This window comes from Planococcus lenghuensis (assembly GCF_001999905.1).
GTDB classification, from domain to species: Bacteria; Bacillota; Bacilli; order Bacillales_A; family Planococcaceae; genus Indiicoccus; species Indiicoccus lenghuensis.
Map to the genome: position 1 here is coordinate 2,075,435 of NZ_CP019640.1, position 230,686 is coordinate 2,306,120.

236 protein-coding genes, 1 other RNA gene and 3 riboswitches (2 of these 240 cut by a window edge) are annotated in these 230,686 nt (G+C 49.4%); of the genes, 43 read left to right on the forward strand and 194 right to left on the reverse strand.

All coding sequences use genetic code 11. The annotated features are described in order from the left end of the window. Window positions 1-985 carry the 3' portion of a toxic anion resistance protein gene (locus tag B0X71_RS10710; protein ID WP_077589400.1) on the forward strand. The gene continues 188 nt to the left of window position 1, outside the view, so only the last 985 of its 1,173 coding nucleotides appear in the window; the start codon falls outside the window, past its left edge; its stop codon occupies window positions 983-985. 51 nt (window positions 986-1,036) lie between these two features. Here the strand turns inward: B0X71_RS10710 and B0X71_RS10715 are convergent, their stop codons facing one another. From B0X71_RS10715 to B0X71_RS10750, 7 genes are all read right to left on the reverse strand, one after another. Next, window positions 1,037-2,887: a nitric oxide reductase activation protein NorD gene (locus tag B0X71_RS10715; protein ID WP_077589401.1), complete on the reverse strand. Its 1,851-nt coding sequence runs from the start codon at window positions 2,885-2,887 to the stop codon at window positions 1,037-1,039. Window positions 2,888-2,902: 15 nt separating this feature from the next. Further along, window positions 2,903-3,760 carry an ATP-binding protein gene (locus B0X71_RS10720; protein WP_077589402.1) on the reverse strand — a complete coding sequence of 286 codons (858 nt, stop codon included), beginning with the start codon at window positions 3,758-3,760 and terminating at the stop codon, window positions 2,903-2,905. 66 nt (window positions 3,761-3,826) lie between these two features. After that, the gene (locus B0X71_RS10725) at window positions 3,827-4,033 is read right to left on the reverse strand and encodes a DUF6501 family protein (RefSeq protein WP_408634095.1); all 207 of its coding nucleotides are present in this window, start codon (window positions 4,031-4,033) and stop codon (window positions 3,827-3,829) included. A 43-nt stretch (window positions 4,034-4,076) separates the two neighbouring features. Beyond that, window positions 4,077-4,667 carry a DedA family protein gene (locus tag B0X71_RS10730; protein ID WP_077589403.1) on the reverse strand — a complete coding sequence of 197 codons (591 nt, stop codon included), beginning with the start codon at window positions 4,665-4,667 and terminating at the stop codon, window positions 4,077-4,079. A gap of 305 nt (window positions 4,668-4,972) precedes the next feature. Further along, window positions 4,973-6,241 (reverse strand): 2-oxoglutarate dehydrogenase complex dihydrolipoyllysine-residue succinyltransferase, encoded by a 1,269-nt coding sequence (odhB, locus tag B0X71_RS10740; RefSeq protein WP_077589405.1) that lies wholly within the window; start codon window positions 6,239-6,241, stop codon window positions 4,973-4,975. A 21-nt stretch (window positions 6,242-6,262) separates the two neighbouring features. After that, the gene (locus B0X71_RS10745) at window positions 6,263-9,067 is read right to left on the reverse strand and encodes a 2-oxoglutarate dehydrogenase E1 component (protein WP_077589406.1); all 2,805 of its coding nucleotides are present in this window, start codon (window positions 9,065-9,067) and stop codon (window positions 6,263-6,265) included. A 181-nt stretch (window positions 9,068-9,248) separates the two neighbouring features. After that, window positions 9,249-10,919: a diguanylate cyclase domain-containing protein gene (locus tag B0X71_RS10750; protein ID WP_198038578.1), complete on the reverse strand. Its 1,671-nt coding sequence runs from the start codon at window positions 10,917-10,919 to the stop codon at window positions 9,249-9,251. A 311-nt stretch (window positions 10,920-11,230) separates the two neighbouring features. Between B0X71_RS10750 and B0X71_RS10755 the strand changes: the two genes are divergently transcribed. After that, on the forward strand, window positions 11,231-11,779 hold the full coding sequence (locus B0X71_RS10755) for a GNAT family N-acetyltransferase (RefSeq protein WP_077589408.1): 549 nt from the start codon (window positions 11,231-11,233) through the stop codon (window positions 11,777-11,779). 24 nt (window positions 11,780-11,803) lie between these two features. Here the strand turns inward: B0X71_RS10755 and B0X71_RS10760 are convergent, their stop codons facing one another. The 12 genes from B0X71_RS10760 to B0X71_RS10815 form a co-directional block, all read right to left on the reverse strand. Next, window positions 11,804-12,886, reverse strand: coding sequence for an undecaprenyldiphospho-muramoylpentapeptide beta-N-acetylglucosaminyltransferase (locus B0X71_RS10760; protein ID WP_077590973.1), 1,083 nt, complete (start codon window positions 12,884-12,886; stop codon window positions 11,804-11,806). Between the two features lie 370 nt (window positions 12,887-13,256). Continuing rightward, window positions 13,257-14,594: an RNA-guided endonuclease InsQ/TnpB family protein gene (locus B0X71_RS10765; protein ID WP_077589409.1), complete on the reverse strand. Its 1,338-nt coding sequence runs from the start codon at window positions 14,592-14,594 to the stop codon at window positions 13,257-13,259. 119 nt (window positions 14,595-14,713) lie between these two features. Beyond that, window positions 14,714-14,998: a hypothetical protein gene (locus B0X71_RS10770; RefSeq protein ID WP_077589410.1), complete on the reverse strand. Its 285-nt coding sequence runs from the start codon at window positions 14,996-14,998 to the stop codon at window positions 14,714-14,716. 240 nt (window positions 14,999-15,238) lie between these two features. Further along, complete coding sequence (locus B0X71_RS10775) at window positions 15,239-16,798, reverse strand: lmo1851 family serine protease (RefSeq protein WP_077589411.1); 1,560 nt, start codon at window positions 16,796-16,798, stop codon at window positions 15,239-15,241. Between the two features lie 35 nt (window positions 16,799-16,833). Continuing rightward, complete coding sequence (deoD, locus tag B0X71_RS10780; RefSeq protein WP_077589412.1) at window positions 16,834-17,535, reverse strand: purine-nucleoside phosphorylase; 702 nt, start codon at window positions 17,533-17,535, stop codon at window positions 16,834-16,836. 69 nt (window positions 17,536-17,604) lie between these two features. Then, a complete protein-coding gene (locus B0X71_RS10785) occupies window positions 17,605-17,820 on the reverse strand; it encodes a YozE family protein (protein WP_077590974.1) in 216 nt (71 codons plus the stop codon). A 50-nt stretch (window positions 17,821-17,870) separates the two neighbouring features. Further along, on the reverse strand, window positions 17,871-18,296 hold the full coding sequence (msrB, locus tag B0X71_RS10790; RefSeq protein WP_077589413.1) for a peptide-methionine (R)-S-oxide reductase MsrB: 426 nt from the start codon (window positions 18,294-18,296) through the stop codon (window positions 17,871-17,873). After that, the gene (gene msrA / locus B0X71_RS10795) at window positions 18,293-18,823 is read right to left on the reverse strand and encodes a peptide-methionine (S)-S-oxide reductase MsrA (RefSeq protein ID WP_077589414.1); all 531 of its coding nucleotides are present in this window, start codon (window positions 18,821-18,823) and stop codon (window positions 18,293-18,295) included. The genes msrB and msrA overlap by 4 nt, the downstream gene beginning before the upstream one ends. 16 nt (window positions 18,824-18,839) lie before the next feature. Beyond that, on the reverse strand, window positions 18,840-19,415 hold the full coding sequence (locus B0X71_RS10800; RefSeq protein WP_077589415.1) for a YpmS family protein: 576 nt from the start codon (window positions 19,413-19,415) through the stop codon (window positions 18,840-18,842). Beyond that, on the reverse strand, window positions 19,415-20,221 hold the full coding sequence (locus tag B0X71_RS10805; protein ID WP_077589416.1) for a GDSL-type esterase/lipase family protein: 807 nt from the start codon (window positions 20,219-20,221) through the stop codon (window positions 19,415-19,417). The genes B0X71_RS10800 and B0X71_RS10805 overlap by 1 nt, the downstream gene beginning before the upstream one ends. A 15-nt stretch (window positions 20,222-20,236) precedes the next feature. Continuing rightward, a complete protein-coding gene (locus B0X71_RS10810) occupies window positions 20,237-21,073 on the reverse strand; it encodes a DegV family protein (protein ID WP_077589417.1) in 837 nt (278 codons plus the stop codon). 125 nt (window positions 21,074-21,198) lie between these two features. Beyond that, the gene (locus B0X71_RS10815; RefSeq protein WP_077589418.1) at window positions 21,199-21,702 is read right to left on the reverse strand and encodes a dihydrofolate reductase; all 504 of its coding nucleotides are present in this window, start codon (window positions 21,700-21,702) and stop codon (window positions 21,199-21,201) included. 681 nt (window positions 21,703-22,383) lie between these two features. On the opposite strand from B0X71_RS10815, the gene B0X71_RS10820 reads away from it, so the two are divergent. Next, entirely contained in the window at window positions 22,384-22,815 is a 432-nt protein-coding gene (locus tag B0X71_RS10820) for a hypothetical protein (protein WP_077589419.1), read from the forward strand. Window positions 22,816-23,307: 492 nt separating this feature from the next. Here the strand turns inward: B0X71_RS10820 and B0X71_RS10825 are convergent, their stop codons facing one another. From B0X71_RS10825 to B0X71_RS10840, 5 genes are all read right to left on the reverse strand, one after another. Continuing rightward, entirely contained in the window at window positions 23,308-24,288 is a 981-nt protein-coding gene (locus B0X71_RS10825; RefSeq protein WP_077589420.1) for a thymidylate synthase, read from the reverse strand. Between the two features lie 196 nt (window positions 24,289-24,484). Beyond that, on the reverse strand, window positions 24,485-25,075 hold the full coding sequence (locus B0X71_RS10830) for a YpjP family protein (protein ID WP_077590975.1): 591 nt from the start codon (window positions 25,073-25,075) through the stop codon (window positions 24,485-24,487). 213 nt (window positions 25,076-25,288) lie between these two features. Then, the gene (locus B0X71_RS21580; RefSeq protein ID WP_269750080.1) at window positions 25,289-25,423 is read right to left on the reverse strand and encodes a hypothetical protein; all 135 of its coding nucleotides are present in this window, start codon (window positions 25,421-25,423) and stop codon (window positions 25,289-25,291) included. Window positions 25,424-25,439: 16 nt separating this feature from the next. Further along, on the reverse strand, window positions 25,440-26,207 hold the full coding sequence (locus B0X71_RS10835; protein WP_077589421.1) for a class I SAM-dependent methyltransferase: 768 nt from the start codon (window positions 26,205-26,207) through the stop codon (window positions 25,440-25,442). After that, a complete protein-coding gene (locus B0X71_RS10840) occupies window positions 26,204-26,641 on the reverse strand; it encodes a BrxA/BrxB family bacilliredoxin (RefSeq protein ID WP_077590976.1) in 438 nt (145 codons plus the stop codon). Before B0X71_RS10840 ends, B0X71_RS10835 begins: the two co-directional genes overlap by 4 nt. Before the next feature lie 232 nt (window positions 26,642-26,873). On the opposite strand from B0X71_RS10840, the gene B0X71_RS10845 reads away from it, so the two are divergent. Both B0X71_RS10845 and B0X71_RS10850 read left to right on the forward strand, forming a co-directional pair. Next, a complete protein-coding gene (locus B0X71_RS10845) occupies window positions 26,874-27,149 on the forward strand; it encodes a hypothetical protein (protein ID WP_077589422.1) in 276 nt (91 codons plus the stop codon). Between the two features lie 8 nt (window positions 27,150-27,157). Further along, window positions 27,158-27,412 (forward strand): hypothetical protein, encoded by a 255-nt coding sequence (locus B0X71_RS10850; protein ID WP_077589423.1) that lies wholly within the window; start codon window positions 27,158-27,160, stop codon window positions 27,410-27,412. A 260-nt stretch (window positions 27,413-27,672) separates the two neighbouring features. Here B0X71_RS10850 and B0X71_RS10855 read toward each other — a convergent pair whose 3' ends face one another. The 11 genes from B0X71_RS10855 to B0X71_RS10905 all read right to left on the reverse strand — a co-directional run bounded on the left by B0X71_RS10855 (window position 27,673) and on the right by B0X71_RS10905 (window position 35,730). After that, the gene (locus tag B0X71_RS10855) at window positions 27,673-27,864 is read right to left on the reverse strand and encodes a hypothetical protein (protein WP_198038579.1); all 192 of its coding nucleotides are present in this window, start codon (window positions 27,862-27,864) and stop codon (window positions 27,673-27,675) included. An 80-nt stretch (window positions 27,865-27,944) separates the two neighbouring features. Then, window positions 27,945-28,409, reverse strand: a complete 465-nt coding sequence (locus B0X71_RS10860; protein ID WP_077589424.1) for a hypothetical protein — start codon at window positions 28,407-28,409, stop codon at window positions 27,945-27,947. Window positions 28,410-29,193: 784 nt separating this feature from the next. Beyond that, window positions 29,194-29,379 carry a hypothetical protein gene (locus B0X71_RS10865; RefSeq protein ID WP_077589425.1) on the reverse strand — a complete coding sequence of 62 codons (186 nt, stop codon included), beginning with the start codon at window positions 29,377-29,379 and terminating at the stop codon, window positions 29,194-29,196. Window positions 29,380-29,427: 48 nt separating this feature from the next. Next, a complete protein-coding gene (locus tag B0X71_RS10870) occupies window positions 29,428-29,844 on the reverse strand; it encodes a hypothetical protein (protein WP_077589426.1) in 417 nt (138 codons plus the stop codon). Between the two features lie 25 nt (window positions 29,845-29,869). Then, window positions 29,870-30,433 (reverse strand): hypothetical protein, encoded by a 564-nt coding sequence (locus B0X71_RS10875; protein ID WP_156889859.1) that lies wholly within the window; start codon window positions 30,431-30,433, stop codon window positions 29,870-29,872. 241 nt (window positions 30,434-30,674) lie between these two features. Continuing rightward, complete coding sequence (locus B0X71_RS10880; RefSeq protein WP_077589428.1) at window positions 30,675-31,097, reverse strand: hypothetical protein; 423 nt, start codon at window positions 31,095-31,097, stop codon at window positions 30,675-30,677. 80 nt (window positions 31,098-31,177) lie between these two features. After that, complete coding sequence (locus B0X71_RS10885; RefSeq protein ID WP_077589429.1) at window positions 31,178-31,375, reverse strand: hypothetical protein; 198 nt, start codon at window positions 31,373-31,375, stop codon at window positions 31,178-31,180. Between the two features lie 147 nt (window positions 31,376-31,522). After that, a complete protein-coding gene (locus B0X71_RS10890) occupies window positions 31,523-31,825 on the reverse strand; it encodes a hypothetical protein (protein ID WP_077589430.1) in 303 nt (100 codons plus the stop codon). A gap of 254 nt (window positions 31,826-32,079) precedes the next feature. Further along, window positions 32,080-33,207 (reverse strand): conserved virulence factor C family protein, encoded by a 1,128-nt coding sequence (locus B0X71_RS10895; protein WP_077589431.1) that lies wholly within the window; start codon window positions 33,205-33,207, stop codon window positions 32,080-32,082. Window positions 33,208-33,229: 22 nt separating this feature from the next. After that, entirely contained in the window at window positions 33,230-35,098 is a 1,869-nt protein-coding gene (locus tag B0X71_RS10900) for an ABC-F family ATP-binding cassette domain-containing protein (protein ID WP_077589432.1), read from the reverse strand. Then, on the reverse strand, window positions 35,095-35,730 hold the full coding sequence (locus tag B0X71_RS10905) for an HD domain-containing protein (RefSeq protein WP_077589433.1): 636 nt from the start codon (window positions 35,728-35,730) through the stop codon (window positions 35,095-35,097). The genes B0X71_RS10900 and B0X71_RS10905 overlap by 4 nt, the downstream gene beginning before the upstream one ends. Window positions 35,731-36,567: 837 nt before the next feature. Between B0X71_RS10905 and B0X71_RS10910 the strand changes: the two genes are divergently transcribed. Continuing rightward, on the forward strand, window positions 36,568-36,786 hold the full coding sequence (locus B0X71_RS10910; protein WP_077589434.1) for a cold-shock protein: 219 nt from the start codon (window positions 36,568-36,570) through the stop codon (window positions 36,784-36,786). 55 nt (window positions 36,787-36,841) lie between these two features. Here B0X71_RS10910 and B0X71_RS10915 read toward each other — a convergent pair whose 3' ends face one another. Together B0X71_RS10915 and B0X71_RS10920 are read right to left on the reverse strand one after the other, a co-directional pair. Continuing rightward, window positions 36,842-38,806 (reverse strand): hypothetical protein, encoded by a 1,965-nt coding sequence (locus B0X71_RS10915; protein WP_077589435.1) that lies wholly within the window; start codon window positions 38,804-38,806, stop codon window positions 36,842-36,844. An 18-nt stretch (window positions 38,807-38,824) separates the two neighbouring features. Beyond that, the gene (locus B0X71_RS10920) at window positions 38,825-40,051 is read right to left on the reverse strand and encodes an ATP-grasp domain-containing protein (RefSeq protein WP_077589436.1); all 1,227 of its coding nucleotides are present in this window, start codon (window positions 40,049-40,051) and stop codon (window positions 38,825-38,827) included. A gap of 171 nt (window positions 40,052-40,222) precedes the next feature. Between B0X71_RS10920 and B0X71_RS10925 the strand changes: the two genes are divergently transcribed. Further along, the gene (locus B0X71_RS10925) at window positions 40,223-40,786 is read left to right on the forward strand and encodes a GNAT family N-acetyltransferase (RefSeq protein WP_077589437.1); all 564 of its coding nucleotides are present in this window, start codon (window positions 40,223-40,225) and stop codon (window positions 40,784-40,786) included. A gap of 243 nt (window positions 40,787-41,029) precedes the next feature. Here the strand turns inward: B0X71_RS10925 and B0X71_RS10930 are convergent, their stop codons facing one another. After that, window positions 41,030-41,224: a zinc-finger domain-containing protein gene (locus tag B0X71_RS10930; RefSeq protein WP_077589438.1), complete on the reverse strand. Its 195-nt coding sequence runs from the start codon at window positions 41,222-41,224 to the stop codon at window positions 41,030-41,032. A 168-nt stretch (window positions 41,225-41,392) separates the two neighbouring features. Between B0X71_RS10930 and B0X71_RS10935 the strand changes: the two genes are divergently transcribed. The 5 genes from B0X71_RS10935 to B0X71_RS21690 all read left to right on the forward strand — a co-directional run bounded on the left by B0X71_RS10935 (window position 41,393) and on the right by B0X71_RS21690 (window position 43,939). Further along, window positions 41,393-42,076: a queuosine precursor transporter gene (locus B0X71_RS10935; protein ID WP_077589439.1), complete on the forward strand. Its 684-nt coding sequence runs from the start codon at window positions 41,393-41,395 to the stop codon at window positions 42,074-42,076. 8 nt (window positions 42,077-42,084) lie between these two features. Then, window positions 42,085-42,474 (forward strand): ribonuclease HI family protein, encoded by a 390-nt coding sequence (locus tag B0X71_RS10940; RefSeq protein WP_077589440.1) that lies wholly within the window; start codon window positions 42,085-42,087, stop codon window positions 42,472-42,474. Window positions 42,475-42,589: 115 nt separating this feature from the next. Continuing rightward, window positions 42,590-42,910: a hypothetical protein gene (locus tag B0X71_RS10945; protein WP_156889861.1), complete on the forward strand. Its 321-nt coding sequence runs from the start codon at window positions 42,590-42,592 to the stop codon at window positions 42,908-42,910. Window positions 42,911-42,925: 15 nt separating this feature from the next. After that, a complete protein-coding gene (locus B0X71_RS10950) occupies window positions 42,926-43,627 on the forward strand; it encodes a PQQ-dependent sugar dehydrogenase (RefSeq protein WP_332309445.1) in 702 nt (233 codons plus the stop codon). A 138-nt stretch (window positions 43,628-43,765) separates the two neighbouring features. Beyond that, window positions 43,766-43,939, forward strand: coding sequence for a hypothetical protein (locus tag B0X71_RS21690; protein WP_332309446.1), 174 nt, complete (start codon window positions 43,766-43,768; stop codon window positions 43,937-43,939). A 46-nt stretch (window positions 43,940-43,985) separates the two neighbouring features. Here the strand turns inward: B0X71_RS21690 and B0X71_RS10955 are convergent, their stop codons facing one another. Then, window positions 43,986-44,480, reverse strand: a complete 495-nt coding sequence (locus B0X71_RS10955; RefSeq protein ID WP_077589442.1) for a GNAT family N-acetyltransferase — start codon at window positions 44,478-44,480, stop codon at window positions 43,986-43,988. A 58-nt stretch (window positions 44,481-44,538) separates the two neighbouring features. On the opposite strand from B0X71_RS10955, the gene B0X71_RS10960 reads away from it, so the two are divergent. The 4 genes from B0X71_RS10960 to murJ all read left to right on the forward strand — a co-directional run bounded on the left by B0X71_RS10960 (window position 44,539) and on the right by murJ (window position 48,475). Beyond that, window positions 44,539-44,940 (forward strand): HIT family protein, encoded by a 402-nt coding sequence (locus B0X71_RS10960; RefSeq protein ID WP_077589443.1) that lies wholly within the window; start codon window positions 44,539-44,541, stop codon window positions 44,938-44,940. Between the two features lie 148 nt (window positions 44,941-45,088). Further along, the gene (locus tag B0X71_RS10965) at window positions 45,089-45,733 is read left to right on the forward strand and encodes an SDR family oxidoreductase (protein ID WP_077589444.1); all 645 of its coding nucleotides are present in this window, start codon (window positions 45,089-45,091) and stop codon (window positions 45,731-45,733) included. 163 nt (window positions 45,734-45,896) lie between these two features. Then, the gene (locus B0X71_RS10970; RefSeq protein WP_077589445.1) at window positions 45,897-46,940 is read left to right on the forward strand and encodes an ATP-grasp domain-containing protein; all 1,044 of its coding nucleotides are present in this window, start codon (window positions 45,897-45,899) and stop codon (window positions 46,938-46,940) included. Window positions 46,941-46,951: 11 nt separating this feature from the next. Continuing rightward, window positions 46,952-48,475, forward strand: a complete 1,524-nt coding sequence (murJ, locus tag B0X71_RS10975) for a murein biosynthesis integral membrane protein MurJ (protein ID WP_077589446.1) — start codon at window positions 46,952-46,954, stop codon at window positions 48,473-48,475. Between the two features lie 57 nt (window positions 48,476-48,532). On the opposite strand, the gene B0X71_RS10980 is transcribed toward murJ, so the two are convergent. From B0X71_RS10980 to B0X71_RS10995, 4 genes are all read right to left on the reverse strand, one after another. Beyond that, on the reverse strand, window positions 48,533-49,021 hold the full coding sequence (locus tag B0X71_RS10980; protein WP_077589447.1) for a cupin domain-containing protein: 489 nt from the start codon (window positions 49,019-49,021) through the stop codon (window positions 48,533-48,535). 38 nt (window positions 49,022-49,059) lie between these two features. Further along, window positions 49,060-49,269 (reverse strand): hypothetical protein, encoded by a 210-nt coding sequence (locus tag B0X71_RS10985; RefSeq protein WP_077589448.1) that lies wholly within the window; start codon window positions 49,267-49,269, stop codon window positions 49,060-49,062. Further along, window positions 49,266-50,840, reverse strand: a complete 1,575-nt coding sequence (locus tag B0X71_RS10990; protein ID WP_077589449.1) for an amidohydrolase — start codon at window positions 50,838-50,840, stop codon at window positions 49,266-49,268. The genes B0X71_RS10985 and B0X71_RS10990 overlap by 4 nt, the downstream gene beginning before the upstream one ends. A 239-nt stretch (window positions 50,841-51,079) precedes the next feature. Next, window positions 51,080-51,346 (reverse strand): hypothetical protein, encoded by a 267-nt coding sequence (locus B0X71_RS10995; RefSeq protein WP_198038580.1) that lies wholly within the window; start codon window positions 51,344-51,346, stop codon window positions 51,080-51,082. Between the two features lie 187 nt (window positions 51,347-51,533). On the opposite strand from B0X71_RS10995, the gene B0X71_RS11000 reads away from it, so the two are divergent. Together B0X71_RS11000 and B0X71_RS11005 are read left to right on the forward strand one after the other, a co-directional pair. Further along, window positions 51,534-52,094: a hypothetical protein gene (locus B0X71_RS11000; protein WP_077589451.1), complete on the forward strand. Its 561-nt coding sequence runs from the start codon at window positions 51,534-51,536 to the stop codon at window positions 52,092-52,094. Window positions 52,095-52,742: 648 nt separating this feature from the next. After that, window positions 52,743-54,074: a hemolysin family protein gene (locus B0X71_RS11005; protein ID WP_077589452.1), complete on the forward strand. Its 1,332-nt coding sequence runs from the start codon at window positions 52,743-52,745 to the stop codon at window positions 54,072-54,074. Between the two features lie 133 nt (window positions 54,075-54,207). Here B0X71_RS11005 and B0X71_RS11010 read toward each other — a convergent pair whose 3' ends face one another. The 3 genes from B0X71_RS11010 to B0X71_RS11020 form a co-directional block, all read right to left on the reverse strand. Next, on the reverse strand, window positions 54,208-55,149 hold the full coding sequence (locus tag B0X71_RS11010) for a sulfurtransferase (protein WP_077589453.1): 942 nt from the start codon (window positions 55,147-55,149) through the stop codon (window positions 54,208-54,210). Then, window positions 55,146-58,730 carry a dynamin family protein gene (locus B0X71_RS11015; RefSeq protein WP_077589454.1) on the reverse strand — a complete coding sequence of 1,195 codons (3,585 nt, stop codon included), beginning with the start codon at window positions 58,728-58,730 and terminating at the stop codon, window positions 55,146-55,148. The genes B0X71_RS11010 and B0X71_RS11015 overlap by 4 nt, the downstream gene beginning before the upstream one ends. 166 nt (window positions 58,731-58,896) lie before the next feature. After that, entirely contained in the window at window positions 58,897-59,655 is a 759-nt protein-coding gene (locus B0X71_RS11020; protein WP_077589455.1) for an SDR family NAD(P)-dependent oxidoreductase, read from the reverse strand. A gap of 145 nt (window positions 59,656-59,800) precedes the next feature. Here B0X71_RS11020 and B0X71_RS11025 point away from each other — a divergent pair, with 145 nt between their 5' ends. From B0X71_RS11025 to B0X71_RS11050, 6 genes are all read left to right on the forward strand, one after another. Then, window positions 59,801-59,941, forward strand: coding sequence for a cytochrome c oxidase subunit 2A (locus B0X71_RS11025; RefSeq protein ID WP_077589456.1), 141 nt, complete (start codon window positions 59,801-59,803; stop codon window positions 59,939-59,941). A gap of 18 nt (window positions 59,942-59,959) precedes the next feature. Then, window positions 59,960-60,451, forward strand: a complete 492-nt coding sequence (locus tag B0X71_RS11030; RefSeq protein WP_077589457.1) for a cytochrome c oxidase subunit II — start codon at window positions 59,960-59,962, stop codon at window positions 60,449-60,451. A 28-nt stretch (window positions 60,452-60,479) separates the two neighbouring features. Continuing rightward, on the forward strand, window positions 60,480-62,159 hold the full coding sequence (locus B0X71_RS11035) for a b(o/a)3-type cytochrome-c oxidase subunit 1 (protein ID WP_077590977.1): 1,680 nt from the start codon (window positions 60,480-60,482) through the stop codon (window positions 62,157-62,159). Window positions 62,160-62,507: 348 nt separating this feature from the next. Beyond that, the gene (locus B0X71_RS11040) at window positions 62,508-63,020 is read left to right on the forward strand and encodes a DUF6431 domain-containing protein (RefSeq protein WP_077588584.1); all 513 of its coding nucleotides are present in this window, start codon (window positions 62,508-62,510) and stop codon (window positions 63,018-63,020) included. A gap of 39 nt (window positions 63,021-63,059) precedes the next feature. After that, on the forward strand, window positions 63,060-64,415 hold the full coding sequence (locus tag B0X71_RS11045) for a DDE-type integrase/transposase/recombinase (protein WP_156889802.1): 1,356 nt from the start codon (window positions 63,060-63,062) through the stop codon (window positions 64,413-64,415). Then, a complete protein-coding gene (locus B0X71_RS11050) occupies window positions 64,408-65,208 on the forward strand; it encodes an ExeA family protein (protein ID WP_077588586.1) in 801 nt (266 codons plus the stop codon). The genes B0X71_RS11045 and B0X71_RS11050 overlap by 8 nt, the downstream gene beginning before the upstream one ends. Window positions 65,209-65,325: 117 nt before the next feature. On the opposite strand, the gene B0X71_RS11055 is transcribed toward B0X71_RS11050, so the two are convergent. From B0X71_RS11055 to B0X71_RS11080, 6 genes are all read right to left on the reverse strand, one after another. Continuing rightward, a complete protein-coding gene (locus B0X71_RS11055; RefSeq protein ID WP_077589458.1) occupies window positions 65,326-65,826 on the reverse strand; it encodes a nucleotidyltransferase domain-containing protein in 501 nt (166 codons plus the stop codon). Window positions 65,827-66,172: 346 nt separating this feature from the next. Beyond that, complete coding sequence (locus B0X71_RS11060; RefSeq protein WP_198038582.1) at window positions 66,173-66,409, reverse strand: sigma-70 family RNA polymerase sigma factor; 237 nt, start codon at window positions 66,407-66,409, stop codon at window positions 66,173-66,175. Between the two features lie 81 nt (window positions 66,410-66,490). After that, complete coding sequence (locus tag B0X71_RS11065) at window positions 66,491-67,711, reverse strand: hypothetical protein (protein WP_077589460.1); 1,221 nt, start codon at window positions 67,709-67,711, stop codon at window positions 66,491-66,493. 12 nt (window positions 67,712-67,723) lie between these two features. Beyond that, window positions 67,724-68,557 carry a hypothetical protein gene (locus tag B0X71_RS11070; RefSeq protein ID WP_077589461.1) on the reverse strand — a complete coding sequence of 278 codons (834 nt, stop codon included), beginning with the start codon at window positions 68,555-68,557 and terminating at the stop codon, window positions 67,724-67,726. Then, window positions 68,554-69,243: an ATP-binding cassette domain-containing protein gene (locus B0X71_RS11075; protein ID WP_077589462.1), complete on the reverse strand. Its 690-nt coding sequence runs from the start codon at window positions 69,241-69,243 to the stop codon at window positions 68,554-68,556. The genes B0X71_RS11070 and B0X71_RS11075 overlap by 4 nt, the downstream gene beginning before the upstream one ends. Then, entirely contained in the window at window positions 69,240-69,626 is a 387-nt protein-coding gene (locus tag B0X71_RS11080) for a GntR family transcriptional regulator (protein ID WP_077589463.1), read from the reverse strand. The genes B0X71_RS11075 and B0X71_RS11080 overlap by 4 nt, the downstream gene beginning before the upstream one ends. 367 nt (window positions 69,627-69,993) lie before the next feature. Here B0X71_RS11080 and B0X71_RS11085 point away from each other — a divergent pair, with 367 nt between their 5' ends. After that, window positions 69,994-70,476, forward strand: a complete 483-nt coding sequence (locus B0X71_RS11085) for a hypothetical protein (protein WP_077589464.1) — start codon at window positions 69,994-69,996, stop codon at window positions 70,474-70,476. Between the two features lie 19 nt (window positions 70,477-70,495). Further along, window positions 70,496-70,915, forward strand: coding sequence for a hypothetical protein (locus B0X71_RS11090; RefSeq protein WP_077589465.1), 420 nt, complete (start codon window positions 70,496-70,498; stop codon window positions 70,913-70,915). 36 nt (window positions 70,916-70,951) lie between these two features. Here B0X71_RS11090 and B0X71_RS11095 read toward each other — a convergent pair whose 3' ends face one another. The 9 genes from B0X71_RS11095 to cobA form a co-directional block, all read right to left on the reverse strand. Then, window positions 70,952-71,893 carry an IS30 family transposase gene (locus tag B0X71_RS11095; RefSeq protein WP_456299479.1) on the reverse strand — a complete coding sequence of 314 codons (942 nt, stop codon included), beginning with the start codon at window positions 71,891-71,893 and terminating at the stop codon, window positions 70,952-70,954. A 727-nt stretch (window positions 71,894-72,620) separates the two neighbouring features. Then, window positions 72,621-73,109, reverse strand: a complete 489-nt coding sequence (locus B0X71_RS11105) for a hypothetical protein (protein WP_077589468.1) — start codon at window positions 73,107-73,109, stop codon at window positions 72,621-72,623. A 323-nt stretch (window positions 73,110-73,432) separates the two neighbouring features. Further along, window positions 73,433-74,704, reverse strand: a complete 1,272-nt coding sequence (locus tag B0X71_RS11110; RefSeq protein ID WP_408634146.1) for a dicarboxylate/amino acid:cation symporter — start codon at window positions 74,702-74,704, stop codon at window positions 73,433-73,435. A gap of 80 nt (window positions 74,705-74,784) precedes the next feature. After that, on the reverse strand, window positions 74,785-76,005 hold the full coding sequence (locus B0X71_RS11115) for a threonine synthase (RefSeq protein WP_077589470.1): 1,221 nt from the start codon (window positions 76,003-76,005) through the stop codon (window positions 74,785-74,787). Between the two features lie 132 nt (window positions 76,006-76,137). Beyond that, window positions 76,138-77,853 (reverse strand): assimilatory sulfite reductase (NADPH) hemoprotein subunit, encoded by a 1,716-nt coding sequence (gene cysI / locus B0X71_RS11120; RefSeq protein ID WP_077589471.1) that lies wholly within the window; start codon window positions 77,851-77,853, stop codon window positions 76,138-76,140. Window positions 77,854-77,883: 30 nt separating this feature from the next. Beyond that, window positions 77,884-79,722 (reverse strand): assimilatory sulfite reductase (NADPH) flavoprotein subunit, encoded by a 1,839-nt coding sequence (locus B0X71_RS11125; RefSeq protein ID WP_077589472.1) that lies wholly within the window; start codon window positions 79,720-79,722, stop codon window positions 77,884-77,886. 56 nt (window positions 79,723-79,778) lie between these two features. Further along, the gene (locus tag B0X71_RS11130) at window positions 79,779-80,576 is read right to left on the reverse strand and encodes a uroporphyrinogen-III synthase (RefSeq protein WP_077589473.1); all 798 of its coding nucleotides are present in this window, start codon (window positions 80,574-80,576) and stop codon (window positions 79,779-79,781) included. A gap of 33 nt (window positions 80,577-80,609) precedes the next feature. Next, the gene (locus B0X71_RS11135; RefSeq protein ID WP_077589474.1) at window positions 80,610-81,359 is read right to left on the reverse strand and encodes a sirohydrochlorin chelatase; all 750 of its coding nucleotides are present in this window, start codon (window positions 81,357-81,359) and stop codon (window positions 80,610-80,612) included. A 24-nt stretch (window positions 81,360-81,383) separates the two neighbouring features. Continuing rightward, window positions 81,384-82,154: a uroporphyrinogen-III C-methyltransferase gene (cobA, locus tag B0X71_RS11140; protein ID WP_077589475.1), complete on the reverse strand. Its 771-nt coding sequence runs from the start codon at window positions 82,152-82,154 to the stop codon at window positions 81,384-81,386. Between the two features lie 683 nt (window positions 82,155-82,837). Then, window positions 82,838-82,948: riboswitch (SAM riboswitch) on the reverse strand. Between the two features lie 244 nt (window positions 82,949-83,192). Between cobA and B0X71_RS11145 the strand changes: the two genes are divergently transcribed. Further along, entirely contained in the window at window positions 83,193-83,807 is a 615-nt protein-coding gene (locus tag B0X71_RS11145; protein ID WP_077589476.1) for an NAD(P)-binding protein, read from the forward strand. 253 nt (window positions 83,808-84,060) lie between these two features. Here the strand turns inward: B0X71_RS11145 and B0X71_RS11150 are convergent, their stop codons facing one another. Genes B0X71_RS11150 through B0X71_RS11160 form a run of 3 tightly spaced genes read right to left on the reverse strand, consistent with a single transcriptional unit; the run spans window position 84,061 to window position 87,632 of the window. Then, the gene (locus B0X71_RS11150; protein ID WP_077589477.1) at window positions 84,061-84,876 is read right to left on the reverse strand and encodes a histidinol-phosphatase; all 816 of its coding nucleotides are present in this window, start codon (window positions 84,874-84,876) and stop codon (window positions 84,061-84,063) included. A 12-nt stretch (window positions 84,877-84,888) separates the two neighbouring features. Further along, window positions 84,889-86,475 (reverse strand): phosphoglycerate dehydrogenase, encoded by a 1,587-nt coding sequence (gene serA / locus B0X71_RS11155; protein WP_077589478.1) that lies wholly within the window; start codon window positions 86,473-86,475, stop codon window positions 84,889-84,891. Further along, window positions 86,472-87,632 carry a pyridoxal-phosphate-dependent aminotransferase family protein gene (locus B0X71_RS11160; protein ID WP_077589479.1) on the reverse strand — a complete coding sequence of 387 codons (1,161 nt, stop codon included), beginning with the start codon at window positions 87,630-87,632 and terminating at the stop codon, window positions 86,472-86,474. The genes serA and B0X71_RS11160 overlap by 4 nt, the downstream gene beginning before the upstream one ends. A 243-nt stretch (window positions 87,633-87,875) precedes the next feature. On the opposite strand from B0X71_RS11160, the gene B0X71_RS11165 reads away from it, so the two are divergent. After that, window positions 87,876-88,274: a DUF2512 family protein gene (locus tag B0X71_RS11165; RefSeq protein ID WP_077589480.1), complete on the forward strand. Its 399-nt coding sequence runs from the start codon at window positions 87,876-87,878 to the stop codon at window positions 88,272-88,274. A gap of 283 nt (window positions 88,275-88,557) precedes the next feature. On the opposite strand, the gene B0X71_RS11170 is transcribed toward B0X71_RS11165, so the two are convergent. After that, complete coding sequence (locus B0X71_RS11170; protein ID WP_077589481.1) at window positions 88,558-89,187, reverse strand: nitroreductase family protein; 630 nt, start codon at window positions 89,185-89,187, stop codon at window positions 88,558-88,560. A 255-nt stretch (window positions 89,188-89,442) separates the two neighbouring features. Here B0X71_RS11170 and B0X71_RS20995 point away from each other — a divergent pair, with 255 nt between their 5' ends. Continuing rightward, window positions 89,443-89,601: a hypothetical protein gene (locus tag B0X71_RS20995; protein WP_156889863.1), complete on the forward strand. Its 159-nt coding sequence runs from the start codon at window positions 89,443-89,445 to the stop codon at window positions 89,599-89,601. Between the two features lie 279 nt (window positions 89,602-89,880). Here the strand turns inward: B0X71_RS20995 and B0X71_RS11175 are convergent, their stop codons facing one another. The 4 genes from B0X71_RS11175 to B0X71_RS11190 all read right to left on the reverse strand — a co-directional run bounded on the left by B0X71_RS11175 (window position 89,881) and on the right by B0X71_RS11190 (window position 93,332). Further along, window positions 89,881-90,537 carry a potassium channel family protein gene (locus B0X71_RS11175; protein WP_077589482.1) on the reverse strand — a complete coding sequence of 219 codons (657 nt, stop codon included), beginning with the start codon at window positions 90,535-90,537 and terminating at the stop codon, window positions 89,881-89,883. Window positions 90,538-90,579: 42 nt separating this feature from the next. Next, entirely contained in the window at window positions 90,580-91,596 is a 1,017-nt protein-coding gene (locus B0X71_RS11180) for an ion channel (RefSeq protein WP_198038583.1), read from the reverse strand. A gap of 79 nt (window positions 91,597-91,675) precedes the next feature. After that, window positions 91,676-91,817, reverse strand: a riboswitch (cyclic di-AMP (ydaO/yuaA leader). A gap of 107 nt (window positions 91,818-91,924) precedes the next feature. Continuing rightward, complete coding sequence (gene coaA / locus B0X71_RS11185; RefSeq protein ID WP_077589484.1) at window positions 91,925-92,869, reverse strand: type I pantothenate kinase; 945 nt, start codon at window positions 92,867-92,869, stop codon at window positions 91,925-91,927. A 181-nt stretch (window positions 92,870-93,050) separates the two neighbouring features. Further along, entirely contained in the window at window positions 93,051-93,332 is a 282-nt protein-coding gene (locus B0X71_RS11190) for a hypothetical protein (RefSeq protein ID WP_077589485.1), read from the reverse strand. A gap of 1,599 nt (window positions 93,333-94,931) precedes the next feature. On the opposite strand from B0X71_RS11190, the gene B0X71_RS11195 reads away from it, so the two are divergent. Continuing rightward, window positions 94,932-95,612, forward strand: coding sequence for a CPBP family intramembrane glutamic endopeptidase (locus B0X71_RS11195; protein ID WP_077589486.1), 681 nt, complete (start codon window positions 94,932-94,934; stop codon window positions 95,610-95,612). Between the two features lie 66 nt (window positions 95,613-95,678). Then, window positions 95,679-96,698, forward strand: coding sequence for an ion channel (locus tag B0X71_RS11200; RefSeq protein ID WP_077589487.1), 1,020 nt, complete (start codon window positions 95,679-95,681; stop codon window positions 96,696-96,698). A 53-nt stretch (window positions 96,699-96,751) separates the two neighbouring features. Here B0X71_RS11200 and B0X71_RS11205 read toward each other — a convergent pair whose 3' ends face one another. The 7 genes from B0X71_RS11205 to B0X71_RS11235 form a co-directional block, all read right to left on the reverse strand. Then, a complete protein-coding gene (locus B0X71_RS11205) occupies window positions 96,752-98,659 on the reverse strand; it encodes an ATP-dependent DNA helicase (protein WP_077589488.1) in 1,908 nt (635 codons plus the stop codon). A gap of 48 nt (window positions 98,660-98,707) precedes the next feature. Next, window positions 98,708-99,844 carry a THUMP domain-containing class I SAM-dependent RNA methyltransferase gene (locus B0X71_RS11210; protein WP_077589489.1) on the reverse strand — a complete coding sequence of 379 codons (1,137 nt, stop codon included), beginning with the start codon at window positions 99,842-99,844 and terminating at the stop codon, window positions 98,708-98,710. 222 nt (window positions 99,845-100,066) lie between these two features. Further along, an RNA gene (gene rnpB / locus B0X71_RS11215) (RNase P RNA component class B) lies at window positions 100,067-100,446 on the reverse strand. A 48-nt stretch (window positions 100,447-100,494) separates the two neighbouring features. Further along, entirely contained in the window at window positions 100,495-100,788 is a 294-nt protein-coding gene (gpsB, locus tag B0X71_RS11220) for a cell division regulator GpsB (protein ID WP_077589490.1), read from the reverse strand. Between the two features lie 78 nt (window positions 100,789-100,866). Then, complete coding sequence (locus B0X71_RS11225; RefSeq protein WP_077589491.1) at window positions 100,867-102,105, reverse strand: ribonuclease H-like domain-containing protein; 1,239 nt, start codon at window positions 102,103-102,105, stop codon at window positions 100,867-100,869. Next, window positions 102,095-104,380 carry a DEAD/DEAH box helicase gene (locus B0X71_RS11230; RefSeq protein WP_077589492.1) on the reverse strand — a complete coding sequence of 762 codons (2,286 nt, stop codon included), beginning with the start codon at window positions 104,378-104,380 and terminating at the stop codon, window positions 102,095-102,097. The genes B0X71_RS11225 and B0X71_RS11230 overlap by 11 nt, the downstream gene beginning before the upstream one ends. Next, window positions 104,377-104,742, reverse strand: a complete 366-nt coding sequence (locus B0X71_RS11235) for a YppE family protein (RefSeq protein ID WP_077589493.1) — start codon at window positions 104,740-104,742, stop codon at window positions 104,377-104,379. Before B0X71_RS11235 ends, B0X71_RS11230 begins: the two co-directional genes overlap by 4 nt. A 218-nt stretch (window positions 104,743-104,960) precedes the next feature. Between B0X71_RS11235 and recU the strand changes: the two genes are divergently transcribed. Continuing rightward, window positions 104,961-105,584, forward strand: a complete 624-nt coding sequence (gene recU, locus B0X71_RS11240) for a Holliday junction resolvase RecU (RefSeq protein ID WP_077589494.1) — start codon at window positions 104,961-104,963, stop codon at window positions 105,582-105,584. Then, a complete protein-coding gene (locus B0X71_RS11245; RefSeq protein ID WP_077589495.1) occupies window positions 105,585-108,371 on the forward strand; it encodes a penicillin-binding protein 1A in 2,787 nt (928 codons plus the stop codon). A 1,032-nt stretch (window positions 108,372-109,403) separates the two neighbouring features. Here the strand turns inward: B0X71_RS11245 and B0X71_RS11250 are convergent. The 17 genes from B0X71_RS11250 to B0X71_RS11330 all read right to left on the reverse strand — a co-directional run bounded on the left by B0X71_RS11250 (window position 109,404) and on the right by B0X71_RS11330 (window position 125,320). Continuing rightward, the gene (locus tag B0X71_RS11250; protein ID WP_077589496.1) at window positions 109,404-110,888 is read right to left on the reverse strand and encodes an aldehyde dehydrogenase family protein; all 1,485 of its coding nucleotides are present in this window, start codon (window positions 110,886-110,888) and stop codon (window positions 109,404-109,406) included. 315 nt (window positions 110,889-111,203) lie between these two features. Then, window positions 111,204-111,557, reverse strand: a complete 354-nt coding sequence (locus B0X71_RS11255; RefSeq protein ID WP_077589497.1) for a YpoC family protein — start codon at window positions 111,555-111,557, stop codon at window positions 111,204-111,206. Continuing rightward, on the reverse strand, window positions 111,535-112,212 hold the full coding sequence (nth, locus tag B0X71_RS11260) for an endonuclease III (protein ID WP_077589498.1): 678 nt from the start codon (window positions 112,210-112,212) through the stop codon (window positions 111,535-111,537). The genes B0X71_RS11255 and nth overlap by 23 nt, the downstream gene beginning before the upstream one ends. A gap of 21 nt (window positions 112,213-112,233) precedes the next feature. Then, window positions 112,234-112,935 (reverse strand): DnaD domain-containing protein, encoded by a 702-nt coding sequence (locus tag B0X71_RS11265; RefSeq protein WP_077589499.1) that lies wholly within the window; start codon window positions 112,933-112,935, stop codon window positions 112,234-112,236. A gap of 26 nt (window positions 112,936-112,961) precedes the next feature. Further along, on the reverse strand, window positions 112,962-114,257 hold the full coding sequence (gene asnS, locus B0X71_RS11270) for an asparagine--tRNA ligase (protein WP_077589500.1): 1,296 nt from the start codon (window positions 114,255-114,257) through the stop codon (window positions 112,962-112,964). A 30-nt stretch (window positions 114,258-114,287) separates the two neighbouring features. Next, window positions 114,288-115,478 carry a pyridoxal phosphate-dependent aminotransferase gene (locus tag B0X71_RS11275; protein ID WP_077589501.1) on the reverse strand — a complete coding sequence of 397 codons (1,191 nt, stop codon included), beginning with the start codon at window positions 115,476-115,478 and terminating at the stop codon, window positions 114,288-114,290. Window positions 115,479-115,493: 15 nt separating this feature from the next. Next, window positions 115,494-115,967, reverse strand: coding sequence for a PepSY domain-containing protein (locus B0X71_RS11280; protein WP_156889864.1), 474 nt, complete (start codon window positions 115,965-115,967; stop codon window positions 115,494-115,496). 7 nt (window positions 115,968-115,974) lie between these two features. Further along, window positions 115,975-116,145: a YpmA family protein gene (locus B0X71_RS11285; RefSeq protein ID WP_077589503.1), complete on the reverse strand. Its 171-nt coding sequence runs from the start codon at window positions 116,143-116,145 to the stop codon at window positions 115,975-115,977. Window positions 116,146-116,166: 21 nt separating this feature from the next. After that, window positions 116,167-118,917 carry an ATP-dependent DNA helicase DinG gene (gene dinG / locus B0X71_RS11290; protein WP_077589504.1) on the reverse strand — a complete coding sequence of 917 codons (2,751 nt, stop codon included), beginning with the start codon at window positions 118,915-118,917 and terminating at the stop codon, window positions 116,167-116,169. Between the two features lie 114 nt (window positions 118,918-119,031). Next, window positions 119,032-119,415 carry an aspartate 1-decarboxylase gene (gene panD / locus B0X71_RS11295; protein ID WP_077589505.1) on the reverse strand — a complete coding sequence of 128 codons (384 nt, stop codon included), beginning with the start codon at window positions 119,413-119,415 and terminating at the stop codon, window positions 119,032-119,034. Further along, on the reverse strand, window positions 119,415-120,257 hold the full coding sequence (panC, locus tag B0X71_RS11300) for a pantoate--beta-alanine ligase (RefSeq protein WP_077589506.1): 843 nt from the start codon (window positions 120,255-120,257) through the stop codon (window positions 119,415-119,417). Before panC ends, panD begins: the two co-directional genes overlap by 1 nt. Next, window positions 120,254-121,090 carry a 3-methyl-2-oxobutanoate hydroxymethyltransferase gene (gene panB, locus B0X71_RS11305; protein WP_077589507.1) on the reverse strand — a complete coding sequence of 279 codons (837 nt, stop codon included), beginning with the start codon at window positions 121,088-121,090 and terminating at the stop codon, window positions 120,254-120,256. The genes panC and panB overlap by 4 nt, the downstream gene beginning before the upstream one ends. Before the next feature lie 228 nt (window positions 121,091-121,318). Beyond that, window positions 121,319-122,302 (reverse strand): biotin--[acetyl-CoA-carboxylase] ligase, encoded by a 984-nt coding sequence (locus B0X71_RS11310; RefSeq protein ID WP_077589508.1) that lies wholly within the window; start codon window positions 122,300-122,302, stop codon window positions 121,319-121,321. Beyond that, window positions 122,259-123,422, reverse strand: a complete 1,164-nt coding sequence (locus B0X71_RS11315) for a CCA tRNA nucleotidyltransferase (RefSeq protein ID WP_232336688.1) — start codon at window positions 123,420-123,422, stop codon at window positions 122,259-122,261. Before B0X71_RS11315 ends, B0X71_RS11310 begins: the two co-directional genes overlap by 44 nt. Further along, entirely contained in the window at window positions 123,419-124,555 is a 1,137-nt protein-coding gene (gene bshA, locus B0X71_RS11320; protein ID WP_077589509.1) for an N-acetyl-alpha-D-glucosaminyl L-malate synthase BshA, read from the reverse strand. Before bshA ends, B0X71_RS11315 begins: the two co-directional genes overlap by 4 nt. Before the next feature lie 11 nt (window positions 124,556-124,566). Then, the gene (mgsA, locus tag B0X71_RS11325) at window positions 124,567-124,971 is read right to left on the reverse strand and encodes a methylglyoxal synthase (protein ID WP_077590979.1); all 405 of its coding nucleotides are present in this window, start codon (window positions 124,969-124,971) and stop codon (window positions 124,567-124,569) included. Window position 124,972: 1 nt separating this feature from the next. Further along, window positions 124,973-125,320: a nucleotide pyrophosphohydrolase gene (locus tag B0X71_RS11330; protein WP_077589510.1), complete on the reverse strand. Its 348-nt coding sequence runs from the start codon at window positions 125,318-125,320 to the stop codon at window positions 124,973-124,975. Between the two features lie 105 nt (window positions 125,321-125,425). On the opposite strand from B0X71_RS11330, the gene B0X71_RS11335 reads away from it, so the two are divergent. Then, window positions 125,426-126,295, forward strand: coding sequence for a YitT family protein (locus B0X71_RS11335; RefSeq protein ID WP_077589511.1), 870 nt, complete (start codon window positions 125,426-125,428; stop codon window positions 126,293-126,295). A 45-nt stretch (window positions 126,296-126,340) separates the two neighbouring features. Here the strand turns inward: B0X71_RS11335 and B0X71_RS11340 are convergent, their stop codons facing one another. From B0X71_RS11340 to prsW, 29 genes are all read right to left on the reverse strand, one after another. Continuing rightward, entirely contained in the window at window positions 126,341-127,018 is a 678-nt protein-coding gene (locus B0X71_RS11340; protein WP_077589512.1) for a zinc metallopeptidase, read from the reverse strand. A 57-nt stretch (window positions 127,019-127,075) separates the two neighbouring features. After that, a complete protein-coding gene (lhaT, locus tag B0X71_RS11345; protein WP_077589513.1) occupies window positions 127,076-127,687 on the reverse strand; it encodes a lipoprotein heptaprenylglyceryl N-acetyltransferase LhaT in 612 nt (203 codons plus the stop codon). 59 nt (window positions 127,688-127,746) lie between these two features. Continuing rightward, on the reverse strand, window positions 127,747-128,526 hold the full coding sequence (locus B0X71_RS11350; protein WP_077589514.1) for a menaquinol-cytochrome c reductase cytochrome b/c subunit: 780 nt from the start codon (window positions 128,524-128,526) through the stop codon (window positions 127,747-127,749). Between the two features lie 41 nt (window positions 128,527-128,567). After that, window positions 128,568-129,242 (reverse strand): menaquinol-cytochrome c reductase cytochrome b subunit, encoded by a 675-nt coding sequence (gene qcrB / locus B0X71_RS11355; RefSeq protein WP_077589515.1) that lies wholly within the window; start codon window positions 129,240-129,242, stop codon window positions 128,568-128,570. 33 nt (window positions 129,243-129,275) lie between these two features. After that, entirely contained in the window at window positions 129,276-129,782 is a 507-nt protein-coding gene (locus tag B0X71_RS11360; RefSeq protein ID WP_077589516.1) for a Rieske (2Fe-2S) protein, read from the reverse strand. Between the two features lie 150 nt (window positions 129,783-129,932). Then, entirely contained in the window at window positions 129,933-130,385 is a 453-nt protein-coding gene (locus tag B0X71_RS11365) for a DUF2487 family protein (RefSeq protein ID WP_077589517.1), read from the reverse strand. A 5-nt stretch (window positions 130,386-130,390) separates the two neighbouring features. Further along, entirely contained in the window at window positions 130,391-130,954 is a 564-nt protein-coding gene (locus B0X71_RS11370) for a ReoY family proteolytic degradation factor (protein ID WP_077589518.1), read from the reverse strand. Window positions 130,955-131,000: 46 nt separating this feature from the next. Continuing rightward, on the reverse strand, window positions 131,001-132,254 hold the full coding sequence (locus B0X71_RS11375) for a tetratricopeptide repeat protein (RefSeq protein ID WP_077589519.1): 1,254 nt from the start codon (window positions 132,252-132,254) through the stop codon (window positions 131,001-131,003). 73 nt (window positions 132,255-132,327) lie between these two features. Beyond that, window positions 132,328-133,614, reverse strand: a complete 1,287-nt coding sequence (aroA, locus tag B0X71_RS11380; RefSeq protein WP_077589520.1) for a 3-phosphoshikimate 1-carboxyvinyltransferase — start codon at window positions 133,612-133,614, stop codon at window positions 132,328-132,330. Window positions 133,615-133,629: 15 nt separating this feature from the next. Then, window positions 133,630-134,718: a prephenate dehydrogenase gene (locus tag B0X71_RS11385; RefSeq protein ID WP_077589521.1), complete on the reverse strand. Its 1,089-nt coding sequence runs from the start codon at window positions 134,716-134,718 to the stop codon at window positions 133,630-133,632. After that, window positions 134,715-135,797, reverse strand: coding sequence for a histidinol-phosphate transaminase (gene hisC, locus B0X71_RS11390; protein ID WP_077589522.1), 1,083 nt, complete (start codon window positions 135,795-135,797; stop codon window positions 134,715-134,717). Before hisC ends, B0X71_RS11385 begins: the two co-directional genes overlap by 4 nt. Before the next feature lie 15 nt (window positions 135,798-135,812). After that, window positions 135,813-136,181 (reverse strand): chorismate mutase, encoded by a 369-nt coding sequence (gene aroH / locus B0X71_RS11395; protein WP_077589523.1) that lies wholly within the window; start codon window positions 136,179-136,181, stop codon window positions 135,813-135,815. Continuing rightward, window positions 136,178-137,254, reverse strand: coding sequence for a 3-dehydroquinate synthase (gene aroB / locus B0X71_RS11400; RefSeq protein ID WP_077589524.1), 1,077 nt, complete (start codon window positions 137,252-137,254; stop codon window positions 136,178-136,180). Before aroB ends, aroH begins: the two co-directional genes overlap by 4 nt. A gap of 3 nt (window positions 137,255-137,257) precedes the next feature. Next, the gene (gene aroC / locus B0X71_RS11405) at window positions 137,258-138,430 is read right to left on the reverse strand and encodes a chorismate synthase (RefSeq protein ID WP_077589525.1); all 1,173 of its coding nucleotides are present in this window, start codon (window positions 138,428-138,430) and stop codon (window positions 137,258-137,260) included. Window positions 138,431-138,730: 300 nt separating this feature from the next. Beyond that, window positions 138,731-139,177 (reverse strand): nucleoside-diphosphate kinase, encoded by a 447-nt coding sequence (gene ndk / locus B0X71_RS11410; RefSeq protein ID WP_077589526.1) that lies wholly within the window; start codon window positions 139,175-139,177, stop codon window positions 138,731-138,733. An 84-nt stretch (window positions 139,178-139,261) separates the two neighbouring features. Continuing rightward, window positions 139,262-140,236 (reverse strand): heptaprenyl diphosphate synthase component II, encoded by a 975-nt coding sequence (hepT, locus tag B0X71_RS11415; RefSeq protein ID WP_077589527.1) that lies wholly within the window; start codon window positions 140,234-140,236, stop codon window positions 139,262-139,264. Window positions 140,237-140,254: 18 nt separating this feature from the next. Continuing rightward, entirely contained in the window at window positions 140,255-140,959 is a 705-nt protein-coding gene (locus tag B0X71_RS11420; protein WP_077589528.1) for a demethylmenaquinone methyltransferase, read from the reverse strand. A 5-nt stretch (window positions 140,960-140,964) separates the two neighbouring features. Continuing rightward, window positions 140,965-141,738, reverse strand: a complete 774-nt coding sequence (locus tag B0X71_RS11425; protein WP_198038584.1) for a heptaprenyl diphosphate synthase component 1 — start codon at window positions 141,736-141,738, stop codon at window positions 140,965-140,967. Between the two features lie 77 nt (window positions 141,739-141,815). Next, on the reverse strand, window positions 141,816-142,037 hold the full coding sequence (gene mtrB, locus B0X71_RS11430; RefSeq protein ID WP_077589530.1) for a trp RNA-binding attenuation protein MtrB: 222 nt from the start codon (window positions 142,035-142,037) through the stop codon (window positions 141,816-141,818). A gap of 17 nt (window positions 142,038-142,054) precedes the next feature. Further along, window positions 142,055-142,633: a GTP cyclohydrolase I FolE gene (gene folE, locus B0X71_RS11435; RefSeq protein ID WP_408634096.1), complete on the reverse strand. Its 579-nt coding sequence runs from the start codon at window positions 142,631-142,633 to the stop codon at window positions 142,055-142,057. A gap of 255 nt (window positions 142,634-142,888) precedes the next feature. Beyond that, complete coding sequence (locus B0X71_RS11440) at window positions 142,889-143,161, reverse strand: HU family DNA-binding protein (protein ID WP_077589531.1); 273 nt, start codon at window positions 143,159-143,161, stop codon at window positions 142,889-142,891. 161 nt (window positions 143,162-143,322) lie between these two features. Beyond that, window positions 143,323-144,039, reverse strand: coding sequence for a YphF family lipoprotein (locus B0X71_RS11445; protein ID WP_077589532.1), 717 nt, complete (start codon window positions 144,037-144,039; stop codon window positions 143,323-143,325). Window positions 144,040-144,052: 13 nt separating this feature from the next. After that, a complete protein-coding gene (locus tag B0X71_RS11450) occupies window positions 144,053-144,253 on the reverse strand; it encodes a DUF2768 domain-containing protein (protein ID WP_077589533.1) in 201 nt (66 codons plus the stop codon). An 88-nt stretch (window positions 144,254-144,341) separates the two neighbouring features. Next, window positions 144,342-145,361: an NAD(P)H-dependent glycerol-3-phosphate dehydrogenase gene (locus tag B0X71_RS11455; RefSeq protein WP_077589534.1), complete on the reverse strand. Its 1,020-nt coding sequence runs from the start codon at window positions 145,359-145,361 to the stop codon at window positions 144,342-144,344. 16 nt (window positions 145,362-145,377) lie between these two features. Beyond that, a complete protein-coding gene (gene der / locus B0X71_RS11460) occupies window positions 145,378-146,688 on the reverse strand; it encodes a ribosome biogenesis GTPase Der (RefSeq protein ID WP_077589535.1) in 1,311 nt (436 codons plus the stop codon). A gap of 103 nt (window positions 146,689-146,791) precedes the next feature. Beyond that, the gene (rpsA, locus tag B0X71_RS11465) at window positions 146,792-147,937 is read right to left on the reverse strand and encodes a 30S ribosomal protein S1 (RefSeq protein WP_077589536.1); all 1,146 of its coding nucleotides are present in this window, start codon (window positions 147,935-147,937) and stop codon (window positions 146,792-146,794) included. Between the two features lie 63 nt (window positions 147,938-148,000). Continuing rightward, window positions 148,001-148,594 (reverse strand): lysophospholipid acyltransferase family protein, encoded by a 594-nt coding sequence (locus B0X71_RS11470; RefSeq protein WP_077589537.1) that lies wholly within the window; start codon window positions 148,592-148,594, stop codon window positions 148,001-148,003. Window position 148,595: 1 nt separating this feature from the next. Then, window positions 148,596-149,267 carry a (d)CMP kinase gene (gene cmk, locus B0X71_RS11475; protein ID WP_077590981.1) on the reverse strand — a complete coding sequence of 224 codons (672 nt, stop codon included), beginning with the start codon at window positions 149,265-149,267 and terminating at the stop codon, window positions 148,596-148,598. Window positions 149,268-149,383: 116 nt separating this feature from the next. Continuing rightward, a complete protein-coding gene (gene prsW, locus B0X71_RS11480; RefSeq protein ID WP_077589538.1) occupies window positions 149,384-150,064 on the reverse strand; it encodes a glutamic-type intramembrane protease PrsW in 681 nt (226 codons plus the stop codon). Between the two features lie 79 nt (window positions 150,065-150,143). Here prsW and B0X71_RS11485 point away from each other — a divergent pair, with 79 nt between their 5' ends. After that, window positions 150,144-151,106: an asparaginase gene (locus B0X71_RS11485; RefSeq protein ID WP_077589539.1), complete on the forward strand. Its 963-nt coding sequence runs from the start codon at window positions 150,144-150,146 to the stop codon at window positions 151,104-151,106. Window positions 151,107-151,350: 244 nt separating this feature from the next. Here the strand turns inward: B0X71_RS11485 and B0X71_RS11490 are convergent, their stop codons facing one another. The 6 genes from B0X71_RS11490 to B0X71_RS11515 form a co-directional block, all read right to left on the reverse strand. Further along, window positions 151,351-152,328 carry a YpdA family putative bacillithiol disulfide reductase gene (locus B0X71_RS11490; protein ID WP_077589540.1) on the reverse strand — a complete coding sequence of 326 codons (978 nt, stop codon included), beginning with the start codon at window positions 152,326-152,328 and terminating at the stop codon, window positions 151,351-151,353. A gap of 35 nt (window positions 152,329-152,363) precedes the next feature. Next, on the reverse strand, window positions 152,364-153,137 hold the full coding sequence (locus tag B0X71_RS11495; RefSeq protein WP_077589541.1) for a metallophosphoesterase: 774 nt from the start codon (window positions 153,135-153,137) through the stop codon (window positions 152,364-152,366). 54 nt (window positions 153,138-153,191) lie between these two features. Then, the gene (locus B0X71_RS11500) at window positions 153,192-153,821 is read right to left on the reverse strand and encodes a CBS domain-containing protein (protein ID WP_077589542.1); all 630 of its coding nucleotides are present in this window, start codon (window positions 153,819-153,821) and stop codon (window positions 153,192-153,194) included. A 71-nt stretch (window positions 153,822-153,892) separates the two neighbouring features. Continuing rightward, complete coding sequence (locus tag B0X71_RS11505; RefSeq protein ID WP_077589543.1) at window positions 153,893-154,531, reverse strand: LysM peptidoglycan-binding domain-containing protein; 639 nt, start codon at window positions 154,529-154,531, stop codon at window positions 153,893-153,895. A 79-nt stretch (window positions 154,532-154,610) separates the two neighbouring features. Continuing rightward, window positions 154,611-156,035, reverse strand: coding sequence for a RecQ family ATP-dependent DNA helicase (locus tag B0X71_RS11510; protein WP_077589544.1), 1,425 nt, complete (start codon window positions 156,033-156,035; stop codon window positions 154,611-154,613). Beyond that, window positions 156,032-157,057 carry a YpbB family protein gene (locus tag B0X71_RS11515; protein ID WP_077589545.1) on the reverse strand — a complete coding sequence of 342 codons (1,026 nt, stop codon included), beginning with the start codon at window positions 157,055-157,057 and terminating at the stop codon, window positions 156,032-156,034. The genes B0X71_RS11510 and B0X71_RS11515 overlap by 4 nt, the downstream gene beginning before the upstream one ends. A 110-nt stretch (window positions 157,058-157,167) precedes the next feature. On the opposite strand from B0X71_RS11515, the gene B0X71_RS11520 reads away from it, so the two are divergent. Continuing rightward, on the forward strand, window positions 157,168-157,419 hold the full coding sequence (locus B0X71_RS11520) for a ferredoxin (protein ID WP_077589546.1): 252 nt from the start codon (window positions 157,168-157,170) through the stop codon (window positions 157,417-157,419). Between the two features lie 166 nt (window positions 157,420-157,585). Here the strand turns inward: B0X71_RS11520 and B0X71_RS11525 are convergent, their stop codons facing one another. The 11 genes from B0X71_RS11525 to B0X71_RS11575 all read right to left on the reverse strand — a co-directional run bounded on the left by B0X71_RS11525 (window position 157,586) and on the right by B0X71_RS11575 (window position 168,614). Further along, window positions 157,586-158,167 (reverse strand): ECF transporter S component, encoded by a 582-nt coding sequence (locus tag B0X71_RS11525; RefSeq protein WP_077589547.1) that lies wholly within the window; start codon window positions 158,165-158,167, stop codon window positions 157,586-157,588. Between the two features lie 144 nt (window positions 158,168-158,311). Beyond that, window positions 158,312-158,448, reverse strand: a riboswitch (FMN riboswitch). A gap of 160 nt (window positions 158,449-158,608) precedes the next feature. After that, window positions 158,609-159,820 carry a hypothetical protein gene (locus B0X71_RS11530; protein ID WP_077589548.1) on the reverse strand — a complete coding sequence of 404 codons (1,212 nt, stop codon included), beginning with the start codon at window positions 159,818-159,820 and terminating at the stop codon, window positions 158,609-158,611. Beyond that, the gene (gene sigX, locus B0X71_RS11535; RefSeq protein WP_077589549.1) at window positions 159,810-160,343 is read right to left on the reverse strand and encodes an RNA polymerase sigma factor SigX; all 534 of its coding nucleotides are present in this window, start codon (window positions 160,341-160,343) and stop codon (window positions 159,810-159,812) included. Before sigX ends, B0X71_RS11530 begins: the two co-directional genes overlap by 11 nt. Before the next feature lie 46 nt (window positions 160,344-160,389). Next, window positions 160,390-162,171: an ATP-binding protein gene (locus B0X71_RS11540; RefSeq protein WP_077589550.1), complete on the reverse strand. Its 1,782-nt coding sequence runs from the start codon at window positions 162,169-162,171 to the stop codon at window positions 160,390-160,392. After that, window positions 162,164-162,880, reverse strand: a complete 717-nt coding sequence (locus tag B0X71_RS11545) for a response regulator transcription factor (RefSeq protein WP_077589551.1) — start codon at window positions 162,878-162,880, stop codon at window positions 162,164-162,166. Before B0X71_RS11545 ends, B0X71_RS11540 begins: the two co-directional genes overlap by 8 nt. A gap of 98 nt (window positions 162,881-162,978) precedes the next feature. Then, the gene (gene ccsB, locus B0X71_RS11550) at window positions 162,979-164,163 is read right to left on the reverse strand and encodes a c-type cytochrome biogenesis protein CcsB (RefSeq protein WP_077589552.1); all 1,185 of its coding nucleotides are present in this window, start codon (window positions 164,161-164,163) and stop codon (window positions 162,979-162,981) included. Then, a complete protein-coding gene (locus B0X71_RS11555; RefSeq protein WP_077589553.1) occupies window positions 164,150-165,820 on the reverse strand; it encodes a cytochrome c biogenesis protein ResB in 1,671 nt (556 codons plus the stop codon). The genes ccsB and B0X71_RS11555 overlap by 14 nt, the downstream gene beginning before the upstream one ends. 13 nt (window positions 165,821-165,833) lie before the next feature. After that, entirely contained in the window at window positions 165,834-166,367 is a 534-nt protein-coding gene (resA, locus tag B0X71_RS11560) for a thiol-disulfide oxidoreductase ResA (RefSeq protein ID WP_077589554.1), read from the reverse strand. 93 nt (window positions 166,368-166,460) lie between these two features. Beyond that, window positions 166,461-167,192 (reverse strand): pseudouridine synthase, encoded by a 732-nt coding sequence (locus B0X71_RS11565; RefSeq protein WP_077589555.1) that lies wholly within the window; start codon window positions 167,190-167,192, stop codon window positions 166,461-166,463. 89 nt (window positions 167,193-167,281) lie between these two features. Continuing rightward, window positions 167,282-167,866 (reverse strand): SMC-Scp complex subunit ScpB, encoded by a 585-nt coding sequence (gene scpB / locus B0X71_RS11570; RefSeq protein ID WP_077589556.1) that lies wholly within the window; start codon window positions 167,864-167,866, stop codon window positions 167,282-167,284. Then, window positions 167,844-168,614, reverse strand: coding sequence for a segregation/condensation protein A (locus B0X71_RS11575; RefSeq protein WP_077589557.1), 771 nt, complete (start codon window positions 168,612-168,614; stop codon window positions 167,844-167,846). Before B0X71_RS11575 ends, scpB begins: the two co-directional genes overlap by 23 nt. 59 nt (window positions 168,615-168,673) lie before the next feature. On the opposite strand from B0X71_RS11575, the gene B0X71_RS11580 reads away from it, so the two are divergent. Next, complete coding sequence (locus B0X71_RS11580; protein WP_077589558.1) at window positions 168,674-169,174, forward strand: DUF309 domain-containing protein; 501 nt, start codon at window positions 168,674-168,676, stop codon at window positions 169,172-169,174. Here B0X71_RS11580 and B0X71_RS11585 read toward each other — a convergent pair. From B0X71_RS11585 to B0X71_RS11610, 6 genes are all read right to left on the reverse strand, one after another. After that, complete coding sequence (locus B0X71_RS11585; protein WP_077589559.1) at window positions 169,171-169,530, reverse strand: GNAT family N-acetyltransferase; 360 nt, start codon at window positions 169,528-169,530, stop codon at window positions 169,171-169,173. The genes B0X71_RS11580 and B0X71_RS11585 overlap by 4 nt on opposite strands. Window positions 169,531-169,757: 227 nt before the next feature. After that, the gene (locus B0X71_RS11590) at window positions 169,758-171,062 is read right to left on the reverse strand and encodes a pyrimidine-nucleoside phosphorylase (RefSeq protein ID WP_077589560.1); all 1,305 of its coding nucleotides are present in this window, start codon (window positions 171,060-171,062) and stop codon (window positions 169,758-169,760) included. Between the two features lie 17 nt (window positions 171,063-171,079). Then, a complete protein-coding gene (gene deoB / locus B0X71_RS11595; RefSeq protein WP_077589561.1) occupies window positions 171,080-172,264 on the reverse strand; it encodes a phosphopentomutase in 1,185 nt (394 codons plus the stop codon). Between the two features lie 62 nt (window positions 172,265-172,326). Further along, window positions 172,327-173,229 carry a site-specific tyrosine recombinase XerD gene (gene xerD / locus B0X71_RS11600; protein WP_077589562.1) on the reverse strand — a complete coding sequence of 301 codons (903 nt, stop codon included), beginning with the start codon at window positions 173,227-173,229 and terminating at the stop codon, window positions 172,327-172,329. A 158-nt stretch (window positions 173,230-173,387) separates the two neighbouring features. Further along, entirely contained in the window at window positions 173,388-173,873 is a 486-nt protein-coding gene (fur, locus tag B0X71_RS11605) for a ferric iron uptake transcriptional regulator (RefSeq protein ID WP_077589563.1), read from the reverse strand. Window positions 173,874-173,975: 102 nt separating this feature from the next. Next, on the reverse strand, window positions 173,976-174,527 hold the full coding sequence (locus tag B0X71_RS11610; protein ID WP_077589564.1) for an NUDIX hydrolase: 552 nt from the start codon (window positions 174,525-174,527) through the stop codon (window positions 173,976-173,978). An 82-nt stretch (window positions 174,528-174,609) separates the two neighbouring features. Here B0X71_RS11610 and B0X71_RS11615 point away from each other — a divergent pair, with 82 nt between their 5' ends. Continuing rightward, the gene (locus B0X71_RS11615; protein WP_077589565.1) at window positions 174,610-175,512 is read left to right on the forward strand and encodes an aldo/keto reductase; all 903 of its coding nucleotides are present in this window, start codon (window positions 174,610-174,612) and stop codon (window positions 175,510-175,512) included. Between the two features lie 62 nt (window positions 175,513-175,574). Here the strand turns inward: B0X71_RS11615 and B0X71_RS11620 are convergent, their stop codons facing one another. Both B0X71_RS11620 and B0X71_RS11625 read right to left on the reverse strand, forming a co-directional pair. Further along, complete coding sequence (locus tag B0X71_RS11620; protein ID WP_077589566.1) at window positions 175,575-175,784, reverse strand: YqkE family protein; 210 nt, start codon at window positions 175,782-175,784, stop codon at window positions 175,575-175,577. A 12-nt stretch (window positions 175,785-175,796) separates the two neighbouring features. Beyond that, entirely contained in the window at window positions 175,797-176,981 is a 1,185-nt protein-coding gene (locus B0X71_RS11625; protein WP_077589567.1) for an acetyl-CoA C-acetyltransferase, read from the reverse strand. A 76-nt stretch (window positions 176,982-177,057) separates the two neighbouring features. On the opposite strand from B0X71_RS11625, the gene B0X71_RS11630 reads away from it, so the two are divergent. Together B0X71_RS11630 and B0X71_RS11635 are read left to right on the forward strand one after the other, a co-directional pair. After that, entirely contained in the window at window positions 177,058-177,966 is a 909-nt protein-coding gene (locus B0X71_RS11630) for a hydroxymethylglutaryl-CoA lyase (RefSeq protein WP_077589568.1), read from the forward strand. Continuing rightward, entirely contained in the window at window positions 177,967-178,908 is a 942-nt protein-coding gene (locus B0X71_RS11635; RefSeq protein WP_077589569.1) for an alpha/beta hydrolase, read from the forward strand. 9 nt (window positions 178,909-178,917) lie between these two features. Here the strand turns inward: B0X71_RS11635 and B0X71_RS11640 are convergent, their stop codons facing one another. The 5 genes from B0X71_RS11640 to yneA form a co-directional block, all read right to left on the reverse strand. After that, on the reverse strand, window positions 178,918-179,157 hold the full coding sequence (locus tag B0X71_RS11640; protein ID WP_077589570.1) for a YneF family protein: 240 nt from the start codon (window positions 179,155-179,157) through the stop codon (window positions 178,918-178,920). A 135-nt stretch (window positions 179,158-179,292) separates the two neighbouring features. Further along, a complete protein-coding gene (tkt, locus tag B0X71_RS11645; RefSeq protein WP_077589571.1) occupies window positions 179,293-181,293 on the reverse strand; it encodes a transketolase in 2,001 nt (666 codons plus the stop codon). Between the two features lie 87 nt (window positions 181,294-181,380). Next, window positions 181,381-181,614, reverse strand: a complete 234-nt coding sequence (locus B0X71_RS11650; protein ID WP_077589572.1) for a DUF896 domain-containing protein — start codon at window positions 181,612-181,614, stop codon at window positions 181,381-181,383. A 57-nt stretch (window positions 181,615-181,671) separates the two neighbouring features. Continuing rightward, entirely contained in the window at window positions 181,672-182,328 is a 657-nt protein-coding gene (locus B0X71_RS11655) for a YneB family resolvase-like protein (protein ID WP_077589573.1), read from the reverse strand. After that, window positions 182,325-182,639, reverse strand: coding sequence for a cell division suppressor protein YneA (yneA, locus tag B0X71_RS11660; protein WP_077589574.1), 315 nt, complete (start codon window positions 182,637-182,639; stop codon window positions 182,325-182,327). Before yneA ends, B0X71_RS11655 begins: the two co-directional genes overlap by 4 nt. A 177-nt stretch (window positions 182,640-182,816) precedes the next feature. Here yneA and lexA point away from each other — a divergent pair, with 177 nt between their 5' ends. Both lexA and B0X71_RS11670 read left to right on the forward strand, forming a co-directional pair. Then, on the forward strand, window positions 182,817-183,437 hold the full coding sequence (gene lexA, locus B0X71_RS11665) for a transcriptional repressor LexA (RefSeq protein ID WP_077590982.1): 621 nt from the start codon (window positions 182,817-182,819) through the stop codon (window positions 183,435-183,437). A 106-nt stretch (window positions 183,438-183,543) separates the two neighbouring features. Next, window positions 183,544-183,780 (forward strand): hypothetical protein, encoded by a 237-nt coding sequence (locus B0X71_RS11670; RefSeq protein WP_077589575.1) that lies wholly within the window; start codon window positions 183,544-183,546, stop codon window positions 183,778-183,780. A 983-nt stretch (window positions 183,781-184,763) separates the two neighbouring features. Here B0X71_RS11670 and B0X71_RS11675 read toward each other — a convergent pair. The 7 genes from B0X71_RS11675 to B0X71_RS11705 form a co-directional block, all read right to left on the reverse strand. Further along, on the reverse strand, window positions 184,764-185,417 hold the full coding sequence (locus tag B0X71_RS11675) for a metallophosphoesterase family protein (protein ID WP_198038585.1): 654 nt from the start codon (window positions 185,415-185,417) through the stop codon (window positions 184,764-184,766). 77 nt (window positions 185,418-185,494) lie between these two features. Next, complete coding sequence (locus B0X71_RS11680) at window positions 185,495-185,854, reverse strand: hypothetical protein (protein ID WP_077589577.1); 360 nt, start codon at window positions 185,852-185,854, stop codon at window positions 185,495-185,497. A gap of 186 nt (window positions 185,855-186,040) precedes the next feature. Beyond that, window positions 186,041-186,286, reverse strand: a complete 246-nt coding sequence (locus tag B0X71_RS11685) for a hypothetical protein (RefSeq protein WP_077589578.1) — start codon at window positions 186,284-186,286, stop codon at window positions 186,041-186,043. Between the two features lie 449 nt (window positions 186,287-186,735). Further along, a complete protein-coding gene (locus tag B0X71_RS11690) occupies window positions 186,736-187,074 on the reverse strand; it encodes a hypothetical protein (protein ID WP_077589579.1) in 339 nt (112 codons plus the stop codon). A 432-nt stretch (window positions 187,075-187,506) separates the two neighbouring features. Further along, on the reverse strand, window positions 187,507-188,847 hold the full coding sequence (glnA, locus tag B0X71_RS11695; protein ID WP_077589580.1) for a type I glutamate--ammonia ligase: 1,341 nt from the start codon (window positions 188,845-188,847) through the stop codon (window positions 187,507-187,509). Between the two features lie 45 nt (window positions 188,848-188,892). Beyond that, window positions 188,893-189,273, reverse strand: a complete 381-nt coding sequence (locus B0X71_RS11700; RefSeq protein WP_077589581.1) for a MerR family transcriptional regulator — start codon at window positions 189,271-189,273, stop codon at window positions 188,893-188,895. Window positions 189,274-189,363: 90 nt separating this feature from the next. Beyond that, the gene (locus B0X71_RS11705; RefSeq protein WP_077589582.1) at window positions 189,364-190,593 is read right to left on the reverse strand and encodes a methionine gamma-lyase family protein; all 1,230 of its coding nucleotides are present in this window, start codon (window positions 190,591-190,593) and stop codon (window positions 189,364-189,366) included. A 120-nt stretch (window positions 190,594-190,713) separates the two neighbouring features. Here B0X71_RS11705 and B0X71_RS11710 point away from each other — a divergent pair, with 120 nt between their 5' ends. Further along, entirely contained in the window at window positions 190,714-191,322 is a 609-nt protein-coding gene (locus tag B0X71_RS11710) for a trimeric intracellular cation channel family protein (RefSeq protein ID WP_077589583.1), read from the forward strand. A gap of 34 nt (window positions 191,323-191,356) precedes the next feature. On the opposite strand, the gene B0X71_RS11715 is transcribed toward B0X71_RS11710, so the two are convergent. The 35 genes from B0X71_RS11715 to nusA all read right to left on the reverse strand — a co-directional run. Further along, window positions 191,357-191,659: a rhodanese-like domain-containing protein gene (locus B0X71_RS11715; RefSeq protein WP_077589584.1), complete on the reverse strand. Its 303-nt coding sequence runs from the start codon at window positions 191,657-191,659 to the stop codon at window positions 191,357-191,359. Next, window positions 191,656-191,907 carry an RNA chaperone Hfq gene (gene hfq / locus B0X71_RS11720; protein ID WP_077589585.1) on the reverse strand — a complete coding sequence of 84 codons (252 nt, stop codon included), beginning with the start codon at window positions 191,905-191,907 and terminating at the stop codon, window positions 191,656-191,658. The genes B0X71_RS11715 and hfq overlap by 4 nt, the downstream gene beginning before the upstream one ends. Window positions 191,908-191,918: 11 nt before the next feature. After that, complete coding sequence (gene miaA / locus B0X71_RS11725) at window positions 191,919-192,872, reverse strand: tRNA (adenosine(37)-N6)-dimethylallyltransferase MiaA (RefSeq protein ID WP_077589586.1); 954 nt, start codon at window positions 192,870-192,872, stop codon at window positions 191,919-191,921. After that, on the reverse strand, window positions 192,865-193,785 hold the full coding sequence (locus tag B0X71_RS11730) for an alpha/beta hydrolase (protein ID WP_077589587.1): 921 nt from the start codon (window positions 193,783-193,785) through the stop codon (window positions 192,865-192,867). Before B0X71_RS11730 ends, miaA begins: the two co-directional genes overlap by 8 nt. 57 nt (window positions 193,786-193,842) lie before the next feature. Continuing rightward, window positions 193,843-195,738, reverse strand: coding sequence for a DNA mismatch repair endonuclease MutL (gene mutL / locus B0X71_RS11735; protein ID WP_077589588.1), 1,896 nt, complete (start codon window positions 195,736-195,738; stop codon window positions 193,843-193,845). A gap of 14 nt (window positions 195,739-195,752) precedes the next feature. After that, window positions 195,753-198,272, reverse strand: a complete 2,520-nt coding sequence (gene mutS, locus B0X71_RS11740; RefSeq protein WP_077589589.1) for a DNA mismatch repair protein MutS — start codon at window positions 198,270-198,272, stop codon at window positions 195,753-195,755. A gap of 91 nt (window positions 198,273-198,363) precedes the next feature. After that, on the reverse strand, window positions 198,364-198,786 hold the full coding sequence (locus B0X71_RS11745; protein ID WP_077589590.1) for a YlbF/YmcA family competence regulator: 423 nt from the start codon (window positions 198,784-198,786) through the stop codon (window positions 198,364-198,366). 2 nt (window positions 198,787-198,788) lie between these two features. Then, on the reverse strand, window positions 198,789-200,333 hold the full coding sequence (gene miaB, locus B0X71_RS11750; RefSeq protein ID WP_077589591.1) for a tRNA (N6-isopentenyl adenosine(37)-C2)-methylthiotransferase MiaB: 1,545 nt from the start codon (window positions 200,331-200,333) through the stop codon (window positions 198,789-198,791). 115 nt (window positions 200,334-200,448) lie between these two features. After that, on the reverse strand, window positions 200,449-201,246 hold the full coding sequence (locus B0X71_RS11755; protein WP_077589592.1) for a TIGR00282 family metallophosphoesterase: 798 nt from the start codon (window positions 201,244-201,246) through the stop codon (window positions 200,449-200,451). Between the two features lie 65 nt (window positions 201,247-201,311). Further along, entirely contained in the window at window positions 201,312-202,865 is a 1,554-nt protein-coding gene (rny, locus tag B0X71_RS11760; RefSeq protein ID WP_077590983.1) for a ribonuclease Y, read from the reverse strand. 427 nt (window positions 202,866-203,292) lie between these two features. Then, on the reverse strand, window positions 203,293-204,351 hold the full coding sequence (gene recA, locus B0X71_RS11770) for a recombinase RecA (protein WP_077589594.1): 1,059 nt from the start codon (window positions 204,349-204,351) through the stop codon (window positions 203,293-203,295). Between the two features lie 174 nt (window positions 204,352-204,525). Continuing rightward, window positions 204,526-205,779: a competence/damage-inducible protein A gene (locus B0X71_RS11775; protein WP_077589595.1), complete on the reverse strand. Its 1,254-nt coding sequence runs from the start codon at window positions 205,777-205,779 to the stop codon at window positions 204,526-204,528. A gap of 15 nt (window positions 205,780-205,794) precedes the next feature. Further along, window positions 205,795-206,373 carry a CDP-diacylglycerol--glycerol-3-phosphate 3-phosphatidyltransferase gene (gene pgsA, locus B0X71_RS11780; RefSeq protein ID WP_077589596.1) on the reverse strand — a complete coding sequence of 193 codons (579 nt, stop codon included), beginning with the start codon at window positions 206,371-206,373 and terminating at the stop codon, window positions 205,795-205,797. 65 nt (window positions 206,374-206,438) lie between these two features. After that, entirely contained in the window at window positions 206,439-207,236 is a 798-nt protein-coding gene (locus B0X71_RS11785; RefSeq protein WP_077589597.1) for a DUF3388 domain-containing protein, read from the reverse strand. Between the two features lie 50 nt (window positions 207,237-207,286). Beyond that, the gene (gene ymfI / locus B0X71_RS11790; RefSeq protein WP_077589598.1) at window positions 207,287-208,006 is read right to left on the reverse strand and encodes an elongation factor P 5-aminopentanone reductase; all 720 of its coding nucleotides are present in this window, start codon (window positions 208,004-208,006) and stop codon (window positions 207,287-207,289) included. After that, on the reverse strand, window positions 208,003-209,304 hold the full coding sequence (gene yfmH, locus B0X71_RS11795; RefSeq protein ID WP_077589599.1) for an EF-P 5-aminopentanol modification-associated protein YfmH: 1,302 nt from the start codon (window positions 209,302-209,304) through the stop codon (window positions 208,003-208,005). Before yfmH ends, ymfI begins: the two co-directional genes overlap by 4 nt. Next, window positions 209,297-210,574, reverse strand: coding sequence for an EF-P 5-aminopentanol modification-associated protein YfmF (gene yfmF / locus B0X71_RS11800; protein ID WP_077589600.1), 1,278 nt, complete (start codon window positions 210,572-210,574; stop codon window positions 209,297-209,299). Before yfmF ends, yfmH begins: the two co-directional genes overlap by 8 nt. A 100-nt stretch (window positions 210,575-210,674) precedes the next feature. After that, complete coding sequence (locus B0X71_RS11805) at window positions 210,675-211,619, reverse strand: ABC transporter permease (protein ID WP_077589601.1); 945 nt, start codon at window positions 211,617-211,619, stop codon at window positions 210,675-210,677. Window position 211,620: 1 nt separating this feature from the next. Then, entirely contained in the window at window positions 211,621-212,667 is a 1,047-nt protein-coding gene (locus B0X71_RS11810) for an ABC transporter permease (protein ID WP_077589602.1), read from the reverse strand. After that, window positions 212,657-214,201 (reverse strand): ABC transporter ATP-binding protein, encoded by a 1,545-nt coding sequence (locus B0X71_RS11815; protein ID WP_077589603.1) that lies wholly within the window; start codon window positions 214,199-214,201, stop codon window positions 212,657-212,659. Before B0X71_RS11815 ends, B0X71_RS11810 begins: the two co-directional genes overlap by 11 nt. A gap of 173 nt (window positions 214,202-214,374) precedes the next feature. Beyond that, entirely contained in the window at window positions 214,375-215,448 is a 1,074-nt protein-coding gene (locus tag B0X71_RS11820; RefSeq protein ID WP_077589604.1) for a BMP family lipoprotein, read from the reverse strand. Between the two features lie 46 nt (window positions 215,449-215,494). Further along, complete coding sequence (locus B0X71_RS11825; protein ID WP_077589605.1) at window positions 215,495-216,223, reverse strand: GntR family transcriptional regulator; 729 nt, start codon at window positions 216,221-216,223, stop codon at window positions 215,495-215,497. A gap of 151 nt (window positions 216,224-216,374) precedes the next feature. Continuing rightward, window positions 216,375-218,726 (reverse strand): FtsK/SpoIIIE family DNA translocase, encoded by a 2,352-nt coding sequence (locus B0X71_RS11830; protein ID WP_077589606.1) that lies wholly within the window; start codon window positions 218,724-218,726, stop codon window positions 216,375-216,377. Between the two features lie 78 nt (window positions 218,727-218,804). Next, a complete protein-coding gene (locus B0X71_RS11835; protein WP_077589607.1) occupies window positions 218,805-220,472 on the reverse strand; it encodes a ribonuclease J in 1,668 nt (555 codons plus the stop codon). A gap of 104 nt (window positions 220,473-220,576) precedes the next feature. After that, window positions 220,577-221,788: a M16 family metallopeptidase gene (locus B0X71_RS11840; RefSeq protein ID WP_077589608.1), complete on the reverse strand. Its 1,212-nt coding sequence runs from the start codon at window positions 221,786-221,788 to the stop codon at window positions 220,577-220,579. A 120-nt stretch (window positions 221,789-221,908) separates the two neighbouring features. Continuing rightward, on the reverse strand, window positions 221,909-224,020 hold the full coding sequence (gene pnp / locus B0X71_RS11845) for a polyribonucleotide nucleotidyltransferase (protein WP_077589609.1): 2,112 nt from the start codon (window positions 224,018-224,020) through the stop codon (window positions 221,909-221,911). Between the two features lie 306 nt (window positions 224,021-224,326). After that, a complete protein-coding gene (rpsO, locus tag B0X71_RS11850; protein ID WP_077589610.1) occupies window positions 224,327-224,596 on the reverse strand; it encodes a 30S ribosomal protein S15 in 270 nt (89 codons plus the stop codon). Between the two features lie 386 nt (window positions 224,597-224,982). Further along, complete coding sequence (locus tag B0X71_RS11855; protein WP_077589611.1) at window positions 224,983-225,927, reverse strand: bifunctional riboflavin kinase/FAD synthetase; 945 nt, start codon at window positions 225,925-225,927, stop codon at window positions 224,983-224,985. Between the two features lies 1 nt (window position 225,928). Beyond that, window positions 225,929-226,858 (reverse strand): tRNA pseudouridine(55) synthase TruB, encoded by a 930-nt coding sequence (gene truB, locus B0X71_RS11860; protein ID WP_077589612.1) that lies wholly within the window; start codon window positions 226,856-226,858, stop codon window positions 225,929-225,931. A gap of 84 nt (window positions 226,859-226,942) precedes the next feature. Then, window positions 226,943-227,296, reverse strand: coding sequence for a 30S ribosome-binding factor RbfA (gene rbfA, locus B0X71_RS11865; protein WP_077589613.1), 354 nt, complete (start codon window positions 227,294-227,296; stop codon window positions 226,943-226,945). Between the two features lie 18 nt (window positions 227,297-227,314). Continuing rightward, on the reverse strand, window positions 227,315-227,593 hold the full coding sequence (locus tag B0X71_RS11870; protein ID WP_077589614.1) for a DUF503 domain-containing protein: 279 nt from the start codon (window positions 227,591-227,593) through the stop codon (window positions 227,315-227,317). Beyond that, window positions 227,590-229,884 (reverse strand): translation initiation factor IF-2, encoded by a 2,295-nt coding sequence (gene infB, locus B0X71_RS11875; protein WP_077589615.1) that lies wholly within the window; start codon window positions 229,882-229,884, stop codon window positions 227,590-227,592. Before infB ends, B0X71_RS11870 begins: the two co-directional genes overlap by 4 nt. Before the next feature lie 4 nt (window positions 229,885-229,888). Continuing rightward, entirely contained in the window at window positions 229,889-230,206 is a 318-nt protein-coding gene (locus B0X71_RS11880) for a YlxQ family RNA-binding protein (protein WP_077589616.1), read from the reverse strand. Beyond that, complete coding sequence (rnpM, locus tag B0X71_RS11885) at window positions 230,203-230,484, reverse strand: RNase P modulator RnpM (RefSeq protein ID WP_077589617.1); 282 nt, start codon at window positions 230,482-230,484, stop codon at window positions 230,203-230,205. Before rnpM ends, B0X71_RS11880 begins: the two co-directional genes overlap by 4 nt. A 22-nt stretch (window positions 230,485-230,506) precedes the next feature. Then, window positions 230,507-230,686, reverse strand: the 3' portion of a protein-coding gene (gene nusA / locus B0X71_RS11890) for a transcription termination factor NusA (RefSeq protein WP_077589618.1). It continues 942 nt past the right edge of the window; only the last 180 of its 1,122 coding nucleotides appear in the window; its start codon lies beyond the right edge, outside the window; the stop codon is at window positions 230,507-230,509.

Sequence of the window (230,686 nt, forward strand, 5' to 3'; positions counted from 1 at the left end):
TGAAGCAATCTTAACATACGGCACAAATGCGCAAATGCAATTATCCCAGTTTTCCCATAAAATGCTGGACCATGTGCAGAGCAAAGACATCGGACCTGTGGGCGACGTCCTGAATGACCTGATGCGCAAGCTTAAAGAACTGAACCCGGAAGAATTGTCGGACAGCAAAAAATCCGGCATCCGGAAGTTGTTCAATAAAGCGAAAGTATCCATTCATGAAATGATGACCCGCTATCAGAAACTGAGCACGCAAGTGGACCGCATCAGCATCCAGCTTGAGCATTCCAAGCGCGGGCTGCTTGAGGACGTGCAGATGCTTGAACAGCTGTACGAGCAGAATAAGACGTATTTTCAGGCGCTGAATGTTTATATCGCCGCAGCTGAAATTAAACGGGATGAAATCCTGAATGAAGTTCTCCCGGAACTCCGCCGCAAAGCGGAAGCATCGAATGACCAGATGGCTTACCAGGAAGTCAATGACATGGCGCAATTTGTCGATCGGCTGGAAAAACGGCTGTATGACCTGCAGCTGTCCCGGCAAATCACCATCCAAAGCGCTCCGCAGATCCGGATGATCCAGCAGACAAATCAGACGCTCGCTGAGAAAATCCAATCTTCCGTCATGACGTCCATTCCGCTGTGGAAAAACCAGATTGCCATTGCCTTGACGCTGAACCGCCAGTCAAAAGCTGTAGAAGCACAGAAACAAGTTACATCGACGACCAACGATCTCCTGCTCAAAAATTCTGAAATGCTGAAGATGAATTCAATTGAAACCGCCAAAGAAAATGAACGCGGCATCGTTGAAATCGAGACGCTGAAGCAGACGCAGGAAAACCTGCTGGAAACCATCGAAGAAACATTGCGCATCCAAGCGGATGGCCGGTCGAAACGAAAAGCGGCCGAAATCGAACTCGGGAAAATGGAAGAAGACCTCAAACACCGCCTGCTGGCCATCGCCGACAGCCGGGGCAACCAGCAATAAAAAAAGCCAGCTTCCTCATAAAAAGAGGAGCTGGCTTTTCGTGTGTCTCCTTCAGCCGGATTGCACAACAAGATGAAGTGTGCGTTTCAGCAGCCTTAATGTCTGTTCGGTGAATTGTTCCAGTGAACCGGCACTGACTGACCGGTTGCCATACATCGTACGGAATAGTTCCGCCTGTTCTTCCGTGACGTTTTCGGTGTTCAGGAACAAATGCAGCACTTCAATCCCGGCTTTATTGGCATCCGTTACAGCAGAGGCAGTATCCACGATGCCGTTCTGCGCATAATTATAAGCGGATGGTTCTCCGTCTGAAAACACGAGCAGGAATTTATGTTTTTCCTGCCGCTTCTGCATGCGGCCCATCATCCAGCGGATTGCAAAACCATCCCGGTTATCTTCGTGTGCATCGAGCGAGAAAATGCTTGTTGCGTGGTCGGCCACACCGTCTTCAAAGCGGTGGATCCATTCAAACCGATTGGGCTGGCGATCCTCGTCCGCTTCAAAGGCATCCTCGTAAAACAGCACAATCTCATGCGGTATATCGAGTTTACGCAGCACGTCATGAAACAAGAGCACCGCCTGCTTCGTTTCTTCCAGCTTATCGATCATGGAAGCGGAGCCATCGACAAGGAGGCCGAATACCGCATCGAGTTTGCCGGACGGTGCCGATTTCCGGTAAAACGGCTTCGGGCGGTCTTCGGTGGCAATGCCGGTCAGTTTCTTAGACAGCCGGCCGCTCATCAGGTTCACCCGGGCGCTTTGCTCTTTCTGCTGCATCCGCTTCCGCAGCTCTTTCAGCAGCGCCCGCACGTGAGGTTCCTGACGGAGCCGCACCTGTTCTGCCGCCGGCCGGGTGGCGGAATCCGCTTGAATCCGCTGTTCTTCATAAACTACATTTTCATGTTCGCGGCCAAATGATTTACCGGCTTTCTTTTCCTGTGTTCCGGTTTTGCGGTCGGTCGCCTCCCCGCTTTCCTTATGCTCGCCTTCTGACTCCCCGCGGGCCGTGGAGTGAACTTCCGCGCCGCCCTCTTCTTCCCGGCCGCCCGTCGCTTCGGCGGAATCACCCCGTTCAAGTTCAAACTCCAGCGCCTGGTCGGATTCCGATTCCATCTCGCGATGCCATGCCTGAAACCATTCTTCCACGGTCTCGAGTTTTTCTTCCACTTCATTTTCCGTCTCTGCCCCTTTATGCTCCCGTGGTTTCGGCAGTTTTTCCGGCGGATCACCGAATGTGTAATACGTGTGGATCATATCGGACTGGAATAAAAATTCGATCCGGTCCATCATCGCATCGACAATCCGGCCAGCGTCCCGCGTGCTTGCTGCATCGTACATGCCGGTCCATTGATTGAATAGCATGTCATCCAGTGTGTTGCCATCCGGCCGACCGTCACGGAGTGCCAGGTAAGCGGCATTCAAAAGCGCATCGGCATGGAAGCCTTTTTGCCGGTTGATGGCGTATTGCTGGCTGTGAAATTCTGCGTACACCGATTCCCGCAAATCGAACATTGAATTCGTGCCCGGTCGCTGTTTCCGAATTTTTTCGGACAGGCGAAATTCTTCAGCGCATAATAAAAGCTGCGTGCGGAGCTCCGGCAGCGGTGACCGTTTCGCTGAAAAAGTCTGCCAGGCATCGAGACTGAAATGCCGCCAGTAGCCGGCCGCCAGTAAATACACATCCGATAAATAGCCGTTTCTCACCGTCTCGGGGTTTCGATGTTTCCAGAACACGGAAATGGAGACAGCGGATTCAGTCGGCCGCAGTTCCAGCAATTTCCGCATCGTCAACTGCAGATATGGCGCATCGGCCAATGCCCGTGCCAGAGTTTCCAGCCGGTTCAGCAATGCCGCATCCACGGTTTCATTATTGAATTGGATAAATCTATTGACTGAAGCCATGTACTTCACCTGTTTCTATTTTAGCCATGTTGTCGTCAGATCCTTCACGAGCTGCCGTTCACTTTCATCATCCAGTTTCTCGGCAATTGCATAATTGACGGCCCGCTCAGCTCCAATGTGCACGGCAAGCGCTGTGGCATCAAGGAGGCTCCGGACCGAAGCCGCTTCATCTGAAAGTAATCCGTTTTCAACTTGCTTCATGAGGTCGCCGGCCAAGTTAAACATGAAGGTTTTCAGGCTGCCCGGCGCTTCTGGGAATTCCCGGTCCCACAGCTTCCGCAGCTCCTCTCCGTTCAAGTATGGAACCGGCACAGCAACGAACCGGTTCTTGAGCGCTTCATTCATTGGCGATGTGCCGATATAGCCTTCATTGATCGCTGCAATGACACCGAAATCCGGGTGGGCTTTGATGACTTCACCGGTGAATGGATTCGTCATCATCCTGCGGTAGTCCAGCACCCCGTGCAGAATCGGCAAGGTTTCCGCGCGCGCCATGTTGATCTCGTCAATGTATAAAAGATGACCTTCCTTCATCGCCTTCACAACAGGGCCTTCTACAAAGTCAATGACACTGGCACCATTTTCCTGGATCAACGTCTTGAAGCCGAGCAGTGATTCCGCATCCAAATCCACAGATGAGTTGATGCTCTGCATCGGCTGATTGAACGCATGCGACACGGATTCTGCAAGCTTTGTCTTCCCCGCCCCTGTCGGTCCTTTTAGCAGTACCGGCTGGCGGAGCGCCACCGCTGTCAGGACATCGGTCCATAGCCGGTCATCGGGCGCGATATAGCCGCCTGTGCCGATCAGTGAGGAGAACTTGTCATGGTCCCGCTGCTGGCGCTTTTCAATTTCCTGCTGAATCAAATCCATTTCCGATCCCTCTTCCTCTAATTTGCTGCAATGAAAAAACCGATGAGTGCGTCATCGGCTTGGTGATTATTCAAAATACGTCTTATAAAATCCGCCGACTTTCCCGGTATTGTCCACGACAAACAGGAACTCCTCGGTTTCGTTCTTCACTTCGTATGTCTTCCCGGTGGTCAGCACGTTGGAAACAAGAAATTTACTTGCCTCCGTATGTGTGCACGTCACTTCACGAAGCGTCGGCTTTTCCAGCCAGTCCACATGATTCAATGCCCTCATCCTTTCTGTCCTCTTATAAGTATACGTAAATTAATGTCTCTTTTCAACGGGACAGGCATCGCTGTCTAACCATATACACCCCGATTCCTCCCAACAGAACAGTGATCGATGCAATGACCAAGTAGCGCTGCAGTTCCGACAGAACCTCTTCATAAATTGCAGGAAACGCACGGCCCAGCTGGAAATAAATCAGCGACCAGACGAAGCTCGCTGATCCTGCATACAGAATATACCGGGGTAGCGGATAGCGGTTCGCTCCCGTCACATACGGCATGACCATCCGGAAACCCGGCAAAAAGAAACTGAAAGAAATCGCATAGCCTCCGTACCGATCGAACGCCTGCCGAAAACGCAGCACATTATTTTGCAGCCTCGATTGTTCGAAACGTTCCAGAATCCGGACCGCCAGCACTCTGCCGATGAAATAGGTGAACAGATTGCTTGAAAGCAGGCCAGCGTATGCACAGAGAAACGCAAGCGGCGCATAGAATGAGCCCGTTTCCGTAACGACACCGGACAGGATTGCGGCGGTTTCGCCCGGCAGCGGAATCCCGAGCAGCATCACCCAATTAAAAAGGAACATGGCAACATACCCGTAATCCTGCATCAAATCGATGAAGAGCGTAATATCCATGCGCGGCGCCCGCTTTCCGGAGTTTTTCTTATCATGCCAAAGATTCTTGCTGCGTGCAATCTTTTATTACCGGGATAGACTGATCCAGTTTCTTTTTTCTGAAGAAAAAGAATATCGCCATGCCGGCCTCACTGCAGGCATAGCAGTTTCACTCCTCCGCTATCTGCAGCAACTTTCTCAGAATTAACCTTGGCGAATAGACCCCTCCGTTTCGTCGAATAGACATCTGACTTTGGCGAATAAACTCCTGAATCCCACAAAAAAAAGCGCCTGATCGCTCAGGCGCTTTTGCTGTCGTTCAATTATTAAGATTCAAGCAGGAGATCTTCCGGATTTTCGATCAGGTCCTTGATCATTTTCAGGAAGCCGACTGAATCTTTGCCATCAATAATGCGGTGGTCATACGAAAGCGCGACATACATCATCGGACGGATTTCCATCGTTTCTTTGTCGATTGCGATTGGACGGTGCTGAATTGTATGCATGCCAAGAATAGCGGCCTGTGAACCGTTTAGAATCGGCGTTGACATCAGGGATCCGAAGACACCGCCGTTCGTGATTGTGAATGATCCGCCTGTCATGTCGGAAAGCTGCAGTTTTTTGTCGCGCGCTTTCTTCGCAAGCTCACCGATTTCACGCTCGATTTCCGCAAAGTTTTTGCGGTCCGTATCGCGGACGATCGGCACAACGAGGCCTTCCTCAGTGGATACCGCAATGCCGATATCGTAGAACTGCTTGAGCAGCAAATCGGTACCGTCGATTTCAGCATTGACATACGGATATTTTTTCAGTGCTGCTGTTACTGCTTTCGTGAAGAAGGACATGAAGCCAAGTTTCACGTCGTTCTTTTCCAGGAACTCGTCTTTTTTACGGCTGCGGAGCGCCATCATATTCGTCATGTCGATTTCATTGAACGTTGTCAGCATCGCTGTGTTCTGGCGCACTTCAAGCAGGCGGTTCGCGATGGTCTGACGGCGGCGGCTCATTTTTTCACGGACAACCCGATCATCCTGTGCCTGCGGCTGAGCCGCTTTTGGCGCTTCCTGTTTCGTTGCTGGAGCTGCCGGTTTGTTTGAATGCCCTTCAACATCCTGCACACGCACGCGGCCGAGTGGATCCACTGTCTGGATTGCCGACAGATCGATGCCTTTCTCACGGGCCAGTTTGCGGGCTGCCGGACTTGCGATCACACGCTCATCGGGTGAAGCAGGTTCTGAAGATGAAGGCTGTTCGCCAGTTGTTTCAGCTACGGTCTTGTCTTCTGCCGGCTGCGCTTTTGCGCCTGCATCTTCCTGTTTCGGCTCTTCCTGTTTTGGAGCAGGCGCTGCTCCTTCGCCGCTGCCTTCCCCGACTACTGCGATGACTTGGCCGACTTCAACGGTGTCGCCTTCTTCGGCCAGCAGTTCCTGGATGATGCCTGCTTCTTCTGAAATTACTTCAACGTTAACTTTATCAGTTTCCAATTCAACGATGAATTCCCCTTTTTCCACTGAATCCCCCGGCTGTTTCAGCCATTGGGCTATTGTACCTTCTGTAATTGATTCGGCCAATTCTGGCACTTTAATTTCCGCCACAGCTAATTCCTCCTTTAAATCTTACTTCTTGATACCGAGTGCTGAATCCAGGATGCGGCTTTGCTCCACTTTATGGGCTTCGCCGTCTCCTTCAGCAGGACTTGAGCGTTTTACCCGTCCATGGTAGGATACTTTCTTTTTGCCGGCCAGTTCACGCAGATAGGATTCGGCAAATGTCCACGATCCCATGTTCCGCGGCTCTTCCTGTACCCACGCCAATTCCTTGATCTTTGGATACCGGTCGATGATCGCTTTCACTTTTTCAACCGGGAATGGATACAGCTGCTCAATATGGACGATATGCACTTTTTCGAAGCCTGCTCCATCCTTCACACGTTCTACCAGATCAATCGCCATCTTACCGCTGGCAAACAGAAGACGTTCCACTTTATCGGCATCCTGTCCGGTTGCCGGGTTTTCAAGTATCGTCTCGAATTTACCTTCAGCCAGCTGTTCCGGGGCTGCACCGACGAGCGGGTGCCGCAGGAGCGATTTTGGCGTCACAATGAGCAGCGGGCGCATCGCTTCTTCTCCGAGCATTCTGGCTTGACGGCGCAGAATATGGAAATAATTGGCGGCACTCGACAGATTGGCGACCGTCCAGTTATTTTCAGCAGCAAGCTGGAGATAGCGTTCCAGGCGGGCGCTCGAATGCTCAGGCCCCTGCCCTTCATACGCGTGCGGCAGAAGCATGACCAGTCCGGATTTCTGTCCCCATTTAGCGCGGGCGGATGAAATGAAATTATCGAACATCACTTGCGCCATATTGGCAAAATCGCCGTACTGAGCTTCCCAGATGACGAGGGCTTTTTGGTTTTCTACATTATAGCCATATTCATAGCCAAGAATCGCCGTTTCTGTCAGCGGTGTATTGTAGATGGAAAAAGACGCTTCAGACCCTGAGATATGATGGAGCGGGATCAACTCTTCTCCTGAATTTTCATCATGCAGGACGATATGGCGGTGTGCGAATGTTCCCCGCTGCACATCCTGCCCTGACATGCGGATCGGATTCCCGTCCTGCAGAATAGTGCCGAATGCGAGGGTTTCCGCATGAGCCCAATCCACTTTTCCTTTGCCGTTGAACGGCTCTTCCCGCCGTTTAAGAATCCGGGCAAGCTTTTTGAACGGTGCGAAATCGGATGGCCAGCTGAGCAGTTCTTCGTTCAGCTGCCGGAGTCTTTCTTCCCCGACACCGGTGTCGAGTTCCGGATATCCATCCAGTACAGCTTCCGGGATTTCCCCTTCTACTGCCGCTTCCTGCTTCACTTCTTTCACACGGTCGTAGGCTTCCTGCATTTCCTTCAGGACCGACTGATCGATTGACTGGACGTCATCAGCAGTAAGCACGCCGCTTTCTGAAAGAACACGGCCATACACTTCCCGCACGGTCGGGTGTTCATGCACTTTGTGGTACATCAGCGGATTCGTCACGAGCGGTTCATCCATCTCGTTATGGCCATAACGGCGGTAGCCGATCAAGTCAATAAGAATGTCCTTGTTGAACTGAGCCCGGTATTCAACTGCGAAGCGGGCTACAGCAAGCACGGCTTCCGGATCATCAGCATTCACATGAACAACCGGTGTTTCATAGCCTTTTGCAGGATCTGACGCGTAGCGGGTCGTCCGTGAATCATAGGCTTCCGTCGTAAAGCCGATGGTGTTATTTGCGATAATGTGGACAGAACCGCCTGTCTTGTAGCCATCGACCCCGCTGTAGTTCATCGTCTCTGTAACAATGCCCTGTCCAGGGAATGCTGCATCCCCGTGGACGAGAATCGCAAAAGCCTTCTTCGCATCCACTTGCGGTTTGCCGGGACGCGATGTATCTTCCTGAGCGGCTCTTGTTTTACCGGTGACGACCGGACTGACGACTTCCAGATGGGACGGATTATAAGCCATTTTGATCTTGGTGCCTTGCGGCGACTGATAGGCAGCGCCCATATGGTATTTCACATCGCCAAACCAGCCTTTTGACAAGGATAATGAACCGTCTTCCGGCATGAAGGAATCATTCGGCACATGGGCAAAATCCGCAAACATCATCTCATACGGCTTATGCAAAATATGCGTAAGCACATTTAAGCGACCGCGATGTGCCATCCCGATCATGATGTTTTCCGTCTGCTGCTCATTCGACTGACGAATAAGTTCATCCATCAGGACAACCAAAGTATCCAGCCCTTCAATAGAGAAACGCTTCTGGCCGACGAATGTGCGGTGTATGAATTTTTCAAATCCTTCTACATGGGTGATGCGCTCAAGGAGCGCCTTTTTATCTTCTGCAGAAAGGGAAGGTTTCAAAGCGCCGGACTCGATTTTCGACTGAATCCAGCCGCGTTCATCCTGATTTGCGACTTGCGAAAATTCATAAGCGATTGTCCCGGTATAAAGCGATTTGAGGTAGTTGATCGCTTCCAGACCGTCCGATGCGTTTCCTGCCTGATCCCCCAGGAGGAGTGCTGCCGGAATTTCCCGCAAATCCTGTTCAGAGAGGCCGTAAGAGGAAAGTTCCAAACGTGAAGTATCCCGTTCATGGTCATTCAAAGGATACAGATCTGCCGCAAGGTGACCATAGGTGCGGATCGCTTCTGCTAGCCGGACTGCAGCCAGCACTTTCTGCGTATTGCCTTGCGGCGCTTCTGCCTGCTGCTGGCTGGTTCCCGGCTGCACAGGTGCTCCGTAGAGACGGAAAAGTTCTGCAAGTTCTGGTTCAACGGAATCCGGAGATTCCTGGTATAACTCGTACTGCTCCATAATGTAGCCGGCGTTCACTCCGGATATGGAACGCCATGGAGATTCGGTACCGGAATAACTGTTAGACATAACAAACCCTCCAACTTATTTGCGCGATGGCATTCACTGTGCTGTTTCATACCCATCCAATTTTATCATGCTCACTCCAGGACTTAAAGCCGCAGACGGGCAGTCACTGAATGATTAATTTTTCCATATCAATCTTACTACTAATCAGAGAAAAAACAATGCTTTTCCAGTAAATTATGACTTAATGGCCGGGCAAACCGGTATTATGCAGATCGGAATACATGACCAGCCGGTTTTTTCCTTGTTTTTTGGCTTCCAGCAATGCCGCATCCCCGCTGCGGAACAGTTCTTCTAACGTGCTTCCGTCATTCGGATAAAAGGCGGCACCAATCGATGCGCTGGGCGAAAATGACTGCTCAGCGATCCGCCAGCCGCGCGACAGATTCTCTCTGATACGCCGGCTGATTTCCGCCAAGTTCTCTGCCGCTTCCGCCGGACTGACATCCGCCAGCAGAATCAGAAACTCATCCCCGCCGATCCGGCCGACCAGGTCCTTTTTGCGGATACTGCGCTTCAATGCCTGGCCAAACTCAAAAATAAAGTCATCGCCTGTCTCGTGGCCGAATAAATCATTCACTTCCTTGAAGTTATCCCCATCGATATAGAGGACGCCAATCCAGCTGCCGGACTGATCCGCCTGCTGCTTCAGGGCGGGGAAGGTCTTCGAGAGAAACCGGCGGTTCGGCAGCCGGGTGAGGCTGTCCGTGTAGGCCAGGCGTTTCAGTCTGGACTCCGCCAATTTCTTATCGGTAATATCAAAACGGATGGACAGAACTTGCTGCGTCCGTCCATGCGCATCCGTCAGCGGTATGATCGTCGTATCGGTCCAAAAAGTGCCGCCCGCTTTCGTTTGCTGCTTGATCTGCCCGCGCCAGATTTCCCCTGTTCTGATTGACGCCGCAATGGCTGCCACTTCTGTCTCAGGCAGAAAACGCTTATCCGTTTCCGCTATGCTGGTGCCTATCAGCTCGTTTGCTGTGAATCCGGTCAGGCTGACGTAATTGTCATTGACATACATCAACTTGCCCGCCGGACTTGAAATGGCAACAAGAGCAGAGTAATTCAGCGCTTTTTTATAACTCTCCAGAATATTTTCAGTCTGCTTCAAATCCTCTTTGAGTTGAAACTTCTCCGTAAACTCGGTCAAAGCGATAAAGTAAGCACGGACACCTTTCTGTTCGCGCACTGGCGAGCAACTGGCCAGGAAATTGGCGGTCATGCCATCCGCTTTTTGCCAGCGGATCGGCACTGAAGTGCTTTCACCGCCCTCCTGCACCTCGTTCAGCGTTTTGCGGATAAATTCAGCATCGCTCGCTGTAATACCGGGAAGTGACACGAGCGGTTTACGGTCATATGCTTCTTTTTCAATGCCGAACATCTTTTCAAAGCTGCTGCTCATTGTATAAATCGTTTCATCTTGCCAGACAATGATGACTGGATCGACAGAATGCCGGATCAGTGCATGAAATAAGAGCTGATCCTCTTCGGTCTCTCTCTGAGCCGTAATATCCCGCGTTACAACCAGCACAAATTCACCTGACTGGCTTTTAATCGGCGTGACGGCTGTTTCATCGCTTCTTCTGTCTGCCATGGTTTCACTGCATGTCCGGAAAACGGAAATGGATTCAGTCATCAATGCTTTATTGCAATGATAACGGAGCTCTTCCGTCATCCGGCAAGAACCGGCTGTATTGACCGCTGATCCTGGGCTGATACCGCCGAGCGACTGGTAAGCAGCCGGATTCAGATAGCGGTATGTATACGTATCGCCTTCACGTTCCAGATAAACAACCAAATCGCTTGTTTTATCATATAAAAGCGCAAGCTGCCGCTCTGAAAAAGGACCTCTCATAACGTTCACTCTTTCTTCTTGTGCTGCTGAACCGCTGTCACATTCCCTTATTTCTATTCCCTGTGAAAGGAGAGACAAACACCGCGACAGCGCTCTTTTCATTGTACCCCACTACCGAGAAAAAAATCTTTGCATTTCTAAAAAAAATCCGTATAGTAATAGAGCAGATAATTTCATATGGGAAGGCAAATGGTGCGCCACCAGCTTTACTGGTCCTAGTGGGTTCGATTCCCACCCCGGAATTTTTTATGCACTTCTAAATGAAAAATTTCGAGGACAGTTTTTTGCTGTCCGGTCCAGGAGGCACCGTTATGTTAAAAAAACGTGACTTGCATGAAAGCGGTCAGTTATTTGAGCTGCTGTCACACCCCGCTGTATTCCCATATGTCCGCCAGAAAGCACAATCGGCAGAAGAATATAAATTCGTCACCAAACAGGCAATCGAAGCCGAAGATCGCGGTGAGCTCATTTCCCGGACAATCCTGGATGATTACGGCCAGCCGATCGGCACTATCAATCTATTTGATATAGAAGATGGAGCCGGCTTTCTCGGCACATGGATCGGTCAACCTTTCCAGGGTCTCGGGTACAATCAGAAAGCCAAGCAGCAATTTCTGGATGAATTGTTTTTTGTCCATGGCATCCAGAATGTGTTCCTGCGTATCCGGAAAGTAAATGCGAAATCCCTCAGAGCCGCTTCAAAGCTTCCGTATGTCATCGACGCGGCAAGCACTCACCCGCAGCTTCTGAAGGAACTCAATAAAGAGGAAGATATTTATGCGCTGTTCCAAATCCCGCGGGACTTGTACTATTTGACACAAGCCCAGCAGCCGCAGGAAACAGACGAGCAGGCAATATGAAAAAGGTGACGGAAGAAATCTCCGTCACCTTTTTTTTATGTGGCCGGCGATGAGTGCCGCCATTTCCGCTGCTGTTTTCGGGGAAGGGGCGGCTTCCATATTCCGGACGAACGTCTCTCTTTCTGAAACCAGGGCCACAAGTTCCTCTGATAATCGATCTGCAGTCAATTCCTCTTCTTCCAACACACGGGCGAATCCTTGTTTGCGGAACAATTCCGCATTCAGAAGCTGGTCACCGCGGCTCCGTTCTTTTGACAGGGGAATGAGCAGCATCGGCTTCTCCAGCGCCAGAAATTCGAAAATTGAATTCGAGCCGGCACGCGACACAATGTAATCCGCGTAGTGCAGCAGATCCGGCAATTCCGTCGTTACGTAATCAAATTGCCGATAGCCGGCAACATCCGCCAGCGCCGGATCGGTATTTCCCTTTCCGCACAAATGGATGATGTTAAACCGGGCAGTCAGCGCCTCGAGCTGGCTGCGGATGGCCTGATTAATGAGCGCCGATCCCTGGCTGCCCCCCATGATCAGCAGGACCGGCAATTCCCGGTTGAACCCGCACAATTCTTTACCGGACGTCGCTGATCCGGTCAGTAATTCATCCCGGATGACCGCTCCGGAAGCCGTCGCTTTTTCAGCCGGCACATGGGCCAGCGTTTCATTGAACACCGTATAAATGTGGTCGGCGAAAGGCATTGCGATTTTATTCGCCAGTCCCGGTGTCACATCCGATTCGTGGATAATCACCGGAATCTTCATCATGCGTCCTGCCATGACAACCGGCACGGAAACAAAACCGCCTTTTGAAAAAATCGCTGCGGGTTTTGTCCGCCGGAGGATGCCGAGCGATTGAACCAGCCCGCCGCCTACCCGAAATGGGTCCGTGAAGTTTTTCCGGGAAAAATAGCGGCGGATTTTGCCGCTCGATATGGCATGATAAGCCGTATTAGGAAACGCTTCGCCGATAATCTCCTGTTCGATTCCGCCTTTGGATCCGATGTATTCAATATGGAAACCGAGCTTTTGCAGCTCGGGCAATACCGCCTGATTCAAAGACACATGGCCGGCAGTTCCGCCGCCAGTCAGTATAATTGTTTGTTCTGTCATCACAATAGCCCACTCTCTTTCATTCATTTCCTGTCTTATTTTACTGCACTTTAAGCAGAATGAAAATGGAGACTTGAAACGGGTATTTGCATGCAGGACCTCTGAAATGAATCCCTAAAAACGGGCCGAACAGATATAAGTCCTACAGGAAAAGTAAAATGATCCATACTTATGTATTCTACATTCTCGTTCCAGAAATCTTTTAACGTGAACTACCCTCAACTTAATTTTCTTCGAACAGTTGAAGTGGGGGCTTCAGGAACGTAAAAAACGTTCCATCTTTTATTGCTTGGTCACCCACGGAACCCACGTTCCATGTCACAAGCCTTGAATTCGTGGCGTCCCGACCACTACTCAGCGGGAAAATACGTTAGCTGGAGACGGGGGCGGCTAAGAACCCCAAATCCGACAGCGTGCGGATGCCGTAGTTCTTGAGGTTGAGGGCCGCGTTATGGTCCCGGTCGATCATGGCTTGGCAATGCGCACACGCATACGTCCGTTCAGAAAGCCGCAAGTTCTCTTTTTTTGTGCCGCAGGCGCTGCACAGTTTACTGGATGGGAAGAAGCGGTCGGCGACGATGTAGTGTTTCCCTTTTCGTTCCGCTTTGTATTTGAGCATATTACGGAACAGGCCGAAGCCGTTGTCGTGTAACTTTTTGCCGAGTCTCAGGCACTGCGCCAGGTTTGTCAGATCCAGGTCTTCCACCACAATCGCATCGTAATCATTGGTTATCTGGTTACTTTTCTTGTGGAGGAAGTCGTTCCGCTGATTGACGGCCTTCGCCATCGTCTTCTGGTAGTTCTTGAGCGCTTTCTGGTAGTTCTTCGAATCGATCGGATTTCCGTCTTTATCCTTCGGCGCCCGTTCCTTCTTCCGTGCCAGCGACTTATTCTGCCGCCGCTGCCGTTTCTCGATGAGGCGGTGGAACCGCGGGTATTCCGCCTTTTGCCCCTCGCTGTCCATGTACAAATCGGATTGGCTGTAGTCCAAGGCGGTAATTTTGGATGTGGCGACCTTTTCCACGAGTTGCAGCTTTTCAAATGGATAATCGACGGAAATGGCCACGATGTAGCGGTCACCTTCCCGTTTGATGGTCGCCTTTTTGATCAGCCCATCGGCGGGCAGTTCCCGATGCAATCGAACGGGTATACCTTCAGGGAATTTCGGGATGCGCAGGAACGTCACCCCGTCCCGTGATTCGATGCGGATGTTCCCGTTCGTCTGATTAGTCGTATAGCTGAACCTGCCCTGCTTTTTACTGTGGAACTTCGGAAGGCCTTTGACATCCTGAAGGGATGGCGCATAGCCGTCCTTCATCTTCTGACGAACCGATTTTTTATACTGCAACGGTCGCTTGCCGTACGTCTCGTTGTACTTTTTGATGGCCGCCTGGAAACGGATCTTGGCATCATTGTACACAAACGAATCATTCGACCGATCCAGGTAGTCGAACCGTTCAGTGATGGTCGTGTAATTCGGGACCTTATACGTAAGGAATCCGCCTGAGAAGCTGACGGCCTCAAGGTGCTCGTACAGCCCCGCCACGTACTCATTATAGATTTTGCGCTCGCAGCCGAACGCCATCTCGAGCCGCTGTTTCTGTTCGTCCGTGGGGAAAATGGCGAAACGGAAGGCGCCCGTCACCCATCCACCAGGCAATTGCTTTTTCGTGCCTTTGATGTGACTTCCCTTCTTGTCAGTCCCCATGACTTTTTACTCTTCTTTGTTACCTGCCAAGCCGCTCAGAAAAAACAGCGGCAGCTCCCACGGACGGCTATGAGCTCCTAGCTGTTCGGTCCCCAATCTGAACGGCCGACCCCATAAGGTCAGCCGTTTGTGTTATCACCGTCCGTGTAATCGTGAATCGTTTCCAGTCGGTCTTCCACCCGCCGGTACAGATCTGACAATCCGGCTTTTTCCGGTTCGGTCAGATTCGAATTATTGATCCGCTCAAACGCAGCTTCCAATTTCTCAGCGCGGGTTCGCCTGAGACGCGGATGCGTCAATTCATCATTCAGTTCCAATGCGATGAATGATTCTAATTCTTCCTGTGTGTTAATCTTTTCGACAGCACTCCTGTCATTCCAGGTCTTCTTGAAAGCTTCGATCATATGCAAATCACTCCTTTTGCCCCTCCGGAAGGTTCCGGTCAATTTACTTTGGCCTATTGTTCGGTTTTTCCCTCTCCGACGTCTACTCAAACCCATGCCGCAATCCGCCAAATGAATATGGCGATGCCTCATTTGCCTTGTCCGAGTCTATACCGGCTGAAGTCTTGTCCACCATCATTGGAGTACCTTTCAGCATTGACCGCATGAAAAAAGCGGACAGCTGGAGCTGTCCGCCATTCATTATTCCGGTTCTGTCTGCTGATCATCTGCAGGTTCTTCCGCTGCATCTTCAGCTGATGGTTCTTCGGCTGCCGGCTCCGAGACAAGACCCGCTTCTTCAACAATGACTTCCACTGCCCGCTGTACGAGCGGGTCATCATTCTCGATTTTTTCACGGAGCGCATCTATGACCGCGTACGAAGTGTCTCCTGTCAGAATGCCGGTCACTTCCAGTTCATTGTCCTCCTGGAAAGTTTCCACAGCCTCTGTAAGGGTTTCATCGAACAGGCCATCCACTTCACCGACTTCATAGCCGATTGCCTGCAGCATTTGTTCCGCCACTTCCACTTCTTCTGAAATGACGCCTTCCTTCAATTCTGCCTCTGTATCAAACAGCGGCAGCGTCATATAAGCCGGATAGCCGATTTCCACATCCGGCGCAATGCCGGTCTCATGAATCCAATTGCCGTCCGGTGTCAGCCATTTGGCCGTCGTGAACTTCAGGTTGGCACCATCCGGCAAGTCATTTGCCGTCTGCACTGTCCCTTTGCCGAAAGAATTCTCCCCGACCAGCGTTACATCGGCTGACTCGCTCAAAGCCCCTGCGAGAATCTCTGAAGCGGATGCACTGCCACCATCTATCAGCAAGGTCACAGGCACATCGATTTTATCGCCACCCGTAGCCCGGAAGATTTCCGATTCCTGATTACGCGGTTCCACCTGGAACAGAATCTCGCCTTCTTCAACAAATAAATCGGCGATTTCACGGGCTGTTGTCAGCAATCCGCCTGGATTCCCCCGGACGTCAAGCACTAAAGCTTCCATGCCGGCCTCTTCCATATTCGCTAAAGCTTCAACCAGCTCCGTGTAAGTATCCTGGGAAAAGCTCGTAATCCGGATATGCGCCACATTTTCACTGATCATTTCCGCATAGACCGTCTCAAGCGGAATCTCATCCCGTTCCACAGTGAGGTCAATCGTGTTGCCGGAATCACCGCGCTGAATCGTCAAGGTTACTTCCGTGCCTTTTTCCCCGCGAATCAGCATAACCGCGTCGGTCACGCTCATCCCTTGGATGCTTTCCCCGTCCACGGACAGGATTTTATCTCCGGGGAGGATACCGGCTTCTTCCGCCGGTGAATTGGCGATCGGCGATACAACAGTAATCAGACCATCCCGTTCCTGGATTTCCGCTCCGATTCCCTCAAAGCTTGAAGAGATGCTGTTCATGAACTGCGTTGCCTCTTCCTGGCTTAAGTAATCAGAGTATGGATCATCCAGCGCTTCAACCATTCCGTTGATGGCTCCATTAATCAAGGCATCACTTTCCACTTCTGTATAATACTCGCTTTGCAGCTGATCATAAGCACTGAAGAGTTTCTGGAATTCCTGGCGTGCAGGTGCCCCGACTTCCACCGCTTTTTCTTCACCGAATGTCAGCGCAAAAACGGTAAGACCGGCAGTCGCCAGAACCAGAAAGAAAATCAGCATGATGAACTGAAAGGTTCGCATGCGGATCGAGTTTGCCGGCGTTTCTTCTGGAGCAGGTGTCTGATCCTGCCCCGGCCGCTGTTCATTCATTCATTTCCCTACTTTCACTGTGAAAACTGCTGTTATTACTGAACTGCTGCGTCAAGTGCAACGATGATCATGTCGTTGAATGTCAGTTGGCGTTCTTCAGCGGTTGTCACTTCACCAGTCAGCAAATGATCACTGACTGTCAGCACAGCCAGAGCCTCGCGGCCGAATTTGGCAGCAAGCGTATACAGGGCTGCTGTTTCCATTTCAAGACCAAGCACGCCATACTGCGCCCACTTTTCATGGTCCGCGTTGTCGTTATAGAACAGGTCTTCTGTGAATACGTTACCGACGCGAAGGTTCAGACCCTTTTCCTGTCCGGCGTTATACGCTTTCAGCAACAAGTCAAAGTTAGCGGTCGGCGCGTAATTCACCCCATTGAAAATGATGTCATTCAGACTGGCGTTCGTGGAAGCGCTCTGTGCGAGAATCACATCACGCACTTTCACATCATGATGGATGGAACCGCATGTACCGACACGGATCAATTTCTTCACGTCATACTCATTCATCAGTTCCGTAATGTATATCGAGATGGAAGGCACACCCATTCCAGTCCCCTGGACGGAAACGCGTTTCCCTTTATATGTTCCTGTGTAACCGAACATATTCCGGACTTCATTGTATTGCGTCACGTCTTCTAAAAACGTTTCCGCGATGTACTTGGCGCGCAGCGGATCTCCCGGCAGGAGAATAGCTTCTGCGATGTCGCCTTTTTGGGCATTAATGTGAACACTCATTTTAAAACCTCACTTTATTTTAGTCTGTACTATCATACTGTTTTTTAAGTGCTGTTGCAATTGAAGACCTTATCTCTCTTCGTATGCCCGCCAAAGTTCATCAAAGACAGCTGCCGGCATATCCGCATCCGCTTTTTCTTCAAGGTATCGGGAAAGCCCATCAAATTCCCTTGATGTTTTCGGAAAACCGTGGTCATTGAACATGGCTTCCGCAAACCGCGCATACGGATCCCGCTTGCTGCCGCCCCGGTAGGCAAGCGCAAATTGGTAAAACGATTTATTCACCTGGTTTCCTCCGCTCATCAGAAAAGCCCGGGCAGCCGCCGGGCCATCTGTCATTCGAATAATTTTCTGTATTCACCGTAGCCATTTTCCTCAAGTTCATCTTTCGGCACGAAGCGCATCGCAGCTGAGTTGATGCAATAGCGGAGACCGCCTGCTTCCTGCGGCCCGTCCGGAAATACGTGACCGAGATGTGAATCCGCCGTCTTGCTTCTTACTTCCGTCCGGCGCATGCCGTAGCTTGTATCGGAATGCTCGGTCACTTCGGGTGAATCGATCGGCTTCGTGAAACTCGGCCAGCCACAGCCTGCATCATATTTATCTGTTGATGAAAACAACGGTTTGCCGGAAACCACATCGACGTAAATCCCTTCATCAAAATGCGCGTCATATTCGTTCTGATGCGGCGGTTCAGTGCCGTTTTCCTGGGTCACATGGTACTGCATCGGCGTCAATTTTTCCTTCAGATTATCTTTCATAGCTGATCCCCCCAATTTTTTTCAATAAATGCGGCGCGTCCCGATCCCACATTGTACCGGTTGTAATGCCCCGGGTTTTTCTTATAGTAATCCTGATGGTGTGCTTCAGCCGGATAAAAGGGCTTGGCATCCCGAATTTCAACAGCCACCGGTTTTGAAAAGCGGCCGGATAAGTCCAGTTCCCGCTTCGATTTTTCCGCTGCCTGCCGCTGTTCTTCCGAATGGACGAAAATAGCGGTCTGATAAGAAGAGCCCCGGTCGAAAAACTGGCCGCCGGCATCTGTCGGGTCTATCTGCGTCCAGAATACATCCAGCAATTTTTCATATGGGAAAATGTCCGGCTGAAAGGTGATCTGGACTGCCTCCACATGGCCGGTTCGGTTCGAACAGACCTGTTCATACGTCGGATTCGGCAAATCCCCTCCTGTGTAGCCGGAAACCACGGATTCGATGCCCGGCAATGTATCGAAGGGTTTTACCATGCACCAAAAACACCCGCCGGCGAATGTCGCTTTTTCTGTCTTCATCCAATCACTCCTTCTATCAATTTCGGACAGTTACCCGAAGACGGATATCATCCGCATCCAAATCGAATTTGATCGCTTCCACTGTCATTCCGTTTTCAAGCGGAATGGCTGGCAATTGCAACAGCACAGCTTCTTCACTGCTCTGCACTTCCATGAATTCCGGCAAATCCACAGAGTCTTCCAGGAGTTTGAGTGCCTGTCCCGGCGGTATTGCAAGCCGGCCGACCTCCACTGACTTTTGCTCCAGCAGAAGACTGCCGTCCGGCTGTACGACCGGCTCAAATTTCAATAAAATCGGCAATGTGGCCGAAAAAACCTGCAGTTCCGTCGACAGGCTGACATCCTCTTCCACTGCCAGCGTCAGCGGCATGTTCTCGTTGCCCATCTCCTGCCGGATAATCGTATTCGCGATGCCTTCAAAATCTCCTTTTGTTGTACGGATGATAAGCGAATTGCCGGCAGCTGTCGATTTCGCTGCAGTATTGTAGGAAACGAAGTCATCAGCCGGTGTAACCGCAGCAAAAACCAGCAGCATTACAGCCAGCACAACAGCGCCGAACAGAACAAAAAAAGCGGCTTTCCAACTATTCATCAAGCAGCCTCCTCTCCAAATGCGATATCGCATTCCTGCATCCGTTCCAGTATGCGTTCGGTCATCAAATCATAGCCTTTTGCATTCGGATGAAAGAAATCCGTATGGTAAACCAGGTTTTCATTTGTATAGAAAAATTCGCTGACCGGTATAAAACACGCCTGCGGATCTTCATCGATCACTTCCATGACTTCTTCATTGAATGCAGCAATAATATCATCAAATTCCGTCGCATCTCCTGTGAAGATCGAGAGCGGATTATAAATGCCGAGCATGATGATCGGGGCGTTTTCATTCAGCGCACGAATTTGAGTGATGATGTTGCGGTAACGGGTGTCGAATAATTCCAGCTCTTCGTAAAACGCTTCCGGTGTCAGTGAGAACAGGTTGTTCTTCACTACTTTCATCACATCATTGCCGCCGACCGTCATCACAATATAATCGGCTTTCGTTACAGGGCCAGTCAGCTTGCCTTCCTGGAACATCGCGAGCAGCTGATCGCTCCTCCGGCCGCGCTTCGCCGTATTTTGCACCATGACCCCTTCCACGCCCGGCCAGTCAGTCATCTCAACCGCCAGCCGACCGACATAGCCCCCGCGGTTATCTTCATCTCCCACGCCTTGTGTCAGGGAATCTCCAAGTGCGGTCAGTACAATGGTCTGTGGAACGAAGGTGGGGGCGACTGCGAATTCAGTGAAAACCGGCTCTGTCCGGGGATTGGCTTCATCCTGCAGGAATCGGAACGGGCTGTTGCTGCAGCCGGCCAACAGCAGTAGCAGAAGGACAGAGCCAACAAGCTGTTTCATATGAACTCCCCTGCCTTATTCAGCATAATACATGAAGCCGATGGCTCCGATGCCGGTATGTGTCGCAATCACCGGCGTTGTGTAGCTGTAATTCGTTTCATTGCCCGCTTCTGTCAGCCGTTTCAGCAGTGGTTCAGCCATCGCCTGGCCTTCTGCATGAACAAGACCGACGCCTTTGACGAGCTTGCCAGCCGTCTCATTGCGGAATTGATCAAATAAGTACTGCACCACTTGTTTATGGCTCCGGACTTTTGCAACCGGCGTATACTCACCGCCTTCAAGAGAAGCGATCGGTTTGATCTTCAGTAAAGATCCGAGCATCGCGCGGCCTTTGCCGATTCGCCCGCCCTTCACCAGGTTATCGAGCGTATCTACCACCACGAACAAGGAAGTTGCAGCCCGGATCTGTTCAACCCTGGCTGTAATTTCTTCCACCGTTTTTCCGGATTGCGCCATTTCAGCAGCTTCCAGCACCTGGAACGCAAGCGCACGGGAAATAAAACGGGAATCGATCACCGTTACATCGGCTGCCGTCTGAAGCGCCGCTGTCCGGGCCGATTGGACTGTTCCGCTCATCCCGCCTGTCATGTGAATCGAAACAATCGGCGTTCCATCCTGGCCGAGCCGGTCATATAATTCCGCAAAGACGCCGGGTGACGGCTGCGAACTCTTTGGCAGTTCGTCCGACTGTTCCATCAGTTTGAGAAAAGACTGCGGTTCAAGATCAACTCTATCCAGATACGTCCGGCCGCCCACTTGGATTGAAAGCGGAACAACATGGATATTATATTTTTCAATTGTCTCCCGTTCGAGATCCGCTGTTGAATCTGTCACAATATGCACATTAGCCATAATTACACTTCCTTCATTAAGTCTATTCCTTTTGAAAGGCTTTCTAAAACTTAGTGTATCGGAAAAGGTCCGCTGACCGAAAAAACAGACCGCCTGGGATCTGATTTTCGTTTCATGGCATTCTGTTAACCGGGTATTTGATCCGCCTCGGCCCGCTCGTAGACAAGAAATGTATACGGAATTCCATCAGCAGATATGAGCTGGCCGGAATCAGAGACCAGGCGCCAGTCCGAATCGCTGTACGCAGGGAAAACCGTATCGCCATCGAACGCCTGTTCAATCCGGGTCACATAGAGCCGATCAGCCTTACTTAACGTTTCCTGGAAAATCTCAGCGCCTCCGATGATCATGACTTCTTCATTGACATCGGCAGCAAGCCGGATAGCTTCATCCAGCGAATGCGTCACAGTGATTCCGGGCGCTTCGAAATCCGGCTGCCGGGTCACGACGATATTCGTTCGGTTAGGCAGCGGACGGCCGATGGATTCATACGTTTTTCGGCCCATGACGATGCCTTTGCCGATCGTCTGTTGTTTAAAGTACTTGAGATCTTCCGGAATATGCCACGGTAGTTCGTTATCCTTGCCGATGACGCGGTTGATGTCGTGTGCAACTAACAGTGAAATCATAGAAGTCCTCCTCAGACGGCCACTGGCGCTTTGATCCGCGGATCCGGATTATAGCCTTCAATTTTTGTTTAATCCAATTAAATTTAACTACTTTCTATACAGCGTAGCCTTGGTTATTATTATACCGATTTTTTTCTAAAACTAAATTATTCCCATTGCTGCCTTTACTTTAATTTAGATCATGTTGAATGTCTCTGTTGATATTCCACAAAACAGCTCCACTTTCCGCAGGCTTGCGCCGAACTAACTCGGACTTAAAAGCCCGAGTGGATTTCGGCACTTCGCTTTCCCGCAGGAGTTTCCGCTGTTTGCTCCATATTTTTTGCAGTGAAAAAATCAACATTGTTCTTTAACAAAGCCTTAATTCATATCCTTCTAACTTTTGCACCCAAATCTCAAAGTCCGAACGACCGCCGGAAATATTCCCTACTCATTTAGATTCTGTACGAATTGCACAGATAAACACCGTTTGCGTATTTTCTGTTCCCGCTTTCAATTTTCATAGCCTGAGGAATACATAAAGATTTATCCCCAATCACTTCGGCCATTGATTTGGCTCTGGCTTCTAAGCTCATCTCATTTTAACACAGTATGTCACAGTGATACCTGCCCTTAACAGAAACTTCACTTATACTACTAATTAAAAGAAGTTGAAATAGAGCGGCGGGAGGAGAGCCATACATGCAAAATCTATGGCAAGATTTTTTGAACATCATCGACTTGGATAAAGCAGACAGGCAGAACGCACAGTTGGACATTTTGAAGGAATTTCCGAGTGGATACCCACAGGAGAGACTCTTGTTAAGTTTACTGGACGAAATTGAACAACTTTTTCAAAGCAGAGAATTTACGATGCTCTGGTTTAATAACGGCCGCCGCATCTATTTCAAGCATGTCAGTAAAGAAGATATGAAGTTCATTTATCACGCATGGGGAAAACTTGCGGGGAATTATATTCTCTTCTTGCCTAAAGACGCCTCCATAAGGCGCCAGAGAGTTGAAGACGAAGAGGCGTTTATCGGCCAATGTCTTAAAGCACACAATCAGCTGGTCGTGAAAACCGAAGATGCTTATGTCGTTTTGCATCTTACCTTAACTGAAAAAGTATACTAGCCCGATATAAACGCGGTCATTCAAAATCGATAACCATTCGCGACTACTAAGGTCGCTTTCAATCCAGTCGGTAATAAATCATGAAGACGATCACTTCATTCTTCTGTACTCACTACAGAACAAACATTTCAGGGTTCAATGAGACTTAATAAGTAGAGTTGTTACTTTGCGCTGTAATAAATTAAATAACTTTATTCCCTGGTCCCTGTTCTTCTTCCCCTGCATTCCGTCGCTTTCACAGTAAGATCGTTTCGTTGAGTTGATAGCAGCTTTTGCATAGCATTAAAAACAGACTTCCGATTGTGGCTACAATCAGATGTCTGTTAATTGTTCAAATAAAGACTACTTAAGTCAAAACCAAATATTAAATTTATTAAGCTACTGTCCTGTTCCATGGCAACCTATACATTCATGCTGGGATTCAGGTTTTAATTAAACAACTCAAAAACTCCATCTCAATCGGTTTCAACTTAAAGTGAACAGTTTTCGGGTTCAAACCGCTATTGGAGCTTTTATAGAGGGATGCGGATTATACCCTTCGATCGTCAAATCCTCCATCTCAATATCAAAGACTGAGTGCTTGCTTGGATTAATTTTTAACGTTGGCAGTTCACGTATGTCGCGTGATAATTGCTCTTTCACTTGTTCGATATGGTTTGAATAGATATGCGCGTCGCCAAGGCTATACACGAATTCCCCGACTTCCAAATCACATTCCCTGGCGATCAAATATGTAAGTAACGCATACGACGGGATATTGAAATTTGCCCCAAGGAAAGAATCGGCGCTGCGCTGCGTTAAGTGGCAACTCAACTTACCGTTCGCCACATAAAACTGGAACATCACATGACAAGGCGGCAGAGCGGCTTTGCTTCCTTTAGCGCCAGCATTCACAACATCTTCTGGGTTCCATGCATTCACAATTAACCGACGGGAATCTGGATTTGTTTTAATTTGGTTAATGACGTCTTTCAACTGATCAATCGACTCACCTGTTGAAGCCGTCCAGTTGCGCCATTGTTTCCCGTAAACATTACCTAAATCCCCAAACTTCTCTGCAAACCTGTCATCCGTCAGTATACGTTCACAGAATGCTTCCATTTCTATCTTATATACCTCATTGAATTCTTCATCCACCAAGCATCTATTGCCAAAGTCCGTCATATCTGGACCGTTATATTCGTCGGATTCAATCCACTTCTTAAATGCCCACTCATCCCATATGTGGTTATTGTGTTGGAGCAAATAGCGGATATTGGTATCCCCTTTTATAAACCATAATAATTCACTTGCAATCAGTCGGAAGGGCGTGCGCTTTGTTGTGAATAAAGGAAACCCTTGTGACAGATCAAAACGCATTTGATAACCGAATACACTGAGAGTTCCTGTACCCGTCCGATCTTCCTTTTTCACACCATTCTCCAGGACGTATTGTAAAAAATCCAAGTATGTTTGTTCTGATTTATTTGACATTTCACTTCACTCCAATAGTTTTTCACCTTATCCATTATAGCTGAAAAAGCTAATTTTTGTAGGGGCTAAGTCAGTTTTTTCACTTTATCACTCAAGTTTCTTATCTGTTCATGCAAAGTAGCATTAATAGCATTTTGTCTTTCCAAAGATTGTCTTAATAATTTTTGAAACACAAAAGCTCCCGTTTTGCGGAAGCTTAAGAGAGCCATTTCGGCGGTGTATTTTTCGACCAGAAAATGTCTCCGACCGAATGATGGGATTCGAAATTATCAGCTGCTGCGTGGTAATGGAAATTGAAGGAATAGCCTTCCAGCGGTTTCTTTTCTGTCCGGACATGGAACCGCAAAAGATCTTCTCCGCTTTCTGAGTCATAGATATGGAAAATCTTTTCTGAGTGGTTGCCGGACGGATTTTCGCTTACCGACAGCCGCCGGAGGTGTTGACTGTCCAGAAATGCGGTATATTCATCGATTGCCTGCTGAATTTTGGGGAAAATGACGGTATCGAAATCCGGTCGGATCACCGGTCCGATGCGCGAACCGAATTTCACATAAGATTGTTCTTCAGCTGATTGATGCATCGATTCCACAATCATTTCATCCGTTACCCAGTACTTGGAAGGATCCGCCCATTCGGCTTCGTACGGACTGACATAATCAGCTGACGCAACTTTTGACGGTTCTTTTTCATCGAGGAAGTTTTCCCAAATCGCATGATTCGGAGAAATGACGCCGAACGTTGCGAGCGCGACTGTTATAACGAGCGATTTCTGCCACCAGTTTTTCACTTCTGCCACCTGCTTTTTGAACATTTTAGGAAACCTGCCAGCTGGGACAGGCTTTTCTTTCAGCTGAAGGTTTCATCTTCAATGCTTTCATTGTACAATAAAGTCATGATATAAGCCCTGTTTTTTTAGAAAAGGAGGAAAATTTCATGGATTCGTCACTTATCATCAGCATCGGATTTCTTGCGCTTCTGCTCTATTTGATTTCATTGAACTTTACGCATTGATAAATAGCTTCTGAATGAAGCTGATATCTCCCCAAAGAAGAAACCCATGCCGTTTCTGCAGAATGACTGCAGAAACGGCATGGGTTTCATTGTTTTTCATCGCTGAATCTCTATGCCGGTTCATACGGAATCGCTCTTTATTACCTGATGACGCCGTAGTGGAATTTCGTATTCGGTCGGACGCGCCGTTCGAATCCGTATTTTTCAAAGTCTTCCGATCGAAAATGGGCTTTCAGAACAATCGATTTCCGGGCGACCCGTCTCGCCTCGCGGACCCAGAGCGCCGACAGCTGATCAACCGCGGCGGCATCCCGGAATACTTCGAAATTCGCTGCACCCGCAATAGGCTCTGTGAACATCGGATCCATATAAACCACATCGACCGATTCATCGGGCAAAGAAGCCAAATAGGTTGTCGCATCTGCCTGCACGACCTGTATTCGCCGCATCGGCTCGATCAAATGCGCCAGCTCGGTGTAGATTCGCAGGCCCCGCTGTACGATGTAGGCGATGATCGGATTTGCTTCACATCCGGTTACACGGCCAGCTGCCCCGACCCGGGCCGAAGCGACAATGGCATCAGAGCCCATGCCCAGCGTGCAATCCAGAAACGCATCCCCCGGCGCCAGACCGGAAACAGAGACGAGCGGATCTTCTTCAAGCGGCCGCCGCGTGCGGAAGGCGGCAGAACTCGGATGGAAAAAGAACGGCTCCGTTTTACCGCGCAGGTAAAATTCGAGCCGTTCTTTTGTCACCGCTACAACATCGGCACCCGTTTCTGCCTGAATTTTGCCGATCGATTTTTTTCGGCGTTCAACGAATATCAGTCCTAGTTCGCTGGCGATTTGCCGGGCGTCAGCTGAAGTTTCCGGTGTCAGCCGGTAAGCGGTCGTCACAACAGTTTTCATTTTGCAGCAGTTTCCTCTAATGCGAACCGGACTTTGTCCCGGACATCTTCCACGGAATATCCCTCGATATGCTCTCTTGGGATGAATGCCGCGAGCTGGCCGTCCTTCAGCACGGCAACGGATGGCGAAGACGGAGGAACTTCCTCAAAGTAACTGCGCATCTGTGCAGTTGCTTCCTTATCCTGACCTGCGAATACCGTTACGAGGTGATCCGGTTTATGATCGGTTGCTTCCAGCGCTTCAATGACACCCGGGCGCGCAAGTCCTGCTGCACAGCCGCAGACCGAATTGATGACGACCAGGCTTGTTCCTTGTGCTTCTGCCACATGGCCATTGACATCCTCTGCCGTCGTCAGTTCGGTGAATCCATTGGAGGTCAATTCCTCCCGCATCGGTCCGACGATGCCTTTCATGTACTCTTCGTATGCGTTCATGCTTTCACAGCCTTTCATATCCTTTTATTTCCCTTGGTTTAGATAGGGTTGTTTCTACTTAAAAGTATACATTACTTTCGCTATTTTTCGCAGTCTGCCGTTTCGTTTGTTAGTTTTCTGTTATTTTTCGATCCACCGATCACCTCCCATCCCTTCTGTTGAATCTTATCGACCGAAACTTCTTATCTTCTGTCCAGCACTTCCCATATACTGGAAACAAGGAGTGGATGTTGTGAGTCAAAAATTATTAGTCGCTTATTTATTAAGCATCAGCCTTTTGGCTGCCTGTGCGGACGACACACCCGGAGTGGCTGAACCGGTAACCGAGGAAGTCCAAATGGAAGAAGCAGCTACTGAAGAACCCCTTGAGGAAGAGCCCGCTATTGAAGAAGCGGCTGACGCTGCAGAAGATGATTCTGTAAAAGAATCGATCGTCGAAGAACCGCCAGCTGAAAAACCGGTTTTAGAAGAGGAGCCAGTCGAGGAAAAAATCCTGAGACGTCAATAGAACCCGCCTTGGCAGACAAAGAGTATTACCTAACCGTTATTCAACCGGAAGTAGATCGAATCGCCGCTGAATTTTATCCGGCATGGGATGCTGTATGGAAGCAGACGATGGGTGCCGTGGAACTAGATTCAATTACAACGGAACAGGCTGAAAAGAATATGGCGGAATTAGAAGAGATGTACATACGCCTGCAGAAAGAGATTTCGATATTGCCGCAAGCCGGTCATTGGTTTGCAGCCATACTGTGCATTATAAGCAGGTAGAGAGCTCTTTATTCTATTTATACTCAGTAGTTCTTACAATTCTTTCATGAGTGCACTCACGAAGCAGGCTTTCTTTGCCTGTTCCGCTACTTGTGACCTTCCGGGACACCCCTCTCAATTTTAATTAAAATTATAATCGAAGTCTTTCATAGCTTCTACTCTCGCTTTCTGCCGCTCACTATTCGCTAGCAGTTCCAGCGTCTTCTCTTCATAGTTATAGCCAAGTACCCGCTTCAGCAAAGCATTCTCCACTTGGCGGTCTACGACTTCCTTCCTTCTTTTTTAAGGCGTCGGGTATATCTGAGATATTTGTTCTTCCAGTCATACAGCGGTTGTCTGCCTGTCCCCATATTCTGATCAATCTGCTCATCCATCAGACCGTCTCGTGCCCAGCCCTCTAGCTTAAGAAGCCCCTCTTCTGTCAACCACTCCTGGTACTTCCCTCTCGCCATTCCGTGTCATCTCTTTCACGCTATCCGCTTCTTGTGGCATATTAAAACCCACATCAAATGATGTGGGTTTTGTGTAATCATCATTCGATACTCTGTGCATTTATCGCTGGGAAATCATTATATGCCGGCCCGTTATATATACCGCGAATTGTTATCGATTCTCCGTTGCTGATTTCCTTTCCGGCTGAATTCAATACATGATAGCCACCTTTAGGAGTTTTCAGAGTAAACACATATCCATCTGGGATTGTCTCATTGCCCGAAGAAACCGCTTCACCTTTCACTTCTACCATTGTCCCTTCTTTAATGGTACCGTTTTGTAATTCTTCATAAGAATAAACATCGTTCTCTTCTTCAAGATTCGCTGGTGTCTCCGCTGGCGTCTCTGTCGGCGGATCTCCGATGATGAATACAGCGGCAAGGCTCGTAGCGAACATAGCTCCTGTAAGTGCAACTCCAATCTTGCTGCGCCAATCTTTGACGAGTATGACCAATAACAACGCGACAAATGAGATAATTGTAAGTAAAACTACAGCTTTGAACACACCTACCACTCCTCCATTTATTTACAGTCTACCTTTAAAAGAAACTGTAAACAATGGAGAGTTCACGACAAAAGCACTCCGAAGAGATGCCATTTGCCCAGAGCGAGGGTACTTCATACAGCGTGCGTCCGAGTGTGTCGTTCGTCTGGCCTTCCACGCCGTCCTTTCTTCTATTGTACAATGCTGAATTTCGTTTTAACTAATCGGATGGTACAGAAATACGCCTTCTGCATCAACGTCAGCCAGATTGCTGAAGGTTTTCATAAAGCATCGTGGCAATGCGACAACAGGAGTAGATTTTTGGGGGCGTAGGCGTAAAGAATGACCTTAAGTATCAATTTCGGGTGGAACGGCGGTCGGCCGTTCCCCGGATAAGGCCGACACCCTTGAACAGAAGCAGTCATTTCATTATTGTTAGTTAATTTACCTGACGGGAGAGATGATGGGCAGGACCGGCGGCGACTCCAGCGGAACCAGCGCAGACCGAAGACCCTGGACCGAGCATAAGCGAGGGAAGCGGCTGAAGCTGCGCCCGCGGAAAGCGTCCGGCGGGCTAGACATCAGCTAAAGACGATCAACTAAAAAAGATTTCTCGGAAAGGTCATTGCTCATGAGCTTTCTGGATAGATTCTCTCACTTCTTCAGTATTCTTTTTTACAGAGTTCTTACTTATCCAGAAATCGATCGATAACAACAGCTAGTTGGCTACGAGTCACAGGGTCACAGGCTCTCAGCAATCACAAGAAAACAAATAAAAAAGCGCCCAATGGACGCCATGCTGCTTTTACTCTTTTATGATTTCCAGCGACGAAATATTGTCGCCGTTAATGAAAATGGTCTCTGCTTCATCCAAAAACGTGTAATTGATTCTTCTGGAATTACCTGACGCCGATGACAGAAACTCATCAATCGAACCGTATCGCTCCGTCATATATTCCTTGCCGCTGCCCATTATAACTTTGATTTTCATTTCAATAACCGCCTTTCTTAAGTTGCACATCAGCCTTGCTTCGCCCGATCATTCATACAGGTGCTTTTCTGTATCCAAGTAGATTTGTTTAGCCTGTTCTTCCGTCACCTGATAACGAAACGCCGCTTCTTTCAGCGCGAGCTGCATATCCCCATGCATGCCGAATTCAATGCTGATGAAATCATACAGACTTAAATCATTTGGAGAAATATTTGTCCGGCGTTCGTCCACGATCCTTGACTTCCTGTGTAAATCCGGCGTGACGCGTGCAGCATTGCCATTGGCCACTTCCACTTCCGCGCCGGCCACCGTCCATCTATATTCCACCGGCAGACCTGTAGTTTTTTCGATATATATCAGGTCATTCCCTGAAGCTTCCCATTTACCGTGTGTATGCCGTTCAGCCAATAATTTATCCAGTGATTTCCCTCCATCAACAGGGTGGGTTTTCAGTTTCTCCAGCATTGTGGCGGCCCCTCCTTCTGTTTTATCAAGAACCAGTATCCACATCGTCTTTTTCAGCAACGCCTGTTATGACGGTCGCAATGATATTCGGCAATGCTGACGCCTCATCTTCACCGCCGTACGTTCCGTATGTGGTGATATGATCGCCTTCTGCCACTTCGGTCTCAGACATATTGGTAATCACCAATGGGCCTTCATCCGTTTCCAATGTGAATGTCGCACCGCCTACCTGCTCATTCTCCACTTCGCTTACTTCTCCTGCCACATAAAGCACTTCTTCCCCATACTCTCCTGCTGTCAGCATCTCGTAGTCCGCCTCAATCGCCTCTTCTATGATCTCCGCTTCCAATCCTTCAGGTATTTGATCATTGAGCGCTTCTTCTACCTCTTCTGCAGGCTCCTCTTCAACCGGCTCTTCTTCGGCGATTTCTTCTTCAGCCGGTTCTTCTTCAACACCTTCCTCTTCAAGCGGTGCTTCTTCTGCAGGTTCCTCTTCGATTGGCGGTTCCCCGACCGGTTCCGCTTCCTCTCCGCAGGCGGTGAGTGCAAACATTGTCAGTATACCAACGCTTAACATTCTAATCCTCATGCCAGCATCCCTCCTATGTAAGTTGAACTAATGATTTATCATGGTTGATACGTCACCAAACAGCCAGGCTTCTGGCGGGCTTGGCTCACAGGTGCAATAAGTTATCTGCACTGAAAACGAAGTGGCAAGCATACCTAGTTTTGCCCCTCTGAGCAGCCGGAGTATTTCGCATGTAAATTCTTCAGCTCATCTTACATGAGATCGATTGAGCAAAAACTAGCCGGCCCTCTCCTATTCAACTTTAGCTTCGCTCGTACAAATGTTTTTCGGTCGCCGTGTAAATCTCTTTTGCCTGTTCGAGATTTACATCATATTTGATGGTGGCTTCCTTCAATGCCAGCGCCATATCGCCATGCATGTTGACTTGGAATCTGACGAAATCATAGAGCCCCAATTGATCGGCTGGAATGACGGTGCGGCGCTCAGTCACAATTTCCGACCGATTATGCAGGTCGGGTGTCAATTCAGCAGCCTGACTGTTTGCCGCTTCGATACCCGTATCGGTAAGCGTCCATTTATACGTGACCGGCACACCGACCGAAGGCTCTGTAAAAATGACATCATTTTCGATCGTATCCCATTCCCCGTTGGCATGCTTTTCAAATAAGTATTCGTTAACCGGTTTTCCTTTGCTTGTCGGGTGGTTCTTCAGTCTGTCCAGCATTTCCTATCGGCCTCCTATTTGATTCCGCTTTCCGGATCAGCGGAATTCCTGGCAAAGGAATAGCCCTGCTGTCGCATGGGCTATTCCTTCATTGCTTTTCGCTTTTGCTGGCGAACCCACCAGTCAATGTGATCCTCATAAAACAGTGTCACGTGACCATATCGGATGTGCGGAAGTTTCTTATCCGCCAGCAAGTGAGTCACCTGCTCTTCCGTCAGCGGAAATCCTGCCAACGCCAAATAACAAAGCAAGTTTTCAATACCTTGAATTTTCTTCATGATAATCACCTCCCGCAAAATCCTCTTTGGTATATGCAACAAAGAAGATTCAGCATGAGTGGCTATCAGAAGTTGTGTTGTTATTCGTCCTTTTCCCTTATTCACAGCAAAAAAACCGCAAACATGGAATTGCAAAAATCCTGACACTTATTTCATATTATTATAATCTTCGTTAATGAACGCGAGCATATCCCTGAACACCCGGCCTTCGAACCATTCATATGGTACGCGCTGCGCCACATCCCCATCTTCTTTCACCCGCAAACTGCTTGCAGACAACTGCACAATCGCCAAATCATCAATATCTTCATTTTCTTCATCGAGGGAGAACTCCGAAAATTTCTCCTTGGCTTTGGTGAATAAATCGTTCCTTGCGACGGGATCCTTGAAATCCCATGATTCGTATTTCCCTTGATACAGCAACTCAATTGTATATATTTTATCATTCATCATGATTGCCTCCTTTCCCCCTGTAATTCCTGCTTATCCCTTCCTTTCAAACATTTTTGGCTAAATACGCAATGAAATGCCGGATTCAGCCGGTGTTGCCGTCATGAAAAGGGACGGTTCCGAAAGATCATGAATCGTGACTTTCAGGCAGTGCCGGTTCCGCGTTTTAAAAAAACAGGGAGAGAAAACCCGTCGGTTATTCTCTCCCCATTTTTGATTCAGCAGGGCTTGTCAGACAGCCCCTCAGCCAGTCTTTAATTGTTTTTCGCCGCTTGTCTCGCTTCGGTCATCTGACGCCAGACCGAGCCTTTCGCTTCTTCGCCGCCTTCGATGCGGGCGATGGCCATTTTCACTTGAAGCTTCACTTCAAATTCCTTATCGTCTTCAGCCGCTTTCAATGCCGGCAATGCTTTCTCTGTCCCCGTTTCATAAAGGAACATCGCTGCGCGCCAGCGCACGAGTTTATTTCGGTCGCCGAGCGATTCGATCATGGCATCTTCAAATTCTTCGAATCCAAGATCGCTGATGCAGTCGCCGGCAGTCCGTCTGACGGATGCACTTTTATCGTTCAAAGCCTGTTCCAGATAAGGAACAACCGCTTTATCCTCGATCATGCCGAGGTACACGGCGGCGAGGCGGCGGATGGACATCTTTTCATCGTCAAGCGCTTTGGCAAGGAGCGGCAGGTCGGACTCGTCCGGATCCGGCAGCTGATCGAGCAGCTGGAAGCGCGTTTCCCAATCCGGCACATCGAATTCTTCCAAGGTCACTTTCCGGCCGCGCGCTGCTGTTTCCGGCTGTCCATTTTGTTCTTTCTCAATCAGTGAATCGAGTCGCTCCTGCGGATAAGCCGCCTCGATTTCCCGAAGGACATTTTCGCCAATTTCCGCTTTTTCTCCGTAGCGGACGCCGTAATCCGCCCATTTGCGCTGGAAAATGTAATTCTCCTCGTCATCGCCCATTACTGCGTTCATCGCCTGCACGAAACGCTCCGGCATCCCAAAGCGCTCTTCGGACTGATTGTCGAATACTTTCACTTGAAGCGGAATACCTTTGAATTGCTGCACATGGACGTATACTTCGCCGTAATGCTCGTCGATCTCAACGTTTTCTTCCGCTCCGTCCCCTTCGCCGAATACGCGGCGCACTTCCGCAAGAATACCTTCCCAGTCGTATTTTGCGTTGCGTTCCACTGCCAGGAAATCCGCTACATGATAAATGCCTTTGACCCCATCGATCGTAAAGAGGGCCTGAATCTGCTCCGGCGCCCCTTCAACGGTTTCCGGTTTATAGTTATGGCTCTTTCCGAAAGGCAATTCCTGGTCAATGACCACTTTCATCGTATTCGGGCTCGGTGTCGGTTCAATCGTTATGATTTTCATTAATAGTCCCCCTGTGTTGAATTTATTGCGTTTCCATCAATTCCTGAAGATATGACCAGCGCTCGATCAATTCCTCGTACTCAGCATTCAGTTCGTCAATTTGCGCTTGCAGCTCCTGCAGCGCGGTAAAATCGGAACCGAGCGTCCCCATTTTCGCTTCCGCTTCTTCAATTGCCTGCTCGGTCTGTTCAATGCGTTCATGGATGGTTTCCCATTCTATTTTTTCCTTGTAAGAAACTTTTTTCTGCGTTTTTTCCCGGACGGGCTGCGTTTTTTTCGGTTCTATCGCAACCGGTTCCGGTTTCTCGCGAATAAAATCAGAGTAAAGTCCGAGGTATTCTTCAACTTGACCATCTTTGACCGCCCACAATTTTCCGGCAACCCGGTCAAGGAAAAACCGGTCGTGGGAAATCGCGATCACAACGCCGGGGAAACCTTCCAGGAATTCCTCGAGAACAGATAATGTCTGAATATCCAAGTCGTTGGTCGGCTCATCCAGAAGCAGGACATTTGGCTGTTCCATCAGTAATTTCAGCAAATACAACCTTTTTCGCTCCCCGCCCGACAGCTTGCCGATCTGCGTCCCGTGGGCGTTAGGCTGGAAAAGGAACCGCTCAAGCATCTGCACCGCCGACACGCGGACGCCTTTTGCTGTTTCAATATCGTTCGACGTTTCCCTTACGTAATCGATAATGCGCTGGGATTCATCCATTTTCGGCAAGTGCTGGGTGAAATGCGCAATTTTCACGGTACTGCCATAGTCAAGCGTGCCGGCATCCGGTTGAACCTCACCGGCCAGCAGTTTCATAAGCGTCGATTTTCCCGCTCCGTTCGGGCCGATAATCCCGATACGATCGCCGGCTTGGAGAAGAAAACTAACATCAGAAAAAATAACGCGATCGCCATACGCAACACGCAGACCCTCTCCTTCAATCACTTTTTTACCGAGCCGGCTCCCGGTCAGCCCAAGATCGAGCGATGTGTTATCAGCCGTTGAACTTACGTCCTCCTGGAGCTTTTCAAAACGCTGAATCCGGGCTTTCTGTTTCGTTGTTCGCGCTTTCGCTCCCCGCCGGATCCATTTCAGTTCAGAACGGAACCGATTTTCCAGCTTTTGACGGGTTGCCGCTTCCGATTCCTCCCGTGCAGCTCTTGCTTCCAAATAATCTCCATAATTCCCTTTATGCGTGTACAGCGTCTTATCCGCAAGTTCGAAGATATGAGTGGACACAGCATCCAGAAAATAGCGGTCGTGCGTGACGAACAGCATCGCAGAATTCATACGCGTCAGCGTCTCTTGCAGCCACTCCGCCGATTCAGCATCCAGGTGGTTCGTCGGCTCATCCAGCAGAATGAGATCCGCCGGTTCGACAAGCGTTTTGGCGAGCGCCACCCGCTTTTGCTGCCCGCCTGACAGTTCGGAGATTTCCCGGTCAAACATGTCGATGCCAAGTTTCGTCAATGCGGTCTTGGCCAATGCATTGATATCCCACGCATTGTGCTGTTCCATTTCGCTCTGCAATTTCAACAGGTCGTCCTGCAGCTCAGCAGACGACGAATCAATCATCATCCGCTGGAGCGCCGCCTCATATTGCCGGTTCAAGGTCAGCACCGGTGATTCTCCGGAGAACACAGCTTCAAGCACAGTTTGTCCCTCCGCAAAGACCGGATCTTGCGGCAAATATGTCACACGGTATTGCTTCGGGTGATCAACATCGATTGAATCCGCATCCGCATCCCCGGCAATGATTGATAATAACGTGGATTTTCCGGTTCCGTTCACACCGATCAACCCGGCACGTTCACCTGGTACAAGCGAAAAACCGATGTTTTCGAATAATGTTTTTGCCCCGACTGTTTTCGTCAGATTGGTTATATTTAAATGACTCATGCGTTTCCATCCAATTCGTTTTGTAGTTGCTGTAAATAGGATACCATAAATTGATGCCGATCCTGCGCCAGCCGCTTGCCGGCTTCCGTCAGCATTTTGTCTTTCAGGAGCAGAAGTTTCTCGTGAAAATGCGTTACGCTGGCTGTTTCTTTCGTCCGGTATTCTTCTGCTGTCATCGCGGTCCGGGGCTTTTCATCCAAATCGTACAGTTTCCGTCCTTTTGCCCCGCCGTATGCGAACGTCCGGGCAATTCCGACTGCACCGATGGCATCCAGCCGGTCGGCATCCCGCACGATGGCAGCTTCAATCGATGTGGCCTTCTCTTCATTGCCACCGTTGAATGAAACGGATCGGATGATGTTCCGAATCCGTTCCTTGTCCCGGTCACTGAGATCCAGCTGCTCCAGTATTTCCGTTTCCGGATCTTCCCCTTTTCGCGTATATTTCTTATCCGATACATCATGCAGCAGCACAGCCAGCTCCACAATGAACGGATCTCCTTCTTCCGTCTTTAAAATGGCCCGCGCATTATTCCGGACCCGTTCAATATGCTGCCAGTCATGGCTTGCATCAAATGTATCGTATATGGCCTTTACCGCTTTCATGCATTGCTGCAAAATCGCTTCATTCATGAATATACTCCTTCATGCTGTGACTTGACTGCCCGCTGGCCCTTATTCCGTAAATTGCGGAACAAGTTTATACACCCTCTGTCTATAATGGCTTCCGGCACCTATTATAACAAGTTTGCGCCATCCCTATGCAAACGGCATACTGTGGATTTCGTTTCTGACCGAAAGACTTAGTTCTATAAAAAAGGCTTTATCAAAAAACGGCTCTTCACCAAAGTCTGTACTTGACATGAAGAAATCACTTCAAGCGGGCGCTTTCCGCAAGCTTGGAAAAACCCGCCAGTCTTACGGAAAAACTTCTGCTCCTGCGCAAGCTCGTCGCAAACGAATCAGGCAGGGAACCCTGCCTGATTCGCTGCCTCTCCCATGGACGCACTGGTACGGGGTATCTTCATGATCATTCCAGCAGGCCCATTTTCAGGGGTTCCAGATTGCTTGAAGTGCAGGTGCACGACTCCTGCGGATCAGCGAGACGCCCGAGGCCCCGCAGGGAGCGCAGTGAGCGAGGAGACTCGGGCGCGAGCCCGCGGAAAGCGGGCACCGGAACAGAAAGCAACCGGTCGCACGTCTCCCTTACCTATTTTCCGAAAAAGGAAGCAGAAAAACACTTGACTGAACATAAGAAAGCGTCTGCCTGAAGCGATTTCTCTCAATCAAGTACAAGCCTTGTAACGAACCAAAAAAGAAAAACAATACTGCGTTTCATATAGCTCATAAAAAGATTAAAATTTCTGACTACTTATTGACGCGATCCTTGAAGTTCTGTATAGTTAGTTGGTAAACCATCACTCAGCTTCTGACTGCAATACTCGAATTCGCTCATTTGGGGGGACGGTCATGTATCAAGGAACAGTAAAATGGTTCAACAATGAAAAGGGCTATGGGTTCATTGAATGTTCGGATGGGAATGATGTTTTTGTTCACTTCACAGGTATTGAGAGCGAAGGGTACCGCAGTTTAGATGAAGGGCAGACCGTCACATTCGAAATTGTGGAAGGAAACCGCGGTCCTCAGGCAGCCCATGTCGTCCGGTTGGAAGCAGAAAATCATTCTTAACAAAAAATTAAAGGCAGCAGAGGAGAATTCCTCATGCTGCCTTTTTGTGTTTTGCTTATTGCATCCAATTATATGCTTTGCCCCAGCTTTCACGCGCGAGCTGTTCAATTTCCTGAACGTCTTCGTCTTCCACCATGATGGTTTCACCCATCTCGTACTGGTTGTAGTGAAAAGCATACATGCGGGAAGTGAATTGATTGAACGGCAGTGATGACTCGCCCTCCAGCTCATCATTGCCCTGTACGCTCGTCTCAATTCCCTGTCCCCAATTTTGACCGCTGTCATTGTTCGGATTGTAGAAGTACACCCGGTATTCGCCATGAGGTCCCTGGGCAATCCGCTGAATCGAAACAGCGTGGAGTCCCAGAAGGCGCCCATGGACATTCGTGATATAAATACCGACTGGATTCGGATAAATCATTTCGTATCCTTCGTTATAATCCGGATGATGGGTTGCATAGAACAGCCGGACAAAGGATTCATAATCATTTACGAAACCGGTCAGCGGATCGATGATATTGGCAAAGCCGCGGTTGATCCACTCGCCGTAAAATTCCGGATTGACCCATTTATGGCCGTCTTCTCCGCGAAGCAACGTCCGCTTCATCATTTCGTTATAGATTTTGTCAAGATGCGGCACAAGCACGATGGATACCGGGTCCAGTTCCTGATGGATCTCTTCCGCCACGCCGCCTTCAAGCAGGCTGGAATCGATGGTATCACCTTCGAACACCATATCGATACTATTATCCCGGACTGCCCGGGCAATGTACTCGAGCAGCTGACCGATGCCGAACTGCGCCCACAGACTGATTCCGCGAGCTGATTGGCATGTCGGGTTCAGTCCCTGACCGACACCGAGCGGCTGGCCGAGCACGCTGACAACGCCGCCCACCAGGATGCCGTTTGCGGTGATGCCGCCTTTTCTGAACTCGGGCTTCATCAGCAGCTTCTTCACTTCCGGCAGGATATCGATTTCCAGCAGACGACGGATGGACGGCAGGAGCGTTTCCTGCGTCAGGACGCCACGGTCGAGCATCCGGGACAGCCCGTAAATGACGCGGCTCGTCTGCGGATGGACCGCGAGCTGAATGATATCCCGGACCAAATCAATGCTGGCGTTATAGCTGGCGATCCCGGTCTCAGTCAGGCTCAACATTTCCGGAATCAGGTTCGGATGTTTCCGGTTCAGATACCGGATCAGGATCGCCGCGGATGGTGCCACAAGCCCGGTTGACTGGATCGCCTCAGCAAAGGCTGTTGCTTCCTGCCGGAGTGTCGCTTCGTCCGCTTCCAGCAAATGTTTCCGGTACTCTTTCGGATCCGGATACTTTTCACTGAGCGGGGTCGGGGATTTACTGGCTTTTTCAAATGCCAGCAGCTTTGCTTTTGTCGTTTCCTCGATATTTTCATCAAGCATCTGTGTCGCAGTCTGAATCATCGTGATGATCCGCCCGACCATAATTGGCCGCTGGACCGTCAGCCGTTCGATTTCATCAACGATCTGCTCAGCGACCGCTTTATAAGAAAGGCGGCTGCCGAGAAACCGGAACAGCCGCTCCGCCCGGTCGATATGTTCCCCGCTGTTGACGCGGGCTTCTTCCGTTTCAGGCGGAAACAGCAGATCCAGGTTCAGTGCGAGCACTTCGTTGAGGAAGCTTGCCGCATCGTTCGCCGGAATCTCGGGATGCTCATATTTGCCTTCTGCAATCGACAGCATCCGCAATTCACTCAGTAATTCCGCAATGGAATTAATGCCTCTGACACGCAGAGAGCCGCCGACGAATTGCGGTTCAAGTTTTGACGCGTCCGCCCATGGTCCGCCATGGAATACGCCGGCTTTATCGAATTCATGCGCGTAATCCGCAAGAATTTCAATTCCTTCTTCGGTCGCGGCAAGATCGGTCGCAATCTGGAAGACACTCGTCTGGTACATGCTTTTCGCGAAGGGCCTTGCTTGATCAAGCGTATGCAAGGCCTCTTCGAATTTACTTTGCTGAGAAGTCAATTCTGTCGCCATTCAAATTCCTCCACGTAATTAATGATAGAAGTCGTACTCTTCATATTGCTCAAGCAGTTCTCTCATGCGGTCGCTGTCGTCGCCGAAAAAGAACAGCGTTCCGTAATGGTTACCGAATCCGACGCGGTCCGCCACTTTTGTCGTGTTCGGCAGGAACAGGTCATGCTTGAGGAAATACGGATCGTTTTTCAATTCTTCCGGAACATCGAGTTTTTCGATCAGCCGGACGCGCGGATACACCATCAGGCTTCCTGCATATCCTTTGGAAGAGGTTACTTCTTCCGGGAAGAATGCATCGATTTCTTCTTCCGGTGTCGCCGGATCACTGCACATGATCTGCGCCTGGAACGGACTGAAGCCATAGGCGCGTTCGATCAATTCGAAAATATGGCCGCCTGGTACGCGGGCTGCCACTTCACCGAAGTTCAGTGTGCCGTCATGCGAAATGAAATATTCCGGGTGAATGACCCCGTATTTAATTTCAAATGCATCAACAAGCTGCTGAACGGCTTTATGAATCTGCGGCCGGTACTTTTCGAGCGATGGCGATGCCGGCACGAAGTTGGAATAGCCGAGTTTCACATATTCGGTAATGTTCAGGAATTTGATCTTCCCGTCATAAATAAATGCCTCGACCGAGAATTCCTGTCCGTCCAAGTGACTTTCCATAAGATACGGAAAATCACTGTCGGTGACTTTATCGATATCAGAAGCATCCCGGACAACTACATGTCCCACAGTCCCTGCTTTATTGAGCGGCTTGATGTGGATCGGGTCGTTCGTGTCGCCATCGATCTTGATCAACGCTTCGTTAACGCGCTTCATAAAGCGGTAAATGTCGTCTTTACTGTGCGCTTCTTCAAAAACGCCAACTTTAATGCCGGCCATCTGTGCTTTCCGCTTCATGAGCCCCTTATCGCGGAGCAGCAATGAGCGGTTGAAGATACGCGGATCCCCAAAGAAGCGGGCGTTCAATGCGCCGGCCCATTCGACGGTCTCTTCATAAATCGGTACCGCTACTCCTGTGTTTAGCGCTTTCAGTTTTTCATATAATTCGTCGGAACCTTCATTCAGTCTGTCAAAGTCCCAAGCGACAAACGTAATATCATTTTCATCTGCAAATGTCTGGAATTCCGGCGTGCTGACAACGACAAATGGCCGGCCCAATTTATCGGCCGCTTCGATTGCTTGCAGGCTCCACCCCAGAATTGCTGTTAATTTTTGATCTTCTTTTGCGTTGGTCATTTAAATACCCCTTTTCCTGAGTTATTTTCGAAATGGATACCTTACTTATTATTTCCTTAACCGGAATCGCTCAAACATTTCGGCTGATTGGAATGTTTGCGGATCTGAATTTTCGGTTAAATACACTATAGTATGATAAAACGTAAAATCGTTCAGAAAGGAGCGATAACCATGGAATCCTGGTTTACAAACCTGCGGGAATACTTTCCTGCCCGTGAAATGAAAAACGAGAACCACATGAAGCAGCTGTTCCGAGATAAATCTCACGCATATAAACTGGAAGAAAGTTCTCAGCACACGATGATTTATTTTGAAAAACCCCAATATGTATTTATCGATTACGTGCTGATTGAAAGTACGGCCCGAGGCACCGGGCTTGGAAGCCGGCTGATGCATCAGCTGAAGAAAAAAGGCAAACTGGTCTTAGCAGAAGTGGATCCCATCTCCGAAGAAGATCCCGCATCGGCGAAGCGAGTGAAATTTTACGAGACCAACGGATTTAAAAAGGCCCCTTCCATCCACTATGTGAGGAAACATCCTGACACCGGCGAGCGGAGTGAAATGGACATCTTCTACTGGTCGCCGGTTCCCGTCTCCGAGCAGTATGTGCTTGAACAAATGCGGGATGCGTATGAAGAAGTTCATGCCTACAGCATGGAAGAACATTACGATTCAACACCGCAAACAGCAGAAGAAGTGCTGAAAACCCTGGAAGAAAGCAATTCAAGACGATAATTCAAAAATTCAAAAAGCCTGCAGCGAATAAGCTGCAGGCTTCTATTTATGTTAAAAGTTAGAGTAAAATCCGAACGAAAGATCCATAATATCGCCTTTTGTTAATTGTTCTTCTTTTTGGGCCGAAATATGAGTTTCCAGCAATTCTAGCGGTCAAGCTTTCTATTGGCACAAACTTATATAGGGCTTTTATAAGGCTTTGAGAATTACCCCGCAGCCGGCACAGGATTTTTCGCATGCGGGTTATTTCGCTGAAGTTGTTTTATTCAGCTCGCGTCCGAGGAACTGAAGCTGCTGCCCGACTGTACAGGATTCAATGCAAAATTTATGGGCCGCTCTTTTGCCTTTATCTTCCCGCAGCTGCTTTTTCAAAAAACAGCCGTCGCAATAAGTTTCGATCATTTCATCTATTTCATTGATAATTGAGCGTTTATTCAAGACTTCACCCCTAATAGCCGTTAAATTCTATTAATTACACATGCCTTGTGACAGTTTCCCATCATTTTACTACAGCATTGATTTTCATTTCAACTTTCTTTATACTGAAGAACGGTTTTACCGCGGTTCGCAACCTCCCGCGTTACCAAAACTACAGGAGGCTTTTTCATGTTCAACGAATTTTGGGGCTTAGGTTTTGCCCTGCTCAATTTTTTACTGCTACTCACCATGTATAAAATTTTCGGCCGCAGTGGCCTGTTCGCCTGGGTGGCAATTTCCACCATCCTGGCCAATATTCAAGTGACAAAGACGATTGAAATTATCGGACTTACAGCAACGCTCGGTAACAGTCTCTATGCATCGACGTTCCTTGCCACTGATATCCTGAACGAAAAATACGGCCGGAAAGATGCACAAAAAGCGGTATGGCTCGGGTTTTCTTCCCTTTTGGTCATGCTGGTCGCAATGCAGTTCGCCATTAAATTCGAACCGGCTGAAAGCGACTTTGCCCAGGAGTCACTGGCCACCATTTTCGGGCTGATTCCCCGGATCGCCATCGGCAGCATGGCCGCTTACCTTGTCAGCCAGCTGCTCGACGTTCATATTTTCGCATTGCTGCGCAAATTATTTCCAAAAGACAGCCAGTTCTGGATTCGCAATAACGGTTCCACAATGGTCAGCCAATTGCTCGATACACTCGTGTTCACGCTGATTGCGTTTTATGGCACATTTCCGTTTGATGTATGGATCCAGATCTTCGTCTCAACATATGTTCTGAAATTCATTGTGGCAGCACTTGATACGCCATTCGGCTACTTTGCCAAAAAAATCAAACCGATTGACGAAAAGTAGGTGATGTAATGCTGGAAGTTTTCACAGACGCGGCAACAGCCGGCAATCCCCGTGTGAGCGCTGTCGGTGTTTTCATCCGCGGTGAGGGACATCAGGTTAAATTAGGCGAATTCGTCGGCGAGATGGATAATCATGAAGCCGAGTTCAGCGCACTCGTCCGCGGCCTGCAGGAAGCAGCCAAGTTGACTGCCGGCATGGTATCCGTCAAATCGGATTCGAAAGTGGCTGTCGATGCTTTTGAACGGGGGGTAACCAGGAACGAGCGATTCAAGCCATACTTAACGAAGGCGCTCGAACTCGCTGACACATTCGATTATTGCTTTATCAAATGGATCCCCGACTCTGAAAACCGGGCGGCGGATGCCCTGGCGAAAGAAACGCTCCGAGCCAACAAATGACTTTTTGCTCTCGTCCCGGGCTCTGTCGCCCGGGATTTTTCAGTTCTGCAACAGCTTAGCATCTGGTAAACTGAAAGAAAATGATTCATGCAAACCATTAATCGAGGTGCTTTTATTGAAATACTCTTGGCTGTACATACTTCCTTTACTGATTTACGCGTTATTGAACAACACAGTCGAAGCGTTCAGTCTGGTTTATTATTTGCTGTTGGTCGCAGCATTTTTTGCTTTTCGGCTGGCTAAGCTCCGGTACCCCCGGAATGTCTATCCATGGACAGCGCGGGCAGCGCAATTGTCCTTTTATGCCACGACGATTGCCCTCCTGCTCCGCGACCGCTTTTTTGATGCGCTGATTGTTAACGGCCTGCTCGCCTTAACGCTGCTGTTTGTATTGCTGGACCTTTTCTTGCCGAAAAAAGAGCAATCGCCAAGCTGAAACGGAGGAATCATCATGAGGTTTCTGTTTGTTTCACTGCTGATGCTGATATCGGCCGCCTGCAGTCCCATTGCTTCTGATTCACAGGAATCTGTGCCGGCTGAAGCCGAAATACTGGCGACCGGCCTCCGCATCCCATGGGATATCAACAAAACGAGTGATGGTTTCTATATTTCCGAGCGGACCGGCACAATCGTCCATCTACCAACGGACGGCACGCTAACCCGGCAACAGATCAACTTTGCTGAACCCCTCTCTGCCGTTTCTGAAGCCGGACTGCTTGGATTTGTACTGAAGTCCGATTTTCCAGACAGCCAGGAAGCCTTCGCCTATTACGTATATGAACAAGATGAGGCGCCTTTCAATAAAATCGTGACACTGAAACTACAAGATGACGTCTGGCATAAGAGGGCTGTTCATTTGGACGGAGTTCCGACCGGACCGGTCCATCATGGCGGCCGGCTGGCGCTAAGTCCTGAAGGAACGTTATTTGCATCAATCGGAGATGCGTCAGAAGCGGAGCTTGCCCAGGAGCCGGATTCGCTGAACGGGAAAATTTTGAGGCTAAATAGAGCGGGAGAATTTGAAATTAACTCTTCCGGCCACCGTAATCCTCAAGGTTTCGCTTGGCATGAAGGCGTCATGTATGCGGCGGAACATGGCCAGTCCGCCAATGATGAAATCAATATCATTAAGGAAGGCCATAATTACGGATGACCGTTCATTGAAGGCACGGAAGCTGCTGAAGGATACGAAACGCCTTTTTTTACTACCGGGGCGGCCACGACCTGGGCACCGAGCGGCATCGCTTCTCATGACGGTCTGCTGTATGTCGCTTCTCTTCGCGGCACAGCTGTGAATATTCTGGATCTCGAAACGGCGGAAACCATCGATTCGATTGACGGATATGGACGCATCCGGGATGTGCTGGTAGCAGAGGATTCATTATTTTTAATCACAAATAACACTGATGGGCGCGGCTCTCCGGCAGCAAATGATGATAAGCTGATCCGGATTCCGCTCGATTGAATAAGAAACGGGCCTGAAACGATGAATTTGTTCCAGGCCCGTTTGCTTATAGAAATTTGACCATTAAGTCTTCGTCTATATAGCGGCCATCATGCTTCATGGCATGTCTATCAATGCCGAACACCCGGAATCCGCACCGGGCATACAGGTTTTTCGCTGCCTCATTTGTTGAAACGACAGCGAGATATACCTGCTCAGCCGCCATGTCCGCGGCAAGTGCGCAAGCAGCATCCACCAGCATCCGCCCTGCCCCATTCCCCCGTTTTTGCGGCGTCACATACATGCCAAGCACCGTTGCCCGGTGCGCCATTTTTGGAATCGTCTCTTTCCGGACAGTCACATTGCCGATCAGCCGGCCGTTGTCGAAGAGTCCGAGCGTCGGAGAAGATGGGGATTCCAGACGATCCCGGAATTTTTCGATGGGTGATTCCTCTGTGTCTTTTAATGTACTGGCGAACGTCTCCGGATCATTCCGCAGCGCTTCAAGCCGGAGTTCGAAATAACGCTCCGCATCTTCTGCTGTCAATTTCCGTATTTCCATTTTGCTCAGCCCTTTTCCTTGGTATAGTAAATGTGAAGATATTAATTCTACTGGAGCGATGAAGTTGACTTGTATTTTTTGCGACTATACGGCAATTCCAGAGCAGAAAATCATTTTTGAAAACGACTGGTGTGTATTTCTGCAGATGCCGCAGGATATCCTGGAAGGTTCTGGTGTTATTATCCCGAAAGCCCATAAGGAAACAGTGTTTGATTTATCGGAAGCGGAATGGAAAGCTACGTATACCCTTTTGGAGAAAGTTAAGCCTTATCTCGACAGCCACTTCTTGCCGGCCGGCTATAGCGTGGGCTGGAATTGCTATCAGGTGGGCGGTCAATCGATTCCGCATGCGCATTTGCATGTCATCCCCCGGTATGCAGACGAACCGTTTGCCGGAAAAGGCATCCGCAACTGGTTCAAAAATGAAGCCAATCGGCGCCCCGGACAGCGGGCTTATTAAAGATGCGTTCAATCCGGTCCGTTCTTTTCTGTAATATTATCCGCCTTTCCCGCAATTATACAGAAAAAGTTGTACAAAATTTAGGTTTTATCTCGAATCTGAGGGTATAGTATAAAGAAAATCTTTTAACGAGGGGGCATGATTGGAAATGAGAGTATTAGTAATCGGAGCAAACGGCAAAATTGGCCGTCATTTAATTAAAATCTTAGCGCAGGAAAGCGACCATACCCCAAAAGCGCTCATCCGGAAAGAAGAACAGAAACCGTATTTCGATGAGCTGGGCGTTGAAACGATTGTCGCCAGCCTCGAAGGCAGTGTTGAAGATCTCGCGACCGCAATGGAAGGTTCTGATGCCGTCGTCTTTACAGCTGGAAGCGGCGGGAATACCGGTCCGGATAAAACTCTGCTGATCGATTTGGACGGTGCAGCAAAGGCCATTGAAGCTGCCGGCAAATTGAATACCGGCCGATTTATCATGGTGAGTGCTATTTTTGCGGACCGACGGGAATACTGGTCGGAGTCCATGGCGCCTTATTATGTAGCAAAGCATCATGCCGATAACATTCTCCGGGCCAGCGGATTGAATTATACCATTGTGCGTCCCGGCGGATTGCTCGATGAACCAGGTACCGGAAAAGTAGCAATTGCTCATAACCTGGAAGCCGGATCGGTTCCACGGGAAGATGTCGCGCGTGTCCTATATCATTCGCTTGATAATGAGAAGACATATAACAAGTCCTTCGACCTAAATTCTGGCAAGGACGATATTAAAAATGCGCTGGGCAGCTTGTAAATAGTGCCAAAGCCTTGCAGATAGTTCCAGCAAGGCTTTTTGCATTGCAAACTCCCTTTAATTGCTGTAAAGTGACTGTGAAAAGTCACTATTTCTGAATTTAGTAATTTTATTCATTCAGTTTTCATTGATAACTAATAGCTAAAGAATAGGAAGATGCAAATTGAGACAATTGAGAGTAGTAGTAACAGGAATCGGCGGCCCAACAGCCCAAGGCGTGCTTCGCGGCTTGCAGGAACGCCAGAACGTGTACATAATCGGCGCAGACAGACGGAGTGTCACGACCGGAAATCAATTTTGTGATAAAGTAGTCAAAATTCCTCGTTATACAAAACCTGATGAATACAAAAAAGCGATTCAGGACATCATCGCTGAAGAACGGATCGACGCCATTTTCCCATGCTTGCACGAAGAGATCGACTTGTTTCGGGAATTTCGGGATGAATTGAACGCAGCTGTTGCACTGCCGGTCTGCGAAGACTTTGACGCTCTTATGGACAAAGAAAAATCATACGAGTATTTGGCAAAACGCGGTTTGGATCGATACATACCAAAATACTTCGGCTACAATACGGCTGAAGAACTCCGGGAAATAATGAGCCAGTTTTTCCCGGGAGAAAAGTACGTTGTTTCCAAAAATATAAGCGGCTATGGCGCCATGGGATTTGCCATTTTGACAGACCGGCAGAACTTTTTGAAAGCGCTGAAAGAAGGCAAACCGAAAGTCGTCAACATTGATGATTTCTGTGAAATACAGGATGACAACCGGAAAATCGCCATGGAGTACATGGGCGGTATGGAATTCAGCGTTGATGTTTTTGTATATGACGGAAAAGTAATCGTATCCGTCCCCCGGGAACGTACCGGCGTATCAAGCGGAATTGTGCTGGATGGCCTCGTCGTGGAAAACAAAGAACTGATTCAAGCTTCGACCGAGATTGCAGAATGCCTCATCACCGAAGGATTCATCAATTTCCAGTTCATCACGACAGACGATGGCTATAAACTGACGGACGTCAACGCCCGCTTCTGCGGAAGTCAGGTGATGAGCCTTGGAGCCGGTGTAAATTTCCCTTATCTGTTCCTCCAGTATAAGATCCTGAATGAAAAAGTGACGGTTCACCCAAGATGGAATACCCGCATGCTCCGGTTCCGGGAACCTCTTTTTATTTATGAAGAATCACATGCCGGAACCAATAAAGCCTAACTGAAGCGACGATGAAAAAAACAGTCCTCATCATCATGGCTCTGACAGTTCTTTCGAAATTCGTCGGGTTCTTCAGAGACATCACGCTTGCTTACTTTTACGGAGCATCCGGTATCAGTGATGCCTATATCGTCGCCATCACCGTGCCTTCTGTTATATTCGGCTTTATCGCGACCGGCATTTCGACCGGCTATATTCCGATGTACAACAAGATCGAGACAGAACGGGACGAGCAGTACAGCAAGCGGTATACAAATAACCTGCTGAATGTACTTTATGTTTTCTGCACATTCATTGTTATTTTAAGCCTTATTTTTGCTGAATTCATCGTTAAAATATTTGCAAGCGGATTTGAAGGCGAAATTTTGGCGCTGACCACCGATTTTACCCGGATTACAATCGCCGGTATTTACTTCAGCATCACCATCCGGATTTTAAGCGCTTATTTAAATATGAAGAAGCTATTTGCTGTCCCCACCCTGATTGGACTGCCGCTGAGTTTTGTCTTTATTATCTTTATTTTTCTGAGCGACCGGTTCGATTGGGTTTATCTGCTGGCAATCGGCAATGTGACTGCCCTTGCGGTCCAGCTTATCATTTTACTTATCTTCGCTTATAAAAAAGGATACCGGTACCGCTTTGTGTTTGATGTGAAAGACATTTACATCAAACGCATGTTGTTTCTGGCGATTCCGGTCATTCTCGGGACAGCTGTATCCCAGATCAATAAATTGATCGACCGGACACTCGCATCCCAGATTGAAATCGGTGCCATCTCTTCCTTGAACTATGCAAACACGTTGATTTTGTTCATCCAAGGTGTCGTCGTCGTCTCCATCTCGACTGTCATGTATCCTGCGATGTCTAAGATGGCTTCCAAAGGCAATATGGACGGTCTGAAACGTTCCGTCCTCCAGGCGATGACCGGTGTCAATATGTTTGTGTTGCCTGCAACAGCAGGAGCCTTGATTTTTGCCCGGCCCATTGTTGAACTGCTGTTCGGCCGGGGAGCATTTACGACAGAAGACGTCATTTTAACGGCGACTGCGTTCTTTTACTATTCGATCGGGATGATCGGCTTTGGCTTGCGGGAAGTGCTGTCCCGGGCGTTCTATTCGCTTCAGGACACCCGCACACCGATGATCAATGCAACGATCGCTGTTGCATTGAACATCGTGCTGAACTTCATCCTCGCTTATTATATGGGCATTGCAGGACTTGCACTGGCGACCAGTATCTCCGCATTGATCGCTACCGCCCTGCTGTCAGTTGCCCTGCGGAAAAAATTAGGCGCCTTCGGCTTGAAGTCTGCGGCAGTGCCGTTCGTGAAAATTTTACTGGCTTCAATTATTATGGGTATCATCACGAAAGTGATTTTCGATGCATTGCTCGTGCTGGGCATGGCTGCTGCACTTACGTTATCAGTCCTGATCGGAGCGGTGGTCTACTTCATCCTGCTGTATGTGCTGAAGATTGAGGAAGCACAGCTGTTCTTAAACCAGCTGAAACAAAGAATGGCGAAAAAACGCAAATGATTCTTTTTAAGAAATCCCCCTGCAGCATTGAAGCCGCAGGGGGATTTTCATTGTTATTCATTCTTTTGTCAGCCTCCGGATGATTGACTCGTGCTGGCCATAGGCTTCAAGCAATTGTCTGCGTTCGAACAGCTCAAAATCCTCGAAGACAAATCCAGGCGCCACCATACAGCCCACCAGGGAAAATGCATTATCCTCATCAATGGTTGCCCCGAATATGGTGCCCGCCTTAATCAGGACTTGCGGCCGCTCGCCATCTTCCAAGTTCAGACCCAGCTTCTTAGCTTCATAACTGCCGGCCGAATCTATGGTGTGGATGGTCAAACTGCTTCCGATATGGTAATACCATAATTCATCTGACTTCAGCCGGTGGAAACGGGAAACATCTCCCGACTCCAGCAAAAAGTAAATACTTGTATACAAACGCCTGGCACCGGTCTGCGAATCCGGATGAACTTCTTCATCCGACACAAATGACTGACAATAATAGCCGCCTTCCGGATGCCGGGTGAGACTTAGCTTGCTGATCCAGTCCTGTGCGGACATATATAGCCCCTTTTCCCGTCCAGCTGTTTTATGGATGTTCAATCCGATTTCCGCTCTTTCATTTCACGGACAGCGCGGGTGTATTTATCAAAATCGAATTCAACGCTATTCGGTTTGTAGAACCATAGAATATTCTCTTTTTCTCCCAATGTCAGCCAGTAGGTGACAACCGATTTCGGACTGCTGAGATCCGCTCCATTTTTTTCCGCTTTATGAAGCAGTTCCAGAATATGTGCAGGCGTCTTCATACTGCCTCTCCTCTCCGGTACATCACTTCACCGGCGACAACCGTCCATTCCACTTTGGCTTCAAGGATTCCATCCTCTTCCACTGAAAACAAGTCCCGGTCGAACACGGTGAAATCCGCATCGTACCCTTCTTTGATCAGCCCTCTTGTATCTTCTTTTCCAATCGCCGCTGCGCTTCCCACCGTGTAGAGCCCGATCGCTTCAAACCGGGACAGTTTTTCCTGGGGCATGTAGCCACCGTGTGTTTCACCCGGTTTCCGGCGGGCCACAGCTGCATGGATACCCAAAAGCGGGTCCACGTCTTCAACCGGCGCATCCGAACCTCCCGCACAAATCAAGCCATTCTGCAGTAGCTTTTTCCAGGCATAAGACCATTCAATCCGGTCGTGCCCAAGCCGTTCAACAGCCCACGGGAAATCAGACGTCACGAATTGCGGCTGAAGGTCGAGTGCCACATCCAGTTTCTTCATCCGATCAATCAGCGTTTCGCTCGCTACGACGGTATGGATCAGCCGATCCCGCTTGCCTTCCGGTACAGGATAAGCCTCCAAGGCAGTGAGGGCCAAGTCCAGGGCCAAGTCGCCGATAACATGGATGGCGACCGCTTCACCATAACTCCGGGCAAGTTTCACCAGCTCTTTCAGCCCTGCTTCGGAATGAATGGCGACTCCGTTGACAGATGGATTATCTGTATACGGTTTTGCCAGCAATGCCGTTCGGCCGCCGAGAGCACCGTCTGCAAAAATCTTCATGGCTCCCGGTTCCACGTAAGGTTCCTTGTACTCAGCCGTCCGGTTCATTTCCTCAAAGACCGTGTGGTGACGGAGCAAGTGAACCCGGAACTTCAATTCATTTCCAATGACATTCTTGAACGCACCCAGCGGTTTTGTGAATTCCCCGTAATACGCCATATCCTCCGTGTGAGAACCGGTCAGTCCGAGCGACAGCATATCCTCTACCGCCAGTTTTACAGCACTTGTCAGTTCCGCTGTATCTGCTTCCGGCATGACACCGAGCATCAGCTCTTGTGCAGCATCATGGAGAAAACCGGTCGGAGCCCCGTCAGCGTCCCGGACGATCAGCCCGCCTTCCGGATCTTCGGTTTCCTTAGTGATTCCGGCCAGTTCCAGTGCTTTTGAATTGGCCAGTACCGCATGCCGGCATACCCGGCGCAGCACCATAGGTCTATCGGTGATTTCGTCGAGTTCCACCCGGTGAAATATTTTCCGGTCCGGAAAATTGTTTTCATCCCAGCCATCGCCGACTACCCATTCGCTGTCATTGTCCGCTTCCGCTGCTGTGATCAATTGCTTTTTCATCTCATCGGAAGATGTCACTTTAGACAGATCCAGGCGGAGCAGCTTTTCTCCGTGGCCAATAAGATGCTGGTGACTGTCCACCAATCCCGGATACATGAACCCGCCTTGCAAATCCACTTCCATTATTGCCAGCGGCTTTAATTCGTTATATGTTCCTGCTTTATGTACAATTCCATCCTGTACGAGAACTGCTTCCACAGTCTCCCCTTCTGCTTGCATTGTATAGATCGTGCCTCCATGCCACAATTCCATAGCTGTCTCTCCTTTCCTTTCACTTACAACTATAATTCCATCTGCCGGCTGTGACAACTGCTGCGTTTTCAGCCTTGTTTCACTCTGAACCAAACCATTTTCGAAAAGGAAACCGTTATAGTGAATCGGCAATTACGCCTGCCCATTTCTCTTTATCACGACCAAAGTCATTTGACCATTGCACTTACGTCCGCTTCCGGTTATGGAACTCCTCCAAAAACTCTTTATGCCGCTTCTTTTCAATGTTGATCCATATCAAAAAATGATGAGGGCACCACCCACGGACAGAACAGCACACTGAACATAAAATTGAAATCCAGTTCTCTGACCACCTTTGCCGGAGTCTCTTCGACGACTGAAACGCCTTCAGCTGTTTCTGTTGTTGCTCCATCGCTGACACTGAAGACGTGACTGGTCTCCGGTGCTTCATAGTCCATGAACAGAACCATAAGAAATAAACCGATCAGCAGTCCGCCGATCACAGAAAACACAAATCTTTTCATCACTATTGCACCTCTCATTTTAGACAACACATGAATACTAGGTAATCCCAACGAATCTTTTCTATTCTCAATATCATTGTACCAGTCAATCAGCAATATATTTTAGTTATATTCCAATGTTTCAAAGCGTTTTCCATTTCTATGGTAAAATGAACGCAAGATATAAAACGAGCAAAAGGAGGATGCTTAATTGAAGAAGAGAAACTGTCTTATATTTCTGCTCCCACTGTTCTTTGCGGGTGCCTGTTCTTCCGAAGTTCCAGGTTCAGTCGACACTTTTGCAGATCAAGTGAATGAACAATTCGAGGCGGATGTTTTTATTCCGGAGTTTGAGGAATATCCGGTTACATCAGCGGAAATTCAAACGGTGCCTTTAGCTGGCACGAAAGAATTGCTTGTGACTTATTCAGGTGAAAAAGGCGAATTAAAGAGCGAGGAACATATTACTAATCACGAAGAGACAGTGGGCTCAGACGTTCTATACGGCATTTACGATGGAGAACCTTTCCTGTTTCGGTTAAGTTATGATGGCTTCGAAGCGATGAGTGGTGATGGCAATACCGAGACGCTAGACATCGACGGGACGGAAGTTCAGTATAGCGAAGCAGAAGACGGCGGGAATGAGTTTTTAAAAGCTTTTTTCAATACAGAAGAGGGATCGTATTCTCTTGAATTCGCTTTAAGTGAAGAACTCACCCGTGAAAAAGCTTTTGAAATTGTTGAGACAGTAGTAGATGGTGCAAATTCCTAATCAATAAGTTCGGAGACATACGTTTTTCCGCATTGGATTTTTAAATGAGTTAATTTCATAAATTACCTGCTTGAAAAAGTATAGACTGCTTTCCAGTTCACTTTTCCTCTAAAAACCGGATTTATGAATTTATCAAAAAGTTGGACGGACGGGAACCCGCTCGCTTTCCTAGGCAAGCGAGCATTAATACCTCGAATGCGGTTAATTAAACGTACTATTACTCTCATTCAACTTATGTAGGTTTTATCTATGCCTTAATATTTGGCTATATTAAGGAGAGTATTGGTATTAATTGTTTCAAAAGATGGAGAAAAACAGCGGCGGACGGACGGGGAGGATTTCCTGACCCGTTCATTTGCGAGAAGCAGGCGAAGCCACGCAGGAGCACCGGTTTTCGACTGCGGGAATGCGAAGCGCTGAAGGAATCAACGTTTCAGGTGCTTGTAAAAAATCAGAGCTCAAGCACAACGAATTTCCCAGTTAAGCTATTTCGCTTTTAAAGAATCTTGTTACGATGTAAAGATCTTTATTGTCACTTCACAATAGCTGTGATTTTTCCAACCTTCATTGGCACCGTTTCCATTTTTACGTTATACTTGTCTCATTATAAGACTAGCGGAGGTGAACCCTGCAGGAGCAGGGACCCACTTGGACAGTATACACTTATGGAACATTCTTTTAATTATCTTACTGATTGCATTCGCCGCTTTTTTCGTGGGCGCCGAATTTGCTGTGGTGAAAGTCCGAATGTCACGCATTGAGCAATTGGCATCGGAAGGCAACCGTTCGGCGCTGCTCGTGCAGAAAATCCTGGCAGACCTCGATTATTATTTATCGACCTGTCAATTGGGGATTACAGTCACCGCACTCGGCCTCGGCTGGTTTGGTGCGGAAATGGTCGAGGATTGGCTTGCCCCGTTTTTGCTTGAGCTGAACATTTCGGAATCGTTTGTCGGCATCCTAGCCTTGATCGCGGCGTTCGCCCTTGTCACTTTTTTCTATGTGGTATTCGGTGAACTCGCACCACGGTCCATTGCGGTCCAGCGGGCAGAACAAGTCACACTCGCAATTGCCCAGCCTCTGTATGCAATTGGCAAAGTGATGAAACCATTCGTCTGGATTTTAGCGGGATCAGCAAAGATTGTGCTGCGCGCATTCGGGGTTGAACCAGCCGGGCACGGTAAAGCTCATTCGGAGGAAGAGTTGAAAATCATCATGACGCAGAGCTATAAGAGCGGTGAGATTAACCAGACCGAGCTGTCATATATGCAGAATATCTTTGCTTTTGACGAACGGGTGGCCAAAGACATCATGCTGCCACGGACGCAGATGGAGACACTCTCACAGGATATGACGCATGATGAACTGCTGGAGGAATTGCGGGAACATCAGTACACCCGTTATCCCATCACAGAAAAAGGTGACAAGGATGACATCATCGGCTTCGTCAACGTTAAGGAAATGCTGACTCTGTATACGTACCGGGAGGATCTGACAGCCTGCCTGGTGGTACATGACCTGCCGTTCGTCCATGATAACGCGCCAATCCAGGACGTTCTTCTGGCGATGCAGCAAAACCGAGTCCACATGGCAATCATTATCGATGAATACGGCGGGACAGCCGGCATGATAACCATGGAAGACATTCTTGAAGAAATTGTCGGGGATATCCGGGATGAATTTGACGAAGATGAAGTGGAAGATATCCGGGAAATTGATGCCTATCGCTATATGCTGAGCGGCCGTGTCCTATTGGAAGAGCTGGAGGAACGGTTTGGCATTGAATTTGAGGAAAGCGAAGATATCGATACGATTGGCGGCTGGATGCAGACCTACGACACGGAAATCGCGGAAGGTGAATCCGTACAGACTGAAACCCATACGTTTACTGTTCAGGAAAAAGATAACCACACCATCATCCAAGTGCTTATGACGCGCCATGTACACCCTCTTCCAGAAGCGGAAGAGAATAAGAAATAGACAATGCTGTACTTGCATACGTTCCCGGCCTTGCTCCATGTTCGCTGAACCGCAGCACGAGAAAAACCGCCAATCGACTATGATTGGCGGTTTTTCCGGATTCATCCAAACCTGTTCTGCTGATTATATATTTTCAGGATTGTTCTCCTTCTTCTTCAAGCAGAGACTTTTCATATTCAAATTTCTTCATCAGCATCTCTCCCGTGTAACCTTCTGCGATGAGCCTGCCCAACAGCGCCTTGGTTGCATCATCAGCAGCTTCCGGGTGATCGGGCCGTATAAATTCGACCGGATTGGATTCGTCTGAAATCCAGTCGGAGAAACTTCCTGCATATAACCGCACGTTTTCGTGACCGGTTTCAGCCAGCATGGCTGACAGTACAGCCGCTGTCACTCCGCTGCCGCAGTAAACAACTGCTTCTTCCTGAGGCAGCAGCAATCCGGTAAAGTCGGCGTTTTCAATAAACCGGCCATCGTGCACAAGCTGAGTCCAATCGAAGTTCCTGGCACCCGGAATATGGCCTGCCACTGGATCAATGGGTTCATTCTCCCCCCGATAGCGTTCACCGGACCGCGCATCCACCAAGGTTGCCGCCTCTTCACCTGCCACTATTCTCTGTACGTCTTCCCTGCTGGCAAAAATCTCTCTATTGAATGCCGGCTCAGTCGAAGACGGGCTTGGCACAGCAGGGTCTGTCGCAGTCGGCAGCCCTTCCTGTTTCAGTTCCTTGAATCCATACTTACTGATAAACACATTTTCGAAGCCCGCGTACTTCAACAACCACCAGGCCCGCGCGGCAAACGGAGAACCGCCCTGGTCATAAATGACAATATGATCTTCCGGGTGCAGCCCGCTCTGTTGAATAAGCTGTGTCAGCGCATGTTCAGCAGGCATCGGATGCCGGCCATTGGGGGAAGACATATCAGACATATCCCGTTCCAGGTCCCAATAAACCGCTCCCTCGATATGTTCCTGTTCGTACATGGTTCTCCCTGCTTCAGGGATCCCCAATTCAAATCGGGTGTCAATCCACTTTACCTGTTCATGATCGAACGTATCTGTTATGACTTTCATTGCTTGATCATCCTTTCCTGTTGCAGCAGCTGATACCGCTGTTTCCAGCTATCGAGCTTTTCCTGTTCGTTCAAGAGCGTGCGTTCTGATTCGATGGTTTCCAGCGACTGGACAAGCAAATGATGACGGAGTCCTTCTGCTTCCCGGTCAATCCATTGTTCGAGCCACATACGCAGATGCTGCTGTTCATCCTGCAGGAATTTTTCGGTGTCCGGCACGAATTGTTCCTCGAGTGACTGACGCACCCGTTCTTTTCCGTTCCGTTCAAAAAAATCTTTTGTGCCGCGGAACAGCCGGTTTGCCCCTGAATAATCTGTTTGCCTGAAAGGCGTGCCGGGTTCAGGAACATTTCCGGTTTCCGGTTCATATGGCGTAAACGAAAAATCAGCGTCCAGTTCCTTCAGTCTGTTCGTGTCTTCCCGAAACCTGTCGAGCAATCTGCGTTCTGCGAATTTCATCAGCCGGAGCCCCGTCGCCCGCAATTCCTGCTGCAAATCGAATACCAGCATCCCGGTCAGCTCAGCAAGTGCCGCAGGCAGCGCTTCCCGCGGCGGGCGTTTGGCAAATAATGATGGATTGTACGCTTCTTTAAAAAAGTCACCGAACCGGTAAAATACCCGTTGCTGGACATACCGCAGGAGCTCTTCCAGTTCCCGCTCCCCTTCTCTGATCAGGGGAGCGGCAGGTGAAGAGCGGAATCGGGACCGGACCTGCTGTTCCAGTTCCCGCAGTTCCTGCAGGCGTTCCTCTTTTCGGGACAGGTTGGATTCCGTCTGCCGGATCAATGCTCCCAGACGACTGACCGTATTCTCCACCGTCTCATGCAGCACACGCACCGCGACACTTTTCAGCTCATCTTCCAGAAAATGATGGAACTCCAACTCGAACGCCGCCATGCCGGACGCTTCTCTGTCTTCCAGTGCCTGCAGGCTCGATACACCGGATAACCGAGGGAACCGGATGCCGAAACGCTGCAATTCGTTCCGTACGTATGTGATGACTTCCTGACGTTCGGTATCATTCGCTGCCAAATCGATGGCGTTGACGATAAAGAACATTTTATCCATTTCAAACGCATCTTTCACCCGGCCGAGCTGGATGAGAAATTCCCGGTCCGCCCGCGCAAATGCATGATTGTAATAAGTGATGAACAATACAGCATCGGCATTCTTGATATAATCGAACGCTACCCCTGTATGTCTTGCATTGATCGAATCGGCACCCGGCGTATCCACAAGCGTCACACCGCTTCTAGTAAACGGCGCATCAAAATAGAAGTCGATCGATTCAACAAAGCAACTGCGTTCTTCTTCTGCCACATAGGCTGCAAATCCGCTCCGGTCCGTCCGGATGCTGTCTCCCAGCTGCTGGTTGAATTCGGGATATCCTTTTTGGAACGCAGCGATGAAAGACCGGTGCACCTGCTGTTCTTCGGATTGCTTCTCCAGTATTCCGGCCGCTTGGGTATATGCATCTTCCAATGTCGTAAACGGCTGGCCAAGAGCTTCAAAAGAGCGCCGGACGTCCGCAGCCAGCATCGCCTCCGTCTTTAAATGTACATCGGCTGTCTCATGCGGCGTATCCCCGGTGACCGGCCGGATCCGGTTGATGGCAGCCGTCATCGGATTGGGCGAAACCGGCAGCACCCGTTCACCGAGCAGGGCATTGGCGAAAGAAGATTTCCCTGCACTGAATGCGCCGAATAAAGCCACTGTAAATTCCCGTTCCTGCAGCCCTTCTGCTTTTCTTTGCAAATATTGGGCTGTTTCGGAAAATCCGCGGATATCCTGAATCAGTTCCGCTGCAGCGAGTGATTGCCGAATGACATTTTCTTCATCTACAGGTGCCAACTGTTCCTGTTCCGGCTGTTGCGTCTGTTCTTCCGGCTGTTCCTGCTCTTTCAGCATCGCCGGATGAAACTCTTCCCCTTGTGAGCCGGATTTTTCCAGTTCACTCTCCCACGTTTCCAGCCGGCGTTTTGCCTGCACGATCTCACTTGGCTGGGCTGCATTTAATGAACGTTTCACCAACGCAATTTGGTCATCTATTTCTTCCAGTGTCCGGATGGCGAATACTTTTTCTTCGAATCGGCGTTCTTTTGCGCTGTTTTCATCCGGATCCGCAAGTAATTGATCGAATGCCTGCTCCTGCTCATTTTTCCAGGAATCGGTCCTTTGCATAAACCATCTGCGGATGCTTTCCGTTATTTTATCCGCCACATTCAGTACGGTTGTCCCCGTTGCTCCAGTGCTCTTCGGGATAGTCTGTTCAATCACATCAAACGGTACCCGATAATTCATATCTTCAATTGCGAGCGTCGCTTCATCCGTTAAGAGCCGCACGCTGCGGAGCTGTTCTTTCATCAATGAGCGAATGTGCGGATTAATCGCCTTTGCCACCGCCTCATTCAGCTGATGATCCAACTGTTCCCTGCGGCGCGTCCGTTCCTGCTCGGTCTTGCTGCCGCTGAACAGCAGGCCGACTTTAAAACCGGGTTGTAGGGATTCCATATATGCTGTCAGCGCTTCCCGCACTTCATAAGGTGTAACGTTCGCGTTGTTCAGCAATTCGCTCCGCTTTTGCTCAAAGGCCCGCTGCCAGTCACTGAAACTGGAAACAGCCAGCTGTTTTTGCAGTTCCTGATGCTGTTGCCTGATCTCTTCCCGCTGTTCCCATTCCTCAGCTGTCAGTACAGCAGCGAATGTATCAAGCCTCTCCTGTTTGTCTTCTTCCAAGTAAGCTGTATGTTCATCTTTGAGTTTTTTCAGCGTCAATTCAGCACGCGGCACAGCTTCCTGTTCCCAGCCCTCCATTGCGTTATGGACCAGTGCCTGAACTTCCGGGAAATCATTTCCTTCTGCGTCCGGCTGTTTTAAGGAAGTATAGTAAATGCCGGCTGGCTCAACTCCCCAAGCCGTGAACGCCTCCTGCACTGACTGGCGGAAATCGTCGAATGCCAGTTCCTCGTTCCGGTGCTTGTCAATTTGGTTTACGATCAAATACAGCTCTGTGTACTTCTGAAGCTGCCGTGTAAACGTGAAATTCAATTCAGACTGCACATGGTTATAATCCATCACATAAAATACCATATCCGCCACATGCAAAGCCGACTCAGTCGACAGCCGGTGAGCATCATCCGTGGAATCCACACCAGGGGTATCCATCACTGTCACCCCTTCCGGCAGTACGGAATCAGCATGGCCGATTTCAATCTGCCGGACGTCGCCGCTTCTGGCCAATTTTTTCAGTGTCTGGAAATCATATTCTCCAGAAAATCGGATGGCTTTGTTTTCCTGCATCCGGACGACCGCTTCATCCTCTTCCGTCCGGCGGACAGTAACGATGTTTGCACTGGTCGGAATCGGACTCGATGGCAGCAGCGTTTCACCGGTGAGGGCATTGATCATGGTGGATTTGCCGGAGGAAAAATGACCGGCGAACCCGATGATGAATTGCTGTTTCATGAGTTTATCGGCAAATAGCCGTGCCTTTTGCATGCGTTCTGTGTCGCTATTCTGTTCAAAAATGGCATATAGCCGTGCGATTTCTGTCAGTAATTGTTCTCGGTCCTGCACTTTCATTCGTCTGGCTCCTTATCTTTTCCAAGCTTCATTCATCATACCATTTTTTATGCACAGGGCGAAAACCTCTGCATATCCTGCCCACTGTTCACAGCAATTGAAAAAGCGCTTCCGGATCCATGATCCGAAAACGCTGCGTCTGACAGTGTTTTATAAAAGCCGGCTGTCAGGAAAACCCATGGATCGTCATGCCGCCATCAACAAACAAGGTCTGTCCGGTTATGTAACTTGCCGCATCAGATGATAGAAATACAGCAGGTGACGCTATTTCCGGCAATTCACCGACCCGTTTCAACGGCGTGACTGCCTTGATTGCATTTAAATATTCTTCATCATCAAGCAGTGGCTCTGTGAGCGGCGTTTTGAAATACCATGGGCCAATGGAGTTCACCCGGATGTTCCGCTCGCCCCATTCCATCGCCATCACCTTCGTCATCTGGATGATGGCAGCTTTTGAAGCGGCATAGACGACCCCGGTCTTCAATGCCGTTACTCCGGCGACAGATGACACGTTCAGGACAGAGCCACCGGCATGCATATGCTTCACTGCTTCCTGCGAAAATATGAACACACTTTGCGCATTGGTCGTCATAATGGTCTGCCATTCCGCATCGGTTGCTTCATCGGCTTTTGACCGGATGTTCATCCCGGCATTATTGACAAGAATATCAATTGCGCCGAATTCCCCAAGCGCTTTACCCACCGCTTTTTTCACTTGTTCCCGGTCTGTAATATCGGCGGCTGCATAATGGGTCCGTCCGTTGCCGATTTCCTTCTGCACTTCGACCAGCTGTTCTTCTGTCCGCGCGACTAAAAGCAGATTGGCGCCAGCTTCCGCGAACGCCAGTGCGATCGCTTTGCCGATCCCTCTTCCCGCTCCGGTCACGATTGCGGTCTTGCCTTCAAGACTGAATGATTTCAGCATCTCATCTCCTCCTCTCTATTCAGTATAGAACAACTTCACATTTCCTTCACAAAATCGGGCTATCAGTGTGATTTTTGTCACAGATGTACACCTCCCGGCAACTTATGATGAGAAGAACAAACACGCATGAAAGGATGTGGAGTACGTGGCCAAGCAAAAAAAACATCAGCAGCATGAAGAAGAAGAGGAAAAATTGAACGGCACACTCGCTGCTGTCATGGTTCTCGGCTTTTTCCTGATTGCTTCCTGGGTATTCGTATTTGATTTGTTTTTAAGCCGCTTTTAATTAATAGGAGGGATTTACATGCATATTCATAAATATGAAAAATGGTGGCTGACATTCGGCATCACCTGCCTGGTCGTCTTCCTGACCGTACTCGGGATCAGTGCCTTCCACGCCGGTGCACATCCGCCGAGCGCACAGGTATACATTAATCAGGAACACGTCGACGAGATTGCGCCTTTCGATAATCCGGGCGTCCACAAAGTCGAAGGAAAAGAATGGGATTATGAAGTGGTGGTTGTCGCTTCCGCATTCATGTTCAGCCCGATGGAATACGAAGTGCCGCTCGGATCGAAAGTGAAATTCATTGCGACCACAAAAGATGTCGTCCATGGATTTCAGATTGCCGGGACCAACATTAATATGATGCTCGAGCCGGGATATGTCTCTGAATTCGTGACGATTGTCGATAAGCCCGGTGAATACTTGGTTCTTTGCAATGAATACTGCGGTGTCGGCCACACAGCCATGGCTTCCAAACTGAAAGTGGTGGATTCGAATGCAGAAAGTTAATAAGGATCGTCCGGCTGCTGAAATCGTGATGAAACAAAGTTTTGTGACCGAATCGGGGAATGTAAAAAAAGGAGAAACAGTAGACAAGCGGGATGCGAAACTGGCAATGGCGCATATTTATGTGGCCATGACTGCGCTTCTTCTCGGCGGTTTGGCCGGTCTCCTTCAAGTCATGGTGCGTTCGGGTCAATTTGAATTACCATGGGGTATCAGTTATTATCAGGTACTCACAGTTCATGGCATCCTGCTTGGTCTTATTCTGACCACATTCTTTATTTTCGGATTCCAGATTTCAGCTGTGAGCCGGACGGCCGGTACATTATCTGATAAACAGCGCCGTTCCGGCTGGGTCGGTTTTGGCGTGATGACACTCGGCACAGCAATGGCAGCGACCATGGTGCTCCTGAATGAAGCTTCTGTTCTCTATACATTCTATGCACCGCTCATGGCTCATTGGGTTTTCTATCTCGGGCTGGCTTTCGTTGTGGTCGGCTCCTGGATCGGCGGTTTCGCGCAAATCGCCCGCTACATACAGTGGAAGCGGGAAAACGGCAAACAGCCCGGCCCGCTCCTCAGCTTCATGGTCGTTGTCAATAACCTGATGTGGGTCATCTGCTCTCTTGGTGTTGCCATTGCGGTTCTGTTCCAATTCCTTCCATGGTCACTCGGTCTCGTCGACCGGATCGATGTATTGATGAGCCGCACACTGTTCTGGTACTTCGGCCATCCGCTTGTGTATTTCTGGCTGCTGCCGGCTTATATGATCTGGTACACGATCATTCCGAAAATCATTGGCGGCAAAATATTCTCAGACGCACTTGCGCGGTTGTCGTTCCTGTTATTCCTGCTGTTTTCGATTCCGGTCGGCTTCCATCATCAGCTGACTGAACCGGGGATCGATGCATTTTGGAAATTCCTGCAGGTTGTGCTGACGTTCATGGTCGTCATTCCTTCTCTGATGACCGCATTCGCGATGTTTGCGACATTTGAATCGGTCGGCCGGGCAAAAGGCGCGACGGGCCTGTTCGATTTCTTCAAGAAACTGCCGTGGGGAGATGTCCGCTTCCTCGTACCGTTTATCGGTATGGTGGCGTTCATTCCTGCCGGTGCCGGCGGCCTCATCAACGCTTCCAACCAGATGAACCAGGTCATTCACAACACCATCTGGGTAACTGGACATTTCCATCTGACTGTTGCCACCACTGTTGTACTGACGTTCTTCGGTGCGATGTACTGGCTCGTTCCGCATTTGACCGGCCGGGTGCTGACGCCGCAATTGAACCGTCTCGGCATTATTCAAGGGATCGTGTGGACAGTCGGCATGAGTATCATGTCCGGTGCGATGCACGCCGTCGGATTGCTCGGTGCTCCCCGCCGTTCGAATTTCTCAACATATGGCGGCTCAGAGCAGGCAGTTGAATGGATTCCGTATCAAATCGCCCAGGCGGTCGGCGGAACGATTCTGTTCATCGGCATTGCGCTCGTTCTCTATATCTTCATCCAGCTCGCTTTCTTCGCGCCTAAGGGTCAACAGGAATACCCGATCGGCGAGGTCGAGGAAAACGCCCAAACAACACCGATGTTCCTCGAGAACTGGAAAATGTGGGTGACCATTTGTGTAGCCTTGATTCTCTTGGCATACACAGTGCCATTCATCGACATGTTCCAGAACGGACCGCCGGGATCCATCGGCTATAAACTTTGGTAAATAGAAGAACCGCTCCGCTGCTTAGCAGTGCAGAGCGGTTTTTTAGTGGTTCGATTTAAAGTCATCACTTCAACACGGCTATAATTCATAAGAAAATTTCATGTTACTGCTATTTGTCTTCCTTACAGGCTATAAAGTGTTAATGCTATTTCATAATGTCCAAAAGTTGATGGTATTGTTTGTCCAGGAATTGACGGATATAATGTCCTTAACGATCCTGAAGAAAGGAAAAGACGCCTCCCTTGGTGTCGGCTATTACCAGTAGCTCGACGGGAGACGTCTCTTGACATGATATGATAATCGTCTCTCATTATAACATAGAAGAATGCACCTCGAAAGGCGTTTTTTATTAGGTGTGCAGAAAAGGTTCCTTGTCCCTGTTGCAGTCATACAGCGTACAAGGTCATTGGCTCCAGAGAACGGAAAGTAAGAGAAGACAGCGGTGAATCCCGTACATTCATCATTAGACGGTTGCGCTGCAGGGGATGTGAAAAGATCCATCATGAATTACCGGATGTGATTGTGCCCTATAAACGATACGGTGCGGATGTCATCGAGGAGGCGACCCGCCCCACTGGCCACCTGACGGTGGCAGCTGATGAATCGACCCTTTATCGTTGGCGGTATTGGTTCTTTGATCTGATCGATTACTGGCTCTTTATCCTTCAATCTCTCTTCATCCAGTTCCGGGAAAATGAGACCTCAGCGATCGACCTGTCCAGTCGGAAGCTGCCTGCGCATGAGCGAATTGGACAATGGTTTGGTGCAGAAGGCGGATGGCTGGCAAAGATTGTCCGCCCGGTTGCCAACCATCATTTTTGGATACATACCCGTTCTGCCTTTTTGTCCAACAGTCCGTGAATTACACTTCAACTATCCGAACAAGAAGGAGTGTTGAAAGTGGCAAGGACAAAAGCGGAAGAACTCGCAACCCATCGGTTTCAGATGATTGCGCCTCTATTGAATGAAAAGTTGGATGCCCAGGAACTGCAAAAGCTCCGCCGGCAAATCTGTGAGCGGCACGGCCTCTCCGAACGCACCATCCGACGCTACGTCGCGCAGTTCAAGAAGGAAGGCTTTGAAGGGCTGAAGCAGAAACCATACCGTTCGGTTCCCCGGGAGCTTCAAGATCACGTGGTGGAGCAGGCAATCCTCCTGAGACGAGAGGTTCCGAGCCGGAGCATCGCCTCGATTATCCAGATTCTTGAGTGGGACGGTGTCGTCGCAAAAGGCGAATTGAAGCGCAGCACGTTACAGGAACGCCTGTCAAAACAAGGGTATAGCGCCCGTCAGATGAAAATGTATCATGAGACATCGGGCGCCGTGCGGCGATTTCAGAAACGCCGTCGGAATGCCCTCTGGCATTCGGATATCAAATACGGACCCTACCTGCCGATCGGGCCAAACGGGACGAAGAAACAGGTCTACATGGTGGCGTTCCTGGATGATGCGACCCGCTTCCCGCTCCATGTGGCATTCTATCCGATGTTGGATGCGCGCTGCGTGGAAGATGCATTTCGTGAATCCATCCGGAAGCATGGGGTACCGGAGAGCGTCTACTTCGACAACGGCAAGCAATATCGCACCAAATGGATGGCGCGAACCTGTTCCAAGCTCGGCACACGGCTTTTATATGCCCGCCCCTATTCACCAGAATCGACCGGCAAGGTCGAGCGGTTCAATCGAACCTTTGACGAGTTCCTGCAGGAAGTGCGACTCGAAGAACCGAAGACCGTCGATGAACTGAACGGCTGGTTGGATGTCTGGGTGAAAGAGCGCTACGCCCACAAACCACACAGCGCACTGGACGGCAAGACGCCATTTGAAGCGTTTCGCAACGAATCGACCCAGCTCCGTTCGGTCTCAGCCGAAGAGCTGGCCCATGCCTTCCTGCATGCGGAGACGCGGAAAGTCGATAAATCGGGCTGCATCAGTTTCCAGGACCGCAAATATGAAGTCGGTCTCAACTTTGTCGGCTGCAAGGTGGAAATTACGTTTGATCCGCAGGACACCCGCGAACTGACCGTCGACTATCCAGGTTATGATAGCTGGAAAGCGCGGGAAATGGTCATCACCGAGAAGACTGGGAAGCGACCAGCGCTACCGGAAAAGATGACGAAAGAACCTGCCGGTTCATCTCGCCTCCTGCAAGGGGCCAAAAAAGTGAACGCGGACCGCAAGGCAGCTGCCGTGACACCGAGTGTGCCGGCCGTGAGCTTCCGTCACATCGGAAAAGGGGGTGCGGAACATGTTTGAATCGTTCTTTGAGATGCGTGCCACGCCGTTCTCCCGGGACATCCCGACCGCCGAATTGTACGAATCGAATCAGCTGGAAGAAATCCTTGGCCGGCTGAACTATGCCGCAGAACGGCAGCTCTTCGCGGTCATGACCGGTGAATGCGGACTCGGAAAGACCACCGCCATCCGCCGGTTTACGGATCAACTGGATCCTTCGCGCTTTAAGCTGCTTTATCTGTCAGACTCAAAGTTGACGCCCCGGCATTTCTATAAGGGGCTGTTGGAACAATTGGGACTCGAGTCCAAGTTTTATCGGGGCGATGCCAAGCGGCAACTGCATCGCGAAATCGAACTGATGAAAGGCATCCATAAGCTGACGCCCGTCTGTGTGGTGGATGAAGCCCACTTACTCGACCGGGAGATGTTGGAAGAGGTGCGGTTCCTCCTGAACTTCCGCATGGATGCCCAGAGTCCGATGGCGCTGATCATGGTCGGGCAGAACGAACTGTGGGAGCGCCTTCAGCTCCAATCCTTCGCAGCTATCCGCCAGCGGATTGATATCCAATTCCGGCTGCATCATCTTGACCGGGCGGAGACCGAACAGTACATGAACAAACATCTTTCCTTCTCAGGTGTCGGACGGGATATCTTCAGCGAATCCGCGATTGATGAGGTGTTCAGCTATTCGAGTGGTGCGTCGCGCCTCATCAACAAGCTGGCAACGCATTGCCTGTTGTTTGCGGCGCAGAATGGAAATCGCATCATCGACGACCGGATGGTGAAGAAAGTGATCGAGGGAGAACTGGCCTAGTTCCCCCTCGTTTTTCTCTATTTTTCCGGACAAAGAAACCGTCAGGTTGGGGACAAAAAGAACCGTCAATTTCCAGACAAAATCAGACGTCAATAACAATAAAGGAGTGGAACAAGACTACATTCGAGCCGAAGAAGACGTTGAATGGGAAGAGCCGCCTTTATAAAGAAGTTGAATTGCTAGTTTTAAGTAAGGGAAGTTTTTTTCGGTATGAGAAAATAATTCGACTTTTGGAATTTTAATTGTCTTTTCACGCCGATAAATCCATTTATCATACTCACAATTCATCAGCATAATTTGAAATGACCAAGGAGAATGATTATCCTTGCTGACCCATATATCATTGACCGTATTCAAAAAGTCTCCTTCTCCCCAAAGCGAGAGCTTTCCATCTTTTGCTTTGTACAAAGTCCATTCATTTTTCAATAATTGGTAGATTATTTGCTGGTCGTTCCGATATATGACAACATCTATATCTCTATGGTAGCGGCTTTTTCTCCCTAAATGCATATCCAATGCCAATCCACCTGTAATCCCCCAGTGAACAGGTGTCTCAGAAAACAACTCATATATTTCCGTAATCGCTAACAGTTTCCAATTACTGAGATCGGTTCTCAATTCTATCTCCCGCCTTTTTAATCTAAGTAATTAGTTTGTAGAGGAACATGACTCCAAGTTTTTCAAAGAGACTTAAGGTATGAATAAAGAAGTGGCTATAAGAGAAGCCCAAAGGACTATCCAAGTAATCGAGATTGTGACCATCGGGTAATGGGATAAGGAAACAATTTATAAGATGGCTGAAGAGCAATTAAAATAAATGAAAATGAAGAGAAGATTCCTCCCGATAATCCTCAAAAGTCCGGCATACCGGCACTTCTAAAGTGCTTTCTATGCCGGACTCTTTGTTATTAGACCGATTCATTTTATTAGCAGCTTGTTATAGCTACCGATATTTCTCATTACGTCAATGCCAACTTTTTAAGGCCTTATAAATTCGATCCTCAACTGTGCATTGAACCAGGCCCATGTTCATGGCAATCTCTTTATTCGAACTGCCGTGGATGAACTTCATCACCAAAATATCCCGATCCAGTACACCTACTTCACTCATCAGTTTTAACAACTCGTGTCGCTTTCCTCTGGTCAGCAGCTCCCTTTCAATAGACAGGGCGTTGCTTGTTTGCAATGTACCGTTATTCACCTCAAACTGCACCTGCCTTTTCATTTTTCGCTACCCGTCTTTTTACTGGAAAGAGGGGTAGCCCGCTTTCTTTCTTAGCCATTACTTTACATGGATCTCATGGAGATGTAATTCGAAATCACCTTTTTCTTCAGATGGCGTTTTTAAGGCGATTTGTCCTTTGAAAAGTGTCTCTCCTGTTTGCATGTCTACAACTGTGATATCCCCATTTGATTTCGAATTTATTTGCGGGCTCACCACATAAAGCTTGCCTTCTTTCACGCTTAGAAATGGGACAAGACCTTTTTCCATTGCTGATTGGAGCTGGATTCTTAATTCCCGATCAACCTGATTTTCCCCTAAGCGATAAGGAGTAACTATTAGTTCCTGCTCTTCCACTCGTGTAAAATAAAGCGTTGACCCCTCCACTAAACTAAGCTGGTTCTCTTCCAAACTAAGACCCGGTACATTTACTGTTTCAGTTTCTTTTGTTGCTAGATCATAGAATACAATCTCCTGCTTAAAATCTGTCATTCTGATAGATTCTATTTCCTCCGTTACTGTTTCTTCCGTTTTCAACAGGATAATCTGCTCATTTGCTGCTGTTGGACTGTTTTCCACCAGACGGGTGTACGTATGTATATTTTCTTTCGACTGAGCGGATTCCGCTAAAGTTTCATGGCTGATTAGATTCTGGGTATCCAAGTCAATCTCATAAATATGCTTTTCTTCATTAAAACTGTCATTCTTTCTCACCATGTTTTGCGTAATGAGATATAATTTATTCTCTACTAATTGGACATCTTCCACAAAAATGTGATCCAGTCCTCCACCGTCCGGCACTTCCACTGCAAAGGAGTTTACTGTACCATCATCTTTGTTTAACACTGCTATTTCAAATTCAAAATCTTCCGGTCCCATCGTATCGATTGTATAATCTGCATTTGCATAAGCCAGAAACTCACTGTCTTCAAAATACAGGCTAACAACTGGATCCTTCCCTCTCATGAACGTATGGTAATCTTCCTGAAACTTCTTGATCACAGTTGGATAATTTCCGATCAACTGATCCAAAATGGAACGGCTGTTATAGGAAGAACCTTGCACAGTGATTTTCAAGTTCGAATTTATGTAATTCATAGATGAAGGATTTATGTACATCCCCTCCAATACTAAGTGTTTTACTTCCTGGATATCACCGCTAAGTGGTTGGATCACAAACTCCGGATAGTGTTCAGCTGACTTCGCAGAAGTGGCATAGAAAGTTCCGATGCTAAGCACGATGCTGGCGGCAATTGCAATTGATTTCCAATATTTCCTCACTTTACACACTCCTTATACGTTGATCTTTTTCGTTAATAAGAATCCACTAAACCAAACAGATGCTGCAAGAACAATTAAGCCCATTGCGATTTCAAGTACTAACAACTCAATCGGATAGAAAAAGCCATTCAGAACGAACTCATGCAGAAGTATGGGTAATATCAGTACGGCTATTGCAATGGCACTGTACATCAGGCCAGCCACAATCCCTTTCCATCTGAAACTTCTTTCCAATATAATCGCCGTGAACAGAATGGAAACAGCCAACAATCCCGCTCCGTAATACAAGAAAAATTCTACAATGCTGCTTGCAATAATGATATTTAATTCAGGCATGCTGGTCACCAGTTCCTGCACACCCATAGCGATTCGGAACTCATCCGGTACGATGGCTGCCATAACGGACATCTCTATAGGAAGTAAGATAAGTTGAAAAGCGACCAGACCAAGCGCCATCATTAGGATCACAGTGATCTTTGCATAAAAGATATTCAATCGGGTTGTCGGGAGCATTAACAATCGATAAACAAACGTATTTTTTCCGATCCAGTCCCTATACCAAATAAGGAAAATATAGAATACAATCCCGGCAGCACATAAAGCGATCGGTGCCATAAACCAAAAACTTCTTGCTATTTGTAAAAAACTCATCTGACCGAAACTTTCCAGAAACTGCGTTTTGGACATCAACCCTTCAAAAATTTTTTCATTAGCCATGCTCACATACTTTCTTGATTCGACAATAACCCCAATCATCTGCACCACAAATGTAATTCCGAGCAAGACTGCAAATAATTTTGCGATACGGTTAATTTCAAAATTCACGAGCTTTATGTAATTATTCATCTTTGATACACCTCTCTCATCACATCAGTTACAGACTTCCCTTCAGTTTCCCGGACATCCTCAGGACTGTATTCCTTTATGACCATTCCGTCATCCAGTAAAACAACCTTATCAATTAAATGTTCAATATCTCCTACTTCATGGGTCGTAATGATGACACCGCGATTTTCAATCAAATGACTTGTGAATACATTTGCAATTTCTTCCCGGCTGAACATGTCGATTCCTGAAAACGGCTCATCCATTAATACATAATCCACATCAAGCGCTAAACCCAGTAATAAATTTACCTTTGCGGTATTTCCTTTAGACAAAGAAGAAATCCGATCATTTGGATTGAGTCTGAAAAACCCTAATAATTCAGTAGCACGTTCCTGGTTCCACCCCGTATAAAAATCATTCATAAACTCCATGGCCTCTGTTATGGTCATTTGCGGAAGCATTGTAATGGCATCGGGAATAAAAGTGATTTTTTCGAATGTCGTTTTATCCAATGGTTTGCCATCAATTAATATCTGCCCTTTGTTAATAGGAGTGAGGGCCATAATTGCATTTAAAACAGTGGTCTTCCCAACTCCATTTATACCGATTAAACACGTAATTTCACCTTTGTTCGCTGTAAAAGAAACCCCTTTCAATATCTTCTTACGTCCGTAATTCTTTTCAACCTTTTTCACTTCAATCATGATGTTAGCTCCTTATCCTCCTGGATTGTATACTTTTCCCTGACTAATTCAAGCAGTTCTTCAACAGGCACATTAATGGAACGGACAGATGTCACAAATGTATCAACAGCTTCAATGATTAACTCTTCTCTCACTTTACTTAACGTGTTTAGATCTGTCGTAATCTTGCTCGGATGATTGCGTTCTGTATAGATCAACTTCTGCTGCTCCATTTCCTTATAAGCCCGTTGCGCTGTATTCGGATTGACTTTCATTCTGTTAGCCAATTCACGTCTGGATGGTATTTCCTCTCCCGGCTGCAATTCTCCAATTGCAATTTTCTCTTTAAAATAACGGATAATTTGTAAATAGACCGGATCACGATTATTAAAATTCATATCCATCAAACCAACTCCTATACATCTTTTGATGCAATCGTGTATGTACTAACTAATTCATACACTATAAGCGTATTATATGGTTAATACATTTAGATTGTCAATTCCATAATTAAAATTTTTCCAAAACCGTAAATGATAGAAGTGATGAAAATTTGAATTATAAAACATAATGCGAATGACAACGATAAGGAAAACAGCCGATCGTCTTGTCTTTGATGACCGCCCAATCCCTTCCCTTTAGTTTACATTTTTGCCCGCGTAATTCTTATTACAGGAGATGCAAGTACCAACCAAGACAATATCCGTCAAGAGATACTTGGAAATCTGTGTTAAGGTTTATATAGAGGATAAAAAAGGAAGGAGTTTTGTGATGCGACACATCCAAAAATTTCTACTGCTTTTTTCACTGGCGCTGCTGGTTTCCGGCTGCGATTCGGGAGGTCAGAATCTTGATAATCAGAAACTGATCAGCTATTCCACTTCCCTTTCCACTGAAGGCCAAGGGGACAATGATAAAGAAAAATGGAATGTTTACGACCGGATTTCAGGTGAGTTCTATAATCTGGAAGAGCTTTCCCGTTCCATCCATTCCTTCACAATCACGCCTCTTTTTGAACTGGACGATGAAGAAATCACTTTAACATTAAAGGCAAATAACGAGGCAGTTGGCTATTACACTGGAGAAAGTGAGCGTGAAACTTTCCAGTTTACAGCAGAACGAAACGATAACGGCGATTTTGTTGTCGAGCAGGGAACGTTCCTTTACTTTCATACGGCCGAAAATTTCATGGATGAGGTCTTTAGTTTGGAAATTAAACACAACAGCGGAATAGATAAGGTCACTTTGCGATAGGTACGGAAGGTGGGGTTTGATGAAACAGTTTATGATGACGCTTTTCCTCTCCTTCTTCTTGGCAGCTTGTTCTTTTATTGAAGAAAGAGATTTAGTCCGTATCGATATCCAGCTGCACGGTTTGAACGTAGCCGGAATGATAACGGAAGAGGATGTTTTGGATACCATAGAATCTCTAGTCGAAAATGCCGATTGGAATTCCGGCGATGAGCCAGCACCGGAAAAACAAATTGCTACTTTAACCTTTTTTTATTTTTCCGACACGGATACACCCGAGGAACTTGAGAAATACCAAGTGTTCTTTGACGAAGATAGTGAAGAAACCTTCCTGATGCGAGAGGAAAACAGTCCGACCTACGGCTTGCTGGAAGAAGAGGATGCCGACATTCTTTCGACAATCCTGATGGACAATACGATCGATAAGTTTTCCAACCGATGAATGAATAAAAAAGGATTCAAAATGTAAATTGTCAACTCAAGTCGAACGAGGCAGGAAATTCATGAATACCTCGAATGGTGTGTTGTAGTTGAGCACTTTCCGTGGCACCTGGTTAAATTCCAGGAGGAAATCCAAGGTTTCCCGCTGCGTCATCCGGCTGAAATCGGTCCCTTTCGGATAGGTGCGGCGGACGCGGCCGTTTGAGTTCTCATTCGTCCCGCGCTGACCTGGCATGCCAGGATCCGAGAAGTAGAAGGGGATTTCCAGTCCTTTCTCCACTTCCGTCCACAAGTGAAATTCCTTGCCGCGATCGGCCGTGATGGACTTCACCAGTTTCTTCGGCAATTCCTGCAGTAAGCTGACAATGGCACGAGCCGCTTCTTCAGCTGTCTTGGCAGCCAGTTTCTGTACAATTGTAAATCGACTGGTTCGTTCCGTGAGCGTAAGGATCTGGCTCTTGTGTGCCTTGCCAATTACGGTGTCGACCTCCCAGTGGCCGATCTGGCTACGGGGTGCCCGACGGGCGTGTATGCTTTTCAGCGAAGGCATCTTGCCACAGGTCTCCTCTTCGTGGTTCTTTCGCTTTCGGCCCTTGCGTATCAGCAGTTTCTTCGACAGGCCGAACAGACCGAGTGCGGCATAGCGGTAGATGGTCGCAACACTAAGGGCAAATGGCTTGCCGTGCTCTTTCCGGTACCGTTCCACGATGCCTTCCGGTGACCAGCCTTTCTCCTGGCGTTCCGTGACATGGCGGATTATTTCCATGTCCGCTGTCGGTTTCAGGCCGCAGTTCTTCCGCTTGGTTTCGTAGTCACGCTGCGCTTCGGCGGCTGTATACGGCGCGCACCGGTCCAGCTCATACTTGATCGTGCTTTTACTTCGTTTCATCTGGCGGGCAATATAGGACAGTGATTTGTCGGCAAGGATATATTCTTCAATCAGCACACGTTCCCGTGTTACAATGTGGGCATAGCTCAGGTGGGGGCACTCCTTTAGTTGATTGGCGTTAACTAATGTGTACCCATTCGAGCTATTTTTTATTTCTGACCGTTCGACTTAACATGATAATCTACAAAATAAAAAAAGCAGATTGTGATTTTCACTTCAGATCAAATAAGAGTTGCCAAAAACGTTTAGCCGTTCAGTTTTGAATTGCGAAATAACGAAGTATCAGCCGAATTTCACATCCATTCAGCACCGCGTTCAGCCGGGTTTTTGATGCTGAAAAGAAACTATCTCAACTGCTTCTAGTAGATAGATATTGTGCCATAATGCGAGAAGAGATGTACCATGCACTTTATAATTTGGATAGAGTGCGACGGCTGATCGTATCTTAACGGTATACCGAGAAAGAACTCCACTTCGATGCTTCGAAAGCGATCGAAGTTTATTGAGCAAGCAACAGCTTTCTCGCCTGAAAAAGTGGGAAGCCAGCATAGATCCGCGCGGAATTATGGGAAAGTTGAGTAACATATTCCAAGAGATTTTCAGATTGAACAAAACTTTGAGCGAAAAAACTGAACTTGAAGCGAATGAAGAACAATTCAAAAAAGCTTCAGAGATGGTTTGAGGAACACCTTAAAACACCATGAGCTATTCTGCTAAAAGCAAAGCATTCTGCACGAGAATGCTTTGCTTTTGAAGTTCCTTAAACAGCTGGATGATTCTGCTTGTTTTATGTACCGCGACTCTTCGCCGGAATCCATCAAAAAAAGAAATTCGTTTCCGGTCTATTCTCTTCCCATGTTTTCATCAGTTCTTCATGCATCTCTTTCGCCCGCTCTACCATGAACCAGTCAATGGAATGTCCGGGAGTCGGCATCTTTCGAGAGTGGCGCGCTGCTATTTTTTCATGGTTCCTCCAATGAGGATGAATGACGGTTGACTTGCTGCTATGAAAGACAGCGTATTTAATTTCCTCTATTTCATGCCAAAATACTTTGTTTCCTTTCAGGTCAATTACTATGCCTTCATCATCCCAGTAATATCCCTTGCCTTCTCTTCTTTTTCTCAAAAGGTAAATGCCGTAGCCCATGAAAACAGAGGAAACGATCAAGTTTGCAATAAAGGTGAGAATATTGGTGGAAAACTCTTTCCAATCCACAAACCCCAACAACGAAAGGATAATTACCCCTGTGGAAATAAAGACAACAATAGGAAACCAAGAAATGTTATACATCTTCCCCTGATTCAAAAAAACCCGCCTCCATGAAATCTACGTGTATTCTTAAAATATACTCAGCAGGGAAACAAAACGCTAGTTAATTTTGATGCAAAACTGTACGTAAAAGTGTATTTTTACAGACGAAAAGGAAGACAGATGCTATGGTTGCAGCATTTATCTTCCTTTCAATCCGTATTGAAACAGTTATCGTTTCAGGCACTTCCGGTATGTATGCTGACTGCTGTTCACCGGGTTAAGCCTTCGATAAATGAAATGTAATGATGAAAAATTAAAAAGATAAGAGCCGCATCCCTCCCTTATTGATGGGAAGAATGCGGCTCTTATGGAACGTCTTATTTTGCGTTCAATGCATGGCGTTCGTCCACTCCTGCGCTTTCGAAATCATCGTCTCTTTCTTCTACTGTGGCGTCGGTCCATAATTCGCCTTCAGAACCGGCAACCACGACTGCGGCTGAAGCATCCCCCACAACGTTCACGGTTGTCCGGAACATGTCGAGTATCCGGTCAATACCAGCGACTAATGCAATCCCTTCAAGTGGCATGCCTGCAGCATTCAATACCATGGCCAGCATGATGACTCCTGCCCCCGGCACCCCTGCTGCTCCTATGGAAGCCAGTACAGTAGTCAGTACTACTGCCACAAGTTGCATAATGGAAAGCTCCAAACCGGAGATTTGGGCGATGAACACGACAGCGATACCTTGATAAATAGCGGTCCCGTCCATATTAAGTGTAGCTCCCAATGGAAGGACAAAACTGCTTATTCTCCGGGAAACGCCCAAATTTTCCTGTGTGTTTTTCATGGTTACCGGCAAAGTCCCCGCGCTGCTGCAAGTGCTGAATGCGACTGCCGCAGCCGGTGTGATTCCTTTAAAGAAACGCAAAGGATTCGTTTTACCAAACGTTTTAACTGCCAGTCCATAGATCACTACAGCATGGACGATACAAGCAATGGCAACTGTCAAAATCACTTTTAAGAGTGGCAGCAAGACGGAAAGTCCATATTCACCAACGACCGGTGCCACTAATCCGATAATGCCAAGTGGCGCCAACCACATAATGATACCTGTTATCTTATACATAATTTCGGCAAAACCTTCAAAAAAGCGGTATACAGGCTCTGCAGGCTTTCCGACTAAAGTGATTGCCAAACCAAGGAAAATGGCAAAAAAGATAATTTGTAAAATGCTTCCTGAAGCAAGTGCTGCAAAAGGGTTTTCCGGAATAATATTGAGCAACGTGGCTATTACCCCTTCTGTTTCATTCACTTCCACACTTCCTTCTTCAGGAATACCGATTGTCAGACCTTCGCCTGGTGAAATCAAGAAGGCGAAAGACAAACCGATTGTGACTGCAATCGCGCTTGTCACCAGATAATAAGTTACTGTTTTTAATCCAATTCTGCCTAATTGTTTCGGATCTCCTATGCTGGCGATTCCCACGACTAAAGAAGCGAGAACGAGCGGCGCAATCACGAACTTAATCAGACGCAAAAACAATTCGCCTAACGGCTCGACAACTTCAATCGCTGGACCGAAAATGAGCCCCAAAGTAATCGCTATGGCGAAAGCGACGAAAATTTGGGCCAGCAAATTATCTTTCAATTTCATTGTTTCTCCTCCTTCTGCATAATGCATTTTCGGTCATAGGCAGGTATCCCCTTTAAAACGGACTGCATTTCCTATTAGTTGGATGCGACCTTTATCGAATCATCTTTTTCTAATATCGGGACATCGATATTTACTGTATCCGGGTATTTGATTCCTGCTCCCGTATTCAAAGCCACGACTGTTTCCCCTTCTTTGATCCAGTCCTGTTGCCGCAATTGACGGATCGCAACAAACACAGCGGCGCCTTCCGGGCAAATAAAGGATCCTTCCATCTGTGCGATTCTTTCCTGTTCATCGAGCATATCCTGGTCATCCACGGCAATTGCGCAACCATCTGTTTTATAGACGGCATCCAACACCAAAAAGTCACCTATTGCTTTTGGCACATTGATACCGAAAGCTTGGGTACTCGAATCCGGCCAGAATTCCGATTCACTCTTTTTCTCTTCCCACGCCTTTACAATGGGCGCACAGCCGGTCGCCTGGACAGCGACTAATCGCGGCAATTCGCCTTTAACCCAGCCCAGATTCTTTAATTCATTCAAGGCTTTATAGATTCCGATGAGACCGACGCCTCCTCCGGTAGGATACAAAATGACATCCGGGAATTTCCAACCCATCTGTTCCGCGATTTCCAATCCCATTGTTTTTTTGCCTTCGATCCGGTAAGGCTCTTTCAGTGTAGAAGCATCGTAAAGTCCGAATTCCTTCACGGCTTTTCCGACAATTTTTCCGGCATCACTGATTAATCCATTTACCAAGTAAAGATTCGCTCCTGATAATGCCACTTCGTTTCGGGTGATTTTCGGCGCATCCTGTGGCATGACGATAGTGGATTTCAAGCCAGCTCTCGCGCCGTAGAGCGCCCAAGCAGCCCCTGCATTCCCGTTAGTTGGCATTGCGAATTCCTCGATTCCCACTTCTTTCGCTTTAGAAACGCCGACCGCTGCGCCTCTCGCTTTAAATGTGCCAGTCGGAACAAGCCCTTCATCCTTCATATAGAGCTTTTCAACGCCCATGTCTTTTCCAATCGTCGGCATACTAAGAAGTGGAGTCATTCCTTCTCCTTGGGATACCACGTTTTGTTCGTTCTCGACCGGAAGCATTTCGTGGTATCTCCATAACGTCGGGTTTCGTTTAGCTATATCGTCAGGTGTTACATTCGCTTTTAATTCGTCCCAATCGTATTCCACTAGTAGTGGAGAACCACATGTACATAATTGATGCTGTTGTTTCGTATCGTACTCATTCCCGCATTTCGGGCAATAAAGATGGGAAACATAACTATACTTCAAATTCCTGCACTCCTTTTTGGTTAAGGCTCAATCGATCAAGTTTTTAAATCAGAGAATCTTTAAAACATGCAATCCGTTGACAAACAGAGCCCGAAATTCGCTCCCGGGCATCTATTTGTATGTGTGTTGATATCAGCTATGGAAATTAGTACCGGAAGTGACTTCCGCAACATAGCCTGTCCGGATGACGAAATCGCCGAAACGCTCGTTTTCCTGCCGTTCTTTCGCATAATGGAAAAAGATCGGTTTGAGTGTCCCCAGAATCTCTTCTTCTCCAATATTTTCCCGGTACATTTTGTTCAATCGATCTCCTGCGAAACTGGCGCCTAAATACATATTGTATTTTCCCGGCGCCTTGCCGATAAAGCCGATTTCTCCGAGAGTTGGCCGTGAGCAGTTATTCGGGCAGCCGGACATGCGGATAAGGATCTCTTCTTCCCGAAGACCTGCTTCATCCAAAATATCTTCGATTTTGGTGATTAACGACGGAAGGTAACGTTCTGCTTCGGCCATCGCCAAGCCACACGTCGGTAAAGCGACACATGCCATGGAGTTTCTGCGCAATGCTGAATTTTCTTTTCCATCTGTGAGACCATATTCGCTTATAAGGTTATCTATCTTTTTCTTGTTCTTACTTGTGACATTCGCAATGATGAGGTTCTGGTTGGCGGTCAGCCGAAAATCGCCTGTATGGACATGAGCAATTTCCCGAAGACCTGTCATTAACTTATAATCATCCGTATCTTTCACACGGCCATTTTGGATGAATAGAGTCAGATGCCACTTGCCGTCATTTTCAATCCAGCCGTAACGGTCGCCACTGTGGTCGAAATGATAAGCACGTGGTTCTTCAAGTTTCCAGCCTAATCTTTCGTTCAGTTCCTGTTTCACCCAGTCGAGGCCTTTTCGGTCGATGGTATATTTGAAGCGGGCATTTTTCCGATTAGTGCGGTTGCCATGATCACGCTGAATGGTGATGATTTTTTCTGCCACTTCCGGCACTTTATCAACCGGACAGAAACCGATGACACGTGACAATTGAGGATAAGTTTCCGGCTCTCCGTGTGTCATCCCCAAACCGCCTCCTGCAGTGACATTAAAACCTTGGAGTTTTCCGTCCTCCAAAATGGCAATAAATCCAAGGTCCTGCGAAAAGATATCCACGTCATTGGAAGGCGGGATCGCCACACCAATTTTGAATTTACGCGGCAAGTAAAGAGGCCCATACATCGGTTCCACTTCTTCCGTCTCGCTGCTGTCGACCACTTTTTCTTCGTCCAGCCAAATCTCATGGTAAGCATTGGTTTTTGGCAGCAAGTACTCACTCAGTTCACGGGATATATCGTATACCTCAGCATGGATATCCGACTGATACGGGTTGGAAGTGGACATCACATTCCGGTTGACATCGCCGCAAGCTGCGATCGTGTCCATCAGTGAATTATTCATTTCCTGGAGAGTTTCTTTCATATTCCATTTCAAAACGCCATGCATTTGAAACGTTTGACGGGTGGTCAGTTTCAACGAACCATTTCCGTGGGTGTTCGCAAGCCGGTCCATTGTCAGCCATTGGTGAGGAGTAGCGACGCCTCCCGGAAGCCGGACACGAATCATGAACTGATACGCCGGTTCTAGCTTTTGATGCTTCCGTTCATTTCGTATATCCCTGTCATCTTGCATATAACTGCCATGGAATTTCAGTAATTTCGCATCGGCATCCGGAATAGATGCCGTTAAGGGCTCTTTAAAACTTTCCGCGATCGTCCCCCGCAAATAATCGCTTTTGTCTTTAATGATTTCCATTTCACTGGGCGTGCCATCTATATCAGTCAATCTTTTGGTTGTCATCATCTAACTCCTTCCGCATTTAAAATGCTCTTAGTACACGTCACGCAAATAACGCTTATCGCTGCGCAGGCCGGCAAGATATGCTTCTGCTTCTTCCTGGTTCATATCGCCTTCCTTTTCAAGGATGGACAAAATTGCGGAATGGACGTCTTTCGCCATGTACTTCTCGTCGCCGCACACGTAAATGCAGGCCCCCGCTTCCAGCCATTTATAAAAATCACGGCTTTTCTCCAGCATGCGGTGCTGCACATATACTTTCTCTGCGGAGTCCCGGGAAAAAGCAACATCCATCCGGGAAAGAACCCCATCCTTCAGCCATCTTTGCCATTCCGTCTGGTAAAGGAAGTCCGTCACAAAATGCTGATCGCCAAAGAACAGCCATGAATCCCCTTCTGCCCCTGTTTCCTCCCGTTCTTCCATGAATGCCCGGTAAGGAGCAACTCCTGTTCCGGCCCCGATCATGATAAGCGGTGTGTCCGGGTTTTCAGGAAGCCGGAAACTGTGATTGCTCTGGACGAACACCGGTAACGTGCTGCCGATGTCCGAGCGTTCCGCACATTGTGTGGAACAAACCCCTTTCCGTTGGCGTCCGTTCGCTTCATATCTTACTGCGCCAATTGTCAGGTGCACTTCATCCGGATTCGCTTTCGAGCTGCTCGCAATCGAATAAAGCCGAACCGGTATTTTCCGAAGAACTTTGACGAACTCGGTCACGGGTACTTGCCATGGCCCAAAGTCCTGCGTCAAGTCGATCAAGTCGCGCCCATGGATATAAGCCTGCAATTGTTCTTTATTTTCAGGATCAAGCAACTTGTTCAATTCTTCGTTTTCAGTTAGCTGTGCCACTTTTTCAAGCAGCGGTTTTGACAGGCTGGTAATCTCGAATGTAGAAATTAAAGCATCGCGCAACGACCTGGTCTCTCCTTGTTTATTGATGGCAACCGATTCTTCCGGATTCCATCCTGTCGATTCGATTAACTGATCAACCAGATCCGCCTCGTTTTCAGGGATGATACCAAGGCTGTCACCCGGCTCATATGCCAGATTGGCGCCTTCCAAATCCAGTTCAAGGTGGCGGGTTTCTTTGTTTGATCCCCGACCGTTCAAGTTCAAGTTCTCCAATACTTCTGCGCGGAATGGATTCGTGCGGGAATAAGCCGATGGAGTTTCCACTTCAGTTGATTGATTGGGCTGAGCTGCCTGGCTGCTTGACCGGTTAGCTTCTTTTGATGCGTTCAATACGCTTACTACGCCTTCAAACCACTCTTCTGCCAGCTCTTCAAATTCCAGATCAGCATCCACGCGCGGGTAAATTCTTTCACCACCCAATTCTTCCAAACGTTTATCAAAATCTTTGCCCGTTTGGCAGAAGAACTCATACGAACTGTCACCCAAAGAAAGGACTGAAAATCTAAGGTCATTCAGTTCAGGAGCTCTTTTGCTATGTAAGAAATCGTAAAATGCGATAGCGTTATCCGGCGGATGCCCGTCTCCATGTGTGCTTGTTATGACCAATAAATCTTCCACTTTCTTCAATTCTTTCGGTTTGAAATCGTCCATTGAAAAAAGCGATACTTTGTAGTTCTGCTGAGTCAATTTTTGCGATACGTCTTCAGCGATTGACTGGCAATTGCCTGTATGTGAACCCACTAAAATAGTCACTTCCCGAGTGACTGCAGGCTGTTCCGAAACTTGTGCAATAAAGTCGGCTCCTGCATTGTCCTGGACAGCTCCTGCGACTGCTGATTGTGATGCAGCAAAATATCCGGTCAACCAAATTTTCTGATTCTCTGTCAATGTTGGTAATAAACGATTTAGAATTTCTACTTGTTCTTGATCAAACGGACTGTTCTTTAGCTGCAACTGCAAATTACCCACCTCATAAAAATTATTTTACTATTTCTGCAAAAATTCTATTTGCTTTTCTATTGGTAGTAGCGGTCAACTTTCACCACCATTGCTCCCATTTTCGGACTCTCAGGTTGAAGAACATTCTCAACTCCTTGTTTTTCCAATTCGTGGGCTGTTACTTTTCCAACTGCCACTCCCAATACATTGCCGTTGAAAGCATCGACCAATCGCTGATGATCAGCCTCTTCTGAAAACAGGTTTTTCACTTGTGTCTTGCTCGTAAAAATAAGAGCATCCAACGATCGCTGGAGGATTGCGTGCTCCAACCCCCTTACTACTTCCGGATCGGGCTTCTTATAAGAATAAGGCCGTGATAAGTAAACGGAATGGCCTTTTTCTTCGAGCGCTTTCTTCAACTTATCGTCATCCAAATCGTATGCTTGTATGAAGACACGCTGCGGGCGCTTATCCGCATACTCGGCGGCTAGCACCGTCAGTAACTTCTTCATCGTTCCGTCTTCTGATACGATACTTGCCTGCAGCGAATGAGCTTTCATCCAATTCATGGTCTTACTTCCGCGGACCGCTATATTTGTATGACGGAGTTTTTCAAAAAACAGATCATCCTGGCCAATGGCTATGGCAGACTCGGTTAATGTCTTCGCTCCGATGCCCGTTGTGAAAATCGCCAAATCAAAAGGCTCCGCAAGAAAATCATGTATGTTTTGAGCGCTGATTTGTTCGTTCAATTGCTGCTTTCCTTGAATCGGATAAATCACGGGCGTCCCGCCTTTTTTCTCGATCAGGATGCTGATTTCTTTGGCGCTCCGCACAGCAGCGATTCCAATTTGTTTCCCAGCCAATCCGGTCATGCTTCACTTCCTCTCCTACTGTCTTTCTTTTCGTTATGAGCGGCTTTCTTTCACTTGCAACGTCTCATGGACCCTGTCAGCCAAAGCGTCAACCATCGCAGGATGATTGCCAAGATATTGGCAAAGAATGAATTCCTGGTTTTTGGTTGATAAGCTGTTGATCTTCTTTTCCATGGAGCGCATCAGTAAACCGGTAAACCAAAGATACGGCACTACAATGACTTGCGGTTTTCCGCCTTTGACAGCTTCCTGTAAACCTTCATCGAAAGAAGGGGGACACGCCGCCAAATAACAAGTGTTCACTTTTGAGACAGCCAGTTTCGCCTGTAATTTTCCTGCTATTTCTTCGATGGACCGAGGTATTTCCGGATTACGTCCTCCTCGTCCGACCAGCAGAACAAGCGCATCGGAATGACGAAATGCTTTTGTTTCTTCGATTCGTTCCACTAATATATCCACGATACGGTCCTGCACGCCGAGCGGTTCACCATATTGAAAGCGGACTTGAGGATGGCGCGCCTTCGCTCTGCCAATCTCTTCCGGGATATCCTTATAATAATGACCCGCACTAAGCAACAAGACCGGCACCACAGCAATACGGGTAGCTCCCCGGTCGATAAGGCGCTCGATTCCCTCGGCGATGTCGGGCTCAGCCAATTCCAGAAAACAAATTTCCTGAAGCGCAACATCCACTCGTTGGCGCACCGATTGCATAAATTCGATCGCTTCCCTTCGCGCTTCCTCCACTCGGCTGCCGTGACTCACATATAGTACGCCTTGCATGGTTTCCCTTCCTTTCATTGTCTTTTATATAGAAGAAACGAGTTGCCCTTCGTCGACACGTAATTGTTCATACCATTGCAGTTTTTTCCGCAGTCTGACGACTTCTCCAACCACAATCATGGAGGGGTTTTTCATATCATGGGCTTTTTGGACAATGTCTTCCAATGTTCCCGTGATGGTCCGTTGCCGTTCGGTCGTCCCCCACTCGATCAAAGCGATCGGCGTCCCGGCAAGGAGACCGTGACGGAGCAGACGCTCACATATTTCCGGAAGTTTGCTTACCCCCATATAAATGCAAAGTGTATCCATGCTTTTGACCACATGTCCCCAGTATTCTTCTTGGTCAACACCCACTTTGCTGACTCCGGATATAAAAGCGACAGACGAACTGTAATCCCGATGGGTAACGGGGATGCCTGCATAAGCAGGTGCCGCGATTCCGGCGGAAATTCCAGGTACGATTTCAAATGGGATTTGCTGGTTAGCCAATGCTTCAGCTTCTTCTCCGCCTCTGCCAAAGACAAAAGGATCCCCGCCTTTAAGACGAGTCACGACTTTTCCTTGTAAAGCGAATTTGCAAAGCAAGTCGTTGATATCTTCTTGCTTCAGCGAATGCCTATCCGGACTTTTACCGCAATAGATTAGTTCAGCATGGTCTTTTGCTTCGTTCAATAATTCCTGATTGATTAGACGATCGTATAAAATGACATCGGCTTGTTGGATCGCCTTCAAGCCCTTCACCGTGATCAAGTCAAGGTCGCCAGGACCTGCACCGACTAAATAAACTTTTTTCATAAGCTTTTCAGACTCCTTTTTGATCAAAAACGGTCATTATGCCATTCCCTGATCGATGATTTTTTCGTTTTATTTGATTTGTTATTTTGGCGAACCGGTAACTCTCGTATGAAGTCGTCACTCTATTTTTCGGAATTAATTTACTCTAGATGAGCAAATTTAAATCTACATTTCCCCTAAAATAAAGGTTCTTACGCAGTATTGGTGAAGGCATAAATAATATTCGTTTTTACAGGAAAAATCGCTTCAGACGAACGCTTTCGGGCCCACAGGAAAGGCAGAAGTACATGGTTTTTCTTCGCCACGCGAGACCCTGGAGGATGCAGCGCGATTCGGAGCGGCCCGCGGACGATGGACGAGAATCCGTAGCGGCAAAGCCGCTAGCATTTCCTGACCCGCTTGTAGCGCCCCCGCCTGGCGCGATTTCTTCCATTTACAGAAAGCAGCTATCGTTTGTAAGCTCCTTTAGAGACCGCAAGACTACGTAAATGGAGTAATCTGTAATTAAATTTGCTCGTTAAGAGTAATTTAGTTATTCATGAGCCGTTAACTTGGAATAGAACTTTCTTTTTAAACTTCTTTTCAACCGACTGACCTTCCGTTCCTAATACAATCATTGGAATTTTCCCCAAAAATAAAAGAACCTTCTTGACAAGAAGAAGGTTCCGGAAAGCAAAACGTTCTTCCTATCTTCTAGACGCAGTGAAACGCCTATTGGAGTTAGCACCGTTCCTTTTACCAGGATGGTTGCTGAGACATCGCAGGGCCAATCCCTCCGTCTCTCTTGATAAGAATACATATGAATTTGTAAGTTGATTGGAAAATTCAATTTCATTCAGTATATAGTTTACTATTCCGAGTGTCAAACTAAGATTTAATGTTTCTAACATCCTGTAAAACAGAATCGTCTTTCTATAAAAAAATTACTTTCTCAAAGACAGTTATTTCTGTAAAAACTAAAAGAATGGACTTTTTTTGGTACTATGGAAGGAATAAGACGATACTGAACTTAAAACTCAAGTTGAGGAGATTTTTCCAATGACCGTTATTCCTTTGATGGTAGATTTAACAAATAAAAAAGTTGTTATAATCGGGGGTGGACGCATCGCCAAAAGAAAAGTGGAAAGCTTGCTGAACAGCGGAGCTGAATTGACAGTCGTAAGCCCGGACATTCTTCCTGAAATAAATGCTCTCTACTTGGAACAGAAAATACATTGGAAGCAAAAACGGTTCGAATCCTCGGATTTGACGGAAGCTTTCCTGGCTGTTGTTGCTACAAACGACGAAGCGGTTAACGCCGCTGTTATAGAAGCTGCTCCGCCTAACAGTCTGATCAATGCCGCATCGGATGTCATAGCAGGAAATGTTCACTTCCCTGCCCGTTTCCTAAGAGGAAAGTTAACGATTGCCATATCCACCAATGGTGCTAGCCCGATGCTCGCTAAACAAATTAAACAGGAGCTGGAATCCCGCTACGACGAAAATTATGAACAATACGTCGATTTTTTATATGAAGCAAGACAGCTTCTAAAACAAACCAATCTTCCAAGGCACGTAAAAGACGCATACTTGCGTGAGTTTTTATCCCCGTCGTTTTTGCAACCATCGATGCAAAAAGAAGTAATCGTCAAGCTGCGATCATTTTTCAAATAAGCTTTTCCTGTTCTTTTCAAATTTATACTCAAACAATGGCGGACGTTTCAGGAAATTAAAGCTGTGCCTGCGGTAAGCATCCATTGGAAACACATCTTCGCCTAAAATCCACAATTCTTAAGAAAAGTACCTTCAGAAAATAATGCATTCGTAAGAATACATAATATAATTATAGAAAATAACGCTCATTGAACCGCTTCACACAAAAAAATCACCCTGTTTTACACAGGGTGAAAGTTAAATGAATAGTGCTTCACCCTAAAGGCTTTACTTCTCTTTTCCGACTGGTAAAGGTCTGCACTTCCCGATACCCGATGTCTTTTGCCAGTTTAACGGATTGGTCGTACCCGTATCCAACGTGGTCCGGATGATGAGCATCCGATGACAATACGATGGTCACGCCGGCCTCAAAGCATTTTTTCAATAGCAGCGGATCCGGATAAATCTCCCCAACGGTTTTACGTAATCCAGCTGTGCTGATTTCGATGCTCATGTCGGAAGCGGCCAGTGCTTTCACTGCCCGGTCATACTGCGCTTCGACAAACTTGGCGTCGTTTGGTTTATACTTGAATATTTTGATCAAATCAATGTGACCGACGAAATCCGCCGTTCCTGACTGCGCCAATGAAACAATCTGATCGAAATAAGCCTCATAAGCTTCAGCAATATCCCGTTTCTCATACTCTGCCTTGTGTTCCTTCAAGTCGATGCCCCAGTCGCCGATCCAATGAACGGAACCGATGACGTAGTCAAACGGATAGGCATCGATGAATTCATTTATTTCCCGTTCTTTTCCGGGCGTGTAATCCATTTCGATTCCCATTTTCACAGGCAGCCCTTCTTCTTTTGCCTGTTCAAACAGCGAGAGGTAATCCCGAAAGTCCAGTCCGCGGCGGTTATCAATCCACGGATTGGACAGGATCTTACTTGTTTCGTTGAAAAAATAGGCATGCTCTGAAATGCCAAGTTCGTCAATGCCCTGGTTTTTCGCTTGTTTCACATAGTTCTTCAGCCAGTCGACTGTGAATTCGCCGGTTTCGATCATGTGCACATGATAATCCGTCAGCATCTTTATCTCTCCTTAAAGCTCGATTGTTGTCACATCGATGATTTCCGGGACAGCAGCGAGTTCATCCGCCAGCGCCTGTTCCATGTTTTTGTCAACAGACAACAGCATGATGGCGTCCCCGCCGCGTTCTTTCCGGCCCACCTGCATCGTCGCGATGTTCACGTCATTTTGTCCGAGGAACGTCCCGACTTTTCCGATGACGCCGGGCTGGTCGGTATGATGGATGTAAATCATATGACCTGTCGGAATGACATCCACCCGGTACTGATCCACGTTCACCAATTCGATGCGTCCCCCTTCAATCCGCGTACCTGACACAGTACGCGTTTCCTGATTGGTTCTGACTGTAATCGCGATCAAATTGGTGAAGCCGTAGCCCGATGTCGTCTTTTGCTCATTGACCACAATTTCTTTCTGTTTCGCTACATGGAATGCATTCACTTCGTTGATTTGCTGGCCGAGATAATGCTTCAGTATATGTTTGAGAATCAGGCGGGTGAGCGGATCCACGTTCGTATCCTGCAATTCACCTGAATACGTGACTGTAATTTCCGCGATCGCGCCTCGGGAGATCTGGGCCAGAAAAGAGCCTAATTTTTCACAAAGGCTGAAATACGGTTCCAGTTTCTGCAGTACTTCTTTTGATACAGCAGGCATGTTAACCGGATTTTTTGCCGGCTTACCGCTCAGCATATCTGCGATTTCACGGCTGACGTCAACTGCAACCATTTCCTGTGCTTCCACGGTGCTGGCTCCAAGATGCGGCGTTGCAATCACTTCCGGAAGTGCGAGCAATTCATGGTTGATCTGCGGCTCGTTTTCAAAGACATCGAGCGAGGCACCGGCCACCTTACCACCTTGTATCGCTTCAAGAAGTGCATTCTCATCCACCAGTCCACCCCGCGCACAATTCAATACATAGACGCCGTCTTTCATTTGTCCGAATTGCTCATGGCTGATCAGGTGATGGGTCTCTTTTAGAAGCGGTGTATGGACGGTGATGAAATCCGCCTGCTCGAGAACATCTTCCATGGAACCATATTGGATGCCGAGCTTCGCTGCTTTTTCTTCTGTCAGAAACGGATCTGATGCGATGATTCGCATGCCGAATCCCTGCGCCCGCTTTGCCACTTCCCCGCCAATTCGGCCAAAACCGATAATTCCCAGCGTTTTCCGGTACAGCTCCACACCGATGAATGCTTTCCGGTTCCACTCATCCTGTCTCAGTGAATAATAAGCTTGCGGAACCCGACGGGCCATCGCAGCGAGCATAGCCATCGTGTGTTCAGCAGTTGAAATGGTATTACCGTTTGGCGCATTGACGACGACCACGCCATGCTCAGTTGCTGCTGCCAGATCAATATTGTCTGTCCCTACACCGGCGCGCCCGATCGCTTTCAATTTCGTGGCTTTTTCGATCACTTTCCGTGTCACTTGCGTCTGGCTTCTTACTAAAAGCGCATCATATTCGCCGATGCAGTCCAGCAGTTCCTGTTCTGTCATTCCCGTTTTCTTATCTACCTGGATATGTTCGGCATCCAACAATTCCTTAATGCCGTCGTCGCTTAATGGATCACTGACCAATACTTTATAAATCATCGGTTATCCCCTTTCTCGAGTAAAAATACGCGCTGAGCTGCGGCAGTCCCTGTCCCCAGCCGGATATCCGCCCCGATCCGGTCCAAACCGATTTCGAGCATAGTAATTGTCTGGAGGATATCGGCCGGAGAACAATAGCCCATATGGCCGATCCGAAAAATCTGCCCTTTAAGTTGTTTCTGACCGCCTGCCAATGTGAGTGAAAAGGTTTTTTTCACTTCACTGCGAAGCGCTTCAGCGTCAAACGCTGTCGGCCGGATTGCCGTTACTGTCGGCGAACCCGCCTCTTCCGATGTCAGTAAGGGTAACTGCAAAGCATCTGCTGCTGCCCGTATCATCGTCTTCATCAGCCGGTGGCGCTTGTACACATTTTCAAGACCTTCCTCTTCCATAATATTCAGCGCTTCTTCCAATCCGTACAGCAGTGAAACCGCGGGCGTAAACGGTGAAGAATGATCTTGGGCACTTTTTCTGTATTTCAGCAGGTCCAAGTAAAATCGGGGCTGGCTGTTTGCTTCAATGCGCGCCCATGCCCGGTCACTTGCAGCAATGAAAACGAGCCCCGGCGGAAGCATCATCGCTTTTTGGGATCCGGTGATGAGAATATCAATACCCCACGCATCCATTTCCGTCTCTGTACCGCCTATGCACGACACGCCATCTGCGATGACAAGCGCATCGGAAGTTTCGCGGACCGCTTGTGCTATTTCTTCAATCGGGTTTAGGACAGCGGTTGATGTCTCGCAATAAGTTACAAAAACTGCACGTGTGTCGGGATTCTTTTTCAGATATGCTTTTACCGCATCAGGTTTTACCGCTTCTCCCCATGTGACATCGAGCCGGTCTACGTTAAATCTATAGGTCTCACAAATGTCTGTGAACCGCTCACCAAACGCGCCAGTGACAATGACAAGCACTTTTTCTCCTTCTTTCACCGCGTTCACTGCTGCAGCTTCAAGCCCAGCGGTTCCGCTAGCAGCCAGGACCAACACATCTTGCCGGGTGCCAAATACCGGCTGCAGCCGAGGAATCAACCTACCGTATAATTGTTTAAAGTCTCCGCTGCGGTGGCCAATCATCGGCTGAATCATTGCCCGTTCCACACTCGGCGGAATCGGTGTTGGCCCCGGTATCCGTAAAAATTGTTGTTCTTTCATGGTCTGTGGACCTCCTTCTGGTTTTCCTGAATAATAGTCTCTATTGTATAGAAGTTTTCAATGGAATGCCCGTTAATTCTGATTTTTTATTTTTTTATTTATCCTTAAGTAATATAATACTATTATATATTATTACATTTAAACTACAATTATGAAATTTTTGTTATTTTGGGCATGATTCTCAAGAAGACGGGAATGGATTAATACGGACGCAAAGGCACAGCCAAGAGAGGAGGAAATTAAATGGATCACGTTAAAGCGATTCTCATTAAGTTTGTGATGATTGCGGTCGTATTATTAATAGTACTCACATGGATTTTTGATGTTTCCTTCGGCGACACGCTGTGGATCAGCGCAGCGCTGACACTTCTCGCCTATGTTCTGGGCGACTTAGTGATTTTCAGAAAAGCCGGGGATGCTGACGATCAAGGTAAACGGAATATGATTGCTACGGTTTCCGATATTATTCTTGCCTTTTTGATCGTCTGGTTCTTGGGAGATGCCATGGCGGTCAGCAGTGATATCGTAACTGCTGCCATCGTTTCCGCTATCCTCATCGGCGGAGGCGAATGGTTCTTCCATAAGTATCTTGACCGGAACGTATTTGCTGAAAAACATGACCGCGCTGCACAAACCCATTGATGAAGCAATGATTTTTATAAGTGTAACGGGTAAGGTAAGAAGCAGATCCGGCTATTAGAGCCGGATCTGCCTTTTTATAATGGACAGAATTGTCTGTAAATTAAGATCTCAGTCCGCTTCATTTCTTCCGACAAGATGCTGCTGAGATCCGGGGTCATCATATAAAAGCGAGTTTCACAGTTATTACGGGAGTTCAGCCTTTGCTGAAAAGCAAAAACGCCATGAACACGGGGTTCATGGCATAATGTCAGTCGATTAACAGGTTATTGAATTTTAAAAACGGTTAAATGAATGTGGTTGTTTCTTCTAGCGGAAGGCGCGATGTGCCAAAAGCCGGTGCAGCTGCTTGCCCAATGGCAATCAATACAATTGGGAACAGATTTTCCGGAAGCTCGAAACGCGCTGCGAATTGTTCTTTACTGAAACCGCCCATTGTGATGGTATCGTACCCCCGCTCTTTGGCCAGCAGCATGAGCTGCATCGACACGAGACCGGCATCGAACGAAGCGATATTCATCCGGGTCTCTTTTGTCATTGCCGGATAAAATTTATTCGTTCCCGACACGGTGCGTTCTTTTATCGATTCATCCATATGGCCTTCTTCAACATTCTGGGTATAAATTTGCTCGACTTTTTTATAGGCATCAACATCGCCCAAAATAGCGATGACCGCTGATGCATCTTCCACTTGCGCCTGATTATTGGCAATCCCGCGCACTTCTTTTTTGATGTCCTGATCCTGAATCACAAGAAACCGCCACGATTGCAGATTGCTTGAAGACGGAGCAGAAACCGCCATTGTCAGCAGCTCTTCAATCTCCTCTTTCGGAATTTCTACGGATGGATCATACAAACGCACTGATTTTCTTGCTTTCATGATCTCATATAAACGGGAATCTGTCTGAACAGTCATAGATAGGCCTCCTTGGAAAGAAATAACTTCCCGTAATTTACCACTTGCCGAATGAAGCGTCAATTTATGTGCCTGCCGCCTACAGGGGTCCATCCGGACAGACAGCGACATCATCGACTCGACAATCAGTGTGAAGATCCGCTCTTCGTAAGGCAGCAAAACGGGGCTGTCAGAAAAGGTCAAAAGACTCGTTGACATCATCTCCCAATCCGGGGTGGAGAAACCGGACGCTTTCGGGACCACAGGAAGTGGTTCATGCAGCTGACGCAACAGGACGTCGCGTTGCCAGCTGCCAGGACGGACGTCCGAGTCCCCGCCGGGGTCGCCCGTTTCCTGTCCACCCCGGCTCAAAAAGCAGCGGCAGATCAGGAAAACGCGCATCTCATCGTTTCAGTGAACCGGATCAGCAACTAATAAATCAAAAACAGCGGGAAGAGGACTAGAATCCTTTTCCCGCCTTTAGGCATTCTGTATGGTTGTCTCTTTCAACTGGCCTGGCACGGAATGGCGGAAGCCAGCGAACAGCAGCGGCAAAGCAGTTGCCGCTGCTGTTTGCGACGAGCTTGCGCAGCAGAAGCCGTTCCGTTATGGAAGAACATCTGGACAAGATAAGCCTAAGGGATTTTTGGACAACCTCAGAATAGAACTCCCTATACGCGTTCTTCTGGCTTTTCCAATCAGCTCGTCAACTGTTTACAACCCTCGGTCTTCGAACCGTTTCAGATCCTTGCGGTGTCCCATCACGACGAGCATGTCATTCTTTTGCACTTTATCTTCCGGTTTCGGCGCCAGGTTAACTTCTTGTCCCCGCTTGATCGCCAGAATCATGCAATGGTATTTCGCCCGTACATTGAGCTGTGAAAGCGTACGGTTGTCCACTTTCTTTGTCGCCACCAATTCGACAATGCTATAGTCTTCGGAGATTTCGATATAATCGATGATTTTTTCGGAATCCAGGTTCTGCGCAATGCGGATTCCCATGTCATACTCGGGCTGAATCACCCGGTCAGCCCCGATCCGTTCCAAAATTCTTCGATGCTGAGGATCCCGCGCTTTTACCCACACCCGCTCAACACCTATTTCTTTTAATAATAATGTGCAGAGAACACTCGCATGAATATCATCCCCGATTGCTACGACTGCCTGTTCAAAATTCCGGACACCGAGAGACCGAAGTGCATTTTCATCCGTGGCGTTCGCTGTAGCCCCATGCGCTGCGTATTCCCGCATGGCATTGACGCGCTCTTCTTTGTGGTCGATAACCAACAAATCATGGCCCAGCCGACTGAGTTCCAGGCAGACGCTCGTACCGAAGCGGCCAAGCCCGATGACCACACATTGCTTTTTCATTTCAATTCCTCTTTTCTCAAACGGTCTGCTACTGTTGCCTGATCATTTAATGGTCAGGTTTTTATAGGTCTCCTGATCACAGATAATGTAGAGCCGGGCGGAATCCGGTATCCGGTCGTGCAGGCGGCGGAAAATACTGAAATCCGCGCCGTCAGCCACGAGATTCGCCCCTTGTGCTTTTAATGCCTCGAATGCATCCTCGTACGTTTCCCAGGATGCAGCAGGTGAAATTTCCCAAATATTTTCTCCATATCTGTGGCTCAGCAGCTGCATGAAAAGCTGACTTGATCCATGGTGAAGAATCGTTTTTGCCATCAGATGCGGAAATGCTTCATTTGACAGTACGAACTCATCAACACGCGCATGTTCGAACATGCCAATGTGTTTTTCATGTACAATCTCAACAATGGTATAGATCTGGACGTTTTGTTCAACGGCATATTTTTCGATGGCCGAAACGATGAGCAGCGTTTTTCCGTCCGCCAGCACTTCATCTTGATCTGCCGTCGCAAACACCGATACAGAGTTCGCTTTTGTCACACCCGCTTTTTTCAATATGCCATTTTCCGTCGGATTTCCCCGGATATAATGGAATCGGTCATGTGAATAAGGTGAGTTCGGGAGATTATCGATCAGGACCACTTCTTTTTGGGAGCCATGGCTCGACAGGATCTCCTCTGCTGTTTTGAGGGCTTTTTGTGACCAGCCAATAATGACGAAATGATTTTTTCCTTTATAATCAAACTTTCCTTCCATTCTCATCCTCCCGTAAAGCGCATATAAATCGACAACTTTCCCGATAATAACTCCAATGAGTCCGATACCGGACAAATACAGGAACATGGCAAATACCATTCCGGGAACAGTGACAGGCGCGTAATCCCCAAAGCCGATTGTGGTCACGGTCGTCATAACCCACCAAAAGCCGATGAACGGATTATGAAACGTCTGGGGCTCGATTAAATAAATGATAAATGCACTGATCACATAAAAAGCAGCTGTGAACCCGATCAGCTTTACTGTGCTAATCTGGACCGCTTTTTTCATCAGTTCAAACACGGCTTCACCTCCGGCTGGCTGCAAATGAAAAAAGACCATCGCAAATAGAATGGTCTTTTCTGTGCAAGACCCTTCTCTCGTTTGTACTGGTAAACGCTTACGAGGTTAGCTGTCGGATTAGGGACTGAGAGTATCCCTTCTTACATGCTGTAAGATTCACCCCAAGGCAAAATGCCGGTACCGGTTCCCCCGCTCGAAAAACGATTCAGCGATTAAAAGGTTCATACTATATATTCATTAACAACGATTAATCTACTCCTGTTTAAAGACCTTGTCAACCATGAAAAAACTGCTGTTCCCTATAAGAGAAGAGCAGCTTAAACACGCATCAGATTTTTCTGAGCTGGATGTCCGACACTTCATGATCCATCCCTTTTTTGATAATGATATCCGCCCTGTTTTTAGTCGGCCGAATATTGAGTTCAAGATTTTTCTTGTTGATCCGGTTCCACACGTCGGCTGCAAACGCTTCTGACTCTTCCTCTGACATGTTTGCATAACGATTGAAGAATGATTCGGGCTGCCGGAATGCCGTTTCTTTCAGCAAGCGGAAACGTTCTCTGTACCAGCGGGCAATATCCTTTTCATCGGCATCCACGTAAATCGATAAATCAAAGAAATCGGAGACATAGACACTCGGAGACCGTTCCCCTTCATGCTTCGGAATTTGCAGCACATTGATTCCTTCAATGATCACGATATCCGGCGCCTCGATCTCCACAGACTGATCGGGCATAATATCGTAATGCAAATGGGAATACACCGGTGCGGTCACCCGTTCATTGCCGGATTTCAGATCCGTCAGGAACTGCACAAGCGATTTGATGTCATAACTCTCCGGAAACCCTTTTTTCGTCATCAGTCCCCGTTCTTCAAGCACCCGGTTCGGATATAGAAAACCATCGGTCGTCACGAGATCCACTTTCGGCCGGCTCGGTTCATAAGACAGTAGCGCCTGTATAATCCGTGATGTTGTGCTTTTGCCGACTGCCACACTTCCTGCAACTCCGATGATAAAGGGCGTCTTCGGTGTGTCCTGCCGAAAAAACTGATCCGTGACTGCATGCAATTGCTGCGCCGCATCCACGTGCAGCCGCAGCAGCCGGATCAGCGGCAAATATACTTCCGCGACTTCCTGAAGCGAAATGTGTTCATTGATTCCCTGAAGCTCTTCCAATTCGTGCTGGGTCAGTGTCATTGGCGTGTTGAAGCGTAAATCCGCCCATTCTTTTCTTCCAAAAGTTATGTAAGGTGAAAATTTCTCAGCGATCATGGTTCCCTCCCGAATCCTGCAGCGCGCCAAAACCATTCGATGGAATGTGCCGGTGTACTAGCTCTTTTTTCTTAATTATACACATCGGAGAATGACTCTTCCATCTCCATGCTTCAGGCCGATGCATGTCCGGCAAACCTGCAGAAAAAAGCCCGAGGGATAAGTCCATGGAATTCGTCAATCATACCTTGTTTTCCAGCCAGGTCAGCATAGTGGCAGCCGCCGGTGGTTCAAACCATAACATTGCAGCGGCCAGGATGATGAATACAGAGAGCGAGATGAACTTCCGGCCGCTTTTTTCTCTTCTTAAAAAGGCGATCAGGCTGAAGACAGCACCCGCTATGAGCGCAGTACTGCCGGCCAGAACGAGCGGCTCGACATATGCATAGATCACCCAGTCCAACCCGAGCAGCAACAGACCGATGAACGTCAGGCAATATGACAGCCAGCTGAATAATTTCATAAGCATTCTCTCCTTTTGTGTATGCTCCTAATCTATTGGCTGCAGTTCCCCCGTCTTTTTTGTTTTGGCAGTGTAACTTTTTTGTTTCTTCGCACCTATATTAGTTGATCTAAAGAATTTATATTTTTCAAGACCGGCGTCCGGACCGTAAAAGTGCGCTTTCTCCTGCGCAAGCTCGTCGCAGTCAAAACCGTTTGCTCCTGCGCAAGCTCGTCGCAGTCAAAACCGTTTGCTCCTGCGCAAGCTCGTCGCAGTCAAAACCGTTTGCTCCTGCGCAAGCTCGTCGCAGTCAAAACCGTTTGCTCCTGCGCAAGCTCGTCGCAGTCAAAACCGTTTGCTCCTGCGCAAGCTCGTCGCAGTCAAAACCGTTTGCTCCTGCGCAAGCTCGTCGCAGTCAAAACCGTTTGCTCCTGCGCAAGCTCGTCGCAGTCAAAACCGTTTGCTCCTGCGCAAGCTCGTCGCAGTCAAAACCGTTTGCTCCTGCGCAGTCCGGTCGCGCAAGCTCGTCGCAGTCAAAACCGTTTGCTCCTGCGCAAGCTCGTCGCAGTCAAAACCGTTTGCTCCTGCGCAAGCTCGTCGCAGTCAAAACCGTTTGCTCCTGCGCAAGCTCGTCGCAGTCAAAACCGTTTGCCGCGAACGGGATGATGAATGTTTACCTCAACTTATACAGAACCGATAATGAATAAAAAACAAGACCGTTCTTTTGTCGCGCTTTGCCAAAATCTGTATTTGACAAAAAGAAAAATTTTTCGCTCTTTCTTCCAGTACAGCAGTAACTACTCTTCATCTTTTTAAACTTCGTTGGAGTTCCTTTGTTGTCAAAAAGAAATCAAGTGCATTTCTTGGTGAATAATCTCTTTTACAGAGCTTGTTTTAATAGGACACAGACTTGCAGCTGAAAAAAGCTGTTACATATTATACGGTTAAGCCGGCGGATTAGTTTCACTTTCCGTAAAATAAATTCCATAACTTTTCCAGAAGCCGATTATGCTAAACTGATAATAGCGGGGGAATCTGTTTTTATGGCGATATAACTTGAACTAATGACTTCCACTTATCAATATTCCGCCCCATAACCGCGCTTTCGGGCCCTCCTTGGCTCCCATAATTACGGAGCCAAACATCGGCGATTCCTGCGGCGCAAACCCGTTGAAAAGCATAGCTGTTTGACGGAATGATAATAATGAAGGAGCTTTATCTCAACTTATATGGATTCCCGGATTGTATAATGAGAAACTTCAAAACCCCTGAGATTAGAGGATTTGTATTCGTCGTAAATCCGGAAAATATAGCGGGGTATCGTAAAAAAAATCATCCCAAACCTTGAAACTAAGGGCTTTCACTACGAATCTTCGCTGCAAATTCCAGGAATAAAGGTTAGAAGAAAGAGCGGCAGGCGGCGGAAGAGCAGGACAAGCGCGGATTGGACTGGTCTTTTGCGACGAGCTTGCGCAGGAGCACAAGATGTTTAAAAGCACGAGGAGGCTCGGCGGACCACGTTGAGCTTCCGCAATACAGCTCCACTTTCGGACTCGCTGGAAAAACGGTAACAATACTGGTTTACAGCAGAGGAAACACTGGATAAAAGAGGTGGACCCATTGAGAAAAAACGTCAGCTGGATTGCCGGGTCAAGTCTTATTGCCTGTACCTTTATGTATATTGTGGAACAAGGGCTTGACATCAATTATGCGATAAAAACCCTCATAAAAATCATCCTCTTCCTCTCAATACCGGTCTTGTATGCTGTCCGGATTAAGAATAAAAGCATCCGGTGGTTATCCAAGCGCAAGCAGCAACCTACCGATGGCCTCGCGCTCAGCATTGGCCTTGGGATTCTTTCGTTTGCATGCATCCTTCTTACCTATGCTGTTCTGCAGCGCTTCATTGATTTGGAAAGAATTTCTGCTGACCTGCAGACTGATCTTGGCATTACTCCCCGAACATTTATTTTTGTCGCATTATATGTGACCTTCGGCAATTCGCTGCTTGAGGAATATTTCTTCCGGGGTTTTGTTTTTTTAGAAATGTACAAAGAAGGGTATAGAACTAGTGCTTATGTATTTTCATCCGTGTTATTTGGACTGTATCATATCGCGATTTTCCAAAGCTGGTTCCCGCTTCCGCTCATGATTCTGGCTCTTGCCGGACTGATCGGAGTTGCGTTCGTGTTCAATTGGCTGGATGCAAAATCAGGCACTTTCGTAAATTCATGGGTGGTTCATATATTCGCTGATACCGCTATTGTACTGATCGGTTTTCGCATATTTGGAATTCTGTAGACTGATACAGTGGGATAACAAACCCGGAATACCGGAAACGGACGCATTTTCAAGGAAGGTGAGTACATGGAAATCTTCGGTACAATTGCAGGGATTCTGATTCTGCTGCTTGTTACGGTCGATATTTTCTGGACAACATTATGGGTGGATGGCGGAGCCGGCCCTGTCTCCCGCTGGCTTGGAAACTTTTCTTGGAAGGTCCTCAGAAAAGTGAGCCACGACGACCGGCTGATGCTGAGTCTTGGCGGACCGCTGATTCTTGCTCTCACCCTTGTGATATGGATTTTACTCCTGTGGACCGGATGGCTGCTATTTTTTACAGGCGATGCTCAAGCATTTATAGATACACGGGACAATGATCCTATTTCCTGGACAGAGAGGGTATATTACACCGGCTATTTGATCTTCACCCTCGGTGTCGGTGACTACGTACCGAAAGAAGGATTTTGGCAAGTCGCATCCGCAGTCGCTTCCGGGAACGGCATGCTGTTCATCACGCTCGGTGTGACATATGTACTTTCTGTTCTGAGTGCTGTGACTAATCAACGTGCTTATGCATCAAGCATCACCGGGCTTGGAGACTCCGGCAGTGAAATCATTCGAAATGCCTGGAATGGCGAAAATTTTCATGACCTGGATTTGCTGTTGAGTTCCACAGCTTCTGAGCTTAGCACATTGACCGCACAGCACAACGCCTATCCCATTCTGCATTTTTATCACAGCAGAAATCCGAAGCAGTCGGCTTCATTTGCTGTGGCCGTGCTCGACGAGGCCTTAACAATTTTACGGTTTGGCATCTTACGAAGTTATCAGCCGAACAAGCTCCTCGTCCAAGAAGCCCGCTCCAGCATCCAAAACTATTTAGATACGCTGACGCCCAACTTTGTCACTGCTTCCAAACAGGTGCCACCCTGTGCAGATCTTTCAGAACTGAGCGATTCCGGCTTGCCGACCACATCAGCTGACCAGTTCAGTGAACACGTGAAACGATTGGAAGACCGCCGAAAAAAATTGCTCGGCATCATCGAATCGGATGCCCGGCAATGGCCAACCCCTCCGAACCGTTCCGGCAGTGCCAGTGACTGAAAAAAAGGCCCGGCTCTGGAAATCAGAGCCGGGCCTTTCTGCTGTTCGATCATTCAATTATTCACCGGAACCACTGGCAGTACCGGTTCCCATAAATGCCGGATATTCCATTCTTCTTCATTCAGCAACAAATGAATTATGCCTTTGTCCCGGGAAGTCCGGATCAGGCGACCGATTCCCTGCTGAAGGCGAAGTTGCATGAATGGCAGGTCGATCTCTTCAATCGGATTTGCAGCAAACTTCCGTTTGGCGTCAAACACCGGATCCTTGGGCGGATATGGAAGGTCAACAATAACCACTTTCGTCAGCATATCCCCCGGCAGATCCAGTCCTTCCCACAGATGATAGGAACAGAGAATCGAAAACTTTTTCTCCTGAAAGTCCCGGACGACTGCAGAGAGCTCCCGGTCGCCTTCAAATTCGATGCGTTTCTGCAATTCGGGGCTGATCGTTTCCTTGAAAACAGCCATTTCGCTGCGGGAACGGAACAGAATCAATGTCTGCTCATCCGCTGCCAGCAACTGTTCGAGTACGGTCTGCTTCTCTTCCTGCAGCACGGGATGCGACCGGATCTTCATCACGTCCGCATAATCGAACGGCGACGGCACCGAAAAGGCCTGGTAATCGTCTATCCCGAGACTTGCAGCAATGTAATTGAAATTCTTCTGTACAGACAGCGTCGCCGACGAGAAAACAATCGGCAAATGACCGTTGAACAGCTTTTCCTGCAGAATGTCTGTTACGAGTCTTGGCATGATGACGAGCGTTTCCGTCCCGTCTTTCTCCTCAAACCAATTCACCGCATCTCCTTCTTCTGTAAACAGGTTCATAGAAAAAATATACTGTTCAAAATACTCTTCGGCAATCCGAAGGTCATATTCTGGAATCGTATACAGTTCCGATTCGAACACAAGCTCTTCGAGTATAGCCTCGAGCACCGTTACCGTTGTTTTTCCAAGCTGGAGCAATTCCGGGGATTTCCGGATGCTTCTGCGGTCTTCCCCACTGTCTTCCGCCTGCTTCCGAAGAAGACGGAAAAAATCACTGTGGAGATCGACGGCCTGTTCGATCAGCTGAAGCGTCTCTACCCGCACACCATCAGACATTAGGCGGTCTGTCACGTTCACTAACGTATTCTCCTGAACTTCATGCGTCAAGGCCCGCTGTGCAGCGAATTCGAGCAAATGGCCTTCATCGAGCACAATCAGCGATGTTTCCGGCAGGAGCGGTGATTGGCCTTCCCGGACGCGCGCTTCTTTTGTCCATAGATGCTCCATCAGGAAGTCATGCGAACAGATAACAAGGTCGGTCGCTTCCCGGTACGCTTTCCGGTGCAGCGTCTGGCCGCATCGGTTCCGGAGTTCACACGCCGAGCAATTGTATACAGGGTGGTAATTGATCTGCTGCCATTGGTCGTCCGTCAGTTCCGGATAGTCCGAACGATCCCCGTACGGATGGATCGACTGCATGGATCCGTTGCCGAACACGAAATCGGGCAGTGAAACTTCCACGTCTTCCAGAAATTCCTCATTGCTGACTTTCTGGGCTGCCTCCAGCCGCTGAAGACATAAATACTGATCGCGGGACTTTGCAGTACGCACATCCAAATTCAAACCGAACAGTTCATCCAGCCGGTCCAGGTCACCACCTTTTTTGATCAGCTGGTCAATGAGCGTCTCATCCGCACAGGCGATCAATGCCGGTTTTCCGGTATAGCGGGCATAGGCAATGGCCGGCAGCAAATATGCGAGCGTCTTGCCCGTTCCAACGCCCGCTTCCGCAAACAGCACAGACTTTTCTTTCAGTGCCTGCTCCACCTGAAACGCCATGAAAATCTGCTCATCCCGCAGTTCATAGCCTTTTTCAGGCAGCTCATCGTAGAAGATATCGCCGATCCAGTCATTCAGTGACTCAAAAAATGTTTTTTCCTTTGAAAGCGGAAAAGGCATGCTTTGTTTCATCGCTGTCTCCTCACAATGAAACGGAAGGAATGAATTCCTTCCGTTTCGTTACGTATTTTTCGGACGTTCGCCCCAGAACTGATAAAAATCGGTTTTAATGAAACCGTTGAACAGCTTCCGTTTTTTCGTGGCTTTTTGGCCGTAAAGTTCTTCAAAATTCTCTGCAGCAGACAGCATATAAACCGACCAGGTCGGATAAGCAGAAAAGACGCGTCCCATATCAGAGATCATTTCTTCGATCTTTTCAATTTCGCCAATCCGTTCCCCATATGGCGGATTGCCGACAATGACACCCGACTCACCGGTTGCCGTGAAATCCTTCACTTGCCGTTGCTTGAATGTTATCAGTTCGGCAAATCCAGCTTCCATCGCATTCGCTTTAGCCGTTTCGATGAGCCGGTGGTCGATGTCCGTTCCGGTGATATCGAGTGGCTGGTCATAATCAGCCGCTTCTTCCGCTTCAAGCCGGGCATCGTCCCATACCTTCCGTTTCATCCATGGCCAGAACTCACTGTCAAACTCCCGGTTATAGCCCGGTGCAATGTTCTGACCAATCATTGCCGCTTCAATCGCGATCGTTCCTGAACCACAGAATGGATCAACGAACGGCCGATCCGGTGACCAGCGGGTCAATTTAACAAGTGCAGCTGCCAGCGTCTCTTTTAAAGGAGCTTCACCTTGGCCGGTCCGATACCCCCGCTTATGCAGACCTGCGCCGCTTGTATCGATGGATAATTGCACTTTATCTTTCAAGATGGAAACCTCGATTTTAAAACGCGCGCCTGATTCATCCAGAAAGCTGTTGCGGTGATAAGCTTTCTTCAGCCGCTCCACAATCGCTTTTTTAACGATCGCCTGGCAATCCGGCACACTGTAAAGCTTCGATTTAACTGATTTTCCCTGTACCGGGAAATTGGCATCGACCGGCAGGAACTTCTCCCACTCGAGCGCTTTCGTCTGTTCGAACAGCTCATCAAACGTGGTCGCCGTGAATTCACCGGCAATGATTTTCACGCGGTCTGCCGTCCGCAGCCATAGGTTCGCTTTGGCGATCGCCGCTTCGTCACCTTCAAAAAATACTTTCCCGTTCTCGTTCTGTGTCTCGAATCCGAGTGCTTTGACTTCATCCGCTACGATGGATTCAAGGCCCATCGCTGCTGTAGCCAGTAATTTGAATTTCGTCATGCGTGCTCCTTTCTGCCATCCTGGAGATCCGGTTCTGCCTGAGGGCATTGAACCGTTTTATGCATAAATACTGCCTGAGCGGGACATGCCGCTTTGCCGCCTGAACATCCAGAAGACGTTTATCCCGTCTTGGCGCAGTATGTAAGTCTAGCAAATTCATTTCATAAAAGAAAGCCCTCCGTATACGCGGAGAGCTGCATCGTCTCATTAAACCGATTGAAATTCTGTAAGCCATGTTTTGTTCCCGGGTACTCGAACGGCTTGCACCTCGTACCAATGGGCGGTAACCATCTATCTACAGGCTGATGCCTGTCCTTCCCTCCGTTTGGTTCCTTCGGGAAAGTGCCCCTACCATAGTTTGGGTTTCTCACTCGCGGGGTTTACCTCGTTCCACCTGTACAGTTTCCTGTACAGCTCCGTCACTGTGGCACTTTTCAGGGTGTGTCCGCCATATCCTTAGACGTAGGCGTTCCACCCGCCGTCAGCCTTATGGGCTGCCTTGGCTTATCGTTTCGCCAAGCACGATCACTACGGCCATTCCAGGTCCGTGCGAGCATGGACTTTCCTCTCCGGCCTAAAAACCGAAGCGGTTACCCGAATTTCAATTGGTAAGTCCATTATACCTCATTCCACTTATGCAATCAACGGTTTCACTCGTTATTCAGCTTGCTGCCGAACACATGGTTCTCCAAATGGGACAACCGGCGGAGAATATCGAAATTTGTTGTCCCCGGTGTTGGTGCCGTCTGTTTTCGTGGCGTGCTTTCCAGTTCACTTCGCAGCCGTTTGTTGTCATTCTGCAATTTTTCGATTTGCTGGCTGAATGTTTCATAGTCCTGGATAACAAGATCGAGGAATTGATCGACTTCATCCTGGTTATAACCGCGCATACCTGTTTTAAAATCTTTTTCAAGAATCTCTTTTGCTGTAAGTTTTGTGTCCATCTTGATCGTCCTTCCGTTAAGTGAAACCATGCTTTTCCCCAAGTATAGCACACTGGCAAAGAGCCGTGACCAGCGATGTTACAGAAAGTCCTGTTTTTTTCGCTGCTTATTTACGAGCCGCTGTTCCCGCTTCCCGATATCTGTTTTTATGGATTCCCGGATTGCTGTATGATCTCCCGCCTCTTTCGCAAGGCGGGTCATAAGCAATGCCTGGTCAATATTACCTAATTGATGTTCAAGTAATTTTGCCGCATGGATCCACGCTTCAACTTCCAGCGGCCCGCGCAGATTGGGCGCGGCTTCTTTGAACAATTGAAGCGCGGCTTCAAACTCCCCATCCCGCTTCCGCTGAATCCCCAGCAAATAGCGGGCAGGAGCTGCCGCTTCTCCCCGTTCCTGTATTACGTGTTCCAGGAAACTTGCGCTTTTATCGTACTCTTTAAGATCCGCATACCATTTCCCTATATTCGTGTAAGCCCCTTTGGTTTCGCTTTCCAAATCCTCAATCAGCAAATCGGAAGCAGTGATATAGAGGGAGACGAGTGACAGGATATCCAGTTCGTTATGGAACAATACCGCTCCAAGTGATTCCGCCTCTCCGTTCTTAACCGCATCCAGGTAAATCGGCGGAATCAGATGGCCGGGCACATCCCCTGTGCGGACCAGACCAAGCTTCTGTTCTTCCACTGTGCTGAGCTTCAGCCGCTCCAACTCGTTTTTCCAGATCCGCCGGGTGCCGTGCAATAAATCAACCTGGCGCAGCTCCGGCAGTGGCGGAAGCACATGCCGGGACAGTGTCCAGCGCGACAGCAATTGCGGCCAGTCGAAACTCTTTCCGTTATAGGAAAAGATGACGGCATGCTTATCCCGCCACAGCCCGGTCTCATACAGGAAAGCCGCTTCATTTGACGGGTCCGGCAGCACATACTGAATCAGTTCAAACCCTTCGTCTGTGCTCTCCAGGACACCGGCAAGAAAAATGTATGCGCCAGTGCCGCTCAGCCCCGTCGTTTCCGTGTCGAAAAACAGCAGCCGGTCGCCGGTTGACAGGCGGAATGGATGCGCAGCTTCTGACCGTTCCCATTTTCCGAGTACCAAAGCCAGCCTGTTGAGTGAAACACTGCCGTGCCTGTAATCCGCCGGGTACCGGATCGTTTTTTTATAGACATATCCGAAGTCATTTTCGATTACTTCAAGTCCGATCGTGCGCCAAAGTGCTTCATGGACAGGCCGATGGCGCTCGGCAGGCTGTTTCTTCACCGGAGGCTTCGCATTCAGCAGCCCCTTCATTTGACGCAATTTATTTTCAAATGACACGGTTCCTCACCGCCTCTTCCAAGCTGCCCAGCAGTCTGCCGACAGCCTGTTTCGTATCCAGTGGGGCATCCTGCGCTCCGATGCAGGATGGACAACCATCCTGACATGGGCAGTTCTCCACATGTTCTTTCGCTTTAGCGAGCAGCTCCGGCCACAGGCCATAAATGCGTTCAGAAATGCCGATGCCGCCGGGATAGGAATCATGGATGAAGAACGCCGGCAAGTCATCATGCGGCGATTTCACTTGCGGTACCACGTGGATATCCCGCCGATCACACTGCACGAATATCGGGACGAACGAGCCAATCGCATATGCAGCACTGCCCATCGCATCCGACAGTTCAGATTCCGCCCAGCCGTCCGGGCGTGCGAAGCTCAGCCATGTTGAAGAAGTATGAAGTTCTTCAGGCGGCAGTGAAATCGGCCCCGATCCGATGTTGTCATGTGTGTCAAACCGGATTTTTTTGAACAGCGTCGGCATCGCCAACACCGCAACATCCCCGTAATGTACAGCTGTCCGGCCGTGGGTGGTCTGCTTGTCTTCGGCAATCACTTTCAATTCGACAGCGAGGTTGGCATCAGTGAAATAATCGACGTCCACTTCCCGCACATATGCTTTCTTTTCTTCCCAATCGAGGAATTCCACTTGAAATTGGGTGCCTTGATGGAGATAAATCGCTTCCTCATGCAAAAGCGTCATCGCACTGAACCGGTCCATCTCTCCAATCACGCGCGTATCGGCCGGCACGGACTGGTCGATGATGATGACATTTTCCTGGGAAGTGGAACGCAGACTGATGTCATGAGCCGGGAACCGGTCACTCATCCAATGCCAGCGGTCTCCGGAAAGAATGACGACCCCTTCTTCCGCCAAGTATTCAAGCAATGCCTGCACATCAAATTCACCGTATTGTTCATCGGTTGTGAACGGCAGCTCAAATGAGGCGCATTTCAGATGGTCCATGAGAATCAGGATATTTTCCGGATGGATGCGGGCTTCTTCCGGTGACTGTTCAAGCAAATACTCCGGATGCTGGATGATGTACTGATCCAGCGCCGTTGACTGAGCAACATAAATCACAAGCGATTCATCCTGTCTTCTTCCGGCACGGCCGGCCTGCTGCCAGGCACTGGCGATATTTCCGGGATATCCGGTCATGATGCATGCCTGCAGCTGACCGATGTCCACGCCAAGTTCCAATGCATTCGTCGACACAACACATTGAATCGTCCCATCGCGCAATCCCTTTTCGATCAATCGCCGTTCTGAAGGCAAATAACCGCCCCGGTAGCCTTTGATCGATTCATCCTGGATCTTCCGCTTCGTAATTTCCTGCAAATACTTCACGAGCATTTCCACCCGTACCCGGGATTTTGCAAACACGATTGTCTGCACGCCTTCCCGTATAAGTCTCGTTGCCAAGTCACGGACTTCCAGCACTGCACTCCTGCGGACACCGAACGTCGGGTGGATGACAGGCGGGTTGTAAAAGACAATATGTTTTTTGCCTGCCGGTGCCCCGTTCTGGTCAACCAGGACGTGTTTTGAGTCTGTCAGATTCTCAGCGAGCTCTTGTGGGTTCGCGATGGTGGCGGATGTGCAGATGAAAACCGGATCGCTTCCGTAAAATGCACAAATCCGTTTCAGACGGCGGATCACGTGCGCCACATGCGATCCGAAGATTCCTTTATACGTATGCAATTCATCGATAACGATGTACTTCAGATTTTCAAACAGCGAAACCCATTTCGTATGGTGTGGCAAAATACCGGAATGGAGCATGTCCGGATTCGTCAAGACAATCTGTCCCGCTTTCCGCACTTTCGTCCGGATGCCGGGTGCTGTGTCGCCGTCGTACGTATAGCTTAAAATTTCCTTGCCTGTTCCTTCAATTAAAGTATGCAAATCGCTTTTCTGGTCCTGAGCCAACGCTTTTGTCGGGAATAAGTACAGCGCCCGGGCACTGGAATCGTTCAAAATCATGTTCAGTACCGGCAGGTGATAACAAAAAGATTTTCCGGAAGCTGTCGGCGTCACAGCAGTGAACGATTTTCCGTCTGCAGCCAGGTCAAACGCTTCCCGCTGGTGGGTATACAGCTGTCCGATCCCGCGGGATTCCAGTGAAGCTTGCAGATCCGGATGCATGGCGGCCGGGAAGTCAGCGAATCGGGCGGGCTTTTCTTCCAGTGTGCGCCAGTGCCAAATCCGTTCCATCATATCGCGGTCTGTTTTCCATTCCGCCATCAGTTCCGTCAGCGCTTTTTTTGTTCTCATTGTTTTTCACCTGTTTCTTCGATTGCTCGGATCAGCGTCTGAAGGGTATATTCGGCAGCCTGGATGGTTTGGATAAAGCGCTTTTTCCCCGTCTCTTTAAAAAAGCTCTGGACAATGAACTGCCCCATTCCTTCCGCTGCATTGTCAATTTGCATCTTGTGCACGTGTTTCGGCCGGTTAAGCCGGATATATTCCGAGGCTTCTTTCTGCCACTCATCTATTTGCAGATGCCAATGATCGGCATGCGGTTTCACTTCTTTATAAAAATCGGGAGACCTGTCCTGCTCGCGCATCTCAAAAAAGCGGCTGCGGGACCGGTCACATTCCCGGAGTAAAGCAATTGAACGTTCTTTCAATGTCATAACACATTTCCTCCCAGTCCCATTTTATCATATGGTCACAGAACTGCCATAGCTCAAGCAGCGGACCTGCTTTTTGGTGGCACGTCCGCTCTTGTCTCATATATGATAGAATCTATGCCGCAGCAGCCATCCCATGAAAAAACACAGGCCTGAAACCTTTAGCGCCGAATTCCGTCCACTGTCATGTGGTATGATAGAGGCAATGAGGTGAATCACAGATGGCAATCAATTACCCCAACGGCAAAAAATTTTCACCTGCCAACTCAAAACCTAAAAAACAGGTAAAAAAGGACTTTTCTTTCAGCAATCGGGGAAAGACACTGGAAGACGAATTGAATGAATCGAATGCTTATTATCTGGAGCGGGGATTTGCAGTCATTCACAAAAAGCCGATTCCGCTGCAGATCGTTAAAGTCGATTATCCGTCAAGGAGTTCTGCTGTTATTCGCGAGGCTTACTTCCGCACTCCGTCGACAACCGATTATAACGGCGTCTGGAATGGAATTTATATCGACTTTGAAGCAAAGGAAACGCGGAATAAAACGTCGTTTCCGCTAAAGAACATTCACGAGCACCAGGTCCGGCATATGGCACAGGTTATCCGTCAGCAAGGCAAAGCTTTTCTGATTATCCGTTTCTCTTCACTGGACAGATACTTTGTCGTGCCGTTTTCTCTGCTTGAGGACAGCTGGAACCGCATGATTGGCGGCGGCCGCAAGTCAATCGAACTTGCAGAAATCGAACAGGCCGGCATCGAAGTCATACCAGGCATGTATCCGCGCATCGATTACCTGCCCGCCTTTGAACAATTATACCGAAACGAAGAAAGCGAGGAACGATAAGTGAGTGACAGACCCACTTCCCGCGGAGAACGCCGGCGAGCGCCGGACACCCGCAACAGATCAGGCAACAGAAAAAACAACAGAAAAGGCAAGAAGCAACCGGCGGGCAGCATTCACTGGCTGCGAGTGCTCCTCTTAACAATATTGGCTATCGGAACATTGCTGTTTGTCGGCGGTGCCGGTCTCTTTGCTTTTTATGCCAGCAGTGCGCCGGAATTGGATGAAGAGCTTCTCCGGGATCCGATAACCCCCGTCTTCCTTGCGGCGGACGGTGAAACGGAAATTCCTTATATTACAGCAGAAATACGGGAATACGTGGAATATGAAAATATTCCGGCAGTGCTGGAAAACGCCATTCTTGCGACTGAAGATAACCGGTTCTACAGCCATTTCGGCATTGATCCGATCCGTCTCGGCGGCGCAGTCATCGCCAATATCACAGATGGTTTCGGTTCAGAAGGAGCCTCCACTATCACCCAGCAAGTGATCAAGAATTCCATCCTTTCTGGTGACAAGACACTTGAACGTAAAGCCCAAGAGGCCTATCTTGCATACCAGCTGGAGCAGGAATATGAAAAAGAGGACATTTTTGAAATGTATTTCAATAAGATTCTGATGTCGGGAAATATTTACGGATTCGGCACAGCTTCTGAATACTTTTTTGGCAAACCGGTAAACGAATTGGAACTTCATGAAGCAGCGCTGCTGGCCGGCATGCCCCAAAGCCCGAATAATTACAACCCATTTAAAAATCCGGAAGAAGCTGAACACCGGCGCAATGTTGTGCTGAGTCTTATGGAACAGCACGACAAAATTACAGAAGCTGAAAAAGAAGCAGCACAGGCAATTCCAGTCACCGAATCGCTGTTGCCGGAAGCAGAGCGGCCACAGCCGCCGGATGGTGACTATACAGCGTTTATGGAACTTGTCGAAGATGAACTGGAAAGCCTTGATTTTGACTTTTCCCTGAACGAAGGCCTTATCATCCATACGACCCTTGAGCCTGACGTGCAACAGACCGTCAACACTGTGCTTGAATCAGCCATTTTCTTCAATGAAGAAGTCGAATCGGCATTGACAGTCGTCGACACGGATACTGGAGCGATCCGCGCAATCGGAGCTGCCCGTGAATACAGCGGAGATGTCCGGGTGAATTATGCCACGTCACGGGACCGGGTGAATGGCTCCACCATCAAACCGCTGATCAGTTACGGACCGGCAATCGAATACTTGGACTGGTCGACCGGTCAGACGGTAGTGGATGAAGAAATCACCTACACAGACAGCGATCAGGTCATCCGCAATTTCGACGGCGACTACCTCGGCGAGATGACGCTGCGCGAAGCGCTGTACCGCTCACGGAATGTCCCTTCAGTGGAAACGCTGAAAGCGGTCGGGCCTGAACGCGTCTCGGAATTCACACAGAAATTAGGCCTTGATTTCGGAAATATTTATGAAGCGGCAGCACTTGGTGCGCCGGACAAGAAGATTTCCACGGTTGAAATGGCCGGTGCTTTTGCCGCTTTCGGCAATGGCGGTATCTATACAGATCCGCACACCATCACAAAAATCGTGACGCGCGACGGAACTGAACATATCGTAAAACCGGAACCTGTCGAAGCAATGGAAGAAAGCACCGCTTATATGATCACCGATATCCTGCGGGACGTGGTCAATCCGAACATCCAAGGGGCTACAGGCGCCACCGCTGCCGTATCCGGAGTGGATATTGCGGGTAAAACCGGCACAACCAACTACAGTCCCGCCGAGCTCGAAGATTATGGCTTAGCCACGAGTTTTGCGCCGGATATCTGGTTTGCCGGGTATTCCCCGGATTACTCGATTTCCGTCTGGAGCGGGTATCCGTCGAGAGCCAATGGGATCAATACGGATTTGCGCGAGGAACGGACACTTGCACAACGCCTTTTCAGCACAGTTATGACGCAGATTTCCGAGGGAGACGAGCAAGAGCGGTTTGAACAGCCGGAATCGGTTGTGGAACTTGAAGTTGAAGTCGGTTCCGATCCGCTTCGGCTTGCGAGCCGCTACACACCTTCTTCCCTCCGCAGCAATGAATTATTCGAGCGCGGTACGGAACCATCCAGTGTATCCAGACAGTACGTCCCGGTAGAACCATCTGCTCCATCAAATCTGCAGGCCGACGTCAATGAAGATGCACAATCGGTTACGCTTGACTGGGCCTTTAACGATGATAGAGACGGTGTCCGGTTTGCCGTATCAGTCAACGGCTCTGCACTGACCACTACTGAAAGTACCGAGTACACATACAGCGGTCTTGAACCAGGAACGACTTATACATTCAGTGTAGTCGCTGTGAAAGACGGAGAAGAAAGTGATCCTGCATCTGTAAGCGTACAGATTGCGGCTCCTATCGTTGAACCGGAGCCGGAAGAGCCGGTTGAAGAAGAACCGCCGGCTGAAGAATCGGAAACAGAGGAACCGGTGACGGAAGAACCGCCAACTGAAGAAGAACCGCCTGCTGAAGAACCGGAAACAGAAGAACCGCCTGCAGATGAAGGAGAAAATACCGAAGAACCGGCTGAAGGTGAAACGGCTCCTCCTGCCGAAGGCGGCGATAGCGGCTCCGGAACTGATGAAAATGCAGAAGGAGCTGGAAATGATCCGGCTTCCGATGAAGGAGAAGGCAATAATGCGGAAACACAGGCTTCCCAATCCTCCACCGGCAATTCTGATGATTCTGCTGACAGCAATGACACTAGCGAAACTCCTGCAGATAACAGCGAAGAAAATACCGAAAACCAATAAGACCTTATCTCTCCTGTTCCCGGAGAAGCATCGACTGCAAACAGATTCAGAACCATTTGAATCTGTTTGCAGTCTTTTTCATTTTATAGTTCGCTTACAGCAGCAATGGTGCTTGTTTCCTGATTGCAAGGTAAAGGCAGGAACCCGGCATTCACTGGAACGATATAATTTATAATACTACTGTTTACATAATACAATTATGATAAATTATATGCATTGATATTTTATCTTTAGTCCAAAACGCTTTTTTGCTCCGAATACTGGTGAATTTTTTTATATTAAGACTATGTTGAATGTCTCTGTTGATATTCCGCAAAACAGCTCCACTTTCCGCGGGCTTGCGCCGAACTAACTCGGGCTTTTAAGCCCGAGTGAATTTTGGCACTTCGCTTTCCCGCAGGAATTTCCGCTGTTTGCTCCATATTTTTTGCAGTTGAAAAAATGGCTCCTCACCAAAAAATGTACTTGATTTCTTTTCATCATAAAAGAAAGGATCAGTTCCTCACTGATTTCAAAAAAATAGGTTGTAATTAAACGTTATAGACGAAAGAGTGGAAGGCGGCGAAAATTGTGTGCTCCTGCATCGGTGCGCTCTTCGTCACAAAAATAGGGGCCGAATACTTCAGCCCCTATTCTTCCTGCGGGACTAGAGGTCCAGACGAGACCCCCGCAGGAGCAGAGGGTTTCATGCGACGAGTAACCGCAGGAGCAGAGGGTTTCATGCGACGAGTAACCGCAGGAGCAGAGGGTTTCATGCGACGAGTAACCGCAGGAGCAGAGCGACGAGGAGGCTTGGCGGACCGCCCGCAGAAAGCGTCTGTCTGAAGCGATTTCTTCCTATCAAGAACAGACTTTAGTGAAGAGCCGAAAAAATTCAATAGTATTCTTTAACAGAGCCTATATTAAACTAAAAATGCAGTTTCTTTAATGCAATATATATAACCACAAAAAACCATAGCTACTCCAAATTCACGGAGTAGTCTATGGTCGCTTTTTTGGTACGAGTAAAAACAGCAGTCTATACTTTGCAGTTTACTCAGGAATATGCGGCAAATCTTTCGTTTTCGGATTGTTGATGACGTGTTTATGGACGTAAGCTTCCAGTCCTTCTTCTCCATATTCACGGCCGATTCCGGATTGTTTGACACCGCCGAATTCATACCGTACATCGAGGCCTTGGATGGCGGCTGTATTGATCATTGTTGTGCCCGCTTCAATGCGCGCTGCCACTTCCATCGCTTCCTCTTCATCACCCCAGACAGAGCTTGTCAGTCCGAAAATACTGTCGTTTGCCAGTTCAACAGCCTCATCCACGTCTTCATACGCAACAATCGGCACGGTTGGCCCGAATTGTTCTTCTTTAACGATCCGGTCGCCTTGCTTGGCACCGGTCACAAGTGTCGGCTGCATGAAATACCCTTGTTCAAAGAGTTCAGGATCGAGTATTTTTCCGAGTTTTGTCACTTCAGCCCCATGCGACTTGGCATCATCGATCAATTCCTGGACAAAATCGACCTGTTTCTGATTATTGACCGGTCCGAGTGTTACTTCCCGGTTAAATGGATCTCCCACACGCACCCATTTATTGGCAGCTTCAATATACTTTTGTACGAACTCATCATGCATGGAACGCGGCACATAAATCCGCTTCGCAATCATACAGATTTCACCGGCTGTCAGGAAATTCGATACGACCATGCGGCGCATTGCTTTTTCATCATTTACATCAAAGCTTGGCAACACAATTGCCGGGTCATTCCCGCCAAGTTCGAGTGTCAGCTTTTTAATCGTCGGAGCAGCAGCCGCCATGATTTTTCGTCCTGTTTCCGTTCCGCCGGTAAATGCAATTTTCATGACCTTCGGGTTCGATGTGAGTTCGATTCCGACTTCCGCTTCCCCGTTCAGCACATTAAGGACTCCCGGCGGGAATTCCTGTGCAATAATATCCAGTACAATTGTGACCGCCAGCGGTGCAAGCGGACTTGGTTTTACCACAATGGTATTCCCTGCCAGCAGAGCAGGCGCCACTTTAATCGTTGATAACGAAATGGGATAGTTCCATGGTGCGATTGCAGATACCACACCAATCGGATCACGCTTGATAATCGTGCGTCCGTTCTCGTCTTCTCTTACGTCATCTCCCAATACATCTTTTGCGGTTTTGCAGGCATGTTCCATCCACATGAGTGATACGATCAGTTCACCTTCAGCATCGTAAATTGGTTTCCCATGTTCCCGGGACAGTACTTCTGTGATTTCTTTCTGCGAATCACGCAATTTCTGGATTGCACGTTCCATTCGCTCGATTCGTTCATCAAGTGTTGTCTTCCGCCATTCCTTGAATGCTTCATCTGCCGCATCAATTGCCCGGACAGCGTCCTCTTTTGTATTTAACGGCGCATAGCCGACAATCTCTTCGGGATTTGATGGATTCTCCCGTGTGATTTTATCTTTTGTCTCCACTTTCTCGCCATTGATCAGCGCATGTACAGTTAACGGATCTGTGGTCGTTGCCATCTCTATCCTTCCTTTCTGGTTCCACTTATTTTCTTTCATTTAAGTGATGCTTCCTCTCTTCCATTCCCGCATGTCCTGAGAAGTTAAACGTAGACTGCCTGTGCAGCTGTCAGCCGCTTGCGGAAATAAAATCAGATACAGAATAGAATGGATGATTTTTATTGGCTCTTCACCAAGAAATTCACTTGATTTCTTTTCGACAACAACTTGAAGCGATTTCTTTTTATCAAGTACAGACTTTGGCGGCGAGCCTTTTTATTTCTGTTCATAATTTGGTGGCCGACCTGCCAGACTAAAGAAGGGCTGTCCGAAAGGTCATGATCCATGACCTTCCGGAACAGCCCCTGCTCCATTTGCATTGTTTAATTGACTGCGTTTTACAGCAATTTTCTTTTTCATCTCTGAAAATAATTCATCCAATTGTCGAAACGCTGCATAATTCCCGGAATTTGCTTTTATGAAATGCAGCCGCTCTTTTCCATTAACCGGCATAAGATCATACTCCGCGCAATGCAGCAGCAGACACTCATATAAGGCTATGGCATCAGCAGCAGTGACTGCTGCCTGCCTGCTGCGCTCCCGGTGGAGTGAAATCAATTGCTCCCGGATTACTGCCCACTCAGCAAAAAAAGGCGCGATTTCATTCTCAGTCAATTTCTGTGACGGCATGCCATTTAACCAGTCCTTTTTTGTCCCGTTTCTGCCCTTCCCGGCACCGGTCAAACAACGGGCAAATGTGACATAACGGGCTCTGGGCTTTACAGTGGTAGCGTCCAAAGAAAATCATTTGATGATGCGCTTTTGACCATCGATCACGCGGAGTTTTCTTCATGAGGGTTTCTTCGACTTCCCGCGGCGTATCCTTCCAGCGGCAGACACCGAGCCGTTTTGATACGCGTTCGACATGCGTATCCACAGCAAGGGCCGGCACGTCAAACGCAACGGACACGACAACGTTGGCCGTCTTGCGTCCAACACCCGGCAGCTTCGTCAGCGTATCCCGGTCCTCCGGCACCTCCCCGCCGAATTCATCTATCAGCATCCTTGAAAGGCCCTGGATGTTTTTCGCTTTATTGCGGTACAATCCAATGGACCGGATATCCAGCTGAAGCTCTTCCACAGGCACAGCCAAGTAATCTTCCGGCGTCTTATACTTCTCGAATAATGCAGGCGTCACTTTATTGACAAGCGCATCTGTGCATTGAGCTGACAGCAGTACCGCAATCACCAGTTCAAACGGATTGCTGTGAACGAGTTCGCAATGGGCATCCGGAAACAGCTCATCCATTTCATCCAGACATGCCATCCATTCGGTTTTGTTCATCTCTTCACCTCACCTCGCCGCCTAGTTCCGATCTTCGAGCCAGTTATAGAACTCCACTTTTTTCGCATTGCCCTGAACCGGAAGCGCATGGATGTTCTTCTCCCGAAACGACAGCGTATGCTTGGAGACATCTGTTGAAGATTTTATATTTTTCTTTTTCCACTCGAACAATATCCGGTCTATGTAGCGGAGACTCATTTTCTGTGACAGTACCGCTTCTTTCAGCGCCATCCGGATTACATCCGGTGTATGGCCATCCTGGTCAATCCACATTGTAATCGTTTCCGATTCGAGCGGCGACAGGAAACGGCCGAATTCCTGTTCAAACAGCTTGAAGATTTCACCCTCCATGTTTTTTTGCTCTTCTTCTTTTCCGGCTTCTTTTTCCCGGTGCAGGAAATCCAGCAATTGATCCCACAGCGGCTGAAGACTCATCTTCTCCGTAAGAATGCCGTCTTTTTCTTCCTGTTCAATCGCCAGGAAATTCCGTTGCATGAGATTTTGCAGCATTCCGGTGATTGTGTTCTGAGCCGATTGCATGCGTCCTGAAATTTCATCAGGTGTCGGAAACGGGTTTCCCGCCTGCTGAAACGCATGAACGTGCATGAGCAGCATCGCTTCGTCATCTGAAATTTTCAGTTCCTTATAAAACTGAAAAAAAAGCTGGGAAATGTTCACATTTCCCTGCTCAATCCAGGTGCGAAGCCGGTCACGCTGTTGCATATCCGACTCCCCCTTTTCTTTCTGTATTATGGATACAATCTGTTCAGCAGGCGCGGGAACGGGATGGTCTCGCGGACATGTTCCGCTCCGCTGATCCAGGCAACTGTCCGTTCCAGTCCCAAGCCAAATCCGGAATGCGGAACTGCTCCGTACTTCGATAATTCCAAGTACCATTTATATGCTTCTTCATCCAGTTTATGCTCTTCGATCCGTTTCTTCAATAGGTCGAAATCATGAATCCGCTCAGAGCCTCCGATGATCTCGCCGTAGCCTTCCGGTGCGATCAGGTCTGCACAAAGCACGACATCATCCCGTTCCGGGTGCGGCTGCATATAAAACGGCTTAATGCCGATTGGGTAATTCGTAATGAATACCGGCATATCGTAACTTTCTGCAATAGCGGTTTCATGCGGTGCTCCGAAATCATCACCCCATGAAATATCGTCGAATCCGTTATCATTCAGAAACTTGATCGCATCGTCATAGGAGATTCGCGGGAATGGCGCTTTGATCTTCTCAAGCTTTGTCGTGTCCCGCTCCAGCCGTTCAAGTTCCAGCGGGCAGTTTTTCAGCACGGACTGGATAACGTGCGCCACAAACTGCTCCTGCACTTCCAGGCTCTCATGGTGCTCAGTGAATGCCATTTCCGGTTCAATCATCCAGAATTCAATGAGGTGCCGCCGTGTTTTTGATTTTTCAGCCCGGAATGTCGGACCGAACGAAAATACTTTGCCAAGCGCCATAGCTGCCGCTTCCATGTACAATTGTCCGGACTGGGACAAATAGGCATCTTCTTCAAAGTATTTTGTTGCAAACAACTCGGAAGTGCCTTCAGGTGCAGACCCGGTCAAAATCGGCGGATCCACTTTAACAAACCCGTTCTCATTGAAAAACTCATAAGTCGCCCGGATAATTTCATTGCGGATTTTCATGATGGCGTGCTGTTTACGCGAGCGGAGCCACAGGTGTCGGTTGTCCATCAGGAATTCTGTCCCGTGCTCTTTTGGTGTAATCGGAAAATCAACCGCTTCGTGGATGACTTCAATTCCGATGACAGCCAATTCATAACCGAATGAAGAACGGGTGTCTTCCTTTACTTCGCCGGTGATATACAGAGAAGTTTCCTGCGTCAATGCTTTTGCCTGCGCGAAGACTTCTTCTCCGACTTCGGCTTTCACAACAACGCCCTGTACAAATCCTGTTCCGTCCCGCAGCTGCAGAAATGCAATTTTGCCGCTTGACCGTTTGTTCGAGAGCCAAGCCCCGATTTTTACTTGTTCGCCGGCATGCGCCGGTAATTGTGCTATTGTAATTTTTTGCATAACTTCATAATCCTCCACATATAAAATTCATCATTTCTGCCATTTTTCTTCTGTGAATTGGTGAATCCGGTTTACCGCTTCTGTCAGCTGGTCCATTGAGGTGGCATAGGATAGACGAATCGTATCCGGTGAACCGAATCCGGATCCCGGAATGACAGCAACATTCGCCTCGGTCAGCAACGCTTCAGCATACTCATCCACCGATTCGTATCCGGTCTTTTGTGCGGCTTCTGATACGTCGGGTAACAGGTAAAAGGCGCCCTGCGGCTTTAGCAGCCGGAATCCGGGGATAGCTGCAACTTTAGGATAAATGGCTTCCAGCCGCTCTTCAAAAGCCGTCCGCATGGTTTCTACTGCATCCTGCGGACCTTCATACGCTTCAATGGCAGCATATTGGGATGTTGTGACCGGGTTGGAGGTAGAATGGCTGGCCAAATCCGTCATGGCTTTGATGACTTCCCGGTCGCCTGCAGCATAGCCGATCCGCCATCCGGTCATCGAATGGGATTTAGAGACGCCGTTGACGATAATTGTCCGGCGCTTGGCATCTTCCGACAATTCAGCAACCGACACATGCTCAACAGCGCCGTAAAGAAGTTTTTCGTAAATTTCATCCGACACAATCCAGATATCCCGTTCCCGGCATACTTCAGCAAGTTCCTTCAGTTCCTCTTTCGTATACACCATGCCGGATGGATTGCTCGGGGAGTTCAGAATGACCGCTTTTGTCCGGTCTGTCACTGCGTTCGCCAGCTGCGCTGCAGAGATCTTGTAATCGCTGTCCGCAGTCGCTGTTATGTAAACCGGCTTTCCCCCTGCCAGTTTGACCTGTTCAGGATAACTCACCCAGTAAGGAATCGGAATGATCACTTCATCGCCTTCGTTCAGCAGCACTTGAAACAGTGTATATAAAACATGCTTTGCGCCGATTCCGACCATGATTTCACTCGCTTCATAAGTCAGTTTCTGATCCTGTGCAAGTTTATTGATAACCGCTTTTTTCAGTGCCGGCAGTCCGCCTGACGGTGTGTATTTTGTGTGACCGGCTTCCATGGATCTTTCAGCCGCCTGCAGGATATTATCCGGTGTATTAAAATCCGGTTCTCCCGCTCCCAGGCCGATCACATCCGCTCCCTGCGCTTTCAATTCCTTCGCTTTCGCCGTAATGGCAAGCGTTGAAGATGGCGTTAATGCCTTCACGCGCTGTGCTAATTTTCCCACTGTTGTCCGCTCCCTTCACAAATTCAGTATCCGTTCCCGCCATGAACCGTCTTCTGCACTGATATAAACATAATTCAAGCGACCGTCGGCTCCTTTGAATGCCACTTCCCACACCGGGCCTTCCGCACTTGGACCCAGCCGGACATGCAGCACTTCCGCCCCTTCAGCTTCCTCCAAAGCAGCAGCTTCCGCTTGCGCTGCAGTGACAGTTCCCTGAAGCGGAAAAACAGTCATTTCGCCATCTTCAGGAACAAAGACAGCCAGCCGTGCGCCATCCGGTCCCTTTCCAATAACAGTGACTGTCTGTGAACTTCCGTTATAAATCGTTGTTTCCTCAACTTCCATAAGAAGCTGCCCAGACAAGGCTTGTTCTTCAGCTGCCCGTTTTGCGTCAGTAAACGGCATAACTGCCGAGACTGCAATGACAATCCCGGCAACAGCCGCAAGCAGCAGTAAAAAGGCGCCAACGAATTTCATCCACCACGCCATCCGCATACTACGTCCGATAAATCGTAAAAACGGCTTTTTCTTTGTCGTCTTTATCAAGGGCCAGGCCAAACATGAGATCGTCATCTTTCAATGTCCGGTTCAGCGCATCCACAACCTTGTATAAATCAGGCTGATAATCGACAGTAATTGTAGAAAGAACTTCTATTTTCGATTCCATTTGTATCCATCCTTTTTCGTTTCATGCATTCCCATTATACCAGTCTTCAATGGAGGTGACCATCTTTTCAAGCGACACTTTTGCCACCGGCACAGGAGGCAGGGCCCGCAAAAATTCTTTTCCATACGACTTTGTTTCGATTCTTCTGTCCAGCACAATAAACAGGCCATGATCTTCACGCGAGCGAATCAGCCGGCCAAACCCTTGGCGAAGCCGGATGACGGCTTCAGGCAGGGCATACTCCAGAAACGGATTTTTCCCTTCCGCCGAGATCCGTTCCGACCGTGCCTTGAATACCGGTTCGTCAGGTGAGGTGAATGGCAGCCGGACCACCACAACGGCCCGGAGTGCATCTCCCGGCACATCTACACCTTCCCAGAAGCTGTTTGTACCGAACAGCACTGATTTACTGAACCGTTGGAATGATTTTAACAGGCGCATCCGGCTGCCGGAAGACAGCCCTTGGGCGAACAGCATATAATCTTCCAGCAATCCGCTGTCCTGAATCAGTTCAACTGTTTTCCGCAGCATGTCCTGAGAGGTAAACAGGACAAAACAGCGACCTTCCGTCACGAGAACTGTCTGGATCACCGCATCGGCGACTGACTCGATATACTCCGCCTGCGGCACCTGCTGGATATCCGGCATGTCTTCCACGACGAATACCCGGGCACCGGCATAGAATTCAGGTTCCGGATCGAATTTGATGAGCGGCACTTCATCGCGTATTCCAAGCTGCCGGATAATGAAGCGTTCATCGGTTGGCACTGACATCGTTCCGGACAGATGGATGACTGCTTCGTGCCGGCGAACCGGTTCAAGCACCCGGCTCACCGGCCGTGCAACGTCAAACGGCCGCTGATAGATGGCGAGACTGTTCGGAAGGCTCCGAAGGTCACCCTCCACCCAGCTGACATCATCCCGGCCTGGAAACGCGAAGATGTCGCCAAGTGCTATTGTTTCTGCAGCGATTTCTTCTGTCCAGTAACGCCAGTCATTAAGGATGGCCTGCTTCCGGACTTCCAGCTCCGTCAGCCGGTCAGCACGGCTCAGCAGTTCCCGGGAAAGATCGAGCCACTCATTCAGCAATTTCAGCAAGTGGCGCACTGCCTGCTCCTGCCGCCCGAGCGAATCCAGCAGCAGCGCCCATTTTTTCTGACGCCTGTTCGGGACCGATCGGGCAAAGCTGTCGGCCAGCCTGCTGCTGATCTCATCAAAAAGGCCGGCCGTTTTCGAATACAGAAATTCAAGCCGGCTCAGTTCCGCAGCAGAAGCAAATCGGGCTTCCGTTGCCACTTCAGAAAAATGGTAAAATAACTGCCGGTCATCCAATGTCCCAAGCTGACCAAAAATGTATTTCCAATTTGTGTACACAAACGTTTTTTCTTTTTTGGCAAGTGCTGACTGGATCATTTGATGCGCTTCATCGATAATGAGCGCTGCCTGCCGCTCCCCGAGACCGCCTCCGAGGAGGAAAGCATGATTCGTAATAATGATATGCGCCTGGTCCGCCCGCTTTCTGGCGCGCTCATAAAAGTCCAGCTTCAATTCCGGCGCTGCCGGCTTTCGGAGGTGCGAACGCCTGATTTTATCAATAACCAGCTGACCGCCCCCGGATGTGTTCAGTTCAGTCAAATCCCCTGTCTGGGTGGCCGACAGCCAGACCAGCACCTGCATCAGTGTAAAGGTTTCATCATAGGATTCGTCTTCGCTTTGCAGCTGCTCATACAACCGCATTAAATCGATGTAATGATTCATTCCTTTGATCAGCGCCAGGGAAATAGGCGCATTCAGGAATTCTGAAAGCATTTTCCCTTCATTTTGCAGCAACTGTTCCTGAAGATGCGTCGTATACGTACTGATGATCACTTGCTTTCCTTCAGTCAGCGCATATTCCGCAGCCGGCAGCAGGTAACCGATCGTCTTTCCCATACCGGTGGAAGCTTCAATTACGATTTCCTGTTTTCCATCAAGCGCCTGCTGGATGGTCTTCATCAGCCTGGCCTGATTTTCCCGGTACTCAAACCCCGGCATGATTGTCTGCAACTGCTGAACAGGTTCTGCAGCCGGCGTGTACCGATTCGGCCACACTGCTTTCATCTCCTCCGGTACTGCAATCGGGATCCCCCGAAACCGGAGTTGGTCATCCTTGCCGGCCGTGTGTTTATCCGAGATCAACTCGAACAGCAAATGTGATAAATCCGATTTCAGACTGAACGAACGCTTATGCAGCAGCCTGAGTGTATCAGCTGGCAGACTGGCCAATTGTTTTTTGGCGCTCAGAAACAGTTCCGCTGTTGCAAGGGCATCATCATCTGCCCGATGAGCCTGCTTTAACAGGATCCCGAGTTCAGCGGCAATATCCTGAAGCTTATAGCTGTAAGCCGTCGGATAAACCAAGCGTGCAAGCTCCACCGTATCCACGACAAGCCCCTGCCATGGCATCAGTCCTGCCCGCTTCAGCTCCGCATTCAAGAAACCGAGATCAAAATCAGCGTTATGCGCAACAAAAACTGCGTCCTCCAGTCGGGCACTGACCACCTGGGCATGCTGCTCAAACGGCAGAGCGGACGCAACATCTTCATTTGTGATATTCGTCAATTCCTGGATGAATACAGGAATGTTCTGTTCCGGATTGATGAACGCCGTGTATGTATCCGTCACGACTCCTTCTTCAATCGTCACCATCGCCAGCTGGATAATCCGACCGCCCTTTGCAGACGAGCTGCCGGTTGTTTCCAAATCCACTACTATGTACTTCGGGGCTGACATACGAATCCCCCTCTTTCATTGTTGCTTCCCGAGAAGATTGTAACATATTCGCCCCACCTGCGTGTGCTAAAGCGAAACCGGCTGACAGGCAGGCTGTCAGCCGGTAATCTCCGTCTATAAAATTGTGGCTTCCGGCTCATAGCTCAGCTTTTCACGGATCCCGTTTTTCTCGTCCATGATCAAGACTGTCGGCTTATGGTTTTTCGCTTCTTCATTCATTACATAGGCATAAGACAAAATGATCACGATGTCCCCTTTTTGAACGAGCCGGGCGGCTGCCCCGTTGACACAGATTACACCGGATCCCCGTGCTCCGGCGATGATATATGTCTCAAACCGGGCGCCGTTATTATTATTAACTACATGGACTTTTTCGTTCGGCAGCATTCCGGCGGCATCCAGAAGATCAAGATCAATGGTTATGCTTCCAACGTAATTCAGATCGGCTTCCGTCACCGTTGCCCGGTGGATTTTCGAGTTAAGCATCATGCGCAGCATTAGTATTTCTCCTTTAAGTTTAGTATGACATTATCAATGAGACGAGCCTTTTCAAACTGGACGGCCACCGCAAGTACGGCTTCTCCGCTTCCAATGGGTTCCGTCAGTTCCGGGTAGCTCAGAAACTCGATGTAATCGATGGTGCCGGACGTATGGCGTTCAATGTGATCTGCCATAACAGGAACCGGATCGCGTCCGCTAAGGGTCGCTTCCCGGCCAAGCCGCAGGGCCTCATGGATCGCCGGTGCTTCACTGCGTTCCTCCGGCGACAAATACACATTGCGGGAGCTCTTTGCCAGCCCGTCTTCTTCCCGCACAGTCGCTCCCCGCCGGATTTCAACAGGAAAATCAAAGTCACGGACGAGCGATTCAATGATCGCCAGCTGCTGGGCATCCTTCTGTCCAAAGTATGCCCGGTCGGCCTCTGTCAGATGGAATAATTTCGTAACGACTTTCAACACCCCGTCAAAATGGCCGGGACGGCTTCTGCCGCATAACCGGTCTGCCTGCGGTCCGGCTGTCAGCGTAACTTGGGCCTCCGCCGGATACATCTCTTCCGCCGACGGCACAAACAGCACATCCGCTCCTACCGACTCAGCAAGTGCTGTATCTTTCGGCAAATCCCGGGGATAGCGCTCAAAATCCTCCCCAGGGCCGAATTGCGCCGGATTGACGAAAATGCTCACGATGACAACATCATTTTCCTTGCGGGCCTGACGGATCAGCGACAGATGTCCTTCATGCAGAAACCCCATCGTCGGCACAAAGCCGATCGATCGGTTGTCTTGCTTCATCGTCGCCACCCAGCATTTCAGTCCCTGTTTCGTTTCGATCACATTCATTGCTTACCCCCGTATAATTGCGACAGCTCTTCTTCCTTCATGGAAAACCGGTGTTCTTCCGCCGGGAATGCGCCTGATTTGACTTCATCGACATACAGCTGCAGACCTTCCCGGATCGCCGTGCCGGCTTCCGTATAGGAGCGGACGAATTTCGGGATGTGGTGGGTGCCGTATTTGATGGTGTCGTGATAGACGAGCACCTGGCCATCCGTCCCGCTGCCCGCTCCAATGCCGATGACCGGAATCGATAATCTTGCAGAAACCTGCTCTGCCAGCTGATGGGGAATACATTCGAGCACCAGCATGCAGGCGCCGGCAGCTTCACAGGCCAATGCATCTTCGATCAGCTGCTTTGCAGCATCCGCCGTCTTGCCCTGAACCTTGTAGCCGCCGATGACTCCGGCGCTTTGCGGCAGCAGGCCAAGATGGGCAACTGTCGGAATCCCTGTTTGGGTGAGCCTGCGGATAACATCGATCACTTCACCGGCTCCTTCCAGTTTCAGCGCTTCTGCGCCCGTCTCCTGAAAGATCCGGATGGCGGTTTCAAGCGTCCGGTCCAAGCTGCCGTGAAACGAACCGAACGGCATATCAACGACCAGAAACGTATCGTGCGCGCCGCGACGGGCCGCTTTCCCATGATGGATCATATCGGCCGGGGTCACGGGGACAGTGGATTCGTACCCCAATACGACCATGCCGAGTGAATCCCCCACCAGGATGATATCCACACCGGCTTCCTGAGCAAGCTTTGCTGCCGGGTAATCGTAAGCCGTCAGCATTGCGATCTTCTCGCCCTGTTGTTTCATTTTGCGCAATGATGCTGTTGTTTTCATATCATTTCTCTCCTTTCGGGGAGAAAACCCATCAAAAAGCCCTTCCGTCTAAAAATGGACAGAAGGGCAGAATTTAAGTAATTGGTTTCCTCCGTCCCTGTCATATCAGATCAAGGCAGAATTATTCAGTTTTGCATTTTGAATATGAATAAAACCGGTGCGGTTCCAGCCGGATACCGCCCTTTCCTTTAGTCCCACTATAGCAGAAGCACATTAAACGCTCAATCCTCATGTTGCGAGTTCGATATCCGCTGAATAAATTGTGTGGATTTTTCCGTCGTCCGTCTTCAATTCGAGCACGCCGTCATCCGTGATGCCAATTGCCAGTCCTTCCAGCACCTCTCTGGCAGTCCTGGCCCGAATCCGCTTGCCGATCGTAACAGAATAGCTTTCCCACAGCACTTTCAACGGCGCGAAGCCATTCTCGATATACAAGTCTGTATATTTCTCCAAGTGACGGAAGATCGAGCGGACGAGCACCGCCCGCTCGACCGGTTTGTCCCCTTCCATCCGAAGGGATGTGGCGACTTCCCGGACAGCCGGATCAAAATCATCCTGTGTCTGATTCGCGTTCAGCCCAATGCCGATGATCAACGCCTGGACACTGTCCATATCCGCCTGCAGTTCTGTAAGAATGCCTGTGCATTTCCGGCCATTCAGTAAAACATCATTCGGCCATTTAATCTCAGGCCGCAGTCCGGTCACTTCTTCAATCGCCTGGACGACCGCGACGGCCGTGACCAGCGTGAACTGGGGAGCTCGCTGGGGCATAATAGCCGGCCGAAGGATGATGCTCATCCAGATTCCTTTGCCCGCCGCTGAATCCCAATTGCGGGCTAGCCTCCCTCTTCCTGCTGTCTGGGTTTCCGCAAGAACTGCAGTTCCTCCCGGAGCCCCGTCCTGTGCGAGCTGATGGGCGATGATTTGCGTGGAAGTGACCGTTTCATGGTAATTGATGTTCCGGCCGATCACAGCTGTTTCCAGCAGCGGCTGCACCACTTCAGGTTTCAGCGAATCGGGAACCGCGGAAAGGAAGTACCCTTTCTTTTTCACAGACTGGATATCGTACCCCTCTTCCTGGAGCTCTTTGATATGCTTCCAGACGGCTGTTCTCGAAATGCCGAATTCCTCCGCGAACTGCTGACCGGAAATTGCTGCATCACCCGCTTTAATCAGTCGTCTTGCCAGTTGATTGGTGATTGCTGTATTCATGCAGGAACCATTCCTTTATCTGTTGTTTGTCATTGGCAAGGGCTCCCTTTACAACCCGCTGCTCGATGAAGTTCAGCCATTCCCGGAGCCAGGGGCCTCTCGAATGATCCGTCCATTCCAGCAAATCCAGCCCCGAAACAGCCAGATCGGACTTCGATTGAATGGGAAGCTCAGATTTCAGCCGCAGCAGATCCGTTTCCACTCCAGCCAGCAGCCGGGCGGCAGCTAACGCTGCATCGGTATACTGGTAGACCGTCCACTTGGTCCATTCCGGCTCGCGGACTGCAGCGAGAATTTGCTGCAGGAGCCGTCGTTCATCGTTGGAAAACCGGTACGCCCGCACTTCATCAAAGCCGGCGTACGTATCATGCAGCATGAATGCCCAGCCGGTGAGGGCCGGCTGGTTTTCAGGGAATCGGGTCCAATCCCTGCAAAACAGACGGCCGGCAGGCAAATACCGGGAAAGTCCGGATTCCGTCAAAAACTCCAGCCCTTTTTTCGCATGCCGGCTGCTGAACAATTTATCCAGTTCAATCTTGATCCGTTCGATGGCGACCGCCTGAATCCGGTCCGCATTGCGGCTGATGGAGTCCGCCGTCGCCTGTTCCGGTTCGAAGCCGAGCTGGCCGGCGAACCGGACCGCCCGCAGCATGCGGAGCGCATCTTCACGGAACCGTTCGTCTGCATCCCCGACTGCCCGGATGATCCGGTTATCCAGATCGGACTGTCCGCCGAACGGATCCACTACGATGTGATCTTTTGTCAGGGCCATTGCATTAATCGTGAAATCACGCCGCCGCAGGTCTTCCGTAAGAGACGTCACGAATGCGACCTGATCCGGTCTCCGGCTGTCCGAATAACCGCTCTCCGTCCGGAATGTCGTGACTTCAATGCCTTCTCCTTCTGTCAATACGAGGACTGTGCCATGCTGGATACCCGTATCAACAGTGCGAGGAAATACCGCTTTCACCTGCTCCGGCAATGCACTCGTCGCCACGTCCACATCCGACGGCTCAGCGCCCAGCAGCAGATCGCGCACCGCACCGCCCACAATATAAGCTTCAAATCCCGCGGCTTCCAGTGCATCTATCAGCCGTTCCGCTTTTTCCATACTGTTCATTTCTGTGCTGTCACCTTTCTGTATACCTGCTCATACTGAGCGAGGATTTTTGAGGAATGGAACCGTTCTGCTGCTGTCTTCTCTGCCCCTTGTCTCAATTTCGCGTATGTATCCGGCTGTTTCAGCAGCTGAATAGCAAGCTCCGCTGCCCGTTCATAGTCACCGACGGGGACTAAAAATCCGTTCGCTCCATCCTCAATCACTTCCGGTATGCCGCCGGCCCGGGTGCCGATACACGGTATGCCGCATGCCATGGCTTCAAGCAGCACCAGACCGAATGATTCTTTTTCAGACATGAGCAGCATCAGATCGCTCATATTATACAATTCAGCAACGCCATCCTGCTTCCCGAGAAACAACACGTCGGCTTCAAGTTCCAGCTCTTTCACCAGCCGGACAATCCGGCTCATTTCAGGACCGTCGCCGACCAGCAGCAGTTTCGCATCCAGTTGCCGGCGGACAAGCGAAAAAGTCTGTACCACATCTTCCACATGCTTAACGCGGCGGAAGTTGGAAACATGAATCATCACTTTTTCATCATTCCGAATGCCGAAATCCTCCCGGAGACCCGGCACTTTTTTTCCATAATAATCCCGTTCATCGACGAAGTTATAGATTGTCTCGATTTCTTTATCTGTCCCGATCAGCTCAATCGTCTCCCGTTTCAGGGATTCCGATACCGCCGTCACGACGTCCGACTTTTCAATTCCATAGCGGATCGCCCCCTGCAGCGATGAATCATAGCCAAGGACTGTGATATCTGTGCCATGCAGGGTGGTGACGATTTTCGTATCCGGCGCGTTCGCCATATCCCGTCCCAGAATGGCACAGACCGCATGCGGAATGGCATAATGCACATGAAGCAGATCCAGCTGCTCATTCGTGATCACTTCCGCGATTTTATTGGCCAAGGCGATATCGTAAGGAGCGTATTGAAAAACGGAATAACTGCTCACTTCCACCTGGTGACTGTAAATGCTGGCATTAACTCCGTTCAGCCGAAACGGCATGCCGGATGTAATAAAGTGAACTTCATGCCCTTTTTCAGCCAGCATTTTTCCGAGTTCAGTCGCAATCACCCCGGACCCCCCGACGGTCGGGTAACATGTAATACCGATTTTCAGCTTCTTCAAATCTCCGCCTCCTACTCTCTTTCTCTGCGGATGAACCGCCATTCAAAGAAGCCGGCTTCCAGCCCTTTCAGCAATACTTCTGCAGTCCCCATGTTCGTGGCCAGCGGGACGCAGTACACATCCGAAAGCCGAAGCAGCGCAGAGACATCCGGCTCGTGCGGCTGGGCAGTCAGCGGATCCCGCAGGAAGATGATCAAATCCATTTCGTCCCGGGCAATTGCCGCTCCGATTTCCTGATCGCCGCCGAGCGGTCCCGAACGGAACCGGGTGACCGGCAAGCCGGTCTCTTCGATGATCCGCAGACCGGTTGTACCGGTTGCGAATAAATCATGCTTTTGCAAAATCGGTCTGTAGGCAGTGATAAATTGGATAAGGTCATCTTTCTTTTCATCATGTGCAACGAGGGCAATATTCAGTTTATACTTGTCCATCAGCCTGTTCCTTTCTCGTCCAACGGTTTTTGTCCCGGGTGTTGAATTTCTCCATTACCCGGTCATGTGCCTGCGCGAGGTCGATATCAAGTGAATTGGCCATGCAGATCAGCACAAAGAGCAAGTCGCCCATCTCTTCTTCCACTGTTTTCTCTTCTTCTGACGACTTCTTTTTTTTCGGTCCGTATACATGGCTAATCTCCCGCGCCAATTCCCCAAGTTCTTCAGTCAGCCGGACGGTCAGTTCCATCGGAGTGAAATACCCTTCCTTGAATTGGCTGATATATGCGTCCACGTCCTGTTGTAAATCCTGCATCGTCTTTTTTTCGTCCATTTCCTTCACGCTCCCGCCTTAATCGTAATGAAAGTATAGCATGTTGTCAAAAGCAGCCGGATAGCACATAATACAACAGGGATAGTTGCAAAAGGAGGTTTGAGCATGTTTCAAGGAATACGGATTAAAAATACGCTTTTCATTTTACTCGGTGCGGCCATATTCAGTTTCGGACTCGTCCATTTCAACATACAAAACGAATTGGGTGAAGGCGGATTTACAGGGATTACACTGATTTTGCTGTTTTTGTTCGATCTGGATCCCGCCCTTATGAATCTTGTCCTGAATATTCCGCTTTTCTTTATTGGCTGGAAGCTGCTCGGACGGAAAGTCTTTATATACACGCTGATCGGCACGTTTGCCGTTTCCGCATTCCTGAAGCTGTTTCAATTGTACGAAGTAGAAATTGAACTGGGTGGAGATCTGCTGCTTGCCGCTCTGTTCGCCGGTGTGTTCATCGGCATCGGCCTCGGCATCATTTTCCGGTACGGTGGAACTACAGGCGGCGTTGACATTCTTGCCCGTCTTGGTCTGAAGTATTTGGGTTGGAGCATGGGGAAAACCATGTTCTTATTCGATGCTTTTGTCATCTTCCTGTCCCGGCTGACCTTCCTTGATAACGCAACAATGATGTATACACTCGTCGCTGTATTCGTCGGCGCCCGGGTCATAGATTTTGTGCAGGAAGGCGCTTATGCAGGACGCGGTGCCATGATTATTTCGGATGCCCAGGAAATGATTGCAAGCAGAATCACTGCCGAAATGGATAGAGGAGTCACGGTGCTCAGAGGCTATGGCCACTTTTCAAAAGCGGAACGGGAAGTGCTTTACTGCGTCGTTTCACGCAATGAAATCATGCGGCTGAAAAATATTATCACGTCCGTCGACCCGCATGCCTTTGTTTCATTGATTGAAGTGCATGACGTCATGGGAGAAGGCTTTACACTCGATGAACAAAAACGCCCGCTGGATTAATATGTAAAAAACCCGCTCCGGAACTTGCCGGCGCGGGTTTTGTCATTATGAACGATTCATGCTGGTATAAATCAGCAGGAGCCGCAGCAGTTCAAGCACTGCCACTGCTGTTGCGACAACATATGTCATCGCCGCTGCATTGAGTACTTTCTTCGCTGATTTTTCTTCTGTGTTCCGGATGATACCGGTTGATACTAGCTGGTCCATTGCCCGGTTAGAGGCATTGAACTCGACCGGCAGCGTGACAAATTGAAAAACGACACCGATCGCCAGCAGAATAATCCCCAGCAGAAGCATTTCCGTCATTGCGGAGAAAATTCCGATCATGATGAATATCCACGACGCATTCGACGAAATATTAACAAGCGGCACCATCCGATGGCGGAACCGCAAAAACGCATAATCCTTTGCGTCCTGAATCGCATGACCAACTTCGTGTGCAGCAACAGCCGTTCCGGCAACAGAAGCCTCATGGTAATTATGCGGACTTAAAGCGACGGTTTTGGTCATTGGATTGTAATGGTCACTCAGCATACCGCGGCTTTCCACCACTTTCACATCATGGAGCCCATTCTCATCAAGAATGATCCGGGCAACTTCTGCACCGGTACGACCGGAAGTCGACCGGATTTTCGAAAACTTTTTATATGTCCGTTTCAATTTAAATTGCGCCCATAATGGAATAATCAGCAACAGAATAAAATAGAGGATAAACCCGCCCATAATCTATTGTCCGTCCTTTCTGTTCCCTCGAACTTATCTTAAATTATAAGATAAACGTCAGGAATGGTCAATAAACTCAGCTTGGCTGCGATTAAACCGGACTGTAAAAATGGCAAAGCAGATGCAGGCGATTGATAGCCAAAATGTAAAATAGCCGATGCTGTCTGCATAATCCGCCAGCACCCGGTAAATCGGCATCTGACCGAAAACGTAGTCAACGATGTCGTTATGTAATGTCCATACCCCAGCAATGCCGGCGGCTAACATGCCAAAGCGATAAAATGGCAAATACAGCACCGCCTGAACCGCCATCGCAAAATGGGAGATTACCAGCATCCAGCCCATCCAGCCGATGGAACCGACTTCGAGTAGGGTCAGTAAATTCATGACAACCGCCCACAGCCCGTATTTGATCAGTGTCACAACGGCCAGCGCCTCGATCAGTGGAGCATGCCGGTCAACCAGCCAGAATGCAAGGACAATTGTAAAAAACAGACTTGCAGTAGGACTGTCCGGTACGAAAATCAGGAATTTGGGTTCTGTGATGGCAAGCTGTCCGCCATACCAGATATAACCATAAATCGTTCCGAATAAATTCACGAGAAACAGCACGAACAAAAAAGGCTTATACATCAGCCACTTCGAAAGATCACCGATTGTCTGGAGCATGACATCCTCCTTTTTCAGGGTAAATAAAAAGAGCCAGTTTCCTGACTCTTCTGTTCTTATTATTCTTCGTCTCCGAGTGTTGCGATGAATTCAGCCAGTACAGCCAGCTCTTCTTCAGAACCGGTCCACGACGGCGGCATTGCCACTACGTCATTTTTCGTGATTCCGTTTACGGCGATATCGGCAATTTCTTCAGCCGTTCTTTCCGTATTTACGAGTGCGGGACCAACTGCACCTTCCAAGTTTTCACCGTGACAATTGATACACGTTGCGTTGGCATAAATCTGATAGCCTTCAGACTCTGTATCAATTTCGACCTCCTCGACAATCTGCCCCTGTGCTTCTGCAGCTTCCCAGTCATGGTTAACGACTGATTCCCATGTCAGGAAGACCATAGCCGCCAGTGTCAGCAGCATGAACGCTGTCGGAAGCGGCCGTTTGAATGGCCGGCGTTCCGGACCCGGATCCAAAAACGGAGCCAGCAGAAGTGCCGTAAAGGCGAGACCCGGCATGATAATCGCACCGACGATGTTATAAGGGCCGGAAGCAAATTCATACTTCAGTAACTGATAAAGGAATAGAAAATACCAGTCCGGCAGCGGTATGTACCCTGTATCTGTCGGATCCGCCATTGACTCGAGCGGTGATGGATGTGCGGCTGCTAAAAGCAGGTAGCCGATCAGGAAAACAGCACCGATCATCCATTCTTTCAGCAGAAAGTTCGGATAGAAGGCTTCCGTTTTGCCCGGGTATTCGGAATAGTCTTTAGGTATATTCGGCTTGCGAACTGCAGGCACACGGGAATCCCCGACGAATTTCATCCCTTTTCCGCGATGCATAGAATCCCCTCCTTCAAAAAATCTTCAATGAATAAATCAGCTTACAACGGACCAGAGATCCCTTGCTTTCTGATCAGGACAAAATGTGCTCCCATGAGTCCGAGCAATGCTGCCGGCAGGAAGAACACGTGAATTGCAAAGAATCGGGTGAGCGTCTGCGCTCCAAGAATGGTCTGGTCGCCTGCAAGGAGGATTTTGATCTGATCGCCGATAATAGGGACTGACGCGGCAATTTCAATACCAACTTTCGTTGCGAACAATGCTTTCATATCCCATGGCAACAGATAACCTGTGAACCCGAGACCCAGGATAACGCCAAACAGCAGAACCCCGATCATCCAGTTCAGCTCACGAGGCTTTTTATACGAGCCTGTGAAAAACACACGCAGCGCATGTAGGAAGATCATTACGATAACCAAGGAAGAACCCCAATGGTGCATCCCGCGCACGATTTCTCCGAATGCCACTTCATTCTGGAGATAAAAAACCGACTGCCAGGCATTCTCGACGTCCGGTACATAATACATTGTCAGGAACATTCCCGACAGGATCTGAACAACTGTAATGAAGAAGGTCAGTCCCCCGAAACAATAGACGAATGCCGAAAAGTGGTGTGCGGGGTTTACATGCTCAGGCACTTCGTGGTCAGCGATATCACGCCAGATCGGAGTGATATCTAGCCGCTCATCTACCCAGTCATAAAGCTTATTTAACACTGTGCCGTACCCCCTTTACTGTCCAATAAAAAATTAAGAAACTAAGAAATTCGGTCTCAGTGGCCCAAGCGCCACGTAACCGTCCCGCACTTCAACCAGGAACTGATCCAGCGGTCCAAGAGGCGGTGTACCTGCGACGTTTTCCCCATTTTTGTAATAGCGGCCTGCGTGGCACGGACAAAAGAACTGTTCCGGGAAATCAGCACTGCCTTCCCATGTAACAGTACAGCCAAGGTGTTTACAAACCGGTGATAAAGCGACGATTTCCTCGCCCTCCAAATACACCCATGCATCATTCGTAACTTCGGATGTATACCAAGCGTCTTCCTGTGTATAAGTGAATGAAACACGGATTGGCACTTCTGAAAGTTCGGAAGCCAGCTGGTCGGTCACGACATAATCACCATCAGCACTCACCTGCAGAACTGGATCCACTGCGAAGCGGACCATAGGCATCAGCATGCTGGACGCCATAAATCCTCCTACACCCATGATGGTATAGCTTAGGAATTGCCGACGGGATACACGATTATTGCTCATTTTTCTCCCCCCTCTTACTCAAAGCTCAGTCCAACGGACATACTTATTCAAATATAATTACTAGGACAACCTAATGATATATCAATCACTGTAGCAGGTCAACAACGCTTTCGGGCAATGCAAGCACTGCACAGAGAGTTTGTGAACATTTCATGAAGATGCGGACCACTCGTTCAAAAACAGCGGCAGCACTTGCCGGAGCTGATCTTCCATCACCGAATGGCGGAACTTGGGATCCATATGTTCAGTCGGCACCGCCGGTAGCCACAGAAGCTGTCCAAAGTTCTCGACCGTCCGCCACTTTGCATCTGTAGTCATATAGAAGATATGCTTGAACTCCGACTGCTGCATTTCTCCCTGCAACTCACCCGCCAGATGGACCCGGTCCGCATTTTTAGCATACGAAACGGGCGGCAGCAGCAGCAGCCGCCCTTTAAATTGCCGTTCAAGCAACGATGTGAGCGCAATCATATACTCTGCTGCACCTGCGCTTTGCCGCATGCCGGCTGCACTGAGATCCAGCTCCACGAGCGGTATCACCGCTGTATCGACGTACTCTTTTTGTTCCATGTACTGACTGATTTCTCTTCCTGCAAAAAACATTTATGCTATTCCCCTTTCGGCCGTCTGGAATCCTTCACTTTCTGCAACAGCTCGGACAGCTGAAAAAACGCATCCCGATCTTCCGCATCAAGCGCTTCATCAATCTGTTTCAGCAGCGCTTCTTCCTGGATCGTCTGCATGCTGTCGCTCAACAGCTCTTCAGCAGCCAGCCGATCAGTTTCAGTGATCGCTTCATCTTCGGGGATGAACGGATTTTCTTCCAGCACGGCCACGTATTCCGGTGACCGGGGAAGATTTCTGAAATTCAGTTGCACATACAGCTCTTCATCGGGATGGAGCCGCAAATCATGGAAGGTTTTCTCAGCATCTGCGGTCATCAAATGTCCTCTGTAAAACCTGAAAGGGACATCTTTTGACTCTGTTGTCGAAATGACCATCGCGCGGGGACAGTAATGGGCATCTTCCACGAAATGGGTCTTGTCTAACAAGTGATTATGGCCCAGCAAATAATTCAGAATCCAAATACATTCCCGCCGCTTCATCCGGTGATTTTCAAGGAACCAGCGGACGAACTGTTTTTTTTCATCTATCGAAATTGAAGCTGTCACCTTTTTTCCCCCTTCCTGCCTCGCACTTCCCTTTCCCGGCGTTCTCTCACTCCGCCGATTGATGCCAATCGGCCCAGTCCGGATGACCGGGTTCAAGGACCAGTAATTCATCAATGACTTGCCGAGCCTGCTCCTGTCTGCCTTCTTCCAGCAGAAAGCGGGCATAATTGCTGAGGAATTCAGCATCTTCCCGGAAAGCGGGATAAGCCCGTCCGTAATAGTCGGCAGCTTTCCCGTATTGCTCTGTTGCTTCGTAAGCCGCGGCAATCGCCGGATACAGTGCCGCCCAATCCGTTTCATTGGAGACGGCGGCTTCCGCCAATTCCAGTACATCTTCGCTTCTTTCCTGCGCATGCAATAATGCGATGAGCGTCTGAATGGCATCCATATATTCAGGATCAAGTGCAATCGCCTGCCGGAGATGCGCTTCACCTTCTGTCTCCCTGCCAAGTTTCAGTGCAAGTTTGCCGGCGAATAAATAAAGTTCCTTGTTGTACTCATCCCGGCTGATGCCTTCTGTGGCCGCTTCATAGGAAGCGCTGTAATCGCCCATCATATTCAAGCTCTCAGCGCGCAGCAGGTAAGCGGAAAAATAATCGGGATCCATCGCCGTCAATTCCTCGGCGTAGCGTATCGCTGTCTCATACTGGGCAGACTGAAATGCGGAGTATGCTGCACCGAATAGCGTATCCGGTGAGGACTGCTCTTTAAGCGCCTGTTCATAATAAGGCAGTGCTTCTTCATACGCCGCCCCGGCACTGTACACTTCAGCGAGCCGTTCTGATAAATTCACGCCTGGTATTTCTATCTCCGCTGCAAGCAGATCGGTATAGAGCCGGGCAGACTCCAGGTAGCGGCCGGACTCCAGCAGCACTTCAGCTTTCGCCTGGAGCAGCAGCGGTTCATCCGGAAGCAGCCGGATTGCTTCATCCAGCCGTCTTTCAGCCGCTTCAAGCAACCCTTGCGTCTGGAAAAGATCAGCCAGCACAACCAGGGCCTGCGGATACTGCTCGTCTCCCTCCGGAATTGACGTCAGCACTTCAAGTGCATCATCTTCCCGGTCGATTTCAATCAGCAGACCTGCACGATCAATTGCCAGCTGTGATTCCTCCGGGAAAAGGAATTGCAGATGTTCAAGCACTTTTACCGCTTCTTCTACATAGCCGATGTCGGCCAGCCATTCAGCAAGGGTATACTGACTGTCCGGATCGCTTTCCAATAAAGCCTGATCGATTAATTTATTCACACGGCGGGGGTCACCCTGTTCCACCGCCTGTTGGATCTTATCAAATACAGCCATCCAATCACCTGTTCTCTCCTTGTTCTGATTTTATCGTACACGATATAATGCCGCTTTCAAAACAAAAACTCTCCTACTCGGAGAGTCTGTTCTGCAGTGTATGCAAATGTTCAAAAAACGTCGGGTAGGAAACAGAAATGCATTCTTTATTGATAATGTCCACATCCCCATCCGCGATGAGTGAAGCGACAGCCCATGTCATACCGAGCCGGTGATCACCGAACGAATCGACTTGCGCGCCACGCAGCCGGACAGGCCCCTTGATGATCATTCCGTCAGATGTCGCCTCTGCGTCGGCCCCGAGTTTCTTCAGTCCCGTAACCACCGACTGAATGCGGTCGGTCTCTTTGACGCGAAGCTCTTCAGCGTCCCGGATGACAGTCGTCCCTTCCGCCTGCGTCGCCAGCAGCGCAATAATCGGCAGTTCATCGATGAGCCGCGGAATGAGCGCCCCGCTGATTTCCGTGCTTTTCAGCTTGGATGCGCGCACGGTCAGGGTTGCTGCCAGCTCTGCCCCTTCTGTGGCATCTTCGGTCTCAATCTCGCCGCCCATCTGCCGGACGGCCTCCAGTATGCCGGTGCGCGTCGGATTCACACCGACATTTGTCAGTCGGATTTCGCTGTCCGGAACCATCAATGCTGCTGCAATGAAAAATGCGGCAGAAGAAATATCACCGGGCACGCTGACGTGCGCCGGCGTCATTTTCAGACCGCCTGTCAGCCGGATTACACCATCCTGCTGGTCTACAGGAACGCCGAACTGCGGAAGCAGAATTTCCGTATGGTTGCGGCTCGGCAGCTTTTCGCGAATGGCTGTTGTTCCTTCCGCCCATATTGCTGCAAGGAGAATTGCTGATTTCACCTGTGCGCTCGCAACCGGCATGTCATAATCGATTGCTTGCAGGGAGCTGCCGGTCACAGCCAGCGGCGTCATCGTGCCGCCGCTTCGCCCTCTGATATCTGCGCCCATCTGCCGGAGCGGATCAATCACCCGCCCCATCGGCCGCTTGGCGATGGAAGCATCTCCGTTTAATACTGAATGGAAATCGGTTCCCGCCAGAATGCCGAGCATCAGACGCGTTGTTGTACCGGAATTGCCCGTATCCAGAATATCCGCCGGTTCTGTCCAGCCATGCATGCCGGGACTCGTTACCGTCACATCCGTTCCATTCTGCTCGACCGACACACCAAGCTGCCGGAAGCAGCTGATTGTGCTCAGACAGTCATCCCCCGGCAGAAACCCTTCCACTGTGGTTGTGCCTTCCGCCATTGCTCCGAACATGATGGCTCGGTGCGAAATCGATTTATCTCCTGGTACTTGTACAGTACCGGTTAACGGCGCTTTATCATTCAATGCCATACTCCGCCTCCTTATTTAAGAAATATAACTATCGTAGGAAGTCCGGTTTTTCAAGCTTTCCTGCGCCCGGCTCCGATCCTCCGGCGACTGGAAACTGAGAACAAGAATCCCGAACAGGTCTTCCCGCGTTTCCAGAATGCGGAGGTTGACGATGCTGATATTCTCTTCTGCAAGATAACCTGTGACTTCTGAAATCACACCCGGATGATCGGGTACGTCCAAATACAGATCATATACAGAATACAAGGCACCGTGCCCGGCGGCCGGCAGTTCATCCCGGGCTGATTTGGCATCAGCGAAATAAGCCTGGATGGCGTCCGGATTCCCCGACTCCAGCAGCTGCCGGAGCATCTCCATTTCCTTCATCCACAGGGATAATTGATTTGCGATCATCCCGCTGTTATGAAGCGTGATATCCCGCCACATCACCGGATTCGATGAAGCGATCCGGGTCGTATCCCTGAAACCGCCTGCCGCCAACTGACGGGCAAGCGGAAATTTCGTTTCCTTATCCAGCTGATGAACAAGCGACGCCGCAACAAGATGCGGAAAATGGCTGACGAGAGCCGTCATGTGATCGTGCTCTTCTGCAGATACTGTCAGCAGTTTTGCCTTGGTGACAGACAGCAGCTCCTGCAGCCGATTCAGCTGTTGCTCATCCGCCTGCTCAGAAGGCGTCAGGATATAGTAAGCATTTTCAAACAGCATTTCTTTTGCGGCTTCCACGCCACTTTTATGCGACCCGGCCATGGGATGGCCGCCGATAAACGGAATGGCAATTGCGTTTGCAGCTTCCATGATCTTCCCTTTTGTGCTTCCGGTGTCACTGAGTACTGCACCGCTTTTCAGATTCCATCCCGCGGCTTCTTTCAACAGTTTCAGCGTCGCATTGACCGGCGTGGCGAAGAAAATGAAATCAGCTTCGGGTGCCGCCTTTTCAAGTGAATCGGCCGCTTCATCAATGACACCCATTTTGAACGCTTTTTCTGCTGTAAGCCGATCGGTATCAACACCTAAAATACGCACATCCGGATGGCGTTTCAGCGCTTTTGCGAGCGAACCGCCGATCAGTCCCAGTCCGGCAATTAACACTGTCCGGTTCATATAGCCACTTCTTCCAAAGCAGCCAGCAGTTTGTCATTTTCCTCTTCCGTGCCGACCGTGATTCGGATATAGCCGGGCGTGCCAAGCGCATTTCCGCTCCGGATTATGAAGCCCCGTTTCATCAATTCTTCAAATACGCTGTCAGCATCTTTTTTCACTTCCAACAAGATGAAATTTGCCTGCGACGGATAATAATGAAGCTGGTGCTTTTTTGCAAACGTTTCGTATTTCGCGAGACCTGTGCTGTTGATTTTTCGGCATTTCTCTATGAATTCCTGATCGGATAATGCCGCGATAGCCGCTCCCTGAGAGATGCTCGTAACGTTAAACGGCGGACGCAGGGGGTCCAGCCGTGCAATGATCGCTTCCTGTGCAATTGCATACCCGATCCGGAAACCGGCCAGGCCGTAAGCTTTTGAAAAAGTCCGTAGAATCAACAGATTCGGGAATTCATCCAGCAAAGCGACAGAATCGGTATAGGCGCCGTCCGTTATGTACTCAAAATAGGCTTCATCAAGCACAACGAGCACTTCCTGGGAGACCTGTTTGAGGAATGTTCGGATTTCTGTAGTCGACAGGAGCACACCCGTCGGATTATTCGGGGAACAAATCCATACAACGGCGGTCCGGTCATCAATCGCTTCCTGCATCTTCTCTAAGTCATGCTTGCCTTCTGTCAGCGGAACTTCACGCAATTCCGCCCCCTCGATGATCGCGTTATGGCGGTATTGAGAAAAAGTGGGTGATGCCATTACTGTGTTGGTATCCGGGCCAAGCAACGCACGCGTAATCATGACGATGATTTCATCGGATCCGCTGCCAAACAGCAACCGGGTTTCCGGTGTGCCGGTGAATGCGGCAACCGCACTCCGAAGTTTTGACGCATAACCGTCCGGATAAACGGCCGGATTCAGCGCATAGTCTTTCAGAAAATCAGCAACTCTTGCCGAACAGCCGAATGGATTTTCATTGGATGCCAGTTTTATGATTTCTTCCAATCCGTATTGCTTTTTAACTTCCTCAACAGAACGGCCGGGCTGGTAAGCTTTCATCCCAGCCAGCTGCGGTTTCCACTTCATTCGGTTGTCCTCCTATCATTTCCCTTGTGCTAGATCCGGCCGGAGCGCAGCAGCCCCTTTTAAAAACGTATGCCGGACCTCTTGTTGCTGCACCTCTGTATTCACATGCATCATGACGCGGATGCAATGAGGCAGTGCACCGGGCACATCCATTTCGTGGGTGCACATCACCGGCACATACGTCCAGCCTTCGATCGAGCGGACTGCTTTAGCCGGAAAGGATGATTTAATATCGTGTGTTGCGGAGATGATGACAGATGCGACATCTTCCGGGTCGATATTATTCCGATTTACCATTTCAAGCACAAGTGCCCGGGTTTCTGCCAATACTTCTTCCGGGCGGTCTGCTTCCACTGTGACCGCTCCGCGAATGCCTCGTATCATGCGAGCACCTCCCTGATTTTATTCTGAAGCTTTCCATAAATGATCCGGGCCTTCTCTTCTGTCAATACGGCGACAGCCGGTACGCCGGTTTCAGGCAGCGCGATGAACACCAGCTCCCCGCCGGAGGATTTTTTGTCCCGTTTCATGTAAGGGAGCAGATTATCAAACGCGAGCGCCGTCAGCAGATTGAGCGGATAGCCATTCGCCCGGCACCAATCCACATATTCATCCGTCCGCGGATGTTCCTCGATCAACAGGTCAAACACCATGCCGAGAGCTACAGCTTCCCCGTGGGTCACCTGGCCGTATCCTGCGTTGCCTTCGATGGCGTGGGCGAGTGTATGCCCGAAGTTCAAAAACTTCCGTGCCCCGTGCTCTTGTTCATCTTCTTCCACAATCGCCGCCTTCACTGCAATTCCCTTCGCCAGGTGCGTCTCCAATTCCTTGTCCGGCATCGCGCTGAATTGCCGGATCTTCAGCAATTCTTCCAGCCAGCCGGGATTTGAAATGAATGCATGCTTGATGACTTCGGCCATTCCGGACCGGACTTCCCCTTCCGGTAGCGTAGCAAGAGTCCGGGTCTCATATAAGACAGCAGCCGGCTGATAAAAAGTGCCGATCATGTTTTTACCGGATGGATGATTGATAGCGGTTTTACCCCCGACCGCTGAGTCATGTGCCAGAATGGTCGTCGGGCATTGGAAGTACACAATGCCGCGCATAAACGTTGACGCTGCAAACCCAGCTACATCCCCTGCCGCTCCGCCTCCAAAGGCGATAAGCACGGATTTGCGCGAACAATTATTTTCCAACAGGAAAGAATGAATCGCCATGAATGTATCTGCGTTCTTTGCTTGTTCACCCGCTGGTATTTTAAGCACTCTTAGATCGAGTCCTCCTAACGCATCGAGGAGCAGGCTGCCATGATGGCTCCATGCCTGTTCATCAGCAACGACCGCGATTTTATCGGCGCCATTGAGCAGTGGTCTGTATTCGTCCTTGAACTGCTGGTATGCACCGTGCCCAATATGTACCCGGTAATCAGGCGCTGTATTTACTTCGACTGTTTGCATTCATCAGAACCCCTTCGTGTACGCCCGGTAATCAGCCACATTTTTTTGCAGGCGTGGCAGCTGATCCGCATCAAACTGCTCGAGCAGCGCATTGGCCACTTCCCAAGCGACAACGTGTTCCGCCACGACTGAAGCAGCTGGTACAGCGCAGCTGTCTGAGCGTTCAATGCTTGCTTTGAACGGTTCTTTCGTTTCGATATCCACACTTTCAAGCGGTTTATAAAGCGTCGGGATCGGCTTCATGACGCCCCGGACGATGATCGGCATCCCGGTCGTCATGCCGCCTTCAAATCCGCCAAGATTATTGGTTCTGCGCGTGTAGCCATCTTCCTCAGACCAAAGAATTTCATCATGGACCTGACTGCCCGGCCGTCTGGCCATTTCAAAACCAAGTCCGAATTCCACACCCTTGAAGGCATTGATGCTCATGACAGCCTGTGCAATTTTCGCGTCAAGCTTCCGGTCATAGTGAACATAACTTCCAATCCCTGCCGGCATACCTTCAACGATCACTTCGACGGTGCCACCGATTGAATCGCCTTTCTTTTTCGTTTCATCGATCAATGCAGTCATTTTCGCTGACGCTTCCGGATCTGCACAATATACCGGATCATTTTCGATGATCTTCCGCAGTTCAGCAGCGGTCTTGCCATGCGCTTTCTGCACGTCCGCCTGAATGCCACCGATTTCTGTCACATGCGCGACAATTGAGATACCGAGTTCTGCCAGCACTTGTTTGGCAACAGCACCGACCGCTACGCGCACGGTTGTCTCCCGCGCAGAGGACCGCTCAAGCACATTTCGCAAATCGCGGTGGCCGTATTTGATGCCGCCGTTCAAATCGGCGTGGCCTGGACGTGGCCGGGCAATCTGCCGCTTCACTTCTTCATCACCTTCGACCGGTTCAATCCCCATGATGTTTGTCCAGTGCTTCCAGTCATCATTATGGACGACGAGCGCCACCGGTGAGCCAAGGGTTTCCCCATGCCGGACACCGCCTGCAATATCTACTGTATCTTTCTCAATCTGCATCCGTCTGCCGCGGCCATGGCCGCCTTGCCGGCGTTTCAATTCCCGGTTGATCATTTCTGCTGTCAATGGCAGCTGGGCCGGTAATCCTTCGATAATGGCCGTTAGCTGTGGTCCGTGTGATTCTCCTGCTGTAAGGTATCGCATGGCACTTTCCCCCTTCAACTCACTAAAGCTAAATTGTATGATTACTACTATATCATAATCCGACGGGGCGACAATACCGCATCCCCATTAAAAAACTGCCTAAACTGAACTCCCCCGCAATTCTGTGAATTTATGTAAGTCACCTGAAATGAATGATGTTCATCCGTATTTTTCCATCAGCTGAATTTAATACGTTCCTTCTTCAATTATTACTGATCTTTACCCGCACCGCTTCGGCTGCCCCGGAAGAGATAAATGGAAATAAAAAAAGACAGCCGGAGCTGCCTTTTTATACGCTTATTAGTCGATCCAGCTTCCGATCGTCTTTTCGTAGGATACAAGCTCTTCTTCTTTGAAGAACAAGCCAATTTCACGCTCTGCGCTTTCAGGAGAATCTGAACCATGAATCATGTTTTTTCCGACAGTTACAGCGAAGTCGCCGCGGATTGTGCCAGGAGCTGCATCTTTCGGATTCGTTGCCCCCATCATCTGACGGGCAGTTGCAATCACATTCTCACCTTCCCATACCATTGCGAAAACGGGGCCCGACGTGATGAACTCAACAAGCTCGCCAAAGAATGGGCGTTCTTTATGTTCTCCATAATGCTGTTCCGCTAATTCCTGTGAAATCTGCATGAGCTTAGCTCCTGCAAGCTTATAGCCTTTTTGTTCGAAACGGCCGACGATTTCGCCGACTGCGTTGCGCTGGACACCGTCCGGCTTAACCATCAAAAATGTTTTTTCCATATTCAACACTCCCTTAATCAAAACTTAGGCATTTAGCCCACCGTAAAAAATACTATCATGACCCATCGGATTGTCAACTGAAATCTAGAACTTCCGCTTGCCGATGAAAAATGCAAGATCACGAAGCGCTTTCTTTGACGGAATATCGGGCAGGGCCGCCAATTCCCGAAGCGCCTTCTGTAAATAGCGGTCACTCAGCTCTTTTGAGCGCCGAATGCCGGCACTCTCCCGCACTTCCTCCACTACATCAAGCCGCTGCCGGTCGGTCAATTCTTCTCCCAGCGTCCGCTGAAGCAATGCCTGCAGTTTCTCATCGTCCCGGGCAAACAAAATCGGCAATGTGATATTGCCTTGCAGAAAATCGCTGCCAGCCGGTTTGCCGAGCTCTGCGTCAGAAGCCGTGAAATCCAGCACATCATCAATGATCTGAAAAGACATGCCGATGAAATAACCGAACCGGCGAAGATGAGCTACTGTCGCCGGATCTGCTCCGGCGGCCAGCCCGCCAAGTTCGCAGCTCGATGAAATGAGCAGCGCCGTTTTCCGCTTAATGCGCCGCAGGTAGCTCCGCAAATTCTGATCCAGCTGACTCTTATCCTCGATCTGAATGATTTCTCCCCGGCATACTTCAATGATCGCTTTTGCCAGCACTTCATGGAGTACCGGGTTCCGGACAGCGGCCGCATGTTCCAGCGCCCGGGCGAACATGAAATCTCCGGTGTACATTGCAACCCGATTATTCCACTGGGCTTTAACCGTCGGCTCCCCGCGCCGCACTTCCGAATCATCTATCACATCATCATGGACGAGTGACGCCATATGGATCAGTTCAAGTGGCACCGCCACATTTCGGACCGTTGCCGCATCGTAATCGCCAAATTTGGCGGCAAGCAGCACAAAAACAGGGCGGATACGTTTCCCTCCGGCCTGCAGCAGGTGAAGAGAAGCATCGTTTAATAAGTGGGAGGATGACTGGACTGCCTGTTCTAATTCTTTTTCGATGATCTCAAGTTCCGGTCTGAGATCGGAATAAAGGATTCTCAGCTTCACTTTTTCCACGACTACAACCTTCTCCCGCTAAATTGGATTTTTGAATCCGATATGAAGAGCTGCTGCCCCTCCGCTGTATGGCTTATACTTGATTTCCTGAAAGCCGACCGAAGCAAACAGCCGGGCCAGACCTTTCATATCCGGAAAAGCCTTCGCCGATTCCTGAAGCCATGAATATTCTTTGTAGCTTTTGGCGAACAGCTTGCCGAATGCCGGCATAATAAAGCGGAAATAAAGACGGAATACGGGTCTGAACAGCCGGCTCTCAGGCTGGCTGGTCTCAAGACACGCAATCATCCCCCCGGGTCTCAGCACCCGGTGCATTTCTGCAAGCGCTTGCCTGTAATCCGGGACATTGCGCAGCCCGAAGCCGATGGTAACGAAATCAAATGAATTGTCCGGAAATGGCAATTGCATGGCATTTCCATGAACAAGTTCAACTTGCGGCATGTCTTTCGTCTTCTCAACGCCGACATTCAGCATGTTCCGGCTGAAATCCAAACCGACCACCCGGCCAGCCGGCCCGGCTGCTTCTGCAAGCGCAATGGTCCAGTCCGCGGTTCCGCAGCAAACATCCAGCGCAGCGGCACCTTCGGGAACCTGCATTTTTTCCATTGCATCTTTTCGCCAGCGCACATGCTGCTGGAAAGAGATGACTGAGTTCATCTGGTCATAATTCCCTGATATTTTTTCAAACACTTCGTGCACACGTTGTTCTTTCGTCTTTTGCATGTCCCTCACCCTTCGCGTATCAATTGCTCCATTTTACGGTGCGGCAGCACGCGGTTGAGCAGAAAGCTTTCCAGCTCCTTCTGGAGCGGCTGCTGCTTGGCCAGATGAACCACTTCGCTATAGAGCGTATTCACCTTCTCGTGCAGCCATTGTTCAGCTGTCAGCATACTGCCTGTCGCCTTGGCCAATACGTTCAGAAGAGGGCTTCTGCCACCGGACTTTAGCAACTCGAGTTCGCTTTCATATCGCAGCAGGCTGAGGGCACGGATTGCCAACCGTTCATAGGATCCGTAGCTATAAAACTCATAAAAGGTCCGGATCAGGCCAGCTTCGATTTCTCCAACCGCGATTTCGATGTCTGTCGGCCGCCATGGAAGGCTCTCATATAAAGAAGCCTTGTTTTCGCTGATTTCTGCAATTGCGCTTGACAGCTGCCGGACCAAATCGATATTTTTCAGACGGGCCAGCACTTGATAATACACGCCGCTATAGTAATCGCCTGCCAGTACCGTCAGCTGCTGTTCGAGGTTGGCTGCTCCGTTTTCCTCTACATGTTCATGCGCGTCGAGTGCAGCCTGGACAATCGATACCGTTTTTGATGATGCTTCCGTCTCGGAAGACCAGTATTCCCCGTTTAAGTAGGGAAGCAGCAAAAAGAACAGCCGAGTCCGTTTCACTGCAGGACCTGCCGTGAACTTCTCGAGTGTCCGATGATGAACAAGTTCCATGATGCGGACTTGTTCCAATGTGATTTTTTCATCTATTTGCTGTTCATTCATGCCTGCTTGCTCCAATCGTGAATGCGCCATGTTTCATAGTATACCACAGCGCACGCGGACCATTCACTTCAGCGGATTCATTTTTTACCTTCGCTTTCGATGAGACCGTAAGCTGTATGAATCTCCGCTTTTCCCCGGATTTTCATAGCTGATGTGTGTTCCGTGAATTGCGCGATCATTACTTCGCCTCTGTCCAGTTTTTCGGAATGATGGAATTTTGTATCCGTTCCCCGGGTCAGCCCGATGACGTTTACGCCGTCTTCTGCAGCTTTTATCACAATATATTCACTCTGTGCCATCTTATCACCTGCCCGTATCAGTTCATTTGAATGTAAGAGATCACTTCTGACCGTTTGATTGCATCTTCTTCGAGTACACCGCGGGCTGCAGCAGTCACTGTTTTGCTTCCCGGTTTTTTCACACCGCGCATGGTCATGCACATATGTTCCGCTTCGACCATTACATACACACCTTTGGCCCCAAGCGTATCCATCACAGCGTCAGCAATGGTGGTCGTAATCCGCTCCTGCAGTTGCGGGCGCTTTGCAATGCTTTCAACAGCCCTTGCCAATTTGCTCAGTCCAGCCACTGTGCCGTTTTGGGGAATATAGGCAATATGCGCTTTCCCGAAAAACGGCACCAGATGATGCTCGCACATCGAATAAAAAGGGATATCTTTAACCAGCACTAACTCTTCATGTTCTTCATGAAAGACGGTTCTGAAATAATCGCGTGGATCTTCCTGAAGACCGGAAAAAATCTCCTCATACATCTTTGCCACCCGTTTGGGGGTATCCAGCAATCCTTCACGGGCCGGATCTTCACCGACTGCCTCCAGAATCATAGAAACGGCTTGCTCTATTTTCTTTAAATCCATTCCTGACACAGTCTTCATTACTGTTTCCTCCTGAAACACAAATTCATACTGAATCGTAGCATATGTATGATCCTTTAGCAAAATAGCCGACTGCAAAAGGACTTAAAAAAAGCACCGGTTTCTCTCCGTCGCCCTGGAAGCATTGCTGGCCCTGACCGGATGCAGACCCAAAAAATGATTTTCCCACTGATTGCATAGCGGAATATGAATTACAAAAAGAATGGCCTTTGCGCGTCTTGCCGCAAAGACCATCCTTTATGTAGGCATTGAAAATTATTTTACCGCGTCTTTCAGCGCTTTTCCTGGTTTGAATGCAGGAATTTTGCTGGCTGCGATTTCGATTTCCTCACCTGTTTGCGGGTTGCGTCCTTTACGGGCTGCCCGTTCACGGACTTCAAAGTTCCCGAAACCAATCAGGGAAACTTTATCACCCTCTGTCAGTGCATTCTGGATTGTATCGAATGTTGCATCGACTGCACTTGCTGCATCTTTACGGGAGATGCCTGCCGCTTCTGCAACAGAGTTCACCAATTCTGTTTTGTTCATGTCATTCACCTCCTCTCAAAGAGATACAAATCTGAAGACCTGATAAAAGAGTATCATAACCAAAAACCCGCCGCAACAACATTTGCGGCGGGTTTCCAAAAATAAGAAAAAGTAACATCCTTTTGTCACGGCATTTTCTTTCTTCAGTGCTGAAAGACTGGTTAATTTTCATTTTCGGTGAGGAAAACAGGCTCTCCTTCTTCATTGACGGTATACGGAAGCGAGTAAGCCGGCACAATCGGACTATCATCATACAGCAGGAACCGGATGTCTTCGCCCGGTGTTACTTCCCCTTCGTATTCCTGCAGTTCCGTGAAAAGATCCATCGAATAATCCACATAGAAATCACCGGCCCCGGTGACGACGATCGGTAGATTGCGGCCGCTGTAAGGGCTCGTTACTTCCGCAGCGCCTTCGAGTCCCATTGCCTCATAACTGGGCCGGTACACATTATCCGTCACTACACTGGCAATCGGCACATAGCCGTTTATGCCTTTTCGGACGTTCAGCGAACGGAGCTGCTCTGCCAGCTGGAGATCGACAAGTTTAACGGTCGGTACGTTTTCCACGTCCATCAGGACATATTGATAAACGCCGCCTTGTTCAAATGCATTGGACGGAATTTCAGGCAGGTAAGCCGGTACAATTTTCGAAAAATCGATCGGATACTTGATATACTGATCCACATCTGCATCGCGGTTCCTGATCGGGATCAGTCCGCCTGAATTCTCCCGGAAGCGATCGACCGCTTCCTGCACGGAGTTCAGCTGTTGCTCATACGGAATATTCGTGCCCTCCCGCTCGCTTGATGGGAACAGACAGCCCGATAATAGCACACTGACCGTTGCCAGAAGCAGGACCAGAGCTAATTTTTTCATATTATTCACCTCATTAATTGCCGGTCGGTCCACTGAATACGATGAACGCCGACAGGATGCAGCCAATGATAAGCAGACCATACGCAGTCAGTGCCGTAACGAACTTCAGTACACCATTATTAATTTTGTATCTGCTGAGATAGATCAGTCCCATGGAAAGCATCAGAAATCCCATTCCGATGAAGGCAATCCACATTTTATCGAGAGAGGTCATGTTCTAGCCGCCTTTCGCTCAATTTCAGTCAACAGTATAGCACAGAAAAAGAAGGGACGCGGCAACGCGCTCCCTTCTTTTGTGACAATTAAAGCAAGTCGATCATATCTTCCATTTCGTCTTTTTTCACACGGTCCATCAGGCCTTCCGCCGCTTTCTCCACGGGCACCTGTTCAAACAGCACCGAGTAGAGCGCTGCTGTGATCGGCATTGGCACGCCGACTTTCTGCGACAGCTGATAAGCGGCTTTCGTCGTCCGGATTCCTTCGACAACCATGCCCATCGATGCTTCGACTTCCTCCACGGTTTTGCCTTTGCCGAGCATATTGCCTGCCCGCCAGTTCCGGGAATGCGGGCTTGTGCAAGTGACGATCAAGTCACCGACACCGGAAAGCCCTGAGAACGTTAACGGCGTGGCGCCTAGTTTCACGCCGAGCCGGGCAATTTCCGCAAGCCCCCGCGTGATCAGGGCCGCTTTCGCGTTATCTCCATAGCCGAGTCCGTCCGTCAGTCCGGCTGCAAGCGCAATGATGTTCTTTAACGCTCCGCCAATCTCCACTCCTACGACATCGGTGTTCGTGTAGACCCGCAGGAACTGGTTCATGAACAGGTCCTGCACGCGCTTTGCTGCTTCCTTGTCCTCTGAGGCGGCCGTAATGGTCGTCGGATGCTCTTTGGCCACTTCTTCTGCATGGCTCGGTCCAGACAGCACGACAATCGCTTTCAGCTGCTCAGTTCCGACTTCTTCCCGAATCATTTCACTGATGCGCTTGTGGGTATCCGGCTCAATACCCTTGGAAACGTGGATGAACAACGCAGACTTATCCATCCCGCCGCTGATTTCTGCACACACTTCCCGGATGGCTTTCGATGGCACCGCAATAACGAAGGTTTCTGAATGCCGGATCGCATGCTGTAAATCACTTGTTGCTTTCAGCGTTCCCGGCAGCCGGAAACCCGGCAGGTATCTTTCGTTTGTTCCGCTGTTCAGTTCATCAGCCTGGTCGGCACGATGCGTCCATAAGAGCACATCATGCCCGTTCAGCGTCAGCACGTAAGCCAGCGCCGTTCCCCAGCTGCCAGCTCCAAATACTGTGACTTTTTCCATCATGCTCTCCTCCTTCTTACGCTCTTGCCCGGATAATCAGCCGGATTGGTGTACCTTCAAAATCGAACGTTTCCCGGATCCTGTTCTGCAAAAATCGTTCGTATGAAAAATGCATGAGTTCCGGTTCATTGACAAACACGACGAATGTCGGCGGCTTTACCGCCACTTGGGTCATATAGTAAATCCGTAGGCGGCGTCCTTTATCACTCGGTGCCGGGTTCATCGCCACAGCATCCGCAATCACTTCATTCAGGATGCTGGACTGGATGCGGAGCGAGTGATTCTCGCTTACCCGATTGATGATTTCCAGCAAATTGTGCACGCGCTGCTTTGTTTTCGCTGAAACGAATAAAATTGGCGCATAATCCAGAAACAGAAAATGAGCCCGGATTTCCTTGGTTTTTTCGTTCATTGTTTTTTCGTCTTTCTCGACGGCATCCCATTTGTTGACGACGATGATGACACCTTTGCCGGCTTCATGCGCATAACCGGCGATTTTCTTGTCCTGCTCCTGGATGCCTTCTTCACCGTTCAGCACAACCAACACAACATCGGAACGTTCAATCGCCCGGAGTGCGCGGAGCACGCTGTATTTCTCGGTCGCTTCGTAAACTTTCCCGCGTTTGCGCATGCCGGCAGTGTCAATGATCACATATTCCTGGTCATTGTATTCGTACTCGGTATCGATGGCATCGCGTGTCGTGCCGGCAATATCACTGACGATGACCCGCTCTTCCCCGAGCAACACATTGACGAGTGAGGATTTCCCGACGTTCGGGCGGCCGATCAATGAAAATTTGATGACGTCCTCCTCATAGTCCTCCTCCGGCTTGTCCGGGAAGTGACGGGCTGCTTCATCCAGCAGGTCGCCGAGCCCAAGCCCATGGGAACCTGAAATCGGGAACGGTTCTCCGAAGCCAAGCGAATAGAAATCATAAATCATTTCCCGCATGTCGGGATTATCGATTTTATTGACAGCCAGCACAACCGGCTTATTCGTGCGGTACAGAATTTTCGCCACCTGCTCATCCTGCACCGTTACGCCTTCCCGGCCGTTGACGAGGAAAATGATGACATCGGCTTCGTCCATGGCGATTTCCGCCTGCTGGCGGATCTGCTCAAGAAACGGTTCATCGCTCAAATCGATTCCGCCTGTATCAATCAGGTTGAATTCATGTGCCAGCCATTCTGCTGAACTGTATATACGATCGCGGGTAACTCCCGGCTCATCTTCGACGATGGAAACCCGGTCCCCTACGATTCGATTGAAAATTGTTGATTTGCCTACATTTGGCCTGCCGACGATTGCGACTGTCGGTTTTGACATAATACATAACACCCTTCCAGCTTCAGATAGTTCTATTATACACAAAAAGCGGCGGAACAATGGAATGCCCGCCGCTTTCTGGGTATGAAGTTAAGAAGTCCGTTTATTCTGAACGGAATCCTTTAAGCTTATCACCGATTACATCGCTGATGGAGAAGCCGGATGATTCTTCCGGCATTTCATAATCCTGGTTATCCGGCTCTGCATTGCGGTCTTGAAGTTCCTTGATGCTGAGCGACAGGCGCTTGTCCTGTTCGTTGGCGTCAAGTACTTTCACTTCCACTTCCTGACCTTCTGTCAGCACTTCCTGCGGTGTACCGATGTGCTTATGTGCAATCTGGGAAATGTGCACGAGGCCTTCCACACCCGGAAGCACTTCGACGAACGCGCCGTAGCTGACAAGCCGTTTAACGGTGCCTCTGCGCACAGAACCTTTCGGCATTCTCTCTTCGATGTTGTCCCATGGCCCTGGCAGCGTTTCCTTGATGGACAAGGAAATGCGCTCGGCATCGCGGTCGACGGATAATACTTTAACCCGTACTTCCTGGCCTTCCTTCACAACGTCTGATACTTTTTCAACATGCTCGTACGACAGCTGGGAAATATGGACAAGTCCGTCCACGCCGCCAAGATCGACGAATGCACCAAATGAAGCGATCCGTTGCACTTTACCGGTCAGCACATCCCCGGCATGGATATTTTCCAGCACTTCCGTCTTATGCGCTTCTTTTTCTGTTTCCACAACAGCCCGGTGAGACAGAATCAGGCGGTTGTTCTCCTTTTCCATCTCCACGATTTTAAACGTGAGCGTCCGGCCCTTATAATCATCGAATGATTCGACAAAATAGTCTTCAACCAGCGATGCCGGCACGAATCCGCGCACGCCCAGATCGACGACCAGTCCGCCTTTAACGACATCTTTCACTTCCGCTTCGATGATTTCACCGGATTCGAATTTCGCTTCCAGGTCAGTCCATGCCTGTTCGGCATCCACTTTCCGTTTTGAAAGAACGAAATTCTCATCTTCCACTTTCGTAATGAGTAGTTCCAGCTGATCGCCTTCCTGGACTGAATCTGATGCTTTTTCGATGTGGAGACTGGACAGTTCGCTGATCGGCACGACGCCATCAAACGGCGCTCCGTCGATTGTGACAGTTACAGCTTTATCTTCCACTTTGACAACTGTTCCTGTGACCCGGTCTCCCACTTGAAAGTCACGGTTTTCCATCATGTTCATTTCCTCTGACATAGTAGCCCTCCTCAAAAACTTTCCATGTCTTATTTTATGCGAATTCTCTAATAAAAACAAAAGTTATCCCTTAGAATTCTCATTTTCATCCAAAATTCTTTGAATCTCCTGCATAATCGCTGCTGTGACTTCTTCGGCAGATGCTTTGCGTTCCCGGAACGGCGCCATGGCGAGCGGCTGGCCAAAAATAACTTTCACCCGGCGCAACGGCTTATACTGCCCGATAATCGCACATGGAACTACATCCGCATCTCCGCGAAGCGCAAAAAAACCAGCGCCCGCAAGCCCTTTTCCGAGTTTCCCATCCTTGCTTCGCGTACCTTCAGGGAACATGCCGACGACTTCTCCGCTTTTCAGCAGCCGGAGTGCCGTCCGCATCGCCTCCCGGTCACTCAGCCCCCGTTTCACCGGAAATGCATTCACTTTCGGCAGCAGCCCCTTTAGTACCGGAGCCGCAAACAGCTCTGCTTTTGCCATAAAATTAACCGGGCGCGGCGTAGCGACTCCCAGCGCCAGCGGATCAAAATTATGCGTATGATTCGCACATACCAATACACCGGCATCCTTTGGAAAATGCTCCGTTCCCCGGATATCCAACCGGTAAAGCGGCTTAACGATAGAAGCGACGACTCCTCTGGCGAAATGATAGAATTCCATGCTAGTTCAGCCTCTCTTTCGCCAGTCCGATAATTCGGGATGCCACTTCCGGCACTGTCAGGGATGTCGTATCGATCAACACGGCATCTTGTGCCTGAACGAGAGGGGATTCTTTCCGCTCCGAGTCCATCCGGTCCCGCTTTTCAATTTCCATCTTCAGCACATCAAGCGGCGTCCGGATGCCGCGCGTCCGATTTTCCTCAAATCGTCGCTGCGCCCGTTCTTCAGCAGAAGCGATCATGTAAACTTTCAGTCCGGCATCCTGCAGTACACGGGTGCCGATATCCCGCCCGTCCATGACCACGCCCCGCCCTTCTGCGAGCTCTTTCTGCAGCTGGACCATTTGTTCCCGGATTTCCCGGTGTGCAGCCACTTCCGAGACGGATTTTGTCACTTGGTCAGTGCGGATTTCTTCAGTCACATCCTGTCCATCGAGGTAGACGCGCTGCCCCTGTTCACCGGGTTCAAGCCGGATATCCACATTTTTCAGCAGTGCTGACAGCGCCTCCCCGTCTGTGAGATCAGCTCCGGCCGTCAATGCTTTTAAGGTAGCTGCCCGATACATTGCACCTGTATCTATGTATATGAATCCCAGCTGTTCGGCCACAATTTTCGCTACCGTACTTTTTCCGGCAGCGGCTGGTCCGTCAATCGCAATTTGCATTGTTCTCATAAAAACTGTCACCTCATCCATTCAAGTCACTTCATTTTATCATAAAAAAGAAAAGTTCCGGGAACCAGAACTTTTCAGGGAAGCACGAAATTTATTCATGACCTGCAACCGGCTGGTTACGGAATGAGCGGCGGCCGGTCATGGTAATGATCGATCGTGAGCTGGTGGGCCTGTTTAACTTTCCGCAGAGCGAACCACCACAAAAACAGCATGAACGGAATGATCAGTTCGAGCCTTGAGTTTTCCAGAAACAGAATTGAATTATACAGGATATGCAGTGAAAGCGGTCCGAACAGCCCGATTGCCAGCCAAATTTTTATATTGAGTTTTCCTGGCCATTTCGCTTTTCCAAAGTAAAACCCCATGACCACACCGAATAACGCATGGCTTGAAACAGGCAGAAACGCCCGGAAAAACGCCGCATCGATGCCGAACTCAAGCAGATACAGCACATTTTCCACAGTGGCAAATCCAAGCGCGATGCTGGTGCCGTACAGGATTCCGTCATTCGGCACATCGAACTCCACGTGGCGGTAGATGACCAGCAGCAGAATCAGCCATTTAAAAAACTCTTCGACTGTGCCTGTAAACAGTACATCCTGAACATAGGCATGCTGAAACACCTGTTCTTCTGCAAACACATATTGAACAAACAAAATCGGAAAGGTTAAAATAGCACCATAGATGAAACAATGAAACAGCAGCCGCGATGGCTCTTTCATGAATTCTGTCCGCAAATAGAAATAACTGAAGAGAGCCAGGCTCGGTGCAATCGCGACCGAGAGGAGAATGAGCATAAGCACGCTCCTTCACTTAAGTTCTTTTCAGTATAACACGTGGAGCACCGGACAAATGACGTCTTTCAGGAGGAAATCAATGAAAAAGAAAATTTTGCTGATTCATACAGGCGGCACCATTTCCATGCACACCCAAGAGAGTTCCGGAGCAGTCATGCCGGGCGATCAGAATCCGATGATGGCAGAAAGAGAAAAATTTGAGGATCATGCCGAGATTTTCGAAGAAGAGGTTTTCAATTTGCCTTCACCGCATATTACACCGGCCGAAATGTTTTCCATCCGCCAGCTGATCAACAGTTACCGCCGAATCCGGGACATTGATGGCGTGGTCATCACTCATGGCACCGATACACTGGAAGAGACCGCTTATTTTTTGGATCTCACTCTGGAATCGGAGCTTCCGGTGATCCTGACCGGCGCCATGCGGACATCAAACGAAATCGGCTCTGATGGCGTCTACAATCTCATCAGTGCCCTCCGCGTCGCTGCGGATCCCGAGGCGGCAGGGAAAGGTGTACTGGTCGTGCTGAATGATGAGATTCACACAGCACAGAACGTCACAAAAACACATAGCAGCAATGTCTCGACATTCCAGAGCCCACAGTACGGCCCGATCGGCATCGTGACAAAAAATGCGGTCCGGTTCCATCACAGCCCAATGCGCCAGGAATATTACAACGTTGAAGCGATTACAAAAAAGGTCATGCTGCTAAAAGTGTTCGCCGGCATGGATGGCGATATTGTCGATTCAGCGATCGACCTGGCATACGATGGAATTGTCCTGGAAGGCCTGGGTCAAGGAAATGTTCCGCCGGCCCTTTTGCCGGCAGTGCGGCGGGCGATCAGTCATGATATTCCCGTCGTTCTTGTTTCCCGCTGTTTTAATGGCATCGCCCAAGCCGTTTACGCATACCCCGGCGGCGGGCGCATGCTTCAGGAAGAAGGCGTCATCGTCGCTCATGGTCTCAGCGGCCAGAAAGCCAGGCTAAAGCTGCTGATCGGGCTGTGCAACGGCTCAGACATCCGTCGCATCTTTTCCTGAACGGAAGATGGCGCCGGGATTTGAAATTGATAAACACCAAAAGAAGCTGTCCTAAAAGGTCATGAAAAATGACTTTGCGGGACAGCCTTTTTTTATTCAAAAGAAGTAGCTGAGTCTCAGTCTGGCGGACACTTCCTCTGGTTACTTTCGAAAAAAGCGGGCTTCAAAAAAACAGGGAGAGAAAACCGATTGGTTATTCTCTCCCTGTTTTTAATTTAGGAGGCTTTTTGGACAGCTCCTTTTACTAACTTTCATTCAGATTCCTCTTTCTAGCTATTGCGTCTGCAATTTGGCCACCATGGAATCTGCCATTTTCGATGAAAATTTCGTTTGCGTTATTTCCGGCTGCAATCACACCGGCGATAAACAGATTGTCCACTCCGGTCTCCATCGTTTCTTCGTCATGAAGCGGTCTGCCGGTTGTTTCATCGATCCCGATTCCCATTTCTTTCAGGAAGCGGTGATCCGGATGATAGCCGATCATGGCAAATACAAAGTCATTCGGAACAGTCAACCGGTCGCCCGCAACTGACAGGATGGCTTCGCTTTCTGTAATTCTCTCGACTTCCGAGCAGAAATGCATTCCGATTTCACCTTTTTGCACCAATCCGTCAAATTCAGGAAGGATCCATGGTTTCACACTGCTGGAATACTCTTCCCCGCGGTATGATACGGTCACACGCGCCCCGCTTTTATGGAGCTCGATTGCTGCGTCGACCGCGGAATTCTTACCGCCGATCACAAGGACATCCTGCTCAAAATACGGATGTCCCTCCTTGAAATAATGCTTGACCTTCGGCAGATCCGCCCCTTGCACCGGAAGTGGATTCGGATGATCGTAATAGCCGGTGGCAATGATCACATACGGCGTCCGGTAACTGCCTTTCGCCGTTTTGACGGTAAACAGACCGTCTGACTTCCGGACAGTCTGGACTTCTTCATACGCACGCACATCCAATGCTTTCCGCTTTACTACTTCTCGGTAATAGACAAGTGCCTGGCTGCGCTTCGGCTTCCGGTTTTCTGTGATAAACGGGATATCTCCAATCGACAAGCGCTCGCTCGTGCTAAAAAACGTCTGGTGGGTCGGATAATGATAAATTGCATTGACAATATTTCCTTTTTCAATAATGACCGGCTTCAGACCGATGTCCTGGACAGCGATCGCTGCCGCAAGTCCGCACGGGCCTCCGCCGATCACGATGGCATCTGCCGTCTCCATTCAATCAGCTCCTGTTTCTTGCATTATTTCTTTTATTATTCTGCGCCAGCAGCTTCAGTCGTCGGCCGGATGGTCAGCAGATGAAATTCCGCTTCAGCTCCGAGGCGCAACGGCAGCTGCGTCGTACCATAGCCGTTTGAAATAAGCCGGATGACGCCATTGGTCGTTTCAGTCTTCCCTTTTTCATAAAGCCCATATTTCCCCAGCCGGATTTGACCGCCATGGGTGTGGCCTGCAACCATAAGATGGACAGGATAACGGTTCTGAACATGATCAAAGATTTCCGGCGTATGGGACAGGAATATCACGGTATCCTGCTCATCAACACCCTTGAACGCTTCCTGTAATCCATTCCGTTTGAATGCAAAATAATCAAACGATATCAGTTTCAGGTGAGGATTTCCGAACAGATTGACTGATTCGTTCTCTAAAATGGTCACTCCTGTCTCGGCGAACATGCGCCGCAGTTTCTGTTCCCGCAGCTCTCTGTCATTATTGCCCCAGATGAAATATGCAGGAGCCATGGCTGCAAGCACTTCCAGATTGTGCCGAACCCGCTCAGGAGGCACTCCGCCTTCTGCCAGATCTCCGCCAATGATGATTATATCAGGCGTTCCTTCAGCAAATCCGGGCTGGAGTTTCCGCCGGTGGATATCTGAAATGAACAGCATCCGAAAAGGCTCAAACTGCCGGGGGGCCTTCAACTCAAAAACTTCATATTTCTGGGTGGCGTGAAACGCATTCCAGAACATACGGGCAAGGAGGCCCGTTCCGCCGGCAATGATTGTCAGCGCAATTCTCTTAAACATCTCTAATCTCTCCTAAGCAAAAAAAGGTAAAGCGTCGCTTTACCTTTTTACCTGTTAATCTTCAGTTATGTCAAGCACACGGAACCCGGCTTTGCCCAGTTCTTTCAGAAAACGGTCGATGTTGTTCTTTTTCTCAACTTTCAACACGATTCGCCGGACAAGCTTATCAGTCTCATCGAATGTAACAAGCGAGATGACCGACTCATGAAATTTATCGATGATATCGGCTAGCCGTGCAATCCGGCCTTCAGTTTCAGCGGAAGTAAATGAAATCCGGACCCCTTTCCGCTGATTGCCGAATGCGCTTTGCAGCTGGTTCATCACATCATAACGTGTCACAATTCCAAGGAATTCGGTTCCGTCAACCACTGCAATGATCGGAAAATTGTTCAATTTCAGAAGGGCTTCTTCGTATACCGCATTGACAGTCAAATGAACGTCCTGATTGACCAGAATATCTGCCGCCCGTACCGTCTTCAAGAACTCCTCTTTGTCCAGGCCGGATTCAAAATGCGCCCGGTATGCATGATACCAAGTGAAAATTCCTTTGTATTTATTTCCTTCAACTACCGGGAGGGCATCGATCTGATGCTTTTCCAGCAACTCGATTCCTTTTTGAACCGAATCAGCCGGCGAGAGCTTAAAACACTTCTCCCGCTTGACCATTACACTTTTCACAAACATCTAAATCGCCTCCAGTTATCACTGCTAGCCCATTGTCTGTCATGGATTGGTATTATTGTTTGCTGATTTTTTCAATTCGGCAGCACAAGCGTTTCACCAATCGACAGATCCGGTGTATTCATGCCGTTCGCCTGCATAATCCGGTCGACTGCTGTACTCGTGCCGTAATAACTGATTGCAATCCGGTAAAGTGTTTCACCTTTTTGAACAGTATGTATTTGCTGGGGCGCATCCGGTTCTTCAGGTTCCGGCTCCGCAGGTTTTTCCGGAGCAGGCTCTTCCGCCGGCTCCACTTCCTGCACAGCTTCAGGTTCCTCTTCCGTTATTTCTGCCGCCGGTTCAGCGGCTGGTTCTTCCGGCGCTTCCTCAGCAGGCTCTTCATCCGGAATAACAAGGGGCGTGATCGGTTTGGCATTTTCCTGAAAGCTTACCTCATTACTGCTGCTGACGCTGATTTGTTTTTCCTCGTCAGGGCTATAGATAACAGCGACGTACAAAAAGACAGCGAACACAGGAAGAAAGATAAAGACAAAAAACAAAACAGACAGAAGACGTCCGCCTCTGCTCGCCCCTGCATTTCGCTGCTCATGATTCGCTGCGGATCCTTTTCCAGCTTGCCGGCGGGCAGTCCGCGACGGCGATTTTTTAGTATCCATAGGCGTCGGCGGCTGATATCTGTCAATCGGTTTTCGGTACTTTCGGTTCCCCATCTATTTTGCTCCTATCTAATCTGATAGTTCTATTATGACGAAAAATATCCCGGTTGTAAATGCCAGCATAGTCAAAAAATTACGGCAGCAGTCTGCTTAGCCGCTGTTGCCAGTGCAAACTTTCCGATTCTTCCGACTCAGTTGTTCTCAACGGATATGGCTCATAATCAATGCCGCACCAGAGGCAGCAATTCTCTGGATGTTCCTGTAATTGCTGGTCAAAATATCCGAGAATATACGCCCGAAGACATTTTCCGCTCTCTGCAAGACCCGTCATACTGGCGGCTCTCATCAATTTATCTTCAGCCAGCCGTTCAATTTGAACAATGGTTTGTTCGGGTGTCATCCGGCCCAGCCAATATCGGATGACGCGGTAGGAAGTTTCCCGGACAATGCCGGCTTCCACTAAATCCACCCGGCCGGCACTGTCTGAAGCAACCGCTTCGATTTCATGCCGGGTCGGCAGCTCATCAATCAGCAGCGCCTGCATCAGCTTTTCATCACCGGGAGCCATCAGGAGTGTCGCCAGTGCCGGGAGCCCGTCCCGGCCAGCCCGACCGACTTCCTGTACGAATTCTTCAATTGCAGTCGGAATCTGAAAATGAATGACGTGCCGGACGTTCGGCACATGAATTCCCATGCCGAACGCATTCGTTGAGCAGACCCAATTGATTTCCCCGTTCTGGAATTGCTGCTGAATGAAGATCCGGTCCTGTTGTTCCATTCCGCCATGGTAGAAAGCTGCCGGCAGTCCGTTATCCGTCAGAATTCCGGCCAGTTCCTCCGCTTTCCGGCGGGTACCTGCATAGACAATACCGGGCCCTTCATACGTTTCAGCAAATGCCAGCAGCCATTCCCGTTTTTCTTCCCCGTCCCGGAAATTTTTTAAGTCATATGCGATATTTTTTCGGTCCATCGGATGGATATAGATGACCGGATCATCCAGCTGCAGGTAGTGCCGGATATCCTGTTCCACTTTTTTGGTCGCAGTCGCTGTAAGAGCGAGCACTTGCGGCGCACCGAGCGCCGGAAGCACTTCGGCAATCCGCAGGTAATCCGGGCGGAAATCGAATCCCCATTGCGAAATGCAATGTGCTTCATCCGCTACAACCAGGGCAATTGTGATTCGCTGCAATCGGCGGATCACTTGCGGTTGCAGCAGCATTTCAGGAGATATGAAAATGAACCGGTAGTCGCCGATCGCCTGCCAGATCTGCTCTTTTTCTTCCGCTTTTAAAAATGAATTAATCGCCACGACGCTTTTTTCACCCATTTTTTTCAGCTGGGCGACTTGATCCTGCATCAATGACAATAAAGGTGACACAATCAGCACACTGCCTGGGAGCACGTGACCGGGAAGCTGGTAACAGAGCGACTTGCCCATGCCGGTGGGGAGCAATGCCAGCACATCGCGGCCGTTCAGCACTTCGCTGATTATTTCCTTTTGCCCGGTACGGAAAGATCTGTAGCCGTATTTGTCTTCCAGCAATTGTTCAAGGTTCATGTTTCTCCCCCTTTCGCAGACAGCGCGAGCCGGATCTGAAAATAGCTCAAGTCCGGAAGCTGTTCTTTTATATCCCGCAAACGTTTTGTATCAGCTCCCCGGCTCACCGCGGATACCCGGTCATAATCTTCCCGCTTCATGAATTGCGTGACATCGAACGCCGGATCATTCATGGCCATTTCGACGAAATGATCTTCGATCGTGCTCGGTCTGAGCCGCCGGATCGCAGCGATCTCCTCCATCGAATGTCCTTCCTTAAACAGATGGATTGTCCGTCGTGTGGAATCGGTCAGCGCCGAACGCCGGATTACATCTTCAAGAAACGGAATCAGCAGCGGGTAATCACCATCACTGATTTCGTCAAGCCAGCTATGCAGAGTCTCAGTCGCTGCCAGTCGGACATCCATTTCCGAACAGCCGCGCTCTGCTGCCATCTGCTGCCACGTCTGACCGCTGATCCCATAGCCGGAAAACCGGCCTAACAGCACCGATTTCCCGTCATCGCCGGTCGCAGCGGCCCCTAAACTTCGTTCCATTTCTTCTTTGAACGCTTTATATGTTTCCGGTGCAGCATAGGTTGTATCCATCAGGTACTTCTTCACCCATTGCTGAATATCCGTCCGGTTCTGGACCGGGTCGAACACCCGGATGCCCTGATGCTTATGTGACAGCGTTTGAATAACCAGCGACAACCGGGCAAAAAAGAGCCGCTCCCGCCCCTGATACTTCCAGCCGTTAAAATGATGTTCGGGAAGCGCCAACTTCTCTCCTCCGGCCAATAGCCGGATCTGCTTGTCCGCTTCTCCGATAAAGCCGCTGTACCGCAGTGCGGCGACCGCTTCATCGTACTTTTCTTTTTTCAGCGCCGGCATGACACCAAAAAAAGGATGGAGGCTGAAATAACCGATATCCTGAATGGTCTGACCGGACTTTTTTCCTTTCAGCACGTGATAGGGCGCGGACACTGTCCGCTGCCCATTCAGCTTCTTCATTATGGCCAAGATCGCTTCTTCAAATGACAACTTCCGTCCCTCCAGACATCTATTGGTTGAAATGCTCAGTAAACATGATTAGAATAAATACGATAGCTCTGCGGAGCGTGTCCGGGGATTACTTAAAGGAGAGGATAGCTATGCCTAAATATACAATAGTTGATAAAGATACATGCATTGCATGTGGAGCGTGCGGTGCAGCTGCACCAGACATTTATGATTACGATGACGAAGGAATCGCCTTTGTTATCCTTGATGATAACATGGGGAATACCCCAGTGCCAGATGAACTCGAAGAAGACATGATGGATGCATTTGAGGGCTGTCCGACCGATTCCATCAAGGTGGAAGACGCTCCGTTTGACGGCGATCCGCTTAAATTTGAAGACTGATAGTCTGCCGGAAGCATGGTGCTTCCGGCTTTTCTTATGACCTGTCATAGCAACCCATACACTCAATAAAGAACAAGCAGAATAATGCCTGGACACTGATTATTCCCCAGCAAAAAAAGCCGGTTTCCCGGCTTTTTATATTTCTTCGTTATTGTTCATAAATTGTTCACTGACTGTATAACGCGCGCTGCTTTTCAATCCATGGCTGCATGCTTTTGAACAAGAGTATAACGGCCGCGGTCAGCAGGAGGCCTTTAATAACATTGAATGGCAAGATTCCGAGTACAACACTTTCAATAAGTGCGCTCCCTGTCATTTCCGGCATATTCAGAAAATACGTATACATCGGCAGGAAGACGTAAAAGTTTAGAATACTCATGCCGACAGCCATCGACAACGTGCCGGCTACAAGACCAAAACCAAGGCCGCGCAGACTGGACGCTTTCCGGTAGATTGCATAGACTGGCAGAATGAAAAGCAGACTCGTTGTAAAATTTGCCAAATGCCCGACCGGAACGCCTGTAGGGCTGCCGGATAGCAGCCAGTCCAGCACATTTTTGAATGCAGCAACCAGGATGCCGGCTGCCGGTCCCATCGTAATTGCAGCAATCAGCGCCGGCACATCACTGAAATCCACTTTCAGAAATGACGGCAACGCCGGAAGCGGAAAATTAAACAGCATCAGGATGAACGAAATGCTCGATAACATTCCAATGACCAGCATCGACTGCAGTTTCTTGTTTCTCATAATCCTCTCTCCTCACTTGATTCATCAAGAAGAAAGGCTCGAACTGTATCCGCCCAAAACAAAACCCTTAAGCTAAAACGCTTAAGGGAGAACAGGCACACTGAATTCAGCATGCCGGATTGGAAAAACGGCATACATCCGCACCTTCACCTTCTCCCATCCAGACTGTACTGTCGGCTTTGGAATCGCACCAAATCCTGCCTTGCGGCTCGCGGGCTGATGAAGCAGAACCTGCTCCAATTACCGCCGGTAGGGAATTGCACCCTGCCCCGAAGATGAATCGACTATTTTTTTAACCGCTTCCGCGGTGTAATTATCTTAATCTTAAATAAAAATGGAAGCCCTGTAAACAGAAATGCTTACAGGGCTTCCATTTTATTTTCAAACCTGCCGTCCGGCCGGACGGCAGCAGAACGGTTTTTGAAACTGCCCGAACTTTCATCATGGAATCCATAGCACTTTGTTCGGTGCAACCGGTGGTTCAAGCGGCAGTGAGAGATCATAATTCATCCAAGTGTCCTGCAACACATTCACCACCCTGACTTCATTGCCGAATGAGCCGGCTGTCAGTGCAAGGCTTTCAAAAAGTCTGGCGATTTCCGTCTCATCGAGAAGAGAAAGATCCAGCGGCTCAGCAAATGTGACAATCACTGTTCCCGCCTGTTCCTCTACTGCGTATGCAATGTCCTCCGGAATCGGAGATGCCAGCAGATCGCTCGGTGCTTCCTGAAGTGCGGTGAGCGCTTCAACAGCAGAACTATAGCCGGAGCCGTAATCCGGCGCCAAGTACATTTCCCCGTTTGCTGCCGTGAAGACAAAATAAGCTGCGCCTTCAACCCCGCCGGTTATCGGCTCCACAGGTCCGATCGGGTCAATTTCCGCCTGCTCACCTGTTTCTGTTATCACTTCAATCTGCTCGGCCTCCCGGAAGGTTTCCTGCAGACTCGCCATATAGACGGAAGCAGTGGCTGATGAAAGCCCGAACTCGTGATCAGCCGGCAGCTCATGCACGACTGTTCCGTCTTCTGATGCAATCGTGCCGGGATACGGATGATAATCATCGAATCCCAGCGCTTCTTCATCCACTTCAGCTGCAAAGGCATTATACAAGGCAGCAATTTCCGGCTCCGTGCCGTCGAGCAGCTCGGACGGAACAAGCACTGAAACCGGAACAACAAATGCTTCGGTTGTCAGTCCGAGTGACAGTAGTTCATAACCTTCCAAGTCTCCAGGATAGACGGCTGTGCGAACGTCCTCTGCCAATGGAGCCATTTCCGCACTTTCTGCCATTCCTTCTCCTTCAGCTGTCGCCGCTTCTTCAACTGCTTCCTCTTCCATTACAGCCTCTTCCTCAACGGCCGCTTCTTCACCGCCGTTATCGAGGGCAGCCTCTTCTTCCACAAGTTCCGCTTCTTCCATTCCGGCCGTTTCAAAATTGGTTTCCCGGCCGAGGAAAGAAGCCAACAGGATGCCCAAGGTCAGGAATGCCGCTGCCGCAACGACAGCGGGCATCCAATGCGTCTGCCTTTTTGGCGGTTTTGTTTCTCTTTGAAGCCGCCTTTGAACTTCTTCTTTCGGCCGGTGGTCTTCAATTTTCGGAAATTCCCGGAGCAGCTGTTCAATGCGATCGTCATCCCATTCATTATGTGCCATCCGAGCCACCCCTTTCGCCCGCGTTCATTTTTTCACGCAGCACTTTAATTCCCCGATGCTGGACGGTTTTCACTTTCCCTTCTGTCCAGCCGAGCGCTTCCGCGGTTTCCGCAATGGACAAATCCTGAAAAAAACGCAGGAGGATGACCATTTTCTGATCGCCTGTGCATTGATCCAGCATTTCATATAAATACTGTTTATCTTCGTTCAGTTCCGTCACTTCTTCCGGCATTCGTTCCGCAGAGACGAGTTGCTGTGTCTCCCAGTCAAAAAAATCCTGGGCGTGGCGTTTGCGCACTGCCATCTTTCTGAAATGGTCGATCGCGACATTTTTGGCAATCGAAAAAAGCCAGGTCTTCTCCGAGCTTTTGCCTTCAAAGCGGTCATAAGCCCTGAACACCCGTATATACACTTCATGCATCAAATCTTCTGCAATGTGCCGGTTTTTCACGAGATAAACAAGAAATTGAAACACGTCTTGATGATACTCATCATACAGCCGGTGAAAAACGGAGTCATTCATGCACTCCCTCCGTTCAGTGGATTAGTCGTACAGCCAGCCGCTTTAGTTACAGCTTTTTAAGCGGCAGTATAAAAGAAAATACGGTTCCTTCTCCAAGCGCACTTTCTGCAAAGATTTTCCCATCATGCGCAATAATAATGTTACGGGCAATCGCCAAGCCAAGACCGGTTCCGCCTTTTCCGCGGGTCCTCGCTTTATCGGCCTTATAAAACCGTTCGAAAACATATTCCAGATCCTCAACTGTTATGCCAATGCCGTTATCAGCAACCGCCACTTTCGCAAAGCCCTGTTCCTTCGTGACGCTTATTGTCACGTCTCCCCCCTGCGGCGTATGCCGAATAGCATTATCAATCAAGTTGGTCATCACTTGCTCGATGCGGTCTTCATCCATCTCGGCAATCACTTGATCACTGAGCGGCGAATTGAATGATAGTCTGACTTCCTGCTCGCGGGCCGCTTGGGCGAATTTCATCGTCATTCGCTCGATCGCCGGTTTCACCGCCACCGGGTTGCGGTACAGCCGCATATGGCCGGACTCCAGACGGGCCAGGTCCAACAGATCCGAAACGAGCCGGCCCATGCGGTGTGATTCTTCGTAAATGATTTTCGTCACTTCCCGCCGTTCTTCTTCCGTCTCGACAATATCATCCATAATTGCCTCCGAGTAGCCCTGCAGCATCTGAACCGGCGTTCTTAATTCATGCGAGACATTGGCGATGAAATCCGAACGGAGCTTTTCCAGCCGATGCTGTTCTGTCATATTACGGAGAACCGCCACAGCGCCCCGGACCGACTCTCCGCTGTAGAGCGGACTGATTGTGATGGCATAATAGATGCCTTCCATTTCCAGCTCTTCATCCAATTCTTCTTCCTGCTCCAGTACATAATCGAGCATGTGGAGCATTTCAGATGGCATCAGGAATTCCTCGTCTGCCCCGCGGCTGTAAAACCATTCCCGGATCAGCTGGTCTGCCGGCGGATTGCTGACAAGGATGGTGCGGTCCTGATTGAACGTGATTACCGCATCCGTCATGGAAGTCAGGATACTCGACAATTGTTCTTTTTCCTGGCTGATCACTTCCAAGTGATGCTTCAGCTGTCTGCCCATCTGATTGAACGCTACAGCAAGCTGTCCGATTTCATCATTCGATGTCGCCCGCACTTTCGTTTCGAAATTACCTTTTGCGAGTTCCATCGCACCTTCCCGGATCTTCCGGAGCGGTGATGTGATTCGGGTGGACAGGAAAAATGCGAAAATCGTCGTCAGAATGAAGGCGATGAATGCAGATAAAAAGACGGTATTCGTCGTTTCTCTTGTCGTCTGCTGCATCACATCCAGCGACTGATAGATGAAAACCGTCCCGTGAACGGCTTCTTCCGCTTCCAGCGGACTGGCAAGCACAATGAATGATTCCAGCATGTTCTCATCCTGAAGCGATGGCAGAATCAGTTCTTTTACGACGGTCTGGTCAGTCTCGAACACTTCCTGAAATGCCGGTTCTTCCAATATCAGCTCACGTGTCCGCTCACTGTTCAGTCCTTCATGAATGTAGTATGTCACTTCATCCGGCTGCTGCGCAACCACCACATTGGTATCTTCATCCAGAATACTCGGAATCACTTCAAATGCCATCGATTCCCCTTCATGTTCCCGGAACAGTTGGGCGATGGTTTCCGCCTCCTGTGTGAGTGATTCCCGAATCTGCTCACTATGATAATTCTCCAGGAATTCAAGCTGCAAAACAGTTGCAATGAACAGAACAAACGAAACGAGAAGCAATATGGTTAACCACAGCTTCCCGACTACGCTATTCCATATTCTATTCATTGACGACCTCAAATTTATAGCCGACGCCCCAGACGGTCACAATCATCTTGGCGGCTGATTCAGAAACCCGGTTCAGTTTCTCCCGCAATCGCTTCACGTGCGTATCCACTGTCCGCAGATCCCCAAAAAAATCATAATGCCAGACTTCTTTGAGCAAATGCTCCCGATCAAACACTTTGTCCGGTGATTTCGCAAGAAAATACAGCAATTCGTATTCTTTCGGCGTCAAGTTCACTTCTTTGCCGTCTGCTGTCACGCGGTGTGCATCGTGATCGATGGTGAGGTGCGGAAACACGACCAGCTCTTTTGAAACCGCCGTTCCTGCTACAGGCACGGAGCCTGCTGAGCGGCGCAGAAGCGCTTTGACCCGGAGCACGACTTCCCGCGGGCTGAACGGTTTGACAATATAGTCATCCGCGCCGGTCTCAAATCCCTGCACGCGGTTCGCTTCTTCCCCTTTTGCCGTCAGCATGATGATCGGCGTCGTTTTCTTTTCACGCAATTCCTCCGTCACTTCAATTCCGTCTTTCTCCGGCATCATAAGATCCAGCAGGATGCAGTGGTAGTCTTTTGCAAGCGCCATCTCCAAGGCTTCAGCTCCGTCTCCGGCTTCTTCGACTGTATAGCCTTCCCGTTCCAAGTAAATTTTCAGCAGACGACGAATTCGTTCTTCATCATCCACAACCAGTATCGTAATTTCTTCAGACATGATTTCCCCTCCAACTTTCAGCTCATACCTGTATTTTACATGAACCAAGATAAAAATAAATGAAAAGCCTTTTCCCGGAAAGGAAAAGGCTTCAAGGATTAAGCATAGGAATGGAGGCCGGCAATGATCAGGTTCACGGCAACCAGGTTGAACATGATGATCGCAAAACCGATAACGGCAAGCCAGGCTGATTTTTCACCCTGCCAGCCTTTGCCAAGCCGCAGGTGCAGGTAAGCAGCATAGAACAGCCATGTGATGAGTGCCCATACTTCTTTCGGATCCCATCCCCAGAACCGGCCCCAGGCTTCCTGCGCCCAGATCATCGCGAAAATCAGCGCGCCGAGTGAGAACACCGGAAAACCGATGATCACGGAACGGTACCCTACTTCGTCCATGAGCTGGGAGTTGGTGTTCCGTACCAGCGGCTGCACCATTTCAGCAATGCGGCGTCTGGCGATCAGCCGGACGAACCAGTACAGCAGGGTGCCGATCAGCAAGGACCAAACAACAGTTGTCAGTTTCGCGCCATTGATAATTGCAGGCACTTCAACGAACGGTTCCAGCACACCTTGTGTCACGGCCACTGATTCGTTCATGCCGAACAAGGCCGGCATTTCATAAACAACGGAATCTTCCGCGCCTTCTTTGTTCACATAATTGAATTCCGCTTCATACCCGGTCAGGTTAAAGTAAGAGCTGACCGCTACGAAACCAAGAACCAGGAACAGCGTATACATGAGAACTTCCAGCCAAAGCCGCTGCTTCGACTTTTTCTTCATGTCGATGTTCTTCAGCAAATAGATCAATCCCGCTCCCGCTGAAATCGCAAGGATTCCTTCCGCGATGACCACTGTAGAGACATGGATCGGAAGCCAGTAGCTCTGGAGCGCCGGGATGAGCGGGCTGATGTCCCGCGGGAACATGCTGGCATACGCAATGATCAACAATGCAACAGGCAATACGATCATGCCGAGTGCAGCCGTGCGGTAAAGGAAATAGATCAGGATGAACCCGCCGACCAGCATCATGCCGAACGCCGCTGTAAATTCAAACATATTACTGAGCGGAATGTGCCCGGAGGCCATCCATCTTGTGAAGAAAAACCCTAAATTCGCAAGAAAACCGAGAACAGTGACCGTGATGGCCACTTTCCCCCATCGGTTCTCAGACGTGTATTCCCCTTGCTTATTCCCCCGGACGGCACCGCCGAACAGCAGGGTGCCGATCAAATAGGCAAAAAAAGCCGCAAGCAGCAGATTGCTGCTCAAATCAACTAACGTCATACTGTTTCTCACCTTCCTTTTTCGCCGGACTGCCGGCTTCCTGCTGATCTGTGTATCCCGGAAGAGAGGCAGTCTCTGTCATCTGATCCAGCTCTTTTTTAAGCGCGAACCAGTTTTTGTTGGTATGGGCCGCTACGAGGAGCGTACCGTCCGGCTTTTCCTGAATCCAGATGCGCCGGTGATTAAAGTACATACCCTGGGTTACACCGATCATGAAAATGATTCCGCCAAGTATGAGAATCGGCAGCGTTTCATCTTTCCGGACAGTCAGCCCGGAAACATTTCGTGTATCGGCACTTTGGAATGTGAGCTTGTATTCATTGTCGCCGAATGGCTCGATCGTCTCCCGGATCACAATAAAGCTCGTTTCCCCTTCAGGGGTTTCCGGCGTTGTCATCCGGACCAGAAAGCCCGGATTGTTCGGAATCGGAGTCGCTGTCTCCGGTGCACCGTTTTCGGCGAATCCGGAGAAATCAGGATAATAACCGAGCAATTCGACTGTTGATCCATCTTCCAGCTCATACACACGCTGAGGATTGTCCAGATCAACCGTCAGTTCTCCCCGTGATTCCTCTGTTTCTTTATTGGTCAGCGCAAATGTCATCGATTTCAGCTCATTCAGCCGGAAGTCCATCTGATAGACAGCATATCCATCGAATTTGAGCGGCTCATTGACCTGAATGGGATATTCCTTGACCTCCTCCAGGTTTTCCGTTGAACCAGGCGGACTGCCTTCCGGCACTTTGTAAAGGATTGAATTCGTCTGATAGTTTTTCACGACTGTCCCGACTTCATTTAATGCATCCTCGAAAACCTGTTCATCGCCTTCTCCTGAATAAGTCTCAACCTTGAAACTTTCACTGGCCAGATAATAGCCATCTGCCCCAGGGATCGCCCGCGTTTCCCCTTCCCGGATCCACATCTGTTCATCAACATAGAAACCTGGAAGCATACGGAACATCACCCCGATCAGGAAGATGATAAGGCCGATATGATTCACATAAGGACCCCACCGGGAAAAACGGCCTTTTTCCGCCAGCAATCCGTTTTTATCGGTTCTGACGTTGTAGCGCATATCTTTCAGTTTCTTTTCCGCCTGTCGGAGCGCGTCGGGGCTTCCTGATGTACCAGCACCAAAAAGACGCTGCCGCTTCATGAAACTTTCATGCCGGAGCACACGCTGCTTTTTCAGCGATTTATACAGCGGAACCCCGCGGTCGAGGCTGGCGATGATCAGCGAGATGCCGAGCATGCCGATAAGTGCCTGAAACCAATAAGAGCTGTACAGGTCATGAAATCCAAGAAAATGATAAATGCTGCCAAAAGTTCCATAGACATCCGCATAGTACTCCCGCACTGCATCTGCTCCCTGGCTGTATGCCGGAGTGAACAGCTGCTGGGGCAGAATGGTGCCGATCGATGCCGCCACCAGGATAGCGATGATGATTCCAATCCCGACTTTGACGCTCGAGAAAAAATTCCAGATTTTATCAACCACTGATTTATTGTACGTCTGGGACCGGCGCGCCGTTCCTTCATACCGCATATCAGCCAGTTTCTGGTGTTTTTCTTTTTCTGTCAGCGGTCTGCCGCAGGATGCACACAGATTCGTTCCAGGCGGATTTTGGTGTCCGCACTGACACTTGATCTTTTCCATCCGAAAAATCTCCTTATTCAGGTTTAATGCTTTCCATGAAACCTGCAATCTCTTCCTCGGTCATTTCTCTCGTAATGATATCTGTAACAATCCCTTCAGAATTGATCAGAACCGTCGTCGGAAGCGGCACTACACTGTAAGCTTCCATGACGCTTTTCGACTCATCTATTGCAACCGGAAATGTCATTCCATAGCGGTCTGCGTACGACTGCACTTCAAATTCCGACTGGTCGATGTTCACAGCAAGCACATTGACTCCCTGGTCTTTAAATACTTCATACTGGCTGTTGATCGCCGGCATTTCCCGCGCGCACGGTTTGCACCACGTTCCCCAGAAATTCAGGAACACGCCTTCTCCGCGGTACTCAGACAGCCGGTGTTCGTTGCCATCAAGATCTGTCAGTGCAAATTCAGGTGCTTTATCACCCACTCGCAGCACGTTCTTTTCAGCAGTGGCACTGCTGAAAATTGTATAGCCAATCGCAGAAACCATGATAAGCAACAGCACCGTCCGGATAAGCGTCCGTTTCTTCTTTTTATCCGACATTCCGCTACCTCCTATGCGTTCTTGTTTCGCATCAACTCATTATAGCAAAGTTTACACGGCTTCAATTGCGGACATTTGAAGGGTTTGTGAACGTCAATGCTGCTTTCCGGTCTCCGCCATGACCCGGAGTTTCTTCACCTCGTGGGCTGTCAGTTCCCGCGCATCTCCCGCATTCAGTCCATGGAGAGTCAAAAACGCAAACTGCTCTCTGCGCAATTTCTGTACCGGATGTCCGATGGCTTCAAACATCCGCCGGACTTGCCGGTTCCGTCCTTCATGGATCGTGATCTGGATGATGGATTTGTTTTGTTTCGGATCTGCTGATTGCATTTTCACGCGGGCAGGCGCTGTCATTCCGTCTTCCAGCTTGATGCCGCGTTCGAGTTTTTTAAGCTTATCGCGGTCCGGAACCCCTTTTACCCGGGCGATGTAAGTCTTATCGATTTGGAACTTCGGATGCGTCATCAGATTGGCGAATTCCCCGTCGTTCGTTAAAATCAGCAAACCTGAAGTATCGTAATCCAGCCGGCCGACCGGATAGATCCGTTCTTCGATTTCCGGAAAGAAATCCGTAACCACTTTCCGGTTTTTATCGTCGCTGACCGCTGACAGCACACCTCTCGGTTTATAAAACAAGAAGTACACTTTCTGTTCCTTCTCAAGCGCGATCCCTTCAACTTCAACTGTATCTGAATTGGACACTTTCGTCCCCAGCTCTTTGACCACTTTCCCGTTCACCCGGACTTTGCCGTCCAATATCATCTGTTCCGCTTTTCTTCTTGATGCCACTCCTGCGTGGGCCACCACTTTTTGCAGACGTTCCATCCGACCACCTCATTTTCCATTATTTTTTCTTGCTGTATCGGCGAATTCAGTCACTCGCCACCAGCCACTTCAAGTCTAAGCTGTTGCTGTCAGACGCCGCTCTGCGCGTTCTCCCTGAACCCGGTGCTGAATAACGCGGAATCAGCATCCGCATCTTCTTCGTGCTCTTCCGGCAGCGGCGGCAATTCCTTTAAATCCTTCAAACCGAAGTAATTCAGAAACTCTTTTGTCGTCCCGTACAGAATTGCCCGGCCGGCACCCTCCGCCCGGCCGACTTCATGAACAAGCCCTTTTGCGCTGAGCGTGCTGAGCGGTTTTTCACTTTTCACACCGCGCAAGTCTTCAATTTCCACACGGGTTACCGGTTGTTTATAAGCGATGATTGCCAGCACTTCCAGTGATGCTTGCGACAAAGACTGCACTGTCGGATTTTCCACGAGCTTCCGGATAACATCCGCGACGTCCTCTTTTGTCACAAGCTGAAAAACTCCGGCCATTTCTTTCAGGCGGATTCCCCGGCCGGTGCTGCGGTATGCGTTTTCCAACTCACTTAGAGCCCGAATCACTTCCCCGGGCTCCGACGATGTCAGAAACGCCAGCTGCTTTGCAGTCAATCCGTCGTCACCTGCCGCAAAAAGCAGCGCTTCCGCTTTAGCCGATAAGTTCACCGTCATCTTCCCACTCTTCCTTTCTCAGCAGCACTGTCAGGTCCATAAAATTCCGTTCCTGCTCGACTGCGATCACTTGCCGCTTCATCAGCTCCAGGAGCGACAGAAACGACACGACCAGCACCGTCCGGTCACCTTGCGGAAACAAATCGGAAAACGCACAGGCACCGCTGTGACGTTTAAGTGCTGCCATCATTGAATTCATCTGCTCCTTGACTGAAACTTCCTGCCTTGCAATCCGGGTGGAGAGCGGTGTCTTCAGCTGTTTCCGCCGAAGCATTTTCTGGAACGCACCGAGCATATCATAGACATTTGCCTCCAATTCCGCCTCGGGCGTCACTTCGGGCACGCCGAATGCCGACAGGTTCATCGGCGCTTTCGTGAAGATTGCGGCCCGGTCCGTCTCAAGTTCACGCAACGGGACAGTCGCTTCCTTATACTTCCGGTATTCCAGCAGCCGGGCAACAAGCTCTTCACGGGGATCATGTTCGTTGACATACTCATCTTCGTCTTCGAATTCCGCCTGCACCGGCAGCAGCATTTTACTTTTGATTGCGAGTAAGGTCGCGGCCATTACAAGGTATTCACTTGCTTCGTTCAGTTCCAGGACTTGCATCGCCCGGACGTGCTCCATATACTGACCGGTGATCTGTGCGACCGGTATATCGTAAATATCGATTTCCAAACGGTGAATTAAATGCAATAATAAATCCAGAGGTCCTTCAAATGCTTCAATTTTCACTTCATAGGACATTGCCTATACCACCTGACTGTCAAGATATACACACCTAGTATAGTAGAAAGGGGATTAAAATGCACCCGCTCCGACATCCGCTGTTCATTCGTTTCCTTGTGCACTTCAACTTTGAGCAAGACTATTTCGAATGCCATGAGGTAGGCGAGGAATACTGGAAGATGACAGCCCCAAAAAATAAGACACATCCGCTTACCGGCTGGATTCAGCTGGCAGTCGGTATGTATCACTGGAGACGCAGCAATTATCCCGGTGCTCTGCGCTCATTTATCAGAGCGAAAGATAAATTATCCGGAAGTGACGAGTGGACGGAAGGCATTGATCGTGAAAGGCTGATCCGCCTTACTGCCGCCGCCATTGATGCTGTCACCGCCCGGGAACCTTTTGCCGCTTTTGAAATTCCGATCACCGGCCGGCAACTTCAGGAAACCCTGCATCATCAGCTCAAGCAGACTCCACCGGTTCATGAGGATCCTTATTTTCTCATGCACAAACACCGGCTCCGGGACCGAACATCGATTATACAGCTGCGTGAACAGAAAAAAAGGCGGAACCTTTAGAGTCCGCCTTTTTTTATCGGGCATTTTCGGATAAATGCTTCTGTCTCTTCTGTTGCATGCATTTCTTTATCCCGCATGATCTCCTGAAGTTTCGCAATCATCTCATGGCCGATCCCTTCTCCGCGATGAGAAGGATTGACAGATACGTGATGAATGACAAAACCGCGTTCTTCCAGCTCCACGCCGACAAGGCCGACATAATCATCGTCTTCCTTCCAGAGAAACAGCTGCCAGTCCGGATTTTCTTCATACTTGTGCATGGTCTGCTGGAGCTTTTTCAAATCCCGTTCTTTTGGCATGAACGACATGAGCCCCATCGCTATTTTTTCCAACGATTTCTTGTATCGATACAGCATAGTGGAATCCCTCTTTTTTAACTTGAGAAAATTTGTATTATCTTACTATAAACCGCAATAATATTCAGCAAATACGTTCAGCCGCCTGTTGGAATATTATCCGCGAATAGTACCCAATACAATATACCCCAAATAACAGCCATCGTCAAAATGAACACAAAAAGAGCAATATTGGATCGCTTCATGCGCTTGTCTCTCCCACCTGTTTCATATACCGCCTGTTTGAATCAGGCAGTCACAATTTCAAGAATCAGTTCCGGTGCCGGGACATTTTCGTCGGAAATGATGATGTTTTCCTCCAGCGTTTTCATCGCTTCCTGTACATCTTCCGTATTGGCAAAGATCGTTGCGAGTGATTCCCCTGCTTCCACCCGGTCCCCGACCTTCTTCCGGAGCATAAGGCCGACAGCCAGGTCGATCTCTGATTCCTTTGTTGCCCGGCCCGCACCAAGGAGCATAGCTGCAGTACCGACTTCATCTGCGATAATATCCGCAACCCAGCCGCTCTGTTTCGCCTGCACTTCGAATGTATAGTCAGCCTGAGGCAGTAGAGCCGGATCATCTGCAATCCTCGGATCGCCGCCTTGACGTTCCACGAATTGGCGGAACACTTCAAGAGCACGGCCGCTTGCGATGGCTTCTTCCAGCATACCTCTCGCTTCATCAAGCGTTTCCGCCTTGCCGCCAAGCACGACCATCTGACTGCCCAGAACGAGACACAGCTCGGTCAGATCACGAGGGCCGGTTCCTTTCAGCGTATCGATCGCTTCCTGCACCTCCAGTGCATTGCCGATCGCAAAACCAAGCGGCTGGCTCATGTCTGATATGATCGCCATTGTCTGACGGCCGGTACCGTTCCCGATTCCAACCATCGCGCGTGCCAGTCGCTCTGCATCTTCCGGCGTTTTCATGAATGCACCGTCTCCTGTTTTCACATCCAGCACAATGGCATCTGCACCAGCTGCAATTTTCTTACTCATAATAGAGCTTGCGATGAGCGGGATGCTGTTGACGGTCGCCGTCACATCCCGAAGTGCATACAATTTCTTATCTGCCGGCGTCAGGTTGCCGCTTTGTCCGACCAGAGCCAATTTCAGCTCGTTTACTTGTGCCGCAAATTGTTCGGGTGTCAATTCAACGTGGAAGCCGCTGATCGCTTCTAATTTATCAATCGTGCCACCTGTATGACCAAGGCCGCGTCCGCTCATTTTGGCAACCGGGACACCGCATGCCGCTACAAGCGGACCGAGCACCAATGTAGTTGTATCGCCGACACCCCCAGTGGAGTGTTTATCGACTTTGATGCCTTCGATCGCCGACAGGTCAATCTGATCACCGGATTCAACCATCGCCATCGTCAGCTCCGCCCGTTCCGCATCAGTCATGTCCTCGAAAAAGACCGCCATCAGAAATGCACTCATCTGGTAATCCGGAATATCGCCTTTCGTATATCCTTCAATCACAAACCGGATTTCACTTGGCGTCAATTCTACGCCATCCCGTTTTTTCTCAATCAAATCTACCATTCTCATATTCAGCTACCGCCTTTTCAACGAAGTTTTTCCATAAAGCTTGTTCCAAATTCAGGGGGAGCCACTGAAAAATTATCAGCGATGGTTGCTCCGATGTCCGCAAATGTCCGTCGAAGCCCTAAATCTCCGCCTGAAGTAAAGCGCGGCGAATAGGCAAGAAGGGGCACATATTCGCGTGTATGGTCTGTACCTTCAAAAGTCGGGTCATTTCCATGATCCGCTGTGATGATAAGGAGGTCTTCTTCTCCCAGCTGTTCCGTTACTTCCGGCAGCCGCCGGTCGAAAGCTTCAAGCGCTTCGGCATATCCCCGGGCATCTCTTCTGTGTCCATATACCGCATCGAAATCAACAAGGTTAAGGAAACTGAGGCCTGAAAAATCCTGGCCGACCGTTTTCACCAGTTTGTCCACACCGTCCATGTTATCTGTCGTGCGGGTTGCATCCGTCACACCTGCTCCGTTGTAAATATCATTGATCTTACCGAGCGCAATGACATCAAAGCCCCCATCCTGCAATTCATTCATGACCGTGCGGCTGAATGGAGCCAATGCGTAATCATGCCGGTTCGATGTCCGCTTGAATGCTCCCGGCTCTCCGATGAACGGGCGGGCAATCACCCGGCCGACAAGGTATTCCGGTTCAAGTGTCAGCTCACGCGCAATTTCACAGATACGGTACAATTCATCGAGCGGTATAATTTCTTCATGCGCAGCAATCTGCAGCACCGGATCCGCGGAAGTATAAACGATAAGCGCACCGGTCTTCAAATGCTCTTCACCGAGTTCATCGATGATGGCAGTGCCGCTTGCCGGTTTATTGCCGATGACTTTCCGGCCGGTCCGCTCTTCGAGTTTCTGAATCAGGTCTTGCGGGAACCCTTCCGGATATACTTTGAATGGCGTATCGATGTTAAGCCCCATGATCTCCCAATGGCCGGTCATCGTATCTTTGCCGACAGACGCTTCCTGCATTTTGCCAAAATGGGCTGTGGGCTGATCCGCAGGTGTCACACCCTGTACCGGCACGATATTCGCCAGGCCCATCCGTTCCAGATTCGGCAGTGCGAGGCCGCCCGCTGCTTCTGCTGTATGGCCCAGCGTATTTGCTCCAATGTCACCGAATGCCTCGGCATCCGGCGCTTCGCCGATACCGACCGAATCGAGCACTACGAGGTGAATCCGTTCGAAAGGTTTTCTTGTCATTCTTAATTCCTCCTTTTTGCCTAAACTAAGTCTATCACAATCTCCCGCAAGAAGTCAGACCTCTATGCCCGCGGATGAAATTGGGCATACACATCTTTCAATCTTGTCTTGGAAACATGCGTATAGATCTGTGTTGTTGAAATGTCTGCATGCCCCAGCATTTCCTGAACCGAACGCAGATCAGCCCCGTTCTCAATCAGATGCGTTGCAAACGAGTGCCGGAGCGTATGCGGTGTCAGTTCTTTTTGGATACCCGCTTTTTGCGCATAATGCTTCAGGAGCTTCCAGAATCCCTGTCTTGTAAGCCGGCTGCCGCGCTGATTGACAAATAAGGCATCCGTCCGGCTGCCTGGTTTCAGCAGCTTGAACCGTCCATCTTCCATATAATCCTGACAGGCCCGCAACGCCGCCTGTCCAAGCGGAATAATCCGTTCCTTTCCGCCTTTTCCTGTGCACTTAACAAATCCCATTGTCAAATGCACATCCCCTGCATCCAGCCCGATGCATTCACTGACCCGCATGCCACTTGCATACAGCAATTCAAGCATCGCCAGATCCCGGCTGCCGTTCGGTTTTGCTGTATCCGGGACTTCGAGAAGCGCATTCACTTCTTCGACAGACAGTACATTCGGCAATTTCTTTTCCATCTGCGGCATCTCCAAGTGGACAGTCGGATCATGATCCGCCACCCGTTCCCGGACCAGAAATTGATGGAATGAACGAATCGATGAAATGTGCCGAGCGATCGTGCGGGTCGTTTTGGAAGATTCCCGCAAATGCTTCAAGTAATTGAGAATATGTACCCGTTCCACGCGGCCGATCGACTCCAGCTGTTCCACTTCCTTCAAGTAAACAAGGTAGCTTTTTAAATCCCGCTCATAGGAAGTGAGTGTGTTATCCGCCAGCTGACGCTCCACGCGGAGAAAATGCAAATAATCCGCCAGCGCATCCCATGCCTGTTTCATAACCGGTTTCCTCCCCACAATTTAAATTAATGACCGCCGCATAACCATTTTTGGCTCTAATTCTGTTTATGTACACCGTTCAAAGTCTCTCCTTTGCAAATCAGCAATGCCTGCTTCTATCCGCATTCCAGCCTATTAAAAAAAGATAGCTCATATTGTCAGCTATCTTTTGAATTCCCTTTATGATCGATCGATTCTTCTGCCCGGTTATCCGAACAGCGCCAGCAAATCCCGTGAAACGTCAGCCGATGATCCTTGACCAGAAAGTTCCAGCGCTTTTCAACGACTGTTTCCACCTCTTCCAGTAAATCTTCCTGGATTTCATCCACAGCGCCGCATTCCATGCAGACGAGATGGTGGTGGAAATGAGCCGCGCCTTCTTTCCGAAGGTCATAACGTGAAACGCCATCACCGAAATTTATTTTGTCGACCACTTTCAATTCAGTTAGTAATTCAAGTGTCCGGTAAACAGTCGCCAATCCAATTTCCGGCGCCTTGTCTTTCACAAGAAGATAAACATCTTCCGCACTGAGATGATCCTGTTCGTGTTCAAGCAGGACCCGCACAGTCGCTTCCCGCTGAGGAGTCAGTTTATAACTCGACGCATGAAGCTGCTTTTTTATCCGGTCAATTCTGCCTTCCATAAGACGCCCTCCCTCAACCTGCCTTTATTATAACAAAAGGCATCCGAATTATTCAAGAGTGAGAACGATTATTGATTAAATCATTATCAATTAATAATTATTCTAATTATCAGTTGCAATCTCCTGTTTAGCCCATAATACGGCAAACGCTGTTTTTGCATCGTATATTCGGCCATCCTGCATCATCTGTTCCGCTTCTTCCATCGTTACTTCCAGCAATTCAACAAACTCATCTTCATCCGGCGCAGCGCCCTGCTCTGTTTTCTTCAGTTCTTCTGCGGCATACAAATGAATCACTTCATCCGCAAAACCGGGTGATGTTGAAAACGACTGGATATGGCGGAAAGATCCTGCCGTGTATCCCGTTTCCTCTTCGAGCTCCCGCTTGGCGGATGCGGCTGGTTCTTCTCCTTTTTCCAATTTCCCCGCCGGAATCTCAACAATCGATCGCTCCAGTGCTTTGCGGTATTGTTCAACCATGACGAGTTTATTGTCCGGCGTGATGGCGATAACCGCAACAGCTCCCGGATGCTCCACAAGTTCCCGCTTTGACTGCTTGCCATTTGGCAGTGTGACGTCATCCACTTTCAGATTTATAATCTTTCCCTCATAGATCCGCTCTGAATGAACGGTCTTTTCTTCAAACTTCTTCATGGGTGTCTCCCCTTTTCGGTTGAGATTATATTCGCGAAAAGTATACCATATTCTTAACGAGAAGCTGGGAGGCGAAATAGTTATGAAAGTTCAACCATTAGGCAAGAGTGAACTGGAAGTGAGCGAAATTGCATTCGGCTGCATGTCATTGCCGGAAAACAGCCAAGAAGCCGAGGTCATCATCGATGAAGCGGTATCACTCGGCATTAATTATTTTGATACGGCAGATTTATATGGACACGGGAAAAATGAAGAACTGGTCGGCCGGGCTCTGAAAAAACACCGGGACCGGATTGTGCTTGCCACCAAAGTCGGCAATGAATGGAGTCCGGAAACCGGGGATGTCAGCTGGAATCCCACGAAATCCTACATAACGGGTCAGGTCAAGGAAAGCCTGCGGCGGCTCGGCACCGATACCATCGATTTATACCAGCTGCACGGCGGCATGATTGAAGATAATGCAGAAGAGACCGTAGAAGCTTTTGAACAATTAAAGCGGGAAGGCCTGATCCGGGCATACGGCATTTCATCCATCCGCCCGAATGTCATCCGCCGGTTCCTTGACATGAGTGCCATCGATTCGAACATGATGCAGTACAGCCTGCTCGACCGGCGCCCGGAAGAGCTGCTGGATGAAATCCATGCAGCCGGCGTTTCAGTTGTCACCCGGGGCACGTTGGCAAAGGGGTTGCTGACAGGGGAAGCCCTTGAACGTGCAGCTCTGCAGGACGGCTACCTGTCCTACAGCAAAGATGAACTATTTGGGACGTTGAAGGAATTGTTGTCAGTGCACAGCAACCTCCACGCGCTTGCGCTGCACAGTGTACTGTCCCACGACGCAGTCACAAGTGTCGTCGCCGGTGCGAGCTCGCGCCAGCAGCTTCGCGACACCATCCAAGCATACAAAACACCCGTCAGCGCCGAGCAGATCACGGAAGCCAAATCACTGACGAAAGCAGACCGGTATGATAAGCACCGGGACTAGTCCTGAATCCCGTAAAAAAACCGGCACGCAGCCTCATAGGCTGTGTGCCGGTTTTGCATTCATCAGAACTTGCTGCCCTGGTCACCGTAGCGGTCGAGCAATTCTTCGAACGACAGGTTCTTTTCACGCTGCTTGCGCTCGAATTGCCGTTTCGCTTCCGCTTCTTCCACACGCTGCCGTTCTTCCTGCTGAAGCTCTTTTTTGGTGTTCTGCAGTTTTGCGAGAACGTCCTCTGAAAAGACGCCGTTTGTTTCTTCCCGTTTTTTTGCCATTTCCATATCTCCTTACGGGCGTTTTACAACGGTTGCCACGCCTTGGCCACCGCCGATACATAATGTGGCAAGGCCGATTTTCGCATCCCGTTTCCGCATTTCGTGCAGAAGTGTCACGAAAATGCGCGCTCCGCTTGCACCGATCGGGTGACCAAGCGCAATGGCGCCGCCGTTGACATTCATAATATCATGATTCATCTTTAGTTCGCGATCAACTGCAATCGACTGGGCCGCGAATGCTTCATTCGCTTCAATGAGGTCGATATCTTTCAATTCGAGGTCTGCTTTCTTCAGCGCTTTGCGCACCGCTTCAACCGGGCCGATTCCCATGACAGCCGGGTCCACGCCTGCACTGCCGTTGGCAATGACTGTTGCAAGCGGTGTCAGTCCCAGTTCTTCCGCTTTCGCTTTTGACATAACGACAACTGCTGCCGCACCGTCATTGATGCCGGACGCGTTGCCCGCTGTGACACTGCCCTCTTTTTTGAACGCCGGCCGCAATTTGCCGAGCGATTCGGCAGTAGTGCCGCGCCGCGGATATTCATCGGTATCGAATACGACAGGATCTCCTTTACGCTGCGGAATTTCCACCGGCACGATTTCATCCTTGAATTTGCCGGCATCAATGGCTGCCGCCGCCCGTTCCTGGGAACGCGCTGCGAATGCGTCCTGTTCTTCACGCGAGATACCATAGCGGTCGTTCAGATTCTCAGCTGTCACACCCATGTGGTAATCGTTGAAAGCACAAGTCAGCCCTTCCGACAGCATCGTGTCGACAACTTCCTGATTACCCATCCGGAATCCTTCCCGGGCTTTTGGCAGGATATACGGCGCCTGGCTCATATTTTCCATGCCGCCTGCCACAATCACATCCGCATCCCCTGCGATGATTGCCTGCGTCGCCAAGTGTACGGCTTTCAAGCCGGATCCGCATACTTTATTGATCGTCATCGCCGAAACCGTCTCCGGCAGCCCTGCTTTCAACGCCGCCTGCCTCGCCGGATTTTGTCCGAGCCCCGCCTGCAGCACGTTGCCCATAATGACCTCATCCACCTGATCCGCCGCAATGCCGGCCCGCTCGATGGCTGCCTTGATGGCCACAGCGCCCAGTTCAGAAGCCGATACATCTTTCAGCGCGCCAAGGAATGAACCCGTCGCCGTTCTGACAGCGCTTACAATAACCACTTCATTTGACATGATATTTCCCCCTCATTCCATAATTCAGTTGCTCATCCGATCCCTCCATCGCTAAAATAGAAGCAGGAGGGATGATATGTTCAGTTTACCAAACAAGGCAACAATTATCGAGGTCGGACCGCGGGACGGGCTTCAGAATGAGTCACGCACAGTACCGACTGAAGCGAAACTGGCATTCATTGCAGCGCTTCAGGCTGCGGGAATCCAGGAAATGGAGTTGGCCTCATTCGTTTCACCGAAATGGGTTCCCCAAATGGGCGATGCCCGGGATATCCTTGCCCAGGCGCCGAAATCCGGCCGGCAGATCGTCTTAACGCCGAATGCGAAAGGCATTGACCGGGCACTCGCCGCAGGAGCAGAAGCCATCGCGGTGTTCGTCGGTGTCAGCGACTCATTCAATAAAAAAAACATCAACAAAACAACGGATGAAAGCATGACGGCCCTGGAGCCGCTGATCCGGAACCTGAAAGATGAAGGCATTTTTGTCCGTGCCTGCATCTCGACCGCCTTTTACTGTCCGTACGAAGGGGCGATTGATCCGCAGGCGACACTCTCTCTTTGTAAGCGCTTCATTAAACTAGGAGTGGATGAATTGAGCGTCGCCGATACGATCGGCATGGCCAATCCGAAAGAAAGCTACAGTCTGTTCAAGCTGTTGCGGGATGAATTCCCGGGTACGCTGGTCGCCGCGCATTTCCATGACACACGAAGAATGGCCATCGCCAATATTGTGGCTGCTCTTCAGGCCGGCATCGACCGGTTTGATACATCCGCCGGCGGTCTTGGCGGCTGTCCGTTCGCACCGGGTGCCACCGGAAATGTCGCGACTGAAGATGTTGTTCACATGCTGCACCGGATGGGGATCGATACCGGTATTGACGAAGAAAAATTAGCTGAGGCCGTTCAAGTCATCGAACCGCATGTATCCAAATCCATTTTGACCGGCATGTACACACTGTATAAGAACAGATCCGAGGCGACTTGAATGAAACGATCACTTCTCTGGGCAGCCGGCTCCGTACCTGCCATTTTGAGTGCGGCAGCTGTTGCGCTCGGCTTCTCGGTGTCCAACCGGGTGATGTATATCCGAAAAAAAGACGAAGAGTTGATTTTGCAGCGGGAAATCGGTGCGAAGCGGCTCGATGAAGCCTGGTATGGAGCCGTTCGAAAAAGCGAGCAATGGGTGGAATCCGCGAACGGCTACCGGCTCAAGGCGGTCTTCCTTGAACCGCATGACACCGACCACTATGTCATCATCTCGCATGGCGTCACTGAAAATAAAGTGAATTCCTTCAAATTCGCCCGCATGTTCGAACGGCTTGGCTTCAACTCTGTCGTTTATGATCAGCGGCGTCACGGGGAGTCCGGCGGGCGGACAACCAGCCTTGGCCATTATGAGAAATTTGATCTTGAAGCCGTCGTGCATGCGCTGAGAATGCATGCAGGGGATCATGTCCGGTTTGGCATACACGGGGAATCGATGGGCGCCGCTACCCTTCTCCTCTATGCCGGAAGTGTGGAAGATGCGGCGGATTTTTACATCGCGGACTGTGCTTTTTCAGACGTGTCCGAGCAGCTGCTGCATGTGATCCGCACGACAACCCCACTCCGTTCACGGCTCTCCGTCCGGCTCGGCAGCCTGTTCCTGAAATTCCGGGACGGCTATACGCTGGAGACCATTTCACCGCGGGAAGCGGTCCGGGCGATCGAAAAGCCGGTCTTATTCATCCATACTGCCAAAGATACATTTGTGCCGCCTTGGATGTCCGAAGAACTGTACCGGCTGAAATCCGGCGATAAGGAACTGAAAATCTTTGAGTCGGGCAAGCACGCCCAGGCCTTCAACAGCAATCCGGCGGCATACGAGGAAACTGTAGCGAAGTTCCTCGAGAAATATCAATTGAAAACACAAAAAGCACTCCAGTGACGGAGTGCTTTATTTTTTGGTCGGTTTTTTATTTGTAGAAGCTCTATTCATTTGCGTCATCATTTGATTGATCTTCTTCTGCGATGGTTTCTGTCCCATCTGCATCATCATGATCCGAAGCATATCTTCATTGATCGGCGGATTTTCTTCAAGATATTTCATCATATACCGGCGGGCAATAAAGAACCCGAGCGCAACGCCGCCTATAAGCGCGAGTACGATCAGCAGAATCCAAACCCATGTATCCAACTAAGCAACCTCCCTACTGTGCAAAACTCGTTTGTAGCACCAAGAGAGATTATACACTAAATCCTTATGGCGTGCCAGATGTTGAAACGAATAAAAAAACCGGAAGCTCATGTAAGCTTCCGGTCTGCCGATCGATTACTCGGCCAAGAGATTTTTCACTTTCCGGACGATGTTCGCTTTCGTAAATCCGAGTTCCTGCTGAATGATTCCACCCGGTGCACTTGCACCGTAACGATCGATCATCAGCACGTCGCCTTCATCGCCGATATACTTGTGCCAGCCAAGAGAGATTCCCATTTCGACTGCAAGCCGCTTCTTGATGCTTTTTGGAATTACAGATTCTTTATAGTCAGCATCCTGCTGTTCGAACCGGTCCCACGATGGCATGGACACGACGGAAACTGCAATGCCCTCTTCCTGAAGCTGCTGCTGCGCTTCCACAGCCAGACTGACTTCCGATCCGGTTGCCAGGATCAGCGCTTCCGGCTCATCAACGCCGGAAACGACATAGGCGCCTCTGTTTACACCTTCAGCACTGCGTTCACCTGTCTTTTCGAGGACAGGAAGATCCTGCCGGGAAAGGACAAGCATCGTTGGATGGCTTTTCGCATTGATCGCCACATCCCACGCCGCTTTTGTTTCATTGGCATCCGCCGGACGGATCAGTGATAGATTCGGGATGGCGCGAAGCGCGGCCAGGTGTTCCACCGGCTCATGAGTCGGGCCGTCTTCCCCGACAGCCACGCTGTCATGAGTGAATACATACGTGACAGGCAGTCCCATCAATGCTGACAGCCGGATTGCCGGACGGGCATAATCACTGAACACAAAGAATGTGCCGCCGAATACGTGCAGTCCGCCGTGCAGCGCCATTCCGTTTAAGGCTGCCGCCATGGCGAATTCACGCACACCGAACCAGATGTTGCGTCCTTCCGGTGTATCCGGCAGGAAGTCACCCGCCCCTTTAATCGTCGTCTTGTTGGAACCGGCCAAGTCAGCACTGCCTCCGAAGAATGAAGGCACAGTTTTTGCGATGGCATTGATCATGTCACCGGATGACGCACGCGTCGCTTGCTTCTTCCCCGCTTCATAAGTCGGGAATTCAGCAGCGTAATTTTCCGGAAGATCGCCATTGATCGCCGCTTTCAGCTGATTGCCGAGTTCCGGATACTCCCGCTCATAATTGGCAAGCAGTTCATTCCATGCCGCTTCAGCCTGACCGCCAAGCTTCTCAGTCGCCTCATTGAATGTGCTGTACACTTCATCGGGCACATAGAAATCTTCTTCGAATGTCCAATTGTAATACTCTTTTGCCAGCTTCATCTCATCTTCGCCAAGCGGCGCCCCGTGGACATCCGATTTGCCTGATTTATTCGGCGCCCCGTAACCGATGACGGTTTTCACTTCAATCAGCGTCGGCTTATCTTCAGACATTTTCGCATTGGCGATCGCATCATTCAGCGCTTCAAGGTCATTACCGTCATCGACGCGAAGGTAATTCCAGCCGTATGACTCGAACCGCTTTTTCACGTTTTCAGAGAAACTCATCTCAAGGTCGCCGTCGAGTGAAATGTCATTGCTGTCATACAGCACGACAAGCTTATTAAGCTGCAGGTGACCTGCGAGTGAAATGGCTTCAGAAGCGACGCCTTCCATCAAATCCCCATCGCCGCAAAGCGCGTATGTACGGTGGTCAACAACATCGTATCCTTCTTTATTGTACGTTGCTGCCAGATGCCGTTCAGCCATCGCCATTCCGACGGCCATGCCGATTCCCTGACCGAGCGGTCCTGTCGTCGCTTCCACGCCGACTGTATGACCATATTCCGGGTGGCCCGGTGTTTTCGAATCCCACTGGCGGAAATTCTTGATTTCATCAAGCGGTAGTCCGTATCCGGACAGGTGGAGCAGGCTATATAGCAGCATGGACCCGTGGCCGGCTGACAGCACAAAGCGGTCGCGGTTGAACCACTGCGGGTTCGACGGATTGTGGTGCATATGTTTTGTCCATAGTGAATAAGCCATCGGTGCGGCACCCATCGGCAAGCCGGGATGACCGGAATTCGCTTTTTCTATTGCATCAATGGAAAGTGTGCGGATCGTAGTGACCGCTAACTGATCTCTCTCGTTTGACATTGTAACAATCCTCTCTGTATCAAAGTTTCCTTCACTCTCTAGTTTAGTCAAGAATCGCATTAAATACAAAGAAAAAAAGAATAAGCATCAGTTAAGATACTTATTCTCGCGCATATTTCTTACTTTATCGGGAGTTACATCATTACCGTTCGGGTCAATAACTTTCACATTTTCAATGGTATTTCGCATGGTTGAACGGAACACCTTCAGATATTCTGCGCGAAGGCTGGACTGTTCTTTCGCTTCTTCCTGCGACAGACCGACGGATTTGGACTTTCTGGACAGCTCACTGATGCGGTTTAATTTTTCTTTTGAAAGCATGTCTTTCCACCTTCCTTCTGCACTTCATACAATACAGAAAAAAGGCAGGATCTGCAATTATTCCGCCTGCCGTCCTTCTTCATATTCCTTGTACCGCCGGTGTACTGTCGCTTTGCTCGCCTGATAGCCAAATCCGCGGAGCGTCACGGCAATCTCATGATACGTAAGGCCCCGTTCTTTGAGCTGGACGATCTGATCAATCGGCAGATCAAGGCGCTCCCGCCCTTCAGGATTACCTTTCCCCCGTAAATTCCGTTCCGGTTTATACCCATTTTCCACCGCCCGCTTCATCCCGCGTTTGATCTTGGCATTGTGGATTTTCCGCTGATACTCTTCAACGATCGCCAGAATTTCCAGCACCATATCGTCCATATCATTCAATGCGATCAGTCCTTGGTCTGACAGCGTAAATACGTCGATTCCCTGCTTTTTCATGACATGAAGCAATGCAATGCGCGCATGCCCCCGTCCGAGCCGTGTTTCATCCTGGATAAACAAAGCATCGACAGGTGTGCTTTTCAAGTAGTTAAGCATTTCCAGCAGACCATCCCGGTCCATTTCATAGCCGCTGTGCCGGTCGGTGAAAATTTCCTCAATCCGGTATCCTTCTGCTGAAGCGAATGCTGTCAATTCTTCCTGCTGCCGCTCCAGGGAAGTTTCCTGTGAATCTTTTTCAGTGCTGACCCGACAGTAGATGACAGATGTTTTTTTCATTTGGCTTCACCTGCAAATTGCGTAGCATCCGGCGTAAATTCAAGCTGCTCCTGGGGGACAAGGAGCGTATCTCCCGCTTTAATCTGCGCCGTCCGCAAATTATTCATCTTCATGATTTCACTGATCCATTGTTCCTGGGGTTGGTCGCCACCAAGCTCTTCAGCCAGCGACCATAACGAATCCCCTTTCTCAATTTGGACATGGCTCACTTTCACTTCGCCGGCTTCCCCCGCAAAAATTGCGAACAAGCTCAACAGCAGGATGAATAGAAGAAAGATAACTACGTATGTATTGCGTTGAATGATCGTCATAATTCCATGTCCCCTTTTTTAGAATGTATGTTCGTTCGGAATATATGTTCTCATGTTATGACGAACGTCTGTTTTTGTCAAACGATTTTTTCGAACCTATGTTTGCATTTCAAAGCCCAAGTTGCTATACTTGGCGTATACACGTTCGGGTATACCCCAATTGGAGAGGTGATTATGGTGAAGAAGGTATCAAAACGTCAGGAAGATATTTTGACGTTCATCAAAGAAGAAGTTCGCGCAAAAGGATATCCGCCTTCGGTGCGGGAAATCGGGGAAGCCGTCGGTCTTGCCTCCAGTTCGACCGTCCACGGACATCTGGCACGGCTTGAAAGCAAAGGGCTGATCCGCCGCGACCCGACAAAACCGCGGGCGATAGAAGTGATCAGTCCGGAAGACACATTCATTGAACGGAGCCCCGTTCTGCATGTTCCGCTTATCGGGAAAGTCACAGCCGGCCTGCCGATTACTGCCATTGAAAACGTTGAAGAATACTTCCCGCTCCCTCAATCATACGGCGCGGATGATGACCACATTTTCATGCTGGAAATCGTCGGTAACAGTATGATCGAAGCTGGGATCCTGGATGGTGATTATGTCATCGTGCGACAGCAGCAGACAGCTGATAACGGCGATATCGTCGTAGCCATGACAGCGGAAAACGAAGCTACAGTGAAACGGTTCTTTAAAGAAGACACATATTTCCGCCTGCAGCCGGAAAATTCCTCAATGGATCCGATCATTGTAGAAGACGTATCCATTCTGGGGAAAGTCACAGGCGTATATCGCCACATACATTAAATAATACATGAACAAGCTGAGGGGTTCCGCCCTCAGCTTTTTTAATGGATTGAACAGGAAACGGATAAGGTATACATATACCAAATAAGCAAAAGGAGGAAGCGGCATGCATGATCTGGACAGCGGCGACAGAAAACCCGCACAGGATCCGACACCCAACGAGCCTTCACGGAAACGGAGCCTCTATGGCTGTCTCGGAGCCATCCTGCTACTTGTCTTGATCTTGGTATTGTTTGGTGCATGCGCATTAATCGGCGGTGAAGAAGAGGAAGCGCAGAACACATACCTTGCTTCTATTAAAAATGAAGTTGCAGTTTTCGTTGCTAGAGAATATATCGCTTAATGTTTATCCGATTTGCTTAACAGCAATTTGAAAATGAGCATGTCAATTACAATCAGACCACATTAGAGTGAGCTGGTTGCAGTTTTTAAATTTCGACAAAAAACATTTGGACGAACCCGAGAATGAACATACGGAGCACTTCGGCCGCTTGGGGCACCTGCATTAATCAGCGGCTAAGAGGAGGAAGCGTAAAATCTATACCTTGCTTTCACCGGAAGCGAAGTTGCAGTTTTTGATTTTTGGCAAGAGATGATTGGATAGATCAGCTATGAATTTACGATGCGCTTCGGCCGCTTGGGGCATGGCTTTCAGCAAGGAGCCGGAAAGAGCAACCGTCTCCTTGCTAAGCCTAGTCCACGGACGCGCCGGCGTTTAGTTCTGCTAATGACAGTGGTCAGTCAATCCATGTAGTTCTTTAGTTAGCAAATTGGAAAAGTGGGCGAATTTCTCGGCCTAAAAATAATTCAGGTCATATCCAAAAAGCGTGCGAGCATCATAGCTTACTGCAATGTCTTTTTACCACTGTTTTTAGATAAATCTGGTTTTTCCTGATCGTTTTTTCACATTATCACTTGTTCGCCGACTATCACTTAAGAAAGGCCTAACATTCTCACTTTCTAAAGCTCTTAGATACCACGTAAAAAACTAATTTCTGCAGCACAGACCGCTGCAACTCCTGTGAGTTTGCGAAGTGACGAAATCCGCTCAAGGCACAGTATCGAGTTAGTTCGTCGCGAGCACACGGAAAGTGCAGCGGGAAGGCTGGAGATGCATAGCTCTTTTCAGTAACAAAGCAAACCAGCAGCAGGTGTACTCGAATTCTCGGAGTACACCCGCTGCTGGTTCTAACGAAAGAGCATAATTGCTGATCTCTTCTGCTACGTATGAAGTACCCAAGTTGCAAAATGTTACCGGAATGAAAACCGGTTGTCCTGTTCACCGCATGCATCTCTTAAAAACGACTAAAATGTAATTATGCACATTCATCTATCGATATCCCGTTCATCGGTTTCAATATGAACAAGTTCCTTCACTTCCCCACCCGCCGATACTTTCAGCCCCGTGAGGTATCTGCCGTATACGGCGCCCGTATCGATGTACCAGGCATTGCTTTGGGGGTCGAATCCCGGCTTTTCCTGCGGTGTGTGGCCGACAACTTGCATCTTGCCCAGATTCTTGAGCTGACTTCGGTTCCAAAGAATCCCTTCTGCCGTTCCTTCGTTAAACGGATCCTGCGCATGTTTTGCGATTCCGGCATGACTTACGAACAATACATCATTTTCCCAGAACAGCGGCAGTCGACGGATCCACGCTACATCCTGTTCGATATCCCGTCCTGCCGCTGCATACTGGCCGATTGTGCCGGTACCTCCCTGCCGCAGCCAATTGTAATTCGGCGGGCTTCTGAAATGCTCGGTCATCTCGAAATCATGATTACCTTTTACAATGACAACTTGGCCAGGAAGAGTTTCCGTAAGACTTCTGGCCAGCTCCACCGTTTCCGGCGCATGGTTCCCCCGGTCAACTAAATCGCCGATCAGGATCAAAAATTCTTTCCCCGGATTCCAATACCGATCGAGCATTTGCCTGAACGTAAAATAACAGCCGTGCACGTCTCCGACGATGAAGTACTCCATATCCTCCCCCTGCCTTTCCATGCCGATATATCTTCTGTATACCACAGAAAGGCCGCAGCAAATAGCCGCAGCCTTTCTTATATCACCTGATCGTGCACAAAGTAAGAAGACAGTTTCGTTCTCACATGTCCTCTGTACCCTTCAAGCGGAATATCCAGTTGCGTCAGTAACCGATGCGCATTAACCCAGGCGCTCATTTCCGCTGTCACCCGATAGGAATCATCATGAAGCCATTTTTCGTGGTCAAGCCGGTGCTCCAGGAAATCGATCAAATGGCCGATTTCATGCGCGAGTGCAAACACAGCTTCCGCTGTCACTTCCCGCGGAATAGTTATTATCATTTTTGTGCTGAAACTGATACGCCGTGTATCATCAAATACGATCGTACAGCCCCGCTCTTCTGCGTATTGGATTAATTTATTATATGCTTCTTCCATTTTTCAACTTCCCCGGCTGCCTTATTAATTAAACGTGCCATTTGGCAGCGTACAATCCATTTTACACACATTTTTATAAATTAGAAGTCCATTGCATCAAGCTGTCATAACCGGCTGGATTCCACTGCAAAAACGAAGACCCGCTAAAGCTCGACTGCTTCTGCGGGTCTCCGTTTTTGTCAGTTCTTATTCGACTTCTATCATTTCCGGTCTGACTTTCAAGCTTTTCGCCACATCTTCAATTAAATCTTTCATATCCTGGTAATTGGCTTTGAAAAAATCCAAGCCTTTCTTTAATGGTTCATAATCTCTGACCAGCTTGCCATGCTTATCGAAACAGTGGACCTCACTGACTCTGATTAAGTCGCCGAATGCATTGGGAACTTCGTAGTCATCCCCCAATAACAGCACTTCTACTTTTCTGATTTCCATCAGTATTCCCCCCTCATATCCATAATAATACAAAACCGGCTGAATTTCTTCACTTTTTCAAAAATAAACTCCAACTTTTTTCTCATTTTTTCATTTTGAAATATTTTTCAATGTCCCGATATTGTCTTTAGCTGTTGACCGGTCCAGCGCCTTCACTTTTAAAGGGACGAAATATTGCTATGGAAAGTTGCTGTAGATAATAAATACCTCCATAGCCAAAAGCGTGTTGCACTGAAATTTAATAATAAAACGCGCGTCAAGAATGCAGGAATCCGCGTATCCCACCCACAGCCTCTAAAGCCGACCATCCAACCGGCTCCCTTCAGCTCCCTTGTCTGGGCATAAAAAAAACAAAGGCGCCGGTCCAGCAGTCCGGGCGCCTTTGTTGTGCATCTCAGTATATGATTCACTTTGTGAATTGCCTGATTGAATGAAGGTTTTTTCAACCTTTATTGCGCAGATCCGCTATCAGGATATGGCTTTGTAATATCCATCGCATAAATCCCAACGTTGTTTACGAGCAAATCCCGCACGGCATAGATGGGTCTGTTGTTTTTCTTCGTCTCCTCTATGTATCCGTTTACGAGATCCTGCAAGTACGCGCCAAGCGACTCAGTGCCTACTGCTTCCTTTACATCCGTTTGACTCTGGAAAGCCTGCTGGAAATAGATATGTGCAATTTCAATAGCGGAGACTTCCCCTTCATCCGACTGGGTTCCCACCACCTGATAAAAGTTTCCGTATTCGTCAGTGACCAGATCACCGGCCATTATTCCCTTCATGCTCATAACTTTAGCCTCCTTCAGTAATTTATAAATTCGATAAGCCGATGCATTCACTGCAAGTCTTGTTGTTGCTGCATGGCATTGTCAGGGGCAGTATCCTAATTTATCCCCTTTGCTTTCTAGTTATACAGGAAAAATTCCCTGTATTCCAGTAATACAGTATACCTTGGCAGTCGAAAGATGGAGAAACTGCATGGACAGCAAACCTTTCATTTACGTCAACCGACTCCTTGAACGGCTACGACATTGACGAAACAATGATAAATATATACAGCCACGTCTTGAAGAAAATGAAAGGTTCTTCGCTGAATAAACCGAAATTTATTTGGAGAACTTTTTGGACAAATTCCAGACGTGTCCATATTCTGCCCGGAAGTCTTCACTCTTCACCACGAAAAAACCGCTGGAGCTTTAACGCCCCAACGGTTTCCCCACTTAATACATTTTTAGGTACTGCTCGCGCTCCCATGGGTGCACAGCGGTTCTGAACATATCCCACTCAATTTCTTTCGCTTCCACAAAGTTCTTGAAGATGTGGTTGCCAAGTGAGTTTTTGATGACTTCATCTTTTTCAAGTTCGTTCAGAGCTGCTAAGAGTGTGCCTGGCAGATCTTCGATGCCTACTGCTTCGCGCTCTTTTTTATTCATTGTATAAATATTACGGTCAACCGCTTTCGGAGCATCCATTTTTTTCTTGATACCATCAAGTCCTGCAGCCAGCAGCACAGACATCGCAAGGTATGGATTGGCAGCCGGGTCGACTGAACGGACTTCCACACGCGTGGAAAGGCCGCGGGAAGCCGGCACACGGATCAATGGGCTACGGTTCTGGCCGGACCAAGCGATATAGCAAGGCGCTTCATAGCCCGGAACGAGACGCTTGTATGAATTCACCAATGGATTGGTAACCGCAGTGAAGCCTTTCGCGTGCTCCATGATGCCGCTGATGAATTGATATGCGTTCTCGCTCAGCTGCATGCCGTTTTCATCATTCTCATCCAGGAATGCATTCTCATTGCCTTTGAATAATGACAAGTTCATGTGCATACCGGAACCGTTAACGCCGAACAGCGGCTTTGGCATGAATGTTGCATGCAGGCCATGCTGGCGGGCAATCGTCTTAACAACGAGTTTGAATGTCTGGATCTGGTCACACGCAGTGACAGCATCCGCATATTTAAAGTCGATTTCATGTTGTCCCGGAGCTACCTCGTGGTGGGAAGCTTCCATTTCAAAGCCCATTTCTTCCAGTTCAAGCACGATATCGCGTCGGCAGTTCTCGCCGAGATCAACCGGTGCCAAGTCGAAATAGCCGCCATGGTCATTCAATTCAAGTGAAGGTTCTCCCTGATGATCAAGCTTGAACAGGAAAAACTCCGGTTCTGGTCCGAGATTAAAATTAGTGAAGCCCAGCTCCTTCATTTCTTCAAGGGTACGTTTCAGGTTCGCACGCGGGTCCCCGGCAAATGGCGTGCCATCTGGATTATAGACGTCACAGATCAGTCGGGCTACTTTTCCTTTACCGGTGATCCATGGGAATACAACCCATGTATCGAGATCCGGATACAGCAGCATATCCGACTCTTCGATGCGGACGAATCCGTCGATTGACGATCCATCGAATGACATTTTATTATCGAGTGCTTTATCAAGCTGGGAAATTGGAATTTCTACGTTCTTGATGGTCCCGAGAATATCGGTGAACTGCAAGCGGATAAAGTTTACTCCTTCTTCTTTCACAAGCCTTACAATGTCTTCTTTTGAATACTTACTCATTCGTCTGTTCACACTCCTAGGTTTAATTATGTAGCCCGTTGTCCATCAATGATAGAAACGGGATAAATCCCCTTGTCTGACTGAACTGCGGCGGCTTTGCGAATTCATCATCTCAATCCGCAGGAAATCGCGCAGCTCTTCGTCTGTCATCTGTTTCATTTCCGGAGCGGCAAGCGGAGGCTGCACTTGCATATCAAAAATCTTGCGGATTCCCGCCAGATTGATGCCCTGCTCGAGATATTCTTTGATTTCCAGCAGCCGGTCCACATCGTTCAAGGAAAACATCCGCTTATTGCCGGAAGTGCGTGCCGGTGTAATTAACTGCTGGTCCTCGTAATGCCGGATCTGACGAGCTGTCAGACTGGTCAGTTCCATCACAATGCTGATTGGAAGAATCGGCATCGTGCGCCGGACTTCTTGACTCATACTTATCACCTCTATACAATGTTCACCCTTTTACCTTACACGATGTAAAATCGGTTGTCAAACTAATGTTAGGAAAATTAACAAATTAAATCAAACCAATTGCTTGTCGATCAAATCCTGCACAGCTTTTGTTACAGCAATCTTCACATGCTCGTATGTCAGCCCCCCCTGCACAAATGCAGTATAAGGCGGACGAATCGGACCATCCGCAGTCAGTTCAATCGAAGATCCTTGGACGAAAGTTCCTGCTGCCATAATGACATCATCCGCGTAACCCGGCATATAAGCTGGTACCGGACGGTAATGCGCATTAACCGGTGAATTTGCCTGGATCGCCTGGCAAAATGCCACCATTTGATCCGCTGTGCCGAACGAGACCGACTGGATCAGGTCCGTCCGGGCCGCTTTATAATGCGGACTGGTTTCCATTCCCATCCCGTTTAGCAATGCAGAAGTGAAAATGGCGCCTTTCATTGCCTGTGCAACCACGTGCGGAGCCAGGAAAAAGCCTTGATACATATCCGCCAGGGTATTCAGTGAAGCCCCCGCTTCTCCTCCTATACCCGGTGACGTCATCCGGTACGCACATTTTTCAATAAGATCCCGTCTTCCGGCAATATAGCCGCCAATCTTAGCCATACCGCCCCCGGGATTCTTAATAAGCGAACCGGCCATCAGATCTGCACCGGCTTCAATCGGCTCGCGGGTCTCCGCAAACTCCCCGTAGCAATTATCGACGAAGACGATCACGTCTTTTTTCAGCGCCCGCACCCGCCGGATCATCTCTTCAATTTCGTTGACAGTGAAAGACGGACGCGTTGAATAGCCGCGTGATCGTTGAATCGCTACAACTTTCGTCCGGGAAGACATGGCTGTTTCAACAGCCGGCCAGTCAACAGCATCGTTTTTCAACTCCGTGTGCTGATATGTGATTCCGAAATCCGCCAATGAACCGGTGTCTTTTTCACCGCCGGATACGATGGAAGCAAGGGTATCATATGGTTTTCCTGTAATATACAGCAATTCATCCCCCGGACGCAGAACACCGAATAAACTGATGGTGATCGCATGCGTGCCGGAGATGATCTGAGGGCGGACGAGCGCCGACTGGGCACGAAAAACATCTGCATAGACCCGTTCAAGCGTATCTCTCCCTTCATCGTCGTATCCATAGCCGGAAGAAGGATTGAAATGATAATCGCTCACTTGGTTTTTCTGAAAAGCCGTCAGTACTTTCGCCTGGTTTTCAAGTGCAATCGCATCTGCATAACCAAGCTGCGGACGGATGAGTTGTTCAGTTTCCTGGATGAAATTCTGCATGATGTTCTCCTATCTGATCGTTAAAAAATTTTGCCTGCTGCAATACTTGAAATCATAGCAGATTCTGCTACAATTCAGTAGTTGCTTAACATTACAATTATTGGGTGGAGGAATGTTGCCGTGGCATGGGAAGTGCTCAGCATCATTGGGACAGTGGCGTTCGCTGTTTCAGGTGCATTTATCGCAATGGAAGAAAAGTATGATATTTTCGGTGTTTATATATTAGGCATCATTACGGCCTTTGGCGGCGGCGCAGTCCGCAACCTGCTGATTGGCGTTCCTGTTTCTGCTTTATGGGAGCAGGAGATGATGTTTCAAATTGCACTTCTCGCTATTACTGCTGTCTTCCTGTTTCCAAATAACCTGCTGCGGCATTGGACGCGCTGGGGCAATCTATTCGATGCAGTCGGGCTGGCCGCATTTGCCATCCAGGGAGCCATTTACGCTGTGGAACTAAACCTGCCTCTCCCGGCGGTTATCGTAGCAGCCGTATTGACCGGCTCCGGCGGCGGAATGATCCGTGACGTGCTGGCCGGACGTAAACCGCTGGTACTGCGGTCGGAAGTATATGCTGTCTGGGCGGCACTGGCCGGCCTCTTAATCGGATTGGAAGTGATCCGCACCGATACTGGGCTCTTGTTGCTGTTTGCCTTCATCACAGTTCTCCGGATACTTTCTTATATGCTGAAATGGCGTTTACCGTTCCGCCAAATCACAACACAAACGTAAAAAGAAGCTGCCGGCTGCCGGCAGCTTCTTTTTCTTATTTCGTGATCGTCTCGCCGTTCCAATCGAGCATACCGCCCTCAACGTTCGTAACGTCAAAACCTTCGCTCTCGAGATAGGCACAGGCTTGGGCGCTCCTTCTGCCGGAACGGCAAATAATGGCGTACGATTTACCGGTTTCCAGTTCGTCGGTCCTCACTGGCACTGTCCCCAGTGGAATATGGACAGCACCGGGAATTATGCCATACATGACTTCTTCATCTTCCCGGACATCGATGATGTGGACAGTCTCTCCAGCTTCCAGCTGTTCCAGAAGCTCGTCAGCTGTTACAGATTTCATTTCGTTTCCTCCTGCTTCGCCGCTTCCTGCTGATGGTTCAGCTGAATCGGCCGAGCCGGTACAAAAGTGGAAATGGCGTGCTTGTAGATCAATTGTTGCCGACCATCCGTTTCCAGCAGCACCGTGAAGTTATCGTATGACTTCACCAGGCCTTTCAGCTGAAATCCATTTGTCAAAAAGACGGTTACATGGATATTGTTCTTTCTTAACTGATTCAAAAATACATCCTGCATGTTGGCAAGTTTCATTCCCGTACCCCCTAGTTTTTCTCTGCCTCTTTTTGGGCCTCAATCATAGATATTCGACTGCTCCGCCGATTCTCCTTTAAAAAACCTTCAACTTCCGCAACTATTTTTTCAGTTGGCTGCAAGGCATCAGTCCAGTATACCGGCAGTTTGTTACGGAAATAAGTGAATTGCCGCTTGGCGTAATTGCGGGAATTCTTTTTCAGTAGCCGGATCGCTTCCTCCAGCTGTTGTTCTCCTGACAGATACGGAAATAATTCTTTGTAGCCGATCGCCTTCGCTGCCTGTGCAGCTGTAAGCTTCCGGTCAACGAGCATCTCGGCCTCTTGCAGAAGTCCGTTTGCCAGCATGTCATCCACACGGAAATCAATCCGTTCATACAGGATGGACCGCGGCAAATCGAGTCCAATAATCGCTTCGTTATAAAGCGGAACATTCCCTTTCGTGGTTTCCGGCCGGCCGCCTGTCAGCAGAATTTCAAGTGCCCGAAGCACGCGGCGGGTATTATTCGGGTGAATTGCAGTATCGGGATCCAATCCAGTCAGCTTTTTATGCATGTGTGCCGGGCCTTTCTGTTCCAACTCCTCATAGAGAGCTTCCCGGAGAGCGGGATCGGTTTTATCTTCGGCGAACCGGTAGTCGAACAGCACCGCCTGAATATACAGCCCGGTGCCGCCGACAATGATTGGCAGCTTGCCTCGCGAATGGATCTCATCGATTTTTTCGCGCACGAGCCGCTGATAATCCGCTACGGAAAACGATTCAGCCGGATCCAGAATATCCAGCAAGTGATGAGGTATTCCCGCCATTTCATCCGGAGATATCTTCGCGGTGCCGACATCCAGCCCTTTATAGACCTGCATGGAATCTCCGCTGATGATTTCGCCACCCAGCCGGTTGGCAAGCGCCAGGCTCAATGCCGTTTTCCCTGAAGCTGTCGGACCTACAATCGCCAGCACGTCAGGCATCACGCTTCATCCAATCGGCAATGATTTCATAGTATCGCTCCCTATGCAATTCATTGAGCAATTCATGCCGCGCGCCTTCCCCTAAGAAGACTGTCACGTCTTCGGCACCGGCATCCGCCAATTGCTTCGCTGCCATGAACACGCCTTCTCCCAGGTTCCCGACCGGATCGGCGGAACCGCTGACGAAGAAGATCGGCAATCCACTGCGGACTTTGCGCACTTCCCTGGGATTGTGGATGATGAAGATACCGTCAAACAAATCGACGAAGAATTGATTGGTCGGGATGAAGCCGCACAGCGGGTCGGCAATATATGACTGCACGACTTCCGGATCCCGGGACAGCCAGCCAAAACCGGCATCCGCTTCCGGGAACTGGGCGTTGAACTGACCGAACATGACCGATGTCAGCAAATGGTTCCGATCCTGCGGTCCGAATGTGCGGGCCATCGATTTTGCATACCCGCGCGCAACATGTCCCTGGTATTTCACATTACCGCCTGAACCGGACAGCACCACCCGTTCGACCGAATCGCTGTAGAGCTGAATGTAGCGGCGGGCGACATAGGACCCCATACTATGACCAAAAAGAATAAACGGCAATTTATCCAGTTTTTCCTGCCCGGCAAGCACAATTTGCCGGGCATCCTGCACGAGCCGTTCAAATCCGTTCTGCTCTGCTATAAATCCGAGTTTTCCGTTTCGTTTCGCTGTGCGGCCATGGCCTCGCTGGTCATGGCCCGTAACGGCATAACCCTGACGCGCAAGAAAGCGCGCGAAGTCATCGAACCGACCGATATGCTCTGCCATCCCGTGCAGTAAGTGTACATGCCCGATGGGGGATTTTGGGATCCACGTCACCATATACACTTTATGTCCATCATCCATTTCGAGAAATTCCTCTGTTCTTTCCATTCACTTGCCCCTTTCCAAAAACCAAGAATTCGATCAGCTTTACTTCTCTCTTCCTTGCTACATGACCCGTTTAAACATTTTTTCCAAGTCATAGGAAGTGAAATGCACAATGACAGGCCGGCCGTGCGGGCATGTGAATGGCTGTTCCGCGGCTTTTAGATCGACAAGCAGCCGTTCCATATCCTGCTTCTGTAAATAATGATTTGCTTTAATCGACCGCTTGCAGCTCATCATAATCGCCGCTTCTTCCCGCAGTTTTTTCACATCGGCTTTCCGGTCTGTAAGTACTTGTTCAATGAGATCTTCCACCACTTCCTGTTCGAATCCAGCCGGAAACCATGTCGGATGCTCCCGCACAATAAACGATGTATCTCCGAATTCTTCCAGATAAACGCCGTTTTCTTCAAGCACGTCCAGCGATTCTCTTAGCCGGTATGCTTCATCCCGGCTGTAATGGAACGTCAATGGCAATAGAAGAGACTGCCGTTCATCCCGGTCCACTTGCCCGACTTTTTCCCGGTAGAATTCGTACTTGATCCGCTCCTGTGCTGCATGCTGATCAATGAGGTAAAAGCCATCACTGCTCTGTGCGACGATGTATGTTCCATGGATCTGACCGACGACTTCCAGTTCAGGAAATTGTTCTTCGGCTGGTTCCGGATCTGTCGACCAATCCGCCTGTGGTTCAGCGGCCGGTTTCGGTTCCTGCCGTCCCTCCCTTCCGGCTGCCTCGGCAACCGGTTCCGCTCCAATCATCGGATTCGGCATAGCGTCGCTTTCCTTCCGTGCCGCTTCCACGGCTGCTGCAGGTTCTGCCTGACGCCAGGTTGCAGCTGCAGGAGATTGCGTTTCAGCATTTTCTTTTGGGACCGGGCGTTCCTTGACCCGGTCAGCGGATTTCCATATATCTAGCTGATCAGACTTCTTCTCTTGCCGCACAGCCGGTTTCTTTTCAACCGCTGGAGCCCGGACCGCGGATCGGATTGCCGTTCCGATCGCCTGTTCAATAAGCTGCATCAGTTCGCCTTCCTTACTGAGCCGGATCTGTTGCTTGGATGGATGGACATTCACATCCGTCAAATAAGGATCTCCTTCAATATTGAGCACCACAATCGGATGGCGGTCAATCGGCAAAAACGTGTGATACGCCTTTTGCACCGCCCGCGCCGCCGCATACTGCTTCACCCACCGGCCATTGACGAACACCGAGATGTAGTTTTTATTCGCCCGTGTGATTTCCGGCAGAGATGCATAACCGGTTACCTTGTAATCGTGCGTTCCTCCTTCAAACGGCACCATTTTCCGGGCAACCTGCATGCCGTAAATATCGGCCAGCACCCGGCGGATATCGCCGCTCCCCGCTGTCTCCAGCAGCACTTTTCCGCCATGGACGAGCCGGAATGACACCGCCGGACAGCTCAGCGCAAAGCGGTTCATCAAATCGATGACATGGCCAAGCTCCGTCTGAAGGGTCTTCATATATTTCAAGCGGGCCGGCGTATTGAAAAACAGCTGTTCGACCGCGATGTCTGTGCCTTTCCGGAGGGAAGCCGCCCGCTCTTCCGTTATCGTGCTTCCTTCAGAACGGATGAGCGTGCCGCTCTCGCCATCTGACGTGTGCAACATCACTTTGGAGACGGAGGCGATACTTGCCAGTGCTTCCCCGCGGAATCCGAGTGTGCGGATCCGGAACAAGTCGTGCTCGTTGGTGATCTTACTCGTCGCATGCCGGGCGAATGACAGCACGGCATCTTCCCGGTCCATGCCGGAACCGTTATCGATAACCTGCACCCGCATCAGCCCCGCTTCTTCAAGCAGCACTTCCACGACTGTTCCGCCGGCATCCAATGCATTCTCCACCAATTCCTTCACGACCGAAGCCGGCCGTTCGACGACTTCACCGGCCGCGATTTTATTGGACAGCGGTTCATCCATCAATCGGATATATCCCATAATCCCACCTCCTCTCAGCTCTTCAATTTCTGCTGCAGATCGTTCAGCAGCTGCATCGCCTGCAGCGGGGTCATTTCCGCAATCCGGGCCGCTCCGACTGCCTCGGCCACCGCTGCAGCCCTTTCACCGGCCGGATCGAATAACGATAATTGTTCCGGTTCTGCAGTAGGTGCTTCATGCCTGGCTGCTTCGAATTCCCGCAGGAGTCCGTGTGCCCGTTCAATGATCGGAGCCGGCAGTTCCGCCAATTCGGCAACGTGGATACCGTAACTCTTATCCGCGGGCCCTTGCTTCATCTTATGGAGGAATACCACTTTCCCGGATTGCTCCATTGCGGATGCGTGAATGTTGGACAGCCGGTCCAGGCTGTCTTCCAGTGACGTCAATTCATGATAATGCGTCGAAAATAACGTGTTGGCCCCAATTTCCTTATGAATATACTCGATCATCGCCTGTGCAAGCGCCATGCCGTCATAGGTGGAAGTGCCGCGACCGATTTCATCGAACAGCATCAGACTTCGGTTCGTGGCATGCGTAATGGCGTATTGTGACTCCATCATTTCCACCATGAATGTGCTCTGGCCGCTCGTTAAATCATCCGCTGCACCAATCCGGGTGAAGATCTGATCGGTGATCGGCAAATCCGCTGATTCCGCCGGAACATAACTGCCGATTTGTGCCATGACTACCGTCAATGCCACCTGTCGCATGTACGTGCTCTTCCCGGACATATTGGGCCCGGTGATCAAGAGCATATTGCTCGTTTCCGTCAATGTGCAGTCGTTCGGCACGTAACCTTGCCGGTTCAGCATTTTCTCGACGACGGGATGTCGCCCTTCCTCAATTGAAATCGCCGTCCCGTCATTGAATGTCGGCCGCACAAACCGGTACTTTTCCGCCACTGCCGCAAAACTGATCAGAACATCCAGCTCACTCAATGCAGCGGCCAGTGTCTGGATGCGTGAAATATAGGCTTTCGTCTGTTCCCGGATTTCTGTGAACAGCTGGTACTCGAGCGCCAGACTTTCTTCTTCCGCTGTCAGGATCAAGCTTTCTTTTTCCTTCAGTTCCGGTGTGATATACCGCTCGGCGTTGGCGAGCGTCTGCTTGCGCTCATAGCGCTCAAGATCAGCCAGATGCAGATTCGACTTCGTGACTTCAATATAATATCCGAATACCCGGTTATAGCCGATTTTCAGTGATTTGATGCCGGTTTTCTGCCGCTCTTCCTGCTCCAGCTGCGCGATCCAGTCCTTGCCGTTTCGGGAAGCGTAGCGGTAATTATCCAGCTGTTCGGAGAAGCCATCCCGGATCACGCCGCCTTCTTTTGCAGAGAGCGGCGGTTGGTCGCTGATTGCTGTCAGCAATTCCGCCACTTCCTCGCAGCGGTCCAACCGGCGGCTGAAGGCAGCCAGCGATTCATTTTCCGACTCTTCAAGCTGCCGGATAATTTCCGGCACTTTGCTGAGTGAACTGCGGAGCTGCGCCAAATCCCGTCCGCTTGCGCTGCCGAATGCAATCCGGCCGGACAGGCGTTCCAGATCGTACACTTCTTTCAGCAATTCAATGAGCGCATCCCGGGTAAAGAATTCAGCTGTCAATGCAGCAACCAGTTCCTGCCGCGCTTCGATCGGTCTCCGTTCCGCCAGCGGCTGATGGAGCCATTGCTTCAGTTTCCGGCTGCCCATCGCCGTTGCGGTTTCATCGAGCAGCCATAATAGCGTTCCTTTCCGGCCGTCTCCCCGGATCGGTTCCACAAGTTCCAGGTTGCGGCGGGAATGAAAATCAACTGACAGCAATCGGGTATGTTCAATATGCCGGAATGGCTGGATGTGAGTGAGCGACTGTTTTTGCGTGCGGTTCACATACGCCAGCAATAGACAGGCACTGCCTTTCAATTCCTCCGGACACATCACCAGCAATTGGTCATCCACATCGGAACCGGCAACGCTTTCCAGCGACAGAATCAGCTCCTGTGCCATTCCGTTCAACAGCAGCTGCAATTGTTCGGAGACGACCAGCTCCCGAATCCGAAGCGCCCGCACTTCTTCGACCAATTCTTTTTCACCGCCCGTGATATGGCGGATGGAGGCTTCTCCCGTACTGATGTCGACATATGCAAGGCCATAGCCATCCGGTGCCTGCTCAGCGGCTCCGAGAAATAAATTCGAGCCGGACTCCACTTCTTTTCCTTCGGTATGCGTGCCCGGGGTAATCAGCCGGACGACTTCCCGCCGGACCATGCCTTTTGTCTGTTTGGCGTCTTCCATCTGTTCGCATACCGCCACTTTATGGCCTCTTGCAATAAGCTGGTCGATATAGCCGGAGGCGGAATGGTACGGCACACCGCACATCGGAATCCGGCCGTTCGCACCGCCATCGCGGCTCGTCAGCGTGATTTCAAGCAATTGGGACGCCTGCAGCGCATCGTCAAAAAACATCTCATAAAAATCGCCGAGACGGAAAAACAGAAACGCGTCCTGGTAATCGGATTTCACTTGCAAGTATTGTTGCATCATTGGTGTATATGCCATATTACGACCTCTTTCAGCTTCCTCGTGTACTTTCTCATTATAGCAAAAACGAAAAAAGCCGGAAGAGCTTCACTCTTTCGGCTTAAGTATATTAGTTTTTCTTAACTGCACTGGCTACTTTCGAGCCGGTCTCCCCTGTCAGCACGTTGCCGCCGGTTGATTCGATGATCTGATTCGTCACTTGGTTGGCGATCCCGTTTGATACCATCTGCAAAATATCATTTACATCCGCCTGGGACTGCTTGAATTCCTGGACGATCGGAATCGCATCGATTTCTTCTTCAACTTTCCGGATTTTTTCTTCCACCAATTGCAATGCGCGTTCCTTGCCGTATTGCTGGAAGTTTACCGCCTGCTTCTGAAGACTTTTCAGGCTGGCGATTTTTTCGCGCACGGCCTGGTTTTCATTGATCTGTGCTTCTGCGCGCTTGAAGAATTCCACTTCTTCTGTTTCAGCGATCATATTCGCCAATTCCCGCGCTTTTGAAACGATTTCCGCTTTTGTATATGGCATGTTCAGACACCCACTTTTTGGTCTGCTGGGGCTTCTGCCAATTCACCATCCAGCGACCATGTTTTTGCTGCCGTAACTTTCACTTTCACAATCTGTCCGATGACAGACCGCGGAGCCGTGAAGTTCACCAGTTTGTTCTTATCTGTATATCCGGCAAGCACATCCGGATTTCTCTTGCTTTCGCCTTCTACGAGCACTTCCACTATCTGCCCTTCATATGCCTTCATCGATTTGGCGGCATATTCACCGACGAGTGCGTTCAACCGCTGAAGGCGCTCTTTCTTCACTTCCATCGGTACATTGTCCTGCATGCGGGCGGCCGGTGTGCCTTCACGCGGTGAGTAAATGTACGTATAGGCCATTTCAAAGCCGATTTCCCGGTACAGTGACAGCGTTTCTTCAAACTGTTCGTCTGTCTCGTTCGGGAAGCCGACGATGATGTCGGTTGTCAGCGTGGCGTTCGGCATCGCTTCCCGGATCTTGCGCACGAGTTCAACATAATGCTCCCGCGTGTACTTCCGTGCCATGATTTTCAACACATCCGATGAACCTGACTGCACCGGCAGATGGATGTGATCAAGGAGGTTGCCGCCTTTAGCCAGCACCTCAATCAGTTTATCATCAAAATCCCTCGGATGGCTCGTTGTGAACCGGACACGCGGAATGTCGATCTTCCGCAAATCGTCCATCAGTTCACCGAGCCCGTAGGTGATGTCCGGCAGATCTTTGCCGTACGCATTCACATTCTGTCCGAGCAATGTAATTTCCTTATAGCCTTGGGAAGCCAGATGCCGCACTTCCTGGATGATGTCTTCCGGCCGGCGGGACCGTTCTTTCCCGCGCGTGTACGGAACGATGCAGTACGTGCAGAATTTATCGCAGCCGTACATGATATTGACCCAGGCCTTGATGGCGCCTTTGCGCACTTTAGGCAAGTTCTCGATGACGTCGCCTTCTTTGGACCATACTTCGACGACCATCTCTTTTGATAAATAAGCCTCATTAAGGATTTGCGGCAGGCGATGAATATTATGCGTACCGAAAATCATATCCACTTGGTGATAGGTTTTCAGGATTTTATTGACGACCGATTCTTCCTGGGACATGCAGCCGCACACACCGATCAGAAGGTCCGGTTTCTCTGTCTTCAGATGTTTCAGATGGCCGAGTTCCCCGAATACTTTGTTCTCGGCATTTTCCCGGATGGCGCACGTATTCAGCAAAATCACATCCGCATCATCCACTGTATCGGTTGCCGTATAGCCAAGCTGCATGAAAATTCCGGCCATCACTTCCGTGTCATGTTCATTCATTTGGCAGCCGTACGTACGAATATAAAACTTCCGGCCATTGCCCATATCAGCGAACAATGGATCGATCGCGAAGTTATCCACATATGCCACGTCTTCTTTCCCGCGCTTTTTAGCGTCTTTCAGGGAAGGCGGCACATAGACGCTTTGGAAATACTGGCTATAGTCTTTTTCTTCTTTTGGTTTTGAAGGAGTGGCCTTTACTTGGCTCTCTTGGAGTCGCTGTTCCTCGTTCACTGTTAAAAACCCCTTTCGTCCATTGCTCTATTATACTGAATCAGCCGTCTGTGACACAAGGCATGAAGCCGAATCGCTCTGCCACATAACCGGTTCGTGCATAAATTCGACAAAATCAGGGAGCAAACGGGTAATCTTCGTTGATATAAATCCGTTCGAATGACACCGCTTTGCCGCTCGCATCATCGAGTTCTGTGTAAAAACCGCTCAAGACGCCGCGGCCCTGCTTCGGCACTTCAAACCGGACCGGCAGATTCGTTTTGAACCGGTACAGAACCGATTCTTTATTCATGCCAAGAATTTCATCGTAAGGTCCGGTCATGCCAACATCGGAAATATAAGCGGTTCCACCCGGTAAAATGCGGGCATCAGCGGTCTGAACATGGGTATGCGTGCCGACAACTGCTGAAGCCCGGCCGTCGAGATGCCAGCCCATCGCAATCTTTTCACTTGTCGCTTCCGCATGGAAATCGACGAACACGAGCGGCGACTTCTCCTTCGCTTCTGCGATCAGTTCATCTGCGAGCCAGAATGGATCATCGTGCGGCGGCAAAAACACACGGCCATGCAGATTGATCACCGACAGCTTCACCCCGTTTTTCTCGATCGTCACCATGCCGCGGCCCGGTGCATCCACCGAGAAATTAGCGGGACGGATCAGAAAATCCGCTTCATCAATAAAATCAAAAATTTCTTTCTGGTCCCAGGTGTGGTTTCCCATCGTGACCACGTCCACACCCATGTAGAGTATATCCTGATAAATTGCTTTTGTGATGCCTCTGCCGGCTGCTGCATTCTCGCCGTTGACGATCACCGCATCCGGTGAATACTTGCGCTTCAGCCGCGGCAAATACGACTGAAGCGTCTCCCGGCCAATCGATCCGACAATATCTCCAATGAATAGAACTTTCATGGTTTTACATCTCCCCAAACGAAAAAGGCTTCTTTGAATGGAACATTCATCGAAGCCTTCCTCAATTATTTTGCGTATTCCACTGCCCGCGTTTCCCGGATAACCGTCACTTTAATATGACCCGGATAATCGAGCTCTTCCTCTATCCGCTTCCGGATATCCCGTGCCAGGCGGTGAGCCGTTATATCGTCAACCTGTTCCGGCTGCACAATGATCCGGACTTCACGGCCTGCCTGAATGGCGAAGGATTTCTCGACGCCGTCATACGATTCTGAGATTTCCTCCAGTTTTTCAAGCCGGCGGATATAATTTTCAAGCGTCTCACTTCTGGCGCCAGGACGTGCGGCGGACAAGGCATCCGCTGCAGCGACGATGACGGAGATGACAGAAGTCGCTTCCGTATCGCCATGGTGAGAAGCAATCGAATTAATAACGACAGGATGCTCTTTATATTTAGTTGCAAGCTCCACACCAATTTCTACGTGGCTGCCTTCCACTTCGTGGTCAATGGCTTTCCCGATATCATGGAGGAGACCAGCCCGGCGTGCGAGCGTGACGTCTTCTCCCAGTTCTGCTGCGAGCAGACCGGAAAGGAAAGCGACTTCTTTCGAGTGTTTCAGCACATTCTGTCCATAACTTGTACGGTATTTGAGACGGCCCATGATTTTGATGAGATCTGGATGGAGATTATGGATGCCGATATCGAATGTCGTCTGTTCACCGGCTTCCCGGATCTGCTCATCCACTTCGCGTCTCGATTTCTCAACCATCTCTTCGATGCGGGCCGGATGAATCCGGCCGTCCGAGACAAGTTTTTCAAGCGCGAGCCGGGCAGTTTCCCGTCTGACAGGATCAAACCCGGACAGCACGACCGCTTCCGGTGTGTCATCGATGATCAAGTCGATGCCGGTCAATGTCTCAAGCGTCCGGATATTACGTCCTTCCCGCCCGATGATCCGGCCTTTCATCTCATCGTTAGGCAAATTGACGACAGACACCGTCGTTTCTGCGACATGGTCTGCGGCAAAGCGTTGCAGAGCAAGCGACAAAATCTCCCGTGCGTTTTTGTCTGCCTCTTCCTTAACACGCGCATCCGCTTCCTTGATCATCACGGCAATATCCGTCGACAGTTCGTTTTCGACTTCTTCCATGATGACCGATTTCGCTTCATCGCGTGTCAGTGCGGAAATCCGTTCAAGTTCTTCGGATTGTTGTGCAATCATTTCCTCCGCTTTGCTTTCCATCTGCTCAATATGCTGTTGTTTTTCAGCAAGCGCTGTATCTTTGCGTTCCAGGCTTGCTTCTCTCTTGTTCAGCGCCTCATCCTTGCGATCTAGATTTTCTTCTCTCTGAAGCAGCCGGTTTTCCTGCTTTTGCAGTTCGCTCCGGCGTTCCCGGATTTCGTTCTCCGCTTCAGTGCGCAATTTGTGATTTTCGTCTTTCGCTTCCAAAAGAGCTTCTTTTTTCAGCGCCTCGGCCTGTCGATTCGCATCTTCTAAAATCTGGTTTGCGACACTCCGGGCTCCGGCTACATTGGAATCGTTCACTTTCTTCAAAGCCCAATATCCAACAGCTGCACCGATGATGAGTCCTAGCAAAGCGAAGAGGATTTCATTCATACTTTCCATTCGGAAACCTCCTCTTGCTTCTGTAATTCGTACATATTCAAAGAATGGCGGAAACTGCCCGCCATTCATCGAATTGCAATTTGAAAATTATACAATTTTAATTGTATAGATGCACGTATGCCCTGTCAACATTAGAAAAGCGGGAGGCCTTGCCGCAACCGGATCTGACCGCCGGATAAGCTCTATTCCTGATTATAGCGTTTCGCTTTAATCCTGGATCTGAAGTTGTCGGACCGGTTTATCTCAGCGCCATCATATTCACCGTGTTCCTCCAACATAAAAGCCATTCCTTTTACAAACGTAAAAACGAATTTTTTCATACCTTCACCCATACTGCGTAAGAACCGCTCCCCTTTAACAGAGCCAATTCTAAAAAAACGCTGTCCAAGCAAGGCCTGGACAGCGCAGTTCATTGTTCTTATTCTTCGTCGAGCAAGTCGTCAAAATTATCGTCTTGCTCTCCGCCATGTGCAGCAATCGTATAGGAAGTTGCCGCCATTCCGTATGATTCACGGATTCTTCCGGCAATTTCATTGCGGGTGGCCTGGTTTTCTTTCAGGAACTGCTTCGCATTTTCACGGCCTTGTCCGAGGCGCTCCTCATTATACGAGTACCATGATCCGCTCTTCTGGACAATATCAAGTTCTGCACCGAGATCCACGATCTCACCTTCACGCGAAATCCCTTGACCATACATGATATCCACTTCCGCAGTGCGGAAAGGAGGCGCCACTTTATTTTTTACGACTTTGATCTTCGTTCTGTTGCCGACGATGTCATTTCCCTGCTTCAGTGCTTCTGCACGTCTGACTTCCAGACGGACGGAGCTGTAGAACTTCAGTGCACGCCCACCCGGTGTCGTTTCCGGGTTCCCGAACATAACGCCGATCTTCTCACGGATCTGGTTGATGAAGATCGTGATGGTTTTCGATTTGCTGATCGCACCCGATAATTTCCGGAGCGCCTGTGACATGAGACGAGCCTGAAGCCCGACGTGCGAGTCACCCATTTCGCCTTCAATTTCCGCTTTTGGCACGAGTGCCGCCACGGAATCGACAACAACGATGTCGATCGCACCGCTTCGCACAAGCGCTTCACAGATTTCAAGTGCCTGCTCGCCAGTGTCCGGCTGTGACAGCAGAAGCTCGTCGATGTCGACGCCGAGTTTTTTTGCATAAACCGGATCCAATGCATGCTCAGCATCGATGAATGCTGCCGTTCCGCCTGATGCCTGCACTTCTGCGATCGCATGCAGCGCTACAGTCGTTTTACCTGAACTTTCCGGTCCGTATACTTCAATGATCCGTCCGCGCGGGAAACCGCCTACGCCAAGCGCAATATCCAGCGCCAGAGAACCGCTTGATACGGATGATATATTATGGTCTGTATTTTCTCCCATTTTCATGACAGACCCTTTACCAAATTGTTTCTCGATCTGCTTCAGAGCCATGTCTAAAGCCGCTTTACGATCGCTCAATGAAAATCCTCCTTTAATGGAACATCAATTTATCCCTCTGTTACTACTATACTCTTTTTATGAGAAAAATTCAAGAAAAAAGCGAACGTTTATTCGGTTTTTTATTCAAAAAAGCTATTTTCCTTCCAGTCATGCTTTCATATCCTCTTTTTGGGCAAGATAAAGCGGACAAAATCAAATTTTGCCCACTTCTCCCTGTGTCAGTATTCGTATCGTATGATGCAAGGCCAATTTTACTGCCCGCAGGCGGTTGGTGTTGCGCATGCCAAGCAAATGAAGCTCGTGCGTTTCGGTTCCTTCCTCCGTAGCAAAACCAATCCATACCGTACCCGCCGGCTGGCCCCCATGTGCTTCGGGCCCTGCCGCGCCGGTCAGACTGACACCGACGTCTGTTCCCATCCGATCCCGGACATTTGACGCCATAGCTTCTGCGCATTCCGGACTCGCCGGGCCATATTGTGCCAGCAGTTCAGCCGACACCCCGAGCTGTTGTATTTTCGCCTGTTCGGTGTAAGTTACAGCTCCGCCTGCCAGCACAGCGCTGGCCCCTGGAATTGCGGCGATCTCTGACATAAAAAGACCTGCCGTCAGGCTTTCTGCAGCGGCAATCGTCTTACTTTGGGCTGTCAGCAATTCTACGACCTTTGAAGCAAGCGAGTCGTCATCGTAGCCATACAGATAATTTCCTGCCCGTTCGAGCAGCTGCTTCTTTGCCAATCCGATCAATTCCCAAGCTTCATGTTCCGCATCCGTTTTGGCCGAAATGCGTAGTGTGACTTCCCCGTCGGAAGCAAGCGGCGCAATCGTCGGATTGGACTGCGTTTCCAGAATGTCCTGAATCCGGTCTTCAAGTTCCGCTTCTCCGATGCCATAAAACCGGAGAACGTGCGATACGATCACTTGCTCTTTATGCAGCATTCTGGCCAATTTTGGCTTTCCTTCAAACTGAAACATCGGTTCAATTTCTTTCGGTGGGCCTGGCAGCAGCATGTAGACATGGCGGTCTTTTTCAAAGAGCATTCCCGGCGCCATGCCATGATGATTCGGCAGGACAGTGCTGTCTTTAACGACCAGCGCCTGTTTTTTGTTGTTTTCTGTCATCGGGCGGCCGTACCGGGCAAAAAATGCTTCGATGGATGCGAGAGCTTCCTCATCCATGACCAGTTCGGAACCGATATGCCGAACGATGGTTTCTTTCGTTAAATCGTCTTTTGTCGGTCCGAGTCCACCGGTCAGGATAATCAGATCGGCTCGCTCTTCAGCGATCGTCAGCGCATGTTCAAGCCGCTGTGGATTGTCACCGACCACTGTATGATAATACACGTTGATGCCAAGTTCCGCCAGATGACCGGACAGGAACCGGGCATTCGTATTCGTGATTTGACCAAGCAATAGCTCAGATCCCACTGCAATGATTTCTGCATTCATGCACTTTCTCTCCTTTTATTTGGAAACAAGCAGGATGCGCCGGTTTTTCGAAAAGTATTCCCATCCGGACCATATGGTGAAGAACAGGGCGACATACAGCATAATTTGTGCAAACGGGATATCAACCAGCGCAAACAGAATATTATCCAGTAACAGCGCTGAGATGGCGATGATCTGGGTCCAGGTTTTCAGCTTTCCGAGCGTATTTGCGGCAACCACTTCGCCTTCGCTGGCCAGCAGGAGCCGAAGCCCGGTAACCGCGAATTCCCGGCTGATAATAATGATCACGACCCATGAAGGCGCATAACCCATTTCCACCAAAATAATCAGCGCCGCCGAAACGAGAAGTTTATCGGCGAGCGGATCAAGAAATTTACCCATATTTGTGACTAAATCATATTTGCGGGCATAATAGCCATCTATCCAATCAGTAAGAGACGCAATAATAAACAAAAGCGCCCCTGCAAATTGCGATACCGGCATATCCGCTCCCAGTACCGTGATTTCGCCCCAGCCGAAATCGACGAGCAGCAAAATCATGAATACCGGTATCAGCAGAATCCTGGACACGGTAATCTGATTAGGTATATTCATCCTCAATCTCCTTCCAGTTCACACAGAAGTTCGGGCGAAGCGGCTTTCCTTCAGCTGAAGTCCGGTCAGAAACCGAAATCGCCAAACGGATCCGCTTTGCCTGCTTCAGCCATGAAATTGTTTTTCTCCAATATTTCGTATGTAATCTTTTCATCCGGATGATGGCGAAGTTCAATGATATAGTCAAAATCTTCAATGGAATATTCGGTCTGCTGAACAAAAATATCCGGGTGCTCGATCACTTTAATGGATGGCATGCGGACAATTTCCCGTACCAGCTGTGCATGCTGTTCGTTGCCTGCCCGCTGCGTAACCGCTCCATCCAGGATGTAGATGTTATTTTCCTTGAATTCACTGCTTGTCAGCTTTGTCCGGATTGTCTGCTTGATCATCGTCGACGAGATAAAGATCCATTTCTTATTCGAACTTACACTTGCCGCAACAATCGATTCAGTTTTCCCGACGCGCGGCATTCCCCGGATGCCAACCATTTTATGCCCTTCCTGCTTAAAGATTTCCGACATGAAATCGACGAGCAGACCGAGCTCATCCCGGATGAACCGGAATGTCTTCCGGTCATCGACATCCCGCTGGATATAACGGCCATGCCGCACAGCAAGAATATCCCGCAATTTCGGCTCCCGGAATTTGGTCACTGAAATGGTCTCAATCGTCGTGACAATCTGTTCAAACCGCTTCAGTGCCACATCACTCTCAGCGCGCAACAGCATCCCCCGCCGGCCCTGATCCACCCCGTTGATGGTCACAATGTTCACGCGGAGCATCCCGAGCAGTGAGGAAATATCCCCGAGAAGACCCGGCCGATTCACCAGAATTTCGTATTCCAAATACCATTCCTTCATTTGTCATCCGACCTTCCTGTCAGTTTTCCTGTTTATTGCATCTCCCAGGACTACATATACCAGCCGCCGTTGACCCGGAGCACCTGGCCGGTCACGTAATCAGCCGTGCCGCCTGTCAGGTAGTCCACAGCCGCCGCAACATCTTGCGCGGTGCCAATGCCGAGCGGGATTTCCCGCTCCAGTTCATCCAGTTCTTCCGTGTTGAATTGTTCATTCATTTTTGTCCGGATCAGTCCGGGCGCGAGTGCATTCACCCGCGTTCCGACAGAGGCCATTTCTTTTGCATATGCTTTTGTAAATGCCAGCTGCGCCCCTTTGACAGTGGAATACGCCGTTTCCATTGCAGCTCCGGTCTCTCCCCAAATCGATGAAATAAACACCACATACGACTTATCATGCCGATGAAAGAAACGGGACAGGCGTCTGATTGCCTGCACCGGGTTTTTCACGTGGACTTGCCAGAGTGCGTCCAATTCCTGTTCGTCCGTATCCGCCAGCAAGCCGAAATGGGACTGTCCGCTTGCAACTACAATGCACGCTGCATCATAAATCTGATCGGCAAGTTCACGGCCGCCAGCCGGGCTCTTGAAATTCGCCTGCACCGGGATGAATTCCTGTGCGGGATACTGTTCCGTCAGTTCCTTCAGAAGTGTTGCAGGGAATCGGCTATGCCAGTGCAGATACAGCGACCAGCCCGTTTTTGCGAGGCTGGCCGCAACGGCAGCACCTACATCTCCCGATGCTCCCATGATTACTGCGAATCGCTTCATTGGCTTGATTTTTTGCTCGGCAAAATAGAGAACACAGTCCGCTGTTCACTGCCGCTGATGGACGCGAACGCTTCCTGTAGATCCGTGACTTCCATGTCTTCAAGTACCGGAACCACTTCAAACAGATCCATGTCATTGAATTTATAACGTGTAAACTGATTCGCAATGTATTCCGGTGAATTCAGTGCCCGCAGGAAAGTACCGATCTTTTTGCGCCGGACCCGGTCCAGATCCTTTGCACCGAACGGCCACATTTCCGCCGCCCGATCCATCGTACTAGCGATTTCATCGGCCAGTTTTTCCGGTTCGCTGCTGTCTGAGCCGACCATGGCATAACCGAACCCTTGTTCAAGGGAAAATTCATAGGAATAAGATTCATCGATGAGATCATTTTCATAGGCGCTGTGATAGAAATCGGATGTTCTGCCAAACAGCAATTCAAGTGCCAGCTGCATGGCGAGTTCGTGCTTGAGCATCTCTCTGCCGGACAAGTCCTTCACAATCGGTTTCATCCCGACGAGCACTTTCGGTTTCTGCACGCTCATCCGCAGGGAACGCTCCTTAATCACGGCTTCTACCGGTTCATCAGGGTAGAGCCGCTTGATGTCCTGCTGTGGCGGAAATTCCTTCTGCGCCTGATTATCCCGGACCAAAGCCATCATTTCTTCCGGTTCTGCCGCTCCGACAATAAACAGCACCATATTGGATGGGTGATAGAATGTGTTATAGCACGTATATAAATGTTCAGCTGTGATGTGGCTGATCGATTCGATCGTTCCGGCGATATCAATTTTGACCGGATGATTCTGATACATGTTTTCGATCAAGCCAAAATACAGCCGCCAGTCCGCCAAATCATCATACATTGTGATTTCCTGGCCGATGATTCCTTTTTCTTTTTCGACTGTTTTTTCAGTGAAATATGGACTCTGCACGAAATCCAGGAGCGTCCGGACGTTTTCGTTCACTTGTCCGGTGGCTGAAAACAGATAGGCGGTCCGGGTGAAAGAGGTGAAGGCATTCGCAGATGCTCCCTGCGTGCTGAATTGCTGAAAGATATCCCCTTCTTCTTTTTCAAACATCTTATGTTCCAGGAAATGAGCGATTCCATCCGGCACTGAAATTGGCTCCTCTGCTCCCTGCGGCACGAACCGGTTATCAATCGAGCCATATTTTGTTGTAAAAGTGGCGTACGTTTTTGAAAAGCCTTTCTTCGGCAAAATATAGACATCCAGCCCATTATCGAGTTGCTCATGGTAAAGAGTTTCATCAATCTGGTCGAAATGCAGATTATTCATCGTTCGGTTCCCCCTCTTGGCCAGTCAGGAAATAGATCATATGCAATGATAGGTCATTAGCTGCGTCTGCAATTTCTTCCTTTGTCACCTGCTGCCATTTTTCTATCAAATACGCCGATTCGAACTCTGGCGTCAAATTCATATACTGATCATAGATTTCGATCTGGCCCCGTGCCGAATCGAGCGCTTCTTTCAGCTGATTCGTCAGCAAGGCTTTTGTCTGACCGAGTTCTTCATCTGAAATATTTCCTTTTTTCACATCATCAAGCTGTTCAGTGATCAGCCGGACCGCCTTTTCATCCATTGCCTGATCAATACCGGCCAGCACGAATAGCAGCCCGAATTGGGATGAATACGAGCTGGAGACATAATAAGCCATGCTTTCCTTTTCCCGCACATTGGAAAATAATTTAGAGTGTGCATAGCCGCCGAAGACACCGTTCATCAACTGCATGACGGGAAACTTCTCGTCGCGGAATGTGACCGGTGATGTATAGGCGATATGCAGCTTGCCCTGTTTCATATCTTCTGTTTCAGTCACCCGCGGTGCCGCAGGTAGTGGGATTTCAGGATGCTGCTGAACGGATTCAGGCGTTCTGCTTCCGAATGGGAAGTATCGTTGGATATAGGCAGCGACTGTTTCGGCTGACAAGTCGCCGACTGTGTAAATATCGATCCGGTCTTCTGTCAGCATCGACCGGTACACATCCCGTAACGCTTCATTGGTCAGCACTTCCACATCGGTGATCGTGCCATTGGCTGAAATCGATGCCGGATGCCCGGCAAAGGCCAGTTCGGTCAGCCGGTGCTGTGCATAGCGGGTCTTGTCATCAAAAATAGATTCAATCCGCTGCTTCACGACATTTTTCTCCCGGTTGAATACCGTCTCTTTGAATAAGTCGTTTTCGAAATTCGGTTTGAACAGGATCAAGTGCATCAGGTTCAGCACTTTTTCCAGCACACCGTCCTCCGACAGGTACTGATCATTCACCGTTTCCACGTTAAGGCTGACGATGTGTTCAGACCCCCGCTTTGTGGCATCTATATAAAGAGATGTGCCATACAGATCGTCCAGCACCATCCGGAGTGCTGTATGGGACGGATAGTTCTCATTGCTGTGCTGCAGGATATTCGCAAGCACCGATCGGGCCGCCGCTTTGCCGGCAGTCAGGCCGGTCTTAAATTTAATCGCGATGCTTACAGTCTTGAATTGTTTTGTTTCATTGACGTGCAGATTGACGCCATCCGTGATCGTAATCGTGTCAAACATGTCAGAGCCCCTCTCAATAGTTCCTATGTTTACTATACCCAACGCTTCCGCTGTAATGCAAATACAGAAAAAAGAGCCATCCGGAGATGACTCTTTCTCATTAACGATTTCCTTTGATGTAAGGTGTACCGCTTGCTTTTGGTGCGCTTGCCCGTCCGATGAAACCGGCGAGTGCCAAAATCGTCAGGACGTAAGGCAGAATGTACAAGAACACTGTCGGGATTTCCGAGAAAAACGGCAGTGACGGCCCGACAATGCTGAGTGACTGGGCGAATCCGAAGAATAAAGCGGCTCCCATTGCGCCGAGCGGATGCCACTTACCGAAGATCATGGCGGCTAGCGCCATGAATCCCTGGCCGGTGATTGTAGCATGTCCGAAATCATTTGAAATCGTCTGTGCATAGATTGCACCGCCCAAACCGCCGAGCGCACCGGAAATCATGACAGCGACATAACGCATTTTCGTGACATTCACACCCATGGTGTCAGCCGCTGCCGGGTGTTCACCGACAGCCCGGAGACGCAATCCGAATGGTGTATAGTAAATGACGGCCCATGAGATAAACGCAATTGCGATTGCGAGAAGCGACGTCCAGTACATATCACCGATAATCGGAATGTCCCGAAGAAAAGAAATTCTGATTTGCGAGAAGTTAACCGATATGATATCTGTTTGGCCTTTCTGGAAAATCAGCTTAACCAGGAAAATTGCAACAGCGATCGCCAGCAGGTTGATTGCAACCCCGGTAACAACCTGGTCTGCGCGGAAAGACACAGCAGCAATTGCCAGCAACAGCGAAAACAGCGTGCCAGTAATCATCGCGATAATCAGCGATACCCAAGGCGTAAACTCGCCGAGCGCATCCACAAAAAACAAGTTGAAGACAATGCCGGTAAATGCCCCGATGACCATGAGGCCTTCCAATCCGATGTTTACGACACCTGAGCGTTCAGAGAATACCCCCCCGATTGCCACAATGATTAGAGGCGCTGCGTAGAAAATAGCTGATGAGACAAGAAAATAAAAAATCTCAAGAGGACTCATATCACTTCGCCTCCTTTTTTCTGCCTACCCGTTCGATAAACAGGCGGATGACGTAGCTGGCAGCTACGAAATAAATGATGACAGCAGTGACAATTCCAACAATCTCCACCGGAATGCCGGCAGCGTTCGGCATATTCAGTGCTCCGTACTGAAGTGATCCGAATAAAGTAGCACCGAATACAACCCCAAGCGGCGTATTCATGCCCAGGAGTGCAACAGCGATTCCGTCAAAGCCGATTCCTGTAAATCCGGCTTTTGATGAAACATATTCAAAGGTGCCAAGCGCTTCCATCGCTCCGCCGATTCCGGCGAATGCTCCTGAGATCACCATCGCAAGAATAATATTCCGGTCAACTTTCATACCGGCATACTGGGAGGCATTCTGGTTAAATCCGACTGATTTCAATTCGAAGCCGGTCGTTGTCTTATCCAGGATGAACCACATGACGATAACCATGATCAGCGCCACGATTATTCCATAATGAAGTCTTGAGAAGTCGGTCAATTCCGCAAGAAATTCAGAGCGCAGTGAAGCTGACGCAAATATGTTTTCTGTGCGCTCACTGCCCCCTGATACGACTTCGATCAATGCATTGACCACATGGAGTGCAATATAGTTCAGCATGATCGTCACGATAACTTCATGTACATGGAACTTCGCTTTCAGAAGACCCGGGATGAAACCCCAGAAAGCACCGGCAGCTGCCGCTGCCAATATCGCGAGCGGCAAATGAATGATTTTTGGCAATTCGACAGCCACACCGACATAGGCAGCTGCAAACCAACCGACAATCAGCTGGCCTTCCACCCCAATGTTAAAGAGTCCGGCCCGAAAGGCAAAAGCAACTGCAAGTCCAGCCAGGATATATGGCGTGATCTGCCGGACGGTTTCACCCACCCGATATAAATCTCCAAAAATCCCTTCCCAAAGTGCGGCATAACCGTCAATGGCATTATAACCACTGACCAACATAATAATTGCACCGACCAATAGCCCTAAAATTACTGCCAGGACAGGGACGAGCAAATTGACTGCTTTATTTGACATGCGGTTCAGCACCTTCTTTCGTCGTACGTACAGAGTGCCCGGCCATCAAGAGGCCCAGTTCCTGTTCAGAAGTTGCTTCAGGCAGCACTTCATCAATGATTTGTCCGTCGTAAATGACGGCAATCCGGTCGGAGACGTTCATGACTTCATCAAGTTCAAACGAGATGAGCAGAACGGCCTTCCCGCGATCCCGCTGTTCGATCAATCTGCTGTGAATAAATTCGATGGCACCAACATCAAGGCCGCGCGTTGGCAGCGCAGCAATCAGCAAATCGGGATCCCGTTCAACTTCACGGCCGATGATCGCTTTCTGCTGGTTCCCCCCCGAAAGCGCACGGGCCGGTGTCATTTCACTTTGGGTACGGACATCATACTTTTCAATGATTTCACGCGCCCGTGCTGCAATGCGGTCATAATGAATGACGCCATTCTTTGAAATCGGCGGTAAATAATAAGTCTGCAGAGAGATGTTATGACCCACCGGAAAATCCAGAACGAGTCCGTGTTTATGCCGGTCCTGCGGAATATGACCGACTCCTGCTTCTGTCACTTTACGCGGTTTGAATCCCGTTACATCCTTGCCATTGATCGCCACCGTGCCGCTTTTCACTTTCCGGAGACCGGTGATTGCTTCAATCAGTTCCGATTGGCCATTGCCGTCAATTCCCGCTATTCCGACAATTTCTCCTTGACGGACCGTCAGATTCAGTTTTTTCACTTTCTCAATTCCGCGGTAATCCGTGACTGTCAGATCTTTTACGGATAACACAACCTCTTTTGGATGCGCTTCACCTTTTTCTGTTCTGAATTCCACTTGCCGGCCGACCATCAACGAAGCCAGTTCATCCGGATTCGTCTCGGCTGTATTGACTGTTCCGACCCCTTGGCCTTTTCGGATGATCGTCACCCGGTCGGAAACATCCATGATTTCTTTTAACTTGTGTGTGATGAGTATGATCGACTTTCCCTCAGCAATCAGCCGCTGCATGATCTGAATCAATTCTGTAATTTCCTGCGGTGTGAGTGAGGCCGTCGGCTCATCAAAAATCAAAATCTCTGCACCGCGATAAAGCGTTTTCAAAATTTCAACGCGCTGCTGCATGCCGACTGAAATATCTTCAATTTTCGCATTCGGGTCCACATTCAGCCCATATTGTTCAGATAGCTTCTGCACACGTTTAGAAGCCTCTTTTTTATTGACTACTCCTGCTTTTGTCAATTCGTTTCCCAAAATAATGTTTTCTGTCACTGTGAAATTTTCTACCAGCATGAAGTGCTGGTGGACCATTCCGATGCCCTGATTATTCGCAACATTCGGGTCTGTGATGTCAACCGGTTTTCCTTTAACGCGGATTTCGCCGCCCTCCGGTTGATACAGTCCGAACAGAACATTCATCAGCGTTGATTTCCCCGCTCCGTTTTCGCCAAGAAGCGCATGGATCTCCCCTTTTTTTACTTGCAGGGTTATATTGTCGTTCGCGACGAACGATCCGAACTCTTTTCGGATATTAAGCATTTCAATTACGTATTCCACTGTTTTCACTCCCTCGAAAACTGGTTATTGCCTGGTGAAAAGCTGACACAGGAAAGGCTCTTAGGATTAAAAGCCTTTCGTCTGCCAACTTCGCCGGATTCCGGAAAAAGCCGCAAAAAAAATCATAAAGACCGGTTGAACCGGCCTTTATGATGACCGTGACAATCGTACTGTTATTCCACTGTTTCTGGAACGACAATATCTCCGCTAACGATCTGTGCCTTGAATTCTTCAATCTGCGCTAGCACGTCTTCAGTGATCGCTCCGCGTGAATCCGCAAGGTCAACCCCTTCGTCTTCAAGACCATAGACAATTGTTTCGCCGCCAGGGAATTCCCCGTTCATTGCAAGTGTTGAAATATCGTAAACGGCATTATCGACCCGCTTCAATACAGATGTGAGCGTGACGTTCGTGTCGCCGACAGCCCCTTCTTCGTACTGGTCAGCATCTACGCCGATAACCCATACATTTGCATCAGGATCCTGCTCAACGCGTTCTTTTGCTTCAGTGAATACACCGTTTCCAGTTGCACCCGCTGCATGGAAGATGATATCCGCGCCTGCTGAGTACATGCGGTTCGCAGTTGTTTTACCAAGTTCCGCTTTATCAAACGCACCTGTATACTGCACATCCACTTCCACTTCAGGATCTGCTGCTTCCACTCCTGCAAGGAATCCTGCTTCAAAACGCTCGATAACAGGGATTTCCATACCGCCGACAAAGCCGACTTTGCCTGTTTCAGTCATAAGAGCTGCAGCTACACCTGCCAGGAACGCGCCTTCTTGTTCTTTGAAAAGTACGCTGGCTACGTTTGGCTCTTCTACAACAGCATCAATGATAGCGAGATTCTGTTCCGGCTGCTGTTGTGCAATTTCAGCAATCGCACCTTCCATAAGGAATCCGATGCCGAATACGAGATCAAAATCACGACGGATCAGGTTGTTCAGGTTCGTATTGTAGTCAGCATCCGAAGCAGACTGCAGGTAAGCATAGCCGCCGTCACCCTCTTCGAGAGCGTTATCCCCACCGAAGCGCTGGATGCCTTCCCATGCCGACTGGTTGAACGACTTGTCATCGATTCCGCCGACATCCGTAACCATTGCTACAGAAAATACTTCTTCTTCGACTACTTCTTCTGCTGCGCCTTCTTCCTCTTCCACTGCCCCTTCTTCTGCACCACATGCGCCAAGTAACGCGCTTGTTGTCAGCAACAGTGAAAGACCTAAACCGAATTTACGTTTTGCCATTTTTTCGTACCCCCAAAGTTTTTTCCAATTAGCAGGAATGCGTGTTTCACGTTCGTTTCCGGACGACATGGAAACTGAATTTATCCGCCCGGAAGTAATTTTTTGAATAAAGCACCATTCGATCGTCATCATCGTAATGAAGCTGTTTCAGCACCAGCAGTGCTGTTTCTGGTTCGCATTGCAGAATCGGCGATGCATCTTCATGATAGCCTGCAGGATCAATAAAAGTGACCGCATAATCAACATGGATTTCTCCGGATTCTTCAATCGCAGAGAAAATCGAACCGCTTTGCTTGCCGAGAAAATCCTTCGGCAGATAAGAAGCCGGTACTTTGTCTATGCAGTAAACGACCGGCTCTCCATCCGCTGTCCGCACCCGTTCTATTTTCACAATCGACTCTGTCTCGCTGCAATGAAAGCGGTTAATATCTTCCTCTGAAGGAGGCGCAGCGCTTGTGCTTAAATAGATGGTCCCCGGTTCCATCCCGGCCTGACGAATCATATCAGAAACGCTCGTCAATTGTTCGATGCCGGAGGAAAAAACAGGTTCCGGATTCACAAAAGTACCGACGCCATGTCTTCTGACTACGACATTTTCCTCTTCAAGAATCCGGAGAGCTTCCCGCAATGTCGCTCGGCTGACGCCGAGCGATTTAGCAAGTTCAAATTCGGACGGGAGCTTTTCTTTTTCTTTATACACACCCGTTGCAATATCCCGTTTCATATGATCGATCACTTGAAGATACAAATGCCGATGATCTGTCTTAATCGCCATTTTAATCACCACCACTGACAGAGATCAGACATTAGACATCAGATGTAAAACATTCCTACTAATCGACCTAACTATATCACTTTTAGAAAATGAAATAAATACCTCTTTGTCGAAATTTATTAAATTTCGTCGATAACTTGGGCCGGATTGTTCACATATCTTCCGGTTTCGGCACCAGTACAGTCCGGGGTTTGCTTCCTTCATAAGGGCCAACGACACCGCGCTGTTCCATTTGATCGATAATCCGGGCTGCCCTCGAATAGCCGACCCGGAATCTCCGCTGAAGCATTGAAACAGAAGCCGTCTGCATCTCAGAGACAAGCTGAACCGCTTCATCATAAATTTCATCGGTCTCTTCTGCCGGAGCGGTTTCGCTCACTTCACCGGGAATCATTTCCTCCTGATACTGGGCTTTCTGTTGCTCGATTGCAAAATCCGTAATTTTCTCCACTTCCGTGTCTGACAGAAAAGCGCCTTGTACGCGGACCGGCTTGGAAGCACCTGATCCGAGAAACAGCATGTCGCCCCGGCCCAGCAGTTTCTCAGCACCGCCCATATCAAGAATGGTACGCGAATCGATCGCGGAAGATACGGAAAATGCTATTCGGGCAGGAATATTCGCTTTAATAACACCGGTGATAACGTTCACGCTCGGCCGCTGGGTCGCAATAATCAGATGAATACCTGCTGCCCGGGCCATTTGTGCGAGACGTGTAATGGCATCTTCCACTTCACTGGAGGCAACCATCATCAAGTCTGCCAGCTCATCGACGATTACAACGATATAAGGCAGTTTCGGATGCTTCTCTTCATTTTCATCGTTGAAAACTTGTACGTATTCGTTGTATCCTTCAATGTTTCGGGTACCGGTATGCGAAAACAGTTCATATCTTCGTTCCATTTCTGATACAACTTTTTTCAGCGCCTGGGCCGCCTTGCGCGGATCCGTCACAACGGGGGCGAGCAGATGCGGAATACCATTATAGACATTCAGCTCCACCATTTTCGGGTCAATCATCATCATTTTGACTTCATGCGGTTTCGCCCGCATCAGGATGCTTGTGATGATCCCGTTGATGCACACACTCTTCCCGCTGCCTGTTGAACCGGCAACCAGCAAATGCGGCATTTTGTTCAATTCCGCAAGTACCGCTTTTCCGGAAACGTCACGGCCAAGCACTACCAGCAGTTTCTTATCCGGCCGGTTATTTTCTTCTGATTCCAACACTTCCCGGAGACTCACGACTGCCACTTCAGAGTTCGGCACCTCAATGCCGATCGCGGACTTCCCTGGAATCGGCGCTTCAATCCGGATGTCCCGGGCAGCCAGGGCCAAGGCCAGATCATCGTGCAAATTAACGATTTTACTGACTTTCACGCCGGTGTCAGGCATAATTTCATATTTCGTAACCGCCGGGCCAAGGTGAATCTGCGTTACTTTCGCGCGGACGCCAAAACTTTGGAAGGTCTTCTCAAGCTTCCGGGCGTTCTGTTGGATGCCTGCCACTTCGCCGCTTTGGTCACTCGAATGAGGCGGATCCAGCAAGGTGATCGGCGGCAGCTGATAATCCTCGTTCTCGGTCTCATCATCCCGGCTGATGATTTCGATGTCCGTTCCGGTCTCTTCCGTCGCAGCAGCCACTTCCAGTTCTGTCTCTGCTTGCTCTGCTGCCGGCTCGGCCGGCACTTCTTCTTTTCTCCTTTTCACATTCTCTGTGAAAGCAGAAATGATCGGCGCCTGTTCTTCTTGTTCTTCCTCTTCATCCGGTTCAACATCATAGGTATGCTGTGGATAAACCGGATCTGCCGGACCCTGTTCTGCAGCCACTTTCGGTGCAACAGGCCGGGTCCGTTTTTTCTTCTTCTTTGCAGGTGACCGTTTGAATCGTTTTTTCGCAATGCCTGCCAATGAATTGAATAGTACGGGCGCTTTTTCTGCGAGATAGGGCGCCGCTGTCTTGCCTGTCAGGATGATGACCCCGATTGACATCAGAATAATCGCCAGAATCACCATACCGCCGGAATCAAGCAGGACATGAAGCGGTGCATACAATAACGCACCCGCCATCCCGCTGCCTGAAGCCGTGTATTCTGTCCAGACAGTTCCCGAGATCTGTGTAGCCCGTGCAGTTTCTGTCAGCACATTATCGGACGTGATCGCTAAAATCATCGTCTGCGCCCAAAACAAATGCACGCACAGCAGAAGGCCGGTAAAGATAAAAGCCCAGCCAACCGCCAGTTTCAGCCGAATCACCGGTTTCTTCCGCTTCACCATCAGATAAACTGCACTGACGATCAAGGCGATGGGAATAAGAATTCCAAACCAGCCGAGCAGGAAGGTGCCTGCATTTGCCAGTGCCCGGCCAGCCAACCCAAACTCGAACAGGATTAAAAGTGCAAGTCCGATCATCAGGAGTCCGGCCACTTCGTGGGCGATGAATGAAGATGTCTGTTTCGGTTTTCTCTTTGTCTTAGTCTTTTTCTTCGGACGGGACCGAGCCATCACACTTCCCTCTTTTCTTATGTACTCGAAAAGGGGCTTCCGCTGATTGTCTCATGGCGGAAACCCCCTTTTCATCTGTTAATATTCCATAATAATTGGAATGATCATCGGACGGCGTTTCGTCTGCTGGAACAAATAAGAGTTCAGCGCGTCACGGATTTCCTGTTTAATATTGTTCCACTCGAACGATTGCTTCGAGACGTATTTGTCCACGACTTTCCGGACAAGCTGTGCCGACTCCTCCAGCAGTTCCTCGGATTCACGGACATAGACAAATCCGCGGGAAATCAATTCCGGCCCTGCCGCTATTTTCTTTTCTTTTCGGTTCAGCGTTACAACCACGATGAAAATACCATCCTGGGACAGCAGTTTCCGATCCCGCAGTACAATATTACCGACATCACCAACACCGCTGCCGTCAATCAGCACATTTCCGGCTGTTACACGGCCGCTCATGCGCATCTTCCCTTTTCTGTGCTCAACGATGTCGCCCTTTTCAGCGATGAAGATCTGGGATTTTTCAATTCCGGTTTGCTGGGCAAGCCGGGAGTGAGCAATCAGCATCTTATATTCGCCCTGGATCGGGATAAAGTATTTCGGCTTCATCATGTTCAGCATAAGCTTCAGGTCTTCCTGGCTTCCGTGGCCGGAGACATGGACTTTCCGGCTGGATGTCAGTACATTGGCACCGGCTTTTGCCAGTTTATTCATCGTCTGGTACATCGGCACTTCCATGCCGGGTGATGGCGTAAACGTAATCAGCACTGTATCGGTCTCTTTGATCCGGACATCCTTATGCTGGCGGTGCACCATCTTATCAAGCGCTTCAAGAGGCTCCCCCTGATTGCCTGTAACAATGATCACCACTTCATCATCTGAATGCTGATCGATTTCCTTTAACGGAATCAGCGTTTCTTCCCCGACTGTCAAATAACCGAGTTTATGGCCGATTTCAAACGCATTTTCAAGGGTCCGTCCGGTGACGGCCACTTTTCTTCCTGTCGCTGCAGCAATATCGAACACTTGCTGCATTCTGATGAAGTTTGACGAAAACAGCGATACGAGGATCCGTCCCTGTGAGGAATGGAATGTCCGGGTCAGCTGATCTGCAATAACGCTTTCCGATGTTGTGTAACCCGGGCGTTCAGCTTCTGTGGAGTCCGACAGTAAAATAAATACACCATCTTCGCCAACTTTCGCCATTTTGGCGATATCCGGCTGATAACTGCCGGAAGCCGACTGATCGAATTTGAATTCACCGGTATGGACAATCGCACCTTCCGATGTATGGAAGACGACACCAAGTGAATCCGGAATACTGTGGGTTGTATGGAAAAACGTCACATGCGTCGAGTCGAAATTCATCCGGCTCCGGTTTGTTACCTCGAAGAACTTGATTCCCTTGACTGGTCCAAGTTCTTTAATATGCTCTTTCGCCAGTGCCAGGGTCAGTTTCGTTCCATAGACCGGTGCCTGCACTTTCTTCAGCAGGTAAGCGATCGATCCGATGGCATCTTCATGCCCGTGGGTCAGGAAAATCCCTTTTACCCGGTCCTTATTTTCCTCCAGGAATGTCATGTCAGGAATCACAATATCAATTCCGAGCATTTCATCTTCCGGAAACATAAGCCCGCTGTCGACGACGAATAACTCCTCGTCAATCTCGATGACGTACATCGCTTTACCGACTTCGCCTACGCCTCCCAGCGGGATAACTCTAATGACTTCATTTTTTGTTTTACTCACACACTTTCCTCCTAATAATATTCCCGTCCAAGTCCATATAGACCATTATACGGCAATGTGAAAGTGGAGTCCAAGAAAAAATGAAACAATCCTGCCGTGCCGCTTCATTCCGACCGGATAACGGAGACAGCCGGCTGCCGGGAAAGCAATGCAAGCAAACTGCTGACCTGCTGATCTGAGACGCTGTCTATCCGCCGGATGACTTCTTCATCAGTCAGATGTTCACCGAGCAACAGTTCATTCCGGCCGTTCTGGTCCATGCGGGTGCCGCTGCCTTCTGTGCCGAGCAGGAAGCTCCCTTTCAGTTGTTCTTTTGAGTCGGAAACTTCGCTAGCGGTGACGCCTGTTTTTACCATTGTATCCATCACATCAAGCAGCCGGTCACGCATTTCGGGGAGCTGGCTGTTGGATGTCCCGCCATAAACTGCAAACGTGCCATGGTCCTGGTATGCCTGGTGATAGGAATAGACGGAATATGCGAGCCCATGTTCTTCCCTGATTTCCTGGAACAGCCGGGAAGACATCGTGCCGCCTGCAATATTGTTCAGCACAGCCATCGCGTAAATTTTCTGATCGTCAATGGCGATACCGGGATAGCCCAGACAGATGTGCCCCTGCTCTGTATCACGTGTTCTGATCGACTTGCCGGGCGTGAACTCCGGCATCTGCACCGGCTGCCCGATTGCTTTCCGGCTGAAGCCGCCGAACAATTGCCTAATCCGCCGGATCAATGCCGGCTGAATATTGCCGGCAACCGAGATTACAACCCGGTCGGGCGTATAATGACGCTCCATGAAATCGAGGATTTTTTCTCTCGTAAAGGACTGCAGCGTTTCTTCTGTCCCCAGAATGGAAGCACCGACTGAATGGCCGGGATACATCACTTTCCATAATTGTTCATGGACATCATCATCCGGCATGTCCTCGGACATGCTGATTTCTTCAAGCACCACTTGCCGTTCTTTCAGAATATCTTCTTCGCGCATAAGTGAATTGAAGAACATATCCGCCAGAATCTCGGCTGCCTGTTCTGCATGATGATCAAGCACTTTTGCATGATAACTAGTATATTCCTTAGATGTATAGGCATTGGACATACCGCCGATCCGATCGAATTCTTCAGCGATCTGCCGGGCAGACCGCGTTTGTGTCCCTTTAAAGAGCATATGCTCGATGAAGTGGGTAAGCCCGTTCTCCTTCGGCAATTCATCCCGTGAACCCGCATGTACGAAGATGCCGATTGAAAGCGACCGGACGTACGGCATGTTTTCCGAGATGATCCGGACACCGTTATTCAGACGTTCTGTTGTAATCATTCAATTCTTCCTTTCATTTTAATTTGTACTTCCACTACCGAAGAAGGGTCACTGATTGATTTTACACCTTCTTCTCAAAAAAAATTGCCGGCGGCTGCCGGCAACTTATCCTGTCTATTTTCAGCTTTGTTTTTCTGCTGCCTGTTTTTCTTCTTTCAGTACCGTTTTACGGGACAGGTTGACGCGTCCCTGGTTATCGATTTCGATGACTTTGACGAGCAGTTCATCTCCAAGTTTAAGGACATCTTCCACATTCTTCGTCCGTTCTTCCTGGATTTCAGAAATATGAAGCAAGCCATCCTTGCCTTTGAACAATTCCAGGAATGCACCGAATTTCTCGATCCGCTTCACTTTGCCGAGGTAGTACTCCCCGACTTTCGCTTCACGGACAATTTCTTCAATAATCTGTTTGGCCCGTGCATTCATCTCCTCATTGACCGAGGAAATGAAAATTGTGCCATCCTGTTCAGTGTCAATTTTAACGCCCGTTTCTTCAATGATCTTATTGATCACTTTTCCGCCCGGTCCGATCACATCGCGGATCTTATCCGGATTGATTTTGATCACTGTGATCTTAGGTGCAAACGCGGACAGCTGCTTACGCGGCTCAGAAATGGTGGCAAGCATGCTGTCCAGGATGTGCATGCGGCCTTTTTTCGCCTGCAGCAACGCTTCTTCCAGAATCTCCCGGGACAGCCCTTCGATTTTGATATCCATTTGAAGTGCCGTCACACCTGCAGCTGTTCCCGCCACTTTAAAGTCCATGTCTCCCAGGTGATCTTCCATTCCCTGGATGTCCGAGAGAACGGTATAATTATCCCCTTTTTTCACAAGGCCCATCGCGATACCGGCAACGGGTGCTTTAATCGGAACGCCAGCTTCCATCAATGCAAGTGTCGATGCACAGATGCTTGCCTGTGAAGTGGAACCATTGGATTCCAGCACTTCCGAAACAAGACGGATGGTGTATGGGAATTCATTTTCATCCGGAATCACCACTTCAAGTGCGCGTTCGCCGAGTGCCCCATGTCCGATTTCACGGCGGCCCGGCCCACGGATCGGACCGGTTTCACCGACTGAAAACAGCGGGAAATTATAATGGTGCATGAATCGCTTGGATTCTTCAAGACCCAGTCCGTCAATGATCTGAACATCACCGAGTGCCCCGAGCGTACAGACGCTCAACGCCTGCGTCTGTCCGCGCGTAAATAGACCGGAACCGTGCGTCCGGCTCAATACACCAACTTCTGAAGACAGCGGACGAATCTCGTCCGGTGTCCGTCCATCCGGGCGGACTTTTTCTTCAGTGATCAAGCGGCGGACTTCATCTTTCACCATCTTATCTAGAATCTGTCCAGCTTGCTTTTTCACGTCATCATCTGCATCTTCATAATCAGCGAGGACCCGTTCTTTCACTTCGTTGATCGCTTCTGCGCGCTCCTGCTTTTCCTGTACCTGAACCGCTTTGTTCATGTCTTCCAGTGCAGCGGCCTTGATCTGGTCTGTCAGTTCTGCATCCAATTCATACAATTGCACTTCGGTCTTTTCTTTACCGACTTCCGCAGCAATTTCTTCCTGGAATGAAATCAGCCGTTTAATCTCATTATGGCCGAACATGATTGCTTCAAGCATCGTTTCTTCCGGAACTTCTTTCGCACCGGCTTCCACCATGTTCACCGCATCTTTTGTTCCGGCAACAATCAGATTAATGCTGCTTTTTTCCATCTGGGCATTTGTCGGGTTAATGATGAACTCACCATCTACGAGGCCGACTGTAACCCCGGCAATCGGACCGCCGAAAGGAATATCGGAAATCATAAGTGCGAGGGAAGATCCGAACATCGCCGCCATATCGGATGGGCAGTCCTGATCCACTGACATGACCATCGAAATCACCTGGACTTCGTTTCGGAAACCATCAGGGAACAATGGCCGGATCGGCCGGTCAATCAATCGGCTGATCAATGTCGCTTTTTCAGACGGACGGCCTTCCCGTTTGATGAACCCGCCGGGGATTTTTCCGACTGCATACAACCGTTCTTCGTAATTGACTGTCAGCGGAAAGAAATCAAGCGGTTTCGGTTTTTTGGAAGCTGTTGCCGATGACAGCACCGCTGTATCGCCATAGCGGATGAGTGCCGCTCCGTTTGCCTGTTTTGCCAGCTGGCCGACTTCCACTTGCAATTGGCGGCCTGCCCAATCCAATGTATAGACTTTTTTATTTTGCTCCATGTCTGAGCTCCTCTCTAATGAAACAGTATGCCACTATTCTATGTACCTCTGAATAGTGTAACATCAATCAGTGATTCGGCAACTGAATGGGGATGGCGGCTTTCCGGCCGACCGGTTCCACAGCTGATTTTACTATATAAGCTGAACTCAAAAATCATTGTCCTGACTTGTCTTGTGACTGAACCGGTTATTCAGCTCAACTTATATAGCAAAGAAGGGAAAGGATCCCTTTTCAGCAGCACCCTCATTCAATAACGCCGATTCATAAAGAAAAAGCGGGAAGAATCCCGCTTTCGGTTGCTCGTATTATCGGCGAAGGCCGAGACGGTTGATCAGTTGACGGTAACGTTGAACATCGTTTTCACGAAGATACTTCAGCAAGTTACGACGGCGTCCGACCATTTTGAAGAGACCGCGGCGCGAGTGGTGATCTTTTTTATGCGTGCGCAAGTGTTCGTTCAAGTTGTTGATCTCTTCTGTCAGGATTGCGATTTGAATTTCAGGAGACCCAGTATCCGTCTCGTGAACTCGGTATTCGCTAATCAGTTCAGTTTTGCGTTCTTGTGTGATTGCCATTTTAAGTTCCACCTCCTGTGGTTCTGATATCCCCGGCTCCCGAGCAAACGTTGGTGATTCGATTGCCAAGCAGCGGTTCGTACATATTGAGTACGCTAATTAGTTTAGCATAGCCGGCAGGTGAAATCAACTTTGCGGCAGCTGTGTTCTAAGAAAAGCACAAGCGCCCCAAATTGAGGAAGGCAACCTAAGAACGCGGCATCGTGCCGCAACGGTTGCCTGACCCGCATCATGCGGGCCCTCGACAGGCATAAGGCGATGTCCGGAGGAAATCCCGATTTCCAGAGGACGGTGACTTATGACCCCGAGCGTCTGGGCGCTGGAGTCTGGACACAAACAACACCACAGATCAGAAGATTTGTGAGGCAGCGAATTTATATACTTTCCTATCCTTTAAAATAGCGTATTGCTTCTTCTTTATCCCGGGCAATCTGCATTTTCAGTTCATCAATGCCTGAGAATTTCTGTTCATCCCGGATGCGCCGGTACCAATCAACAGCTACTTCTTCCCCGTAGATGGACTTGTCGAATCCCGGAATGTGCACTTCAATCGATAATTTTTTGTCATCCGGATTTTCAAACGTTGGCTTATAACCGACGTTGCAGACGCCGTCATAAGCCTTATCCTGCACAAAGATCCGGACGGCGAAAACACCGGTTCCAGGCAGAAAGGACTCATCAGCCGGCCGGATATTCGCCGTCGGAAAGCCGATCGTCCGGCCCCGTTTGTCCCCGTGAACCACGATGCCTTTCGTGCGGAACGGCCGGCCCATCAACTGCCGGACTTCGTTCACTTCCCCTCGCCGGAGCAATTCGCGAATCCGGGTTGAACTGATTTTTTCACCATCCGCTTCCTGTTTGGTTACCACAGAAACACCGAATGCATGATCGCTGAACCGTTCCATGTCCGCCATCTTTCCCTCGCCGCGCTTGCCGAATGAAAAATCAAAACCGGCTGTCACATGGCGGACTTGAAGGTCTTTAATGAAAAATCGGATAAATTGTTCAGGCGTCAATTGGGCAAATTCAGAAGTAAAACGAACGACAAGACATACATCCACTCCGAGTGAATCCAAAACTTCCAGCTTTTGCTGAAGCGGTGTAATATAGCACACATCGGTCCGTTTGCCGCTGAGCACAACGGATGGATGGGGATCAAATGTCATGACAGCCGATCGGATATTAAGCTCTTCCGCTTTCCGGATCGCCTCGCCGATCACCCGCTGGTGTCCGATATGTACGCCGTCAAAGAATCCGAGTGCAAGTGACAATGGCCCTATATCCTGTTCCGGCCGGTGATGATTCGGGTAGCTCAATTGAATGACTTCCATTTTACACCTCTTCTTTTCCGCTGGCGGGAAACATTTTTTCCGGTTTCATCTTACCGGGTTTCGTCGGGTGCTGCCGGTAAACTGCAACCGGTACGCCGTCTTCTGTGAATACGAGCGCCCGCTGATTTTCAAGCAGCGGATGACAGTCCAGTACTTGACCGTTCAATATGAAAAAACGGAGCTTTTCCTCCAGCTCGATGGCAGGGAAATCGGAAAGCGCGTAGCTGACTGGCTTCAGTATTTCCTTCACTGCTCCTGTTTCTGCATGCGCCGCCACTTCGGCGAGTGTCACGCAGTCACGCTGGCTGAAATTTCCGGATGCGGTTCGCGTCAAGCGCGACATATGAGCAGGATAGCCGAGCGCTTCCCCGATCTGAACAGCTAGCGTGCGGATATATGTCCCCTTTCCACATTTCACATCTATCGTAAACCGGATCAGCCGTCCGGACCATACTGTCTCCGGACTTACCAGTTCAATGGAATGGATAAGGGCTTTTCGCTCCGGTCTTTTCACTTCAATGCCTTTGCGGGCATATTCATACAGCCGGCGGCCATTCACTTTCACAGCTGAATACATGGGCGGAACCTGGGTGATTTCACCTGTCAATCCTTTCAGGACTTCCTGCAGCTGTTCCCTGGTTATCTGTTTTTCTTCCGTATTCTCCTCAACCATTTCACCGCTGGCATCTTCTGTTTCCGTGGAGTAACCAAGCGTCACTTCTGCCCGGTAGGCTTTTCCTGAATCGGTCAGATACTCGGCCACCTTGGTTGCTTGTCCGATACAGATAGGCAGCACGCCTTCCACATCCGGATCAAGCGTGCCCGTGTGGCCGATTTTCTTCATCTTCAGGATTTTTCTCAGTTTAAAGACACAATCATGGGAAGTCATGCCTCGCTCTTTCCAGAGTGGTAATATTCCATTTAATTCCATTTTTAACTTCACTCCTTCCGGTTCTTCTATATTCAGGACCGAAAAAAGCCTGCCTGTCCGAAAGAATGGACAGCAGGCTTCCAGTTATTGATGGTCTTTCGGGTCCTGAATATCACGCAGCAGCGAATCAATTCGATTGCCGTACGCAACAGAAGTATCAAATTCGAACAGCAGTTCCGGCGTTTTGCGCAAACGGATCCGCTGGCCGATTTCGGAACGGATAAACCCTTTCGATTTAGATAAGCCAAGCAGTGTTTCTTCCTGCTGCTTTTCATCGCCAAGCACACTGATGTAGACAGTGGCCTGCTGCAGATCGCCGGTCACTTCCACGTCGGTAACCGTGACAAATCCGATACGGGGATCTTTCAGCTTGCGGCTGATGATGTCACTCAACTCTTTCTTCATCTGCTCCGCTACCCGGTTGGAACGCATAGTCATTGCTGGTTCACCTCGACTTTATAAATAGTCTGTCTCTGTCTCAAGCCGCTCCCATGCTGAATTGCTGTCCAGAAAATACAGCACACGCTGCATTTCCCGATCTGCCGCTTCTCTACTCGAAGCAACAGTCACAAGCGCAAGGCGCGTCCGCTGCCAGACATCCTGATGATCAATCTCGGCAGCGGAAATATTAAATTTCTGCCGGGCCCGTACGAGCATACGCTGCAATACGGCCCGTTTTTCTTTTAACGAATGTGCGGTTGGAATAAAGAATTCGCATTCCGCATAAACGATCATTTGCGTGCGATTTCTTCCATGACGTACGCTTCGATGACATCCAATTCTTTGGCGTCATTGAAATTCTTGATCGTAATCCCGCACTCATAGCCTTGTGCTACTTCTTTTACGTCATCTTTGAACCGCTTTAGCGTATCGATTTCACCTTCAAAAATAACAATGCTGTCACGGATGACACGCACTCCGCTGTCGCGCGTGATTTTACCATCTGTTACATAGCTTCCTGCGATGGTGCCCACTTTGGAAACTTTAAAGACATTGCGGACTTCAGCCTGACCGATGATTTTTTCTTCGAACTCAGGATCCAGAAGGCCCTTCATGGCAAATTCGATTTCTTCGATCACTTTATAAATGATCCGGTGGAGACGGATATCGACTCCTTCCGCTTCAGCTGCGCGCTTCGCATTAACATCCGGGCGGACATTAAAGCCGATGACAATCGCATTGGATGCGGCTGCCAGGGAAATATCCGATTCCGTGATTGCACCGGCACCCGTGTGGATGATTTTCACATTAACGCCCTCTACGTCGATTTTCATGAGAGATGCCGCCAATGCTTCAACCGATCCTTGCACATCGCCTTTTACGATCAGGTTCAGTTCTTTCATTTCCCCTTGCTTCATCTGATCAAACAAGTTATCCAGGGTGACGCGCGTCTTCTCGGATCGGGACACTTGGATCGCGTTCGATGCACGCACTTCACCGACTTGACGGGCTGTTTTTTCATCCTCGAACACGACGAACCGGTCACCTGCCTGCGGCACATCATTAAGGCCGGTAATTTCGACCGGTGTTGACGGTCCGGCTTCTTTCACCCGGCGTCCTGCGTCATTAACCATTGCCCGGATCCGGCCGAATGTGTCACCGACTACGATTGGGTCGCCGATTCGGAGAGTGCCATCCTGCACAAGCAGTGTCGCAACAGAGCCGCGCCCTTTATCCAGCTGCGCTTCGATAACCGTACCAAGCGCATTGCGCTTCGCATCTGCCTGGAGTTCCCCGACTTCAGAAACCAGCAGGATCATTTCGATCAGGCTGTCGATTCCTTCACCTTTAAGTGCGGATACTTCAACGAAAATTGTATCTCCGCCCCATGCTTCAGGAACAAGGCCATGCTCGGTTAATTCCTGCATCACCCGGTCCTTATTGGCTCCCGGCTTGTCGATTTTGTTGACTGCCACGATAATCGGCACTTCCGCCGCTTTCGCATGATTGATCGCTTCAACCGTCTGCGGCATAACCCCGTCGTCTGCAGCAACGACCAGAATCGTTACATCCGTTACTTTCGCACCGCGCGCACGCATTGTCGTAAACGCTGCGTGTCCCGGAGTATCAAGGAACGTGATCTTCTTGCCATTTTCTTCAATCTGGTAAGCACCAATGTGCTGGGTGATTCCTCCGGCTTCTCCCGCCGTCACTTTTGTGTTCCGGATGGAATCCAGCAATGTCGTTTTACCATGGTCAACGTGTCCCATGATCGTGACAACCGGCGGACGTTCCCGTGTTTCCGCCCCTTCCATCGGTTCAAAATACGTTTCAAGGTCCGTTGTATCCACAAGGACTTCTTCTTCCACTTCCACGCCGTAATCGGCACAGATCAGCTCAATCGCATCTTTATCAAGTTCTTGGTTGATGGTGGCCATCACATTAAGCATGAACAGCTTTTTAATGATTTCTGACGGTTCCCGTCCCAGCTTTTTCGCCAGTTCTCCAACCGAGAGAGATTCGGAAAACGTGATTTTTTCCGGCAATTCTTTCTCTTTCTTCGGCATTGGCGGTGCAGGATTTGCACTGCGCTGCTGTTTTCCTTTTCTGCCCGGACCGCCTTTCAGTCCGCGCCCGCTTGGACGTCCGCCGGCTTGTGCGCCGCCGCGGCCGGACGCATTGTTCCGGCCTCCGCCTGAGCGGTTCTGGTTACCTTGGCTTCTGCTTTGGCCGCTTGGCCCCTGGCTTCCGGCTGCCGGCTTACTCGTGCTGCCGCTGCTTTGGGTTCCTTGCGATCTGTTCTGAGTGCCCTGGATGCCGGAACTCCGGTTTTGACTGCCCTGGGAAGCTGATGACGTTCTGTTTTGACTTGCCGCAGGCCGTGTCTGACTTGCCGCAGGCCGTGCCGGTTTTTCATCAGCCGACGTGTCCCGGTCGTAAACCTTATCCAGCTTGGAAATGGTGCCTGGCTCCAGCTCTGCCATATGGGTGGTGACCTCAATATTAAGCTTTGCAAGCTCACCAATCACTTCACGACTCGATTTTTTAACTTTTCTAGCATATTCATGTACTTTCAATTTGGACATCTGCTCACCCCTTGTTAAATTCGTCGAATAAACGTATGAACTTCTTTGCGAAGCCGCTGTCTGTTACAGCTACTGTTACACGCTCATCCTTGCCGATCGCATGCCCGATTTCGGACCGCGTGCCGAATACACGCAGATCGACTTTATAGCTCTTGCATTTATCATGCAGCTTTTTACTCGTATTTTTTGATGCATCTTCTGATAACAGCACCAGTTTGGCATTGCCGTTCCGCACTTCTTTGATGACGAGCTCTTCGCCTGTCGTGATTTTGCGGGCTCTGGCTGCAAGACCCAGTGTCTGATAAATTTCATGTGCACTCACTGCTTCAGCTGCTCCCGTCTGATCAGGCGCAGAAGTTCTTCATAAACTTCTTCCGGAATATCAGCTTCCAATTGCGTATTCAGCGACTTTCTTTTTTTGGCCGCCGCCACCGCTTCTTCCGATTTGGATACATAGGCTCCCCGTCCGGATTTTTTGCCGGTGCTATCCACCGACACTTCGCCTTCTTTGGAGCGGACCACCCGGATCATTTCCTTCTTTGGAAACATTTCACCGGTTGCCACGCATTTTCGCATAGGTATTTTCCTCTGCATAGCCATAGGTGATCACCCTTTTCCCGAATTATTCTTCGTCGCCGTAGAAATTGAAATCTTCGAGCTCCTCTTCCTCTTGGAAGTCATCTGCATCGCCTGTCGGGTAAATCCCCAATTCACGTGCATCTGTCTCACTCTTGATGTCGATTTTCCAGCCTGTCAGCTTCGCTGCCAGACGTGCGTTCTGTCCGCGTTTGCCGATCGCAAG

Bases quoted from the DNA above. Each gene is read 5' to 3' on its own strand.
- B0X71_RS10715 (WP_077589401.1), bottom strand. From the start codon at position 2,887: ATGGCTTCAGTCAATAGATTTATCCAATTCAATAATGAAACCGTGGAT.
- B0X71_RS10720 (WP_077589402.1), bottom strand. From the start codon at position 3,760: ATGGATTTGATTCAGCAGGAAATTGAAAAGCGCCAGCAGCGGGACCAT.
- B0X71_RS10725 (WP_408634095.1), bottom strand. From the start codon at position 4,033: ATGAGGGCATTGAATCATGTGGACTGGCTGGAAAAGCCGACGCTTCGT.
- B0X71_RS10730 (WP_077589403.1), bottom strand. From the start codon at position 4,667: ATGGATATTACGCTCTTCATCGATTTGATGCAGGATTACGGGTATGTT.
- B0X71_RS10745 (WP_077589406.1), bottom strand. From the start codon at position 9,067: ATGTCTAACAGTTATTCCGGTACCGAATCTCCATGGCGTTCCATATCC.
- B0X71_RS10750 (WP_198038578.1), bottom strand. From the start codon at position 10,919: ATGAGAGGTCCTTTTTCAGAGCGGCAGCTTGCGCTTTTATATGATAAA.
- B0X71_RS10755 (WP_077589408.1), top strand. From the start codon at position 11,231: ATGTTAAAAAAACGTGACTTGCATGAAAGCGGTCAGTTATTTGAGCTG.
- B0X71_RS10760 (WP_077590973.1), bottom strand. From the start codon at position 12,886: ATGACAGAACAAACAATTATACTGACTGGCGGCGGAACTGCCGGCCAT.
- B0X71_RS10765 (WP_077589409.1), bottom strand. From the start codon at position 14,594: ATGGGGACTGACAAGAAGGGAAGTCACATCAAAGGCACGAAAAAGCAA.
- B0X71_RS10770 (WP_077589410.1), bottom strand. From the start codon at position 14,998: ATGATCGAAGCTTTCAAGAAGACCTGGAATGACAGGAGTGCTGTCGAA.
- B0X71_RS10775 (WP_077589411.1), bottom strand. From the start codon at position 16,798: ATGAATGAACAGCGGCCGGGGCAGGATCAGACACCTGCTCCAGAAGAA.
- deoD (WP_077589412.1), bottom strand. From the start codon at position 17,535: ATGAGTGTTCACATTAATGCCCAAAAAGGCGACATCGCAGAAGCTATT.
- msrB (WP_077589413.1), bottom strand. From the start codon at position 18,296: ATGAAAGATAATCTGAAGGAAAAATTGACGCCGATGCAGTACCATGTG.
- msrA (WP_077589414.1), bottom strand. From the start codon at position 18,823: ATGAAGACAGAAAAAGCGACATTCGCCGGCGGGTGTTTTTGGTGCATG.
- B0X71_RS10800 (WP_077589415.1), bottom strand. From the start codon at position 19,415: ATGAATAGTTGGAAAGCCGCTTTTTTTGTTCTGTTCGGCGCTGTTGTG.
- B0X71_RS10805 (WP_077589416.1), bottom strand. From the start codon at position 20,221: ATGAAACAGCTTGTTGGCTCTGTCCTTCTGCTACTGCTGTTGGCCGGC.
- B0X71_RS10810 (WP_077589417.1), bottom strand. From the start codon at position 21,073: ATGGCTAATGTGCATATTGTGACAGATTCAACAGCGGATCTCGAACGG.
- B0X71_RS10815 (WP_077589418.1), bottom strand. From the start codon at position 21,702: ATGATTTCACTGTTAGTTGCACACGACATCAACCGCGTCATCGGCAAG.
- B0X71_RS10820 (WP_077589419.1), top strand. From the start codon at position 22,384: ATGCAAAATCTATGGCAAGATTTTTTGAACATCATCGACTTGGATAAA.
- B0X71_RS10825 (WP_077589420.1), bottom strand. From the start codon at position 24,288: ATGTCAAATAAATCAGAACAAACATACTTGGATTTTTTACAATACGTC.
- B0X71_RS21580 (WP_269750080.1), bottom strand. From the start codon at position 25,423: ATGAACCGGCATAGAGATTCAGCGATGAAAAACAATGAAACCCATGCC.
- B0X71_RS10835 (WP_077589421.1), bottom strand. From the start codon at position 26,207: ATGAAAACTGTTGTGACGACCGCTTACCGGCTGACACCGGAAACTTCA.
- B0X71_RS10840 (WP_077590976.1), bottom strand. From the start codon at position 26,641: ATGAACGCATACGAAGAGTACATGAAAGGCATCGTCGGACCGATGCGG.
- B0X71_RS10855 (WP_198038579.1), bottom strand. From the start codon at position 27,864: ATGGCGAGAGGGAAGTACCAGGAGTGGTTGACAGAAGAGGGGCTTCTT.
- B0X71_RS10865 (WP_077589425.1), bottom strand. From the start codon at position 29,379: ATGAAAATCAAAGTTATAATGGGCAGCGGCAAGGAATATATGACGGAG.
- B0X71_RS10870 (WP_077589426.1), bottom strand. From the start codon at position 29,844: ATGCTGGAGAAACTGAAAACCCACCCTGTTGATGGAGGGAAATCACTG.
- B0X71_RS10875 (WP_156889859.1), bottom strand. From the start codon at position 30,433: ATGAGGATTAGAATGTTAAGCGTTGGTATACTGACAATGTTTGCACTC.
- B0X71_RS10880 (WP_077589428.1), bottom strand. From the start codon at position 31,097: ATGCTGGACAGACTGAAGAACCACCCGACAAGCAAAGGAAAACCGGTT.
- B0X71_RS10885 (WP_077589429.1), bottom strand. From the start codon at position 31,375: ATGAAGAAAATTCAAGGTATTGAAAACTTGCTTTGTTATTTGGCGTTG.
- B0X71_RS10890 (WP_077589430.1), bottom strand. From the start codon at position 31,825: ATGAATGATAAAATATATACAATTGAGTTGCTGTATCAAGGGAAATAC.
- B0X71_RS10895 (WP_077589431.1), bottom strand. From the start codon at position 33,207: ATGAAAATCATAACGATTGAACCGACACCGAGCCCGAATACGATGAAA.
- B0X71_RS10900 (WP_077589432.1), bottom strand. From the start codon at position 35,098: ATGAGTCATTTAAATATAACCAATCTGACGAAAACAGTCGGGGCAAAA.
- B0X71_RS10905 (WP_077589433.1), bottom strand. From the start codon at position 35,730: ATGAATGAAGCGATTTTGCAGCAATGCATGAAAGCGGTAAAGGCCATA.
- B0X71_RS10910 (WP_077589434.1), top strand. From the start codon at position 36,568: ATGTATCAAGGAACAGTAAAATGGTTCAACAATGAAAAGGGCTATGGG.
- B0X71_RS10915 (WP_077589435.1), bottom strand. From the start codon at position 38,806: ATGGCGACAGAATTGACTTCTCAGCAAAGTAAATTCGAAGAGGCCTTG.
- B0X71_RS10920 (WP_077589436.1), bottom strand. From the start codon at position 40,051: ATGACCAACGCAAAAGAAGATCAAAAATTAACAGCAATTCTGGGGTGG.
- B0X71_RS10925 (WP_077589437.1), top strand. From the start codon at position 40,223: ATGGAATCCTGGTTTACAAACCTGCGGGAATACTTTCCTGCCCGTGAA.
- B0X71_RS10935 (WP_077589439.1), top strand. From the start codon at position 41,393: ATGTTCAACGAATTTTGGGGCTTAGGTTTTGCCCTGCTCAATTTTTTA.
- B0X71_RS10940 (WP_077589440.1), top strand. From the start codon at position 42,085: ATGCTGGAAGTTTTCACAGACGCGGCAACAGCCGGCAATCCCCGTGTG.
- B0X71_RS10950 (WP_332309445.1), top strand. From the start codon at position 42,926: ATGAGGTTTCTGTTTGTTTCACTGCTGATGCTGATATCGGCCGCCTGC.
- B0X71_RS10955 (WP_077589442.1), bottom strand. From the start codon at position 44,480: ATGGAAATACGGAAATTGACAGCAGAAGATGCGGAGCGTTATTTCGAA.
- B0X71_RS10960 (WP_077589443.1), top strand. From the start codon at position 44,539: ATGAAGTTGACTTGTATTTTTTGCGACTATACGGCAATTCCAGAGCAG.
- B0X71_RS10965 (WP_077589444.1), top strand. From the start codon at position 45,089: ATGAGAGTATTAGTAATCGGAGCAAACGGCAAAATTGGCCGTCATTTA.
- murJ (WP_077589446.1), top strand. From the start codon at position 46,952: ATGAAAAAAACAGTCCTCATCATCATGGCTCTGACAGTTCTTTCGAAA.
- B0X71_RS10980 (WP_077589447.1), bottom strand. From the start codon at position 49,021: ATGTCCGCACAGGACTGGATCAGCAAGCTAAGTCTCACCCGGCATCCG.
- B0X71_RS10985 (WP_077589448.1), bottom strand. From the start codon at position 49,269: ATGAAGACGCCTGCACATATTCTGGAACTGCTTCATAAAGCGGAAAAA.
- B0X71_RS10990 (WP_077589449.1), bottom strand. From the start codon at position 50,840: ATGGAATTGTGGCATGGAGGCACGATCTATACAATGCAAGCAGAAGGG.
- B0X71_RS11010 (WP_077589453.1), bottom strand. From the start codon at position 55,149: ATGAAAGTCATAACAGATACGTTCGATCATGAACAGGTAAAGTGGATT.
- B0X71_RS11015 (WP_077589454.1), bottom strand. From the start codon at position 58,730: ATGAAAGTGCAGGACCGAGAACAATTACTGACAGAAATCGCACGGCTA.
- B0X71_RS11020 (WP_077589455.1), bottom strand. From the start codon at position 59,655: ATGCTGAAATCATTCAGTCTTGAAGGCAAGACCGCAATCGTGACCGGA.
- B0X71_RS11030 (WP_077589457.1), top strand. From the start codon at position 59,960: ATGCATATTCATAAATATGAAAAATGGTGGCTGACATTCGGCATCACC.
- B0X71_RS11035 (WP_077590977.1), top strand. From the start codon at position 60,480: ATGAAACAAAGTTTTGTGACCGAATCGGGGAATGTAAAAAAAGGAGAA.
- B0X71_RS11050 (WP_077588586.1), top strand. From the start codon at position 64,408: ATGTTTGAATCGTTCTTTGAGATGCGTGCCACGCCGTTCTCCCGGGAC.
- B0X71_RS11070 (WP_077589461.1), bottom strand. From the start codon at position 68,557: ATGAATAATTACATAAAGCTCGTGAATTTTGAAATTAACCGTATCGCA.
- B0X71_RS11075 (WP_077589462.1), bottom strand. From the start codon at position 69,243: ATGATTGAAGTGAAAAAGGTTGAAAAGAATTACGGACGTAAGAAGATA.
- B0X71_RS11080 (WP_077589463.1), bottom strand. From the start codon at position 69,626: ATGGATATGAATTTTAATAATCGTGATCCGGTCTATTTACAAATTATC.
- B0X71_RS11085 (WP_077589464.1), top strand. From the start codon at position 69,994: ATGCGACACATCCAAAAATTTCTACTGCTTTTTTCACTGGCGCTGCTG.
- B0X71_RS11090 (WP_077589465.1), top strand. From the start codon at position 70,496: ATGAAACAGTTTATGATGACGCTTTTCCTCTCCTTCTTCTTGGCAGCT.
- cysI (WP_077589471.1), bottom strand. From the start codon at position 77,853: ATGACAACCAAAAGATTGACTGATATAGATGGCACGCCCAGTGAAATG.
- B0X71_RS11130 (WP_077589473.1), bottom strand. From the start codon at position 80,576: ATGACCGGATTGGCTGGGAAACAAATTGGAATCGCTGCTGTGCGGAGC.
- B0X71_RS11135 (WP_077589474.1), bottom strand. From the start codon at position 81,359: ATGCAAGGCGTACTATATGTGAGTCACGGCAGCCGAGTGGAGGAAGCG.
- cobA (WP_077589475.1), bottom strand. From the start codon at position 82,154: ATGAAAAAAGTTTATTTAGTCGGTGCAGGTCCTGGCGACCTTGACTTG.
- B0X71_RS11145 (WP_077589476.1), top strand. From the start codon at position 83,193: ATGACCGTTATTCCTTTGATGGTAGATTTAACAAATAAAAAAGTTGTT.
- B0X71_RS11150 (WP_077589477.1), bottom strand. From the start codon at position 84,876: ATGCTGACGGATTATCATGTGCACATGATCGAAACCGGCGAATTCACA.
- serA (WP_077589478.1), bottom strand. From the start codon at position 86,475: ATGATTTATAAAGTATTGGTCAGTGATCCATTAAGCGACGACGGCATT.
- B0X71_RS11160 (WP_077589479.1), bottom strand. From the start codon at position 87,632: ATGAAAGAACAACAATTTTTACGGATACCGGGGCCAACACCGATTCCG.
- B0X71_RS11165 (WP_077589480.1), top strand. From the start codon at position 87,876: ATGGATCACGTTAAAGCGATTCTCATTAAGTTTGTGATGATTGCGGTC.
- B0X71_RS11170 (WP_077589481.1), bottom strand. From the start codon at position 89,187: ATGACTGTTCAGACAGATTCCCGTTTATATGAGATCATGAAAGCAAGA.
- B0X71_RS20995 (WP_156889863.1), top strand. From the start codon at position 89,443: ATGCAGCTGACGCAACAGGACGTCGCGTTGCCAGCTGCCAGGACGGAC.
- B0X71_RS11175 (WP_077589482.1), bottom strand. From the start codon at position 90,537: ATGAAAAAGCAATGTGTGGTCATCGGGCTTGGCCGCTTCGGTACGAGC.
- coaA (WP_077589484.1), bottom strand. From the start codon at position 92,869: ATGATCGCTGAGAAATTTTCACCTTACATAACTTTTGGAAGAAAAGAA.
- B0X71_RS11190 (WP_077589485.1), bottom strand. From the start codon at position 93,332: ATGAAATTATTCAGCTGGCTGTCATATTGCCTGACGTTCATCGGTCTG.
- B0X71_RS11200 (WP_077589487.1), top strand. From the start codon at position 95,679: ATGGAAATCTTCGGTACAATTGCAGGGATTCTGATTCTGCTGCTTGTT.
- B0X71_RS11205 (WP_077589488.1), bottom strand. From the start codon at position 98,659: ATGAAACAAAGCATGCCTTTTCCGCTTTCAAAGGAAAAAACATTTTTT.
- B0X71_RS11210 (WP_077589489.1), bottom strand. From the start codon at position 99,844: ATGACGAAATTCAAATTACTGGCTACAGCAGCGATGGGCCTTGAATCC.
- gpsB (WP_077589490.1), bottom strand. From the start codon at position 100,788: ATGGACACAAAACTTACAGCAAAAGAGATTCTTGAAAAAGATTTTAAA.
- B0X71_RS11230 (WP_077589492.1), bottom strand. From the start codon at position 104,380: ATGAGAACAAAAAAAGCGCTGACGGAACTGATGGCGGAATGGAAAACA.
- B0X71_RS11235 (WP_077589493.1), bottom strand. From the start codon at position 104,742: ATGACATTGAAAGAACGTTCAATTGCTTTACTCCGGGAATGTGACCGG.
- recU (WP_077589494.1), top strand. From the start codon at position 104,961: ATGGCAATCAATTACCCCAACGGCAAAAAATTTTCACCTGCCAACTCA.
- B0X71_RS11250 (WP_077589496.1), bottom strand. From the start codon at position 110,888: ATGGCAACGACCACAGATCCGTTAACTGTACATGCGCTGATCAATGGC.
- B0X71_RS11255 (WP_077589497.1), bottom strand. From the start codon at position 111,557: ATGCCGTCACAGAAATTGACTGAGAATGAAATCGCGCCTTTTTTTGCT.
- nth (WP_077589498.1), bottom strand. From the start codon at position 112,212: ATGAACAAAACCGAATGGATGGCATGTCTGGATGAAATGGATGAGCTG.
- B0X71_RS11265 (WP_077589499.1), bottom strand. From the start codon at position 112,935: ATGCAACAGCGTGACCGGCTTCGCACCTGGATTGAGCAGGGAAATGTG.
- asnS (WP_077589500.1), bottom strand. From the start codon at position 114,257: ATGCAAAAAATTACAATAGCACAATTACCGGCGCATGCCGGCGAACAA.
- B0X71_RS11280 (WP_156889864.1), bottom strand. From the start codon at position 115,967: ATGGCGTGGTGGATGAAATTCGTTGGCGCCTTTTTACTGCTGCTTGCG.
- B0X71_RS11285 (WP_077589503.1), bottom strand. From the start codon at position 116,145: ATGGAATCGAAAATAGAAGTTCTTTCTACAATTACTGTCGATTATCAG.
- dinG (WP_077589504.1), bottom strand. From the start codon at position 118,917: ATGTCAGCCCCGAAGTACATAGTAGTGGATTTGGAAACAACCGGCAGC.
- panD (WP_077589505.1), bottom strand. From the start codon at position 119,415: ATGCTGCGCATGATGCTTAACTCGAAAATCCACCGGGCAACGGTGACG.
- panC (WP_077589506.1), bottom strand. From the start codon at position 120,257: ATGAATGTGATCGAAACGAAACAGGGACTGAAATGCTGGGTGGCGACG.
- panB (WP_077589507.1), bottom strand. From the start codon at position 121,090: ATGAAAACAACAGCATCATTGCGCAAAATGAAACAACAGGGCGAGAAG.
- B0X71_RS11310 (WP_077589508.1), bottom strand. From the start codon at position 122,302: ATGAATACAGCAATCACCAATCAACTGGCAAGACGACTGATTAAAGCG.
- B0X71_RS11315 (WP_232336688.1), bottom strand. From the start codon at position 123,422: ATGAACAGTATGGAAAAAGCGGAACGGCTGATAGATGCACTGGAAGCC.
- B0X71_RS11330 (WP_077589510.1), bottom strand. From the start codon at position 125,320: ATGGACGAAAAAAAGACGATGCAGGATTTACAACAGGACGTGGACGCA.
- B0X71_RS11335 (WP_077589511.1), top strand. From the start codon at position 125,426: ATGTTTCAAGGAATACGGATTAAAAATACGCTTTTCATTTTACTCGGT.
- B0X71_RS11340 (WP_077589512.1), bottom strand. From the start codon at position 127,018: ATGGGCGGGTTTATCCTCTATTTTATTCTGTTGCTGATTATTCCATTA.
- lhaT (WP_077589513.1), bottom strand. From the start codon at position 127,687: ATGCTCCAGACAATCGGTGATCTTTCGAAGTGGCTGATGTATAAGCCT.
- B0X71_RS11350 (WP_077589514.1), bottom strand. From the start codon at position 128,526: ATGCATCGCGGAAAAGGGATGAAATTCGTCGGGGATTCCCGTGTGCCT.
- B0X71_RS11360 (WP_077589516.1), bottom strand. From the start codon at position 129,782: ATGAGCAATAATCGTGTATCCCGTCGGCAATTCCTAAGCTATACCATC.
- B0X71_RS11365 (WP_077589517.1), bottom strand. From the start codon at position 130,385: ATGTTTTTTGCAGGAAGAGAAATCAGTCAGTACATGGAACAAAAAGAG.
- B0X71_RS11375 (WP_077589519.1), bottom strand. From the start codon at position 132,254: ATGGCTGTATTTGATAAGATCCAACAGGCGGTGGAACAGGGTGACCCC.
- aroA (WP_077589520.1), bottom strand. From the start codon at position 133,614: ATGGCATTGAATGATAAAGCGCCGTTAACCGGTACTGTACAAGTACCA.
- B0X71_RS11385 (WP_077589521.1), bottom strand. From the start codon at position 134,718: ATGAACCGGACAGTGTTAATTGCCGGACTGGGACTGATCGGCGGTTCG.
- hisC (WP_077589522.1), bottom strand. From the start codon at position 135,797: ATGAAGTGGAAACCGCAGCTGGCTGGGATGAAAGCTTACCAGCCCGGC.
- aroH (WP_077589523.1), bottom strand. From the start codon at position 136,181: ATGATACGAGGCATTCGCGGAGCGGTCACAGTGGAAGCAGACCGCCCG.
- aroB (WP_077589524.1), bottom strand. From the start codon at position 137,254: ATGCAAACAGTCGAAGTAAATACAGCGCCTGATTACCGGGTACATATT.
- aroC (WP_077589525.1), bottom strand. From the start codon at position 138,430: ATGCGATACCTTACAGCAGGAGAATCACACGGACCACAGCTAACGGCC.
- ndk (WP_077589526.1), bottom strand. From the start codon at position 139,177: ATGGAAAAAACATTTTTGATGGTTAAGCCGGACGGTGTCCAGCGCAAC.
- B0X71_RS11420 (WP_077589528.1), bottom strand. From the start codon at position 140,959: ATGCAAAAGACGAAAGAACAACGTGTGCACGAAGTGTTTGAAAAAATA.
- B0X71_RS11425 (WP_198038584.1), bottom strand. From the start codon at position 141,738: ATGAATGAACAGCAAATAGATGAAAAAATCACATTGGAACAAGTCCGC.
- mtrB (WP_077589530.1), bottom strand. From the start codon at position 142,037: ATGGCACAGAGTGAATATATTGTGATAAAAGCTGCAGAAGACGGCGTA.
- folE (WP_408634096.1), bottom strand. From the start codon at position 142,633: ATGAAGACTGTGTCAGGAATGGATTTAAAGAAAATAGAGCAAGCCGTT.
- B0X71_RS11440 (WP_077589531.1), bottom strand. From the start codon at position 143,161: ATGAACAAAACAGAATTGGTGAACTCTGTTGCAGAAGCGGCAGGCATC.
- B0X71_RS11445 (WP_077589532.1), bottom strand. From the start codon at position 144,039: ATGAAAAAATTAGCTCTGGTCCTGCTTCTGGCAACGGTCAGTGTGCTA.
- B0X71_RS11450 (WP_077589533.1), bottom strand. From the start codon at position 144,253: ATGACCTCTCTCGATAAAATGTGGATTGCCTTCATCGGAATGGGATTT.
- B0X71_RS11455 (WP_077589534.1), bottom strand. From the start codon at position 145,361: ATGGAAAAAGTCACAGTATTTGGAGCTGGCAGCTGGGGAACGGCGCTG.
- der (WP_077589535.1), bottom strand. From the start codon at position 146,688: ATGTCAAAACCGACAGTCGCAATCGTCGGCAGGCCAAATGTAGGCAAA.
- rpsA (WP_077589536.1), bottom strand. From the start codon at position 147,937: ATGTCAGAGGAAATGAACATGATGGAAAACCGTGACTTTCAAGTGGGA.
- B0X71_RS11470 (WP_077589537.1), bottom strand. From the start codon at position 148,594: ATGGAATTCTATCATTTCGCCAGAGGAGTCGTCGCTTCTATCGTTAAG.
- cmk (WP_077590981.1), bottom strand. From the start codon at position 149,267: ATGAGAACAATGCAAATTGCGATTGACGGACCAGCCGCTGCCGGAAAA.
- prsW (WP_077589538.1), bottom strand. From the start codon at position 150,064: ATGCTCATTCTCCTCTCGGTCGCGATTGCACCGAGCCTGGCTCTCTTC.
- B0X71_RS11485 (WP_077589539.1), top strand. From the start codon at position 150,144: ATGAAAAAGAAAATTTTGCTGATTCATACAGGCGGCACCATTTCCATG.
- B0X71_RS11490 (WP_077589540.1), bottom strand. From the start codon at position 152,328: ATGGAGACGGCAGATGCCATCGTGATCGGCGGAGGCCCGTGCGGACTT.
- B0X71_RS11495 (WP_077589541.1), bottom strand. From the start codon at position 153,137: ATGTTTAAGAGAATTGCGCTGACAATCATTGCCGGCGGAACGGGCCTC.
- B0X71_RS11500 (WP_077589542.1), bottom strand. From the start codon at position 153,821: ATGTTTGTGAAAAGTGTAATGGTCAAGCGGGAGAAGTGTTTTAAGCTC.
- B0X71_RS11505 (WP_077589543.1), bottom strand. From the start codon at position 154,531: ATGGGGAACCGAAAGTACCGAAAACCGATTGACAGATATCAGCCGCCG.
- B0X71_RS11510 (WP_077589544.1), bottom strand. From the start codon at position 156,035: ATGAACCTTGAACAATTGCTGGAAGACAAATACGGCTACAGATCTTTC.
- B0X71_RS11520 (WP_077589546.1), top strand. From the start codon at position 157,168: ATGCCTAAATATACAATAGTTGATAAAGATACATGCATTGCATGTGGA.
- B0X71_RS11525 (WP_077589547.1), bottom strand. From the start codon at position 158,167: ATGAGAAACAAGAAACTGCAGTCGATGCTGGTCATTGGAATGTTATCG.
- B0X71_RS11530 (WP_077589548.1), bottom strand. From the start codon at position 159,820: ATGGCACATAATGAATGGGATGACGATCGCATTGAACAGCTGCTCCGG.
- sigX (WP_077589549.1), bottom strand. From the start codon at position 160,343: ATGAATGACTCCGTTTTTCACCGGCTGTATGATGAGTATCATCAAGAC.
- B0X71_RS11540 (WP_077589550.1), bottom strand. From the start codon at position 162,171: ATGAATAGAATATGGAATAGCGTAGTCGGGAAGCTGTGGTTAACCATA.
- B0X71_RS11545 (WP_077589551.1), bottom strand. From the start codon at position 162,880: ATGTCTGAAGAAATTACGATACTGGTTGTGGATGATGAAGAACGAATT.
- ccsB (WP_077589552.1), bottom strand. From the start codon at position 164,163: ATGACGTTAGTTGATTTGAGCAGCAATCTGCTGCTTGCGGCTTTTTTT.
- B0X71_RS11555 (WP_077589553.1), bottom strand. From the start codon at position 165,820: ATGGAAAAGATCAAGTGTCAGTGCGGACACCAAAATCCGCCTGGAACG.
- resA (WP_077589554.1), bottom strand. From the start codon at position 166,367: ATGTCGGATAAAAAGAAGAAACGGACGCTTATCCGGACGGTGCTGTTG.
- B0X71_RS11565 (WP_077589555.1), bottom strand. From the start codon at position 167,192: ATGGAACGTCTGCAAAAAGTGGTGGCCCACGCAGGAGTGGCATCAAGA.
- scpB (WP_077589556.1), bottom strand. From the start codon at position 167,866: ATGACGGTGAACTTATCGGCTAAAGCGGAAGCGCTGCTTTTTGCGGCA.
- B0X71_RS11575 (WP_077589557.1), bottom strand. From the start codon at position 168,614: ATGTCCTATGAAGTGAAAATTGAAGCATTTGAAGGACCTCTGGATTTA.
- B0X71_RS11580 (WP_077589558.1), top strand. From the start codon at position 168,674: ATGCACCCGCTCCGACATCCGCTGTTCATTCGTTTCCTTGTGCACTTC.
- B0X71_RS11585 (WP_077589559.1), bottom strand. From the start codon at position 169,530: ATGCTGTATCGATACAAGAAATCGTTGGAAAAAATAGCGATGGGGCTC.
- B0X71_RS11590 (WP_077589560.1), bottom strand. From the start codon at position 171,062: ATGAGAATGGTAGATTTGATTGAGAAAAAACGGGATGGCGTAGAATTG.
- deoB (WP_077589561.1), bottom strand. From the start codon at position 172,264: ATGACAAGAAAACCTTTCGAACGGATTCACCTCGTAGTGCTCGATTCG.
- xerD (WP_077589562.1), bottom strand. From the start codon at position 173,229: ATGAAACAGGCATGGGATGCGCTGGCGGATTATTTGCATTTTCTCCGC.
- fur (WP_077589563.1), bottom strand. From the start codon at position 173,873: ATGGAAGGCAGAATTGACCGGATAAAAAAGCAGCTTCATGCGTCGAGT.
- B0X71_RS11610 (WP_077589564.1), bottom strand. From the start codon at position 174,527: ATGAAGAAGTTTGAAGAAAAGACCGTTCATTCAGAGCGGATCTATGAG.
- B0X71_RS11615 (WP_077589565.1), top strand. From the start codon at position 174,610: ATGAAAGTTCAACCATTAGGCAAGAGTGAACTGGAAGTGAGCGAAATT.
- B0X71_RS11620 (WP_077589566.1), bottom strand. From the start codon at position 175,784: ATGGCAAAAAAACGGGAAGAAACAAACGGCGTCTTTTCAGAGGACGTT.
- B0X71_RS11625 (WP_077589567.1), bottom strand. From the start codon at position 176,981: ATGTCAAATGAAGTGGTTATTGTAAGCGCTGTCAGAACGGCGACGGGT.
- B0X71_RS11630 (WP_077589568.1), top strand. From the start codon at position 177,058: ATGTTCAGTTTACCAAACAAGGCAACAATTATCGAGGTCGGACCGCGG.
- B0X71_RS11635 (WP_077589569.1), top strand. From the start codon at position 177,967: ATGAAACGATCACTTCTCTGGGCAGCCGGCTCCGTACCTGCCATTTTG.
- tkt (WP_077589571.1), bottom strand. From the start codon at position 181,293: ATGTCAAACGAGAGAGATCAGTTAGCGGTCACTACGATCCGCACACTT.
- B0X71_RS11650 (WP_077589572.1), bottom strand. From the start codon at position 181,614: ATGCTTTCAAAAGAAAAATTAAACCGCATCAGTGAGCTGTCCAGAAAG.
- B0X71_RS11655 (WP_077589573.1), bottom strand. From the start codon at position 182,328: ATGAAAAAAACATCTGTCATCTACTGTCGGGTCAGCACTGAAAAAGAT.
- yneA (WP_077589574.1), bottom strand. From the start codon at position 182,639: ATGACGATCATTCAACGCAATACATACGTAGTTATCTTTCTTCTATTC.
- B0X71_RS11670 (WP_077589575.1), top strand. From the start codon at position 183,544: ATGCATGATCTGGACAGCGGCGACAGAAAACCCGCACAGGATCCGACA.
- B0X71_RS11675 (WP_198038585.1), bottom strand. From the start codon at position 185,417: ATGGAGTACTTCATCGTCGGAGACGTGCACGGCTGTTATTTTACGTTC.
- B0X71_RS11680 (WP_077589577.1), bottom strand. From the start codon at position 185,854: ATGGAAGAAGCATATAATAAATTAATCCAATACGCAGAAGAGCGGGGC.
- B0X71_RS11685 (WP_077589578.1), bottom strand. From the start codon at position 186,286: ATGGAAATCAGAAAAGTAGAAGTGCTGTTATTGGGGGATGACTACGAA.
- B0X71_RS11690 (WP_077589579.1), bottom strand. From the start codon at position 187,074: ATGAGCATGAAGGGAATAATGGCCGGTGATCTGGTCACTGACGAATAC.
- glnA (WP_077589580.1), bottom strand. From the start codon at position 188,847: ATGAGTAAGTATTCAAAAGAAGACATTGTAAGGCTTGTGAAAGAAGAA.
- B0X71_RS11700 (WP_077589581.1), bottom strand. From the start codon at position 189,273: ATGAGTCAAGAAGTCCGGCGCACGATGCCGATTCTTCCAATCAGCATT.
- B0X71_RS11705 (WP_077589582.1), bottom strand. From the start codon at position 190,593: ATGCAGAATTTCATCCAGGAAACTGAACAACTCATCCGTCCGCAGCTT.
- B0X71_RS11715 (WP_077589584.1), bottom strand. From the start codon at position 191,659: ATGAAATCTGTAACAGCTGACGAGCTTCTGGAACAGCTGGAAGCTGGA.
- hfq (WP_077589585.1), bottom strand. From the start codon at position 191,907: ATGAAACTTGCCAACATGCAGGATGTATTTTTGAATCAGTTAAGAAAG.
- miaA (WP_077589586.1), bottom strand. From the start codon at position 192,872: ATGCCTGACGTGCTGGCGATTGTAGGTCCGACAGCTTCAGGGAAAACG.
- B0X71_RS11730 (WP_077589587.1), bottom strand. From the start codon at position 193,785: ATGGAAAGAACAGAGGAATTTCTCGAAATGGATGATGGACATAAAGTG.
- mutL (WP_077589588.1), bottom strand. From the start codon at position 195,738: ATGGGATATATCCGATTGATGGATGAACCGCTGTCCAATAAAATCGCG.
- mutS (WP_077589589.1), bottom strand. From the start codon at position 198,272: ATGGCATATACACCAATGATGCAACAATACTTGCAAGTGAAATCCGAT.
- B0X71_RS11745 (WP_077589590.1), bottom strand. From the start codon at position 198,786: ATGCCATATACAAAAGCGGAAATCGTTTCAAAAGCGCGGGAATTGGCG.
- B0X71_RS11755 (WP_077589592.1), bottom strand. From the start codon at position 201,246: ATGAAAGTTCTATTCATTGGAGATATTGTCGGATCGATTGGCCGGGAG.
- rny (WP_077590983.1), bottom strand. From the start codon at position 202,865: ATGAATGAAATCCTCTTCGCTTTGCTAGGACTCATCATCGGTGCAGCT.
- B0X71_RS11775 (WP_077589595.1), bottom strand. From the start codon at position 205,779: ATGAATGCAGAAATCATTGCAGTGGGATCTGAGCTATTGCTTGGTCAA.
- pgsA (WP_077589596.1), bottom strand. From the start codon at position 206,373: ATGAATATACCTAATCAGATTACCGTGTCCAGGATTCTGCTGATACCG.
- B0X71_RS11785 (WP_077589597.1), bottom strand. From the start codon at position 207,236: ATGAAGGAATGGTATTTGGAATACGAAATTCTGGTGAATCGGCCGGGT.
- ymfI (WP_077589598.1), bottom strand. From the start codon at position 208,006: ATGAAGCGATTCGCAGTAATCATGGGAGCATCGGGAGATGTAGGTGCT.
- yfmH (WP_077589599.1), bottom strand. From the start codon at position 209,304: ATGAATAATCTGCATTTCGACCAGATTGATGAAACTCTTTACCATGAG.
- yfmF (WP_077589600.1), bottom strand. From the start codon at position 210,574: ATGTTTGACACGATTACGATCACGGATGGCGTCAATCTGCACGTCAAT.
- B0X71_RS11805 (WP_077589601.1), bottom strand. From the start codon at position 211,619: ATGAGTCCTCTTGAGATTTTTTATTTTCTTGTCTCATCAGCTATTTTC.
- B0X71_RS11810 (WP_077589602.1), bottom strand. From the start codon at position 212,667: ATGTCAAATAAAGCAGTCAATTTGCTCGTCCCTGTCCTGGCAGTAATT.
- B0X71_RS11820 (WP_077589604.1), bottom strand. From the start codon at position 215,448: ATGGCAAAACGTAAATTCGGTTTAGGTCTTTCACTGTTGCTGACAACA.
- B0X71_RS11825 (WP_077589605.1), bottom strand. From the start codon at position 216,223: ATGGCGATTAAGACAGATCATCGGCATTTGTATCTTCAAGTGATCGAT.
- B0X71_RS11830 (WP_077589606.1), bottom strand. From the start codon at position 218,726: ATGGCTCGGTCCCGTCCGAAGAAAAAGACTAAGACAAAGAGAAAACCG.
- B0X71_RS11840 (WP_077589608.1), bottom strand. From the start codon at position 221,788: ATGATTACAACAGAACGTCTGAATAACGGTGTCCGGATCATCTCGGAA.
- pnp (WP_077589609.1), bottom strand. From the start codon at position 224,020: ATGGAGCAAAATAAAAAAGTCTATACATTGGATTGGGCAGGCCGCCAA.
- rpsO (WP_077589610.1), bottom strand. From the start codon at position 224,596: ATGGCAATCACACAAGAACGCAAAACTGAACTGATTAGCGAATACCGA.
- B0X71_RS11855 (WP_077589611.1), bottom strand. From the start codon at position 225,927: ATGGAAGTCATTCAATTGAGCTACCCGAATCATCACCGGCCGGAACAG.
- truB (WP_077589612.1), bottom strand. From the start codon at position 226,858: ATGGAATTAAATGGAATATTACCACTCTGGAAAGAGCGAGGCATGACT.
- rbfA (WP_077589613.1), bottom strand. From the start codon at position 227,296: ATGACTATGCGTTCCAACCGGGTAGCGGAGCAGATGAAGAAAGAGTTG.
- B0X71_RS11870 (WP_077589614.1), bottom strand. From the start codon at position 227,593: ATGATCGTTTATGCGGAATGCGAATTCTTTATTCCAACCGCACATTCG.
- infB (WP_077589615.1), bottom strand. From the start codon at position 229,884: ATGTCCAAATTGAAAGTACATGAATATGCTAGAAAAGTTAAAAAATCG.
- rnpM (WP_077589617.1), bottom strand. From the start codon at position 230,484: ATGGCTATGCAGAGGAAAATACCTATGCGAAAATGCGTGGCAACCGGT.